Annotated in this window: 202 protein-coding genes, 13 tRNA genes, 1 other RNA gene and 1 pseudogene (2 of these 217 only partly in view); 94 read left to right on the forward strand and 123 right to left on the reverse strand. The window is 46.4% G+C overall.

Annotated elements, in window-relative coordinates; all coding sequences use genetic code 11:
- Positions 1-1527, reverse strand: partial view of a propionyl-CoA synthetase gene (locus tag JM642_RS12145; protein WP_144346041.1) — the 5' portion only. 381 nt of this gene lie to the left of the window's left edge; only the first 1527 of its 1908 coding nucleotides appear in the window; the start codon lies at positions 1525-1527; its stop codon lies off the left edge, out of view.
- A 225-nt stretch (positions 1528-1752) separates the two neighbouring features.
- On the opposite strand from JM642_RS12145, the gene JM642_RS12150 reads away from it, so the two are divergent.
- The 14 genes from JM642_RS12150 to JM642_RS12215 all read left to right on the forward strand — a co-directional run bounded on the left by JM642_RS12150 (position 1753) and on the right by JM642_RS12215 (position 15921).
- Positions 1753-3435 carry a L,D-transpeptidase family protein gene (locus JM642_RS12150; protein WP_203431873.1) on the forward strand — a complete coding sequence of 561 codons (1683 nt, stop codon included), beginning with the start codon at positions 1753-1755 and terminating at the stop codon, positions 3433-3435.
- A 260-nt stretch (positions 3436-3695) separates the two neighbouring features.
- Entirely contained in the window at positions 3696-4100 is a 405-nt protein-coding gene (locus JM642_RS12155) for a MerR family DNA-binding transcriptional regulator (RefSeq protein ID WP_011072005.1), read from the forward strand.
- A gap of 144 nt (positions 4101-4244) precedes the next feature.
- Positions 4245-5414 carry an isovaleryl-CoA dehydrogenase gene (locus JM642_RS12160; RefSeq protein WP_203431874.1) on the forward strand — a complete coding sequence of 390 codons (1170 nt, stop codon included), beginning with the start codon at positions 4245-4247 and terminating at the stop codon, positions 5412-5414.
- A 100-nt stretch (positions 5415-5514) separates the two neighbouring features.
- Positions 5515-7122 carry a carboxyl transferase domain-containing protein gene (locus JM642_RS12165; protein ID WP_144375995.1) on the forward strand — a complete coding sequence of 536 codons (1608 nt, stop codon included), beginning with the start codon at positions 5515-5517 and terminating at the stop codon, positions 7120-7122.
- A gap of 48 nt (positions 7123-7170) precedes the next feature.
- The gene (locus JM642_RS12170) at positions 7171-8016 is read left to right on the forward strand and encodes an enoyl-CoA hydratase-related protein (protein ID WP_203431875.1); all 846 of its coding nucleotides are present in this window, start codon (positions 7171-7173) and stop codon (positions 8014-8016) included.
- Positions 8016-10055, forward strand: coding sequence for an acetyl/propionyl/methylcrotonyl-CoA carboxylase subunit alpha (locus tag JM642_RS12175; RefSeq protein WP_203431876.1), 2040 nt, complete (start codon positions 8016-8018; stop codon positions 10053-10055). Before JM642_RS12170 ends, JM642_RS12175 begins: the two co-directional genes overlap by 1 nt.
- Position 10056: 1 nt before the next feature.
- On the forward strand, positions 10057-10989 hold the full coding sequence (locus JM642_RS12180; protein WP_203431877.1) for a hydroxymethylglutaryl-CoA lyase: 933 nt from the start codon (positions 10057-10059) through the stop codon (positions 10987-10989).
- Between the two features lie 60 nt (positions 10990-11049).
- Positions 11050-11754 carry a CoA transferase subunit A gene (locus JM642_RS12185; protein ID WP_011623088.1) on the forward strand — a complete coding sequence of 235 codons (705 nt, stop codon included), beginning with the start codon at positions 11050-11052 and terminating at the stop codon, positions 11752-11754.
- 120 nt (positions 11755-11874) lie between these two features.
- Entirely contained in the window at positions 11875-12531 is a 657-nt protein-coding gene (locus JM642_RS12190; protein ID WP_011623089.1) for a 3-oxoacid CoA-transferase subunit B, read from the forward strand.
- Between the two features lie 192 nt (positions 12532-12723).
- Complete coding sequence (locus tag JM642_RS12195; RefSeq protein WP_037425681.1) at positions 12724-13041, forward strand: hypothetical protein; 318 nt, start codon at positions 12724-12726, stop codon at positions 13039-13041.
- 408 nt (positions 13042-13449) lie between these two features.
- The gene (locus JM642_RS12200) at positions 13450-14052 is read left to right on the forward strand and encodes a DJ-1/PfpI family protein (protein WP_203431878.1); all 603 of its coding nucleotides are present in this window, start codon (positions 13450-13452) and stop codon (positions 14050-14052) included.
- A gap of 35 nt (positions 14053-14087) precedes the next feature.
- A complete protein-coding gene (locus JM642_RS12205; protein ID WP_144346052.1) occupies positions 14088-14399 on the forward strand; it encodes a cytoplasmic protein in 312 nt (103 codons plus the stop codon).
- 224 nt (positions 14400-14623) lie between these two features.
- Positions 14624-15379 (forward strand): sulfite exporter TauE/SafE family protein, encoded by a 756-nt coding sequence (locus tag JM642_RS12210; protein WP_203431879.1) that lies wholly within the window; start codon positions 14624-14626, stop codon positions 15377-15379.
- A 101-nt stretch (positions 15380-15480) separates the two neighbouring features.
- A complete protein-coding gene (locus JM642_RS12215) occupies positions 15481-15921 on the forward strand; it encodes a GNAT family N-acetyltransferase (protein WP_203431880.1) in 441 nt (146 codons plus the stop codon).
- Between the two features lie 68 nt (positions 15922-15989).
- Here the strand turns inward: JM642_RS12215 and JM642_RS12220 are convergent, their stop codons facing one another.
- The 4 genes from JM642_RS12220 to dapA form a co-directional block, all read right to left on the reverse strand.
- A complete protein-coding gene (locus JM642_RS12220) occupies positions 15990-19085 on the reverse strand; it encodes an efflux RND transporter permease subunit (protein ID WP_047536097.1) in 3096 nt (1031 codons plus the stop codon).
- Complete coding sequence (locus JM642_RS12225; protein WP_203431881.1) at positions 19082-20164, reverse strand: efflux RND transporter periplasmic adaptor subunit; 1083 nt, start codon at positions 20162-20164, stop codon at positions 19082-19084. Before JM642_RS12225 ends, JM642_RS12220 begins: the two co-directional genes overlap by 4 nt.
- A 353-nt stretch (positions 20165-20517) precedes the next feature.
- Entirely contained in the window at positions 20518-21615 is a 1098-nt protein-coding gene (gene bamC / locus JM642_RS12230; protein WP_037417567.1) for an outer membrane protein assembly factor BamC, read from the reverse strand.
- A 3-nt stretch (positions 21616-21618) separates the two neighbouring features.
- Positions 21619-22503, reverse strand: coding sequence for a 4-hydroxy-tetrahydrodipicolinate synthase (gene dapA, locus JM642_RS12235; RefSeq protein ID WP_055648217.1), 885 nt, complete (start codon positions 22501-22503; stop codon positions 21619-21621).
- Between the two features lie 172 nt (positions 22504-22675).
- Here dapA and JM642_RS12240 point away from each other — a divergent pair, with 172 nt between their 5' ends.
- Both JM642_RS12240 and bcp read left to right on the forward strand, forming a co-directional pair.
- Positions 22676-23227, forward strand: coding sequence for an ACT domain-containing protein (locus JM642_RS12240; RefSeq protein WP_037417572.1), 552 nt, complete (start codon positions 22676-22678; stop codon positions 23225-23227).
- A 3-nt stretch (positions 23228-23230) separates the two neighbouring features.
- Entirely contained in the window at positions 23231-23701 is a 471-nt protein-coding gene (gene bcp / locus JM642_RS12245; RefSeq protein WP_047536092.1) for a thioredoxin-dependent thiol peroxidase, read from the forward strand.
- A gap of 229 nt (positions 23702-23930) precedes the next feature.
- On the opposite strand, the gene JM642_RS12250 is transcribed toward bcp, so the two are convergent.
- On the reverse strand, positions 23931-24887 hold the full coding sequence (locus JM642_RS12250; protein WP_203433805.1) for an adenosylmethionine decarboxylase: 957 nt from the start codon (positions 24885-24887) through the stop codon (positions 23931-23933).
- Positions 24888-25189: 302 nt separating this feature from the next.
- Positions 25190-27103 (reverse strand): biosynthetic arginine decarboxylase, encoded by a 1914-nt coding sequence (gene speA, locus JM642_RS12255; RefSeq protein ID WP_037417405.1) that lies wholly within the window; start codon positions 27101-27103, stop codon positions 25190-25192.
- A 129-nt stretch (positions 27104-27232) separates the two neighbouring features.
- On the opposite strand from speA, the gene JM642_RS12260 reads away from it, so the two are divergent.
- Positions 27233-27397, forward strand: coding sequence for a hypothetical protein (locus JM642_RS12260; RefSeq protein ID WP_156143174.1), 165 nt, complete (start codon positions 27233-27235; stop codon positions 27395-27397).
- A 168-nt stretch (positions 27398-27565) separates the two neighbouring features.
- Here JM642_RS12260 and JM642_RS12265 read toward each other — a convergent pair whose 3' ends face one another.
- Positions 27566-27718 (reverse strand): hypothetical protein, encoded by a 153-nt coding sequence (locus JM642_RS12265; protein ID WP_011071981.1) that lies wholly within the window; start codon positions 27716-27718, stop codon positions 27566-27568.
- Between the two features lie 476 nt (positions 27719-28194).
- Here JM642_RS12265 and JM642_RS12270 point away from each other — a divergent pair, with 476 nt between their 5' ends.
- The 5 genes from JM642_RS12270 (at position 28195) to JM642_RS12290 (ending at position 32361) form a co-directional block, all read left to right on the forward strand.
- On the forward strand, positions 28195-29034 hold the full coding sequence (locus JM642_RS12270; RefSeq protein WP_099458061.1) for a S1-like domain-containing RNA-binding protein: 840 nt from the start codon (positions 28195-28197) through the stop codon (positions 29032-29034).
- Between the two features lie 166 nt (positions 29035-29200).
- The gene (locus JM642_RS12275; protein ID WP_088585748.1) at positions 29201-29866 is read left to right on the forward strand and encodes a DUF480 domain-containing protein; all 666 of its coding nucleotides are present in this window, start codon (positions 29201-29203) and stop codon (positions 29864-29866) included.
- 87 nt (positions 29867-29953) lie between these two features.
- Positions 29954-30784 carry an ABC transporter permease subunit gene (locus JM642_RS12280; RefSeq protein WP_099458059.1) on the forward strand — a complete coding sequence of 277 codons (831 nt, stop codon included), beginning with the start codon at positions 29954-29956 and terminating at the stop codon, positions 30782-30784.
- Positions 30781-31689, forward strand: coding sequence for an ABC transporter ATP-binding protein (locus JM642_RS12285; protein ID WP_203431882.1), 909 nt, complete (start codon positions 30781-30783; stop codon positions 31687-31689). Before JM642_RS12280 ends, JM642_RS12285 begins: the two co-directional genes overlap by 4 nt.
- A gap of 396 nt (positions 31690-32085) precedes the next feature.
- A complete protein-coding gene (locus JM642_RS12290; RefSeq protein ID WP_037425710.1) occupies positions 32086-32361 on the forward strand; it encodes an HU family DNA-binding protein in 276 nt (91 codons plus the stop codon).
- 318 nt (positions 32362-32679) lie between these two features.
- On the opposite strand, the gene JM642_RS12295 is transcribed toward JM642_RS12290, so the two are convergent.
- From JM642_RS12295 to JM642_RS12340, 10 genes are all read right to left on the reverse strand, one after another.
- Positions 32680-32766 (reverse strand) — tRNA-Leu (locus JM642_RS12295).
- 130 nt (positions 32767-32896) lie between these two features.
- Positions 32897-32983 (reverse strand) — tRNA-Leu (locus JM642_RS12300).
- Positions 32984-33032: 49 nt separating this feature from the next.
- Positions 33033-33106, reverse strand: a tRNA-Cys gene (locus JM642_RS12305).
- Between the two features lie 20 nt (positions 33107-33126).
- Positions 33127-33202, reverse strand: a tRNA-Gly gene (locus JM642_RS12310).
- A gap of 143 nt (positions 33203-33345) precedes the next feature.
- On the reverse strand, positions 33346-33894 hold the full coding sequence (gene pgsA, locus JM642_RS12315) for a CDP-diacylglycerol--glycerol-3-phosphate 3-phosphatidyltransferase (protein ID WP_037417386.1): 549 nt from the start codon (positions 33892-33894) through the stop codon (positions 33346-33348).
- Between the two features lie 47 nt (positions 33895-33941).
- Positions 33942-35771, reverse strand: coding sequence for an excinuclease ABC subunit UvrC (uvrC, locus tag JM642_RS12320; protein ID WP_203431883.1), 1830 nt, complete (start codon positions 35769-35771; stop codon positions 33942-33944).
- Positions 35772-35880: 109 nt separating this feature from the next.
- Entirely contained in the window at positions 35881-36525 is a 645-nt protein-coding gene (uvrY, locus tag JM642_RS12325; RefSeq protein WP_011622328.1) for a UvrY/SirA/GacA family response regulator transcription factor, read from the reverse strand.
- A 315-nt stretch (positions 36526-36840) separates the two neighbouring features.
- Positions 36841-38069 (reverse strand): IS3-like element ISShes2 family transposase gene (locus tag JM642_RS12330; RefSeq protein WP_152978900.1). Its coding sequence is split into 2 segments (ribosomal slippage): positions 36841-37718 and positions 37718-38069, totalling 1230 coding nucleotides; the frame shifts between segments, so codons are not numbered across the junction.
- Positions 38070-38248: 179 nt separating this feature from the next.
- Positions 38249-38339: transfer RNA gene (locus JM642_RS12335), tRNA-Ser, on the reverse strand.
- Between the two features lie 474 nt (positions 38340-38813).
- A tRNA-Ser gene (locus JM642_RS12340) sits at positions 38814-38904 on the reverse strand.
- A gap of 221 nt (positions 38905-39125) precedes the next feature.
- Here JM642_RS12340 and JM642_RS12345 point away from each other — a divergent pair.
- Together JM642_RS12345 and fabA are read left to right on the forward strand one after the other, a co-directional pair.
- The gene (locus JM642_RS12345; protein WP_203431884.1) at positions 39126-40859 is read left to right on the forward strand and encodes an AAA family ATPase; all 1734 of its coding nucleotides are present in this window, start codon (positions 39126-39128) and stop codon (positions 40857-40859) included.
- 73 nt (positions 40860-40932) lie between these two features.
- On the forward strand, positions 40933-41448 hold the full coding sequence (gene fabA, locus JM642_RS12350; RefSeq protein WP_011071970.1) for a bifunctional 3-hydroxydecanoyl-ACP dehydratase/trans-2-decenoyl-ACP isomerase: 516 nt from the start codon (positions 40933-40935) through the stop codon (positions 41446-41448).
- Between the two features lie 110 nt (positions 41449-41558).
- Here the strand turns inward: fabA and rmf are convergent, their stop codons facing one another.
- From rmf to rlmKL, 5 genes are all read right to left on the reverse strand, one after another.
- The gene (gene rmf / locus JM642_RS12355; protein ID WP_006082074.1) at positions 41559-41735 is read right to left on the reverse strand and encodes a ribosome modulation factor; all 177 of its coding nucleotides are present in this window, start codon (positions 41733-41735) and stop codon (positions 41559-41561) included.
- Positions 41736-41923: 188 nt separating this feature from the next.
- Positions 41924-43756 carry a DUF3466 family protein gene (locus tag JM642_RS12360; RefSeq protein ID WP_203431885.1) on the reverse strand — a complete coding sequence of 611 codons (1833 nt, stop codon included), beginning with the start codon at positions 43754-43756 and terminating at the stop codon, positions 41924-41926.
- Positions 43757-43784: 28 nt separating this feature from the next.
- A complete protein-coding gene (locus JM642_RS12365) occupies positions 43785-45707 on the reverse strand; it encodes an ABC transporter ATP-binding protein (protein ID WP_203431886.1) in 1923 nt (640 codons plus the stop codon).
- Between the two features lies 1 nt (position 45708).
- Complete coding sequence (locus JM642_RS12370) at positions 45709-45954, reverse strand: glutaredoxin family protein (protein WP_203431887.1); 246 nt, start codon at positions 45952-45954, stop codon at positions 45709-45711.
- A complete protein-coding gene (gene rlmKL, locus JM642_RS12375; protein WP_203431888.1) occupies positions 45941-48076 on the reverse strand; it encodes a bifunctional 23S rRNA (guanine(2069)-N(7))-methyltransferase RlmK/23S rRNA (guanine(2445)-N(2))-methyltransferase RlmL in 2136 nt (711 codons plus the stop codon). Before rlmKL ends, JM642_RS12370 begins: the two co-directional genes overlap by 14 nt.
- Positions 48077-48333: 257 nt before the next feature.
- On the opposite strand from rlmKL, the gene JM642_RS12380 reads away from it, so the two are divergent.
- From JM642_RS12380 to JM642_RS12415, 9 genes are all read left to right on the forward strand, one after another.
- Positions 48334-48410 (forward strand) — tRNA-Met (locus JM642_RS12380).
- A gap of 37 nt (positions 48411-48447) precedes the next feature.
- Positions 48448-48524 (forward strand) — tRNA-Met (locus tag JM642_RS12385).
- A 47-nt stretch (positions 48525-48571) separates the two neighbouring features.
- A tRNA-Met gene (locus tag JM642_RS12390) sits at positions 48572-48648 on the forward strand.
- 146 nt (positions 48649-48794) lie between these two features.
- Positions 48795-48871, forward strand: a tRNA-Met gene (locus JM642_RS12395).
- 20 nt (positions 48872-48891) lie between these two features.
- Positions 48892-49026, forward strand: coding sequence for a hypothetical protein (locus tag JM642_RS20480; RefSeq protein WP_275403227.1), 135 nt, complete (start codon positions 48892-48894; stop codon positions 49024-49026).
- 406 nt (positions 49027-49432) lie between these two features.
- A complete protein-coding gene (locus JM642_RS12400; RefSeq protein ID WP_037417359.1) occupies positions 49433-49717 on the forward strand; it encodes a J domain-containing protein in 285 nt (94 codons plus the stop codon).
- Positions 49718-49809: 92 nt separating this feature from the next.
- The gene (locus JM642_RS12405) at positions 49810-50340 is read left to right on the forward strand and encodes a hypothetical protein (protein ID WP_144345858.1); all 531 of its coding nucleotides are present in this window, start codon (positions 49810-49812) and stop codon (positions 50338-50340) included.
- Positions 50340-51098 carry a hypothetical protein gene (locus tag JM642_RS12410; protein ID WP_203431889.1) on the forward strand — a complete coding sequence of 253 codons (759 nt, stop codon included), beginning with the start codon at positions 50340-50342 and terminating at the stop codon, positions 51096-51098. Before JM642_RS12405 ends, JM642_RS12410 begins: the two co-directional genes overlap by 1 nt.
- 10 nt (positions 51099-51108) lie before the next feature.
- Complete coding sequence (locus tag JM642_RS12415; RefSeq protein WP_203431890.1) at positions 51109-52005, forward strand: hypothetical protein; 897 nt, start codon at positions 51109-51111, stop codon at positions 52003-52005.
- Positions 52006-52063: 58 nt separating this feature from the next.
- On the opposite strand, the gene JM642_RS12420 is transcribed toward JM642_RS12415, so the two are convergent.
- The 5 genes from JM642_RS12420 to JM642_RS12440 form a co-directional block, all read right to left on the reverse strand.
- Positions 52064-52492 carry a DUF6678 family protein gene (locus JM642_RS12420; RefSeq protein ID WP_203431891.1) on the reverse strand — a complete coding sequence of 143 codons (429 nt, stop codon included), beginning with the start codon at positions 52490-52492 and terminating at the stop codon, positions 52064-52066.
- 193 nt (positions 52493-52685) lie between these two features.
- Complete coding sequence (locus JM642_RS12425) at positions 52686-55532, reverse strand: ExeM/NucH family extracellular endonuclease (protein ID WP_172590673.1); 2847 nt, start codon at positions 55530-55532, stop codon at positions 52686-52688.
- A 236-nt stretch (positions 55533-55768) separates the two neighbouring features.
- The gene (locus JM642_RS12430) at positions 55769-56284 is read right to left on the reverse strand and encodes a GDYXXLXY domain-containing protein (protein WP_037417311.1); all 516 of its coding nucleotides are present in this window, start codon (positions 56282-56284) and stop codon (positions 55769-55771) included.
- On the reverse strand, positions 56284-57408 hold the full coding sequence (locus tag JM642_RS12435) for a DUF4401 domain-containing protein (protein ID WP_203431892.1): 1125 nt from the start codon (positions 57406-57408) through the stop codon (positions 56284-56286). The genes JM642_RS12430 and JM642_RS12435 overlap by 1 nt, the downstream gene beginning before the upstream one ends.
- Positions 57401-58456, reverse strand: a complete 1056-nt coding sequence (locus tag JM642_RS12440) for a DUF2157 domain-containing protein (RefSeq protein ID WP_037428115.1) — start codon at positions 58454-58456, stop codon at positions 57401-57403. Before JM642_RS12440 ends, JM642_RS12435 begins: the two co-directional genes overlap by 8 nt.
- Positions 58457-58588: 132 nt before the next feature.
- Between JM642_RS12440 and JM642_RS12445 the strand changes: the two genes are divergently transcribed.
- The gene (locus JM642_RS12445) at positions 58589-59413 is read left to right on the forward strand and encodes a transporter substrate-binding domain-containing protein (protein WP_203431893.1); all 825 of its coding nucleotides are present in this window, start codon (positions 58589-58591) and stop codon (positions 59411-59413) included.
- A gap of 93 nt (positions 59414-59506) precedes the next feature.
- Here JM642_RS12445 and JM642_RS12450 read toward each other — a convergent pair whose 3' ends face one another.
- The 6 genes from JM642_RS12450 to JM642_RS12475 form a co-directional block, all read right to left on the reverse strand.
- On the reverse strand, positions 59507-59893 hold the full coding sequence (locus JM642_RS12450) for a hypothetical protein (RefSeq protein ID WP_203431894.1): 387 nt from the start codon (positions 59891-59893) through the stop codon (positions 59507-59509).
- Positions 59894-60088: 195 nt separating this feature from the next.
- Complete coding sequence (locus JM642_RS12455) at positions 60089-60475, reverse strand: ribonuclease E inhibitor RraB (protein WP_037417296.1); 387 nt, start codon at positions 60473-60475, stop codon at positions 60089-60091.
- Between the two features lie 22 nt (positions 60476-60497).
- Complete coding sequence (locus JM642_RS12460; RefSeq protein WP_037417290.1) at positions 60498-60728, reverse strand: RNA-binding S4 domain-containing protein; 231 nt, start codon at positions 60726-60728, stop codon at positions 60498-60500.
- 70 nt (positions 60729-60798) lie between these two features.
- Positions 60799-61335, reverse strand: coding sequence for a GNAT family protein (locus JM642_RS12465; RefSeq protein ID WP_203431895.1), 537 nt, complete (start codon positions 61333-61335; stop codon positions 60799-60801).
- A 73-nt stretch (positions 61336-61408) separates the two neighbouring features.
- Positions 61409-61687, reverse strand: a complete 279-nt coding sequence (locus JM642_RS12470; protein ID WP_011623210.1) for a peptidylprolyl isomerase — start codon at positions 61685-61687, stop codon at positions 61409-61411.
- Between the two features lie 179 nt (positions 61688-61866).
- Positions 61867-63696, reverse strand: coding sequence for a DUF885 domain-containing protein (locus tag JM642_RS12475; protein ID WP_172590669.1), 1830 nt, complete (start codon positions 63694-63696; stop codon positions 61867-61869).
- An 80-nt stretch (positions 63697-63776) separates the two neighbouring features.
- Here JM642_RS12475 and JM642_RS12480 point away from each other — a divergent pair, with 80 nt between their 5' ends.
- On the forward strand, positions 63777-64286 hold the full coding sequence (locus tag JM642_RS12480; RefSeq protein ID WP_037428125.1) for a diguanylate cyclase: 510 nt from the start codon (positions 63777-63779) through the stop codon (positions 64284-64286).
- Between the two features lie 51 nt (positions 64287-64337).
- Here the strand turns inward: JM642_RS12480 and JM642_RS12485 are convergent, their stop codons facing one another.
- From JM642_RS12485 to JM642_RS12525, 9 genes are all read right to left on the reverse strand, one after another.
- A complete protein-coding gene (locus tag JM642_RS12485; protein ID WP_037417278.1) occupies positions 64338-65585 on the reverse strand; it encodes a tetratricopeptide repeat protein in 1248 nt (415 codons plus the stop codon).
- A 2-nt stretch (positions 65586-65587) separates the two neighbouring features.
- A complete protein-coding gene (locus JM642_RS12490; protein WP_055646751.1) occupies positions 65588-66211 on the reverse strand; it encodes an energy transducer TonB in 624 nt (207 codons plus the stop codon).
- 1 nt (position 66212) lies between these two features.
- Positions 66213-66617: a biopolymer transporter ExbD gene (locus tag JM642_RS12495; RefSeq protein WP_006081158.1), complete on the reverse strand. Its 405-nt coding sequence runs from the start codon at positions 66615-66617 to the stop codon at positions 66213-66215.
- 13 nt (positions 66618-66630) lie between these two features.
- Positions 66631-67158 (reverse strand): MotA/TolQ/ExbB proton channel family protein, encoded by a 528-nt coding sequence (locus tag JM642_RS12500; protein WP_081990911.1) that lies wholly within the window; start codon positions 67156-67158, stop codon positions 66631-66633.
- Entirely contained in the window at positions 67158-68513 is a 1356-nt protein-coding gene (locus JM642_RS12505; RefSeq protein WP_037417269.1) for a MotA/TolQ/ExbB proton channel family protein, read from the reverse strand. The genes JM642_RS12500 and JM642_RS12505 overlap by 1 nt, the downstream gene beginning before the upstream one ends.
- Positions 68513-69295: a DUF3450 domain-containing protein gene (locus tag JM642_RS12510; RefSeq protein WP_037417266.1), complete on the reverse strand. Its 783-nt coding sequence runs from the start codon at positions 69293-69295 to the stop codon at positions 68513-68515. The genes JM642_RS12505 and JM642_RS12510 overlap by 1 nt, the downstream gene beginning before the upstream one ends.
- A 520-nt stretch (positions 69296-69815) precedes the next feature.
- Positions 69816-72605, reverse strand: coding sequence for a TonB-dependent receptor (locus tag JM642_RS12515; protein WP_037417261.1), 2790 nt, complete (start codon positions 72603-72605; stop codon positions 69816-69818).
- A 281-nt stretch (positions 72606-72886) separates the two neighbouring features.
- Positions 72887-74083: a porin gene (locus tag JM642_RS12520; protein ID WP_203431896.1), complete on the reverse strand. Its 1197-nt coding sequence runs from the start codon at positions 74081-74083 to the stop codon at positions 72887-72889.
- A 220-nt stretch (positions 74084-74303) separates the two neighbouring features.
- Positions 74304-76745, reverse strand: coding sequence for a DNA polymerase II (locus JM642_RS12525; RefSeq protein WP_239000440.1), 2442 nt, complete (start codon positions 76743-76745; stop codon positions 74304-74306).
- Between the two features lie 128 nt (positions 76746-76873).
- Between JM642_RS12525 and dinG the strand changes: the two genes are divergently transcribed.
- The 6 genes from dinG to JM642_RS12555 are packed head-to-tail and all read left to right on the forward strand — an operon-like array spanning position 76874 to position 82319.
- Entirely contained in the window at positions 76874-78946 is a 2073-nt protein-coding gene (gene dinG / locus JM642_RS12530) for an ATP-dependent DNA helicase DinG (protein WP_172588339.1), read from the forward strand.
- 9 nt (positions 78947-78955) lie between these two features.
- Positions 78956-79729 (forward strand): TSUP family transporter, encoded by a 774-nt coding sequence (locus JM642_RS12535; RefSeq protein WP_055646756.1) that lies wholly within the window; start codon positions 78956-78958, stop codon positions 79727-79729.
- Entirely contained in the window at positions 79720-80388 is a 669-nt protein-coding gene (locus tag JM642_RS12540) for a primosomal replication protein (RefSeq protein WP_203431897.1), read from the forward strand. Before JM642_RS12535 ends, JM642_RS12540 begins: the two co-directional genes overlap by 10 nt.
- Before the next feature lie 9 nt (positions 80389-80397).
- Complete coding sequence (locus JM642_RS12545; protein ID WP_037428139.1) at positions 80398-81090, forward strand: DUF2057 domain-containing protein; 693 nt, start codon at positions 80398-80400, stop codon at positions 81088-81090.
- Positions 81091-81095: 5 nt separating this feature from the next.
- Entirely contained in the window at positions 81096-81998 is a 903-nt protein-coding gene (locus JM642_RS12550) for a histone deacetylase (protein ID WP_203431898.1), read from the forward strand.
- Between the two features lie 33 nt (positions 81999-82031).
- Positions 82032-82319 (forward strand): late competence development ComFB family protein, encoded by a 288-nt coding sequence (locus JM642_RS12555; protein WP_037417243.1) that lies wholly within the window; start codon positions 82032-82034, stop codon positions 82317-82319.
- Positions 82320-82470: 151 nt separating this feature from the next.
- On the opposite strand, the gene ffs is transcribed toward JM642_RS12555, so the two are convergent.
- From ffs to pspA, 8 genes are all read right to left on the reverse strand, one after another.
- Positions 82471-82568: signal recognition particle sRNA small type (gene ffs, locus JM642_RS12560), an RNA gene on the reverse strand.
- Positions 82569-82802: 234 nt separating this feature from the next.
- Positions 82803-83168: a ComEA family DNA-binding protein gene (locus tag JM642_RS12565; protein WP_037417240.1), complete on the reverse strand. Its 366-nt coding sequence runs from the start codon at positions 83166-83168 to the stop codon at positions 82803-82805.
- A 214-nt stretch (positions 83169-83382) separates the two neighbouring features.
- Entirely contained in the window at positions 83383-84576 is a 1194-nt protein-coding gene (gene megL / locus JM642_RS12570; RefSeq protein ID WP_203431899.1) for a methionine gamma-lyase, read from the reverse strand.
- A 313-nt stretch (positions 84577-84889) separates the two neighbouring features.
- The gene (locus tag JM642_RS12575; RefSeq protein ID WP_203431900.1) at positions 84890-86092 is read right to left on the reverse strand and encodes a TIGR01620 family protein; all 1203 of its coding nucleotides are present in this window, start codon (positions 86090-86092) and stop codon (positions 84890-84892) included.
- Complete coding sequence (locus JM642_RS12580) at positions 86089-87546, reverse strand: YcjX family protein (RefSeq protein WP_203431901.1); 1458 nt, start codon at positions 87544-87546, stop codon at positions 86089-86091. The genes JM642_RS12575 and JM642_RS12580 overlap by 4 nt, the downstream gene beginning before the upstream one ends.
- 114 nt (positions 87547-87660) lie before the next feature.
- A complete protein-coding gene (gene pspC / locus JM642_RS12585; protein WP_047539490.1) occupies positions 87661-88047 on the reverse strand; it encodes an envelope stress response membrane protein PspC in 387 nt (128 codons plus the stop codon).
- The gene (gene pspB, locus JM642_RS12590; RefSeq protein ID WP_086024023.1) at positions 88034-88273 is read right to left on the reverse strand and encodes an envelope stress response membrane protein PspB; all 240 of its coding nucleotides are present in this window, start codon (positions 88271-88273) and stop codon (positions 88034-88036) included. The genes pspC and pspB overlap by 14 nt, the downstream gene beginning before the upstream one ends.
- Positions 88274-88290: 17 nt before the next feature.
- Positions 88291-88974, reverse strand: coding sequence for a phage shock protein PspA (gene pspA, locus JM642_RS12595; protein WP_011071928.1), 684 nt, complete (start codon positions 88972-88974; stop codon positions 88291-88293).
- A gap of 177 nt (positions 88975-89151) precedes the next feature.
- Here pspA and pspF point away from each other — a divergent pair, with 177 nt between their 5' ends.
- The 8 genes from pspF (at position 89152) to JM642_RS12635 (ending at position 97261) form a co-directional block, all read left to right on the forward strand.
- Complete coding sequence (pspF, locus tag JM642_RS12600) at positions 89152-90243, forward strand: phage shock protein operon transcriptional activator (RefSeq protein WP_144376512.1); 1092 nt, start codon at positions 89152-89154, stop codon at positions 90241-90243.
- Positions 90244-90312: 69 nt separating this feature from the next.
- Positions 90313-91938: an ABC transporter substrate-binding protein gene (locus JM642_RS12605; RefSeq protein WP_203431902.1), complete on the forward strand. Its 1626-nt coding sequence runs from the start codon at positions 90313-90315 to the stop codon at positions 91936-91938.
- Positions 91938-92969, forward strand: a complete 1032-nt coding sequence (locus tag JM642_RS12610; protein ID WP_047539496.1) for an ABC transporter permease subunit — start codon at positions 91938-91940, stop codon at positions 92967-92969. Before JM642_RS12605 ends, JM642_RS12610 begins: the two co-directional genes overlap by 1 nt.
- Complete coding sequence (locus JM642_RS12615) at positions 92956-93846, forward strand: ABC transporter permease subunit (protein ID WP_037417217.1); 891 nt, start codon at positions 92956-92958, stop codon at positions 93844-93846. Before JM642_RS12610 ends, JM642_RS12615 begins: the two co-directional genes overlap by 14 nt.
- A 3-nt stretch (positions 93847-93849) precedes the next feature.
- Positions 93850-94857: an oligopeptide/dipeptide ABC transporter ATP-binding protein gene (locus JM642_RS12620; RefSeq protein ID WP_037417214.1), complete on the forward strand. Its 1008-nt coding sequence runs from the start codon at positions 93850-93852 to the stop codon at positions 94855-94857.
- Positions 94838-95623: an ATP-binding cassette domain-containing protein gene (locus JM642_RS12625; protein ID WP_037417209.1), complete on the forward strand. Its 786-nt coding sequence runs from the start codon at positions 94838-94840 to the stop codon at positions 95621-95623. The genes JM642_RS12620 and JM642_RS12625 overlap by 20 nt, the downstream gene beginning before the upstream one ends.
- 105 nt (positions 95624-95728) lie before the next feature.
- Complete coding sequence (gene fabV / locus JM642_RS12630) at positions 95729-96931, forward strand: enoyl-ACP reductase FabV (protein ID WP_037428157.1); 1203 nt, start codon at positions 95729-95731, stop codon at positions 96929-96931.
- Positions 96932-97048: 117 nt separating this feature from the next.
- The gene (locus tag JM642_RS12635; RefSeq protein WP_037417205.1) at positions 97049-97261 is read left to right on the forward strand and encodes a molybdopterin-binding protein; all 213 of its coding nucleotides are present in this window, start codon (positions 97049-97051) and stop codon (positions 97259-97261) included.
- 151 nt (positions 97262-97412) lie between these two features.
- Here JM642_RS12635 and ppiD read toward each other — a convergent pair whose 3' ends face one another.
- The 9 genes from ppiD to JM642_RS12680 all read right to left on the reverse strand — a co-directional run bounded on the left by ppiD (position 97413) and on the right by JM642_RS12680 (position 106508).
- Positions 97413-99278 (reverse strand): peptidylprolyl isomerase, encoded by a 1866-nt coding sequence (gene ppiD, locus JM642_RS12640; RefSeq protein ID WP_069454684.1) that lies wholly within the window; start codon positions 99276-99278, stop codon positions 97413-97415.
- 226 nt (positions 99279-99504) lie between these two features.
- On the reverse strand, positions 99505-99777 hold the full coding sequence (hupB, locus tag JM642_RS12645; protein WP_006081127.1) for a nucleoid-associated protein HU-beta: 273 nt from the start codon (positions 99775-99777) through the stop codon (positions 99505-99507).
- 259 nt (positions 99778-100036) lie between these two features.
- Positions 100037-102394 (reverse strand): endopeptidase La, encoded by a 2358-nt coding sequence (lon, locus tag JM642_RS12650; RefSeq protein ID WP_037428151.1) that lies wholly within the window; start codon positions 102392-102394, stop codon positions 100037-100039.
- A gap of 132 nt (positions 102395-102526) precedes the next feature.
- A complete protein-coding gene (clpX, locus tag JM642_RS12655) occupies positions 102527-103807 on the reverse strand; it encodes an ATP-dependent protease ATP-binding subunit ClpX (RefSeq protein ID WP_037417195.1) in 1281 nt (426 codons plus the stop codon).
- Between the two features lie 99 nt (positions 103808-103906).
- The gene (clpP, locus tag JM642_RS12660) at positions 103907-104515 is read right to left on the reverse strand and encodes an ATP-dependent Clp endopeptidase proteolytic subunit ClpP (protein WP_037417193.1); all 609 of its coding nucleotides are present in this window, start codon (positions 104513-104515) and stop codon (positions 103907-103909) included.
- Positions 104516-104604: 89 nt separating this feature from the next.
- Positions 104605-105909 carry a trigger factor gene (tig, locus tag JM642_RS12665; protein WP_047538512.1) on the reverse strand — a complete coding sequence of 435 codons (1305 nt, stop codon included), beginning with the start codon at positions 105907-105909 and terminating at the stop codon, positions 104605-104607.
- A 261-nt stretch (positions 105910-106170) separates the two neighbouring features.
- A tRNA-His gene (locus JM642_RS12670) sits at positions 106171-106246 on the reverse strand.
- A gap of 9 nt (positions 106247-106255) precedes the next feature.
- Positions 106256-106332, reverse strand: a tRNA-Arg gene (locus tag JM642_RS12675).
- Positions 106333-106431: 99 nt separating this feature from the next.
- Positions 106432-106508: transfer RNA gene (locus JM642_RS12680), tRNA-Pro, on the reverse strand.
- 351 nt (positions 106509-106859) lie between these two features.
- Between JM642_RS12680 and folD the strand changes: the two genes are divergently transcribed.
- Positions 106860-107714 carry a bifunctional methylenetetrahydrofolate dehydrogenase/methenyltetrahydrofolate cyclohydrolase FolD gene (gene folD / locus JM642_RS12685; protein WP_037428154.1) on the forward strand — a complete coding sequence of 285 codons (855 nt, stop codon included), beginning with the start codon at positions 106860-106862 and terminating at the stop codon, positions 107712-107714.
- Positions 107715-107861: 147 nt separating this feature from the next.
- On the opposite strand, the gene cysS is transcribed toward folD, so the two are convergent.
- On the reverse strand, positions 107862-109241 hold the full coding sequence (gene cysS / locus JM642_RS12690) for a cysteine--tRNA ligase (RefSeq protein ID WP_047535621.1): 1380 nt from the start codon (positions 109239-109241) through the stop codon (positions 107862-107864).
- 140 nt (positions 109242-109381) lie between these two features.
- Here cysS and JM642_RS12695 point away from each other — a divergent pair, with 140 nt between their 5' ends.
- Positions 109382-109873 carry a peptidylprolyl isomerase gene (locus JM642_RS12695; protein ID WP_011623251.1) on the forward strand — a complete coding sequence of 164 codons (492 nt, stop codon included), beginning with the start codon at positions 109382-109384 and terminating at the stop codon, positions 109871-109873.
- Positions 109874-109882: 9 nt separating this feature from the next.
- Complete coding sequence (locus JM642_RS12700) at positions 109883-110602, forward strand: UDP-2,3-diacylglucosamine diphosphatase (protein WP_055646763.1); 720 nt, start codon at positions 109883-109885, stop codon at positions 110600-110602.
- 73 nt (positions 110603-110675) lie between these two features.
- Here JM642_RS12700 and JM642_RS12705 read toward each other — a convergent pair whose 3' ends face one another.
- The gene (locus JM642_RS12705) at positions 110676-111458 is read right to left on the reverse strand and encodes a tRNA isopentenyl-2-thiomethyl-A-37 hydroxylase MiaE (RefSeq protein WP_203431903.1); all 783 of its coding nucleotides are present in this window, start codon (positions 111456-111458) and stop codon (positions 110676-110678) included.
- 280 nt (positions 111459-111738) lie between these two features.
- On the opposite strand from JM642_RS12705, the gene JM642_RS12710 reads away from it, so the two are divergent.
- Positions 111739-112335: a Yip1 family protein gene (locus tag JM642_RS12710; RefSeq protein WP_037427921.1), complete on the forward strand. Its 597-nt coding sequence runs from the start codon at positions 111739-111741 to the stop codon at positions 112333-112335.
- A gap of 193 nt (positions 112336-112528) precedes the next feature.
- Here the strand turns inward: JM642_RS12710 and glnS are convergent, their stop codons facing one another.
- The 3 genes from glnS to JM642_RS12725 form a co-directional block, all read right to left on the reverse strand.
- Complete coding sequence (gene glnS / locus JM642_RS12715; protein WP_203431904.1) at positions 112529-114199, reverse strand: glutamine--tRNA ligase; 1671 nt, start codon at positions 114197-114199, stop codon at positions 112529-112531.
- A gap of 184 nt (positions 114200-114383) precedes the next feature.
- Entirely contained in the window at positions 114384-116678 is a 2295-nt protein-coding gene (feoB, locus tag JM642_RS12720; RefSeq protein ID WP_144345835.1) for a Fe(2+) transporter permease subunit FeoB, read from the reverse strand.
- Positions 116671-116910 (reverse strand): FeoA family protein, encoded by a 240-nt coding sequence (locus JM642_RS12725; protein ID WP_011623257.1) that lies wholly within the window; start codon positions 116908-116910, stop codon positions 116671-116673. Before JM642_RS12725 ends, feoB begins: the two co-directional genes overlap by 8 nt.
- Positions 116911-117334: 424 nt before the next feature.
- Between JM642_RS12725 and JM642_RS12730 the strand changes: the two genes are divergently transcribed.
- The 14 genes from JM642_RS12730 (at position 117335) to panP (ending at position 139160) form a co-directional block, all read left to right on the forward strand.
- Positions 117335-118300 (forward strand): DmsE family decaheme c-type cytochrome, encoded by a 966-nt coding sequence (locus JM642_RS12730; protein WP_144345834.1) that lies wholly within the window; start codon positions 117335-117337, stop codon positions 118298-118300.
- Positions 118301-118313: 13 nt separating this feature from the next.
- Positions 118314-120452, forward strand: coding sequence for an MtrB/PioB family decaheme-associated outer membrane protein (locus tag JM642_RS12735; RefSeq protein WP_203431905.1), 2139 nt, complete (start codon positions 118314-118316; stop codon positions 120450-120452).
- 35 nt (positions 120453-120487) lie between these two features.
- On the forward strand, positions 120488-122407 hold the full coding sequence (locus JM642_RS12740; RefSeq protein WP_203431906.1) for an OmcA/MtrC family decaheme c-type cytochrome: 1920 nt from the start codon (positions 120488-120490) through the stop codon (positions 122405-122407).
- A 245-nt stretch (positions 122408-122652) separates the two neighbouring features.
- Positions 122653-124833 (forward strand): OmcA/MtrC family decaheme c-type cytochrome, encoded by a 2181-nt coding sequence (locus tag JM642_RS12745; RefSeq protein ID WP_203431907.1) that lies wholly within the window; start codon positions 122653-122655, stop codon positions 124831-124833.
- Between the two features lie 329 nt (positions 124834-125162).
- Complete coding sequence (locus JM642_RS12750; RefSeq protein WP_069454675.1) at positions 125163-127115, forward strand: OmcA/MtrC family decaheme c-type cytochrome; 1953 nt, start codon at positions 125163-125165, stop codon at positions 127113-127115.
- A gap of 68 nt (positions 127116-127183) precedes the next feature.
- Positions 127184-128185: a decaheme c-type cytochrome MtrA gene (gene mtrA / locus JM642_RS12755; RefSeq protein ID WP_037417148.1), complete on the forward strand. Its 1002-nt coding sequence runs from the start codon at positions 127184-127186 to the stop codon at positions 128183-128185.
- 12 nt (positions 128186-128197) lie between these two features.
- The gene (locus JM642_RS12760) at positions 128198-130291 is read left to right on the forward strand and encodes an MtrB/PioB family decaheme-associated outer membrane protein (RefSeq protein WP_203431908.1); all 2094 of its coding nucleotides are present in this window, start codon (positions 128198-128200) and stop codon (positions 130289-130291) included.
- 280 nt (positions 130292-130571) lie between these two features.
- The gene (locus JM642_RS12765; RefSeq protein WP_037417143.1) at positions 130572-131186 is read left to right on the forward strand and encodes a hypothetical protein; all 615 of its coding nucleotides are present in this window, start codon (positions 130572-130574) and stop codon (positions 131184-131186) included.
- A gap of 2 nt (positions 131187-131188) precedes the next feature.
- Entirely contained in the window at positions 131189-131899 is a 711-nt protein-coding gene (locus tag JM642_RS12770; RefSeq protein ID WP_203431909.1) for a uracil-DNA glycosylase family protein, read from the forward strand.
- A gap of 18 nt (positions 131900-131917) precedes the next feature.
- Complete coding sequence (locus JM642_RS12775) at positions 131918-133147, forward strand: sugar diacid recognition domain-containing protein (RefSeq protein WP_037417139.1); 1230 nt, start codon at positions 131918-131920, stop codon at positions 133145-133147.
- Positions 133148-133400: 253 nt separating this feature from the next.
- Complete coding sequence (locus tag JM642_RS12780) at positions 133401-134393, forward strand: catalase family peroxidase (RefSeq protein WP_203431910.1); 993 nt, start codon at positions 133401-133403, stop codon at positions 134391-134393.
- A 301-nt stretch (positions 134394-134694) separates the two neighbouring features.
- A complete protein-coding gene (locus JM642_RS12785) occupies positions 134695-136053 on the forward strand; it encodes a GntP family permease (protein ID WP_169546628.1) in 1359 nt (452 codons plus the stop codon).
- Between the two features lie 58 nt (positions 136054-136111).
- Entirely contained in the window at positions 136112-137257 is a 1146-nt protein-coding gene (locus JM642_RS12790; RefSeq protein WP_144345825.1) for a glycerate kinase, read from the forward strand.
- A gap of 253 nt (positions 137258-137510) precedes the next feature.
- Positions 137511-139160, forward strand: a complete 1650-nt coding sequence (gene panP / locus JM642_RS12795; protein WP_203431911.1) for a pyridoxal-dependent aspartate 1-decarboxylase PanP — start codon at positions 137511-137513, stop codon at positions 139158-139160.
- Positions 139161-139523: 363 nt separating this feature from the next.
- On the opposite strand, the gene JM642_RS12800 is transcribed toward panP, so the two are convergent.
- Positions 139524-139964 carry a hypothetical protein gene (locus JM642_RS12800; RefSeq protein WP_037417125.1) on the reverse strand — a complete coding sequence of 147 codons (441 nt, stop codon included), beginning with the start codon at positions 139962-139964 and terminating at the stop codon, positions 139524-139526.
- Between the two features lie 751 nt (positions 139965-140715).
- Positions 140716-141273 (reverse strand): hypothetical protein, encoded by a 558-nt coding sequence (locus tag JM642_RS12805; protein ID WP_203431912.1) that lies wholly within the window; start codon positions 141271-141273, stop codon positions 140716-140718.
- Positions 141274-141552: 279 nt separating this feature from the next.
- Between JM642_RS12805 and JM642_RS12810 the strand changes: the two genes are divergently transcribed.
- From JM642_RS12810 to JM642_RS12830, 5 genes are all read left to right on the forward strand, one after another.
- Positions 141553-142017: a hypothetical protein gene (locus JM642_RS12810; protein ID WP_023267497.1), complete on the forward strand. Its 465-nt coding sequence runs from the start codon at positions 141553-141555 to the stop codon at positions 142015-142017.
- A gap of 62 nt (positions 142018-142079) precedes the next feature.
- Positions 142080-142454, forward strand: a complete 375-nt coding sequence (locus JM642_RS12815; protein WP_088585779.1) for a hypothetical protein — start codon at positions 142080-142082, stop codon at positions 142452-142454.
- A 142-nt stretch (positions 142455-142596) separates the two neighbouring features.
- Entirely contained in the window at positions 142597-143364 is a 768-nt protein-coding gene (locus JM642_RS12820; RefSeq protein WP_037427895.1) for an SDR family oxidoreductase, read from the forward strand.
- A gap of 13 nt (positions 143365-143377) precedes the next feature.
- The gene (locus tag JM642_RS12825) at positions 143378-144271 is read left to right on the forward strand and encodes a methylated-DNA--[protein]-cysteine S-methyltransferase (RefSeq protein ID WP_203431913.1); all 894 of its coding nucleotides are present in this window, start codon (positions 143378-143380) and stop codon (positions 144269-144271) included.
- A gap of 77 nt (positions 144272-144348) precedes the next feature.
- Entirely contained in the window at positions 144349-145002 is a 654-nt protein-coding gene (locus JM642_RS12830) for a Vat family streptogramin A O-acetyltransferase (RefSeq protein ID WP_069454660.1), read from the forward strand.
- A 201-nt stretch (positions 145003-145203) separates the two neighbouring features.
- Here the strand turns inward: JM642_RS12830 and JM642_RS12835 are convergent, their stop codons facing one another.
- From JM642_RS12835 to JM642_RS12915, 17 genes are all read right to left on the reverse strand, one after another.
- Complete coding sequence (locus JM642_RS12835) at positions 145204-145539, reverse strand: hypothetical protein (RefSeq protein WP_037417103.1); 336 nt, start codon at positions 145537-145539, stop codon at positions 145204-145206.
- Between the two features lie 495 nt (positions 145540-146034).
- A complete protein-coding gene (locus JM642_RS12840; protein WP_239000441.1) occupies positions 146035-146958 on the reverse strand; it encodes a hypothetical protein in 924 nt (307 codons plus the stop codon).
- A gap of 227 nt (positions 146959-147185) precedes the next feature.
- Positions 147186-147839: a MarC family NAAT transporter gene (locus JM642_RS12845; RefSeq protein WP_203431914.1), complete on the reverse strand. Its 654-nt coding sequence runs from the start codon at positions 147837-147839 to the stop codon at positions 147186-147188.
- Between the two features lie 64 nt (positions 147840-147903).
- Positions 147904-150948 (reverse strand): efflux RND transporter permease subunit, encoded by a 3045-nt coding sequence (locus tag JM642_RS12850; RefSeq protein ID WP_203431915.1) that lies wholly within the window; start codon positions 150946-150948, stop codon positions 147904-147906.
- Positions 150948-152021, reverse strand: a complete 1074-nt coding sequence (locus tag JM642_RS12855) for an efflux RND transporter periplasmic adaptor subunit (protein ID WP_203431916.1) — start codon at positions 152019-152021, stop codon at positions 150948-150950. Before JM642_RS12855 ends, JM642_RS12850 begins: the two co-directional genes overlap by 1 nt.
- A 348-nt stretch (positions 152022-152369) precedes the next feature.
- The gene (locus JM642_RS12860; RefSeq protein ID WP_203431917.1) at positions 152370-153047 is read right to left on the reverse strand and encodes a YafY family protein; all 678 of its coding nucleotides are present in this window, start codon (positions 153045-153047) and stop codon (positions 152370-152372) included.
- A gap of 110 nt (positions 153048-153157) precedes the next feature.
- Positions 153158-153607, reverse strand: coding sequence for a GyrI-like domain-containing protein (locus JM642_RS12865; RefSeq protein ID WP_203431918.1), 450 nt, complete (start codon positions 153605-153607; stop codon positions 153158-153160).
- Between the two features lie 170 nt (positions 153608-153777).
- The gene (locus JM642_RS12870; RefSeq protein WP_203431919.1) at positions 153778-154161 is read right to left on the reverse strand and encodes a VOC family protein; all 384 of its coding nucleotides are present in this window, start codon (positions 154159-154161) and stop codon (positions 153778-153780) included.
- Between the two features lie 153 nt (positions 154162-154314).
- Positions 154315-156036, reverse strand: coding sequence for a phospho-sugar mutase (locus JM642_RS12875; protein WP_203431920.1), 1722 nt, complete (start codon positions 156034-156036; stop codon positions 154315-154317).
- A gap of 271 nt (positions 156037-156307) precedes the next feature.
- Positions 156308-156613, reverse strand: coding sequence for a hypothetical protein (locus tag JM642_RS12880; protein WP_055646780.1), 306 nt, complete (start codon positions 156611-156613; stop codon positions 156308-156310).
- Positions 156614-157056: 443 nt separating this feature from the next.
- Positions 157057-158034 carry a TerC family protein gene (locus JM642_RS12885; protein ID WP_037417025.1) on the reverse strand — a complete coding sequence of 326 codons (978 nt, stop codon included), beginning with the start codon at positions 158032-158034 and terminating at the stop codon, positions 157057-157059.
- 443 nt (positions 158035-158477) lie between these two features.
- A complete protein-coding gene (locus tag JM642_RS12890) occupies positions 158478-158717 on the reverse strand; it encodes a DUF3624 domain-containing protein (protein WP_203431921.1) in 240 nt (79 codons plus the stop codon).
- 72 nt (positions 158718-158789) lie between these two features.
- A complete protein-coding gene (gene oleD / locus JM642_RS12895) occupies positions 158790-159953 on the reverse strand; it encodes a 2-alkyl-3-oxoalkanoate reductase (RefSeq protein WP_239000442.1) in 1164 nt (387 codons plus the stop codon).
- Positions 159954-160093: 140 nt separating this feature from the next.
- Complete coding sequence (oleC, locus tag JM642_RS12900; protein WP_203431922.1) at positions 160094-161920, reverse strand: olefin beta-lactone synthetase; 1827 nt, start codon at positions 161918-161920, stop codon at positions 160094-160096.
- Positions 161920-162882, reverse strand: coding sequence for an alpha/beta fold hydrolase (locus tag JM642_RS12905; RefSeq protein ID WP_172587489.1), 963 nt, complete (start codon positions 162880-162882; stop codon positions 161920-161922). The genes oleC and JM642_RS12905 overlap by 1 nt, the downstream gene beginning before the upstream one ends.
- A 157-nt stretch (positions 162883-163039) precedes the next feature.
- Positions 163040-164089 carry a 3-oxoacyl-ACP synthase III gene (locus tag JM642_RS12910; RefSeq protein WP_011717598.1) on the reverse strand — a complete coding sequence of 350 codons (1050 nt, stop codon included), beginning with the start codon at positions 164087-164089 and terminating at the stop codon, positions 163040-163042.
- Between the two features lie 254 nt (positions 164090-164343).
- Positions 164344-165702 carry a methyltransferase gene (locus JM642_RS12915; RefSeq protein ID WP_203431923.1) on the reverse strand — a complete coding sequence of 453 codons (1359 nt, stop codon included), beginning with the start codon at positions 165700-165702 and terminating at the stop codon, positions 164344-164346.
- 312 nt (positions 165703-166014) lie between these two features.
- Here JM642_RS12915 and JM642_RS12920 point away from each other — a divergent pair, with 312 nt between their 5' ends.
- On the forward strand, positions 166015-166248 hold the full coding sequence (locus JM642_RS12920) for a DUF1289 domain-containing protein (protein ID WP_203431924.1): 234 nt from the start codon (positions 166015-166017) through the stop codon (positions 166246-166248).
- Positions 166249-166273: 25 nt separating this feature from the next.
- Here JM642_RS12920 and JM642_RS12925 read toward each other — a convergent pair whose 3' ends face one another.
- The 3 genes from JM642_RS12925 to JM642_RS12935 form a co-directional block, all read right to left on the reverse strand.
- Positions 166274-166636 (reverse strand): YajD family HNH nuclease, encoded by a 363-nt coding sequence (locus tag JM642_RS12925; RefSeq protein ID WP_011717601.1) that lies wholly within the window; start codon positions 166634-166636, stop codon positions 166274-166276.
- 88 nt (positions 166637-166724) lie between these two features.
- Complete coding sequence (locus JM642_RS12930; protein ID WP_172588884.1) at positions 166725-168701, reverse strand: BCCT family transporter; 1977 nt, start codon at positions 168699-168701, stop codon at positions 166725-166727.
- Between the two features lie 639 nt (positions 168702-169340).
- Positions 169341-169946, reverse strand: a complete 606-nt coding sequence (locus JM642_RS12935; RefSeq protein ID WP_011717603.1) for a DUF502 domain-containing protein — start codon at positions 169944-169946, stop codon at positions 169341-169343.
- Positions 169947-170107: 161 nt separating this feature from the next.
- Between JM642_RS12935 and JM642_RS12940 the strand changes: the two genes are divergently transcribed.
- From JM642_RS12940 to JM642_RS12955, 4 genes are all read left to right on the forward strand, one after another.
- Complete coding sequence (locus tag JM642_RS12940; RefSeq protein WP_037417001.1) at positions 170108-170503, forward strand: VOC family protein; 396 nt, start codon at positions 170108-170110, stop codon at positions 170501-170503.
- 132 nt (positions 170504-170635) lie between these two features.
- Positions 170636-171169: a hypothetical protein gene (locus tag JM642_RS12945; RefSeq protein WP_050991394.1), complete on the forward strand. Its 534-nt coding sequence runs from the start codon at positions 170636-170638 to the stop codon at positions 171167-171169.
- 121 nt (positions 171170-171290) lie between these two features.
- The gene (locus tag JM642_RS12950) at positions 171291-171965 is read left to right on the forward strand and encodes a cold shock domain-containing protein (RefSeq protein ID WP_203431925.1); all 675 of its coding nucleotides are present in this window, start codon (positions 171291-171293) and stop codon (positions 171963-171965) included.
- Between the two features lie 595 nt (positions 171966-172560).
- Positions 172561-174477: an AAA family ATPase gene (locus tag JM642_RS12955; RefSeq protein ID WP_203431926.1), complete on the forward strand. Its 1917-nt coding sequence runs from the start codon at positions 172561-172563 to the stop codon at positions 174475-174477.
- A gap of 162 nt (positions 174478-174639) precedes the next feature.
- Here the strand turns inward: JM642_RS12955 and JM642_RS20485 are convergent, their stop codons facing one another.
- From JM642_RS20485 to JM642_RS12975, 5 genes are all read right to left on the reverse strand, one after another.
- The gene (locus tag JM642_RS20485; protein ID WP_256929866.1) at positions 174640-174771 is read right to left on the reverse strand and encodes a hypothetical protein; all 132 of its coding nucleotides are present in this window, start codon (positions 174769-174771) and stop codon (positions 174640-174642) included.
- Positions 174772-175272: 501 nt separating this feature from the next.
- Positions 175273-175983: a phosphate signaling complex protein PhoU gene (gene phoU, locus JM642_RS12960; protein WP_069454650.1), complete on the reverse strand. Its 711-nt coding sequence runs from the start codon at positions 175981-175983 to the stop codon at positions 175273-175275.
- A 128-nt stretch (positions 175984-176111) separates the two neighbouring features.
- Positions 176112-176930 (reverse strand): phosphate ABC transporter ATP-binding protein PstB, encoded by an 819-nt coding sequence (pstB, locus tag JM642_RS12965; RefSeq protein ID WP_037416943.1) that lies wholly within the window; start codon positions 176928-176930, stop codon positions 176112-176114.
- Positions 176931-176963: 33 nt separating this feature from the next.
- Positions 176964-178622, reverse strand: coding sequence for a phosphate ABC transporter permease PstA (gene pstA, locus JM642_RS12970; RefSeq protein ID WP_172588882.1), 1659 nt, complete (start codon positions 178620-178622; stop codon positions 176964-176966).
- A 59-nt stretch (positions 178623-178681) separates the two neighbouring features.
- A complete protein-coding gene (locus JM642_RS12975) occupies positions 178682-180940 on the reverse strand; it encodes an ABC transporter permease subunit (RefSeq protein ID WP_203431927.1) in 2259 nt (752 codons plus the stop codon).
- Positions 180941-181139: 199 nt separating this feature from the next.
- Here JM642_RS12975 and JM642_RS12980 point away from each other — a divergent pair, with 199 nt between their 5' ends.
- Positions 181140-181640 carry an ACT domain-containing protein gene (locus JM642_RS12980; protein ID WP_037416937.1) on the forward strand — a complete coding sequence of 167 codons (501 nt, stop codon included), beginning with the start codon at positions 181140-181142 and terminating at the stop codon, positions 181638-181640.
- Positions 181641-181701: 61 nt separating this feature from the next.
- On the opposite strand, the gene JM642_RS12985 is transcribed toward JM642_RS12980, so the two are convergent.
- The gene (locus JM642_RS12985; protein ID WP_203431928.1) at positions 181702-182589 is read right to left on the reverse strand and encodes a DMT family transporter; all 888 of its coding nucleotides are present in this window, start codon (positions 182587-182589) and stop codon (positions 181702-181704) included.
- Positions 182590-182879: 290 nt separating this feature from the next.
- Here JM642_RS12985 and JM642_RS12990 point away from each other — a divergent pair, with 290 nt between their 5' ends.
- Positions 182880-183704 carry a DUF2797 domain-containing protein gene (locus JM642_RS12990; protein ID WP_037416933.1) on the forward strand — a complete coding sequence of 275 codons (825 nt, stop codon included), beginning with the start codon at positions 182880-182882 and terminating at the stop codon, positions 183702-183704.
- Between the two features lie 84 nt (positions 183705-183788).
- Here JM642_RS12990 and JM642_RS12995 read toward each other — a convergent pair whose 3' ends face one another.
- A complete protein-coding gene (locus JM642_RS12995; RefSeq protein ID WP_203431929.1) occupies positions 183789-184187 on the reverse strand; it encodes a VOC family protein in 399 nt (132 codons plus the stop codon).
- 203 nt (positions 184188-184390) lie between these two features.
- Positions 184391-184996: a DUF4136 domain-containing protein gene (locus tag JM642_RS13000; protein WP_144344963.1), complete on the reverse strand. Its 606-nt coding sequence runs from the start codon at positions 184994-184996 to the stop codon at positions 184391-184393.
- A 317-nt stretch (positions 184997-185313) separates the two neighbouring features.
- On the opposite strand from JM642_RS13000, the gene JM642_RS13005 reads away from it, so the two are divergent.
- The 3 genes from JM642_RS13005 to JM642_RS13015 all read left to right on the forward strand — a co-directional run bounded on the left by JM642_RS13005 (position 185314) and on the right by JM642_RS13015 (position 187048).
- Positions 185314-185907: a LysE family translocator gene (locus JM642_RS13005; protein WP_011623319.1), complete on the forward strand. Its 594-nt coding sequence runs from the start codon at positions 185314-185316 to the stop codon at positions 185905-185907.
- Between the two features lie 27 nt (positions 185908-185934).
- Positions 185935-186483, forward strand: coding sequence for a DUF1415 domain-containing protein (locus JM642_RS13010; RefSeq protein ID WP_037429883.1), 549 nt, complete (start codon positions 185935-185937; stop codon positions 186481-186483).
- Positions 186484-186556: 73 nt separating this feature from the next.
- Entirely contained in the window at positions 186557-187048 is a 492-nt protein-coding gene (locus JM642_RS13015) for a hypothetical protein (RefSeq protein ID WP_203431930.1), read from the forward strand.
- A gap of 33 nt (positions 187049-187081) precedes the next feature.
- On the opposite strand, the gene JM642_RS13020 is transcribed toward JM642_RS13015, so the two are convergent.
- The 10 genes from JM642_RS13020 to JM642_RS13060 form a co-directional block, all read right to left on the reverse strand.
- Positions 187082-187618 (reverse strand): DUF4303 domain-containing protein, encoded by a 537-nt coding sequence (locus JM642_RS13020; RefSeq protein WP_144375617.1) that lies wholly within the window; start codon positions 187616-187618, stop codon positions 187082-187084.
- A gap of 121 nt (positions 187619-187739) precedes the next feature.
- Entirely contained in the window at positions 187740-188213 is a 474-nt protein-coding gene (locus tag JM642_RS13025) for an NTF2 fold immunity protein (protein WP_203431931.1), read from the reverse strand.
- Between the two features lie 380 nt (positions 188214-188593).
- Positions 188594-188839 (reverse strand): hypothetical protein, encoded by a 246-nt coding sequence (locus tag JM642_RS20380; protein WP_239000443.1) that lies wholly within the window; start codon positions 188837-188839, stop codon positions 188594-188596.
- Positions 188836-188976 carry a hypothetical protein gene (locus JM642_RS20385; protein ID WP_239000444.1) on the reverse strand — a complete coding sequence of 47 codons (141 nt, stop codon included), beginning with the start codon at positions 188974-188976 and terminating at the stop codon, positions 188836-188838. The genes JM642_RS20380 and JM642_RS20385 overlap by 4 nt, the downstream gene beginning before the upstream one ends.
- A 380-nt stretch (positions 188977-189356) precedes the next feature.
- The gene (locus tag JM642_RS13035) at positions 189357-190643 is read right to left on the reverse strand and encodes an acetyl-CoA hydrolase/transferase C-terminal domain-containing protein (RefSeq protein WP_047538971.1); all 1287 of its coding nucleotides are present in this window, start codon (positions 190641-190643) and stop codon (positions 189357-189359) included.
- A 310-nt stretch (positions 190644-190953) separates the two neighbouring features.
- The gene (locus tag JM642_RS13040) at positions 190954-192075 is read right to left on the reverse strand and encodes an ABC transporter permease (protein ID WP_203431932.1); all 1122 of its coding nucleotides are present in this window, start codon (positions 192073-192075) and stop codon (positions 190954-190956) included.
- Positions 192065-193006, reverse strand: a complete 942-nt coding sequence (locus JM642_RS13045) for an ABC transporter ATP-binding protein (RefSeq protein ID WP_203433813.1) — start codon at positions 193004-193006, stop codon at positions 192065-192067. The genes JM642_RS13040 and JM642_RS13045 overlap by 11 nt, the downstream gene beginning before the upstream one ends.
- Positions 193007-193101: 95 nt before the next feature.
- Positions 193102-194115, reverse strand: a complete 1014-nt coding sequence (locus JM642_RS13050; RefSeq protein WP_203431933.1) for an HlyD family efflux transporter periplasmic adaptor subunit — start codon at positions 194113-194115, stop codon at positions 193102-193104.
- Entirely contained in the window at positions 194115-194813 is a 699-nt protein-coding gene (locus JM642_RS13055; RefSeq protein ID WP_203431934.1) for a TetR/AcrR family transcriptional regulator, read from the reverse strand. Before JM642_RS13055 ends, JM642_RS13050 begins: the two co-directional genes overlap by 1 nt.
- Before the next feature lie 174 nt (positions 194814-194987).
- On the reverse strand, positions 194988-195335 hold the full coding sequence (locus tag JM642_RS13060; protein WP_099458520.1) for a hypothetical protein: 348 nt from the start codon (positions 195333-195335) through the stop codon (positions 194988-194990).
- Positions 195336-195825: 490 nt separating this feature from the next.
- Between JM642_RS13060 and JM642_RS13065 the strand changes: the two genes are divergently transcribed.
- The 10 genes and pseudogenes from JM642_RS13065 (at position 195826) to JM642_RS13110 (ending at position 207864) form a co-directional block, all read left to right on the forward strand.
- The gene (locus JM642_RS13065) at positions 195826-196683 is read left to right on the forward strand and encodes a hypothetical protein (protein ID WP_037431013.1); all 858 of its coding nucleotides are present in this window, start codon (positions 195826-195828) and stop codon (positions 196681-196683) included.
- A gap of 10 nt (positions 196684-196693) precedes the next feature.
- On the forward strand, positions 196694-198022 hold the full coding sequence (locus JM642_RS13070) for a DUF4785 domain-containing protein (protein ID WP_172590977.1): 1329 nt from the start codon (positions 196694-196696) through the stop codon (positions 198020-198022).
- 368 nt (positions 198023-198390) lie between these two features.
- Positions 198391-201642 (forward strand): winged helix-turn-helix domain-containing protein, encoded by a 3252-nt coding sequence (locus JM642_RS13075; protein WP_203431935.1) that lies wholly within the window; start codon positions 198391-198393, stop codon positions 201640-201642.
- Between the two features lie 19 nt (positions 201643-201661).
- Positions 201662-202039 carry a DP-EP family protein gene (locus JM642_RS13080; RefSeq protein ID WP_055646971.1) on the forward strand — a complete coding sequence of 126 codons (378 nt, stop codon included), beginning with the start codon at positions 201662-201664 and terminating at the stop codon, positions 202037-202039.
- A gap of 249 nt (positions 202040-202288) precedes the next feature.
- A pseudogene (locus tag JM642_RS13085) lies at positions 202289-202573 on the forward strand (alpha-amylase family glycosyl hydrolase); the annotation flags it as partial.
- Positions 202574-202654: 81 nt separating this feature from the next.
- The gene (locus JM642_RS13090) at positions 202655-203704 is read left to right on the forward strand and encodes a transposase (RefSeq protein ID WP_203431936.1); all 1050 of its coding nucleotides are present in this window, start codon (positions 202655-202657) and stop codon (positions 203702-203704) included.
- 266 nt (positions 203705-203970) lie between these two features.
- Positions 203971-204990, forward strand: a complete 1020-nt coding sequence (locus tag JM642_RS13095; protein ID WP_188871745.1) for a sensor domain-containing diguanylate cyclase — start codon at positions 203971-203973, stop codon at positions 204988-204990.
- Between the two features lie 61 nt (positions 204991-205051).
- Complete coding sequence (locus tag JM642_RS13100; protein ID WP_203431937.1) at positions 205052-206062, forward strand: LamG-like jellyroll fold domain-containing protein; 1011 nt, start codon at positions 205052-205054, stop codon at positions 206060-206062.
- A gap of 323 nt (positions 206063-206385) precedes the next feature.
- Positions 206386-207291, forward strand: a complete 906-nt coding sequence (locus JM642_RS13105) for an EamA family transporter (protein WP_203431938.1) — start codon at positions 206386-206388, stop codon at positions 207289-207291.
- A 42-nt stretch (positions 207292-207333) separates the two neighbouring features.
- Positions 207334-207864, forward strand: coding sequence for a lipocalin family protein (locus JM642_RS13110; RefSeq protein WP_088585804.1), 531 nt, complete (start codon positions 207334-207336; stop codon positions 207862-207864).
- A gap of 104 nt (positions 207865-207968) precedes the next feature.
- Here the strand turns inward: JM642_RS13110 and JM642_RS13115 are convergent, their stop codons facing one another.
- Both JM642_RS13115 and JM642_RS13120 read right to left on the reverse strand, forming a co-directional pair.
- The gene (locus JM642_RS13115; protein WP_203431939.1) at positions 207969-209561 is read right to left on the reverse strand and encodes an ABC-F family ATPase; all 1593 of its coding nucleotides are present in this window, start codon (positions 209559-209561) and stop codon (positions 207969-207971) included.
- Between the two features lie 355 nt (positions 209562-209916).
- Complete coding sequence (locus tag JM642_RS13120; RefSeq protein ID WP_203431940.1) at positions 209917-212178, reverse strand: heavy metal translocating P-type ATPase; 2262 nt, start codon at positions 212176-212178, stop codon at positions 209917-209919.
- 137 nt (positions 212179-212315) lie between these two features.
- Here JM642_RS13120 and JM642_RS13125 point away from each other — a divergent pair, with 137 nt between their 5' ends.
- Positions 212316-212705, forward strand: coding sequence for a Cu(I)-responsive transcriptional regulator (locus tag JM642_RS13125; RefSeq protein WP_188871737.1), 390 nt, complete (start codon positions 212316-212318; stop codon positions 212703-212705).
- A 14-nt stretch (positions 212706-212719) separates the two neighbouring features.
- Here JM642_RS13125 and JM642_RS13130 read toward each other — a convergent pair whose 3' ends face one another.
- From JM642_RS13130 to JM642_RS13180, 11 genes are all read right to left on the reverse strand, one after another.
- On the reverse strand, positions 212720-214756 hold the full coding sequence (locus tag JM642_RS13130) for a prolyl oligopeptidase family serine peptidase (RefSeq protein WP_203431941.1): 2037 nt from the start codon (positions 214754-214756) through the stop codon (positions 212720-212722).
- A gap of 59 nt (positions 214757-214815) precedes the next feature.
- Positions 214816-215058: a hypothetical protein gene (locus tag JM642_RS13135; RefSeq protein ID WP_037416867.1), complete on the reverse strand. Its 243-nt coding sequence runs from the start codon at positions 215056-215058 to the stop codon at positions 214816-214818.
- Between the two features lie 207 nt (positions 215059-215265).
- Positions 215266-216024: an SDR family oxidoreductase gene (locus tag JM642_RS13140; RefSeq protein WP_055647775.1), complete on the reverse strand. Its 759-nt coding sequence runs from the start codon at positions 216022-216024 to the stop codon at positions 215266-215268.
- A gap of 19 nt (positions 216025-216043) precedes the next feature.
- Complete coding sequence (mmsB, locus tag JM642_RS13145; RefSeq protein WP_169546580.1) at positions 216044-216946, reverse strand: 3-hydroxyisobutyrate dehydrogenase; 903 nt, start codon at positions 216944-216946, stop codon at positions 216044-216046.
- 101 nt (positions 216947-217047) lie between these two features.
- Positions 217048-218199 carry an enoyl-CoA hydratase/isomerase family protein gene (locus tag JM642_RS13150; RefSeq protein WP_037416857.1) on the reverse strand — a complete coding sequence of 384 codons (1152 nt, stop codon included), beginning with the start codon at positions 218197-218199 and terminating at the stop codon, positions 217048-217050.
- On the reverse strand, positions 218199-218972 hold the full coding sequence (locus tag JM642_RS13155) for an enoyl-CoA hydratase (RefSeq protein WP_037416854.1): 774 nt from the start codon (positions 218970-218972) through the stop codon (positions 218199-218201). The genes JM642_RS13150 and JM642_RS13155 overlap by 1 nt, the downstream gene beginning before the upstream one ends.
- Before the next feature lie 64 nt (positions 218973-219036).
- Complete coding sequence (locus JM642_RS13160; RefSeq protein WP_144344949.1) at positions 219037-220194, reverse strand: acyl-CoA dehydrogenase family protein; 1158 nt, start codon at positions 220192-220194, stop codon at positions 219037-219039.
- A gap of 162 nt (positions 220195-220356) precedes the next feature.
- Positions 220357-221856, reverse strand: coding sequence for a CoA-acylating methylmalonate-semialdehyde dehydrogenase (locus JM642_RS13165; RefSeq protein ID WP_203431942.1), 1500 nt, complete (start codon positions 221854-221856; stop codon positions 220357-220359).
- Positions 221857-221992: 136 nt separating this feature from the next.
- A complete protein-coding gene (locus JM642_RS13170; protein WP_203431943.1) occupies positions 221993-223183 on the reverse strand; it encodes an acetyl-CoA C-acyltransferase in 1191 nt (396 codons plus the stop codon).
- Between the two features lie 429 nt (positions 223184-223612).
- A complete protein-coding gene (gene metA, locus JM642_RS13175; protein ID WP_037416842.1) occupies positions 223613-224554 on the reverse strand; it encodes a homoserine O-succinyltransferase in 942 nt (313 codons plus the stop codon).
- Positions 224555-224624: 70 nt separating this feature from the next.
- Positions 224625-225059, reverse strand: a complete 435-nt coding sequence (locus tag JM642_RS13180) for a YbaY family lipoprotein (protein WP_203431944.1) — start codon at positions 225057-225059, stop codon at positions 224625-224627.
- A 117-nt stretch (positions 225060-225176) separates the two neighbouring features.
- On the opposite strand from JM642_RS13180, the gene JM642_RS13185 reads away from it, so the two are divergent.
- On the forward strand, positions 225177-225920 hold the full coding sequence (locus JM642_RS13185; RefSeq protein ID WP_203431945.1) for an SDR family NAD(P)-dependent oxidoreductase: 744 nt from the start codon (positions 225177-225179) through the stop codon (positions 225918-225920).
- Between the two features lie 84 nt (positions 225921-226004).
- Here the strand turns inward: JM642_RS13185 and ompW are convergent, their stop codons facing one another.
- The 5 genes from ompW to tyrR form a co-directional block, all read right to left on the reverse strand.
- Positions 226005-226652, reverse strand: a complete 648-nt coding sequence (gene ompW / locus JM642_RS13190; protein WP_203431946.1) for an outer membrane protein OmpW — start codon at positions 226650-226652, stop codon at positions 226005-226007.
- Between the two features lie 463 nt (positions 226653-227115).
- Entirely contained in the window at positions 227116-227703 is a 588-nt protein-coding gene (locus JM642_RS13195; RefSeq protein WP_144344943.1) for a nucleotidyltransferase family protein, read from the reverse strand.
- 100 nt (positions 227704-227803) lie between these two features.
- Positions 227804-228454, reverse strand: coding sequence for a maleylacetoacetate isomerase (gene maiA / locus JM642_RS13200; RefSeq protein ID WP_203431947.1), 651 nt, complete (start codon positions 228452-228454; stop codon positions 227804-227806).
- An 84-nt stretch (positions 228455-228538) separates the two neighbouring features.
- Positions 228539-229525: a fumarylacetoacetate hydrolase family protein gene (locus JM642_RS13205; RefSeq protein ID WP_203431948.1), complete on the reverse strand. Its 987-nt coding sequence runs from the start codon at positions 229523-229525 to the stop codon at positions 228539-228541.
- A gap of 342 nt (positions 229526-229867) precedes the next feature.
- Positions 229868-230686, reverse strand: partial view of a transcriptional regulator TyrR gene (tyrR, locus tag JM642_RS13210; RefSeq protein ID WP_011071819.1) — the 3' portion only. The gene runs 720 nt beyond the window's last position; the window shows 819 of its 1539 coding nt (coding positions 721-1539); the start codon falls outside the window, past its right edge; the stop codon is at positions 229868-229870.

The following is a 230686-nucleotide window of genomic DNA, read 5'->3' on the forward strand; positions in this document are numbered from 1 at the left end:
AGTAGAGAGACGATGACCCGCAACGTTAATAATGTCATCAATACGACTCATGATATAGAGATAGCCATCTTCATCCATGTAGCCCGCATCACCCGTAAGGTAATAGCCTGGGTACATGGATAAGTAACTATCCTGATAACGTTTATTATTTTGCCAGAGCGTTGTGAGCGTGCCCGGTGGCAAGGGTAATTTTATCACCACATTGCCAGAGACATTCGCCGCCACTTTAACCCCTAGCTCATCGACGACATCAACTTCGTATCCAGGCACGGGTCGCCCCGGTGAGCCGGCTTTAACGGCAATCGGCGCCACCCCCATTAGATTTGCGGCTACTGGCCAACCTGTTTCAGTTTGCCACCAATGATCAATAACCGGCTTATGCAACTTGTCTTCAGCCCAATGCAGGGTGTCGGGATCGCAGCGCTCCCCAGCTAAAAAGACATTCTTCAAGCAGCTTAAATCAACACCTTGAATGAATTCGCCGTCAGGATCTTCACGCTTAATAGCGCGAATCGCCGTGGGCGCGGTGAAAAAGCTTTTGACTTGATACTTGGCAATCGTACGCCAAAAGGCGCCGGGGTCGGGTGTACCAACGGGTTTGCCTTCATATAACAGCGTGGTCGCCCCCACGAGTAACGGACCATAAACAATATAGGAATGACCAACAACCCAACCCACATCCGATGCCGCCCAAAACACATCGCCTTGATGAATATCATAAATATTGGCCATCGACCAAGCTAATGCGACCGCATGACCGCCATTGTCACGCACCACCCCTTTAGGTTGGCCTGTAGTGCCAGAGGTATAGAGCACATATAAAGGATCGGTGGCATTTACCGTGACGCAGTCAACGCTTTCGCATCCTTTAAGCGCGGTCTGCCAATCGGCGTCTCGACCAGTTTGCATCTGCGCTTCATATTGAGGGCGGTTTAAAATCAAGCAATGCTCAACCTTGTGCACCGCTTCATTTAATGCTTTATCTAGTAAGGGCTTATAGGGCACCACCCCTGAAGGTTCAATCCCGCAGGAGGCAGACATTACCAGCTTAGGTTTGGCATCATTGATACGGGTGGCAAGTTCATTGGCCGCAAAGCCACCAAATACCACCGAATGAATGGCGCCAATGCGCGCGCAGGCAAGCATGGCATAGGCCGTTTCGGGTACCATCGGCATGTAAATAACCACCCGATCACCCTTGGTCACCCCCATAGTACGCAAATACCCTGCAAGCCTTGCTACTTGAGCCTGCAGTTCGTGATAGGTAATACTGTATTCGGTTTCGGTTACTGGGCTAACGTAATGAATCGCAATCTGCTCACCACGTCCCGCTAACACATGTCGGTCTATCGCGTTATAACACGTGTTTAACTCACCATCGCTAAACCAATGGTAAAATGGTGCCTCGCTTTCATCTAATATTTGTTTGCTTGGCGTAACCCAATCTAAGGCCTTGGCGGCTTGTTGCCAAAATGCCTGTTTATTCGCAATAGATGTCTGATGTAATTGTTGTCCAACATCTGTCATAAGGCCTCCCATCATGACACTCATCCGTGTCAACACAGATGAAACTCTCCCCTTCCTTCCGAGGTTGATTATGACCTGCCACGCATTATTCCCCCATTAGACTAAGGGATATACTGGGGTTAAAAAATAAATCCGAAGAGATAGACCATCTAACACTTGCCGTGTAGAAGACTTCCACATAATCTTATGTCTTTAATGGATTTTTCACGGAAAGAAATACTCATTATGCGCCGCTTCAGCCAAGTCAAACTCGGTCTACTCCTATTCATCAATCTCGTCAGTACGGCTTGTTTTGCTTCGACACCACAACTTGAAGCATTACTCGAACCCCTGTCTATCGGTGAGCGGGCTAACGTAGATAACACTCAGATAATCAGCGCTAAGTTACTCTCACGGGTCTATCAAGTGCGCCAATATCAAGCGCTCTGGGAGGATAAAGACTATGCAGGCACGCTACTCGATGTAATTAAAAGTGCCGATGAAGAGGGTCTTGCGAAGGAAGATTACCACTATCCCAAGTTGGTCGAACTTTACCAACAACTGAGTGCATCGAATTGGCAAGATGAGTATCGCAGTAGTGTATTTGAAGTGCTGCTAACCGATGGCATTATTACCTATGCTATTCATTTACTTAATGGCAAAGTCAATCCCAGTATGCTCGGCAAAACCTGGAACTATGATGAAGCCCATCTGGATTTTGATACCACATTAAAACAGCTTGAAGAACACATTAAAACGCACACTGTAGCCGAGGCGATTACAGGCTTAGCGCCTAAGATTGCGCCATATCACCAGCTTAAACAGTATCTTGCCCAGTACAAAGACTTGGCCGCTCGCTATCCCTTTACCACGATTCCTTATACGGAAGTCATTAAACCCGGCAGCACTTCACCCTCGGTACCAGGCATTGCCACACGGCTAAAAGAGTTAGGTTACTTAGCAGCAAGCTCGCCAGCGGAGAATAGCACCGCCGTGAACGAGCCCTTAACTTATGACAGCACGCTTGAAGCTGCGGTACGTCAATTTCAGACTGACCACAGCCTTAAGGCCGATGGGGTGATAGGCGCAGGCACAATGGCGGCGTTAAATGTTCCCTATACACAAAGGGTCGAGCAGATCCGCATTAACCTCGAGCGTGCCCGCTGGCTATCAGCCAACTTGCCGGCAAACTATCTGCTGGTTAATTTGGCTGGCTACGAATTATTACTATTTAAAGACAATAACTTAAACTGGCGTACTGACATTATCATCGGCAAAATCGACGCAAAGACGCCATTGTTTAAATCCAAATTAAAATATGTGGTTGTGAATCCCACTTGGACCGTGCCCCGCAGTATCTCCACGGAGATCATCAACCACTTACGTAAAGATCCCGATTATCTGCAAAAAAAGCACTTTAAAGTCGTTGAAGCCTCGGGCACGCCCGTCGATGCTCGCGGCATCGATTGGCACAGTATGACCCGCAAAAACTTTCCCTACTGGTTTGTGCAGGGGCCAGGGGAAGATAACTCCCTTGGTTTAGTTAAATTTATCTTCCCAAACCAATATTCAATTTATCTGCATGATACGCCATCGAAAAATCTATTCGAGCAAACCAATAGAGCCTTCAGTCACGGTTGTATTCGAGTAAAAGATCCTCTAGTGCTCGCCGATAAACTGCTGAGCGCCAATGCGAATTGGTCCAGTGAAACGCTCAATCGCAAACTTGCAGAGGGAAAAACAGAAAACCTGTTTTTAGATCAGCCCTTAGATATTTTGATTATGTATTGGACCGTGACCATCAAAAACGGAAAAATTAAATTTTACAATGATATATACACACGTGACCCGGTACTTATCGAAGCATTAAATCGCCCAACCTATGAGGGTGTGTTAGCCGATGATGGCTTGCTCAATACGTTGGAATAACGGCTTACACGCCTGCCTTAACGCCACCACTTAATAAGTTCTCTTCCCCCGTGGAGCCTTAAGGCAATATGGGTGGGCTCACCTAAAAAAACACTTGTTTGAGTTCAAGCTAACGTAATATTTATCAACATGTTAAACAACATAGCTTGAGCCAAGTGGCAACAAGAATTGACAAAAAAAATCGACTAACCACACCACAATCTTTACCTTTACGTAAACTTCATATATCTTGCATAAAAATGATTAACTAAGGTGCCTGAATGAGCGCAACTAACACGCCACAAACGACTTATTCGATCAGTGATCTCTCTAAAGAGTTTGATATCACGACCCGAAGCATTCGTTTTTACGAAGACCAAGGTTTACTAAAACCTAAACGTCGCGGTCAAACCCGTATTTACAGTCTCAAAGACAGGGTTCGACTCAAACTAATCCTGCGCGGCAAGCGCCTTGGATTCTCTCTGGCAGAAACCCGTCGCCTATTCGAACTTTACGATGCCGATAAGAGCAGCACCACTCAGCTCAATACCATGCTTGCCCTCGTAGAAGAAAAGAAATCTGCCCTACAGCAGCAAATGGACGATATCAAAGTGGTCCTGATGGAGCTAAATTCAGCCGAGCAGCAATGCCGCCTTGCCCTAGAAGAAAGCAAAGTCAAAGCGTAAGACAGGCGAGCATAACATTAACGAGCACCTCAGTTGGTACGACCGCGTGACAGGGACATATCACGCACTGTAATACGGTTTTAAAGACTCAAGCACCTAATAATCATAAAAATATAAATTAGAACCTAAGATAGGACACAAGCAATGAACTCACTCTACACCAGTCTTAATTTTGGCCTAGGCGAAGATGTCGATATGCTGCGCGATGCGGTGCAGGATTTTGCCGCGAATGAAATCGCACCGATTGCTGCGAAAGTGGATCACGACAATGCCTTTCCCAATGAAATTTGGCCCGTGCTGGGTGGGATGGGGCTTTTAGGTGTCACTGTGCCTGAGGAATACGGCGGCGCAAACATGGGCTACCTCGCCCACGTGGTCGCCATGGAAGAAATTTCCCGCGCTTCAGCCTCTATCGGGTTAAGTTATGGCGCCCACTCTAACCTGTGTGTGAACCAAATTAACCGTAACGGTAATGCTGCACAAAAAGCCAAATACTTACCAAAGCTGGTGAGCGGTGAGCATATCGGCGCACTGGCAATGAGTGAGCCCAATGCAGGGTCAGATGTGGTTTCGATGAAGCTGCACGCCCGTAAAGAAGGCGACCGCTATATCCTCAACGGCAACAAAATGTGGATCACCAACGGTCCCGATGCCAATACCTATGTAATTTATGCCAAAACCGACTTAACCAAAGGCGCACACGGTATCACGGCCTTTATCGTTGAGCGTGGTTTTAAAGGTTTCAGCCAAGCGCAAAAACTCGACAAACTGGGGATGCGCGGTTCAAACACCTGTGAACTGGTGTTTGAAGATGTCGAAGTGCCAGAGGAAAACATTCTCGGCGGCCTCAACAATGGCGTCAAAGTGCTGATGAGCGGCTTAGATTACGAGCGCGTCGTGCTCTCAGGCGGCCCGCTTGGGATCATGAACGCCTGTATGGACATCGTCGTGCCTTATATCCACGAGCGTGAGCAATTTGGTAGATCCATCGGTGAATTCCAATTAGTACAAGGCAAATTAGCCGATATGTACACCGGCATGAACGCCGCTAAAGCCTATGTCTACAGCGTGGCGAAATCCTGCGATCGCGGTGAAACCACCCGTAAAGACGCCGCGGGCGCTATTCTTTACAGCGCGGAGCTGGCAACCAAAATGGCTCTGGATGCCATTCAATTGCTCGGCGGTAACGGTTACGTCAATGAGTACGCGACTGGCCGCTTACTGCGCGACGCCAAACTCTATGAGATTGGCGCTGGCACCTCAGAAATTCGCCGTATGCTGATTGGCCGCGAGCTCTTTAACGAATCGAAATAAGCAGCCAAGGGCGAATGGCGCATGACGAGCTTTAGCCTTTCATGCCCCTCGCCCACCGAGCCAACTGATACTGAGTTACCGCTTTATAAGGACAATCAACGTGACGCAATTAAGCAGTCGTATCAACGCCCGTAGCGATGAATTTAAAGCCAAATCCGACGATATGGCCGCCCTAGTGGCCGATCTTAAAACCAAGCTCGCCAAAATTGAACTCGGTGGCGGCCCCGTTGCCCTAGAGCGCCATTTGGCCCGCGGTAAACTCCTTCCTCGTCAACGGGTTGAGAAACTCCTCGACGCAGGTTCGCCCTTTTTAGAATTGTCGCAATTTGCGGCATTTGAAGTCTATGACGAAGAAGTGCCCGCCGCAGGCATCATTGCAGGCATTGGCCGCGTGAGCGGCGTAGAGTGCATGATTATCGCCAACGATGCCACGGTCAAAGGCGGCACTTACTACCCTATCACGGTCAAAAAACACTTAAGGGCACAAGAGATTGCCAGTCGCTGTCATCTGCCCTGTATCTATTTAGTCGATTCGGGCGGCGCTAACTTGCCCCGTCAGGATGAAGTCTTCCCCGATCGCGACCATTTCGGCCGAATTTTCTACAATCAAGCGCAAATGTCCGCCAAGGGAATTCCACAAATTGCGGTGGTGATGGGTCTGTGTACCGCGGGCGGCGCCTATGTTCCTGCCATGGCCGATGAATCGATTATCGTAAAAGATCAAGGCACTATCTTCCTAGCTGGGCCGCCGTTAGTGAAAGCCGCGACCGGTGAAGAAGTCAGCGCCGAAGAACTCGGCGGCGCCGACGTACACACTAAAATTTCAGGTGTGGCGGATCACTTAGCCCAAAACGATGAGCATGCATTAGAGCTTGCCCGCCGCGCAGTGCTGCGTCTGAATCATCAAAAACAAATCAACAGTCTACTTAGCCCAGTTAAGCCACCTAAGTTTGATATCAACGAGCTCTATGGCATCGTCGGCACCGACTTGAAAAAGCCCTTCGATGTGAAAGAAGTGATCGCTCGCATCGTCGACGACTCGGATTTCGATGAGTTTAAGGCCAACTATGGTGCGACTTTGGTCTGTGGTTTTGCCCGCATTCACGGCTATCCCGTGGGGATTGTGGCCAACAACGGCATTTTATTCTCAGAATCGGCGCAAAAAGGCGCGCACTTTATCGAACTGTGCTGCCAGCGCAAGATCCCGCTGCTGTTCCTGCAAAATATCACCGGCTTTATGGTGGGTAAAAAGTACGAACACGAAGGTATCGCTAAGCATGGCGCCAAGATGGTGACCGCAGTCTCCTGCGCCAATGTGCCTAAATTCACTGTGATTATCGGTGGCAGCTACGGCGCAGGTAACTACGGTATGTGCGGCCGCGCCTTCGAACCGACCATGATGTGGATGTGGCCCAATGCGCGCATCTCTGTGATGGGTGGCGAGCAAGCCGCTGGCGTATTAGCCACAGTGCGCCGCGACGGCTTAGCCCGTAAAGGCGAAGAATGGTCTGCTGAGGACGAAAAAGCCTTTAAAGCACCGATTATTGCCCAGTACGATAAAGAGGGTCATCCCTACCATGCCAGCGCCCGCCTGTGGGATGACGGCATTATCGACCCGGCACAAACCCGTGATGTGGTAGGCCTTGCCCTGTCAGCCGCATTAAATGCCCCTATCGAAGACACCCGCTTCGGCGTCTTCCGTATGTAACGCATCTTGCGATGCCTTACGTATCAATCATAGAGGGAATAACTAATAATGACTGACACACAACACCAGAACACTAGCACTCAATCCTTAGCTCATTTGCAGCACGTCAGCTATGCGCTGAATAACGGCGTGGGCGAGTTAATTCTAAACCGCGCTGAAGTGCACAACGCCTTCGATGAGGTGATGATCTGCGAAATGATCGCCGTCCTCGGTTATTTTGCCGAGCACAAAGACTGCAAGCTGTTGGTATTAAAAGCCAATGGCAAAAACTTCAGCGCGGGCGCCGACTTAAACTGGATGCGCAAACAAGCCAAGATGGATTTTGATCAAAACCTGAATGACGCCAAGGCGCTGGCTAAGCTGATGCAGGATTTAGATACCTTTCCAAAACCCACTATCGCCTTAGTCCAAGGTGCGGCCTTTGGCGGCGCGCTTGGGTTAATCTGCGCCAGTGATATTGCCATCGCCACCGAGCGTGCAAGCTTCTGCTTAAGCGAAGTCAAACTAGGGCTGATCCCCGCGGTGATTAGCCCCTACGTTGCCCGCGCCATGGGTAATCGCGCCTCACGCCGCTATATGCTCACCGCGGAGCGTTTTGATGCGCCAACGGCACTCAAACTCAATGTTATCCATGAGATAAACGACGATTTAGCGGCTGCAGCCCAACCCATTATCACCGCGTTGCTCGCCAACAGTCCGCAGGGAATGGCATGGGTAAAGACCCTACTCGCCCGCCTCGAAGATGGCGTGATAGACCAAGATACGATTGATTACACCAGCGAGCGCATCGCCCGCATTCGGGTATCTGATGAAGGCCAAGAAGGCTTAAACGCCTTTTTTGAGAAACGTCAGCCGAACTGGCACACGCCAACAGATACTCAAGGAGTTCTTTGATGTTGACTAACAGCATGTTCACTAAGCTTTTAATTGCTAACCGTGGTGAAATTGCCTGCCGCATTATCAAAACCGCGCAGGCCATGGGCGTTCGCACCGTTGCCTTATATTCTGATGCCGATAAAAACGCCCGCCATGTTGCCATGGCCGACGAATCGTTTTACTTAGGTGGCAGCGCTCCGGCGGATTCTTACCTCAAGGGCGACTTGATTATTGAGATTGCCAAAAAAGCTCAGGCGCAAGCCATTCACCCAGGCTATGGCTTCTTATCGGAAAACGCCGACTTTGCTCGCAAGTGTGAGGCGGCCGGAATCGTATTTGTTGGCCCAGGCAGCGATGCCATCGATGCCATGGGCAGCAAGAGCGCGGCCAAAGCCATTATGACGGCGGCGCAAGTGCCTTTAGTGCCGGGTTACCATGGCGACGATCAAACCGATGCCACCCTCAAGGCCGAAGCCTTAAAAATCGGCTTCCCGATGCTGATTAAAGCCGCCTACGGTGGCGGTGGCAAAGGTATGCGTATCGTTGAGCATGAAGGCGAAATCATGGACGCCATCAACTCGGCGCGCCGTGAAGCGGCCTCCTCCTTTGGTAACGATAAATTATTGCTGGAGCGTTATTTACGCCAGCCTCGCCATGTCGAAGTCCAAGTGTTTGCCGATACCTTTGGCAATGCAATTTACTTATCGGATCGCGACTGCTCGATTCAGCGCCGCCATCAAAAAGTGGTCGAAGAAGCCCCAGCCCCAGGTTTAAGCGATGAGCTTCGCGCCCAAATGGGTGAAGCCGCTGTCGCTGCCGCCAAGGCTATCGATTATGTCGGCGCGGGAACCGTTGAATTCCTGTTAGATACCGACAATAGCTTCTACTTTATGGAGATGAATACTCGTCTGCAGGTAGAGCATCCTGTGACCGAAATGGTGACGGGCCAAGACTTAGTCAAATGGCAGTTAATGGTCGCCAGTGGTCAACCTTTACCGCTCAAACAGGACGAAGTGCGTATCCATGGACACGCCTTTGAGGTGCGTATTTACGCCGAGGATCCGCAAAATGAGTTTTTACCCGCCAGCGGTAAGCTCAACTTCCTGCGCGAGCCTGAGCAAAGCAAATATGTGCGTATCGATTCCGGCATCCGTGAAAACGATGTGATCAGTAACTTTTATGATCCAATGATCGCCAAACTGATTGTGTGGGATGAGTCGCGCCCACGTGCGCTGCAACGCCTAGTGCATGCCCTCGAGTCCTATCAAATCAGCGGGCTTAAACACAATATTGAATTTTTAGCCAATATTGCCGAGCATCCCGCCTTTGCCAAGGCAGACTTTAGCACCGACTTTATCAACCGTTACGGCGATGCGCTGATTGGCAGTGCTTCAAGCGAAGCCGACACTGCACTTGCCTTTGCCGCGCTGTATCAAGTGCTTGCCCGTAAAGAAGCCGCCAAGGCACAGGCGATCAATAGCGCCGATCCTTACTCGCCTTGGGGCCAAGTCAGTGGCTTTAGACTCAACAGTGTCAGCCAACATTCTATTGCCCTGCTTGACGATGCCCACGAGTTACAACAATTGGTGCTATTAGACTTTGGTGATCACTATCAGCTATCTCTGCCAACAGAAGAAGGTCATGTCAGCAAGTCCCTTAGTGGTGAGCTTAAGCAGGATTTACTGTTAGCCGAAATCAACGGCCATAAGAGTAAAGTACCAGTCAGCGCTCAGGGCGATGATTTTACACTGTTTTTACCCTCAGGCAGTTATCACTTCAGGGCGGTTAAAACCCAAGTGGTTGAGGCAGAATCCAGCAATGAAGATAAGCTCAAGGCCCCGATGAACGGCACAGTCGTGACCCACTTAGTGGAAGTCGGTGCTGAGGTGAAGGCGGGACAAGGGCTACTGGTGATGGAAGCGATGAAGATGGAATACACCATCGAAGCGCCCTTCGACGGTATTGTTACCGAGTTCTACTTCAAGGCGGGCGAATTAGTGAGCGATGGCGCTGTGCTGCTCCATGTTGAGCCCAAAGCCCAGAGCGAGGAAGCCTAAGATGTCTGCCCTGGATCTTTCGAACTTAAGCGCCAGCTCGGATAGGGTTAGCCTATTCGAGATGGGGCCCCGTGATGGCTTGCAGAATGAGGCCGCCGTCCCGACACAGGCCAAAGTCGCCTTGATTGAATCCCTCGCCGATGCGGGTGTGAAGCGAATTGAAGCAGGCAGTTTTGTGTCACCCAAATGGGTGCCACAAATGGCCGATAGCGGCGACGTATTGCGCCAAATTCGCCGTCAAGCGGGCGTGGTTTACAGCGCCCTCACCCCTAATGTCAAAGGCTTAGAGCTGGCGCTGGATGCAAAAGCTTCCGAAGTCGCTATCTTTGGTGCAGCGTCACAAAGCTTTAGCCAACGCAATATCAACTGTTCGATTGAAGAGTCGATAGAACGCTTTATCCCATTGATGGACATGGCAAAAGCCGCCAATATTCCAGTACGTGGCTATGTGTCCTGCGTTTTAGGTTGCCCCTATGAAGGGGAAATCGCCGCGAGCGAAGTGGCAAGAGTGTCTGAAATCCTTTACAAAATGGGCTGTTACGAAATTTCGCTCGGCGACACTATCGGTGTAGGCACGCCGTTAAAAGCCCGTAAAATGCTGCAAGCCGTGATCGAGCGAGTGCCAGTGGAAAAACTTGCCCTGCACTTTCACGACACCTATGGCCAAGCATTAGCCAATATTACCGCCTGCCTCGACTTAGGTGTGCGCAGCTTTGACGCCTCAGTGGCGGGCCTCGGTGGTTGCCCGTATGCAAAAGGCGCGTCGGGCAATCTGGCGAGTGAAGACTTGGTCTATATGCTCCATGGACTCGGTTTGAAGACGGGTATCGATTTAGAAAAACTGGCATTAGCGGGTTTTGGGATCAGCAAACAATTAAATCGTCTTAATGGCTCTAAAGTCGCCAATGCAATCTTGCAGGGTGCCAAAGCCTAGGTGCTAGGTGCTAGGTGCTAGAAATGATTGGACACGAATAACAATTTAAAGGACATCAAAATGGCAGGACTCAATAAAGTCGTCAGCAGCTATGAAGAAGCGTTAGCAGGTTTATCCGATGATATGACCATTATGGTTGGCGGTTTTGGCCTGTGCGGTATTCCAGAAGGCTTAATCAATCAAATGGTTAAGATGGGCGTTAAGGGCTTAACCGCCATTTCAAACAACGCTGGTGTGGATGATTTCGGTCTGGGCTTATTGTTAAAACACCGTCAGATTTCGACCATGATCGCCTCCTACGTGGGTGAGAACGCTACTTTCGAGCAGCAAATGCTCTCGGGCGAATTGAATGTGATTTTAACGCCGCAGGGTACGCTGGCGGAAAAAATCCGCGCCGGCGGTGCAGGCATTCCGGCATTTTTCACCGCCACAGGCTACGGCACTCCCGTGGCGGAAGGTAAAGAAACCCGCGAGATCAAAGGCCGTCACTATGTGTTAGAAGAATCTCTGACCGCCGATTTTGCCCTCGTTCGCGCTTGGAAGGCCGATACTATGGGTAACTTAGTGTTCCGCAAAACCGCCGCTAACTTTAACCCTATGATGGCGACTGCGGGCAAAATCACGGTAGTGGAAGCCGAGTTTATTGTGGAGCCGGGCGAGCTCGATCCTGATCATATCCATACTCCCGGCATTTATGTTGATCGCGTCATCCAAGGCAAGTTCGAGAAACGTATCGAGCAGCGCACGGTAAAAGCGGCGAAATAAGCAACGCTGAACGATTAACAACGCAAGCTAAAGCGACAGAGTCTTGGCTCTAACTAGAGCCCAAAGTAAAGCCAAAAATTGAGGCCAATAGCGACTCTAGGTAAAGGAAGGATAAAGATCATGGCATTATCAAGAGAACAACTGGCACAGCGCGTTGCCAAAGAATTACAAGACGGCTACTACGTCAACCTCGGTATTGGTATTCCCACGCTCGTGGCCAACTACATTCCCGCAGGTATGGAAGTGATGCTGCAATCGGAAAACGGCCTACTCGGCATGGGGGAATTCCCGACGGAAGAAACCATAGATCCGGATCTAATCAATGCCGGTAAACAAACCGTTACCGCGGTAAAAGGCGCCTCGTTTTTCTCCTCCGCTGAAAGCTTTGCCATGATCCGTGGCGGCCATGTAGACTTAACCGTACTCGGCGCCTTTGAAGTCGATGTAAATGGTTCCATTGCCTCATGGATGATCCCAGGCAAGCTTATCAAGGGCATGGGCGGCGCAATGGATTTAGTCGCAGGGGCGGAAAATATTATCGTGACTATGATGCACGCCGATAAGTACGGCAACTCTAAGCTGTTACCCGTGTGCGAATTACCGCTCACAGGCTACGGCTGCATCAAACGTGTTGTCACCGATTTAGCCTTTATCGAGATTAAAGATGGCGCCTTCCATCTGTTAGAGCGCGCCCCCGGTGTCAGCGTTGAAGAAATTGTTAGCAAAACCGCTGGTAAATTAATCGTGCCAGACCATGTACCAGAGATGGTGTTTTAAGCGTTCTTTAACACAATAAGTTAATAAACTCACACAATACACATCAGCTAAATGCTAGGCTTAGACTTCTATATAAGCCTAGCTATCTAGTGAATTACCCAACTAAATTATTCATCGCTAATAATTATCAAAAGCTAAGCAGCTATCACATTGTAAACATTGATGACTTAGCTAAAGAAGGGAGAGTGCTAAGTGACATTTCCTATTAAATTCACTTATGACGAAAGCGTTGTACTTTCACTTGGCGCAATACTGTGGGTTGAAGCAATCATAGGTTTATATGGTATTGGCAGCTATTTAATTGATACCTCGCCAAATGCCCACGAAGGCATAATATTAGCGGCTGGCATGTGGTTTTATTCGCTCTTTTTTCAGATTCCCTACGCGTTTTTTTTATATAAGTATTGGTACAACACTCGCCCCCTAGTGAAACAGCTAACCGTCATATCCATCCCAATATTATGGTTTCTTTATTTTTATCCAACTTATCAAGGGCTAAATGTTGTTTAAGGCCCATCATTTTAAAACCTATTAACTGAAAGCGATCGATTTACTCACCTACAGGTGCTGAATCATTGTTACAAAAAGACGTTTTACCCCTTTAGCACCAAAATTAGCCATCTTAAGCACAGTTACGGTAAACTCGCCGCAGCCAAAATAGTAAGGATGCTCAAGTTGTTAGCTAAATTTCTTAATAAGTGCTGAGCTAGGTTAATGCCCGATAGTCACAATGATGTCTAATCAGAATGTCGGCGCTTTGTAGTCTCGGGGTTTGCCTTATGACAGCAGACTAACTGGATAACCAATATTTTATTTAAAATCAAAAAGATAACAACCATTTCCATATTAATACCCCAAGGCTTAAGGTTGAGCCTATTCAAGCCTTAAGTCATTCCAATGCAAACGAGAGGACAAAGGATGTACCAAATTGCGATTGTGATATTTGATGAATTTACTGATATCGATTTCTTTTTAATGCGCGATATTCTCGGCCGCACAACAACCGATTGGACAGTCAAAGTGCTCGGGACCAAACCTAGCCATAAGTCGAGTTTGGGAATGACGGTAGAAACCCATGGTCATATCGCGCAAGTCGCTGATGCTGACGTGGTATTATTCAGCAGTGGTTACAAAGGCGTACCTGCCGCACTTGCGGATCCTGATTTTATTTCGGCCCTTAAATTAGATCCCTCGCGGCAATTACTTGGCAGTATCTGTGCGGGCTCATTCTTCTTTGCCAAGTTAGGCTTACTCGACAATATCTCGGCAACGACGCATCCCGATGCCAAACCCGGATTGGTGGCCATGGGCGTAGAGGTGGAAGACTGCGCTCTGGTGATTAATGGCAATATTGCCACTGCGGGAGGTTGCCTGTCCTCGCTCTATTTAACGGGTTGGGTTGCGGAGCGTTTATTTGACAGTGCAAAGCGCCGCGAAATTCATCGGCAACTGATCCCCGCAGGCCAAGCCGATGTTTTTGAAGCTTTAATTGAGTCCTCCATTGCCTCAGCCATTCGCTAATATGGAGTGCAATCCTCTGGATGAAGGGCGCAATTATGACACTCAAAGCATTACTTAATCAGTTAAAAACCGAACACAAGATCACCAGCGTAGTCGAACTTGCGGCGCTATTAGCGCAAGATAAGGCGCTACTTCAGCAGATCAAACAGGCGGATGCGCAGTATTGGGTCAACTTTAGCAAGCAGACGTTTGATGGTTGGTACTGCGTCGCTACGCCATCGAATGCCAGCTACCATGTGTACTATCAAGAACGTGGACAACATTGTTGGGGAGAAGAGGTATTTAGCGATCAACATTTGGCCATCGCTACGGTGATTTTTGAGTCAGGGCTGTTTCACGCTGAATAAAGGCATCACTGCAAAGTGTTAATCACTTTTGATGAGTTAGGCTGAGCCCTTAATGCCAAGGCTTTATACCTAACCCCGATTCGGCACGCCCATAACAAAGCCATTAATCTGCCGCGACTTACAATATTGATGGCTTTTCATCTGAGTGACTTACTGTTAAGGTGATGTTTTTATAAGCAATTGACGTTCAGGTTGAGCACAACAATGGCAGCGGAGCATTCACTATGGATTGGTTACTGATCGCCCTCGCAGGCTTACTCGGCGGCATGTTAAATGCGGTGGCGGGCGGCGGCAGCTTTATCACCTTATTTGCCCTTGTGTTTGTGGGCGTGCCGCCACTGATGGCCAACGCGACGGGCACTGCCGCTCTGCTCCCCGGCTACCTTGCCAGTGCCTGGCGTTTTCGAAAAGAGATTGAATATCCTGCAAATCTTAACCTAAAAACCCTGTGCTGGATTGCGACAGCTGGCGGATGCCTAGGCGCGGCAATACTGCTAAGTACCAGCGAGCAAGTGTTTGCTTATCTCGTCCCTTGGTTAATTTTGCTGGCAACCCTCGCCTTTATCGCTGGACCTTGGTTACTGAAAAAACGTTTAGCCCATGCCAGCATCATCCGTGTGAATACCGTCAAGCCACTGACTGCAATGATGATTCTCTTCATCGTTTGTATTTACGGCGGCTATTTTAATGGGGGATTAGGGATTATTTTACTCGCAACCTTTGGGTTACTCGGCCAAACCCAATTACATGGGATGAACGGGCTTAAAAATTTACTCTCCGCCCTACTCACCACCATTGCCGTGGTGATTTACGCCCTAGGTAATTTGATTGACGGGCAATATCTGTTACTGCTTGCCATTATGGCGATTATTGGCGGCTATCTTGGCGCCGCGCTGGCTTATCGCATTCCCCAATCCCTGCTGCGGGGTTTTATTGTGCTTGTCGGTTTCGCTATGAGTGTGGGATTTTTTATGCGTTAACCCCTTTGCGTTAGCCTAAAATATGCCAACCTCAAGAGTCATGTATTGGCAGACTACCTGCTTAATAGAAATCTAGATACTGGATAAAACAAGGAAGCGTGATGGGCGCCATTTCAATTAGACAAGCACAGATAGCCGACCATAACGCCATGACGGCCTTACTGTTGCAGCTGGGTTATAGTGCCACTGAGGCGCAGTTACAGCAGTATCTTAATAACCCTAACAGAACCGATGAAATCTATCTCGCCGAGTCTGAGGGAGTTGTGGTTGGGCTGATAAGTTTGATCTTTTTTGATTATTTTCCCTCGCAACAACACATCTGCCGTATTACTGCTTTAGTGGTGACTGAGGCCAGTCGAGGCTTAGGTGTGGGGACGCAACTAATTGATTTTGCAAAATCGAGGGCAAGTGAACGAGGTTGTCGCCAGCTTGAGGTCACCACCTCTATGCGCCGCGAGCAGACACAGACTTACTACGAGTCCATTGGCTTTGAGAAAACCTCCTTTCGCTATATTCAAGCTCTTGAAGTTAACCCAAAGTAAGTTTGCCCAAATAAAATAGGCGCTTAAGTGTACTTAAGCGCCTATTTTGGCTAAGCGTTCGCGAGGGATTAATCTTGCGCTAATTCCTTTTCTAATTGCTGGGCAATCGCTTCTGGAGAGCCGCTATTACGGGCAAAAAGACCGTAGGCAGTTGGGATCACATAAATGGTAAACAGCGTCGCCAGCATAATGCCCGCAAGCACCACTACGCCAATCACAAAGCGGGTTTCTGCACCTGCGCCCGTTGCCAAAACCAGAGGGACGGCGCCCGCGGCAGTGGTAATCCCCGTCATCAGGATAGGCCGTAAACGCTGGCATGAGGCTTGGATAATGGCGCGGTCAAAATCGACGCCCTTATCCCGCAACTGGTTGGCAAATTCGACGATCAGAATACCGTTTTTCGCCGCCAAACCGACCAGCATAATAATCCCAATCTGACTGTAGATATTAAGGCTCTGCCCCGTAAACCACAGCCCTATCAAGGCGCCAACCGTGGCAAGCGGTACCGTCAGCATAATCACCATAGGGTGAATATAGCTTTCAAACTGCGCCGCTAATACCAGGAACACAATCCCAAGCGCCAGCAAGAACACAAAGTACATTGAGCTGCCAGACTCTTGATAATCCAGCGATTGTCCCTTGTAGCTGATGACAGCCTCCGCAGGCAAGTAAGCTCGCGCCACTTGATTGAGGTAATCCAGCGCTTCGCCTAGGCTATAACCATCCGCCAAGCTGGCCTCAATGGTAATCGCCCGCATACGGTTGTAGCGGTTAAGGGAGCTAGCATCGGCAAACTCTTCGACCGTGACTAAGTTGGATAATGGGATCAGCTCCTTCGTCCGTTCGGAGCGAACATAGATATTCTGTAGATCGGCCGCGGTATTTTGGTTACTGCGCTCCCCTTCCACAATCACATCATACTCTTCGCCATCACGCATAAAGGTGGTGACAAGGCGCGAACCTAACATAGATTCTAAGGTACGACCGATATTAGAAATTGACACCCCTAGGCTTGCCGCCCTGTCTCTGTCGATCACCACTCTAAGCTGCGGTTTGGTCTCTTTATAATCGTGGTCAAGGCCAAGCAGTTTAGGATTTTCCGCCACCTTTTCCATCATAATATCCCGCCAAGCAGCGAGTTCCTCATAGCTTGGACCACCAATAACAAATTGCACTGGTTTGCCCACGCCACGGCCAAAGGCTTGGCGCATCACAGGGAAAGCCTGCACACCGGCTAAATCCGCAAGGCGCTTGTTGATATCGCCAATCACTTCTTTCATCGGACGACGTTGACCCCAATCCTCGAGCACAATAATCGCCATACCGTTAGAGAAGTCTGCCGCGCGGCCAAAGCCACGGGGCGCACGAATGAGCAAACGCTTGATATCCCCCGAATCCACCAATGGCATTAGGCGGCTTTCCACCTCAGTCATATAGGATTCGATATACTCGTAACTCGCCCCCTGAGGCCCGTTAATCATTAAAAATAATGAGCCTCGATCCTCCTGCGGTGCAAATTCCTGCGGTACTTTTTGGGCAAGAAACACACTACTACCGAGCGCAATCAACACGATAACTGACATCAGCACTGGTTTTGCCATCGCGCTCTCTAGCGAGCTTTGATAGCGACGGGAAATGCCCGTCATAATGCTATCAACCTTACGCACTAGCCATGAGTCCTGCGACGCAGGTTTAAGCAGCTTAGAGCACATCATCGGGCTTAGGGTTAACGCCACGATACTGGAGAAAATCACCGCCGCACTCATGGCCACCGCAAACTCCTTAAAGAGCTTACCTAAGTCTCCTTCGAGGAACGTGATCGGCATAAATACCGCCACTAACACTAAGGTGGTGGCAATGACCGCAAAGGCGACTTCACGGGCACCCAAAAACGCCGCTTTTAAGGGGGAATCCCCTTCTTCGATACGGCGGTGAATGTTTTCCAACATCACAATCGCATCGTCCACCACCATACCGATGGCGAGGATCATCGCCAGCAGCGTCAACAGGTTGATGGTATATCCCAAGGCATAGAGCACGATAAACGTGCCGAGCAAAGAAACAGGCACCGTAATCGCAGGGATTAACATGGCACGCACGCTGCCAAGGAATAGATAAATCACAATAATCACTAAGATCATTGCGGTAAACAGCGTTTGATACACCTCTTTGATCGAGGCTTCGATAAACACTGAGCTATCGTAGCTACGCTTAATCGACATTCCTGCGGGCAAGGTAGGATTGATTTTATCGACTAAGGCATTAACGGCACGGGCCACTTCTAAGGTGTTGGCGGTCGACTGTTTCGACACCCCAAGGCCAATCATGGCCTCCTTGTTGCCGCGGAACATAATACGCTCTTCTTCGGAGCCAATGTCCACCTTAGCTACGTCACCAAGCTTGACTAAATAACCATCTTCTCCTTGAGCAATCACCAGATTGGCAAAGTCCTCAGCGCTGCGATAACTTCGCTCTAAACGCACGGTAAAGTGGCGCTCCTTGGATTCAAGCGAACCTGCGGGTAACTCAACGTTTTCAGCCCTAAGTGCGGCTTCGACATCGGCCACCGTGAGGCTTCTGGATGCAAGGGCTTGTCTATCGAGCCAGATGCGCATGGCGTAAACCTTGCCCCCACCGATACGGATCATCGACACCCCGTCAACCACCGACAGACGGTCGGATAAATAGCGACGGGTATAATCGGTTAGCTCTAATGTGGTCATTTGATCCGACACTAAGTTGAGCCACATAATCACTTCATCGCCACCGTTAGCTTTTTGCACCTCTGGGGGATCGGCTTCTTCGGGCAAGTTATCTAATAGACCCGAAATTCTATCGCGTACATCATTGGCCGCATCCTCAATATTACGACTAATATCAAACTCTAAGGTCACCTGTGAGCGACCATCGCTGCTCGATGAACTCACATGGCGAATGCCTTCGACGCCGCTGATCCTGTCTTCTATCAGCTGAGTAATGCGACTCTCAACTACCGCAGCACTAGCGCCGCGATAGTTGGTTTCAATCGAGACAATCGGCGGGTCGATATTGGGGTATTCCCGCAGCGGTAATTTATCAAATGCGACTAAACCAAAGGCCACCAGCAATAGGCTAATGACCGAGGCAAATACCGGCCGTTTAACGGAAAGATCGGTCAGGATCATACGCTTGGCTCCGTATTAGCATCGGAAAGATAGCTAAATTTTTCAGCCAGTTGGGTCTTCACCACATCGCCAGGGTGCACCTTAAGCAGGCCGCGGATCACCACGTTTTCGCCTATCGCTAAGCCCTCGGTAATTTCGACCCAACCACGGGTACGAACTCCAATGGTGACTTGCTTACGCTCGATGACATTGTCTTTATTCACACTGTAAACAAAGTGTTCTTTCTGGATTGGAATAATCGCCGACTCAGGCAACATTAGCGCCTCGCGGCTGCGTTTGATGAGTTTGACCTTCATCAGCATCCCAGGCAGTAAGCGTAAATCTGGATTTGGGATTTCGGCGCGTACAATCACGGCACGGGTGGTTGGGTTAACACGGCTATCGATGGAAATCACTTTGCCTTTAAAGATTTCATCAGGGAAAGCCACGGCTTTTGCTTCAACAAGCTTGCCAGGCTGCAAGTCTTGAATAAAACGCTCTGGCACTGAGAAATCTAATTTAATCTTAGAGATATCATCGAGCGTGGTGATCTCAGTACCCGGTGTCACTAAACTACCCACGCTCACTTGGCGCAGGCCTAAACGGCCATTAAAGGGGGCGACAATACTGCGATCATTGAGGGAAGATTGTGCCTGCTCTAACTCAGCGCGGGCCGTATCGATTAAGGTTTGCAGGCGGTCACGCTCTAATTCTGCCACTGTTCGACTGGTGACAAGCGAACTAATCCGCGCCAATTCACGCTGATTGTCACTCACTTTCACCTGCGCCACTTTCACTTTGGCTATCTGCTCGGCATTTTGCAGTTGCACCAATAAATCGCCCTTTTTGACAATATCGCCATCATCAAACTTTAATGAGGTCACCACATCAGTGACTTTGGGCGTAATGGTGACGGACTCAAATGCCTTATTTGTGCCAATAGCTTCCACTTCGTCTCGAACTTGTGCCATAGAAGCGGTGGCGATAACCACATTAGGGGTGAGCTTAACTTTTGCTTGCTGCTGCTCTTGAGGTTGCATAGCTTGATATCCAAACCATGCCGCTGCCAAAATAGCGATGATAATTATGATTTTTTTCATCTGGCTTCCAAATGATGACTCGCATTAGTGACGGCTAGTTTACCCACTCGCATCATTGCATCAATACGTTTTACTTTTTCTTACAAATTACGCTGAGCGCGCAAAATTTGTAATAACACTGCGGACAAGTCGAAAAACACTACCGAGGTGAAGAATGCAATACGATAAATGGCAATTTAAGCAGATTGCTTCAAAATAACTCACAACTTAAGCGGTTTAATCTAAAACCATAATATAACTATTGATATTACCTAGAAATATTCTGATACATCATGCTGTATCGTCCTAGAGCAATAGGCTGAATTGCAGACACAAAAAAGGGCGATAAATCGCCCTTTTTGACTGAGGTGGAATTAACGCAGTTTGCGCTCTTCTTTCATCAGATTCGACAATGATTCATACACCTTGGCGACAACGTCATTCGATAACGGCTGATCTTCAGCGTCACGAAGCAAAATCTTAGTCTCATCAGGGGTATCACCGTCTTGTAAGAGTAAACGGTAGCTACCTTCTTTTAAGGACAATTGATTGTCGTTCCACAATGAACTCCAGAAACCGGAGTTATCGGTAAACTTGATAAAGTACAGGCCTTTAGCACTGTCCATATCTGAAATTTCAAAGCCCATTTCTGGCAATACTATACGCAGACGATCCCACACTTGCTTATAGGAAGCCTTAGCAGACCAATATGCAGCACCCTCTTCTGGCGTGACCAAATCAACATTGATCCCTAAGGTCTGCTTTAAGCGGTTTGCTTGAATGGTTTGCTCACGCTTAACGCTCATATAAGCAATGGCACTGTTAAGCATATCGATGGTGTAACGCTGCTTATCCTCACCACTGAGCATTACATCCTGCTCTTTACCATCGTAAAACTCTTCGTGTTCTACTAAGTGAATAACGATATTAGCGGTACGGCCGTGTGGACGGGTTTCGATATCGAAGCGATAACGCTGACGCAGCAGATATTCTTTATCTGAGCCCCATAAACTTGACTCCAACACCTCTCGGCTTTCAATCCAATCGGTTTCAATGTTGCCTTTATCATAGTCGCGACTACGAACAGGGATCGCTTGCTTCGCTAAGAATCCATCTAAGTTAGCGAAAATCTCTTGCTTAAGATCGACACTGTTATCAATCGATTCAACCACAATCTTAATGTTATCGCTGCCCTCTTCCACATGCGTACCTTCTGCCATTGGCAAAACTTGCAGTGGTGGGCGGATATCAAGGTTTTTACCAACAAGCGCAGGGTTTGCTTTAGCGCCGATTGCCGGAACCTCGTATTCTTTATTGTAAGGCGGCGTTTTCAATCCCTCAGGGATCTTTAGCATTGGCGCTTGCTCAGCCTGAACATAGTCTTCAGCACCGTTGGCTTGGCGACGCTCTAATGGCGAACTACAAGCTGCAACAGCAGCAACTAAGAACAGTGGAGTGACTTTCTTTAACATTAATTATTTAACCTCTATCTGGGCACGAGTCATTGCATCTAACAACAGACCATGACATTGCTCAGAAAGTTCAGTCAAAGGTAAACGAATATGACCACACTGAATCAACCCCATACGCTGGGCTGCCCATTTCACTGGGATAGGATTTGCTTCGCAAAACAGTGTGCTATATAAACCACGTAGTGGCTCGTCGATACTTGCGGCTAATTCGGCGTTGCCAGCCAATGCGGCGTCGCACATAGCTTTAAAGGCTTTTGGCACTATGTTGTTAGCAACCGAAATCACCCCGTTACCGCCAAGGAGTAAAAACTCTCTCGCTGTCGCATCATCACCGCTGTACAGCATAAAGTCATTGCCGCAAAGTTCACGTAGTCGTTTAACCCGTGATACATCACCCGTGGCTTCTTTTACACCAATAATATTGCTCACGCTCACTAACTCGGCCACGGTTTCAGGCTTCATATCAACCGCGGTGCGCCCAGGAACGTTATAGAGAATTTGGGGAATATCAGTGCTGGCCGCCACGGCTTTATAGTGGGCCACTAAGCCCTTTGGCGTCGGTTTATTGTAGTAAGGTGTTACGCCTAACATGGCGTCAACCCCGACTTTAGATAAGGACTTGGTGAGTTCGATAGCTTCTGCTGTCGCATTCGCACCATTGCCACCAATCACAGGGATACGACCTGCGACAAACTTAACGGTTTGAGCGACCACGGCAACGTGCTCATTCATTGGCAGAGTCGCTGACTCACCGGTGGTACCCACGGCAACGATGGCGTCTGTGCCTTGGTCAATATGGAATTCGACTAACCTTTCAAGACTTGCAAAATCTACTGAGCCATCACTGTTCATTGGCGTGATTAAGGCTACGATGCTTCCGTTTATCATCTGACTTCCCCAAAATTTCAGGATTCGCTATGGTACTGATGCCAACCATTAATGACAAGCACTAACGGGGGTCTCAAATTGATTTAGTTATGGTAGCATTACATCCCGCACAAAAACTCGGCGCTCGGTCTCGAGTTTTCGCTCTATGATATCGAAAAAGTGAGGACAATTCATGACCAATTTCCTGGTCGTAACTGCAATGGGCGTAGACCGTCCTGGACTCGTAAGTAAACTAGCTCGGCTTGCCAGTGACTGTGACTGCGATATCGTCGACAGCCGTATGGCATTATTTGGTAACGAATTTACCTTAATCATGATGTTGTCAGGTTCGTGGGCATCCATAACGAAAATTGAAAGCTTGCTCCCGAGTCTCAGTGTTGAATTAGAACTGATGACGGTGATGAAGCGTACCTCTAAGCACACGCCGCAAAATTACCTTTCGCGCCTTGAAGTGCGCTTTACTGGTAAAGATCAGCGCGGCACGATGAAATCCATCACCCAGTTTCTTGCCGACCGCTCCTTAGACTTGGCGGCAGTACGCTCCTTCTCTGAAGAGCTTGAAAATGGCGAGCAAACGCAAACTATTTCATTAACCATCAATATTCCTGAAAAAGTTGAACTAGAAAAGCTCGAAAAGAGTATCTATCAACTCTCCGAGGAGATGGCACTGGATTGCACCATTAGACGCATGGAAGGCACGACCTCAAGAAACGACAGAGGATAATAGATGAATACCTTAACCGCTGGTGCCAAAGCGCCACTTTTTACCTTACAAAATCAACAGGGTAACGCTGTTTCACTACAAGAATGCTTAACACGTGGCCCCGTTTTAGTCTATTTTTACCCTAAAGCATCAACCCCTGGCTGCACAGTACAAGCCTGCGGTTTACGTGATAGCAAAGCTGAACTCGACAGCCACAAAGTAACCGTCCTCGGCATTAGCCCAGATCCTGTGGCTAAATTAGCTAAGTTTGCTGAAAAACAATCACTTAACTTTACCCTACTCAGCGATGAAGACCACAGCGTTGCTGATGCCTTTGGCGTATGGGGCGAAAAGAAATTTATGGGTAAAGTCTATGATGGAATCCATAGGTTAAGTTTCCTCATCAACACCGATGGCACTATTGCCCATGTGTTCGATAAGTTTAAAACCAGCGACCACCATCAAGTAGTGTTGGCAGAGATTGCAGCGCAGTAATGGCCGCTAAATGGTATCGCAAGGGATTTTCTGACTAATAGCCAACGGCTCAGTTTAGAAATTTCAGTTTGAATTGCCCAAAAAAACCGCAAGCAAACATAAAATGGCCCGAAATCAGGGCCATTTTTGATGAAAAATTTTCAGCTTGTGGCGAATAAATCCTCTAATCACACCGCAACTTTAGCAGTCGCTTATTCGAGTGAATCACCAACTCAATTATGGGAAACGATTATAGGAATACAGGCAGTAACGCTTCAGTTTGAAGCTGTTGATAGTGATTAAAATCAATCTGACAGCCTTGCTCAGTCACGATTGAACCATGCGCTAAACATACATGCTCAGGAAATCCAGCAGTCATAAGCGGCTGGTTAAAACGGATGAGATCCCAACTTGAAGGCATAAATAGCTTAATCATTTGTGCAACAAGGGGATAGGGATAAACAGCTAAATCTAGATTAGTCTCAAAGCTGACGTAGGAGTTATCTCCCTGCCCCATCGATGGCGTGATATGCAAGGTAACATAGTCAGCCCCACGTATCCCATTTAACGAAAATCCCGCGGGCTGAAAACAGTGCATATCAAATTGAAAATCAGGGAAAAGTCGCTGCAATCCTAAGCGTTGATAAATCCCCAGCTCGGTTTGTGTGGGCAACTTGAGGTAATCAGCCAGCTCGCCACGGATGTGGTACATCATCAGTTCAAGGCAGGTATCATACGTTGACGACATAGGTTGGCCGTCAGTGCAAAACAGATTGTCAGTACAAAACAAATAGTGATGATGTGAATCTAAGTGACCAACTCGAAAGGCTTTTCCGGGGATCAAGGTCCGCAATGTCGCAATATCGTCAGCAAAGTGTGTGCTTTGTAGCTGGGCTTGGTATTCATTCTTACGCTGATAACAGAGCGCGGCAATGTGCTCAACCCCTAAGGCGTTAATAAAGTAGCAGGCCGCCTCAATCAGGGTGCTATTACCGCAGGTGAGCAGCAGAATCTTATCATCCCAGACGAACAGGCTCGATTCACTCAGTAGATAGGCATCACAGGCAGGATTACGGATTGTTGACAGGATTTCCGCATTGGCACAGGCGACCAAGGTTGACCAAAAGCCGTACTCTCGTTGGCGCAGTGATGCCATATTGGAAGTGAGTCTGATCTCAAGCTTTTTTTCCGCGCCTTCAAAAAACATCAAGCCGTTCGCCTCATCTTATCCCTGTGTTTGGGCATCTAATCTATTGGTATATCAGTCATTCATGGCTCGCTGGCAACGCTGACTTAAATGTATGCACACATTTTAAGACTGATAACCCATCAATTTTGCGCGGCTATTTTTACACGACTAGCGCCGCAATAAAACCACCGCGCTTGCTTTAACAAGGTGACAGCCTTGCAACACACTCACCTTGGCAACGCACTAGCAAAAATAATAGGCTATAAAAAACAAAAGTCAGCCTAAGTGTCCCTAGGCTGACTTTTTTAACACACTCAATATTAAGAAAAATCTTCTAAATAAGTGTAACCTTTTAGGCCCACTTGTAATTCTTCTAAAATTTGTGCGCGTTCATCCTCAACAATATGCTGGTTGACTAACTCTTCGTAAGTCCGCATAAAGTCAACGGCATCTAAGTTAACATAGCGTAATACGTCAGCGACTGTGTCACCGGCAAGTACCGATTCAATATTGGTCATACCATTTTCTTCAATGCTGACAACGGCTGAGTTAGTGTCGCCAAACAAGTTGTGCATATCCCCTAAAATCTCTTGATATGCCCCCACCATAAAGAAGCCGATCAAATACGGGCTTTCAGCACTCCACGCTGGTACTGGTAGCGTAGTTTCAATCCCTTGGCCGTCTACATATTGATCCACAATACCGTCGGAGTCACAGGTAATGTCCAGCATCACAGCGCGGCGCTCTGGCGCTTTGTCTAAACCAGACAATGGCAGCACAGGGAACACCTGATCGATACCCCAAGCATCCGGTAAGGATTGGAATAATGAGAAGTTAACGAAGAACTTATCGGCTAACTTTTCGTTTAACTCATCAATAATCGGTCTGTGGTAACGGTTTTTGGTGCTTAACAAACCTTGAACTTCATGGCATACGCGTAGGTTAGCCTGCTCAGCCCACGCACGTTCTGCCAAGCTTAATTGACCCAAGGCAAACAGCGATTGCGCTTCTTGCAGGTCACTTTGGCTATCATGATAAATCTCAATCAAGGCACGTTGATCGGCACGGCCACTCAGCTCAGTCCAAGATTGCCACATATTGTGCAGCAGTTGCGGCGATTCTTCCGCTGGCGGCTGGATATCTTCAACCTGATAAGCTTCTGTGCCAATCACATCGGTGATCAGTACCGCATGGTGCGCCGTTAAGTGACGGCCAGATTCTGAAATAATACGTGGCATAGGTTGCTCGTATTCATTACAGATATCGGTAAGCACGTTTACGATGTTGTTCGCGTATTCGCTTAAACCATAGTTCATTGAGTTATTACTTTGGCTACGAGTGCCGTCGTAATCTACCGCTAAACCACCGCCGACGTCGAAGCAGTTAATGCTGGCCCCTAACTCACGTAATTCACAGTAGAAACGCGCCGCTTCGCTCACACCTTGACGAATATCGCGGATATTGGCGATTTGCGAACCTAAGTGAAAGTGCAGTAATTGCAGCGAATCCAACATATCGCTTTGTTTTAACTGGTCAACTACAGTCAAAATCTGCGCCGCAGATAAACCAAACTTAGACTTTTCGCCACCGCTGGCTTGCCACTTGCCTTTTCCTTGGAATGCAAGGCGAGCACGTAACCCTAAGCGAGGTTTCACCCCTAAACGCTCAGACTCAGCTAGTACCATCTTCAGCTCAGACAGTTTTTCTAAAACGATATAGACCTTATGGCCTAACTTTTCACCAATTAAGGCTAAACGAATGTATTCGTTATCTTTGTAACCGTTACATACGATCACTGAACTGGCTTTTTGCGCCATGGCAAGTACAGCCATTAATTCAGGCTTACTGCCGGCTTCTAGGCCTAATTGTGGAACTTCTTTTGATGCTTGGCTCGCAAGGATCTCTTCTACCACAGTTTTTTGTTGGTTTACTTTAATGGGGTAAACCAGCAAATAGTCCGCCTGATACTCATATTTTTGTATCGCTTGGTCGAATGCTTGGCACAAACTGTTCACTCTGTGGTGCAGAATTTGCGGGAAACGAACTAATACAGGTAAAGCGACCCCTGCTTTAACCATGTCTTTTGCTAGCTCATTTAAGCCAATCTTGTGATCAGGATTCTTAGGATCCGGCGACACTGTCACCTCACCTTGGTCGCTGATCCCATAAAACCCTTGGCTCCAGTGGGTAACGTTGTACCCAGCACGAGCAGCATCAATAGACCAATCATTCATTTTTATTTAGCCCGTCTATAAAAAAATGGGTTAAACGGTCAGTGCAACATTGCAAGACCGCCCGTTCGACAAACCCAGGTAAACCATATAGTTACCTGACATACAGTTAGGATGAATTCACCCTAATTTGTGCAGCAAAATCAACCCAGCTTAGGCGACATTGATGCGATTTCCCTTAACGCAACCGGGATTAACCCGATACTCTTTTACCTTGGCGATAACAAGATGGTGTTTATATCCCCCTTTATCGCCATAGGTCTTTCACCCAATGGCATTAACCATAACGCGCTTTGAGGTTAAAAAACACTCAAAACCTTAAGCTTAAGCGTTGCGTCTCCGCTCAATATGCCTCTCTCTAAAAACGAGGTGCCGATTAAGTGGATAAACAATAGGTAACACTAAGGATAAACATTAGGTATTAAGCGGCAAGGCATCACCAAGCACACCTAACACTAGGTGAGATTATTGTAACAGGGGACTGTTGGCTTCTTCGCGGCCAGAGTTGATACGGATTAACGTGAGATGTTTAAGGCTAGTATCGTCATAGGGAACAACGATTGAGCGCTGGCATTGAGATGCTTTTAGGCAAAGAGCAAAAAATGGATGCTTGTGCATTAGCTAAACAATTCCTCTTAACCCCATGTAACCATTATAAATTGTACGTTACACGGTGAATGACCTGTGAACCATAAAATCATTACAACTCACGTAATATTTGTCATGTCTGTAACGAGCGAAGTCGTTAAACGGCGCAATTAAACCGCGCAATGTCACAGAATGCAAGCAAGAATCTCATTTAATATTTTTCATTAAAATATAATAAACACCACATTAACAGAATGGTTGGTAACAAGTAGATTTATCTATTTTAAATTAATAGGTTAACCATCAACCTCACTCTAAGTGCGTTCAATATTTTTTAATAGCCAATCAAGATAAATTGATAACATTTGCTCACATCAGCAATATTGTTTTATCTCTGCGCGACTGTTCATTTTCGACTATCGACGCAAAAGCCGATCTGGAAGCTGCTGTTTACGGATAAAGCGGTTATAATCACCGCCGAATGACATCCTTAGATAGAGAGCTCCATGGTACAGATAGGAAAAACCTGCAAACTTGAGGTAGTAAAACAAGTCAGTTTTGGTGTGTATTTAAATGCCCACGAATTTGGCCAAGTGTTACTGCCCAACAAAGCCACCCCAAAAGACTGCCAAGTCGGTGACTGGCTAGAGGTATTTTTATATCTGGACTCCGAAGATATTGTCATTGCCACGACCCGCAAACCTTTGGCTCAAGTAGGAGAATTTGCCTACTTAAAAGCCGTGGCCACTGGGCCTTTTGGCGCATTTTTAGATTGGGGATTAGATAAAGATCTGTTACTACCTTTTGGTGAACAGCATAAACCGATTGAAGAAGGTCGCTCGTACCTTGTTTATGTGCACGTTAACCGAGCTGATGAGCGTATTGTTGCGTCATCAAAAATCGATAAATTCCTCGATAAAACTCCCGCCCAGTATGAAGTAGGTCAACAAGTTGACTTATTTATCGGTGGCACCACAGATTTAGGCTACAAAGCCATTATTAACCATGCCCATTGGGGCGTGATTTATCAAAACGAAGTGTTCCAAAAACTGCGTTTTGGTCAAAGGCTAAAAGGCTTTATCAAACAAGTCCGCCGCGATGGCAAAATTGATTTGGTATTGCAGCAAGGCAGTAAGCAAGAGCTTGATAAAAATGCGCACATTATCTTAGTAAAACTCAAGCAAGCGGGCGGATTCTTACCCCTAACGGATAAAACCGATGCCGAAGTGATTTACGAACAACTCGGTATGAGTAAAAAAGCCTTCAAAAAGAGCATCGGTGGCCTGTTTAAAGCGGGCAAGTTAAGTATCGACGATGATGGTTTACGCCTAACTGAAGCTGACTGATTGGGCTGAATAGTCAACCTCATACGGGACTTAGGACTCTCTTGTAGTAAGGTTCGTGGTTTATTTGTCCAAATAGTCTGCCCAAACACTCAGTTTACCGACAAGCGCTAGGATCTTAAGCATGGCTCTGTTATAACAAAGTCATGCTTTTTTCTTTGGAGCTTATATGGAACTCACGTTACACGAAGCCAGAGTTATCGGATGCCTACTTGAAAAAGAAGTCACCACCCCAGAGCAATACCCTCTTTCACTCAATGCCCTGACCCTCGCCTGTAATCAAAAAACCAGCCGCGAACCTGTATTAGAACTCACTGAAGCGCAAGTACAAGCCGCCCTTGATTCATTGAACAAAAAGCGCTTAATCAGCGAGCAATCCGGCTTTGGTAGCCGAGTCGTCAAATATAAGCACAGATTCTGCAACACCGAATTTAGCGAGTTACAACTTTCCAGCGCGGCGGTAGCCATTGTTTGTTTACTGCTGCTTCGCGGCCCACAAACGCCCGGAGAGTTACGCACCCGTAGCAACAGACTGCATGATTTTAAAGACGTGCTCGAAGTGGAAGCCTGCATTAAGCAACTGATGGAGCGGGATAAACCCGTACTGGCTCAACTGCCGCGGGAGCCTGGTAAACGTGAATGTCGTTATACTGAGCTGTTCTCCCAAGGTGCTGAGCAAATTAGCGCAGCGTCATTCACCAATGCCACAAATGCAGATGCCCACCCGCTAAACGAGCAGGATAGACAACAACTGGAAGCGAGAGTCACACAGCTTGAAGAGCAAGTGGCAGAACTTAAAGATAAGTTAGAATCGCTTATCGCTTCTTTATCCTAACCGCGCCGCGGACGACTTTCGCAAGTAGTCACTCTTAATGATGACTAAGGTGAGAGTTTGTCCGCTCACTCACTGACGAGACAGCGAATGACACCAAATGCTCCCAGTACATTCAATAACATGCTTTTGATCGCTGGCTTTGAATGTCGAAAATTTCTATTTAACCTTCGCGGGATTATCGCCCTGATTGCCTTTGCATTAGTGTGGGGCATGCTATTGCTCTACCCCATCCAAGGCGCTTCGACCCTATTAATGCAGCCCAATATTAAAGATCTGATCGACGGTCTCTTAGGCAGCCAAGCACTCAATGTGCTGTTTGACTGGCCCGTGGCGGAAATGGCTATCTTCTGGTGCTTTGCGCTGTATCTGTTTCCCATGTTCAGTATTTTGATTGCCGCCGATCAGTTCTCCTCAGACAAATCCCGCGGCACATTGCGCTTCTATACCCTAAGAACCAGCAAAGACAGCCTACTCTTCGGCCGCTTTTTGGGGCAAATCCTGATCCAAGGTCTACTGATCTTATTGACCATCCTCGCCACCATAGCGCTGGCACTTACTCGCGATATCGGCTTGTTATTACCCGCATTAACGTCGGGGGCCTTGGTCGGCATCAACTTAGTTATCGTGATTTTACCCTTTACCGCGGTCATGACTTTATTGTCCCTCTATGCCAACACGGCAAGACAGGCCATGGTGCTCGCCACCATCTTGTGGACAGTCGTCTCGATTGCGCTATTGATTTTGGGTAATCAATCCAGCTTATTTGAAGGCTTACAATGGATATTGCCGGGCGCTCAACTGTCGAACATGGTCAACACCAATGGACTCCAGAGCTTTGCCTACGCACCAATTCCCCTATTACAAACCGCATTCGCCCTTTTCCTTGGCCGCGTTTATATCCAAAGGAGTCAACTATGATCCTCATTCAATGCCAAGGACTGTCCAAACACTATGGCAGTAAAAAAGCGCTCAATAACGTTAACTTAACCCTCGAATCGGGAGCGCCCATCGCCTTAGTTGGCCCTAACGGTGCAGGTAAAACCACGCTATTTAGCCTGCTCTGTGGTTACCTCACCCCAAGCGCGGGCTCGGTGCGTATTCAGGGAGAAGCACCCAATAGTCCAGCATTATTAGGGCAAATTACCGCCCTGCCACAGGATGCGACGCTCGATCCCAATTTAACTATTATCAGCCAGTTAAGCTTCTTTGCGCGTCTTCAAGGGATGGATAGCAAGCAGGCAAATCAAGAAGCACAGCGAGTGCTGAATTTAGTGGACTTAGCCGAGGTGGCGCAGCAAAAGCCACCGAGTCTAAGCCATGGAATGAGTAAACGTGTGGCGATTGCCCAAGCCTTAATCGGCTCGCCTAAGCTGGTGTTGTTAGATGAACCTACCGCAGGACTCGACCCTGCCAATGCGAAAAAAATCCGTGAACTCGTCAGAACGCTGTCGCCCACAACCACTTTTGTGATCAGCTCACACAACTTGGACGAACTCGAGAAGCTCTGTGACCAAGTGCTGTATCTAGATAAAGGTGAATTGGGCCAGTCGATTTCGATGCGCTCATCCAATAGCGGCAGTGATTATCTCACCCTCACCATGGAAAGCTGCGACAGTGAAGCGCTGATCCAAGCCGTAGGTCAAATAGCTGGTGTGGTGAATATCACCTCAAAACAAGCCCATGTATTTGTTATCCAATTGGATGACACGGCAAATCGTCATTATGAGTTTGAAACCGCCCTGCTCGCCCTATTTAAGGACCAGCATTGGCAATATAAGATGCTGCTGAAAGGACGCACATTGGAAGAAACGTTATTTTCTTAACTCCGCGATAAGTCCCTTATTATTCCTACGTTTAACTCCACCTCTAACAGCGCCCGCAAGGGCGCTTTGTGGCTAATGTTTTGTTTATACACTGCTGAAGCAATGGCATTTATTACACCATGTCAAACATCAAACAGTCGTAAATATCAGTGTTAAAAGGCTTTATCCTTTAACTTCTACTTTAGTTCTAAACGCTACAGGCCAACTTAGCCCCTAATGCTGCTTACCTAGTGCTGCTTATATGAGGCGTATTTACGTTTCAAAATAAAGGGTGAGTAATCACCGCTAACCAATAAAGCAGCAGTTAAGCCGCTTTGGTAAACCTAGACTTTCAATCTAATCTCGAGCTTGTTATAACTCCCCTTTCCTGCTCTTTCACTGAATTCAGAGGTTTCAATGAACAAAGCACAACTGATCCAACGTATCGCCACTTCGCTTGAACAGTCCCAGGCCAGCACTAAACCTGTTGTCGAACAGATCCTACAACAGATCCATATCGCCTTAAGCGAAGGTGAGAAAGTCTTCCTGCCGCAATTCGGTACCTTCGAGTTACGTTATCATTTACCTAAATCGGGTCGAAACCCGCAAACTGGCGAGACGATGGAGATTGCAGGCTTTAACCAGCCAAGCTTTAAGGCGGCGACAGCGCTAAAACAAGCGATAAATGAGTAGTATTGTGGATGTGTAAAATTGCCTCGTGAAAACCACGGGGCTTTTTTATGGGCAAGGTTAACGATATTACTTCGGCAATGAGCTTTAGAGATAAAACGAAGCCGCCATAGCTGAGTTTAACGTTATTAAGCTCAGTGTGGAGAAATAAGTAGACTATAAGATAGGACTAACGTCTGTAACAAAAGTGGCAAGCGCGAAGCCGTGGCTCTAGAGAATAAGATAGAAACGGCCCTTTAAACCAAATCCAAATAATCAAAGCTGTAGATGCAAAAAAGCCCCGACTAATGTCGAGGCTTATTTACTATTCACTAAGAATAATGGTACCCGAGGCCAGACTTGAACTGGCACGCTGTTACCAGCGAGGGATTTTAAATCCCTTGTGTCTACCGATTCCACCACTCGGGCAAACTCTGAATATCGTCAGCACTGCTGTTGATATTGTTAACTCATTGCTTCTATCTATTGATTATATTTCAAATACTTAGATTACGAAGTTTAACGCTTTAGCTCGTTTGAGCTGTCACCATTATAATAATGGTACCCGAGGCCAGACTTGAACTGGCACGCTGTTACCAGCGAGGGATTTTAAATCCCTTGTGTCTACCGATTCCACCACTCGGGCAAACTCTTTATATTAACGACGGGAATCGTGTCATTAATATATTATATCATGGAGGCGCGACCCGGAGTCGAACCGAGATCGACGGATTTGCAATCCGCAGCATAGCCATTCTGCCATCGCGCCATCTTTCCAATCATTTAGATTGGAGCGACATATCGGGTTCGAACCGATGACCTATACCTTGGCAAGGTATCGCTCTACCAACTGAGCTAATGTCGCATCACGCAGAGTTAAGATTTTGTTTTCACTTCGTCTCTCGTCTACGGGGAGGCATTCTACCTATTTACGATGCAGTGTCAACCGCTGTTTTATCGATAACTTACTGCTTGCGCACTAAATAATCTCTTTGATTTTTTATTGTGCTATTCAGCCGTTAAATCTTTCCAGGCGGCTAAAATGTAACTCATCATTGACCAGAACGTTAATACGGCAGCGATATATAACAGCACAAATGCCGCGGTGATCATGAGTGGATTGTATTGCCAGATCAGGCCAATAATCGCCACCATCTGCGCCGCCGTTTTATATTTGCCGATCCAAGAAACCGCAACCGTGCCGCGTTTACCTAATTCAGCCATCCACTCCCGCAGGGCTGAAATCACAATTTCACGGCCAATCATAAACAGTGCTGGCAGTGTGAGCCAAATATCAGCGTATTGGTCAACTAATAATACGAGCGCGGTGATCACCATCAGTTTATCAGCGACGGGATCGAGAAATGCGCCAAAACGGGTCAGTTGCTTGAGTTTACGCGCCGCATAACCGTCTAATGCATCCGTTAACGCCGCCAACCAAAACACAAATGCGGCAACAAAAGGCGTCCAGCTGTAAGGTAAATAAAACAACACCACAAAAATGGGCAGTAAAAAAAGCCTAAAAAGAGTTAATGCTATGGGTAAGTTAAACGGCATGATCAAACCAGTTAGTCAAAAGCAGCGCCAATCTTGCCTTAATTTTATCACCCTCGCAATGCATCATGAATGGTTTGTGCCATTTCTATGCTGATCCCAGGCACTTTCGCTAACTCGGCCACGCTCGCGCCCTTCACTTCTTGTAAACCGCCCAAATGTTGGAGTAACGCTTTACGGCGTTTAGGGCCAATGCCCGAAATGGATTCAAGCGTTGAGGTGTTACGGGTTTTCTGACGGCGATTACGATGCCCAGTGATGGCAAAGCGGTGCGATTCATCGCGAATATGTTGAATAAGGTGCAATGCGGGTGAGTCATCCTCAAGGGAAAAGCTCGTTTCTGTGTCACCAAAGATTAAGGTTTCCAGCCCAGGTTTACGGCTCTCTCCCTTTGCCACCCCAATAAGCTGCGGCGCTTTATCTAAATTGACAAATTTCTCATCGACAATTTGCTGCGCAATACGCAGCTGACCTAAACCGCCGTCGATAAATAAAATGTCAGGGATTTTGCCGCTGGCATCAATTTTATCAAATCGACGGCTAATGGCTTGCTTCATGGCGGCATAATCATCGCCTGGCGTAATACCTTCAATATTATAACGACGATATTCGGCTTTATGCGGCCCTTCACGATTAAACACCACACAAGAGGCTACAGTGCTCTCGCCCATGGTATGACTGATATCGAAACACTCCATTCGCTGAATCGGCGCACTAAGTTCGAGGATTTCTTCCAACAAGACAAAACGCTGTTCAACAGTGTTTTTATGGGACAGGCGCGTCATCACCGCATTGGTGGCATTGGTCAGCGCAAGGCGCAAAAAACTCGCCCTGTCGGCGCGCACATTGGTTTTAATGCTGAATTTTTTATTCAACGCCTCAGAGACGGCCGCCTCTAACTCATGCAATTCTTCAAAGTGATGGCTTATCACCACCTCCTTAGGAATAGTGCGTTGAATATCGGCATTTAAATAAAACTGTAGCAGGAAGGAGCGTAAGACTTCTTCGATATCCGTTTGCGCGGGAACCGTTGGATAATAGCTACGGCTACCAAAAATCTTACCTTCGCGAATAAAGAGTAAATGGAAACAGGCGATACCCGAGGCATAGTGTACGCCGATAACATCCATATCGCCGGTGTTTCCCGAGACTTCTTGCTGCTCAGCAACCCGGCGCAGTGCCATAATTTGATCGCGAAAGCGCGCAGCTTGCTCATAGGCTTGCTGCTCGGCGGCCTCTTCCATTTTCGCCACTAATTCACTGATAACTTGCTTGTCTTTTCCCTTTAGGAACAAACTGGCAAGTTTTACCTGTTCATCATACTCCGCATTACTGACCTTGCCGACGCAAGGCGCACTACAACGGGATAACTGGTATTGCAGGCAGGGCCGAGTGCGGGATTTATAATAGAGATCATCACATTGGCGGATAGGAAACAGCTTTTGCATCAAGTGCAAACTTTCGCGCACCGCGCCGCCATTCGGATAAGGCCCAAAATAATGGCCCTTCTCCCGCTGCGGCCCGCGATGGTATGCGAGGCGTGGATGCTCGTGTTGGCTCAAGAAAATATAAGGGTATGACTTATCGTCCCGCAGTAACACATTGTATTTGGGCATGTACTGCTTGATATAGTCATTCTCAAGCAGCAGCGCATCTGTCTCGCTGTGGGTCAGCGTCACATCGATATGATGGATATGGGACACCAGCGCCTGAGTTTTTACATTGCCAAGGTTTTTTCGGAAATAGGAGGATAAGCGCTTCTTAAGATCTTTGGCTTTACCCACATAGATGACGTCACCTTTGACGTCATACATGCGATAAACCCCAGCAGAGGAGGAGACCGTGCGTAAAAAACTCTGGGCGTTAAAACCTGTCGACATCGTTACACACCCACTCTTTTACTTACCATCTTCAAAACTGCTTGATAAATCGTTTTCAAACTCACAGCTAACACTTAATTAATGCTAGAACCATTGACATAAGCGGCCATTAGAAATGACCAGCATCTAACATTTTATAGCGGATCGCTAAACGGGTCAGCTCCACATCACCACTGATCCCAAGCTTCGCAAATAAGCGATAACGGTAACTGTTAACGGTTTTGGGGCTTAAGTTGAGCTGCTCAGAAATATCATTGACCTTTTCACCATTGGTGATCATCAACATAATTTGCAGCTCACGCTCAGACAAGGCTTTAAACGGATTCTCATCGGCCGGATTGAATTGGCTCAATGCCATTTGTTGGGCAATTTCAGGAGATAAATAGCGCTGCCCACGGGAAACCTGACGTATCGCTTGCAATACTTCAGGTGGCGTCGCACCTTTGGTTAAATAACCAGACGCGCCCGCCTGCATCACTTTACTGGGGAACGGATCTTCAGTATGCACTGTTAGCACAATAATCTTGGCATGAGGTTGATAACGAAGAATTTTACGCGTGGCTTCGAGTCCGCCCATACCAGGCATATTCATGTCCATTAAGATGACGTCGGCTTCATTTTGTCTCGCCCACTGTACCGCGGTCTCACCATCGGGCGCTTCACCCACAACTTTGATCCCCCGCTCATCTTCTAAGATACGGCGGATCCCAGTTCTCACCAGCTCATGATCGTCAACTAAATATATCGATATCAACTTTATCCACCTTTAACCAATGCTGACTAAGAGAGTTAGCCAAATCAGAATACCGCAACCGGAATATAGGTTATCAGGGTAATTTAGCCCAACAATGGCATTTCGCAAAGCATAAAATGAATATTGTTAACTAGATGATATTTAAAGAAACAACTTGCTAATTAATGCAGTTTGAAATTAAGAGCTTGGTATGATGAAAGTATGAGTGGAGCTCAGGATTGGGCTAATTGATAAGCTGACGCAAAATATAGCAGGTTTAAAACGCTCATCGAAAATGAAGTCGTGTTGTCCCGTCCTAAGATAGGTTGACAGTTTTTAGGCCAGCTCCCGTAGCTGGCCTTTTCTATTGTGCACCTGATTAGGGGTTGCCATATTCAAACTCAGATGCGGTCTCATATCGTTGTATATTGCTATCGATTCTCTAACAAGTATCTTCAGTTCCGCAAATGTCCTACATCGGTGCAGTAAAAACTCCTGCTTCAGTATGCCATTCACTCTTTCTGCTAATGCATTTTGGTAGCAATCATAACCATCCGTCATTGACGGCTGGATTTGGCTCGCCTGAAGCGCATTCTGATAAACGGCTGAGCAGTATTGTAAGCCTCTGTCTGAGTGATGCACTGCATTGCCGATATAGCGCTTATCTTTTATGGCCATTTTTAACGCTTTCACCACACTCTCGGCTTTCATGTCTTTACTCACGTGATGACCGACTATCTTACGCGAACTGGCATCGGTGACCAATGACAGGTAGTGCACACCTTGGTCTGACTCAAGATAGGTGATATCGCTGACCAGTACATGCTCTGCATCATGCAGTCCTTTCTCTTTCAGCAAATTAGGATGCTTCTTCATCCAGTGTTTGCTGAACGTGGTTTTTGTGTAGCTTTTCTTCGGTTTAACTAGCAAACCTTCACTTCTCAAATAGGTAAAGAACCCATCTCGCCCAAGTTTAATATCGTGCTCAACCAGCCTGGATTTTATCAACGTGTAGAGCTTACGGGCCCCTAACCTTGGCATATATTTACGCCAGTACTGAACCCAGTCTTTGATGACCGATAGCTCAGCTCTACGACTTTCCATTCGAGCAACTGCCTGATAAATACCTTGCCTCGACATACCCGCAGCACGACATGCGGCTGCGAGGTTTATTTCTCCGTTGCCTTTTGCTTGCCAGACGTACCGGATAAGTACTTTTTTCTGAGGCCTGCTCCATATTCATTGTCCATGATATCAACCATACCATTGAGGATTTTGTTACGCAGTTTCTCTTCTGCTAACTCACGTTCAAGGCGCTTAATAGTTTCGGCAGGGGTTTCTTTTGACTTAGGCATAAGGGGATGCTGAAAAGGTTTCGACCAATCGAGTCTACCATGTTTTCTAAGCCAAACGAGTACCGTTGAACGGCCTTGAATACCAAAACGGGCTTGGGCTTGTTTGTACGTCATTTCGCCTTTTTCAACACGCTCTACAACGCCTAATTTAAAGGCTAAGGTGTAATCTCGTTGTGTGCGCTTACGGCTTGAGTTAATTGATGTTGTCATAAAGAAGTCCTCTTTATGTCAACGTATTTCAGGACGGGACATGTAAATGCAAAAAGCCGCTAATTGCTTAGCGGCTTTTTAGCCGACTATTGTGCTGGAGCAGCGCTTAGCATGAAGAACCCGGGTGCAAATTGCATAAACAAAAAAGCCATCATTGCTGATGGCTTTTCCGTGAAATATGGCGGAGGAGCAGGGATTTGAACCCTGGGTGGGCTATAAACCCACGCCGGTTTTCAAGACCGGTGCATTAAACCACTCTGCCACCCCTCCGAACGAGCGAGATAATATACATCTCGCCCAAAGCTGTAAACTTAAATTTATTATTATTTGAATTGATTGGCGATTTGATATCCAGCTGGCGATGAAATCATCGCTTTCAGGGCGATTTTTGATCTGTTGCTATTTCTGCTCACTAAAAACCGGCATGACAACAACATTACCTAAGTCACTTTTGAATAGATTAAAGAATCGCGAGCACTTTTTTAAGGTTGCGGCTTCATATGAAAAAGATGAAGTATAAATAGGGAGCGTAGGAGAAGGTTAATCCAAACCTTAAAAATCAACTTCTTCATATCAGAACATAATGATTATCAAGACAATCGCAGATACGCCTTTTGGCAATGTAATCAAACATCTCATACCATGGAACCAGATGCAAAAAGGCCGCTAATTGTTTAGCGACCTTTTTGACTGACATGACATAAACAAAAAGGCCATCATTGCTGATGGCCTTTCCGTGAAATATGGCGGAGGAGCAGGGATTTGAACCCTGGGTGGGCTATAAACCCACGCCGGTTTTCAAGACCGGTGCATTAAACCACTCTGCCACCCCTCCGAACGCCGCAAATAATATAAGCATCATCGGTGCTTGTAAACAGCAATTTTTGAATATTGTGTCAAATGCTCATCTTATGTTCAGACGGATGAATTTTCAGGCGAATAGCAAACATATTTTCAGCAATATCTGGGTAAAGCAGCATAAAAACACCTATACAGTAAGAGACTTGCCCTCTCGGTATGGTAAAATCGCGGTAACTTTTCACGGTAAATGCTTATATGAATTCACTCTTGATACCTTCATCCTCACTCGCCCCTGAATTTAATCTTCCCGTCCTGTCGCAATTGCCAACAGGATATAAAGCGTTGCTTTTAGGTCAAGAGCGCGTATTGGATGCCTTTAAGTTACATAACGCCATTGCCGATCAACAACTGTATCTCGCTGATTTTCCTGGCATCGATAGACTATTAATGATCAAAGCATTAATGGAAACGCTTGAGCCATTGCCGGCAGCTTATCTGGTGGCAAAGCGCCCCGAAGATAAAACCATTCAATTCCATTGGCAATATGAAGCGCCGCAGGACAACCAAGGCTCAATTGCTGAAAAGCATGTCAGTTATCGCTATCTGAGTGGCAATATCCGCCGTTCAGACCTACTTGGCCGTATGGTGCAATCAGGTAATAGCAGTAAATATCAAGCGGGTGCATTGGCCGAATGCCATTATGTATTTATCTGCGCTGAATCCCTGTGGAAACGAGAAGGCTTATGGGATTTGCTGCTGCAAATCCTGACACAGAAAGAGTATCAAATCAGTCACAACCTAAGCCCAATCCCATTAAATTGTAAAATTATTTTAATTGGCGCGGGTTTAATCTATAGCCAAATTAGGTCTGAAGATTGGCAATTTCAACGCCACTTTAACCTGTTGGCAGAACTGGCGGGTGAACTGGATTTGACCCGTTTTAAAGAAGCGCAATATGCCAGTTGGCTACAAACGGTGGCACAAAGTGTCGATGTCACATTAGAACAATCTAGTCTTGCCCCACTCTTTAGACACAGTGCTAGATTAACCGAGCATCAACGTCGCTTAAGTCTCTCAATGCTAGATTTGGCGCAGTTAATGGCGCAGGCAAAAGTCTATCGCGGTAAATCAACAATTAATGCCGCCAGCATTGAACGTGCGCTATCGCAAGCCAATTATCGCCATAATAGCTCTGAAGAATTTTCAAGCCAAAGTTTTGATGACAATTTCATAAATCTGCCAACTACGGGCGCTATGGTAGGACAAATTAATGGTCTTACGGTTATCGATGCGATTGATCACTGCTATGGTGAACCAGCACGGATCACCGCTACGGTACACTATGGTGACGGTGAAGTTGCAGATATTGAAAGAAAGTCAGAGCTGGGCGGTAATATCCATGCAAAGGGTATGATGATCCTTTCAGCCTGCTTATATCGTATCTTTGGTCGCGATGCGCCATTGCACCTAAATACCAATATTGTATTTGAGCAATCCTATCAGGAGATCGATGGCGATAGCGCCTCGCTTGCAGAATATTGCTGCTTGATGTCAGCCATTGCAGAACAACCGATTATTCAGTCGCTGGCGATTACAGGCGCATTGGATCAATTTGGTAATGTGCAAGCTATCGGTGGTATTAATGAAAAAATTGAAGGCTTTTTTAATCTTTGTGAACGCCGAGGCTTAACCGGTGAGCAAGGTGTAATTATGCCCAAGTCAAATATATTACAGCTTAATCTACACCCCAAAGTGATTACAGCTGTAGGCAAAGGCTTGTTCCATATTTATGCCATTGAACATATGGATGAAGCGGTCGAGCTATTGATGCAGATGCCCGCTGGCGTTGCCGATGAAGATAATGACTTCCCAGCAGAATCCTTATATGGTCTAGTGCAACAACGATTAGACAAGCTAGCTGGTAACGGTGAAGAAGAAATAGGCTTAATGACGAGATTACTCGCAAAACTAGGATTTTTTCGACATTAATTAGCTGATCGGAGTTGTTTAGCTTACACGTGTTCGCTAATCTTGGCGCTCTTATTGCTGGAGTAGTAAAACAATGAATAAAGCAAACAGTTTCAACAAAGAAGAACTTATCGCCTGTGGCCATGGGAAATTATTTGGTCCAAACTCCCCTCGCCTCCCCGTAGACAACATGCTGATGATCGACAGGATCATCACCATCAATGACAACGGTGGTGAGTTTGGAAAAGGTGAAATTGTTGCCGAACTCGACATTAAGCCAGAATTATGGTTTTTTGACTGCCACTTTATCACTGACCCAGTTATGCCGGGTTGCTTAGGCTTAGATGCCATGTGGCAACTGGTTGGTTTTTACCTAGGCTGGGAAGGTGCTGAAGGCAAAGGTCGCGCTTTAGGTGTGGGTGAAGTGAAGTTTACAGGTCAAGTATTACCCGGCGCGAAAAAGGTCACTTATAAGCTCAATATCAAACGTACCATCCACCGTAAATTAGTAATGGGTATTGCCGATGCCATCCTTGAAGTAGATGGACGTCAAATTTACAGTGCAACCGACCTTAAAGTCGGTGTATTTAGCGATACTTCGACCTTCTAACCTGCTTTACCCTGCAATATTCAATAGAGACAAAAATGCCCTCATCTGAGGGCAATTATGCTGCATTACTCTGTTTGTTCTGGGCTATTTAATTAATGAGCAAAACGCCATTATTTATTAAATAGCCCATTAACTCGGCCATCCACACCTTCACGCCAACCACCTAACCACTGTGACCGCGAATCAAGATTTGCATAAGGACAGAGCTCCTTAGAGCGTCCACCAACACCAGCTTGGAATCCTTTTGAAAAAGCTCTGTCTAAACGATCTCGTTTTTGTCTTTTCATGCAAGCGTCCTCTGTTCTACGTGAAATAGAAGCAACAGCTTCACCCATAGGAATAGTGCTTTTCAGCGCCGAGATCAATCAAAAAATCGTTCATTTTATCGACTATTTATTAAACTATTGAGATCATGATTAAAAAAAAATCGAGGCATTTTGCCTCGATTTTTTTAGTCTGAATTCAAGCTTAAAAACTAGCGAACCCGACGACGTAACCAAACTAAGGGTAAGGCTAATAACCACGCGAAAGATGCTGCACCTTTACGTTCATAATTCCCCGTATCAGTACTTTCATCTACGGTACATGCTTCACCGTTAGTGGTAGGTTTAAGCACAACCATACGTGGAATATACGCTGTCACAGGGTCACCATTACCGCTGAGTTCAAACAGAGGTAGGCCATTTTCACCAACAATAATGTTGCCATCTTTATCGAGTTGGTATGAAGGCTTGCGAATGAATGCAGTACCAACAATAGTACCCTCTTCATTTATACTGGCAGCTTCGACAATGAGAATATCACTGTTATAGCTTAATACCTTGCCTGTTCCATCCTTAACTTCAACCTTATGGCGAGCCCAATTACCATCAGCCCCCTTTTCAAAACCTTTAGATTCACAGGTCAGCAAATTATTGAGGTTATTGAATTCACCCGTTGATTTCTCATACAGGAAGCCAGCCTTAGGGCGTGGCTTTTCTTTATCATAGGTGGTTTCAATATAACCAACGACTTGACCTTTGTTATTGATATCCTTCGCTTTGCTAGATAGATCTGTGGTTGTCGCAGCAAAATCATTAGGCGTCACATAAGGCACATCTGGGGTATTAATATCAAAATAGAAGAATTTATCGCGTTGGTAACCTTGGATATAACTACGATAACTTCCCACAACAATTCCATTGTCGTTTACATCGTAGGCAATAGAGCTCAAAATTGAGTCTCCCATTGGGATCCAATGGTATTGATATTTACCCTCTGTATCTTTGGTCCAATAGGCCGCATCTTGACGTAATCTATCGGTATTACCGTTACGGTAAACATGTGAGCGACCAGCCACCACACCGTCGTTATTCACGCCTAATGCCTGTGCAGTAAATGTCAATGTATTGTCACTGGCGGGAGTTAATCCTAGCGGTAACTCAGTGCCAGTAGCAATGCCATTATCTAGTTGCCAAACATAAGCACGGGTTTGGTACTGGATGTTACGCGTGCCTTGAGCATTAGGATATTGCTCACGCTGAATACACACATCTAATGGCAAAGTGTTATCGGTACCTAAACAGTAAGCAACCCGATCACCACCATACTTGCTGATATTAGTGCTAGCATAACCCACCACTAAGTTATTATTGTTAACTGCCGTTGCCGCAGACCAACCACCGAGCTCTACAGTCTTATCATCCTTAACATATTGAGTATAAGGAGGTGGTAATGGGATCTCGGTGTCACCCACTTTGGCAACACCACGGTACTCATAATCGCGATAATACCAATAGTCGGTTGCATTATCTGTGGTTGCAGTATTTTCTGTCTTCTTTTCAGGGGCAGTCATGCTGCCAACTTTCACACCCGCATCATTGATGCCGTAGTAAAAAGTATCAACTGAATTCACAACCGAAGAATCACTTGGTGGCGTGGTACCATTGATACTGTCAAAGGTTGGCTTCCACGCACCAGTGGCACCATTTTGCGCAGCGATAAAGGCAAAGTTATTCGCAATAATGGCCGCCGTAATTGAATAGGTGATAGTTTCCTCTGAGGCAATACCATCTTCAACATCAATCACACCACCTTCAACATCGGATGTACTGAGTTTTTTCTTGCCTTTGGCGATACCGACCAGTTCATCGTTGCCATTAACACCTAAAGCGTAACCATTACGCGTACCTTGGAGGGTGTCTGCAAGTGGTAGATCATAATTATCAATGTTAACAATTTCATAGACTGGTGCAGCATGGGCACTGTGCAATACGCCAAGGACACCTAAGGCAACCAAGGACAGGGCTTTATCCAACTTTAACTTCATTAATTCAATTCCCATTTTTATTATTGGTTTACTTCAGTGACTCAAGCTCTTCCCATCGCTCGAAGCAAACTTCCAATTGCTTTTCTTTATCCGCTAACAAGCTCAATACCTGATTGATTTTATCCTGCGTCTGACTATAAAAATCTGGGCTTGCCACTGTGGTTTGTAAATCGAGGATTTCGGCCTCTAATTTCTCCATCAACTCTGGCATTGCCTCTAACTCACGCTGTAATTTATAGGACAGTTTTTTTGCGGCTTTGGCAGGCTCAGCCACTTTAACCTCAGCGTTTTTTGCCGTCGCAGGAGCTTCGACCGTGTTTGCTTGACTAGGTTCCTCAGAATAAAACTTTGCACCTTGATCGATAGCATCCTGGTAACCGCCAACATACTCAGTCCAGTGACCATTACCGGCATACCACCAACTGCTGGTCACGGTATTATCGATAAACGCCCGGTCATGGCTGACCAGCAACAACGTGCCTTCATATTCAGTCAGCAGCGACTCTAGCAATTCTAGGGTCTCAATATCAAGATCGTTTGTTGGTTCGTCCAGAATGATAAGGTTTGCGGGACGAATGAGTAACTTCGCCAGTAATAAACGGTTTTTCTCTCCGCCTGATAGCGCCTTTACCGGCGTTCTGGCACGCATTGGTGAGAACAAGAAATCCTGCAAATAACTTAAAATATGGCGATCTTGACCATTGATAGTGATGGTCTTTTTACCCTCACCCACGTTATCTTCAACAGTTTGCTCAGGATCCAGTGCTTCACGGTATTGGTCGAAGTAGGCGATTTCGAGCTTAGTACCGACTTTCACTTCACCCGATTGAGGTTGTAACTTCTCAATCAATAATTTAATTAACGTCGATTTACCACAGCCGTTGGGGCCGATAAGCGCAATACGATCACCACGCATCACTGTGGTATTGAAGTTTTTGACCAGATTTTTATCAGGTAAATTATAGTTTAAGTCCTTCACATCAAAGACCAATTTACCAGAACGCTCAGTATCGGCCACCGCCATTTTGGCATTACCTTGACGATTCAAGCGCTCACTGCGTTCTTGACGCAAGGCTTTTAACGCACGCACACGGCCTTCGTTACGGGTGCGACGCGCCTTAACACCTTGGCGGATCCAGACTTCTTCTTCGGCTAAGCGCTTATCAAATAATGCGTTTTTCTCAGCCTCGACCCGCAGCCATTCTTGTTTACCATCAAGATAGGCTTGATAATTACCGGGCCATGACGTCACGACACCGCGATCTAAATCCACAATCCGCGTGGCCATGCGAGCAATAAAGCCCCTGTCGTGGCTGATAAACACGATGGCGCCTTGGAAATCCAGCAGGAATTTTTCTAGCCACTCAATAGTATCAATATCGAGGTGGTTGGTTGGCTCATCGAGTAGCAATAAATCTGGCGCGCTGACTAACGCACGGGCAAGTGCCACTTTACGTTGCCACCCCCCAGATAATTCACTTAAAGATTTATCGGGATCTAACCCCAAAAGCTCACAATTTTGATTGATCCGCGAGTCAAGTTGCCAACCATTATGGTGGTCTAACGTCTCCTGCAACTTTTGCATTTGATTGAGCATGCGCTCCATTTGCTCAGGCTCAGCAAAAGCGACATCGTGGGATAATTGATGGTATTGCTCTAGAGCTTCACCTACTTCTTTTAAACCTGCAGCAATGTAAGCGTAAACCGTACCCTGCTCAGCTTTAGGTGGATCTTGCTGTAACCGACTGACCGTGACGCTACCATTGATGTTAAATTCACCTTCATCGAGCAGCACATCGCCGGATAAAATCTTTAATAGACTCGACTTGCCTGCACCGTTACGGCCAACAATACAAACCCGCTCGCCGCGCTCGATAGTGAAATCGGCATTTTGCAGTAGCGGGGTGTAACCATAGGCTAACGAGCCATTATTGATACGAACCAGACTCAAACTAAGCTCCTAAAAATTCTTGTAATTGCGTGGCATCAAATGGCCAACATAAACAACGCTCGTCCTGGGCTTTAACCACAGGAATCGACACGCCATAACGCTCTGCTAAGGTTTCATCATCGCAAATATCGATGGCGGTATAACGTACCTGGGCGGCATTTAACAAGGCTGCCGCCAGTTCGCACAAGTGACAACCTTCGGTGTGATACAACACATAGCTTGCCTGCAATGCATTATTTATCTGCATGGGTAATTAACCAGGTGTTATGGATATGAGGATTACGTTTGTAATCCAGCGGCAACGTCATGTCGTCGATGTTTTGCACCTTAATCTTCATTTTGGTTAAAGTCTCAATGTCCATCTTAAACTTGCGCTTATTGTTAGAGAACACCAATTCACCGTTTGGACTTAACAGCTTGATTAGCATACCGAGTAAATTTACATGATCACGTTGCACATCGAAGGAGTCTTCCATGCGCTTGGAATTTGAGAAGGTGGGCGGATCGATAAAAATCAAATCATATTGTTCGTTACAATCGCGGATCCACTGCAAGCAGTCAGCCTGAACAAACTCATATTGTTTGCCACTGAGATTGTTAAGGGCAAAGTTCTCTTTCGCCCAAGCAAGATAAGTGTTTGACATATCGACAGTCGTGACTGACTTTGCCCCGCCTAACGCGGCATGCACCGAAGCTGAGCCCGTATAAGAGAATAAATTCAGTACTCGGCGGCCCTTGGATTTTTGCCCCACCAAACGGCGAGTTAACCGATGATCAAGGAACAGCCCAGTATCTAAATAACCCGTCAGGTTTAGCTTAAATTTAGCGCCATATTCAGTGGTGATAAGCTCTAACTTACGTTCATCCAGCTTTTGGTATTGACTAGTGCCCTTTTGACGCTCGCGGGTCTTCATAATGATTTTGTGTGGATGGACACCAATGGCCGCAGGCAAAGCCAGCAGCACATCGCTTAAACGACGTTTCGTGACGGCCTCTGGAATACTGGCTGGTGCCATGTATTCTTGTACCACAACATAATCAAGATACTTATCGACCGCGACGTTGTATTCCGGAATGTCAGCATCATAGAGGCGATAACTATCAATCCCCTCTTTTTGGGCCCACTTTTCAAATTGCTTAGCGTTTTTCTTAATACGATTAGCAAAAGCGGGGGCGATATCAGCAATATCGACGCCCTCTGGCAATACTGGCGTATCGCGGCGGGTACTTTGTGCGTAAAGCGTGTATAAGTTAAAGGCACATTCTAGCGCGCCATTAAACATCTTCATCTGTTTATCGGCTTTAAGTTTCAGTGCTGAGATAAGCTCGATATCGCTACACAGCATGGCCACTTTCCAGCCACCAAATTCTTTTTTGAATTTATCGCCTAATTGATAGTACAGCTGCAACAGCTCAGACACACTGCCTAAACGCTCGCCGTAAGGAGGGTTGGTGATGAGGTAACCTTCAGCCGCTGGCGGCTCCACATTAAGGGCATTTGCCACCTTAAACTCAATTAATTCAAGCACGCCTGCATTTTGCGCGTTGCGTTTTGCTAACGCCACTAAGCGTGAGTCGATATCAGAGCCATAGAACTTCACTTCGCAGCGCTTTACTCCTAACGATGCACGCGCTTTAGCTTCTTCGACAATTTCGTGCCAAGTGGCCTTATCGTGACGACGCCAATGTTCGAAACCAAAACGGCTGCGTTGTAAACCTGGAGCAATATCGGCGGCCATCAAAGCCGCTTCAATCAACACTGTACCACTGCCGCAGAAGGGATCGAGTAAGGTAGTCGGCGCGGCTTTCCAGCCACTGCGAAAAAGCATATTCGCCGCGAGATTTTCTTTTAAAGGCGCTTCACCCGTGGTTGAACGGTAACCACGTTGGTGCAGTGATGGGCCAGAAAAATTCATCGCAATGGTAATGACCCCATTGCGAAAATGTGCATCAACTTTAATGTCGGCATCGATACGGGCGACGTTTGGACGGGCATCACCGTCATCACGGAAACGGTCAACAATCGCATCTTTAATCTTTAGCGCACCAAACTGGGTATTGTTAATAAAACCACCCGTGCCATGGAAATCGATACTAAAGGTGTTGCGATTAGAGAAATGTGCTGACCAATCAATACAGTAGGCTGCATTATATAACTGCTCCGCCGACTCACAGGGCCCCTTATAGATCACCAGTACAATACGGCTGGCTAAACGCGTCCACAGGGTAATGCGATAGGCTAAAGCCAGAGGCGCGGTAAAATAGACACCGGCTACACTTTCTTTAATCTCGGTCGCACCAAATTCTGTCAGTTCTTGGGCTAAGCTATATTCAAAGCCCTTAGGGGCGGCAGCAAAAAAATTAAGCATGGGATAATCAATACGCAGTCAAAATCAAACCAACATTATACCTGCGAAGCCACATAAAAGATAAACAGTTATTAGCCAAAACTCGATTTAGTCAGGTAGTTAATCCACATTTAACCCATTAAAATCCGATATCACGGTCAATACTGGGTAAATTCCCCGCACTACGCTTTATATTTAAGCATTCGTCCGCTTTTTTAGAATTCCTCCTTGCAATGCCACAGCGCTGCCGTTATAGTCTGCCCCGCTTTGAAGACGGACGCGGGATGGAGCAGCATGGTAGCTCGTCGGGCTCATAACCCGAAGGTCGTTGGTTCAAATCCAGCTCCCGCAACCATTTAAAGCAAATATAAGTAATACAGATAGATATCGGACGCGGGATGGAGCAGCATGGTAGCTCGTCGGGCTCATAACCCGAAGGTCGTCGGTTCAAATCCGGCTCCCGCAACCAATTCTAAGATGACAGAATTAAAACAGTGATCAACAGCGTTACTCGGACGCGGGATGGAGCAGCATGGTAGCTCGTCGGGCTCATAACCCGAAGGTCGTCGGTTCAAATCCGGCTCCCGCAACCAATTTAGATGTATACGTTTATAAAAAGAAACAGCTCGTCGGGCTCAACTCTTTATAAACAACGGCGAAGGTCGTCGGTTCAAATCCGGCTCCCGCAACCAATTCTAAGATGACAGAATTAAAACAGTGATCAACAGTGTTAATCGGACGCGGGATGGAGCAGCATGGTAGCTCGTCGGGCTCATAACCCGAAGGTCGTTGGTTCAAATCCAGCTCCCGCAACCAATTTAACAATGATAACGATTATGCCAGCATCAGCTGGTTTTTTTGTGTCCGAAATTTATCGTACTGAGTTTCACCATGCTAGCTCGTCGGGCTCAGCCCTTTATAAACAACAGGCGAAGATCGTCGGTTCAAATCCAGCTCCCGCAACCAATTAATACAGAAATCATGACTAGGCCAGCATAAGCTGGTTTTTTTGTGTCCGAAATTTATCGTACTGAGTTTGGCTTGATTTACTCGAATCGTTTATCGAATTAGTTTAGTTACATCCTGAAATGACTGATAAAAACGGAGGCATTAACTCGTAGAAAAATTGCAGTGTTAGCTGATATTTGTACCAACTTCGTCTTAGCCACTTATTGCCGATTGCCTTTGCGGTTGCCGATCTTCACAAACCCCAGTTTAGTATTCATTTTTCGCTCTAAATGCAGCCATAGTCGTTTGCCGCCCAACACGCATTTCTGCTATGATCCGTCGCTGACTAATCATAATTCCACAAATTGGCAGATAATCAGCACTCAAGCTTTATCTTGCGATACCAATCCATCGCCTGCAGGTACAAATATGATTAACCACTTTAGTGTGCTTGGTATCAAACCTAGCGCCAAAGAAGACGACATAAAAAAAGCCTATCGTCGGCTCTCAAACAAGTATCATCCTGATAAGTTGTTAGGTGCCTCTGATGACGAAAAAGAGCAAGCGTCACAGCAACTTGAACGCGTCAAAAAAGCGTATGAAGTCTTGTCCGATCCGAAGCTTAGAAATGCGTTTATCCGAGATTTCAACAATGTGATAGTGACCGACCCCAATGGCGCAATGCGTGAATTATGGGATCAGTTCTACCCTTAATATTTTATTTTTAGCGCCGAATTAACGAGCGGTTAAATCCGCACTTTCTACGCCGAATAAATTATTTCTGCGCTTTATTTCGAGACAAGCCCATGGCCAAAAAACTGAATATCTCACGCATTAATGAGCTTAAGACCAATGCCTACGACAATATCGAGTCCTATGATGACCCGGATACCCCCAAGGCACTGGAACAATTTACCAGTCAAATCAAAAAAGTATTACAAGCCGATCCTAAAATGCTCGAGTCGGTACCCGAGTATTTGCCGGTTGCACTGTATGGCCGAGTCAAATTTCCAAGTGATGCCAAGCTCAAATGGGCCCATTGGATCAATACGGCAACGCAACCTGAGTGGGATGAGTTTAAGGTCACAATCGGCTTTAACAATGCCGATTTGCCATTAGTGCTAGCAGTGCGTGCTTACTCAGAGGATTTACTGATTGAAAGCTGCGCAGTACTGTACTTATTGGAAAACCAAGGCAAAAGTACGCCAGCCCCTAAACGCAGCGCTGATGATTTTGAAGACGAAGACAGTGATTACGCCGACTATTCCGATGACGACGATGATGACGGCGAAGAGGAAGATGGCTATTACGATCAGTACGATGATGAGGACCGCTAATGAACACCAGTCTCATTGAGATAACCGTTGCCGAGATTAAAGAGCTCGCCGATGTCGAGCCAAAACAGGCCAGTAAACGTTTCGAACTCATCGCCACCACAATGAACGATGAGCAATTAGTCGAAGTCATTGAAAAAATGGATATTGTGACACTGACGCAAATCAATAGTCACCACGATATCTCCTGCCCGTCAATTATGTCGGAGCTGATGACACCTGAGCAAATTCGCGACATCGTCTGTCAGCAACCTTTGTATTGGGAGGAAAAAATCAAAAACAATGCCGAAGAACTCATTCAGCATACCTTTGATTTTTTAACTTATTTAATTCGTATTCAAGATAGCGAAGAAAAACAAACCGCTATTTTAGAGTGCATTGCCGAAGATCCCGCCGGCCTCTTCTATCTGTCTATCCCTTTTATCGAGATGATGCTGGGCGAACGCCACGACGATGAAGACCACTTCAACGATTATTATGACGATGAAGAAGATACTGATACCGTCGGCTATGACAACCGCGTCGCCAGCGAAGAAGCCCATAGCTTAAGCCTAGATGACCCACGTAGTCTGATGGCATTAATCCATGAGCTGGCACCCGATGTAGAAAAAGCCATTAAAAACCTGCTGCGTAACGAAAGCCCTGGCTGGGAAATGATCATTAACAAATTCGTTAATGAATTAGTTATCCAAGCCAAAGAGAAAAACCAAGTCACGGATGAATACGCAGAAGTGGATGATATGTTTAGCTTTTTAGATTAAGGATCCCTAGATGCAACTGGTACTGCGTGATTTAGACCAAGGCCCATACCTGAGTAAGGTGTTGGCCAAAGGCCAAGCAGACAACACCCTTAGCGGTGAGCAGCTCGCACAAATCAAATCTAAAGCCATTTTGATGAGCCTCAAATTGGCAGATAAGTTCTACAACAAGTACAAGATGCACTTACTGGAACAAGCGGCGCACGATGTGATTGGCGTCGTTAGTCTCGGGTTAATGGAACTATCGAATAAAGATCAACAACAGGCATTGCGTTTATTGCTCACCAGCGACGGCGTGGTCAAATGCTTCCAAAAGGGCTGGAGCATGCTTAGCGTTGTGAGCAAACATAAGCTGGTCAATGGAAAATCACTCTATGGTGATGTAGATAAATTCCTACTGGAACAAGTCTCTACGCCACCAGACGCCGAAGAGTGGCTTGGATATGAGGCCTATCAGGATGCATTAGTCGAGCACCAACGTCAGCAATCGATTGCGGCGCTAATGGCACAGTTTTATGCCCAAACCAGCTACGATCCTTTGGATTTCTTAAATCTCGAGAGCGTATTGGCCGAAGCAGTGTTGTATCGGATGTTGTTTGATAATGCCAAAGTCAGACAAGATCTTAAAAAGCGCATTGCCAAAATCAGCTTGCAGGACGAATGGTTTAGCCTTGAGTATATTGAGCAGCAAACTCAAAAAGCCTTGACGGAACTCCCCGCGGAGCTGGCCGAGACTATCGGTAAAGATTTGGGGAAAAACTTTGCGCCAGCATTGCTGCGAACACTGCATTTTGCAAAAAGCTACCGTGAGCTGCTGCTCAATGACGCCTCACCTGAGCGTTTAGAAAGATTCGAGCATAAAGAAGGACTCGTCGGCCTACTCGGCTGGCCACTTTATATCGTGCTTTAATCCTTAGCGGGGCGCTAATCAATTAGCGCCCCGTTTTTTATCTGTCGTCTGAATTTGCTTACGCTTCCTTTATCGTCTCGCCACCAGCCGCAATAACAAATACAGGCATAGTTGCATCGGGGCGTAGATAGCCCCAAATCCTGATCCCTTGAGCTTCTTTACTGTAGGGAAGCCGATACTTATGCAGTTGCGCCTCAATATAATCTGTAAAATCCGTGGTCTTTTCCGGCAGCAATCTGCCGCGGTGCTCTCTTTTCAGCGGATCAATTTCAAGCCACTCAATCCTCTCGCAAATAGCGAGTAACTCGTCCCACCACACTGGCGTAAAACCAGGGTTTGGCTCAACATCTTCCAGCAGCTTATAACGCACATGGGGCACAAACTCTGGTGCCTCATGGAGTGCCTGCTCAAGCTTACGCCATTTAGTAAGGTTCATCACTGAGGTTAATTGATACTGATTGAGGTACGCCAAGGTGTCTGCATTCATTGCGATGAGTGTGCTCCCTGTGAGTAAAAATCCATAAGTGGCGTCATCTTAGCTTAAGCGAGGATGTACTTACAGCGACTTAGCTTGAATTTCAAGCACGCTATAGTCCGTTAATATAGTCAATTAAGTAAGTGAATCAAAGTAAAAAGCCTGCAACAGCAGGCTTTTGATATTTAAAGAAAGAGGCTAACGCTTAACGGTATGTCAGTGTTGTCGTATCCGTTAATTTATCATTGTCTTTAACGGTTAATTCGACAGTATGCTCTCCGCGGCGCGCCAGACGCAGTACTACAGGACCATTGGCGCGGGTACCATTATCAAACTTCCACTTATGCTGCTTAATAACCCCATCGGTGTCATAGCTAGTCGAAATAAACATATCGACCAGCCATAGATTGATGCGCTGAATTTGGGCAACGGGTGGTTTTTTCACGTTTTCAACTACTACAGTCACCATTTGCGAGCTGCTATGGCTTAAGCCGTCATTGTCCGTTACGGTTAACGTCACTAGGTAATCACCACTTTGCGCATAAGTGTGTGATACCGCCTCTCCAATACCTTGACTATTATCGCCAAAGTCCCACTGAGTAGAAACGATTTGGCCATCGCTATCAATGGCGGTTGACCTCAATTGCACACTCGCACCATTCACAACCTGAGTGAAGCTGGCTTCAGGGGCGACTTTTTCAGCTTCGAGCAAGAGTGAAATCACTACAGGATCATGGTCAGATGATCGATAAGCATCACTAGCGTACAAGTCTTGCACCTGCGCAGGGGTCTTAAACTCTTCGTTGTAATCTAACACACGTGGCTCGTCGGTATTGATATGCCACTCAGTCACATCTAGGACTTTATCCACTAACGCAGCATTCGCGAGCGCATGGTCTAACTGTCCCGATTCACCCGAGAATACATAGGAATAAGGATTAGCTTTTTCAAGTTTGGCGAACAACTCACTAAAGCCAGCGTTAGCCAATGCCATCAGCGGGTCTTCCTTGGCGTAGGAGTTTAAGTCACCAATCAGCAGTACACCTTGCTCAGGATACTGCGCGGCAATCCACTGCCCTGCCGCCGTTGCTGCACGACTACGGGTAATATTGCAGTTGCCTTGACCATCGTTCATATCTGGATCGCCAGCACACTCACTGCCTTTAGATTTCAAGTGATTAACAGCAACCACCACGCTTTCCTCACTGCCGTTTAGCGCGAAGGCTTGAGTCAACATAGGGCGATTTTTGCTGTCGTCGAACAGCGGCTGCGCGGCGTCATCTAAGGGAGAGTTAGCGCTTGATAAAATACGCGCATCCCCCTGAGGGCTCACTTTGTCACTGCGATAAATTAAACCGACGGTAATCGCATCCGTACCTATCGCACTTAAGCTGCTGCCATTGACCTTTGGAATAACATAAGCATAGCGATTTTCACCCACGGCGGCATTGAGGCCCGCCACGAGATCGGCAATCGCCGAGTTGGCGCCAAAGCCATCGTTCTCGATTTCCATCAGACCAAACACATCGGCACTGATCCCCACCATAGCGCTGACAATCTTCGCTTTTTGACGCTCAAACTCACTCAGGGTATTGGCACCACGCGCAGTGGGGAAACCACCGCCCTGTCCATCGCCATTAAAGTAGTTCAGTACGTTAAAGCTGGCGACTTTCAGGTTGCCGCCTTCAGCAAGCACTGGTGATTGTGGGCGAGGATTTTCCGCTACAAAATTAACGGGCTCAGTCGGCATAATGCGATAAAGATTAAAGCCATAGTGCATAACACCAGTAAGGCTCGTGGCTTTATCACCCACACGCACAGTGTTCGATGCGCTTAAACCTGGCGCAGGGAAAATCACCGGATCAGGGTTCTGCGCCGTTAAGCCATCGTCGAGTAAAATACTGTCTTTGAGATTGGCCGCCGTGACGGCTAAAGCATCGGCACCTGGCGCAGCGACTTGTGTCCCAATAAAGTGACGGCTGCTACCGAGTGAAATTTCACCATAGCGGCCCAAATTGTAGACTTCGTTCACGACCAGATCTTGGCTAAAGCGTACGCGCATGCCTTCAAAGGGTTCAAAGTCATCGCTTGAGTTGACGGGTAAAGTCACTACCGCGGCACTCGGTAAAGCTTGTCCTGCAACGCAAAGTTTATGATCGGCAACGGTAGTCAGTTCCGTTAAGCCTTGATATTCAGTGACTTTAGCCTTTAAGCGTACACGGTCGCCCGCCACGTAACCCGTAGGCGCATTACCGGTATAAACAAACACCCCTTCCGATGTTTGTGGATCGTTATCGGCTTCGTTGTCGGCCATTTGCACGAAGATGCCCTTTAAGCCAGCTTCTTGGTTACTCACCACTATGGCTTCTACCACTAAGGTTTGTCCGTTTAACGGACTGACATTGGTCGAACCTTGTAGGGCATGGATAGGCGTTGAGGCTTCACCACAGGCTAATGAACTCGGTGGCGGCTCAACAGGATCGGTTGGTGTGCCTGCGCTAAACTTACCCAGATCCGAGATATCGTCTTTGGCAAAACCTAACCATGTATTAAAGGTAACAGCATCATCAATAATGGTATCGGCGATTAGCTGATCGGGATTGCGGCGCAGCGTGTTGTCCTGGGTCGATAAATCACCACTGCCCCATTCACTGCCTGGATCGACACCCACTTGGCCTAAGCTATCAATCACTTGGTCTTGATAGGTCAGCACAATGGCATCATCACCATTGAAAAAACTCGCGCTGCTTTGTTGATTCGTCACCGCCAGAATATCGGCCGATGCGTCGTTATCAGCGACAACATAAGTTGCCCCTGCCGCTAAGGTGCCATTCAGGGTGATAGTCGTGCCCACATTTGTGCTGCCATTAAAATAGAAGCGCAATTGATACTGGCTTAAGTCGATGCTGTTGGCGGTTGGGTTGTACAGCTCAATGGCTTTGTTATTGCCGCTGCCTTCAACATATTCAGAAATAATTAGATTATCGGCAGCATGAGCAACGCCACAGATGCTACTGATGGCTAACGCCAACAGCGTTTTGTTATTAAACATAATGACCCCTAAAAGTATCTTTTATATTGATATTTGAGTTTATGATTGACCATTTTACGAAGCATTCAGCTTCGAAAACTGACGATACTATAGGGAATCAAGGTTACAAATTAGTTGCACTTAAGTTGCAACTTAAGATGGATATTTAGGCGACGATTTAGCGGATTGTACTAGGAAAAATAGCGAAGATGGCGAGCCTAACTCACCATCTTGTTAACATCCATTACGGTTTCCCGTTATAGCGGTTGCAGCTGCTCATCAAGCAGCGTCACCAACAACAACTCTCCCCGTTCGCTGACTCTGAACTCGCCGTATTTGGCTTGGCTGAAGTGGTCAGCTTGGCCCTCTTCAAAGAAAAAACTATTTGAGGCCAGCTTTACCCTATGATTGCGCAGGCGAAAATCTACGGTGAGTTGATCGGCGGCTTTGGGCTGGTCACGGTAAATACCGACAAAGTGCGCCACTTTTTGCGAATCGAGAGTCAACAGTAGTTGCCCCTGCGTCATCCCCTCAGGCAACGCGGCGCGTACCTCCTGTGCAATGGCATATTCCAAGGCCATATAATCCCCCTGCATAATCGAGCGAGGATCCACTGGCGCTAAGGCAAAACGCACCACTTTGCCATCTTGCAATAACTGCTCAAACTGGGCGATTCGCCAATTCACCATCGTCAGCAAGGCCACCACAGTAACAACAACCAATAATAGGACTCTTCGGTGGCTGTTCGCTAAATACAACATCGCCGTCCCCATTACACATGCTCCTCTAACTCTGCTTGTGTGTCTGAGATAGGAAAGTAACGCCACATCACTAATCTCGCGGCAAGCAGTAACAATCCTAATCCCATCAAATACAGCGACTTAAGCATCAGCGTTGTCTCTAATGAATAATAATAACCACCAGCAAAAACCAACCCTGAAACAATACCCATTCCCTTCAACCAAGACTCATTTGCATAGTGCCCCAACAAGATGAGCCACACAGCTGTCGATAAACCCTGCATGGGTAAAGACAGTGCAGTAATCAGCACTAGGCCTAAAAACGCAAACAACCCACTGGGGGCGGTGAGTGAGATTTGCAATTGGTTAAACAGACTAACGAGTAGGAAACCACAAAGAGTAAATACTACGAGTAAATGACTAACTGCCATTCCCGACTGCCAACCGGATATAAATAACGCCTTGAAGATCCTATCCATACTGAAGACATGTATTAGTTGAATGGAGAGCAAAAGTGAAGCAGCACCATAGACCAACATCCTCGCCCTCTGATAGTGATATCCTGTGCGATGGATATTTAATAGCACCACACTCAGTAACGACACCAGCAAAGTCGGTGTTAAGTTGAGTAAATGCCACTCAGCCAACAGCCCCGTCAAACAGGCTAATAAACAGAATGCAAATACCCATTGAGCAATCTTGTGTTTTATCATGCCCCAAAGCAACAGAAACAAAGCGGCCATACTCAGATACCAAGCAAGATTAAAGGTATCGCCGAGCAAATCAAACAGTCCCCAAGCAAGGGCAAGCGTACCGCTTAAACATGAGGCAAAGGCAAATTGCTGTAAAAAGTGCTGTTGGCGCCCGCCCCAATACACGGCGAGTCCTAAGCCTAAATAGATACAACCGATAAACAGAGCGGCTTCCCCTTCGAATCGCCCCCACACACTATCGAAAAGTGACGCCATAAAGCCCAATAAAAACCAGGCGGCAATCCAAGCTGCAAAGGCTTGCATCAACGCAATATACCAAGGTATTTCATGGGATTGGGGCAGTTCTGGTGCGTTCACTTCGCCCTTTGCATACAAACTATTCCAAAGCGTTTGCGCCGCTGAAGCACCAGGATCTTGAGTCGAATCAGTGAGGGGGTTATTCATGACTCAGCTCCTCTCCTACGAGGGATATTGGCGTCATTTCGGCGCTAAATTGCCGTTGTAATCGTATTAACACAGTACTCAAGCCGGTACTTGCCAAAATAATATAAAGCCCAATCAATAAAAAGCCGCCTATAGGATCGCTATTCTTAAACAGCAGTTCGGTTAATAGCGCAGCACCCACAGCAATCAAACTAAAACCGCCCAAAGCCAACGGATAAATCTGTAATAATCTGTGCCTGAACCACCAGAATCCCAATAACAAATGAATAAAGTAACCAGCCCACACACCTACAAGTAGTGGCTTAGAATCACTGGGTTCAAAAATCATCCAACAGAGCAATAAGGTAAAACAGCCCATGGCCATAAGTGAACTCGCATACTGCATAAGTGGTGCATGCCAGCGATTGCTCTGGCTTTTTCCCATAAAAACAAAAACATAATAGATAGTCAGATTAATAGCCGCAAAGACAAATAACCAAATCTGTTCATCCAAAAGGTAGGATGCGGTATCAGCAAAGAGTCCAAGGCTTAAATTAACTAACCCGAGTAATAACAACCATAAGCCATCAAAACCTGCCACCCAAGCTAAGGGGATAATGGCTAATGCCCACAACGCAAATAGCTGCCAAGGATCCGCTCCCGTTTGATAGGTCTGGCCCACCAAGGCTAAAAGTCCACCAATTAACATACTCACCACTAACAGTGCCACGTTTGCAAGCGTGGCACCAAAAAGATGATGGGCATCAACTTGCCTCAATATGCTGCGGTAATACAGCCAAACAAAGCACACAAGGCTAATCAATAGCGCGGCTTCAATCAGGGCAAATTTGCTTATTCTGTCTAGGGACTGCCAATTGTAAGCAAAAAAGAAAATAATCCCCGTCACTAGGCTTAACGCCCCCGCCCACTGAAGCAAAAGGGATAATAAGCGCTGCCAACTGAGAGAGTTGGGCGACACCAAAACGCTGCGAAACAACTCATTTGCCTGCGCCCGAGTAATATGTCCTTGCTCCAGCCACTCATAAACTTGAGAAGTAAGATTGCGCAATATGAAACTTCCTTATTTTTGATACTGACTCACACAAAATACGCATTTAACCAACTTAAGTGCAATAATTAATTGTATTAACTTGTCTCTGTTAAAGATAAGCTTAAGACTTCACGATAAACAGGATAACTTATGCGACTAGCTGTATTACTGAATTTACTATTAGGCCTAGTGTTGAATTTATTCAGTGTTGCAACTGCAGGTCCCCTTTCTCCCGCTCAGACAAAACCCGTTATTCGTGTTGGGGGCTATCAATTTGCTCCCTATGTCAATTTACAGAGCGATGGCCGTTATACAGGCTTAACGCTTGATCTCATCAACGCCCTCAACCAAATTCAGCAAGAAATCAGCTTTGAATTTGTCTCCACCAGCATAGAGCATAGATATAAAGCCTATGCAGCTGGAAGATTCGATATGATCATGTTTGAAAATCCACGCTGGGGGTGGGAAAAACTTAATACAGCATTTATCCCTCTACATATCCATGATGGCGAAGTCTTTATCGCCTTGAAGGAAAAAGTAAAAGATCCTCAGTTTTTTGCACTGTTCAAAGAGCGAACGCTAGCATTAGTTAAAGGCTACCACTATCGCTTTGCCAACTTCGAAACCGATCCTGCAGTGCTTGAAAAAAACTACAAGGTCGTTTTTGTAAACAGCAATAAAGCATCCATTGAAACCGTACTTCGAAAGCGCGCAGAAATTGCCCCAGTGACCATTTCCTACCTCAATTTTTACCTCGCTTCAAATCCGCAAGATCAACAACTCTATGTATCAAATCAATGGGATCAACATTATTATCATGGCGTGTTAATCAATCCACATTCGAAACTACACCCAGATAAACTCAACATTTGGTTACAGCAATTGCAGCAAAACGGCAAACTCACAGAGCTCGTGCGCCAATATGGATTAAAGCTCGCCAGCGAACACAATAGTGCAGGACAAATCACACACTAAGATGTATTGACAGCAATTTAGTGAGCACTATGGTGCCTAAAAGACAATATTTAATCTCGAGCCCTCGTGCGAACTCGATATTGATAAAACGGATTAGTGCAATGCTCCCAACAACGCAAATAATGATACCAACAACAGGCTCAATGCCATGATATATAAACTAAACCTCTTCTCGGGTGGACCAAGTTTGGCGATATGACAATGCCAAATAGCAAAAATACCGTAATTTAAACCGATAAATAGTAATAAACTGTAGGCATACATACGAGGAACGACACCTAGCGCGCAAGCAAATAAGCAGAGGCTCGTTGTGATGAAAAAGCTCATTTGGCAATAGAATAAACTAAGTAACACTTGCTTATTTAATTGAGCAATATTAGCTCCCTGAAGCATGGCTATAATCTGTAATCTTCCTTGCGATAGGTAATAAATACAAATCATCAAGCTCAATAACGCCGCCACCAATATAGTTAACTGCATAATATTTCCCCTCCTCTGATGCTTTTCAAGAATTGAGAATAGTGCATCTGATTGCGTTAACTGTAAGACCAGCTTAAGCCTAGTTACATTTCGTAATGGGTATGAGATGGATTTAAATCGAGTCAAAGGAATATTATTGAGAGACAAAAATAAAGGAGCCTTATTGCTCCTTTATCATTGATAATATGGCATAAATCAGTGATGACAATGCTCATCATGAACGTGATCATCGTCCATAAACTCATCATCGCCGTCTTGGTGTTGCATCACACCCCAACCATCGGTCATGCCGCCAAACTCGGCCGCAAAATCATTGAGAATGGTTTCTTGCTCAACCAAGTCATCGTAATCTGGCACCATGTTGATGCATACGATGATTTCCCACTTGCCTAGCTCATCATTCAAATTCAGCTCAACTTCACCTTCGAGATCCGAATTGGCTAATTCTTCAAGTGCAGTTTCAGCATCACGCTGATCATCAAAAACTAAAAAGAAATCAACATCGAGGGCTTTAGTAAGGTCAATTCCGGCTTCAGCCATTGCGGCCAGCATTTTGCCATTATCGTCGTCTGGAAATTGCATATCCTACTCCACAGTATCAGGCTTATTCAGCCGCAATGATTTGAACCGATTCACCGTTAAAACTGACAATATCACCCGCAACGACTTTTTTACGTTTGCGGGTTTCTACTTCGCCATTGACGGTAACCAAACCTTCATCAATAACATGCTTCGCTTCGCCACCGGCATTCGACATACCTTGTACCTTTAATACTTTGTACAATTCAATAAAATCTTCGCCGGGATGCAAAACTAACTGATTAATTTGCGTCACTTAAATACGCCTCAAAAAATAAACCTGCGGCATTATAGCAGCATGTCCATTGCGATGCAGATAATTTAACTTATCTTTGCCTTTCATCGGCGAGCAGGCCATAGGCGCATTCATCTAGCCACTCATCGCCTATCTTAAAATGCTGCCTAAATACGCCTTCGAGTTGAAAACCACATTTTTCCATCACTCGTGCCGAACCTATATTGTCTTTGGCGCAGTATCCGACGAATTTATGTATTGATAAGCTCAAACAGGCCCAATCGATGACAGCTTGCAAACTCTCAGTGGCATAGCCTTTGCCTTGTCCCGCGTGCGCCAGCAAATAACCGACCTCAGTACGTTGTTCCTCCACACTTTGGCAATGAAGACCGGTTAAACCGATAAACTCGCAGGTATCAAGGGTTTCAATCACCAGCGTAAGCCAATCGCCAGAGGTATAGTCCCAGGTGACTGAGCGCTGCTCAAACTTTTGCCGGATCACTTCGGGAGCTTCAGGAATACGCACGTAGCGATTGATGTCAGGATCTTGGTGTAATGCCAAAAAGTGTGGCCAATCCTGCTCTTGTAAACTGCGAAGTCTTAATCTGTCGGTATAGAGTTCAAGCATAGCGGCTCCCCAATGGATGGACGAACTAAAAAAATGGCAGCTAAACGCTGCCATTGCCTCGGCAAGAAGACGATTAACCGCGGCTGGTGACTTCGAGTAAGTGGTAACCAAACTGGGTTTTAACTGGACCTTGAACCACGTTTAATGGCGCACTAAATACCACTTCATCAAACTCACGCACCATCATGCCTGGGCCGAATGAACCTAATTCACCACCTTGAGCGCCCGATGGGCATGAAGAATGAGCGCGCGCGATTTGCGCAAAATCAGCACCGTCGAGGATCTGTTGTTTAAGTGCTTGGCACTGCTCTTCACTGCTGACTAACAAATGTCTTGCTGTAGCCTGAACCATGATAAAACTCCCTGAATAATGCTGAGACATTTGCCCCAAATATCATATGGTTCCCGTTTTTATGACTGAAAACGAGATGTGAATGTTGAGTATAAAAACATTATGTTTAATTAAAAAGCTTTAAACCGCATCGTTATCAATTTTGTTATCGATAACGGCGCTACATAATCGACTCCGTGTTAAGCCTTAGTCGCCGCTATCCAGCGATCAATTTTCTGTTCCATCACCGCCATAGGTAGTGAGCCAGAAGTCAGAATCTGATCATGGAAAGCCTTAAGATCAAACTTATCACCTAGGGCTTTTTCAGCACGCTCACGTAGGGCAAGAATTTTTAGTTGACCCACTTTATAAGACAATGCTTGGCCAGGAATTGCCATATAACGTTCAACCTCGGCAATAATATCCGACTCGGCCATGGGCGAATTGTCCTTCATGTATTGAATCGCTTGTTCGCGACTCCAGCCTTTGGCATGTAATCCCGTATCCACCACCAAACGCATCGCACGCAGCATTTCGTCTGAAAGCTTACCAAAGTACTGATAAGGGTCGCTAAAGAGCCCCATTTCGATGCCTAAGTATTCAGCATACAGCGCCCAGCCCTCTTCAAACGCAGTATAACCGCTGAAGCGTTGAAACTCAGGTACACCCGTTAACTCTTGCTTAATGGCGATTTGGAAATGGTGACCAGGCGCCGCTTCATGCAGTGACAGTGTCGTCATGCCCCATTTCGGCTGAGCTTTCAAGTTGTAGGTGTTGATATAAAACACCCCTGGACGGCTCCCATCGACAGCTGGTGATTCATAGGATGCGCCCGCAGCCGATTGCTCTCTAAAGCTTTCAACCGGTTTAACCACATAGTCGGCCTTTGGCATTACATTAAAATACTGTGGCAATACTTGGTTAATCTTATCTTTCAACACCATATAACCATCGATTAAGCCTTGGCGATCGCCATAGAAGTATTGTGGCTCAGACGATAAAGAGGCAAAAAAGGCTTTTAAGTCACCTTTAAAACCCACTTGCTCACGGACTTTGTCCATCTCAGAAAGGATTCGTGCGACCTCATTCAGACCAATTTGGTGAATTTCATCCACTGGCATGGTTGTGGTGGTATGAGAATTGGCTAAATGCTGATACCAAGCTTTACCATTTGGTAGACCAGACCAACCATCCGTTGCACGGGATTTAGGCAAATAAGTCTGCTTAAAGTAATCGCGCAGTCCCGTTAATGCAGGCACTAAACGCTCATTAATCATCGCTTGATAACTTGCTGTTAGCTCCGCTTTATCTTGATCCGAAAACCCTTCTGGGAAGTGATTAATCGGTGAATAGAAAATACTTTGGCTGGCATCGGTCGTCAGCATAGCATCTAACTGTGGAATAATACGCTCTACCAGCACTCGAGGAAGTACAACCTTACTTGCAATCCCCTCATCCATACGCTGTTGAGCAAGCTGGATCCACTGAATAAAACCATTCACACGCTGTTCCCAATTGCGGTAATCTTGAACGGTATTAAAAGGCTGAGCACTTTCACCACTTCCTAGCTGCACCATAGTTATAACAGTACTGTAAAACTGGCTGATAGGCATAAAGCGTGACGGATAGGTTTCATCGACTAACGCTATTTCACGATCATAAACAAACAACGAATAACTTAATTGCAAATCCGCTGGTAATTGCTCAACATCAATAGCCTTAACTTGTGCTAGATAGCGGGTATTTAGATCGTGTCGAGCCTTAAGATACTCTTCAGTTAAATCACCACCAAACTGCGCATTGTAGTCGTTAACACCCACAAAAGTGGCGTAAATAGGCTCGAGCTTCAAGTAGTCTTTAAAATAGGCATCGACGAGTGCAACATAACGCGACTCAGCCGTTTGGGTTTCTGCTTCAGTCGCTGGGGCCTGCGTTGCCCCTTCCTGTGTAACAACTGTTGATTCAGGCTTTGAGCATCCCTGTAGGGTTAGCACTAAGGCTATCATTCCCGCAACTACATTTAATTTCATTTTTTATATTTCTCCTTTTACGTCCGAGATAGCCAGACTCTTCCTATACTTACTGAAAAGTCTACTTACGGGATTATTCTATGATCTACTCATTTCGTAACTCAGGTTTTAGAGATCCAGAAACAGGGGTTTACAACCAAACTTATTTCATGGAAGTCTTTAACCGAGAATGGCATAGGCATATACGAGAACAGCAAAGCTTGGCGCTATTGTATCTGTGCCCTCACATTCATGAAACCGTTAAACAACCGCATTTACTCGAATTTTTTACTAAACAAGTACAAGAAGCACTGCTAAGAGCAACAGATTTAATTGCTAGATTAGACCACAATCATTTTGCCTTAGGATTATTCAATATTGATGAAGCTGGTACCGAAGTTGTTCTTAATCGCATAGCAGATCATATTCAAGAATTTAATCAAGAGTTTGGCAAAACTCATAAGCTAAAAATTGACTACAAACTCGCAGCTTGCCTTTGCTTACCGACTCAAGAACAAAAAATTGAATCTATATTCAATAATGTTTCCAAACTTTCACAAGAGCTTGAACGTAAACAACAGCAATCCCAGGCATTAGTAAAGCTTCAATAAACAAAAAGCCCCTTTCGGGGCTTTTTAGATCTACCTAGCAAATTAGATGAATTACAGTTCGACGTTATGCATACGAGCTTTCTCTTTGATGTAAGAGATATAGCTGTTTGCACTCTTCTCTGTCTTCTTATCTTTCGCAGCTAATACAGCACGATTATAAGCAGACTTATACTGTTTCAAACTAAGATGAGCTAAAGCCAGCTCGAAGTTTGCTTCACCGGGATGTTCAATACCTAAAGAGATTGCTTTTTCAAGCACTGGAATCGCTTCATTATATTTCTCACCCAAGCTCAGTAAACGACCTTGCTTCAGATATAGCTTACCATCATTGCTGATTGCAGCAGCTTTACCATAAAAGTCAGCGGCTTCTTTAAACTCTTTCGCATTTTGGTAAAAACCAGCCAAAATCTCATAAGATTTAGCATCTTGTGTGATTAAGCCCGACTTCATATGCTTCTCAAAAACTTTCGCTGCTTGGTATGGCGCACCCTTCTGAGCCATCAGCTGAGCTAAACGAGTAATGTTAGCTCCAGTTTCTAAGAAACCATTACGATATGCCAAGTCATAAGTCGCTAGCGCTTTATCATAGTCTTCGACCATTAGATAAAATTGTGCGAGCTGAACCCATAATCTGCCGTCATCCGGAAATAACGGTACCATGACTTCTAACACACCAACGGCTTTCTTATATTGCTTCTGGTTAAAGTAAGACGTTAACTTCATCTGATACAGACCTTTATCAGGTGACTCAGCAAGTGAAAGGCCTTTATCAGCCACTTCAATTACTTTATCCCACTGCTTAAGTTCTGTATGTGCAATACCAATGCGACGGTACATCTGAGAATCAGTCTTACAGGTGAAATCCATCCATTTGTAATAGTATGGAATTGCTTCCTTAAACTTTTTCTCTTGTAACAACAAATCGGCGTAAAGGCGCAATGTTGCAGCGTGATCGGTACCACCTAAAATATCAGCTTCAACAGCTTGTTTTAGGTACTTGATCGCGGTATCCATCTTGCCTTTTTCGGCATAGAAGTTACCGAGCATACGCGCAACATAGGCTTTATCGAAATCATTCTTTGGGTTTGCTTCTAACAGAATGGCAATCGCTTCATCAACTTGACCATTCGTATAAGCTTCAAAGGACTTCTGCACCTTTTTCGCAGCACTCTCACCTACCGCTTTAGATTGGCGTTTATCAACTTCACACTTTTCAGCTGCAATAGCAGAAGAAACTGATAACGCACCACCACAAAGGGAAAGTAATAACGCAACTGCGATTTTATTAGCATTACGCATTATTAATTGCCTCCTTTGTCTAAAGTGAAGTCAAGTTGTACTGTCATACCAGGTTGTTTAAGTGGCTTACCATCAACAATCTTTGGTTTGTACTTCCACTTTTTCAGTGCTCGTATTGCTTCTTTATCAAATAAACGTTTAGGTTCTGCTTGAATAACTTCAACGTCATCAACACCCCCTAACTCATTAATTGTAAAGCGTAATTGCACCCAACCTTCTTTACCATCACGAGCGGCTGCGATTGGATATTGTGGCTCAATACGAACGATAGGTGTTGCATCGCCGTCACGAGTCATCATATTACCCAGTTTAAAACCACCTGCACTATGACCACCGGTTTCGACAGCTCCCATATTGAACGACATAGACGTATCAATATTTGATGAAGTATCTGGTGGCGCAGTTTGAGGTTTCTCAGGCTGTGCTGGTGGTGGTGGCGGTTTAGGCACTACCCTTGGCTTATTCTGTGCTTTTGCATCCTGTCTATCCATGGTGATTTCAATTACAGGGGTCTCGGCCGATGTTTCAGCGCGCTGCGCCCCACCACCGACCAAGAACGCCATAAAAGCGAACAGACCAAAAGTCACAGCAGCACCAATAATGATTGATACTAGTGCTCTTAGCATATTAATCGTTCCCCGCAGATACCGAAATCTTATCTATACCAGCCGCTTTGACTTGGTCTAGAACTTTAACAACTAAGCCGTGCATTGCGTCTTTATCAGCCTGAATAAGCACTGCTGCTTCAGGCGCTTCAGCTAACATACGCTCAACGTTTGCTGTTACACGTTCGATATCAACCTGACGGTTTTCCATCATGATAACGCCAGTTTTGCTGACGCCAATGAAGATGTTAGCCGAAGGCTTTGAAGTCGCTTGTGATGCTTTTGGTTTGTTATAATCCAAACCAGATGGCTTCACGAATGACGTTGTTACAATGAAGAAGATCAGCATGATGAACACGATGTCGAGCATCGGTGTCATATCAATTTGCGCTTCCTCGTCTATACTGGAATGCTTTTTACGTGCCATGTTCAATCTCTCTCTAGTGGTGCGGCATGCTGTCTTTTAGCTTTTCTAAGCTGATTTTCATTTTGGCATCAAGGCGAGTACTGAAGAATACTCCCGATAATGCGGCAACCATTCCCGCCATAGTGGGCATTGTTGCCATTGAAATACCAGCCGCCATTAAACGAGCATTACTCGTCCCCTGAACTGCCATCACATCGAACACTGAAATCATACCGGTAACAGTACCTAATAAACCTATCATAGGACAAATCGCTACTAAGGTTTTAATGATCAGCATACGTGCATTCAAATCTTGCTTCGCTTGGGACAGCCAAGCTTCACGGATACGGTGTGCATACCAAGAGGTAGTTTCCTCTCTAGCATCCCATGCAGCTATGATTGCTTTATGTTGCTTTGGTGATATCCAATTAAGATACCAGTAACGTTCAAGCATCAATACCCACATTAAGAACAGCACAAACGCAACTAACCAGAGGACGTCGCCTCCGGAGGCCATGAAGCCCCTGACGGAATCCCATATGTCCATCAGGTGAATCATCATTAGTCAGCCCTCTTCTCAGCATGTGCTGCGATGATACCCGCACTTTGCTCTTCTAAAACTTGTACAATAGCTTTGCTGCGTGCAACGACAATAGCATGCATTAACATTAGAGGCAGAGCCGCAACCAGACCTTGAACCGTCGTTACCAGCGCCATTGAAATACCGCCGGCCATCAGTTTTGGATCGCCAGTACCAAATAATTGGATACTTTGGAATGTTGCAATCATACCGGTTACTGTACCCAATAGACCCATCATAGGAGCGATAGCAGCCAGTACTTTAATGATTGAAATACGAGATTCTAGTGCAGGCGTTTCTTTCAGAATCGCTTCATCAAGTTTCAACTCTAATGTTTCAACATCAACGTCTTTGTTTTCTTGATACACTTTCAGGATACGGCCAAGAGCGTTGTTACCTGGTTTATCAACATTCTTACGTTGGCTGTTCACACGGGCGCCGATGATAGTCATGGTCACCAAACGTTCAATAGAGATCAACAGACCTAACGCTAACAAAATCATAATGATATAGCCGATTGTACCACCAGATTCAATACGGTCTTCCATACTTGCTTTGTTAGTGAAGATGTTTAACAGAACACCACGAGCAGGGTCGATGTAGAATGGTGCAGAACCAGAAGCGGTTTGTTCCCATTTACCAACAGCACTGACTTGGTAACCTTCTGGCTGTTGTGATAACTCTTGAATTAGCCCCAATTCAGGATTGTAAACAACATATTTGCCATCAGCCGTTAGGTTATAAGCACCGATACGGTGGATAGTGGTATTTTTTACACTACCATCAATCGCTGTCACAGAACCTTCGAATTTAACAACCTTACCAGCTTGTACCATTTCGAATAACTGTTCTTGCCAGAATTGCTCTAACTCTTCAATTTTTGGTAACTGCTTACGTGCACCTAAATCAGCAACAAATTTGTCACGATTAGGATATTGAGCACTGACGTTTGAACTCGCTAATTTACCAGCGAAATCACCCGCTTCACCTTTAACCACACCGAACATCTCACCCAAGTCACCTTGAGCAGTTTTCAGATCTTCTTCTAACTGGGCGATTTTGCGCTCATTATCTAAGAAGGCTTGGTTTAAATCTTTACCGCGTTGTTTTTCAGCCGCCAAAGCGTCTTTTTCACGCTTCAACAACGCCGCTTTATCGCCACGCTCAGCTTGGAACTCTTGCTCACGCTTGCTGTTAACTTTGCCTTCAGCAGCGCGATCAACTTTAACTTGCTGCAATAATTGGTCGATGGTCTTAGGTGCATCAGCAGCGCTAGCCATACCAGCAGTTAAAGAAAAACTTGCAGCTAATACAGCTGTAGTAATTAACTTCTTCATTATTGTGCAGTCTCCGCAGCAGGAATTGGTAATGCGAATAGATCTAGAGCGCCTTGTTTACGGGCAATGCGGATACCTTTAGTCAGTTCACGCAGATAGCTGTCATCTAACTTATCCCAACCCTTAGTTTCTGGGTTGTACATCCAGCCAGTCTTTTGATCTAAGCTTTGTGCATACAGAGCAACACGACCCAAGTTAAAGAAGTCTACTAATACTTCTTTACCATCTAAGGTCAATTTACCTTGGTTAACTGCAACAGCACTACCATACTCACGCTCGATGCTGTACGCATCCAGGATCAAACGGTATTTTTCAGCTAAAGTCACTTCTGCTGTGTTTAAAAGTGTTTTTAACTCTTTAACACGGTTAGCACGGACTTCAGAGTTGAATGGCAAGTCTAATTGAACGAATTGTTCTAAAGACTCAACCATTTTAAACATTAAAGGCACAACGCCCTGACGTAGTTTATCTACGCCATTAATGTCATTTTGAACTGCGTCCATTGTTTTTTGTTGATCAGCAACCAAGCTGGCAACGTAATCGTTATAGGACTTCAGTGACTCACGCTCATCAGCAACTGAACCATACTCAAAAAGCATGTCTTGTGCTTGATCGAAATACTTATCAACGTTCTTTTGCGACGCAGCAGCATCAGCATGGATCATACTATCCGCTTTCTGCACGTCGGTAAGAGGATCTGCAACTACTAAGTTGCTGCTCGCTAATGCCAGCACGCCAACAAGTGCAGTAGCGATTTTTGTTCTATTGCTTACCTTGGACATAGTTCCCAACCAATTTGAAGTGAATAAAAAAGTTAACTTACCAGCAACATCACTTTAAGCAAGACTTACTTTAGTAAATGCTTACCGTAAGCTCATCTTTCTCTTGTGATTCTTAGTTTTTTCTTCCCTTTCCTATGCCCTTACAGGCATAGACCCGCTGGCATCATTTCACAAAATGTTGACCTGTGTCAACATTCAGAACATGTAAAAACGAGTGTAAAGAAGTCTTAGTTATGAATTTTTTTACAGAAGATGTTTTTTTGAGCAAACACAAAAATTTGGTTGATTAAGAGAGCCGTAAATTCGTCATTAACATCTGTTAATGCAATAAGATGCGCTAGAAGCCGCCCAACCTATTCAAGCTAAATTTCAACACATTGGTAGTTCGAGTGAGAATCATCGATGACGTAAAAAACTGTACATATACAATTAGCAACTAATAACTGCAAAGGATCTTTCGTAATAAAAAAGCCGAACACTTTACAGTGTTCGGCTCTCATACAACTAAGTTGATTTATGATTAGAACTTGGTTGTCGCACGTAAATAAATAAAGCGATCCATATTCACATCATACTCTGTAACAGAGAAGTTATTTGTAGATACTGCTGAATTGTTATCGATACCTTCTGCCTGAGGTTTTTTAGCAAACAAGTTGTTGATACCTAAAGAAACTTTAGTGTTATAACCATCAATATTATAACCAACAGAGACGTTATGAACCATATAGGCATCAAAACGTTCAGTTATACCATCTGCAGCAACATAGCCATCATCAACATGCAATGTGTTATCCATTGGTCCCACATAACGCGTTTTCCAATGTGCATCCCAATCACCCATTGCCCAATCAATGTTTAGACTACCTTTTAACTCAGGGAAGCCACCATCGCCGTACTGAATTCCAACTCGGTCCTCTCCATCGAATTTATTACCTAGCACATAAGCCAGATCTAATGAAGCTTTGAATGAACCATATGATGTTTCAGGGAAACGATACGCTGTAAAGAAGTCAATACCTTCGACTTCATAAGTACCAGCATTTTGCAGGAAGTTACGTAAATCAACAATGTTACCTAAGCTATCACGGTCAATATAATTACATGAATCAGGATTAGAACCGGTAGCACACTCACGAGCAATACGTGTATGTCCGTAACGACCAATCGCATCTTCAACTTTAATATTGTAATAATCTAAGGTAAGTTCAGCCCCTTCTAACCAAGACGGGTTATACACTGTACCAAATGTGTATGACTCAGACGTTTCGGGTTTTAAATCTGGCGATGAAACTTGAGAAATACGGATCTGCGTATTTGCTTGATTATATCCAACTGGTACAGACGAACATCCTGGGAATTTAGTTAGATCGAGTGTACCTTTAGGGTTATTACAAGGATCTTGCCAAGTTGGGTAAGAATCTGCACTACCTGCATATAAATCAGAAATAGAAGGTGCGCGATAACCTTGAGCCCATGTACCGCGTAACAACATATCATCCATTGGGCGGAATTCAGCACCCACTTTACCTGTTGTGTTGTTACCATAAGCATCGTGATCTGACACGCGAATAGCTGGCGTAATTAACAAGCTTTCGATAACAGGAATTGCTAATTCAACATAGGCTTCATCCAAACGGAAACCACCAGAAGTAGCATCGCGTTGGTTACCAGAAGACTCACCTGTTACGGTTAAAGGATCTGGCGTATCAAAACCAGTTTCCTCACGACGTTCAAGGCCGAAAGCTAAACCAACAGCGCCAGCGGGTAAATCAAATAGATCACCAGAAATGTTAAAGGTATAATCTTTCATCGTTAAGCCTGAACGGCTAACACTGTCGAAAGTAATATAATCAACCATATCTTGAGTTACTGAACCTGGACCACCAAACAGGTTTAAAGCAACACAACCATTGCTTGCATTACAATTATCGCCTAATGCTTGGTTGATACGAGTTAAATTAAGTAGACCAGTGGTTAATACATCTTGGTTGTTTTGGCCGTAGATATAGCTTGCTGTCCAAGTCCAGTTATCATCAATATTACCTTCTAAACCAAGCATAGCGCGGTAGGTTGTATCGTTTTGATTATATTGACGTGAACCCGCTTCAATCATACGGCGCTGTAACGCATATGGCACGTAGCCAACAGGTTTACCATTAGCTACAGCGCGAGCACTATCACCATAGAGTGTTTCGCCAAATGGGTTATAGATATTATTCCCGCCAATATCCACACGACTTGCAGCCGCACCAAATGAGGCACCTAAGGTTAGTGGCATTGGTGCTAGTTCTTGAGATGACTTACGATTGGTCATCATAAAATCAGAAACAACTCTTAGGTTGTCTGAAATATCATAAAAACCTTGAACATAGAAAGAATTGCGATTTTGTGGTGTTGATAGATAGTTATCAGGCGCATAGTTATAAACATCGCTACCAGTACGTGGACGGAATTGATTCATACCAATATTAGCGCCAGTACCTTCTTTAGACATATAGTCATAAACACCCGAACTGTTTGGTGTACCAATAGCAGCTAATGCATCTTGGTTAGCTTGATTCAGTTGTGAGCCTTTAACGCGAATACGAGTATTATCCGCAGTAGAACTGTAACCAGTATCAGAAATATCACGGTCACCAGCCCAAATAGGTTGCTGAGTCACGTGGGCCATGTTGAATAATAAGCCACCTTTTTCAGATACTGAACCAACTGTAAAATCAGCGGTGTACTGACGACCATCGTCATATTTAGCGTTTTGTCCGCCATAGACAGAAACTTCGACACCTTCAAAGTTTTTGCGAGTAATAATGTTAACAACACCAGCAATAGCGTCAGAACCGTAAACCGCTGAAGCACCATCTTTTAATACTTCAATGCGCTCAATTGTTGATGTAGGAATGGTGTTTAAGTCAACCGTTGAACCTAAAGATGAAATCCAGCGCTTACCATTAACTAATACTAATAGACGTTGTGCGCCAAGGTTACGCAGGTCCATGTTAGTAGAACCATCACCACCATTGTTAAAAGCGGTGTTTAATGCTGAACCAGCAGCTGGGATCGTTTGCAGGATATCACCAATACTGATCATACCAGTAGCTTCAAGCTCATCTCTATTCATCACAAGAACAGGACTTGCCGCTTCCATATCAGTACGCTTGATACGTGAACCAGTAACTTCAATACGTTCTACTTTTTTATCAGCACCAGCTTCATCAGCAGCCATTACTAATGGCACGTTTAGCGCGGTTGCAGCCACACCACCAATCAATGCAAAACGCACAGATTTGGCTAATAAGTTATTCTTATGCATTGTCTATCTCCCTGGACATATTATGTCTTTATTATAATCCGCTTATTTAATAAGCAGTTTCAAACAAAAGTACGTCGAAAACACGCTGTACTCGGCAGAAACAATAAAATCACATATAAAACCTTTAATCAACAAAAAATAAACAAATAAAACCAGCTGATGACAATATGCTCATTTTGAAAGCGAGAATCGTATGCTTTGAAATCTAAAAGCAAAAAACGCCGGTCATTACTGACTGGCGTTTTTGTTAAACTAAAGCCGTTTAAGGCGATGTTATGATTTTAAAGAGTGTAGCGAATACCAATAGCGATGCCATCATCTTCTGACAATGCCATCGCGGCTTCATCCACACCAGTAAAATCGCTGAAATCTTTACGACCTTCCAAGTAGATAACCGTATTGGCATCCATCAGATAGTGCATACCTGCAACAACAAATTGTCGTTTAAACACATCATTTTCATAAATGGGTAAATTTGGCTGAATAACATAATCTTTACCAGCATCTAGCACGTTATAGGATACGAAATAACGTAAACCATTATCAAATTTGTATGACAGTAACGTTTCAGCTCCAACAGCTTCTTTAATCAAACGCCCTAAATTATCGGTGTCGTGGTTTTCTTGCTTATTGATGTTTGCAGCGGCATACCAACCATTAGCATCAAAATCACCCCACATAATGCCCGCACCGTAGATAAGATCGACAGCGGTAGTTGATTCGCCATTCCCAAAGCTAACGTCAAATTCACCACGGTTAGCACCAGCGGTTAAAGTCAATTTGTCAGTTGCTTTATAAGTTACCGCAAAACCATAGGTTTCGTCATAATCAACTTGCTGGGCAGATCTATCACCAGTCTCCCATAACTTTTTGCAGTCATCTTGGTCAGGCACAGAATCACAAGTATAAAAACTGCTGTTTTTTAGCTGTACTTGCGCTGCAATACTCACTTCACCAAACGTGTTACGGTATTGCACCGTTTTATCACCACGACCTACACCGTTAACAGCTCCGTCGTCTTTATTAAAGGTGTAAACTCCTGCAGTATTGCCATCCCATACAAAACCATAGTTAGTGCCATAAACGACATCGTACCAAGCACCCCATTGTTTACCAATAGTGAGTGTACCGTATTTATCGTGGCTAAGACCGGCATAACCTAAACGGTTATAAAAAAACTCATCCTGCACAGATTCAAAGCGGTTACTATAAACAATATCACTGTTGCCAACGGGGTTAACGCCCCATTCCAACTTAGCAAACGCATTCCAGCCATGGGTTAACTCACGGCTGAAACCAAAATTAATTCGAGAAGCACCATTTACAACCTCAGTTTCACCTTGAGTGTTGATTACACGCACATCAATAAACCCCCCTATCTCGACTGCATTTTTGTCATCTTTGTAGATTTCGATTGCAGATACAGTTGGCGCAAGAAAGAGTGCTGCTAACGCAGTGGCGACTATCGTTTTGTTCATTTGGTGCTTAACCTTTTCGTTTATGTTTTATCAACGTCATTCCGTTGTTATATTTCCTTACAATTTCCCACTGAGAGTAGCAAACTTTCAATAAACACACCAAGGGAAACCTAAGTATTCTGTAGATAAATATCACAAAAACTGACTGATTAACCGCTGTAAAACAGGTTAAAACACTATAAATACCCGTTAAGCAAACACAAATAAAACAACATAAACATTAAATTAACAGCAGCTGTTTAGAGACAATGTCTGTGTAATTCAATTTCATTATTGAAAAAATAGGCTCTGCAATGGGACTAATTTGCTTATCAATGTAGTATTGATAATCAATTATAGACGATCTATGTGAAACAGGTTCAGGACCATTTACAGTGATGACATAATCAATCTGAGCTCCTCTCTTGCCATAGGATACCTTTCCTGTTAACTCACATAGCTGACGTGCGACTTTGACATGGGGGGAAGATTTTGCGGTGTACTCTTCAAGATTTCGGCGCATTCGTTTACTAAACACTAATTCAGCATCCCGCTTTCCTGTCTGCAGTTCGCTTATGACACCAGCGAGATAACCGCTGATATCTCGCTGATTGAACATTCGCTCATAAAGTTCAGCTTGAACCTTACGCGCTAAGGGGCTCCAATCACTTCGCACCTGCTCCATCCCCTTAAAAGTGATTTCCAGCCCTCCATTCCTATTGCGCCAAGCACCGACATAACGCTTCTTACTACCCTCCTCCGATCCCCTCAAGGTCGGCATAAAAAACTGTTCGTAATGGCGCTCAAACTGTAGCTCAAGGAAGCTTTCTAGCTGAAACTCCTTTACGATTTTACTCTGCCATTGTTGATTGATTTGCGCGGCAATCTGCTTACCTAAGGCATTAATATCACTGAGATCAGGATCAGAGCCCAAATAGACAAAGGTGGAATCCGTGTCCCCATAAATAACTTGATAACCCATTTCCTCTATCCAAGCGCGAGTCTGTTTCATTATTTGATGACCGCGCATGGTGATGGAGCTTGCCAGTTTCGCATCATGGAACACGCAGCCTTGAGAGCCTAAAACCCCATAGAGCGAATTCATAATGATTTTAATTGCTTGCGATAAAGGCGCATTTGCCTCCCGCTTGGCTTTTTCGCGTTGTTCTGAGAGATTTTGGATGAGTTTTGGCAGGATCGGTTGATGCCGACTAAAACGAGCCCCTAAAAAACCGGGAACGATTTCAGACTCGTCCAAAATATGTTCCTCGTTATCCAGACCTTCAATGAGCCCTTTCGGATCGATCAAAAAAGTACGAATTATCGATGGATAAAGACTTTTAAAGTCAAACACTAAAATATGCTGATAAAAACCAGGGACTGAATCCATTACATAACCGCCAGGGCTTTCAATACCTTGACTTGCAGGCTCTGCGGGCGCAACGAAACCCGCTCTATGTAAATGCGGTAGATACAAATGATTGAATGCGGCGACCGAGGCGCCTACCCGCCCCAGTTCTAATCCCGTTAACTCGGCGCGAGCGAGGGCAAAATCCCACAACTGAGTATGCTCAAAAATATCCCACACTAAGCGACTATCAGTCAGATTATAGTGAGCAAGCCCTTGCTTATTTTCGGTAAATAGCGCATCAATCTCTTGGACTCGATTTTCTACATTATGAATCGCTTTGCCTTCACCGAGTAACGCTTGGGCGACAAATTCCAAGGAGAAGCGCTCGAATTGATAAAAGGCCGCCTTTAACCAATCGATACCATCGAGCACCACTCGCCCCGGTAAACTTAAGGTTTCAGGCCGAAATTTATTCTCGACCTTCCACTCGAGAAGCGCACTACCTCGACCGATACGCAGCGGGATCCGGTGCAGTAACGCACGCCGATATAACAAGGCCAAATCAAAGGTCACCACCGACCAACCAATGATCACATCGGGATCAAACTCAGTAAACCAAGCGATGAGACGATGGATAAGCGCCGCTTCATCGTTCACCCATTCGATGTAAATTGCAGCATCAGGCTGCGCCTCGCCCACCATAATGACTTTTTCATAGGGCTGAGATTGCGCATCGCGTCCATAAAGGGCCACGGAATAGAGTAATCCGTCAAAACTGCATTCAAAATCGAGGGAGATTGAACGCAATTTTATTTCCGGCTGCGGTGCAACGGCTTTGGCCCGTATGGCGCTAAAGACGGGCAAGCGGTCTTGTAAACCCACATTGCTTACTTGATGCCCTAAAAATGCCACATCGAGCGCGACAAAACGTTCGATTAAAAAACGCTGCTCGGGACGGATATCCGCCTCAAATAAGGGAATACCAGCATCCGTCGCTATCCGCTGTAAGTGACGAAACACACTGCTCGACTGGGCATAAATCGCCGCCACGGCTTGTCTTTTAAAACTTTTAAGCATAAGCGGCACAAAGCGTAGCGCCAGCCCCGGCGTTTGTAACTGTAATGCAGCCATATCGCTTTGATGGCAAAAACAAATGTACTCAGAGCCAGGTAACTCCACCAGCACTGGGCCAGAAACAGTGGCGAGATAATACTGCAACACAAGCGTTGAACCGCATGTAATAGCATGGCGCGTCAGGACGCGTCCCTGTACACTCACGGGCGCAGCCGTGTCATGTGCAAGACTCTCGGGGGGATTCGACTGCGGTTTCACTCTAAGGCTCTCGCTGTTTATTGATTCTCGGGACACAGAATAAAATTGCCATAAAATGGCAGAAAAGTTTCTTAGGCTATGCAATCACTGTTATTATGTACAGCATTAATTCGATAAAGTAGTGCCGCATGTTACCTGACAACGTAAAAAACCAGATCCGCGCTATCTATAAAGATATTGCCGCCGCTTTGCCTAATTTTAGGCCACGCCGCGAGCAAAATTTTATGGTGGCAGAAATCTCTAAGACCTTGGCTGGCGACTATGACAAAGATAGACGCATCATAGTGGTCGAAGCGGGTACGGGGATTGGTAAATCATTGTCTTATATTTTGGGCACGATACCGCTTGCGCTTGCGAGTAAGAAAAAAGTCTGTATTGCCACGGCAACCGTTGCGCTGCAGGAGCAGTTGCTGCACAAAGACTTACCGTTTTTTCTCGAACAATCAGGGCTAAACTTTCGCTTTGGTCTGGTTAAAGGGCGCCAGCGGTATGTCTGTTTATCCAAACTTGCCATGCTGATCGGCGATGATAACAGTACCCAAATGGCCATGTGGCAAACAAAGCCAGATAACAGCCAAATTGCCATGCTGCAAGAGCTGCTCAGCGACTTTAATGAAGGCCGCTGGAACGGTGAAATAGATACGCTATCGACACCGATACCGGACCATCTCTGGCAACAAATCGCCTGCGATAAACACAGTTGTCATCGGCAACTCGCCAGCCATCGTAATTGCCCGTTTCACAAGGCCCGTGAGGATGTGGATACTTGGGATGTACTGATCGCCAACCACAGCTTACTTTTTGCCGACTTAGAGCTAGGCGGCGGGGTGATTTTACCCGATCCCGAAGAGGTATTTTACGTCATAGACGAAGCCCACCACTTACCAATTGTCGCACGGGACTTTTCTAGCGCACAGGCAACGCTTAGAGGCGCCGCCGACTGGCTTGAAAAAGTCGGTAAGACCAGCGCCAAGTTACAAAATCAGATAAAGAGCAACAATATCATCGCCCCAGCACAGGCGATGCAGGATCATATTGGCGACTTAATCGCTCAGCTCAATCAAGTCGCCCACTATTGTGATACCCAGACCAAGCAGTTTGCCAATCCAGAGAGTCGCTATCGGTTCGAACACGGCAAATTACCCGATGCGTTAAAAATCCCTGCCGAGAATCTCGCAACCACTTCCAATCTTGCTCTCAAGCAATTTAACAAGATGCAGTTATTGCTGGCCGAGGCGATAAAAGATGGCGATATTCCTAAGCACCAGGCTGAAGCGCTACAGGCCGAAATGGGCTTTATGTTGCAGCGACTCGAGAACCTGCAAAAGCTCTGGAAAATGATGGCCAAGGAAGATTCCACTAAAGGTGCCCCAATGGCCCGTTGGATCGAGTTAATTACAGGCAAACAGGTCGATTATCTGTTTAGCGCCTCACCAATTGAAGTCGGTTTTATGCTCGAATCGATGCTGTGGCAAAAGGCAGCTGGCGTCGTGCTATGTAGCGCTACGCTGCGGGCGCTGAATAACTTTGACCATTTTGCCCATCAGGTAGGGTTATCATTAAAGGACGGCAGCCGTTATCTTGCCCTGCAATCCCCTTTCGATTATCCGAATAATGCCACGCTCTACTTACCTAAGATGAAAACCGAGCCGACGGATGATGCCTATACTGCTGAACTTGCCGAACAAATTATCGAGCTAATTGAAGGCGAAATGGCTACCTTAGTGCTGTTTGCCTCTTACTGGCAAATGGAAAAAGTGGCCGAATTGCTCGAGGGCAAGCTCACGCAGGAAATTCTGATCCAAGGTAATGCACCACGCCAACAATTGCTTGAGACCCACAAAGCTAAATGTGACAAAGGTGAGCCAAGCATATTATTTGGCACAGGCAGTTTTTCTGAAGGCTTGGACTTACCAGGAGATTACCTCACCAACCTCATCGTCACTAAGCTACCCTTTGCTGTGCCAACCTCACCCGTTGAGCAAGCCCATGCTGAATATGTGAAAATAAAGGGTGGAAATCCGTTTCTGCAGCTCACCATTCCTGATGCATCGCGAAAGCTTATCCAAAGTTGTGGTAGATTACTGCGTAAAGAGCAAGATTATGGTCGAGTCACTATCCTAGATAGACGGTTAGTGACGAAGCGTTACGGCAAATCCTTGCTAGACGCACTCCCACCTTTTAGACGAGTCATTGAGTAGGATTAAGATTTGGAGTTGTTACTCGAGCCCAGTAACTGGGCCCTGTTGGCTGTCATTGGCTTAATTGCAGGTTTTATCGATGCCGTGGTCGGTGGTGGCGGCCTGCTCTCCATTCCTGCCCTGCTCACCCTAGGGATCCCGCCCCATACCGCCTTAGGTACCAATAAATTTGCCGCCAGTTTTGGATCCTCGATGGCGGCTTGGACCTATTATCGCCAGCATCTGCTGAAACCCAGTTTTTGGTATATGGCGTTTATCGCCACCTTTATTGGTGCGGTTTTTGGCAGTGTATTAGTTTATTTGTTAAACGCGCAGTGGCTTGAAAAAGCCTTACCACTGCTCATTATTGGCATTGCAATTTACAGCTTGCTGAGCCCTAATGCCATCTCGGATACCGATTGTCAGACGCCGACAAAAGCCCAATCCAAGCTCAAGCAAAGCCTGCAAGGTTTATTACTAGGCATCTACGATGGTTTTGCAGGCCCCGGCATTGGCGCCTTTTGGACAGTAAGTTCAGGTTCATTATATAAATTACCTCTTTTGCATAGTTGCGCGCTCGCTAGAGCCATGACTTTTACCAGCAATTTGACGGCGCTGGCGATCTTTGGCTTTCTTGGGCAAGTCCATTGGCAAATTGGCCTGTGGATGGGGTTATGTATGATGCTCGGCTCCTTTATCGGCGCTCGCTGTGCGATAAAATTTGGTATGCCTTTTATTCGGCCTTTGTTTATATTAATTGTCCTGTCAATTGCCGCTAATCTGGCGTGGAGCGCATGGTTTTGAACACTTCGCAGCTAATCAGCACGTTGAAAAATCAGCTAAAAACATTAGAGCAAGAAGTACTGCAACACGACAGTCATCTTGCGCCGAGCCAACGCAAACTCCTACTAGATATTGAACGCTTTAATCAATCGCTGTTTATTCAAAATGGCGCCCAGTTGATGCCCTGCATTGAACAAATTCGAAGTAGCATCGGTCAGTTAGAGAAGCAAATCGCCCTAAAACTCGCGCCGCAAACCATCGCCTTAAGCTGTGAACGTATTCAAGACCGTTTTACTGCGGTTAAACGGGCGCTACTGACAACCTCAATCGATATAAAGTCTAAAAATCAACAACGTGCCAGTAAGCGCGCACGTTTTGCCCAACAACAAAACCAATCGCATCAAGCCAGCGGGTTTGCTTGGATCGCCAGCAATGTGTTACAAAATAGCCACGAAATCTATGCTGAACTGAATAAGCATCTGAATTGGGCGAAAAAATTTGAACAAAAAATTGCAGAAATGGAGTCAAAACTTGAAAACTGTCATAGTGCTGACAAAATCCGTTTGCAAAATGACATCCTTTTGATGCATCGTCGTTTGGGAAAATGCAGGCAAGCCATCAGTTATATCGAAAATCGCATTCAAGCATTCGAACGTCCGCATCAGAGCCATAATCGTTAAGGAGCAACAATGAAATCACTTTTGCCAATCAGCAGCCTGCTAATGCTACTCGGCTCTGCCTCAGCCTTTGCCGCAGATCTGAATATCCCTATGTCCTTCGAATACCTTGCCCTCGATGGCAAAAAAGTCGAGTCCAGCGTATTCAACCATAAAAGCAGTTTAGAATTGGCGCCCGGCACCCACAAAATCGCCATTCGCTACCACGAAATGGTGGAAGACGATTTTAGTGACAGCCAAACCTTTGTTAAGTCATCTCCTTTTATTGTGACCTTAGAGGTTGATGGCGATCATCAATACTATTTACAAGCCGCTGAAGGCAAAGTCGTTAAAAAGCCTAAAGTGTTTGCCCAAAATCCCCAAGTCGTGTTAACCCGCTCCGACAAAGGTCAGGTTAATTACCAAGTGGCAAACACCGATATTGAAGAAGAAGGCTTTGTCTCTCGTCTCTTTAGCGGTAACCAAGCAGTAGATGTGTCAGGCACAGCAGCCGCAGTAACAGGCGCAGCAGGCACAGCAGCGGTGGTTGCCGCGCCAGCACCCACTTCGGCGCAGGCAGCAGTTAAGGCAACCTCATTAACCGCTCCGGTTGATACTTCTAAAGCGGCTGGCGCAAATCCACAGCAGATGTTGCAATACTGGTGGTTACAAGCCGATGAGAAAACACGTAAAGAGTTTATGAGCTGGGCTATTTCACAACTCTAATCCAGATGATCCCATTGGTTTATCACGCCAGCTACTCCAAGCTGGCGTTACCCGCCCATCACCGCTTTCCCACAACCAAATACGCACGTCTTTATCAGTATCTGCTCGATAATCAACTGGCTGTTGCGGATCAATTTCATACTCCATCGCCGATGACGGCTGAAGATGTAATGCAGGTGCATCAGCAAGATTATGTCGAACAATTTATTCAAGGTACCTTAGCCAACACGGCCTTAAGACGCATCGGCTTTCCATGGAGTCAAGCCTTGGTCGAGCGAACCTTGCATTCAGTGTCAGGAACGAGTTTAACCGCAAGCTTGGCACTACAAACGGGTATCGCCCTTCACTTAACCGGTGGCTATCACCATGCTCATTATGACTTTGGCAGTGGTTACTGTATTTTCAATGACTTGATTATCGCCGCCCGCAAACTTATCGCCGAGCAGCAACGGCATAAGGTATTGATTTTTGATTGTGACGTGCACCAAGGAGACGGCACTGCTACCCTCAGCCATAGGCATCAAGGCATTATCAGTTGTTCCATCCACTGCAAAGAGAATTTCCCCAGCCGTAAACAACAGTCACACTATGATATTGAACTAACGAAAGGTGCTGATGATAGCGCCTATCAGGAAACCGTCGAACAGACTCTCGAGCTGCTTATTCGGCTCCATCAACCAGATTTAATCCTGTATGACGCTGGTGTTGATATTCATCAGGACGATGATTTAGGCCATTTACAGATCAGCCAAGAAGGGCTCTATCAACGTGATGTTACTGTGCTCTCCATGGCAAAAGCGGCAAATATTCCTGTTGCTGCGGTAATTGGCGGCGGCTACAGCCGAGACGAACTACAATTAAGCCAAAGACATAGCCAACTTTTTATTGCAGCCAACCATTTGTGGTAGCAAACTCAATAAAAATCATCATGGAGCACAGCGATGCAACTCGAAATCCGCAACTATTACGAAGTTCTCTTAATGGAAATGTTATCCGATGAAGGCCTGATGGATGAATTGCCGGAGGATTATTTAGCCGATCTCTGCTGTGTGACACTCAATCAACTGCCCGTGCGTTATATCCGCCATTTAGTCGACACTTATTTCTTTGAAGATTATGATGAATTGCAGGAACTTAAACGCGAAATACAGGCTGCACTCGAAAAATCGCGAGCCTTTTTAAAACAGAATTTACAAAAAAGAATGCAGCAGGAAGAAGCCAACAGCTAAGTCATACGGTATAGGGCATCGCGACATCGATTTGCAACAAGGTTTTACGAGTAAATTCGGCAGTGTTGCTAAATGCTAAGCTGAGCAGTTATTGCTAATCGGTGAGTTAAAGATAAAGAAGATAGGAAAATGATGGGGAGATTTGGAGGTTCCCCTAGAGCCGACACCCCGGCACACGAGTCGCTTGCTGCGGTTGCTCCCTTCCGGGCCTGGCCGAGTTCACAAGTTATCATTGCGGGGGGACCCTAGGGTCACCATAACTTCAAGTGGTTCACCAAAAGGATCATCACCGAACGACGCGGATTATCCCCTATGGCCTCTATGGGATCAAGTGCTAATCCGCCCGTTTGATAAATATCCGGTTTAACTGGACAATCTATAGGCAAACCTAAGTATTGAAAATGATAAAAGCCTGCAAAGCAGGCTTTTTATTCGCTAAAAGACGTCAAGCTAACGCAAATGACTCAAGACAATGCCAAGGCGTTACAGCTTAATCATATGACGATTTTGCTCAATCAGCTTAGCACCGATCCCTGAGACATTTGCTAACTCATCAATAGTCTTAAATTGCCCATTTTGAGTGCGATAATCGATGATTGCCTGCGCTTTAGCGGCACCAATCCCCTTTAGCAGTTGTAATTGTTCAGTTGAAGCGGTATTAATGTTGACTTGAGCTGCGTCTGGCAATGCTTGTTTAGCATCGCTTGCCATATTTTTGGCCTCAGTTTTCGCTTGGTTTTGCACCTTACTCGCTTCTTTTACCGGATCAGCTGCCATTACTGGCAAGGTTAACAGGGCAGAAAATGCAATAGCAGATACCATCGCAGGTAAACTAGGTTTTAGTTTCATAATGCTTCCTCTCTCTCCTTGATATTCGGCCTTTCGTCCAACTTCCGTGGCCTCCAATCAAACATAGACGAAGCTTTTATGAATTTCCAAACGCCTAAGTACAAATATTACCTCTGGCTTAAATGTGTAACTTTAGATCAATGAATTTACAGATAACAATGAAGAAAAAGGATGCGGTTAATGCATCCTTGTTATAAAAATTATCCATAACCAGCTAAACAATCGTTGCTAATGCCTGGCTTAAATCAGCAATAATATCGTCGCAATCCTCCAAACCGACAGAAATTCTCAGCAGATTATCCCCAATGCCCGCAGCTGCCCGCGCTTCTGGGGAATAAGGAGAATGGGTCATTGAAGCCGGATGCTGAATAAGGGATTCCGCATCGCCCAAACTAACCGCAATTGAAAATAATTTAAGCTTGCCAACAAACGCCATAGCCTGAGTAAAATCCGCAGCTAATTCAAAGGCGATCACCCCTCCTGCTCGCTGCATCTGCTGACCAATAAATTGATGACCCGAATGGGATTTAAGCCCTGGATAGTACACTCGCGTCACGGCAGCGTGTTGCTCTAAAAACTCAGCAACCCGCTGGGCACTCTCGCAATGGCGCTGTAAGCGCACATCGAGGGTTTTAAGGCCTCGTAGGATAAGCCAAGCATCATGGGGTGAGATCACTGCACCGATATCCTTTAGGATTTCATACTTCACTCTGTGAAGTTGCTCTTCGCTGCCACAGACGATGCCCGCAATCACATCACCGTGACCATTTAAGTATTTAGTCGCGCTGTGAACCACTAAATCAATGCCTAGTGCAATCGGTTGCTGCAGTAACGGCGTCATAAAAGTATTATCGACAATGCTAACTAATTGATGCCGCTTCGCAATATCGGCGATAGCTCTAAGATCAAACACCTGTAGATGAGGATTGACCGGCGTTTCACAAAAAATCACCCGAGTGTTCGGTTTGATTGCCCGCTCAATTGCCACTAAATCGGTAAAGTCGACTAAGGTGACTTCGATGCCAAAACGGGCAAATTGGCTAGTCATAAGTGCAAAAGTGCAACCATATACCGCATTAGAAGCCACTAAATGATCACCCATCTGCAAATTAGCGAGCAATGCCGCCGACACCGCCCCCATACCAGACGCCGTTGCCGCCGCCGCTTCAGCCCCTTCTAAAATCGCCATTTTACGCTCAAGTTCGGCCACAGTTGGATTACCAAGACGGGTATAAATATATCCAGGCTCGTTGCCTGCGAAACGCTCGCCACCTTGCTGCGCCGATTCGAATACAAAAGTTGCAGTTTGATAAAGTGGTGTGACTAACGAACCGAAGGCCTCTCGCTCATGTCCTGCATGGATGGCTTGGGTCGCCGCTTTCCACATCTTGCTCGATTCATCTTGCATTGCTTACTCCTTGTTATGCCATTACATCATTCGATTCTTGATTGATTGTTCGAGGAATGATGATTTGCTTGTGTTTTTAGTCCATATAGATAAGTTAATAAAACATTAGCCCTATCGAATAAGCACTAACATACCCTGCTGAACAGTTGAAACCAGTGCAACGGTGAAAATAGCAACAGAACCACTGTAACTAAGTTGTTACATTCAGCGTTTAGGGCAGAACATCGGCGATAAAAAATGCGCTAATGACAGAGTCATTAGCGCATTAGCATTTAGCCTAAAGTGCACTCGCGGTTTTGTGCATTCGGCTATGTTATTTGTCTTTTGCCGTTGAGCTGTTTTTTAGCTCAGCAGCCTCTAATTGGCTCTTAAGCGCATCACGCCCATCTTTGGTCAATAACTTACCAGCAAACTGCTTAAGCTCAATCAACAAATCTTGATGAACTTTCGATAATTTGGGGCGCTGCTCTTCCCTAAAACCGATTGGCCGACACAGTGCCATGGCCTGATATCCTAGGCGCGCCGTTAACAAACCGCCCCCTAATCCTTGGGCAAGCCGCGCGGATAATTTACCGGTCATCTCGACCGATAGCAATTGAGTTCCTAAGTCCGTGACTAACTCACTGGTGCCCGCATAAATAATGTTAATCACTATGCTGCGAATGAGTTTAATCCGGCTCCAGTAACCCAATTCAATACCATAACAAGCGGCAACATCACGCAGCATTCGCTGATTACGCCAAAGAATGATCGCCATATCCAATGCCGCAAGCGGGCTAGCAGCCAATAACACTGCTGATTCAGCCGCATATCGACGCACGACTTTTTTGGCGAGTTCATCTCGCTCCGTTAGGACTAAGTCCTCAAATAACAGCACTTTTTCGGCATCGTTATGTTCATCTTTTAACGAGTGACGCAGCCGTTGTAATCCTTGGCTATCGGGGTAATGCCGTACAATATTATCGATAAAGCTATCGGCCTCACCCATTTGCATACTCAGGGCAAGCCTTGCACCTGTATCCTGGGTATCGGCAACCTGTTTTAAGCGTTTTAATTTTCGATACTCGCTAACGGCACCGACTATAGCCCAGCTCCCGACTAAACCAAGCACCACACCATAAAAACTAAATAGCCAAGGACTGGCAACCCAAGCATCCCGCAAACCAAGGCCTGTTTGCACTAGCGTGAGTAGTATTAATGCCATTAGTGATAAGCGTGCCAACCAAGACCAGCGGCGAGATTGATGTAATTTAGGGCGTATCGATGCCACCTCTAACACCTGCGGTTGAGCTGCTAACGTCTCTTCAACAACGTCATCAATCGCCTTTATCGGGGTTTGTGGCGCAAACATTTGCGCACTTTTTAACTCATCTGTTGCAGACTGTAGTTTGACCTGTTCAGCATCAAATACTCGCTGCTTTTTAAGCCGTTGAGCTGCAAGCGACGCCGCGGCTACAGACTGCTCAACCTCATTTTCTTGCGGCTCAGTTGAATGTGTTAACGGATCTACTCTCATTCCAGTTTATCCCCTACAAGATACTGCAGAAGGTGATCAAGACGGATATGGTCAAAATGCACCGAAGATGGATCGAGACTGCGGTTATCCGGCGGTGCAAAACCAATAAAGTTAAAGCCTTGCTCACGCCAGAAAGTAGACTCGGGTAAGCGAGTAGGCACTTCACCAGGAAACAAGGTCAGGGCTTGGCCATTCAATCCGGTGCCCTGCACGACTTCCACATCCCCATCTTGAGTAGTCACCATGCCGTGGCGCGTGGCCTTAATCGCACTAATGGCCATAGTCTCAACTTTACAACCATCAAAACCAGCAAAGTGCTGACTGTGCTTGAGCATATCCGTTAACAGCGACAACACATGACTTTGTTGATCCCGCGTGACATGGTCAACCTTACTGGCGGCAAAGAGCAAACGGTCAATCCGCGGCGCAAAAAGCCGACGTAAATAACTGGATTGTCCGTATTGAAAACTCTCCATAATGGCATTTAGCGCCGCGCCCATATCTTCAAATTGTGATTTGCCACGATTTAACGCACTGAAGCAATCAACGAGCACCACCTGACGATCAAACCCTGCGAAATGTTGTTTATAAAAAGGTTTAACAACCTTAGCGACATACTCTTGATAGCGCTTTTCCAGCACATGAAAAGCGCTGTGCTTCTCACTTTGTTTAAGGTTGCTCCACTGAGCATCAGTCACAGATAACAGCGGGAAAAACGCCAGCAGCGGTGCACCTTGCCACTCACCGGGTAATAACATACGCCCCGGTTGCGCTTGGTAATACCCCTGCACATGCACTAAATCCTGTAATAACTGCTGATATTGATCGGCAAGCCGTTTCAGTTCCGCTTCATCGGCCATCGCCGCTAAATTGAGTGCATTTAACGATGTTTCAAAACCAGCGTATAACGGTGAACTCTTCAAAACCGCAAGCCGTTGCTGCTGGGCAGTACACCACTCAATATAGTTTTGGCGCAGCATAGGTAAATCTAAAAGCCACTCACCGGGGTAATCAACAATATCTAGATACAGCGTTGCGGTATCGGCAAACTTGGCGAGTAATCCCTTTTGCGGCCGATATTTAATAGCTAAACGCAACTCTGAAATGGTGCGAGTCGATTCAGGCCAAGTAGGAGGATTTGAAGTCAGCGCTGACATAGCACTCTGATAATCAAAACTCGCGATTTCAAGGTCCGGCTGCATCGCTCGCTTAACCCCAAGCAAACGTTGTTCACGGCTCACCTGCCAAAGAGGCAAACCATGTTGGCGAGAATGCGATGCAGATGATGCTGCACCGCTATTGAGTAATTGATTGACTAACCCTGTAATAAAGGCCGTTTTTCCTGCCCCCGATAACCCTGTTACCGCAAGTCGCAAATGCCTATCGGCTGTTCGATGGAGGAAGGATTGACTCTTTTGCGTGATTTTGTGGATCGATACATCAAGCATTCCCATAAGGATTTCCCTAAATGTTGAATGAGATAACTATATACTGGAATCGACGGGAGATGACACTGGATCAACCAAAGATTAAACAACAAGGGCGGACATGGCCGCCCTTTCGAGGGATTACAAACTATTGATTTGTCTTTTTAAATCAAAATTATCAGAAGTCACATGGCGCTCAAGGTTTTGCAATCTCACCTCTAGGCTCCTAAACTGACGATTCACATCGCTTAGCGCCTGTTTAGCTGGCTCTCCCGACTGCCAAGGTTTCTTCTTCACTTCAATGTCATCCCTAACAGAGCTATTTTGGGGTTTGATATCGAGTATCACCCACAACGCCACATAGATGATAAAGACAACACCCGAACCACCTAATAGAAAGATAGAAACTGCAAGTACGCGTACTAACCAAGTTTCAATCGCAAAGTATTCAGCAATTCCTGCACACACACCGGCGATTTTACCTGACTGGGGAATACGATACAAAGTTCGACCATTAGATCCTCTCATGTTTCCCCCTCCATTCAGGCGATTCAGAATCGAGAATCGCCTCTAAGGTTTCGATACGCGCAGCCATTTTATCGGCTTTCGCAATCAAGTCATTCAGCTGTGAAAACTCTTCCTCAGTGAGTCCCTGGCTCACTTGTCGCTTACTGCGATAATGAAGAACTAACCATATAGGCGCCACCACTATCATAAAGATGATAATCGGAGCCATTAGTATGTCCATATCCATAACTCACCTCTAAAATGTTATTCTTTTGACTTTGTGGGAGCTTTGCCTTTCACTTTTGCCTTGAGCGCTTCCAACTCAGCATTGACTGAATCTTCAGCTTCTAATGCCGCAAACTCATCAGCTAAGGTTTTTTTGCTGCCAAGATCGTAGGATTCAACCTGCGCTTCTAATCCTTCAACACGGCGCTCATATTGCTCAAACTTAAGCATGGCATTATCAATTTTGCTTGAGTCTAACTGCTTTTTCACTTCTAAACGTGATGACGCAGTTTGAGTGCGCAAAATAATGGTCTTTTGGCGCGCTTTTGCATCTAACAGTTTTTCCTGCAGCAGGCTCACTTCGTCTTTTAAACGAGCGATATGCTCATCCAGCACTGCCAACTCTTGGTTTAAAGTATCCACTAAACCCGCCGCTTTTTGTTTTTCAACTAAAGCTGCTTTGGCTAAATCTTCGCGGTCCTTTGAAAGTGCCAGTTCCGCTTTATCCTGCCAATCCTGAACTTGCTCCTCGACTCGGCTGATACGGCGATGCAATTCTTTCTTTTCAGCCAATACCTTAGCTGAGGTTGAACGCACTTCTACCAGTGTATCTTCCATTTCTTGGATGATCAGGCGAACCATTTTTTCAGGGTCTTCGGCTTTGTCGAGTAATGCGCTGATATTAGAGTTAATGATATCGGCGAAACGAGAGAAAATACCCATAATGCTATCCTCAAATTGATGTTGGTCTCGCTTAAGGTAATACACTAACTGTGCCAACTTTTATTTATTGTTTAAATTCAGTTAGATAAACAAAATCTTAACTTTTCCTTTATTTTACAACGCAAGCCACTTATTATGATTTTCACCAAAATTTAGCGTTAAAGACTAAAAAATATCGTGGATAATAAATTTCAGCAAGACAATCTAATCGGTCAATCAAACGCCCTACTTGAAGTATTAGAGCACGTCTCACAAATCGCTCCGTTATCAAAACCTGTACTGATCATTGGTGAACGAGGCACAGGTAAAGAGCTGATTGCCGAACGCCTACATTATCTGTCTAAGCGCTGGGATCAAAATTTTATTAAGCTAAATTGTTCATCTTTGAGCGAAAACTTGCTTGAAAGTGAATTGTTTGGCCACGAATCTGGGGCCTTTACTGGTGCCAAAGGTAAACACGAAGGCCGTTTTGAACGGGCTGATGGTGGAACACTGTTTCTTGACGAGTTAGCCAATACCTCTGGATTGATTCAAGAAAAACTACTGCGAGTTATCGAGTACGGTGAATTTGAACGTGTCGGTGGCAGTAAAACCATTCAAGCGGATGTGCGCCTTATCTGCGCCGCCAACGAAGATTTACCCTCACTGGCCGAGGCCGGTGAATTTCGGGCCGACTTACTCGATCGTTTAGCCTTCGATGTGATCACACTGCCGCCACTACGTTGTCGTCCAGAAGATATCATGACATTAGCCGAATACTTTGCTGTGGGAATGGCTCGGCAACTCAAGCTCGAACTCTTTAGTGGCTTTAGTGCAAATGCCATCGAGCAGCTCATGAGTCATGACTGGCCCGGTAATATTCGTGAACTTAAAAACGTTGTTGAGCGCAGTGTTTACCGTAATTGCGGTGAAAATCGTCCCATCGAGCACATTATTCTCGACCCTTTCGCCTCCCCGTACCGGCCGACAACTCGGGTGCGCACTCTTGAGCGTCAGGTGGTGCCCACACCGCACTCAACCATCATAAGTCCTCCCACCATTACCGCACAAACCGATACAGATGTCGCTGCACCTAGTGAAGCGCCGTTAAATGACTTTAGTTTTCCATTAGACTTTAAAGAACAAACCGAGCGTTATGAGATGGAGCTTATTCAGCAAGCCTTATCGGCAAGCCAATATAATCAAAAGAAGACCGCTGAAATCTTGGGGTTAAGTTATCATCAGCTACGTGGCATTCTAAAAAAATACAATTTGCTCGATAAAGCATAAGCTGATTGCCCATGGGCGAGATGCACTGCTAAAATAGTCGTTCATAGTCGATAAAATAATGATTTATAAATGAGTGTGCTAATTAGACGCCTGTGCCTAGCAACTTCGGTATTCTGCATGAGTGGGTTGTTGGTTGCATGTGGCCCCCAACGACTTCCTTCTGGTTTGGTCTATTGTTCCGAAGGGAATCCCGAGTCTTTTAATCCGCAGTTGGTGACCTCAGGCACTACGATCGACGCCACTTCACACCTGATTTATAGCCGCTTAGTAGACTATGAGGCGCTCTCTGGTCAGTTGGTTCCGGCCTTGGCAACCAGTTGGGCTGAAAGTGATGATGGTCTTAGTTATCGTTTTACGCTCAGGGAGGATGTTAAGTTTCAGCATTCTTCCCGTTTTACGCCAAGTCGCTCATTTAACGCCGACGACGTACTGTTTTCCTTCAATCGAATTATCGATAAGCATCACCCTTACCATGGTGTGTCACGCACTGGTTATCCCTTTTTTCAAAGTATTGGTTTTTCTGAACAAGTTAAAAGTGTTGAAAAAATCAATGACTATGAAGTCATCTTTCGCTTAGCCCGTAAGGATGCTTCATTTTTATCGAATTTAGCGACTGACTTTGCCGTTATTCTCTCCAGTGAGTACGCCGAACAACAACTTGCACTAGGTCACCCGGAAAATGTTGACCATTTTGCCATTGGTACAGGGCCTTTTACTTTAGTGCATTACGCCAAAAACGAATATATTCGCTATCGCCGTAATCCAGATTTTTGGGGAGAACCCGCCAATGTCGAGATGTTGGTCTATGATATCACCCCAAAAAGCACCGTGAGATTAGCAAAGTTAATCGCGGGTGACTGCAGTGTTTCAGCCCTGCCAAAAGCAGGGGAACTTCCCGTTATTAAGCAACATGAACAGCTCAATATCGAATCACAACCCGGCCTTAACGTAGCATTTTGGGCATTTAACACTCAAAAAGCGCCATTAAATGATGTTCGAGTTCGCCGCGCGCTCGCCCATGCGGTGGATAAACAAAATATCTTACGTGCTGTGTATCAAAACACCGCAATAGAGGCGATAGGCGTACTTCCACCAGCCTCTTGGGCCTACGACAGCAATAAGAAGCTACTCGATTATAATCCCCAAAAAGCCAGAGACCTGCTAAAAGAGGCAGGTATTAACAATCTCAGCATCGATATTTGGGCAATGCCTGTTGCGAGAGCTTATAATCCTAATGCACTGAAAACAGCTGAGTTAATTCAATCTGATTTGGCCAATATCGGTGTTAGAGTCAACATAATCAGTTACGACTGGAGTGTCTTTACCCAAAGATTAAGTCGAGATGAATACGATTCAGTGCTCATCGGCTGGAACGCCGATAACAGTGATCCCGATAACTTTTTCACGCCACTGCTTAGCTGCGCGTCGATGCAATCAAACAACAACCGCTCTCGCTGGTGCAATAAACAGTTTGATACCATTCTAGACAGAGCAAGAGAAGTCTCAACACAAGCAGAGCGCAAACAAATTTATCAAGAAGCCGAAGCATTCATCGCCGAGCAAGTACCAATGCTGAGTTTGGCTCATGCCAAACGGGTCGCTTTAACGCGTAATAATGTACATAATATGCAACTCACGCCTTTTGGCGGCATTTCCTTTACAAAAACCAGCCAAACCACACAGGAGACTAACTGATGTTAAGATACCTGTTACGGCGCCTCAATTTATTCCTAGCGACTTCACTCGTCATGATTGGTGTCCTATTTTATGCAACAGGTTTGTTCCCGATTGAACGCACCTTTGCCCTCACAGGAATACATTCACCATCGGCAGATCAGCTTGCCCAAATCGAACAAGACTATAAGTTAGATAGCAACAAGGCGTTGCAGTTTATTGCTTATTTACAGCAAAGGCTGAGTGGTAACTTAGGGGTTTCAGTGACTTCCCATCAAAGCGTTGCAGAGGAGTTAAGTACCGTACTCCCAGCCTCCTTCGAGCTCGCCGTCATGGCCGCGGTAATCGCCATTGGTTTAGGCGTACCTTTGGGCGTTTTGGCTTCACAAAGTCAGCATAAACTCACCCAAAATACCATTATGGCTATTACTCTTACGGGTTACTCTGTTCCAGTCTTTTGGTTGGGACTGTATTTATCGCTTTGGTTTGGTGTCGATCTCGGTTGGTTGCCAATATCGGGGCAACTCAATCTTTTATATGAGATAAAACCCGTCACTGGTTTTATGCTGGTCGATATCCTACTTTCTGATTCGGAGTATCGCATATCGGCGTTTAAGGATGCACTGCTACACATTATTCTGCCAGCGACAACGCTCGCAGTGCTGCCTTTTACTGTGGTAGTACGTAGCACACGTTCTGCAATGATGAATGTGATGAACCAAACCTTTATCCGCGCAGCCGAAGCCAGAGGTATGCACACCAATACCATTATTTTACGTCATGCCTTACCCAACGCGCTTATCCCTGTATTAAAGCACTTAGGTTTAATGCTAGGTGCCTTTGCTAGCTATGCTATTGTTGTTGAAGTGATATTTTCATGGCCAGGTGTAGGCTCTTGGTTAGTATCAGGAATTTATCAGCGGGATTACACGGTTATTCAAGGTGGAATATTGGCTGTCGCCTTGCTGATCATCTTTTTAAGTATTTTGATTGAAGTGCTACATACCGTCTTCAATCCATTAAGCAGAAAAGATCTTTATGCCTCCAGTTAAAATTTATCAGGAAGATCAAATTGCTTCCCCAATGATGCGGGTCTGGCAAAATTTTTCGGCAAACCCTTTTGCCTTAGCGGGATTGTGGACCATTATTTTTCTGCTGCTGCTCACCCTCTTTGGCCCAATGATTGCGCCTTTCGCACCAGAGGCTCAAGATCCACGCGCCCTATTGTTACCTCCCTCTTGGGATCCTTCCGGCACTGTGGCGCATTTTTTAGGCACCGACGATCTTGGCCGGGATATTTTTAGCCGCTTGCTACATGGCGCGCATTTAACCTTTGGCATGGCATTAATGATTGTCGGTACAGCTCTGTTTACTGGATTTATCATCGGCTCACTTTCCGGCATGATGCGTGGATTAAAGTCTAGTATTTTGGGCCATTTGCTCGATGCATTGCTGTCAATCCCTTCGCTTCTGATGGCGATTTTAGTGGTTGCCGTTATGGGGCCGGGACTTGAAAACGTGTTTTGGGCCGTAGGCATTGCCTTAACGCCGCAGTTTGTCCGCTCTATTCATCAATCGGTCCATGAAGAATTACAAAAAGAATATGTTACCGCTGCCCGTTTGGATGGAGCCAATTCAATGCAGATTTTTTGGTATGTAATCATGCCAAACGTCTGGGAAGTGGTGATTATTCAAACGACCTTAGCCATTTCTGCCGCGATTTTAGATATTGCTGCCCTCGGCTTTTTAAGTCTTGGTGCTCAAGCCCCTAGCCCAGAATGGGGCGCTATGGTGGCGCAAGGCATGGATAATTTATTGACCGCACCTTGGACTGTAACTATTCCAGGACTGGCGATTCTCTTTAGTGTGCTTGCCATAAACTTGGTAGGCGATGGCTTGAGATCGGCGCTTGCGCCCATCAGAAACTAACCTATGCCATTACTCGACGTTAGAAACCTGACTATTGAACTCGACACGCCCCACGGCAAAGTGCGGGCTCTTGAGAAAGTAAGCTTGACCTTGAATGCGGGTGAAATCCACGGCCTAGTGGGTGAATCCGGCTCGGGCCGAAGTCTACTCGCCAGAGCCATTCTAGGGATCCCTGGCCCCAACTGGACCATTACTGCCGACCGCATGATGTGGGATGGTAATAATCTGATGGCCATGACCTCGAAGGAGCGCCGTAATCTGATGGGCTCAGATATGGCGATGATCTTCCAAGACCCATCAGGTAGCCTTGATCCTTCGCAAACCGTGGGTAGCCAGCTGATGCAGGCCATGCCTAAGAATCCTAAAGCTTATTTTTGGCAAAAGCATAAACATGCCAAACTCACGGCGCAGAAATGGCTACACAAAGTTGGCATTAAAAATCCCCAAAAAGTCATGTCCAGCTATGCATGGGAATTATCCGAAGGCGAATGCCAAAAAGTGATGATCGCCATGGCAATTGCCAACCAGCCTAGATTATTAATTGCAGATGAGCCGACAAACTCGATGGAGCTGAGTACTCAGGCTCAGATATTTCGCCTACTATCACAGCTTAACCAACTGCAAAATGTGTCAATTTTAATCATCAGTCATGAGCTTGAGACGCTGGCACAATGGTGCGATCACCTATCGGTACTCTATTGCGGCCAAGTGATGGAGTCAGGACCGACGGATGAATTGATTAATCAGCCCTATCATCCTTACACTAAGGCACTCTTGGATAATATGCCGGATTATTCGGGGATAGAGGCGCACAAGGCAATTATGCCAACACTGCCAGGCTCGGCGCCAGCACTCCAACATCTCCCCATTGGTTGTCGCTTAGGGCCAAGATGTCCTGAGGCGCAAAAGAAATGTGTTAATCAGCCAAGTTTGAGTCATTCAAGAGACCGCTACTTTGCCTGCCATTTCCCTTACCACGGTGAAACGACAAATGACGACTCCACTGCTTAAAGTTAACGATCTCTTTAAAAGGTATGATACTGGTTATAAAGGCTTTACCCGCCAATATAACGATGCCTTAGCCCCGGTTTCCTTTGAACTCAATCGCGGCGAAACCTTAGCTATTGTGGGTGAGGCAGGTTCAGGTAAGAGTACGTTAGCGCGTATTTTAGTGGGCGCAGAACCGCGCAGCGGCGGTGAAATTTACTTCGAAGGCGAAGCCTTAGACAGCCGCAATATCAAACAACGCTGCCGCCTTATTCGGATGATTTTTCAAGATCCTAATACCTCGCTCAACCCAAGGCTCACCATTGGTCAATTACTCGATGAACCATTGCGCTTTAACACTCAGCTATCTGCCAAAGAGCGTAATTCTCAAGTAATTGAGACATTAAGGAAAGTCGGTTTATTACCTGAACATTCTGACTTTTATCCGCATATGATTTCTGAAGGCCAAAAACAGCGGGTTGCCGTGGCGCGGGCGCTAATGCTCAACCCCAAAATCATTATCGCCGATGAAGCGTTGACCGCTTTAGATCTGTCCGTACGCTCGCAAATCCTCAATTTGCTACTGAAATTGCAAAAAGACTTAGGATTGTCATATATTTTTGTGTCCCATAACCTCAATATTATTCGCCATGTTAGCGATAAAATTATGGTTCTTCATAAAGGCGTTATGGTTGAGAAAGCTCCCACAGAACAGATATTTAATTCACCGCAGCACGAATATACCCAAAGGCTTATTCAGGAGCAGAGCCTGTTTGTTCATAAGCGTTAAACTGCTCCAACCACTTAAATATTCAGGCAAATTGGCTAAAAATAGATGCCATTTAATCGCCGAAGTATTTATCCTATTGGTCATTTTGATAGAAGAAGCTTAAACATGATTATCAAACCCAAAATTCGTGGATTCATTTGTACCACTACTCACCCCGTTGGTTGCGAAGCTAACGTTCAAGAACAAATTGCCTTAACCAAAGCGAAGGGCAAAATCGCCAACGGGCCTAAAAAAGTCCTCGTTGTTGGTTCATCCAGTGGTTATGGCCTGTCTTCACGCATTGCCGCCGCCTTTGGTAGCGATGCAGCAACTATTGGTGTGTTCTTCGAAAAACCAGGTACAGAAGCTAAGCCAGGTACTGCTGGCTGGTACAACTCTGCCGCTTTCGACAAGTTTGCCAAAGCTGAAGGTTTGTACTCTAAGAGCATCAACTGCGATGCCTTTAGCCATGAAGCTAAACAAAAAGTCATTGAGCTAATCAAGCAAGATTTAGGTCAAGTGGATATGGTGGTGTATTCATTAGCATCACCTGTGCGCAAACTGCCAGATTCTGGCGAACTAGTACGCTCTGCGCTCAAACCAATTGGTGAAACTTACACTGCAACAGCGGTAGACACTAATAAAGACTGCATTATCGAAGCTACTGTCGAACCTGCGACAGAGCAAGAAATTGCCGATACAGTCACTGTGATGGGCGGCCAAGATTGGGAATTGTGGATTAACGCGCTCGCCGAGGCTGGCGTATTGAGCGACAACTGCAAGACCGTTGCCTATAGCTATATCGGTACAGAGTTAACTTGGCCAATCTACTGGCATGGCGCATTAGGTAAAGCCAAAATGGACTTAGACCGTGCTGCAAAAGCCTTAAACGATAAGCTCTCAGTGACAGGCGGTAGCGCCAACGTTGCCGTGCTCAAAAGCGTTGTCACTCAAGCCAGCTCTGCAATCCCGGTGATGCCACTGTATATCGCGATGGTATTTAAGAAAATGCGCCAAGAAGGTCTGCACGAAGGCTGTATGGAGCAAATCTATCGCATGTTCAGCGAGCGTCTGTTCCGTGCCGATGGTGCAAAACCTGAGACCGATAGCGATAACCGTCTGCGTTTAGACGATTGGGAATTGCGTGAAGATATCCAGCAGCATTGCCGTGATCTGTGGCCACAAGTGACCACTGAAAATCTATCAGAGCTGACCGATTATCAAGAATATAAAGCCGAGTTTATTAAACTTTTCGGCTTTGGTATTGAGGGCATCGACTACGACGCTGATGTGAATCCGTACGTTGAGTTCGATGTGATCGAGCTGTAATCGTCACGATTACAGCTTGCTTTTAAACGCCACCCTCGGGTGGCGTTTTTATTTGCCTCAAATGCCGTACGATAGGCTAAACTAGCATGACCATTCAACACTAAATAAGGATAAAGAATGAAGATCAGTGCACGTAATACCCTAAGTGGCACTATTACCGCTATCGAAATTGGCTCTGTAAACAACGAAGTCACTATCGAACTGGCACCGGGCGTAGTGTTAACCTCCGTCGTGACGAAAGCCTCCTGTGAGCGTTTAAACTTGAAGGTGGGTGATTCGGCTTACGCACTCATTAAAGCCAGCAGCGTGATGATTGGCGTGGATGATTAAGCGGCTAATATAGCGCCCAGAACATTTGATAACGCGGTTCAAGACAAACAAAAAGGCCAAGTAAACACTTGGCCTTTTCTATTTGATTAGCAAAACACTTTATATTTGCTTTGCGAACATAAGGGATAGACTGAGTTATCCCTTATCACCATTAACCTTCTACAGGGTAATGAATTTTTGCATTCGCTTTCAGTGACTCGATCAGACCGCGGTAATCCGCTTCGCTGTATTGTGCATTTAGGCGTTGTTTTAGTGCATTGACTAACTCATCGCTAACAGACTCAGCCGCGTTCACTTTGTCCAGTGCAATCACAGCATAGCCATTTGCTAAAGCGACAGTATCAACCACAGGTGCAGCACTCGGCGTTGGCATTTGGAAGGTTTTTGTCACAATGGCCGCGTCTAAATCCTGTGCACCACGCCCCAATTTAGCCTTAGCGATTAAGCTCACATCAGCAGCGCCAGCTTTCACTTGCGCCATTAACTCTTCTGCTTTAGCACGTGCTGCTGCGTTCGCTTGATCTTGCTTTAAACGCTCTGCGATGTCGGCCTTCACTTCGGCTAATGGCATAGTGCCCGCATCGTGATGTTCTTTCATGCGAATAACCACTACGTGATTCGGTTCAAGCTCAATCACTTCACTATTTAGCCCTTGGCGCATCACTGAGTCTGAAAATGCTGCTTTTACTACATCAGGCTTGTTCAGTGCCGCTGGCACATCATCACGTGAAAATAGCGGCGTTGTCTTAATCTCAACACCCACCACTTTTGCGGTTTCGGCTAAGGTATCAGGCACTTCGTAACTGGTATCGGCCAATTTGCTCTGCAAGCTATAGAATTGATCTACCGCTTTTTTCTCTTGTAACTGAGCAATAATCTTAGTTTTAACGTCAGCAAAGGGCACAGTGGTACCAGGCTGAACGTCTAACAGTTTGATGATGTGGAAACCAAAATCTGTTTTGACGACTGCTGAGTGTTGGCCTTTTTGCAGAGCAAAAAGCGCAGCATCGAATGAGGGGTCCATCACACCGGGCTCAAACCAGTCTAATTTTCCGCCCTGCTCTGCACTTAAGGTATCTTCAGAATTGGCTTTGGCTAACTCAGCAAAATCAGCACCGTTATCTAACTGCTTGGCTAAATCTTCAGCCTTGGCTTTCGCAGCGGCTTCATCGCTACCTGGGCCAATCAGAATGTGCGCTGCTAAACGTTTCTCGTTAGACACATATTGCGTCTTATGCTCATCGTAGTAAGCCTGAGCTTCTTCTTCGGTCACTTTGCTGTCTTTGGCAAAATCAGCCGCGTTTAACTCAACATATTCTAAACTCACCTTCTCTGGGCTCATAAACTGGCCCTGGTTGGCGTCATAGTAGTTTTTTACTTGCTCGTCTGTCACAGAGGCATTGGCAAGGTATGGCGCAGAGTCCACCACTAAATAACGAATGTCGCGAGTTTGGCCTTGCAGCTCAGCTAATTGTTTAGCTTCACCGGGTAATACAAATTCAGTGCCCACTAACGCCGCGGTTAACTGACGACGAGTCATATCGACACGCATCATGCTTCTAAAGGTTTGTGGCTGATAACCTAACTGACGCAAAATAGCCTGATAACGGTCGTTATCAAATTTACCGTCAGTTTGGAAAGCGGGTTCAGATTTAATCGCTGCAATAATTTGTTCGTCAGAAACACGTAATCCCATCGCAGCGGCAGCTTGATCGATCAGTTTGTCTGCCACTAGACGCTCGAGAACGCTCTGCTTAATGCTTTCTAGGTATCTTTCGTCCGCAGATAGGGCAGCAAACATTTCGCCCAGTTGTTGTTCCATACGAGCGCGTTCGCTCTGGTAGGCTTGTTCTAACTCGGCTTTAGTGATCTTGTCACCGTTGACTTCTGCGGCAGGTACATCGGAAGTTGAGCCTAAATAGCTACTCACCCCTGCAAATGCAAAAGATAAAATCACAAGTACGAGAATGCCTTTAGCAATCACGCCTTGCGAACCATCGCGGATCTTTTCTAACATCAGATATCTCGCTCGTTGCGATTAACAAAATAAAAAGGCGCATCAGGTTGAGATGCGCCTTTCTGTAATTAATAGGGATTATTCAGACGCTACCACTGGTAAGTGCTAAAACCCCGAGTAATGGTAGAAATTGACCTTCAAAATCCATTACTTTCAATTCGTAAAAAGCACTGTTTAAACAGTGCTTATCATTACGAACGCCTTACAAAGGCTGCGATATCAAAAATTAATTGACAGCGTCTTTCAGAGCTTTACCCGCTTTAAAAGCTGGGATCTTTGCTGCTGCGATTTTGATTTCTTCACCCGTTTGTGGGTTGCGGCCAGTGCGTTCAGCGCGCTCACGCACTTCAAAAGTACCAAAACCAACAAGAGAAATTTTATCGCCTTCTTTCAAACCTTCAGTCACAGCTGCGATAAAAGAATCCAGTGCACGGCCGGCAGCGGCTTTAGAAATGTCAGCACCAGAAGCGATTTTCTCGATTAGTTCAGATTTGTTCATGTCATCCCCTTGAATGTAATTTTTTTGCGCCGCAACCAAATCCGTCTCTAGAGCGGTCTGCGGAGGCTTTTATAACAAGCTTGAATTCAAAGTTCAAGCTGAGTTCGAAAACCAAAGAAATAAAACTAGATACAGCTCAAAGCCAGTTGCCCCAAGGGCTTGGAGCAGCTGGCTCTCCACTGACCTAGGCTACCACAGGTCTGCGCTTTGTTAAGCCCCTTTTTTCATTTTTTTTAACGTCATAGCGCATTTTCTTGCGTTATGCCAAGTTTTTAACCACTTCGAAGCCTTCAACGGGTCTTTCTAGCGCCAGTTTTAACACTTCGTCGACCCAACGCACAGGGCGAATTTCTAAATCGGCAATGACATTGGCAGGAATTTCTTCCAGATCGCGCTCATTTTCTTTTGGAATAAGCACCAATTTAATGCCACCGCGATGTGCTGCCAGCAGTTTTTCTTTTAAACCACCGATAGGTAACACTTCACCGCGTAAGGTAATTTCACCCGTCATCGCCACATCGGCGCGCACAGGGTTACCCGTTAAGCTAGATACTAATGCAGTACACATTGCCGCGCCCGCAGATGGACCATCCTTAGGCGTTGCTCCTTCTGGTACGTGCACATGGATATCACGCTTCTCATAAAAGTCGCCATTGATACCCAATTGTTCCGCACGGGCGCGAACAACTGTCATCGCCGCTTGAATCGACTCTTGCATCACATCGCCAAGAGAGCCTGTGTAAGTCAACTTGCCTTTGCCGGGCACTGAAGTCGCTTCAATGGTGAGCAAATCACCACCCACTTCAGTCCAAGCCAACCCTGTGACTTGACCGATTTGGTTGTTCGATTCCGCCTTGCCATAGTCAAAACGCTGCACACCGAGGAAAGACTTGAGATTATCCGCGGTGACTGTAACTGACTTGATGGATTTATCCAGCAGGATCATTTTCACGACCTTACGGCAAATCTTAGACAACTCACGTTCTAGCGCCCGCACACCCGCTTCACGGGTGTAGTAGCGGATGATGCCGACTATCGCACTGTCTTCGATATGAATTTCATTCGCTTTAAGGCCGTTACGCTCGATTTGTTTCGTCAATAAATGCTGCTTAGCGATATTGAGTTTTTCATCTTCGGTATAACCCGACAGACGGATCACTTCCATACGATCTAAAAGTGGCCCCGGAATATTCATCGAATTCGAGGTCGCCACGAACATTACATCGGATAAGTCGTAGTCGACTTCGAGGTAATGGTCGTTAAAAGTCGCGTTTTGTTCAGGATCGAGCACCTCTAATAGTGCTGATGCTGGGTCGCCACGCATGTCCGAACTCATTTTGTCGATTTCATCCAGCAGGAATAAGGGGTTTTTCACGCCCACTTTGGCCATTTTTTGGATGATTTTACCTGGCATAGAGCCAATATAGGTACGGCGATGTCCGCGAATTTCCGCTTCATCACGCACGCCGCCTAAGGCAACACGCACATACTTACGACCCGTCGCCTTAGCAATCGATTGACCGAGTGAGGTTTTACCTACACCTGGTGGTCCAACTAAACACAGGATTGGCCCTTTCAGTTGACGCACACGGCTCTGCACCGCCAAGTATTCCAGAATACGGTCTTTGACCTTTTCCAAACCATAGTGGTCAGTATCCAATACTTCTTGGGCTTTCGCTAAATCACGTTTGATTTTAGAGCGTTGACTCCAAGGCACAGACGTCATCCAATCCACATAGCTACGAACCACGGTCGCTTCGGCAGACATCGGCGACATCATACGTAATTTGTTCAGTTCAGCGACCGCCTTTTCTTTGGCATCGCTTGGCATATTGGCTTCTTCAATCTTACGATTTAAGACTTCAAATTCGTCATGGCCTTCGTCTAAGTCACCCAATTCTTTTTGGATGGCTTTCATTTGCTCGTTCAGATAGTACTCACGTTGGCTCTTTTCCATCTGCTTTTTAACGCGGGTGCGGATGCGTTTTTCAACCTGTAACAGGTCAATTTCCGACTCCATCATCGCCATTAAATATTCAAGACGTTCGCCAATATTGGTCATCTCAAGGACAGATTGTTTGTCCTCAAGCTTAAGCGGCATGTGAGCCGCCATCGTGTCTGCAAGGCGTGCCGCTTCATCGATACCTGAAAGCGAGGTTAAAACCTCTGGCGGGATCTTCTTGTTGAGCTTGATATAGCCTTCAAATTGGCCAATCGCGCTACGAACCAAGACTTCCTCTTCTTTGTCTTCTAAAGGCTCAGATTCGAGATATTCAGCCTTAGCCACAAAGAAATCTGCTTCTTGGGTATAACGCGTAATACGGGCGCGGCGACCACCTTCGACCAGCACCTTGACTGTACCGTCTGGTAGTTTCAGCAGTTGCAGAATAGATGCCACTGTACCAACGTCAAAGATATCGTCTTTGGTCGGCTCATCTAACTCAGCATCACGCTGAGCAACTAAAATAATTTGCTTATCCTGGGCCATTGCCGTTTCGAGACAACGAATCGATTTTTCTCGGCCAACGAACAACGGAATTACCATATGGGGATAGACCACCACATCTCTCAGTGGCAGCACGGGGAGTTCGATATGCGCTTCACGCTCTAAGGTCATAGTTCGATTCCGTTTAAATAAAAGGGATTTGTTAAGGAGTATATTGGGGCGGTTTAGGCCCTTTCAATGGTCAATACGAAAAAAGGAGCCCATTGGACTCCTTGATTTTCAGTTTATTAGCTATCTGTACAATTATTGTTCGCCAGAAGCCGCCTGTGCTTCATTGCGCTCATAAATCAGAATCGGTGCAGACTCACCATTAACCACTGACTCATCGACAACCGCTTTCACTACACCTTCTATCGATGGGATATCATACATAGTATCAAGTAAGATACCTTCTACGATGGAGCGTAAACCACGGGCACCTGTTTTACGTGACATGGCTTTATGGGCAATCGCTTTAAGTGCATCTTCGCGAAACTCTAATTCGACACCTTCCATCTCAAACAGTGCGTTGTACTGCTTAGTTAAGGCATTTTTAGGCTCAGACAGAATTTGCACTAATGCATCTTCATCCAATTCAGTTAGTGTAGCAACGACTGGTAGACGGCCGATAAACTCGGGGATCAAGCCGTATTTAACTAAATCGCCTGGCTCAACTTGAGACAGGGTTTCAGATATCGTTGCTTTATCTTTTTCGCCTTTAACTTGAGCACCAAAACCGATACCCGAACCAACATGAGCACGTTGCTCAATCACCTTTTCAAGACCCGCAAATGCACCACCACAGATAAACAGGATCTTAGAGGTATCTACCTGTAAGAACTCTTGCTGTGGATGCTTACGACCACCTTGGGGTGGAACCGCGGCAACCGTACCTTCGATAAGTTTCAGCAGCGCTTGCTGCACGCCTTCACCCGATACATCACGGGTAATCGATGGGTTATCTGATTTACGGCTGATCTTGTCGATTTCGTCGATATACACGATACCACGCTGCGCTTTCTCAACGTCGTAATCGCACTTTTGCAGCAGCTTTTGAATGATGTTTTCAACGTCTTCACCCACATAACCGGCTTCAGTTAAGGTGGTAGCGTCTGCCATAGTAAATGGGACATTCAATGAGCGCGCGAGCGTTTCGGCCAGCAGTGTTTTACCACTGCCCGTTGGACCAATCAGCAGAATGTTGCTCTTACCCAATTCCACCCCATCTTTAGGGGATGAATTTCTCAGACGTTTATAGTGATTGTATACCGCAACAGAAAGGACTTTTTTAGCTCTGTCCTGCCCAATGACATAATCATCTAAATGTGCACGCAACTCATGTGGCGTGGGTAATTTATCATTATCACGCTTGGGGGAGATTTCTTTAATCTCTTCACGAATAATGTCATTACATAACTCGACACATTCGTCGCATACATATACTGATGGGCCTGCAATCAGTTTTCTGACTTCATGCTGGCTCTTACCGCAAAAAGAGCAGTACAGCAATTTACCGCTGTCACCATTATTTTTGTTGTCGCCCATTAATTACCTCATTTGCAGTCTGCTCTACTGCTTATCTTAAACTTGTTCACTTTAAACTCAGCGTTGCTTTACAGAGCATAGCCCAGTCAAAAGTAAAAATCAGCTGCGTTTAGTCATCACTGCGTCAACTAAACCATATTCCACAGCTTGAGTAGCGCTCATGAAGTTATCACGATCAGTATCACGCTCAATTACTTCGAGTGGCTGGCCTGTATGCTCTGACAGCATCAGATTCAGTTTATGCTTGATGCCTAAGATTTCTTGGGCATGAATAGCAATATCAGAAGCCTGACCTTGGAATCCACCCAGTGGTTGGTGGATCATCACGCGAGAATTAGGTAAGCAGAAACGCTTGCCCTTTTCACCGCCAGCTAATAAAAACGCGCCCATACTGGCCGCTTGACCAATACACACCGTACTCACATTAGGCTTAATAAATTGCATGGTATCGTAAATTGCCATGCCCGCGGTGACTGATCCACCGGGTGAGTTGATATATAAAAAGATATCTTTATCTGGGCTTTCTGATTCGAGGAATAGCAACTGCGCCACAATCAGATTCGCCATATGCTCTTCAACTTGACCCACTAAAAAGATAATCCGCTCTTTTAACAGACGAGAATAAATGTCGAATGAGCGTTCACCCTTAGCAGTCTGTTCGATCACCATAGGCACTAAAGCACTTTGTATGTCTGACGCATTATGCATTATTCATTTCCCTAAATAAAAATGGCTCGCATGAGGAGCCTCATACGAGCCATTATAAATGGCGAACTGCCAATCAAGTCAAGCTTAGCTTATGCGCGACCTGTAGCCTTGTTCATAAATTCTTCAAAAGCGACTTCTTTTTCGGTCACTTTGGCTGTTTTAAGCAGTGCTTCAACAGCTTGCTCTTCAAGCGCAACGTTGCGCATGTTTTGCATCAGCTCTTTATTGCTGTTGTAATACGCAATCACTTCACTTGGATCTTCATAAGCAGAAGCCATAGAAGCGATTAAGCCTTGTACACGCTCATCTTCCGCTTTCAGCTCGTTAGTCTTGATGACTTCGCCTAATAACAGACCGATCTTCACGCGACGAGCTGCTTGCTCAGTGAATAATTCAGCTGGCAGTTCAGGCATGTTCGCCGTTTGACCGCCGAAACGTTGCATCGCTTGTTGACGCAATACGTTAACTTCGCCATCGATCAATGCTTTTGGCAGTTCGATGTCATTGTTAGCTAATAAACCTGCGATCACTTGCTCTTTCACATTAGCTTTTAACGCTTGCTCAAGCTCACGGTTCATGTTCTTACGGATTTCAGCTTTAAGGGCTTCTAAACCACCTTCGCTGATACCGAATAATGCTGCAAACTCATCGTTTACTTCAGGTAAGTTAGCCGCTAATACTTCAGTTAAGGTGATAGCAAACTTAGCTGCTTTACCTTTTAAGTTTTCAGCGTGATATTCTTCAGGGAAAGTCACGTCGATAACGAACTCTTCACCGGCTTTGTGACCTAAGATACCCGCTTCAAAACCTGGGATCATACGGTTACTACCTAATTGCAGTTCGAAATCTTCAGCTTTGCCGCCTTCGAATTCAACACCATCAACTGAACCCACAAAGTTCATTTTCACTTTGTCGCCGTCAGCTGCTTCACGCTCAACAGCGGCGAAAGTCGCGTGTTGCTTACGTAAAGTTTCGATCATGCTGTCTACATCAGCATCGGTTACAGAGGCTTTTGGTTGCTCTACTTCGATTGCATCTAAACCTTTCAACTCAACTTCTGGGTAGATTTCGAAAGTTGCTACGAATTCGAATTTTTCACCGTCAGTTGCACCTGGAACGAAAGTTGGTGCACCTGCTGGGTTTAATTTCTCAGCGATGATCGCTTCGATAAAGTTACGTTGCATCACTTCACCAGTGATGTCTTGACGAATAGCTGCGCCATAACGTTTGTTGATTACAGTAACAGGCACTTTGCCAGGACGGAAACCTGGGATACGAGCACGCTTAGCTTCACGTTGTAAACTGTCTTTAACCAGTTTTTCAATTTGTTCAGCAGGAACAGAAATGGTCAGGCGACGCTCTAGGCCTTGGGTTGCTTCAACAGAAACTTGCATTGTTTTACCTCGAAATTTGTCTAACGTCCTTTGTAATAGTCGAGTCATCAACTATTCAGGTATTCGTTTCTTGATCATTAAATTTGACTACAATGCCCACCACTACTGGCTTTTGGCACAGGTCGCTGTTAGTTGATATCTATCAAGACGCGACATTATAGCCACCGTTTTGTGCAGAGTCGAGCCTCAACGGCCGAATCTAGGGTATAAAAAAAGCGACCAGAGGTCGCTTTTTTTATTTTGTACTCAAAGTACTAAAAATGGGGTGACTGATGGGGCTCGAACCCACGACAACCGGAATCACAATCCGGGACTCTACCAACTGAGCTACAATCACCACTGAAACTGGTACGCCCGGCAGGATTCGAACCTGCGACCACCCGCTTAGAAGGCGGGTGCTCTATCCAACTGAGCTACGGGCGCATGGTCTACAGATTACTCTGCATCCTAACCGGCGTTGGATAGCATTTGGCTATCCATGCTACTCGCTCATGTAAACACTCGAGCAAATAACAATTAAAGTGGTCGGTGATAGAGGATTCGAACCTCTGACCCTCTGGTCCCAAACCAGATGCGCTACCGGACTGCGCTAATCACCGAAGGTCTTACTATATTTGGCATTAACTGAGAGGGTTTCCTCTTATCTGCTCTCATCCAAAATCTGGATTCATTACAGGACTGCGCTAATCACCAAAAAAGTTTTCAAAGCAAATCAACACATCTGCTCGAGAACGGAGCGCATCTTAGCCCCTCACTTTGCACCCGTCAACGATTTTTTTAACCGTTCATGCTAGATGCTGAATTATCAGTCGAATACGCTTTTTTTTATCCATTTCACGACGGCATTTGCCATGACACACCCGCTACGCCCTGTTAAAATAGCCGCGATTGCCAATCTCTGTGTTAACTACCGTTTTAACCATCGCCAATATAAAGGATATCCTACACCCATGACAGCCCAAATAATCGACGGCAAGGCGATTGCTCAATCCATCCGCACTCAACTGCGCGAAAAAGTTACCGCCCGTAAAGAGGCTGGACAACGCGTACCAGGTTTAGCCGTGATTCTCGTGGGAGCAGACCCCGCCTCTCAGGTTTATGTTGGAAGCAAACGTAAGGCCTGTGAAGAAGTCGGTTTTATTTCTCGCTCTTACGATCTCGATACCAGCTGCAGCGAAGCTGAACTCTTAGCCTTGATTGATCAACTCAACGATGACCCTAACATTGATGGGATATTAGTGCAGTTACCATTACCGGCCCATATCGAAGACTCTAAAGTGATCGAGCGTATTCGCCCCGATAAAGATGTCGATGGTTTTCACCCATATAACGTTGGCCGTTTAGCGCAGCGTATTCCCGTATTACGCTCTTGCACGCCGATGGGCATTATGACACTCATTAAATCCACTGGCGTCGATACTTATGGCTTAGATGCGGTTGTCGTTGGCGCCTCGAACATTGTCGGCCGACCAATGACACTCGAGCTACTGCTTGCGGGCTGCACCACCACAACTTGCCATCGTTTTACTAAAAACCTCGAACAAAAAATTCGCCAAGCCGATTTAGTGGTGGTTGCCGTGGGTAAACCTGGCTTTATCCCCGGTGAATGGATTAAACCCGGCGCCATCGTTATCGATGTGGGTATCAACCGCTTAGAAAATGGCACCTTAGTAGGCGACGTGCAATATGATGTTGCTGCGCAAAACGCTAGCTTTATCACACCTGTACCTGGCGGTGTGGGACCAATGACCATAGCCAGTCTTTTAGAAAACACCTTGTATGCCGCCGAGCAATATCACGACTAGGTTCTAGGTTCTAGGTTCTAGGTTCTAGGTTCTAGGTTCTAGGTTCTAGGTTCTAGGTTCTAGGTTCGGCAAGCATAAAAAAACCTGCATAATGCAGGTTTTTTATTGGCTGAAGATTTTTTGATTAAAGACTATCGCTAATTAAGCCTATTTCTTACGCCAAGTGGTGCCACTTGGGCCATCCTCTAAGACCACACCAAGCTCATTTAAACGATTACGCGCCACGTCAGCCGCTGGCCAATCTTTTTCACTGCGAGCGCGGTTACGTTCAACGATCAATGCTTCAATCTCTGCAACTTCATCGTCACTGCCCTCACCTTTAAAGAAGGCATCGGGAGATTGATGCAGTAAGCCCAGCACATCAGCAAGTTGTTTCATTGACACGGCTAATGCAGAAGCCTCTGCCATATCAGTGAGTTTCAGACGGTTGATCTCACGCACCATATCAAACAGCACTGAATAGGCTTCAGGGGTGTTAAAGTCATCGTCCATTGCCGCTTTAAACTTAGCAACAAACTCTTCGGCAGGTGCTGGCGCTACAGTCAGGTCAACATCTTTAATCGCAGTGTATAAACGCTCTAACGCCGCACGCGCCTGCTTGAGGTTTTCTTCAGAGTAGTTGATTTGGCTACGATAGTGACCCGATAGCAGGAAGTAACGTACGGTTTCTGCGTCGTAATGACTTAATACATCACGAATGGTGAAGAAGTTGCCTAAAGATTTAGACATCTTTTCGCGGTCGATCATCACCATGCCAGTGTGCATCCAATAATTCACATAAGGCGTGTCATGAGCGCAGCAAGACTGGGCAATTTCATTCTCATGGTGTGGAAACTGTAAATCTGAGCCGCCACCGTGGATATCGAAATGTAAACCTAAGTGCTTGCTATTCATCGCCGAACATTCGATATGCCAGCCTGGTCGACCCGGTCCCCATGGCGATTCCCATGTTGGCTCACCCGGTTTAGACATTTTCCACAGCACGAAATCCATTGGATTTTGCTTATTATCATCAACCTCAACCCGTGCGCCAGCCTGTAATTGCTCCAGATTCTGGCCAGATAGGCGACCGTATTCAGGAAAAGAGGCCACACTAAACAGCACATCGCCATCGGCAGCAATATAAGCATGACCACGGGCCAATAAACGTTCGACCATATCGATGATTTCAGCAATGTGCAGTGTGGCACGCGGCTCAAAATCAGGGCGTTTCATATTCAGCGCATCGAAATCCTTGTGCATTTCACCAATCAAGCGGTCGGTTAATGTATTGCAGTCTTCTTGGTTTTCGTTAGCACGCTTGATGATTTTGTCATCAATATCGGTGATGTTGCGCTGGAAATTCACTTCATAACCCGCGTAACGCAGGTAGCGAACAATCATATCGAAGGAAACAAAAGTACGCCCATGGCCAATATGACAGAGATCGTAAACGGTCACGCCACATACATACATCCCAACTTTTCCGGGATTAATAGGCTTAAACTCCTGTTTTTGGCGGGTAATACTGTTGTAAATCTTCAACATCGGTATTCTCTTCAAAGATAGATTCAAGTGTAAAATCAAGGGGTCAGTCTACCACGCTGACGAGGGTTTTGAATACTGCACTTTGCGCGCAATCCGAGATAAGTTAGAATCGCGCCACTATTTACTGAGAGTATGAAAACATGATCACATTACACACTAATTTTGGCGACATTAAACTGCAACTGAACGCCGAAAAAGCACCGCTGACCGTGGCAAACTTTATGAAATATGTTGACGAAGGTTTCTTCGACGGCACCATTTTCCACCGTGTAATTGACGGCTTTATGATCCAAGGCGGTGGCTTTACCGCTGAAATGAGCCAAAAACGTTGCCATGAGCCAGTGAAAAACGAAGCCAACAACGGTTTATCAAACCGTACTGGTACTATCGCGATGGCGCGTACTTCAGATCCACACTCAGCGACGGCTCAGTTTTTCATCAACGTCAACGATAACACCTTCCTCGATTTCAAATCTGAAAGCATGCAAGGTTGGGGTTACTGCGTGTTTGGTGAAGTGGTTGAAGGCATGGACATCGTTGAAAAAATCAAAGCTGTCAGCACTGGTAATCGTGGCATGCACCAAGATGTGCCATTAGAAGCGGTTGTGATTGAAAAAGTAAGTGCGGCCTAATTCCCTAGGATGCGAACCTTATTTATTGGCGATCTGCACTTAAGTGCCGATCGCCTCGATATCACCCAAGCCTTTAATCGTTTTCTCGATACCGAACTTGATGATGTAGATGCTCTCTATATTCTGGGGGATCTCTTTGAGGTATGGGTCGGCGACGATTTAGCCGCACCTTTTGCCCTCGAATTAGCGCGCAAGCTCAAACAAGTCTCCCAAACCTTGCCCATCTACTTTATTCACGGTAATCGAGACTTTATGTTAGGCAAACAATTTGCCGATGCTGCGGGTATGCAAATGTTGCCCGAAGTCAAATGCTTAGATCTCTATGGTGTTAACACTGTTATTTTGCATGGCGACAGCTTGTGTACCTTAGATAAAGCCTACCAACGCTTTCGCAAATTACGCAGTTTTGCCTTTGCCCGTTGGCTTTATAGCTGTTTGCCGAAGAAAAAACGTCAAGCAATCGCCAATAAAATCCGCAGTAATAGCCAAAGCAGTAATCAGCAAAAAAGCTATGTGATTATGGACGTAGAACCCAGTGCGGTGAATGCGTTATTTGCTCAAACCCACAGCAAACAGATGATCCACGGTCATACCCATAGGCCTGCTATCCATGAATTAAACAATGGCTGCAAACGGATTGTAGTCGGTGATTGGTACGAGCAAGGCAGCGTGTTAGTGGTCAGCGCCGACGGCGTGGAGCTAAAAAGCCTGCCCTTCGACGCCAGCTAAGCACCTATAGCGTCTTCACCATTAACACATCTACCGCTAAGGCCTCATACCTGAATATGGTTGAGGCCGCTACTTATCTTTCCCGCTGGACAACTAAGGGTTGACCACTGTGGAAATGAAACTCGTCATCGGGCGCCATAATCAATTCGGCTTCTCTCTCGCCAAAATAAGCAACTCGCTCGCTGATATCCTCAGTCGATACTAACTGTGCCAGCTTAAGATAATCCTCAAAATGACGCGCCTCTGAGCGCAATAAAGATACATAAAACTTATTTAATTCAGCATCTAAATAAGGCGCTAATTTGGCAAAACGCTCACAGGAGCGCGCCTCAATGTATGCACCCACAATCAACTTATCCCGCAGAATATCCTTCTCATGGGTGGTCACGTGGCTCATCATCCCTTTTGCGTAACGCCCAGCACGAATATTACGATATGGGATTTGCCGTGCGTGCATCAGCTCCAGCACTTGCTCAAAATGATGGAATTCTTCTTTTATCAAACGGATCAGTGGTGGGATCAGATCCTGTGCAAAAGCAAAATGTTGATTCGGCTGTAGATTGGCTACCAACTCGTTCTTTTTGACATCACGAGCCAAAAACTGCTCGATATCGCGATCCTTATGATAAACAAATTCCTCATAAGGTTTCGCCCATGCCAATAGCGATTGTCCGCTGTCTTTATCCAAGGCATATCGCCTCAATAAGAACATCGCAGTCTGCGCCGCTTTTAGCTCACAATTACAATGGTCAATTAAGAGTTCATCTAACGAGGCAGAGGCTCTTGCTACATCAATCCAAGTTTGCGGCGTCTCACAACGAAGAAACGCATGAACAGGTGCCAGTAATTGCTGCATGGGATCACTCAAAAATCTTAAAGAAAATATCGCCATATTTTACGCGTAATTATCAACAAGCTATAGCTTTAGACACCAGTAAACTTGACTAGCTGAACTTTTTGTTCAATAAATAATCTACACTTTAAGAACTGAGATCCTGATCACGGCACATCTCAATTCAAAGAGTAGGCAATCGGGAGTTAAAGGGATTGTGGAGCATTAACCCTGATTGCAGAGCTGTTATCAGCTCGTCTGACGTTTGGCGAGCCAACATCAATGCTGAACAAGGATAATTATAATGATACTGAATCACTTAATGGGGTTATACACTCATCCAAAGCAAGAGTGGCATGCGATTGAACAAAACCATGAAGCACTCAAAAGTAGCTTAAGTCACGTTCTTCTCATCGCACTCATTCCCGCTGTCTGTAGCTTTATTGCAACAGCTTACATTGGCTGGAATCCAGGAGCCGGTGATCCTATTTATCTCACGCCGCAAAGTGCAATGTTTATGTCCGTAGGTATGTATTTTGGCCTAATTGCGGGCGTCTTTGCCCTCGCCTATTTAGCCTTTTGGATGGCAAAAACCTTCGATGCTCAGCCAACTTTCACCCAAGCATTAGAACTCGCGTCGTACACCGCAACACCGCTGTTTATGGTTGGTTTGGCGGCACTCTACCCAGTACTCTGGTTTATTATGATTGTTGGGCTGATTGGTTTAGCCTACTCGGTTTATCTGCTATATGCAGGTGTGCCCATCATTATGAATATCCCTGAAGAGAAAGGCTTTATTTACGCCAGTTCTATGGTCACAGCAGGTTTAGTGCTCTTGGTTGGATTAATGGCCACCAGTGTTATCCTCTGGAGCATTGGCTTTGGTCCTATGTACCAATAAGGGATTAATCCGCACTCAGGTGCAAACGGCTTGAAATACTGATAGTGACAAATTGATAGTGGCAAATAGACGTGTTGAAAACGAAAAGTTGTAAAACAGAAAAGGCCCTTAGCTTGAAAACACTAAGGGCCTTTTTATTCTTTACTGCTGTTGACAGTTAGTCGCGACAGAGATTATCGCGGCCAACAACTTGCTATTCAAATGAGTCCCGCAGTGCAACCGTTAGGTTAAACACTAAATGCTCGGCTGAAGAGTCTTTATTGTCAGCACAGAAATAACCTTCACGCTCAAACTGATAAGCTTTTTCCGCTGGCGCATTCGCAAGGCTTGCTTCAACTAAACCATTAACCACTTCAAGTGAGTTAGGGTTAAGCACTTCATCCACTGTCTCGGCAGCAGCAGGATTTGGATCAGTGAACAAGCGTTGGTATAAACGGAATTCCGCAGGTTTAGCCGTAGTCGCTTCAACCCAATGGATTACGCCTTTCACCTTGCGACCATCGGCAGGGTTTTTACCTAAAGTATCGGCATCGTAGCTACAGTAGACGGTAGTGATATTACCTTCACTGTCTTTGTCACAACGTTCGGCTTTAATCACATAGGCGTTACGCAGGCGCACTTCTTTGCCCATGACTAGACGTTTGTACTGCTTATTGGCTTCTTCTCTGAAGTCAGCCACATCGATATACAATTCGCGGCCAAAGGCAAGTTCACGTGTACCCATGCTTTCATCGCTTGGATGAGAAGCCGCTTGAATCGTCTCGATTTGACCTTCTGGGTAGTTCTCAATCACCACTTTTAATGGGCGCAGTACGGCCATCGCACGTGGCGCATGTTCGTTGAGCTCTTCACGGATGCAGGCATCGAGCATCGCCGCTTCAATCATGTTTTCTTGCTTAGTGATACCAATACGTTGGCAAAACTCGCGGATAGACGCTGGGGTATAACCACGACGGCGTAGACCTGCAATTGTTGGCATACGGGGATCATCCCAGCCGGTTACTAACTTACGTGTCACTAAGTCATTTAATTTACGCTTAGACATCAGCGTATATTCAAGATTTAAGCGTGAAAACTCATATTGACGAGTACGATTTGGCGCTTGGAAATCATCTAAATTATCGAGAACCCAGTCATACAGACGGCGGTTGTCTTGGAACTCAAGCGTACATAATGAGTGAGTAATGTGCTCGAGCGCATCGGAAATACAGTGAGTAAAATCGTACATTGGATAAATGCACCACTTATCACCCGTTTGGTGATGGTGAGCAAAACGAATACGGTATATCACCGGATCGCGCATACACATGAAAGGCGATGCCATATCAATTTTAGCGCGCAGCGCACATTCGCCTTCTTTGAATTCACCTAGACGCATTTTTTCAAATAAGCGCAGGTTTTCTTCCACAGGAGTATCGCGATAAGGGCTATTTTTGCCTGGTTCTTTTAACGTGCCACGGTATTGACGGGTTTCATCGGCATTGAGGAAACATACATAGGCTAGGCCTTTATTGATTAACTCAACGGCATATTGATGTAATTGGTCGAAATAGTTAGAGGAATAACGCACCTCACCATCCCACTGGAATCCCAACCAACGCACATCCGCCTGAATAGAATTGACATAATCGATGTCTTCTTTTTCAGGGTTGGTATCATCAAATCGTAAGTTACAGAGACCTTGGTAATCGCGGGCGATGCCAAAGTTCAAACAGATGGACTTAGCATGACCTATATGTAAATAACCATTTGGCTCGGGTGGAAAACGCGTCTGCACACTCGTGTGCTTACCGCTTTTCAGATCCTCATCAATGATATTACGAATAAAGTTACTCGGACGTACTTCAGTGTCCACATGACTCATGGAATTCCTCTTTGCGAACAATGGCAATTTTAACAAAACCAGCATGATCCTACAGATCTCGGCCAGTTACAATGCCCAGTATTAAAAACTAAGGGTTATGCCGTGGATAGTAAAACAATAAAAGCAGCCGTGAAAGCTGCTTTTATCTTTGTAACCACTAAGCTGACATTTATTACTCAGGGATTTACTCAGTAATAATCCGCACGCCTGGGATAATTTGCTGAGTTCTGCGCCCTTTACGTTTTAGCCATAGATAGAATATGACTAACGCACTGAGGAAGAAACCAATCCATAGACCCGATTGCAATGGGTGCTCGGCAAATGTTGCTACTTGGTAAGCGATAGTTGCACTGCCATAGGCCAGAGAGAATGTCCATGTCGCTGCAAACGTTGCCCAACGAGTACCAAACTCGTTCACTAAAGCGCCCATCGCCGCAACACAGGGAGTATAGAGTAAGATAAACAGCAAATAAGAAAACGCTGCCACCTTGGTAGTAAACCCAGATTGCAAGGCACTAAAGGTTGACGTTGCAACACCTTGCGCCTCTGCCGCAACATCGGTACTGGACACATCGCCTACAGATAACTTAAGCGGGTCTTCCAAATCTAAACCAAACAAGTTTGCTGGGATAGTCGCAAGAGCCTCATTAAAACTATCGGCTAATGGTGTTAATTCGCCGTCCTCAGAACCGGCATTGGTATATAAGCTATTGAGTGTTCCCACCACCGCTTCTTTGGCAAAAATCCCAGTGATAATCCCGACCGTTGCAGGCCAGTTATCTTGCTCAATTCCCATTGGCGAGAAGATAGGTGTCACTTTCTGGCTCGCTACGCTTAAGAGTGACGCTTGGCTATTCTCATGGCCAAAGCTACCATCTACCCCTATCGCATTGATAAAATTGAGCAGTGTCACCACTAGTACAATGGTTTTACCCGCACCAAGGATAAAACTCTTAGTCCGCTTACCAGTACGCACCATCACCGCTTTAAATTTAGGCAACTCATAACTTGGTAACTCCATCACTACCGCGCTACTGGTGCCTGGTAATAAAGTGCTTCGCAGCAACAATCCGGTACCTATGGCCGCAAAAATCCCGATGATATACAGTAAAAATACTAGATTTTGGCCAGAGTCAGGGAAAAATGCCGCCGCAAATAGTGCATACACAGGCAACCGTGCGCCACAAGACATAAAGGGAGCCATCATTCCCGTGACAATACGCTCACGCTCACTGCCTAAGGTACGCGTTGCCATAATGGCTGGTACAGAGCAACCAAAGCCCACGATCATTGGTACGAAAGCTTTGCCCGGTAAACCTATGCGACGCATTAATCCGTCAACCACAAACGCGGCACGAGCCATATAGCCCGAACTTTCAAGAACAGATAAACCAAGGAATAATGCCGCAATCACAGGAATAAACGTAGAAACGGTTTGAATACCTTGGCCCACACCACCCGCAAGGATAGTCACCAACCAAGCTGGCGCGCCTATGTTATTGAGCAGTGCACCAAAATGATCGACCAGTAATGCCCCTGCGAACACATCGAAGAAATCGATAAACGCACTGCCGATGTTGATGCTGAACATAAACATCAAATACATGACAAATAAGAACACCGGAATGCCAAGTACAGGATGTAAGACTAATTTATCGAGTTTATCACTCAAGGTTAAGAAGCCATCGGCTTTAACGGAACCTTGGAATACTCGCTCCACAAAATTAAAGCGAGTGGTTGCGACCATCACTTCAATGTCGTGTCCTTGCTGCGCAATTTGCTGAGTACAAGTATTCACCTCATCCTGAAGCTCAGCATTTTTACAGCTACCACAACCAGAACCGTTACCCAACATCGCTAAGGCGCGGCCACGGCTTAAATTGGGATCTTTACTACAAAGTAGTTGCACGCCTGCTTCAATTTGCTCGTCGTAATCAAGTAACAAAGGCGCTTCAGATACACGACCTTCAAGTAAGTCAAGCACTTGCGCTTGAACTTTAGCAACATCAGCAGGATCGCGGGAACAAACCCCGATCACTGGGCAGCCAAGCTCTTGGCTCATTTTCTTTAAATCGACACGAATGCCACGCTTGATAGCTGCATCGATTTTGTTCAACACCACCACCATAGGGATCGACAATTCACGGAGTTGTGCCGTCAAATAGAGGTGGCGCTCGATATTGGTCGCATCAACTAAGTTAATGATGCCATCGACACGTTGTTCGGCGAGATATTGTTGAGCAATCTGCTCATCGAGAGAACAATCACAGCTATTACCCGCAGGGAGTAAATCATAGATACCGGGTAAGTCGGTTAAGTAAACGTCAGCACCATTGAGAGTGAAATGACCGGTTTTTTTCTCAACCGTCACACCGGACCAGTTGCCAACTTGCTGATTCGCGCCTGTAAGCGCGTTAAAGAGTGTTGATTTCCCAGCGTTTGGGTTACCAACGGTGACGCAATGAAACTGCTTAGTCATTCGCCTTTTCCACCTCAATAATGTCTGCCAAGTCTCTGCGCATACAAAGCTTACTACCACGAATATCCAGCTCTAAACCAGAGCCCATTGGCGCTCGGCGAATCAAAGAAAATCGTGTATTAGGGGTAATGCCCATGGACAATAATTTACGCTTCACTGTTTGCGGCAAATCTAATCGCCCGATTTCAGAAATAATGCCACGGTCACCGGGACTGAGTTCGCTTAACTTCATTACCTATTTCACCTTGTAACAGCTTCAGCTTGAAAAACTGTGCTCATTTTATCTGAGCTATGGAGCTAATAACTTTACCTAGATCAAGCTTTTTGACTGGTAACGATAATAGTTTTCAATTGTGTTGAGTATTATGTGACAAAAATCTCAATGAATAAACGCCTGACCGAAAATAAAAATGCCAGCTAGCTGCCACCATTTATCGCAATCGAACAACATGTTCAATAAGCGTTAAAAAAGTCATCCTCGGTACAAAACGAGACATTTATCACACTTATTATTTATCCCTACAAAATCATTCCTCTTTACAGTCAACCAGCTAAAAAATGTTAAGCACTTGTCACGTGCCTGTTCTAATATTAATCAGCTAAATTAGCGATGTCGAAAGCTTGAAAAATAACAAATAAAACGCACTCGGGAATAGATGAACATGGATATAGGTTTAAAGTTCAAAAGCATAACTCAGGTTATGCTTGCTCTGATGTTATCGATACTCAGCCTTTCAACGGTAGCGACACCTTGGGATGACAAGCCACCCGAGGAGGTCGTCGCGACTTTGGACAAAAAATTTGCCGAAGGTAAGTACTCGGCCAAAGGGGCTGACACTTGCCTGATGTGCCATAAGAAAAGTGCCACTGTGATGGCCATTTTTGATGGTGTACATGGTAATCCTAATGTCAAAGATTCCCCCATGGCCGACTTACAGTGTGAGGCTTGCCACGGCCCACTCGGTAATCATAACAAGGGCGGCAAAGAGCCGATGATCACCTTCGGCCAGAATTCTCCGGTTCCCGCGCAAAAACAAAACAGTGTCTGCATGAGTTGCCATAACGACGATCAACGCATCGCGTGGAAAGGTAATCACCATGACAATGCCGATATCCCCTGCAGTAGCTGTCACCAAGTACACGTAGCAAAAGACCCTATCAGCGACAAAGCCAACGAAGTAGCAATTTGTACCCAATGCCATACTCAACAAAAAGCGGATATGCACAAACGCTCATCCCATCCACTACAGTGGCAACAAATGGTCTGTAGCGATTGCCACAATCCCCATGGCAGTTTAAATGATGCCAGTCTGAAACAAATGAGCGTCAACGAAAACTGTTACAGCTGCCACGCCGAAAAACGCGGTCCTAAATTGTGGGAACATGCGCCAGTCACCGACAATTGTGCTAACTGCCATAACCCCCACGGCAGCGTGAATGAGTCAATGCTCATCAGTAAACCGCCACAATTGTGCCAACAATGCCACGCCTCCGATGGCCACAGCAGTAATGCTTACTTTGGTAATCAAACAAATGCCTTCACCTCGGGTAATTCCTGTATGAATTGCCATGGACAAGTGCATGGTTCAAACCATCCATCCGGCAAGTTGCTCCAGAGATAACAAGGAAATGATCATGCAAATAATGAACATATCGACTCCTAGAGCTTGTTTCTCACTCACATTACTGGCTTGGGCGATTAGTGGCGTACTCAACACAGCCCATGCTGAAGGATATGAAATCCAAAAAGCGAATCGCAGCGGCGTAAAAAGTGACTCATGGAGCTGCAAGCAATGCCAGCCCAAAACAGGGCGCCAAGGCAACGTCAGCGCCACGCTCGCCTATAATGACGGCGAAGATAGCCGTTTTGGTAATCGCACTGGCACGGATAAAGATGGCTTGGTCGGTGCTGTGGGCGCCGATATGCAATACCAAGCTGAGAGTGGTTACAAAACCCGGCTTGAGGCCGATAAATTGGGATTTGACACGGGGTCAGCCAAGCTCACCACTGGCCGACCCGGACACTATCAAATCCAATTGGGTTATAAAGGTCTCGCCAACTATCAATACAATCAGCTAAAGAGCCCTTATCTCACCGATAACGATAAGATGCTCTTGCCTGATAATTGGGTAGCGGGAGCAACGACCCACTCCATGCCGTTACTGCAATCGAGTTTAATCGAGCAGGACTTAAGCATTACGCGGGATAGATTCAACCTCGGCGGTTACTACGCAGGCCATATCTTATCAACAAGCCGTTATAAAGCCTCGGTGAACTACCAGCATGAAAACCGCAGCGGCGCGAAAAAGACCAGCGCAAATATTCTCACTAACAGTGTGATGTTGGCGCAGCCAATTGATGACAGCACAGATGAAGTCGATGCCAGAGTTTATTTTAGCGGCGCAGGCTGGCAAGCGGGCATAAACAGCCAGATAAGCCAATACAAGAATGACCATCAGGCACTGCTATGGCAATCGGCCTATACGCCCACATTTGGTGCGGCCTACTTTGGCCAAAATGCCGTCGACCCAGATAACAAGGCCTATCGGATCGCAGCCGAGGCCAGTGGTGGTCAAAATGGTCATAACATCCTTATGCACGCGGGCATCAGTAACATGTCACAGGATGAGGCTTTTCTGCCTGCGACCATTAATGGCCCCTCACCTTTGCTGCCAACCGATAATTTAGATGCCCAAGTGGACGTCCTAGATATGGTGCTTAAGTATTCAGGCCGCATCACACAGGATTTGAGTGTTCAAGCCAGTTATAACTATCAAGACAGGGAAAACAAGACGGCTCAGTTAGATTTCCCACAGGTCGTGACCGACAGCTTTTATCAAGGCACAGCTACAAATCGTCTCTACGATAAACGCAGTAAACAATTCGATCTCAAAGGTAAATATCGCCTAACGCCGTCGGCCTATGCTGAAGCGGGATATAGCCGAGATGAAATCATTTATTCGGAGCTTGATAGGCAGTCCATCGATGAATCGGGTCTCTTTGCCAAACTCAGCTACCGCTATTCGCCAGCTTGGTCAGCTTGGTTAAAGGGCGAAGTATTAGATCGTAATGGCAGTGAATACGATGCTGTAACAAGCACACAAAGTCCGAGTAATCCTTGGTTACGTAAGTCTTATCTTGCTGATCGCAAACGTCAAAAAGTCACCTTGCACACAAATTACCAAACCGATATAGGGTTCTCTGTGGGTGCGAGTTTACACAGTATTGATGATGACTATAACCATACATCAGTCGGGCTCACCCAAGTGTCTTACCTTGGCTACGATGTAACTGCGCAGTATCTCATTAGCGACAATCTAAGTCTTAACGCCTATCTCAACCAAGACTGGCGCGATTCAGATCAGGCCGGAAGCAATCGTTTCTCAACACCTGATTGGTACAGCACCGCGGAAGAGAAATCGACCCTGATTGGCGCGGGTATCGCCTATCAAAACCTGCTGGATAATCGTTTAGATCTGGGATTGGACTACAGCTACTCCGATGGTCAAAGCGATACTGAAATCACCTATGGCATCACTAGCCCCTACGGTGACTACTACAGTCGCAAGCACAATATTAACGCCTACGCCAAATATAGGCTGGCCGACAGTATGTCATTACGCTTCGATTGGTTGTTCGAGAAATATCAAGATGCAAACTGGCAAAACCAAAACACCACTTGGGACACTGTCCCCAATGTGCTCAGTTTTGGCGACATCAGCCACGATTACAATGCTCATTACTTAGGTTTGACCTTAAGCTACCAAATGTAACTTAGGCACTGACAGCGTATTCCAAGGATAGAAATATGAACAAGTTTGCCAAATTAACCACACAATATAGTCTGATGCTGCTCCTAGCCACACTTGTCTCCGCTTGTGGGGGCAATGATGGTAATGATGGCTCACCCGGTGAGCCGGGGAAACCACCCGCAATAACGATCACTAGCCTAAACATCATGGTCGATAAAGTCACCGTGACTGACGGCATTGCCCAAGTCGATTATCAGGTGAGCAATCAAGACGATGAAGCCGTGGTTGGTATTCCTTCAGCCACCTTCATTGCAGCGCAATTACTACCTCAGGGCGCCACAGGTGCAGGTAATAGCAGTGAGTGGCAACATTTCACCTCTGAAACGTGCGCCGCCTCTTGCCCAGGCACGTTTGTTGACCATAAAAACGGCCATTACAGCTATCGTTTTAGCGCCACATTTAACGGCATGAATGGGGTGACATTCGTTAACGACGCCACCCAACGAGTAGTCATCAAACTGGGCGGCGATGCATTAGCCGATGGCACAGCGCTCCCTATAACTAATCAGCACTATGATTGGCAAACCACGGGAAATACCTTAGCTTATACCCGTAACTTAATTACCATTGAAACCTGTAATAGCTGCCACAACAATTTAGCGTTCCATGGTGGACGTTATAACCAAGTTGAAACCTGCGTAACCTGCCATAACAGTAAGAAAGTCAGCAATCCTGCGGATATTTTCCCGCAAATGATACACAGCAAACATTTAACGGGATTCCCTCAATCCATCAGTAATTGCCAGACTTGCCACGTTGATAATCCAGATTTAGCCGAGCGTCAAAATTGGCATAGGGTACCCACCATGGAAGCCTGTGGTGCCTGCCATACCCAAATCAATTTCCCTGCGGGCCAAGGCCATCCAGCACAAGCGGATAATAGCAATTGCGTTGCTTGCCATAATGCCGATTGGACCGCCAGCGTACACGGCAATGAAGATCAAATGGCCGCGTTAGCTCAATTTAGTCCAAGCATCAGTAGTGCAAGCATGGATGCCAATGGCACAGTGACTGTTGCGGTGACCCTGACCAACCCCAGCACAGGCACTGCTTACGTAGATAGCGCAGATAAACTCAAATTTATAAGCGACCTAAGGGTTTATGCTAACTGGGGAACCAGTTTCGATTACAGCACCCGCTCTGCGCGCTCAATTCGTCTCCCTGACTCCACGCCAGTTTCTGGCAGCAATGGCACCTACGTTTACACTATTTCAGGTCTCACCGTTCCAGCGGGAACTGAGGCCGACCATGGCGGCTTAGCGATTCAAGGTCGAGTTTGCGCCAAAGATAAAGTATTAGTGGATTGCAGTACCGAACAGGCAGAAGTGCTGGTGCTCAAATCAAGTCATAGTTACTTCAATATGTCTGCATTAACCAGCACTGGCCGCCGCGAAATCATTAGCAATGCCAACTGTGCTAACTGCCACGGCGATCAACAACTGAATATTCATGGCGCACGCAACGATTTAGCGGGCCAATGCCAGCTTTGCCACAACCCGAATATGCAGGCCGATGCTACAGCGGCAAATCCCTCCATTACCTCCTTTGACTTTAAACAGTTAATTCATGGGATCCATACCAGCCAATTTACTGGTTTTGCAGATCTCAACTACCCAGGCAAAATCGGTAATTGTGCTCAATGCCATATCAAAGATGCAGCAGGCGTTTCAACGGTTGCCCTGCCCTTAAATACAGCGGTTCAACCGCTTGCGCTTAACAATGGCACCTTTACCAGCCCGATAGCCGCCGTATGCAGTAACTGTCACTCAAGTGATGCGACCCACAATCATATGAAGCAACAAGGTGCCGTGTTTGCAGGCTCCAAAGCTGATGCAACCGCAGGCTCTGAAACCTGTGCATTCTGCCATGGACAAGGGGCCGTCGCCGATGTACTCAAAGTCCACCCAATTAATTAACCCTATGATGCAGGCCAAAAGGCCTGTAACTGCAGATATAAAAGGAACTCATACTATGCAGTCTTCTACCTCTAAAGAAATAGTCAGATCTCAATCACATAACCCGCTTAAAGTGACTGATAAATACCAATGACTTAGTTAGCCTTACAGGTGGGATCTAATCCCACACATTAAATGCCAATAATGAGATTTATTCTTATTTGATAAGTGTTTAATGATGATTAAAACTATTGCAGGGAAATATCATGATGAAACGGTTCAATTTCAATACCGCAACAAAAGCGATGTTGGGTGCCGGTTTACTTTCACTTCTTCTCACTGGCTGCGGTGGCAGTGACGGTAAAGATGGTGAAGACGGTAAACCAGGCGTTGTTGGTGTCAATATCACCTCAACCTCAACCTTAAAAGCAAAATTCACAAATGCCACTGTTGATGCAGGCAAAGTCACCGTTGATTTTACGTTGGAAAATGCTAATGGCGTTGCCGTATTAGGCTTAACTAAAGATCACGATTTACGGTTTGGTATTGCGCAATTAACTCCAGTTAAAGAGAAAGTGGGTGAAACTGAAGCTAACCGCGGTTATCAATGGCAAGCTTATATTAATGCCAAAAAAGAGCCAGGTACCATTCCATCCGGCGTTGATAACCTCAAGCCATCAGCCCAATACCAAGCAAACGTTGAAGCAGCAAGTAAATGTGATACTTGCTTAGTTGACCATGGTGATGGTAGCTATAGCTACACCTACCAAGCCAACATTGCTAATGTAACTGAACCATTAACCGTTACTTATAGCGCTGACGCGACTCAACGCGCGACGATGGAGCTTGAATTACCACAACTCACAGCCAACGCCCATTTCGACTGGCAACCTTCTACTGGTAAGACTGAAGGTATTCAAACCCGTAACGTGGTTTCTATTCAAGCTTGTTATACCTGTCACCAACCTGAAAGCTTAGAGCTTCATGGTGGTCGTCGTATCGATATTGAAAACTGTGCCTCTTGCCATACTGCAACATCTGGCGACCCAGAGTCAGGCAATAGCATTGAATTCACTTATATGATCCATGCTATCCACAAAGGTGGCGAACGTCATACCTTCGATGAGACAGGCGCAGAAGTACCTGCTCCTTATAAGATTGTCGGTTACGGTGGTAAAGTGATCGACTACGGCAAAGTAGGCTTCCCATTAAAACCTGCTGCTGATTGTTCAGCCTGTCACGTTGAAGGTGCTGGTGCACCTGCCAATGCAGACCTATTCAAAGCAGATTTAAGCAATCAAGCTTGTATTGGTTGCCATACTGAAAAACCATCTGCTCACCATAGCAGCACTGACTGTACCTCTTGCCACAATGCGACAGAGCCTTACGGTGGTACAGGTAGTGCAACTAAGCGACATGGTGATGTGCTTAAAGCTTACAAAGATGCAGAAGCAATGAGCGTTAAGTTCACTGACATTGCAGCAGATGCTAATGGCAAATTAACATTCAAAGTCCAAATCTTAGACGGTTCTGGTAATGCAGTAGATAAACTCAGCATAAATCAGTCAAGTAGAGTGCTTATTGCATGGGATAGTGATAAAAACTACCCAGAATACGCTTCATCTTCTTCTCGTCGCGTTGCGCTATCGGAAGGTACATTTGATGCGGCTAACAAAACTTATTCGTTAACTGCTAGTAAAATGGTATTTCCTGCAGACGCTGTAGGTAAAACTTTCGAACTATGGTCAACTCTTGAAGTTTGTTTCAACAACGGCGGTTACGGTGTTTCAGATGTTGTGATGACCGATTGCTCTACACCCAATGTACGTAAAGTTATGATCAAAGAAGCTCCATTCCATTTTGTTTGGAACGGAACAGCTGCTGACCAAAGTGCTAAACCAGGTGTACGCCGTGAAATCATTGACCCAGCTAAGTGTCAAGGTTGTCATAATCAAGTAATCCACCATTATGACAATGGCGTCAACTGCCAAACTTGTCATACATCGGACAAAACCCTGAAAAATGATGCGGCCTATCCAGGCGGTAAGATACCAACCAGCTTTGCTTGGAAAGCGCACGAGCGTGAAGGACATTATCTGAAATATGCAGGCGTACAATCCGGTACTGTACTAAAAACCGATTGTGCAACATGTCATACTGCAGATAAATCAAACGTTGTAACAGGTATTGCTTTAGGCAGATCACCAGAACGTGCATGGCGCTTTGGTGATATAAACAACAACGGTGCAGAAATTTGGGTATCTTCCGATGCTGGTGCATGCTTAAGTTGTCACCAGAAATATCTGTCTGACGCTGCTAAATCGCATATCGAGACTAATGGCGGTATCTTAAATGGCTCAAGTGCAGCAGATGTTCAAACTCGTGCCTCTGAAAGCTGTGCGACTTGCCATACTCCATCACAATTGATGGAAGCTCACGGTAACTAAGTCGACGTAATTCTCTCAATAGAGAGCAAGAACAAAAAGAGAGAGGTATCCCCTCTCTCTTTTTTATTTTAGCTTCACAATCCGCCGTTTTTTTGATCTAAATTTGTTTTTCCCCTGTGGTTTAACTACCTCTTTAGAAATAGAAAGATCCAAGTCACACATTAGCAAAGGCTTAGAAGATTTTAGAGGCATGTTAGGTTAGCCTTTCCTTGGGGAATTCTATTTCCAGCATCCACTTAGGTTGCCTTCAAGACCAAAGCACAGACAAAGAATCTGTCGGGTGAAGAAGACAAGCACTTAAGTAATGCCAAACCTATGCAGGGAAAAAAATGATGAACGCAAAAAAATCAAAATTCGCACTGCTGCTTGCAGCAAGTGCCGTCACTATGGCCTTAACAGGCTGTGGTGGTAGCGATGGTAACGATGGTAAACCCGGTGAACCTGGTGGAGAGCCAGCTCCCGCTATTCAAAAGCTCAATTTTACATTCAACAAATCTGTTGTGACTAACGGTGTACCTAGTGTTGAATTCACTGTCACCAACGAAGACGATTTACCGGTCGTGGGTCTGCAAAAAATGCGTTTTGCAGCAGCTCAATTACTTCCTCAAGGCGCTACAGGTGCCGGTAATGCCTCTCAGTGGCAATACTTTGGTGATGAAACCTGTGATCTCGCTTCAACTTGCCCAGGTACTTTTGTTGACAAGAAGAACGGCCACTACAGCTATACCTTCAAGATGAACTTAACTGCCAATGCTAAGATCACCTACAACGACCAGTTGGCTCAACGTGTGCTAATCCGCGCTTATAATACGCCACTACCAGATGGCACCTTAGTGCCTAACAGCAACGCTTTTGTAGATTTCACCGCTGACACAGGTGCCGAGCCTGGTTATAGCCGTAAAATCGTTGCCACTGAAAGCTGTAATACTTGTCACCAAGACTTAGCACAGGTTAAACATGGTGGTGCGTATTCAGATGTTAACTACTGCGCAACGTGCCACACCGCAGGCAAAGTGGGCGTAGGTAAAGAGTTTAATGCTCTAGTTCACGCCAAGCATAAAGACCTGACCTTAGGCTCATTAGAAAGCTGCCAAAGCTGTCACACTGAAAATGAAGCAACACCTGATTGGGGCAACTGGTCACGTATTCCAACTGCCGCAACCTGTGGAAGCTGTCATAGCACTGTGGATTTTGCTGCGGGTAAAGGCCACTCTCAACAACTCGATAACTCTAACTGTATCGCCTGCCATAACAGCACTTGGACAGCCGAGTTACATACAGCTAAAACCGCTGACAAAAAAGCCGTTATCGCTCAATTAGGTATGTCTGCAACATTAGCTGCTCAAGCAGACAATACTGCGGTATTAACCGTGTCTATCTTAGATAAAGACGGCAATGCCATTGATGCGGCGAGTGTACAAAATAAGATTAAACGTTTAGAAACTATCACTAACGTTGGACCTAACTTCCCCATCATGGGCTATAACAAGAGCCCAGGTAGCGGTACAGCTAAAGTGGCCAAAGATCTAGTCAAAGATGGTGCATTACAAGCTGATGTTACCATCGCTGATGGTAAACTGGTGTTCACTACTCCTGCACTGCCATTTGGTGCGGGCGATACTGATACCGCCTTTACCTTTATTGGCTTAGAAATGTGTAACACTGGTACCACATTAACGGCTTGTACTGCTAATAGCACAACCACCAGTATGAAAGCCGAGTTAGCCTTTGGTACTAAATCTGGTAAAGCGCCTAGTACACGTCATGTTAACTCAGTGAACTTCAGCACTTGCCAAGGCTGTCACAGTGACACCTTTGAAATCCACAAAGGTCACCATGCAGGCTTTGTGATGTCTGAACAAGTTTCACATGCCAAAGACGCAAACGGTAAGCCTATCGTGGGTGTTGATGCTTGTGTTGCCTGTCACACACCAGATGGTACCTATGCAAACGGTGCTAACAAAGGTGGTTTCGAAATGAAACTACACGTGGTTCACGGTGAGCAAGGCGTGATCAAAGAATGTACTCAGTGCCACAACGACTTCAACTTAGATGCATTTAAAGTGAAAGGTGCACTGGCTACTTCTGCAGGTAAATACACCACCCCAATCACAGCAACTTGTACTTCATGCCACGCGCCAGAATCTATCGGCCACGGTTTAGAAAATATGGGTGCGATTGTGAATGGCGATTATACTCAAGCCAACCAAGCGGCACAGTCAGAAACCTGTTTCTACTGCCATACCCCAACAGTTGCAGATCACACTCAAGTGAAAATGTAATTTGCCCAAGCAGGGGGAGTTCGCTCCCCCTTTCTTGAATTTTGTTGGGACAAATTGGGAAGCCTATTATGAAGAACAGTCACAAAATGAAAAATCTACTGCCGGCATTTGTCATCACAATGGCAATGTCAGCAGTTATGTCTTTATGCATCACACCAAACGCTTACGCGTCGAAGTGGGATGAAAAAATGACCCCTGAGCAAGTCGAAGCGACCTTGGATAAGAAGTTTGCCGAAGGCAACTACTCCCCTAAAGGTGCAGACTCTTGCATCATGTGCCATAAAAAATCTGAAAAAGTGATGGACCTTTTCAAAGGTGTCCACGGCGCGATTGATTCGTCAAAAAGCCCCATGGCTGGCCTGCAATGTGAGGCGTGCCACGGCCCAATGGGTCAGCACAACAAAGGCGGCAACGAGCCGATGATCACTTTTGGTAAGCAATCAACCTTAAGTGCCGATAAGCAAAACAGCGTATGTATGAGCTGTCACCAAGACGATAAACGTATGTCTTGGAATGGCGGTCACCATGACAACGCCGATGTTGCTTGTGCTTCTTGTCACCAAGTACACGTAGCTAAAGATCCTGTGTTATCTAAAAACACTGAGATGGAAGTCTGTACTAGCTGCCACACTAAGCAAAAAGCGGATATGAATAAACGCTCAAGTCATCCACTCAAATGGGCCCAAATGACCTGTAGCGACTGCCACAATCCCCATGGGAGCATGACAGATTCCGATCTTAACAAGCCTAGTGTTAATGATACCTGTTATTCCTGTCATGCCGAGAAACGCGGCCCAAAACTTTGGGAGCATGCACCCGTCACTGAGAATTGTGTCACTTGCCACAATCCTCACGGTAGTGTGAATGATGCCATGCTGAAAACCCGCGCGCCGCAGCTGTGTCAGCAATGTCATGCTAGCGATGGCCACGCCAGCAATGCTTACTTAGGTAACACTGGTTTAGGTTCTAATGTCGGTGACAATGCCTTTACGGGTGGAAGAAGCTGCTTAAATTGCCATAGTCAGGTCCATGGTTCTAACCATCCATCTGGCAAGCTATTACAGCGCTAAGGAGACGAGAAAATGAAATTTAAACTCAATTTGATCACTCTAGCGTTATTAGCCAACACTGGCTTTGCCGTAGCCGCTGATGGTTATGGTCTTGCTAATGCCAATACTGATAAAGTGAAATTATCCGCATGGAGCTGCAAAGGTTGCGTGGTTGAAACAGGCACATCTGGCACTGTGGGTGTCGGTGTCGGTTATAACAGCGAAGAGGATATTCGCTCAGCCAATGCCTTTGGAACATCCAATGAAGTCGCGGGCAAATTTGATGCCGATTTAAGCTTTAAAGGTGAAAAAGGTTACCGTGCCAGTGTTGAAGCTTATCAACTCGGTATGGATGGCGGTCGTTTAGATGTGAATGCGGGCAAACAAGGCCAGTACAACGTCAATGTAAACTATCGCCAAATTGCAACCTACGACAGCAATAGCGCCCTATCGCCCTACGCGGGTATTGGTGGCAATAACCTGACGTTACCCGATAACTGGGTAACTGCTGGTTCAAGCAGCCAAATGCCATTGTTGATGGATAGCCTCAATGCCCTTGAATTATCACTTAAACGTGAACGCACGGGATTGGGATTTGAATATCAAGGCGAATCCCTGTGGAGCACCTATGTTAACTACATGCGTGAAGAAAAAACTGGCTTAAAACAAGCCTCTGGTAGCTTCTTCAACCAATCGATGATGTTAGCAGAGCCAGTGGATTACACTACTGACACCATTGAAGCGGGTGTCAAACTCAAGGGTGATCGTTGGTTCACAGCGCTCAGTTACAATGGGTCTATATTCAAAAACGAATACAACCAATTGGACTTTGATAGTGCATTCAATCCTACCTTTGGTGCCCAAACCCAAAGTACGTTGGCGCTTGATCCCGATAATCAGGCACACACAGTGTCATTGATGGGACAGTACAACGATGGCAGTAACGCCCTATCGGGTCGTATTCTTACTGGACAAATGAGCCAAGATCAGGCGTTAGTAACGGATAACTATCGTTATTCCAGCCAGCTAACAAGTGATGCGGTTGATGCAAAAGTCGATCTATTGGGCATGAACCTTAAAGTCGTCAGCAAAGTCAGCAAAGATCTTCGCTTGACAGGTAGTTACGATTATTACGACCGTGACAATAATACCCAAGTTGAAGAATGGACCCAGATCAGCATCAACAATGTCAACGGTAAGGTGGCTTATAACACGCCTTATGATAATCGTACGCAACGCTTTAAAGTCGCGGCAGATTATCGTATTACCCGCGATATTAAACTTGATGGTGGTTATGACTTCAAACGTGACCAACGTGATTATCAAGACCGTGAAACCACGGATGAAAATACCGTTTGGGCTCGTTTACGCGTCAATAGCTTCGATATGTGGGACATGTGGGTAAAAGGCAGTTACGGAAAACGTGACGGCTCACAATACCAAGCATCTGAATGGACTTCTTCTGAAACCAACAGCCTGTTACGTAAGTACAATCTGGCTGACCGTGACAGAACCCAAGTCGAAGCGCGCATCACCCATTCGCCGCTTGAAAGCCTGACCATCGATGTTGGTGCCCGTTACGCGTTGGATGATTATACCGATACTGTGATTGGCTTAACTGAGTCAAAAGACACCAGTTATGATGCCAATATCAGCTATATGATCACCGCTGACTTACTGGCAACCGCCTTCTACAACTATCAAACCATTGAGTCTGAACAAGCAGGTAGTAGCAATTACAGCACTCCAACCTGGACTGGCTTTATTGAAGACAAGGTCGATGTAGTTGGCGCAGGTATTAGCTACAACAATCTGCTAGAGAACAAGTTACGCCTCGGACTGGACTACACCTATTCCAACTCCGACAGTAACACTCAAGTCAGACAAGGTATCACTGGCGACTATGGCGATTATTTTGCCAAAGTACATAACATTAACTTATATGCTCAATATCAAGCCACCGAAAAACTCGCGCTGCGCTTCGATTACAAAGTTGAGAACTATAAGGACAATGACGCCGCAAATGATATCGCCGTTGATGGCATTTGGAACGTCGTAGGTTTTGGTACTAACAACCATGACTACACCGCACAAATGCTAATGCTGAGTATGAGCTACAAGCTCTAATCTGCGTTTATTGATGGTCAAAAGCCCGCTCTGCGGGCTTTTTTATGAGAGCGTGTTGACGTTTCGAGAGTAAATATTATTCGTTCCGGCAAGCTCGTGCTCGCGAAACTATACAAAAACTCACCGCACTTTTGTTACAACATCTCGCTATTCCAACCCACAAAATCTTGAATAAGATCAGAATCTGGGGCAAAACTCGCACTCAAAATAAGGTATTCCTTGAGTTTACAAGCACTTTAGCGGATGTTAATTCAGCCCGTTAATTTTCAGTGGATATCAGATGTCGTCCTTCACTTGTTCTTTTTGGCGTTTATCGCCTGTACCCGCCTTGATAGGTTTAAGTTTGTTCTCTACCCCGGCCATGGCATTTGATTCCAGCGGTGGCACAGCAAGCTTATTTATCATTGTCGGTCTGGGTGGATTTACCCTGATCAATAGCTTAATGCAAGGGCTGTTCTTTTTTGCGGGTCAGTATCGTAATCCCATCTTTGCCAAACGCCACGTACTAACCGCACTGATAGTACCATTGCTCGCTTTTACCTTTACCCTTTATGAACACCGCACTTGGAGCGACTTTGCACTCAATCTTGGGATGATCATTGTAGGCGTTGGGCTGATTTTATTGCCGCTGCAGTTACGCCAACTTCATCAGCCCAGCAATCAACATGCGGGCTGGCTACTGAGTCTTGGCGCCTTATTGATTCTCGGCATCAGTTATCTACTGCCGCCCTGCGCTCTATTTGCCATCATCTTGGCTCATATTGCTTTAGCCTCTCATGCCAAAACTCCCACTAAATCCTTGGGTGCTAAGCCATTGAGTTATCTTGTATTAGCCGCCTCATATGCACTCTTTGGTTATTGGCTCTATCATCTATTGAGCAAACTAGGGGCTTAACGATGACAACCGCCCCACACCCAAGTATCGAGCCCGCTTACTCAACCGAACTCAATTTACTGCTCAAGCAAATTCGCGCCTGCCAACTGTGTCAGGCCGAGCTTCCACTGCCAGCAAAACCTATCTTGCAAGCCAGTAGCCAAGCACGGATCTTAATTGCGGGCCAAGCCCCCGGTGTAAAAACTCACCACAAGGGCATTCCCTTCGATGATGCCAGTGGCGAGCGTCTGCGCACTTGGCTTAATGTCAGTAGAGAACAATTCTATGATCCCGCCCTGTTCGCCATAGTACCGATGGGGTTTTGTTTTCCGGGAACCATTGAACGAAACGGTAAAAAGCAAGGTGATAAGCCGCCGCGCCCAGAGTGCGCCACGACTTGGCATGAAAAGTTATTAGCCTTGATGCCACAGGTAGAGTTAGTGCTAGTCCTTGGCCAATATGCAATTGATTACCATCTGCCACGTGCTAAGGCTCGTCTTAGTACTGCATGCAGGGAGTTAACCTCACCGGACTTAACGTTATCGACACCATTGTCGCCCCCAAAAGTCACAGTAACCCAAGCGATTGAGCAATGGTCCTTGTATTGGCCTCAATTGATGGTCATGCCTCACCCTAGCCCTCGAAACAACCTTTGGCTAAAACAGCATCCCGAATTTGAACGAGTGCTTATACCTAAGATAAGATCACGTATCGCGGCATTATTAAATGCTTAATTGAAATAGGCACAGACCATGTATCTGCTCGATTCCGCCATAGCCAAAAAAATTGTCAGTCGTACGATGAAAATCATCGGACACAATATCAATGTGATGAATGGTCAGGGGGTGATTTTAGGATCAGGCGATCCCAAACGAATGGGTTCAGTCCACGAAGGCGCATTATTAGCCATAGCGCAAAATCGCAATGTGGAATTAAGCGAAGAAGTCGCCTCCGGTCTTCATGGCGTAAAACCAGGCATCAACTTACCTTTGCATTACCAAGGGCAAATTATTGGTGTGATTGGCATTACTGGCGACCCGGCAGAACTAACCCACTACGGCGAGCTGCTAAAAATGACCGCCGAGATGATTGTCGAGCAAGCCAATCAACAGGATAAATTGCAGTGGGAAAACCGCCAGCGTGAAGAATTTATTCTGCAACTTATCAAGGCACAAACCGATGACGATGAGCAATTGCATCGCTGGGCCAAGCAGCTCGATATTGATATCACGCTACCACGAGTGGCCGCCATTATTGAAGTCAGTGAAAAACAACCCTCCGCCATCTACAAAATGATATCGCAGGTAAACACATCAACAGATAACGAGCTAAGCGGTGATGAGCGCAATCCCAGAGTCAGCGAAACCCTCAAGCAAGTACTGCATCTACTGCAAAATCCCGACCGCGGCAACCTAATTGCCATGACCTCCATGTCACAGCTGGTGATCCTAAAACCCGCTTTTCTAGATGGAAAACAATGGGATCCCGAGCTTGAAAACCAACGTATTGATAAGTTATTGCAACGATTACCTGCGCAGATGGACTTAAATTTTAAAATTGCCTTGGGCCACTTTTTTCCCGTAAAAGGTGGGATTGCACGCTCCTATCAAACCGCGCAAGAAACGTTGAGCTTAGGTAAACAGCTCAACCCTGAAGGCACAAAATACCTATTTGAGGATTATTCCTTACAAGTGCTGCTCTCAGGACTCAAGCATGACTGGCGCGGCCAAGCGCTAGCAAGTCCCTATCAGCAACTAACACAGGCCGATAAAAATGGCCAATTACGTAAAACTTTAGCCGCCTACATCACCCACTTTGGTGATGCGCAGCAATGCGCCAATGCCCTGTTTATCCACCGAAATACCTTAAGATATCGTCTAGATAAAATTCAGCAATTAACCAAAACTGATATTCAATCCTTACACGGCTTATTAAGTCTGTATCTGGGACAACTGCTTGATACTTCTGCGAACCCAAAGTAGCGGCCTCTGTTTAACCAGACGCTCCTTTAGCCACCGAATTCAACGACTGAGTATTTAACTCTCATGGCTTAAGCAATCAATGGATATCGCAATCATGTCTCAAGCTAACCTCATTTACTGCACTATTACTACACTATTGAGTAAGCAATACATTCGGTGAAAGATTTATACCGTATCTCCTGTCCTATATTTCTGGATAACTCTCTCGCGTCGACATTTCGAACGCTCGTTACAATCCATTGAAGGAATCACAATGACCCTATTCAAGCTGACTTTACTCGCCCAAGCCTGCATCATCACAGGCTTAGCACTAACTTCACCCACATTAATCGCCGCCGAAAAAACCATTCCTGAGCTAGTTGATGCCGTCAATGGCACGCCGGATGCGGCGAGTCGCGAAGCCGGCAAAAAAGTGAAACTGCGTAATCACACTAAAGGATTTTGTACTTCGGGCTATTTTGCGCCCAACCCAGAGTTACAAGATTCACTATCAATTCCGTTCTTTAATCAAAGCCAAATTAAGGTTACTGCTCGTTTTTCCCTTGGTGGCACCAATCCTCAAATCTCCGACAAAACACCAGGGCGCTTTATGTCACTCAAAATTGAGGGCGATAAAGAAAACCTGAACTTTGTCACCACTAATGTGCCAGTGTTCTTTGCTAGTAATCTGGATGATTTTTTTACCTTTCAGACCAAAGTGAAACAAGGTGCCGAAGGTAAACAGTGGCTTATCGATAATAAGCCCGACGCCAAAGCTTTTTTCGACTATGTAAAACAACTGCCACCCAGCCCCAGCTTTGCCAATAGTCGCTACTTTGGCGTAAACAGCTTTTTGTTTACCGACAAGCAAAATAACAGCGTTGCGGGTAAATGGATTTTTGAACCCGTCGCCGGCACAGCAGCCCTTTCTGCCAGCGAACTGGCTAATCTGGATGATGATTTTTTAAAGGCAGAATTACTCCAGCGCATTAATACCCAGCCAGCACAATGGAACCTCTATATTCAACTGGCTGAATCGGGTGATGACATTAATAATCCAACGGTAATTTGGCCTGAGACTCGTAAGCGATTACTGGTCGGCCAAGTGGTGATTAACGGGGACCGCGATAGCGATCCCCAAGTGCAACAATGTGATAAAGGCATTTTTAACCCACTGTTATTACCTAAGGGCATTGCCCCCTCAGCCGATCCGATACTTAATGCTAGAACGGCGGCTTATGTTGAGTCTTTTATTCGTCGTCAATAACTCAAGATATTAAACGCTACACTTTTAAGGTTGGTAAACCGCAGGTTTACCAACCCCTCGCAACAATATTTCTGCTATTACATTCGAAGTCACACGCATTATTTTGTGCACACGCACAAAATAATGGCCTGTTTATACCGTAATTCCGTCAGTTTAACCAAAGCTATTCAATTCGCAGTATTCAATAATAGGCTGACCTTAAAGCAGCCTTTATTTGAACTTAGGATCAGATAACAGCCGCGCCCTACAAAAACAGCCAAAACCACTTAAGAACTTCAGCCAAGACTGAACGGGACAATCTATGAACTTAGTGCTCATCCTCATCGGCGTGATTGCATTTATTGTTATCGCGACCTCAAAATTTAAGCTCCATCCGTTTTTAACCTTAATTCTAGCCGCCTTTATTGGCGCCTTCGCCTATGGTTTACCGAGTGGCGATATTGCTAAAACCATCACCACTGGCTTTGGCAATATCCTCGGCTATATCGGTCTGGTGATCGTGCTCGGAACCATTATCGGCATCATCCTCGAAAAGAGTGGCGCCGCCATTACCATGGCAGATGTGGTGATTAAAGTGTTGGGTAAACGCTTCCCAACACTCACTATGTCGATTATCGGCTACTTAGTGTCGATTCCGGTGTTTTGTGACTCGGGATTTGTGATCTTAAACTCGCTTAAACAATCCATGGCGAACCGCATGAAGGTTTCGAGCGTGTCCATGAGCGTGGCGTTAGCGACAGGTCTTTATGCGACTCACACCTTTGTACCGCCCACACCTGGCCCTATCGCCGCGGCGGGTAACCTTGGCTTAGAGTCCAACTTAGGCCTAGTGATTGGTGTTGGTTTATTTGTTGCGGCCGTTGCCTCACTTGCAGGCATGCTATGGGCGAACCGCTTTGCAGGGGTTGAACCCGATGGCGAAGGCGCGGAAGAACTCAAAGCTCAAGCTGCTGATTTTGAAACCTTAAAACAAAGCTACGGCACACTCCCTAGCCCATTAAAGGCATTTGCACCGATTTTTGTGCCTATCCTATTAATTTGTTTAGGTTCTATCGCTAACTTCCCTTCTGCACCACTGGGCAAAGAAGGCCTATTCAGCCTATTAGTCTTCCTCGGCCAACCCGTTAACGCCCTGCTTATTGGTCTATTCCTGTCACTGCTGTTACTGAAAAGCGATAACAAGATTGCCGAGTTTAGCGAGCGCATTAGCCAAGGTTTAGTCGCCGCAGCACCGATTATTTTGATCACCGGTGCCGGTGGTGCCTTCGGCGCCGTGTTAAAAGCCACACCTATTGGTGACTTTTTAGGCAGCTCATTATCAGCACTCGGCGTTGGGATTTTCATGCCCTTTATCGTCGCCGCAGCATTAAAATCGGCTCAAGGTTCATCCACCGTTGCCTTAGTGGCAACCTCAGCCTTAGTCGCCCCAATGCTGGGCGATATCGGTCTTGGCAGCGAAATGGGCCGAGTGTTAACCGTAATGGCCATTGGTGCCGGCGCCATGACAGTCTCCCACGCTAACGACAGCTTCTTTTGGGTGGTGACTCAATTTAGCCGCATGAGCGTTAAACAAGCCTATAAAGCCCAAACTATGGCGACCCTTATCCAAGGTGTAACCTCCATGCTGGCCGTGTATGTACTAAGCTTAGTGCTGCTCTAAGCCGCTGTTATCTTGTCCTTGGGCGCAACCAAGCGCCCAAAAAGCTGTAGGATTTTGAATGAAGATAGTTATTGCCCCCGATTCCTTTAAAGAGAGCTTAAGCGCACTCGATGTGGCTAACGCAATCGAACAAGGCTTAACACAAGTGATCCCAGACTGTGAGATTGTCAAAATCCCCGTCGCCGATGGCGGCGAAGGCACAGTGCAATCTATGGTCGATGCCACTGGCGGCAGCATTGTCAATTTAGAGGTCATGGGGCCACTCGGCCATAAAGTCAAAGCCCATTACGGCATTTTAGGCCAGCAAGCCAAAGGCACGATTGCGGTGATTGAAATGGCCTCCGCCTCGGGTTTGCACCATGTACCAAGGGATCAGCGTAACCCGCTGATCACCACCAGTTATGGTACGGGCGAGCTGATTTGTGATGCGCTCAATCGCGGGATAAAACACATTATTTTAGGCTTAGGCGGCAGTGCAACCAACGATGGCGGCGCAGGTATGGCCCAAGCGCTGGATATTTTACTGCTGGATAAACAAGGTAAAACCCTAAGTGCGGGCGGCGCAGCGCTATCTCAGCTTGCCAATATCGATATGAGCAACGCCCATCCGCTACTGAAAGAATGTACCTTTGAAGTGGCCTGCGATGTCGATAATCCGCTGTGCGGTGAGCGTGGCGCTTCGGCCATCTTTGGCCCGCAAAAAGGCGCAACACCCGAGATGGTGAACATTTTAGACGCCGCACTGAGTCACTATGCCGATGTGATAGCCCAAAGTGGTGTAACCGATCACCGCAATCAAGCTGGCGCGGGCGCGGCAGGCGGAATGGGGCTTGGCGTGATGGCGTTTTTAGGCGCCGAGCTTAAACCCGGTGTCGAGATTGTGATGCAAACGGTGGGACTGGCAGACAAAATTCGCGGCGCAGATCTTGTCATCACGGGTGAAGGCCGAATCGATGGCCAGACCATATTTGGCAAGACCCCGATGGGTGTATTAAAGCAAGCGCAGCTGCAAAATATTCCGACCATTGGGATTGCGGGTTGCCTTGGCGACAATGCTAATGCGGTACTTGAGCAAGGTATGGCGGCGATTTTCCCCATCATTCCACATTTAAGTCCGCTGGACGATGTGCTAGCTAACGCCAAAACCAATCTAATCAATACCGCCCGTAATATTGGCGCCGTTTTGATGCTGGGCAAGCGTTAACTTTACCTTAGCGTACAGACAATGTTTAGATAACCAACAACACACACCCAAGGCGCTATTTATAGCGCCTTTGTTTATTCTATAACCCAAGCACAGACTTAGGCGGTGTTTTATTGCTTGATGCCTAAAAGGCCTTGCAGTAAAGTGAGCTCCCTTTTTGGTAATCCGTAAACGGGTTTAAGCGCCATGTATTTGGTTATACTCTTAATCACCTTTGCGGTTTCACTATAAGAATTAATAGACGGCAAGCCCCATGACCCAAAAACTCCCTCGCCAAGCCATCGCATCTGAAGAAAGTCTAATGCGGATTTTCACTGTGCCCGAAGATGCGGAATCCACCTTAAGCATTATCGAGCAGAAGCTTTCCGAGGACTTAGCCGGTTTTTTGGGTGACAGCATTGCCGCACTGGAAAAGCCGCTTTCCGAAATCGAAACCGATTTTCAAGCCTTTGAAATTCCAAGCCAGCCGCGTTTTGTCTCCGACTACACCGACGAAATCATGCAGAATCTGGTGGCGCATTCGGTGCATACGGCGGCGCCCAGTTTTATCGGCCATATGACCTCGGCACTGCCCTATTTCGTGTTGCCACTGTCGAAGATGATGGTGGGGCTGAATCAAAACTTAGTCAAAATCGAAACATCCAAAGCCTTTACGCCGCTTGAGCGCCAAGTGCTCGGCATGATGCACCATTTGATTTACGCTCAAGATAATGATTTTTATCGTAATTGGATGCACAGCGCCAACCATTCCCTCGGCGCATTTTGCTCTGGCGGCACAGTGGCTAACATCACCGCCCTGTGGATTGCCCGCAACCAATTACTCAAGGCCGATGGCGACTTTAAAGGCGTGACCCGCGAAGGCTTAATCAAGGCGCTGCGTCATTATGGCTTCGATGATTTAGCGATTCTGGTCTCCGAGCGCGGCCACTACTCCTTAGGTAAGGCCGTCGATCTGCTCGGTATCGGTCGCGACAATATCATCAGCATCCCAACCGATGGCAATAACAAAGTCGACGTTGCCAAAATGCGCGAAGTTGCAGCCGAACTAGCCAATAAACGCATTAAAGTCATGGCGATTGTTGGGGTAGCAGGCACCACCGAGACGGGCAATATCGACCCACTGCGGGAACTTGCGGCATTAGCAAGTGAGCTAAACTGCCACTTCCATGTGGATGCGGCTTGGGGCGGCGCAAGCTTATTATCCAATAAATACCGTCACTTGCTCGATGGTATTGAACTCGCAGATTCAGTCACGATCGATGCCCATAAGCAAATGTATGTCCCCATGGGCGCGGGCATGGTGTTATTTAAAAATCCTGAGTTTGCCCATGCGATTGCCCACCACGCCGAATATATTCTGCGCCGAGGCTCTAAGGATTTAGGCAGCCAAACGCTCGAAGGCTCACGCCCCGGCATGGCGATGTTAGTGCACGCCTGTTTGCAGATTATTGGCCGCGATGGTTACGAAATCCTGATCAATAACAGCCTTGAAAAAGCCCGTTATTTTGCCGAGCAAATCGACGCACACCCTGACTTTGAGCTGGTCACCGCGCCTGAGCTGTGCCTGCTCACCTATCGTTATGTACCCGCGGAAGTGCAGGCAGCCATGCAAGTGGCGATAGACCAAGGCGATAGGACCAAACTCGCTCGCTTTAATGAGCTGCTCGATGGCCTGACCCAATTTATTCAAAAACACCAACGCGAACAGGGTAAATCCTTTGTCTCGCGCACCCGCATTCAACCCGCGCGCTACTTCAGACTACCCACTGTGGTGTTTCGCGTCGTATTAGCTAATCCCTTGACTAGCCATGAGATCCTTAATCAAGTGCTTATCGAGCAAGGCGAAATTGCCGCATTGGATAAAGAGTTCTTACCTGCGCTATTAGCTATGGTCAATGAATAGCGAGTGATTTAGTGTAAGCGTTAAATCTATTTAAAAACAGAATGTTAATCACAAACAGCCGCAAATATTTGTGGCTGTTTTTGTTTGCAGAGCTGGGATGAAAGAAGGTTAGGTTGAAAATATAAGGCTTTATCCAAGCACTTCTGATCTCGTTGCGGATACGCCGAATTCCATTGCTTCCGTGACACGCCGTGAAGCCATCCATGGCGGCTCTGCGATGATATCCATATCATCGAAGGTCACGTCAGCAATCGAATTAACCTGACACAGAATTATGAACAGCCTCTTAGTGAAAACTCGCCTATGTTAGGGCTAAACAATGAAGAGTTCTTTAACGATAGTGCTTTTCACTCGCAGGATACATTAAGAGGTAAACGTTTTAAGTGCTTGATATAGTTCTAATGGTTTATTAGTTCCAACCACAATTGAAACGCCTGAACGGAAGTCAATTTTAACACCTTCGAAACCGGATATATTATATATTGCTCCTTCAGATGAAATTCGCATACCCCAACCACAATACCATTTATTTTTTACCATAGACACATTGGCAACATCTGAAAGATCAAATCTCTTTTTAAATAAACCAATTCCGTAGCTTAGCGTAAGCTTTTTATCTTCGATACTCACCCTCAACTTAAAGGTCATCAATAGTATGATACTCAATATTACTATTAAAATAATAAAATCGTTTTCACCTTTAAAGTCTTGCAGAAAAATTTTATTGACTATAAAAACAGACAGCAATACAACGAAATAAATTATAATAAAAGGGTATCCAATTTGATTATTTAAGTAATGCATCAACAATTCTCCTTTATGGCAAATTAATCTTGGCTATATTTTTAGATACGAAATCCTTAGCTAGGTATTAAAAATTTAGCCAACCATTTTATCTCATACCATAATGCACTTTCAGTTTACCTACAACCCGTATGGCATAAATTGCTTTAACCAAAGTCATAAAAAACACAAGGAGGTAATAAATCCAGCTATACATTTTAAATCAAAGACATAAAAAAGCTCCAAGTCATTAAAAATAGTATATTTCAAACGTGCAACTCCCAATACAACAAATGGCCAGCGTGGAAGATGAAGGTAGCCTCACTCTTTTTCCTACTATTTTCCAGTCGATGACGATTAGGTTCATATGCTCAAATAGCGAATACGCCAAATTCAGCAGCTTGCGTGACACGCCGTAAAGCCATCCATGGCGGCTCTCGAATACATCCATATTATTGAAGGTCATGCCCGTAATAGAATTCGCCTAAACAAATTACGGCTTAATCTGTTGTATATTGAGGACAAATACTATGATAACAGTGCTGCATTGTTCACCACTTCCCATAGGAATTATGCAGTAAAAGAGTAACTATGGGAGGATATTAAGGAGTAGGATTTCTCCCCTTGAGAGGGCGCGGCATACAAACCTCTTATTCAATGTTTAACCAAGGTATAGCCGGAGGTTCACTGCCACGCTATTAAAGTTGGGAGTCAATATTTTCACCCAATTTTTTAGTTTATATATCTCCGTTTGTATGTCATTAATGGTTACTTAACTCATTTTTAATTTTCTGTAATCCGACCAACGCTCTCTTAATGACTCAATTAGAGATAGTGCTATGAAGAAAAACACCAAGCACCAAATATTCGGCTCGTAATTAACACCTAATCCATTTACGGGATAAATTAATGGCTCGTTCGTTCTCGCAAGATCAACGGCATAAATCCATAAAGCTCCTTCACTACTTTGGCTAAAAACACCATTATACCTCTTGGTATAATAGATTACTTTTTCGGGAAAACGTAACTCATTTAATGCTCTAGATAAATTTTTGCACTTTTGCCAACCACTAAACCATACCTCTCGTTCAGGAAAGGATGTATACAAAATAATACTATCCGCCCCTGAAATTTTATTTTTACATTCAATCGAGTAAAGAATACTTTCTACTTTTACAAGTTCAGATTCATTAACACCGCTAACAAAGTATCTAAAGTGCCAAGTCAGATAGAATAAAGATATAATTAATATTAGTTGCAAAGAAATTGGTAACTGCTTCAACCAGCTCATTAATTTAGATTTTTTCGGTACCGTGGGAATAATTTTCACTGTTTATCCTTTTTCACAGAAAATCGAGCAACCCTTTTCAAAAAATAACATAATGTGCTTTCAACTTACGTTCAAGCAATTAGTTATTAAGTTAGCTCTAAGAAAAAATTTAACAAGCACCCATTGTTAAATTCTTGGCATATCCTAATTGTGAGTAACAGACCATCTGCCATACCAACGGCTTAACGGCATTAGGCTGTGGGATGAAGCCCCATGACCACTCTGTTGGTTTTTACACCACGACAGAGTAATCTAACCAAATCAACAATGGGGTGTTCTATGGACAGAAAATCATTATTGCTAGTTACACTTATCCTGCCTTTTTCGGCCAATGCCGCCGTATACCAATGTGCCGATGGAAAATATCAGGCCGATCCCTGTGATGAAAATAGCCAACCCGTAGATCTCAGCGGCGTCGGTAGCGTGGTTAAAGGCCCTGATATTGCCCATGCAAACGCTGTTACTCACTCGGATAAAAAACAAGAAATTAGCGATTTTATTGATAAACAACGCATTAGCCGTGAAATCACTAAACTAGAAAACGACCGAAAACTCATTATCGACCAAAGGGATAAACGTATTGTTGAACTGAGAAACGATAGAAGTTACGCCAATAACAATCTTGCCGGAGCGACTTGGGAGCAAAGCTTAGCGCAAGAAATGTCGGCAGTGGCGCAGCAAGCAGATACACAGGTTGCGTCTATCGATAGGCAGATAGAACAATTACGACTCAAGTTAAAGTAGAACAAACACAGCCACTCACGCTTCCCATGACAAATAGATAAGAACCAATACAAGGAATGACGATGTATTTTATTGCGGCTTTTGGCCTATTAATGCTGTTATTCAGCCTTGTGATGGTCATCAGGCCTGCGGCGTTCGCTAACGGTATCATTGCATTTAGCGAGCAGCCCTACTTCCATATTGTTGAAGTCGTCAGCCGAATTATTGCGGGTATGATTTTTATCCAATATTACGCCGATACCCGATTTCCACAGATCTTTTTGGCGATAGGCATTGTCTTACTCTGTGTGGGAATCGGCTTGGCATGCACGCCGCCAAGTCAGCATCGCAAATTTGCCCGATGGTCAGCCCAAGCGTTTAAAAATCAATTCCGCTTAATCGGTGTTGTTTCCGTCCCGCTGTCTTTGCTGCTGATTTATGCTGCTGGCATCGCCTAAAACTCAGTGACAATCCACCCAACTTTCACGACTTTAGCAACCAAGTGTAAAAGCGCAAGATTCGGGTCGAGTAGTATGCCTTAACCCTTCACTATGTCTCTATCGGCGCATATTGGCCGAGGCAATCAATGGAGACATATCTATGGCAGTGTTACAGGGAAAGGTCGCAATCATTACTGGGGCAAGTTCGGGGATTGGCTATGCCACCGCAAAACGCTTTGCCCGTGAAGGCGCAAAACTGGTGCTGGGCGCGCGCCGCGGCGCCATATTGGCCTCATTGGTGGATGAGATAATCACCCAAGGCGGTGAAGCGGTTTATCTGGCGGGCGATGTAACCGACGAAGTGTATGCCAGTGATTTAGTGGCACTTGCCGTTGAGCAGTATGGTGGATTGGATATCGCCTTTAACAATGCTGGCATTAATGGCGAATTAGGTGTGGATTCGGATGCACTTAGCCGAGCCGAATGGGAAAACACCCTAACAACCAACCTTACCAGTGCATTTTTAGCGGCAAAATATCAATTACCACAAATGCTTAAACGTGGTGCAGGGTCGATTATTTTTACATCTTCCTTTGTTGGCTATACCATAGGTTTTCCGCAAACGGCGGCCTATGCGGCAAGTAAAGCGGGGATGATTGGCTTAACCCAAGCCTTGGCCGTTGAGTACGGCGCGCGCGGGATTAGGGTCAATGCGCTCTTGCCAGGCGGCACAGATACGCCAATGGGACGGGAGTTTGCCAATACCCCAGAGGCCATGGCCTTTGTGAAGAACCTCCATGCCCTCAAGCGCCTCGCAGATCCCGCGGAAATCGCCCAATCGGCGCTATATCTAGCCTCCGATGCGGCCAGTTTTACCACAGGGATCGCCTTATTGGTCGATGGTGGTGTGTCCATCTGTAAAACCTAGGGAATGGATAACGATGACCCAAGATTACGAGCGAATTGCACGTGCCATTGACTTTATTCGTCAGCATGTGGGTCATCAACCCTCACTGGCAGAGATTGCGGCGCACGTCCATTTAAGTGAATTCCATTTCCAGCGGCTCTTTAGTCGCTGGGCGGGGATCACTCCCAAACGTTATTTGCAGGCCTTAACCCTAGAGCGGGCAAAACAATTATTGCAGCAGCCGTCCCACTCGACCTTAAGTGCCAGTTATGAGTTAGGCCTGAGCAGTGGCTCGCGTCTATACGATCATTTTGTGCAACTTGAGGCGGTCACGCCCTTCGAATATCGACAAAAAGGCTTAGGGATCAGCATTGCCTATGGCTATCATCCTACGCCCTTCGGTTTAGCCTTTATCGCCCAAACAGCCCGGGGCATTTGCCAGTTTGATTTTGTCGATATGCTGCAAATTCAATTGCCATTAGAACGTTTAAAGCAGAGCTGGAGTCAGGCCACCATTTATGAGGACACAGCGCAAACAGCAAGCTTAATTGATCACCTCTTTAGCCAGTACTTTGCTGACACGAGTGCCAAAAAGCTTAGTTCAATAGCATCCAGCACTCAGGCTATTCACCAAGGTGAGCCTTCCCCGCTCTCACTCTGGGTAAAAGGCACCAATTTTCAGCTTAATGTGTGGCGCGCCCTACTGAATTTACCTAAGGGAGAGGTCGCCTCCTACGGTGATATTGCCAAGGCCATTGGTAAGCCTAAGGCCTCACGCGCGGTCGGTTCGGCGATTGGCGCTAATCCGGTGGCATTACTTATCCCCTGCCATCGGGTGCTACGCCAAACTGGTGAACTTGGCGGTTATCGCTGGGGTGAAACCCGTAAACATGTCATATTGGCAAGGGAAGCGGCCTATAGTGAGTAAAACCATTAAACAGAGGTTTGACAGGCTTTCATGCTCTTAACTGAATTCTTAGCTATTAAATAATAAGGGAGGCAAACATGCCGACGCATTCCCCATCCCAACAGGGACCTAACCCGAATGACAAATCCCCCTTAAAAGGATTTCCTCAGGTGGGTTTTCTGAAGAACTTCATTAGCCGCGACAACATTATCGTCGGCGATTACACCTATTATGACGACCCGGCAGGGCCTGAGCGCTTCGAGTCTAACGTGCTTTATCACTTTGACTTTATTGGCGATAAACTGATTATTGGTAAATTTTGTGCCATTGCAAGGGACGTTAAGTTCATCATGAATGGCGCCAATCATTCAGTGTCTGGCTTTTCCACTTATCCCTTTTATATCTTCGGTAATGGCTGGGAGAAGGCAACACCTAAGCCAGAAGACTTTCCTTTTAAGGGCGATACCTGTGTCGGTCACGATGTTTGGATTGGTTATAACACCACAATCATGCCTGGGGTGAAGATTGGCCATGGCGCGATTATCGCGAGCCAATCTGTCGTCACAAAAGATGTACCGCCCTATGCTGTTGTGGGTGGTAATCCTGCCACCATTATTAAGCTAAGATTCGAGCAAACTGTGATAGATAAGCTCGTTGCTATTGCGTGGTGGGATTGGCCGATTGAGAAAATCACTCAGCACTTAAGTGCTATCGCTGGCGCAGAACTCACTAAGTTGCAGCTGGCAGATTAAGCAAGCGACACCCACAAAACGAGTTCCAAGTGAAAAGGTGAAACCTTTGTCAATATCAAAGGAATGACTGTTGGCAGTATCGCTAGCGCTTAACTCCCGTAAACCCAATGATAAACAAGTAATCATTAATCATCCTGATTAGGATATTGGGCTAAAAAATGGACGCAAAATGATGCGTCCATTTGCAGTAATTTTAGGCGATTAATTACGTTTAATTGGGGTCAAACCTTTATTACGACTCTCAATAGCATCGTCTAAGTCAAAGCCTGAATCGCGCCAATTTTTAGCTTCTTCTGGGGCAAATTTCTGTGCTCCCCACGCCATCGCATCCTTTAGATTAAATCCAGCCTTGTTCCAGTCAGACGCTTGCGCGGCATCAAATCCACTAAGATGCCACTTTTGAGCAACTTCAGAACTAAAACCTGCCGACTTCCAAGCAGATATTTCATCGGCGGACATTCCAGACCAATCTTTAGGCATAGAACTACAAGCAAACAACACCAAACACATCAATAAGCTAGAACTAATTTTCAACATAGCGCCTCCGCAGCGTTTTTCATTAATACGACTTACGATTACTGTTTAACCATCTTCATTAGCGATTGCCAATGATTGTAGTAACAACGATTCCTCCCTAAATATCGCTATCGATATCCCAACAGACACGACCTGATTCACTGTTATTTAAGAGGATCGATTGGTTGCTCACCGACACATCACTGCAAATGCAGCGTCGAGGAGCTCAACAACTGTCTCGACATCTTACGTATCATTTCCTCTAGCAACTACTTCATAGTGCAAATCAGTGAAAATACAACAGAAATTAGCATAATGATGCTCCAACAAAACAGCAATAGCTAGCAATGAGGATAAAGAAAAATTTTTATCTACTATACAGTTAACAGTATTAATCTGGTTACAGAATCCAATCCTCTTTAAAGAAAGTAAACCATCAATAGCACACACAGATCAGCTAACAACCATTTAACTTTTTTGACAATAAAAAACTTAATATTCCCATTAAATATGAGATTAATGGTACTTCTCACATAACGCCGAAAAATCACTACTTGGTTCGAGCAAAAAGTCCTTACCAACAATTGATGTCATTTCTGCTTCAGTAGTGAGTGGGTTATTAATTTTAAAAACTCGTCTATGATTAATATTACTTTTTAATAAAAAATCGCAATGCCGCTGATAAAACAATTCATCAAACTTTCCATTAGCAATAACTCGTTTAAGCCCCTCTTGAATCCTTGATGCTAAGCGAGGTTGATCAGGTGCAACATAATAATAAGTTGCAAGGGGTATATGCAGCAAAATATGGTTATCTACCACTAAATCGGGATAGCGAGACTTAAATAGCTCAACTTCTTTAAATGCTTCATTAATGCCTCGTCCAAAAGTCACAAACCTCCCCATAGATAACATATTAAACAAATTATCATATTGAATACTTTCAATAACGTTAAATCCAGCATTTTGCATGGCAGCTTTACTTGACCATTGGCTACCAGAACCGGTATCTAACGCCATTAACTGCGCCAATGTATTTATATTGGCCATAATGGATAAATTTTGTTTCTTGATAATAAATACTCTAAAACCCTGAATACCTTTACGGATTGGGATTTTTATTGGAATTAACTGTTCATCCCACTGAGAATTAGATGCTTCAGCAATAACGTTGACTGTTTTACCTTCTAATAATCCTCTAAAAATCCGATTGCGGCTCATAATGTCATCAGATATTTGTATCGATGCGACACCAAAATCATTGTTAGTTGCTTCAATAATCAATGTCAAAAGATCATAGGTATATTGATATCGATGGTCATTCTCTGACTCGGGAGGATTCATCTTAAAAGTATCGACAGCATGAGAGTTTGGAATACAGGCCAATATTCCAATACAAAAAAACCAATTTAACAGACTAACACGCTGAAATATCAACATATATGCTCATTACGCTATATTAAAGCTACCCATTTGGTTAAATTTTAGCAGAAAGAATAGCTCCGGCAGATATTCCCTAAGCCACATTTACATATTTTGTGAGTCAAAACCAGCAAGTAGGTTCGCCTAAGCCGTACCGAGCCATCCATTTATACAATATTGCATGCCAAAAAAGCCAATTTGGCGGTTAATGTCGTTCTCTATCAATACGCATTTCTCACAACTGGTTATTGCATGGTACACATAATACGAAATGCTGGATCAGCTAAGAGTTCTTTTACGCCATTGATCATAAATTGCATTCCCATGCTAATCAGCAAAAAACCCATAATACGAGTTAAAGCATCAATACCAGTTTTCCCCATAAAGCGGCAAACTGGCTGCGCCATTCTTAGCACTATCCAACTGGTAAGACTAATTAATGCAAACGCAGCCACCATCCCCGCATAAATGTGCATTCTTTCATAATCTGTTGGTAAATCCGAAATTTGAGCAGCACCACTGATCACTAACGCCATTGTCCCTGGGCCACACATACTTGGAATCGTTAATGGGACAAACGCTATACTGTCCTCACTGGGCAACTGGTTATCTGATGTGGGCGCAGGAAATAACATTCTGAACCCTATCACACCTATAATTAATCCCCCCGCTAACCTTAAGCCTGGAATGGATATACCAAAAGTATTTAAGATTGAAGAACCAATAAAAAAGGTAATGCATAAGGTCAGAAACAGCCAAATCGCAGCAAGGTTAACCTGACGTTTGATAAACGCTGGGGTCTGATCTTTTGTGAGCCCAAGTAATAATGTGGCTGTGGTTGGGGGATTGACCATAGGTAAGAGCGCAGTGAAAGCAAGTAATGTCACCTGAAAAAACATAGCAAAACTCCAAAATAGAGGGGGCCTAAATTAAGCCCCCTTTGCACATGTGTTAACGACGTAATTAAACCACTGGACGCGGTATTCTAAAAAGTGCAGCGTAAAGCAATGGGATCACAATCAATGTCAACGCGGTCGCAAATAATAAACCAAACATGATCGTCACCGCCATACTCTTAAAGAACGGATCCATAATCAGCGGTGCAACGCCCAATATCGTTGTAAGCGCGCCCAATACCACTGGACGAGCACGGCTGACCGATGCTTGGATTAATCCTTCTAATGCTGGCGTACCCGCGCGAATTTCACTATCCGCTTGGTCAACCAGCACTATCGCGTTTTTCACCATCATCCCGATTAAGCTCAGGAAACCGAGAATCGCCATAAACTCAAAAGGTGTCTTAAATAACACTAAGCCGACAACGACCCCAATCACGGCTAATGGCACTGTCAGCCATATCACGAGCGGTTGGCGCAGCGCATTGAACATAAACACCACGGCAAGGATCATCGCAGCAAAACCAAAAGGCGCTGATGAAGCTAAACCTTCGTTGGCATCATTTGAAGCTTTATATTCACCATACCATGTTAGGCGATAGCCTGGTGGCAATTTAATGGCTTCAATTTGACCACGCACAGCCGAAAACGCCACGTTTGTCAGCACGCCCGGTGCAGGATCGGCCTGAACTAAGATAGTCGCTTGCCTGTCAATACGACGCACAATCGCATCTTGCCATTCAACAGCAATGTTACTAACCATTTCACTCATGGGAACTTGGCGACCCGCAACAGGACTGTAAACCAGCAGGCTTTCAATCGCCCGCTCAAATCGACGTTCGCTCTCGGGAGCACGCACGACGAGGGGAATTAAGTCATCGCCTTCACGGTATGAGCCAATCGTCGTCCCCGTGAGTAACTGAGCCAACGCCTGATTAAGCTCTACACTTGTCAGCCCCATTTGCTGCACAACCGTTTGATTATACTGTGGCACCAAAACCGGCACTTGCTGACGCCAGTCATCCTGTACGGCAATCAGTTCCGGATTTTGCAACATCACAGCTTTAGCTTGTTCAGCTAGCTCACGTAAGACTTTTGGATCTGGACCACTAAATCCTGCCTCAATTTTCTTACCACCGCCGCGGCCGAGCATAAATTTCCATACCTTGATTGACGCATCAGGATATTGTTCAGAAAGGCCCGTTTGCAGTTTTTCCACCAGCGCAGAGATGTGTTGATAATCGTCCACATCAATTAGCAATTGCCCATAGGCAGGATTACGAGGCTCAGGAGAATAGGTCAGCATAAACCTTAGCCCTCCACCACCGATAAAGCTGGTTATCCCAGTCACCGCAGGCTCTTTGGCAACCTCATTACTGATACGACCAACCACAGAATGGGTGTAGTTAATATCCGTGCCCTGCGGCAAATAAACATCAACAACAAACTGTGGTCTTTGTGATTCAGGCATAAATCCTGGCGGAACCAAACCCATGCTAACTAATGCCAAGACTAACAGGCCGATTAATCCAACGCCGGTCAATTTGCGATGACCAAGCACCCAAATAAGCATCGCACGATAAGATGTAAGAATTTTGCCTTCGCCCTGCTCAGCTGATTGCGGCTTAACATGCAAAAACTGATGACATAATAAAGGTGTAATCGTGACCGCAAATACCCAACTTAGCATCATAGAGTAGAGGATCACCCAAAACAGGGATCCAGCATATTCCCCCATATCACTGGGTGATAAACCAATGGCACTGAATGCGAGAATACCAACTAAGGTTCCGCCTAAGAGTGGCCAAACCGTGGCGTTAACCACATCACTAATCGCCTTTTCACGCGCTTCGCCCTGTTGCAGTTTCACTAATACGCCATCGGTGACCACAATGGCATTGTCGACTAACATCCCGAGCGCAATAATCAGAGCCCCTAAGGAGATGCGCTGCATGGCTATATCATCCATCAGCATGATAATCAGAGTGCCCGCAACCGTCAGCACCAGCACAAAGCCAATAATAAGCCCCGATCTTACCCCCATAAATAGCAAGAGCACGATAAACACAATCACCACGGCGGCGATAAGATTATCCACAAAATTAGCAACCGAGGCCTTTACCGAATCAGATTGCATGGATACCACATTTAGTTCCATGCCAAGAGGACGCTGATTTTCAAGTTCCGCAAGCCGTGCTTTAACCGCATCCCCCATATTAACCACGTTACCGCCGCTAATATTTGAGATCCCTAACCCAATGGCACGTTCGCCATTGTAGGCCATCATCAAACTCATGGGCTCCTTGTAGCCACGAACCACATTGGCCACATCTTTAAGCCGCAATGTTTGACCTTGGCTCCCCACACCAAGTGGCAAATTTTTAAGCGAATCAATACTGTTAACCGCCGCTTTTGGGATAACCGCTAAACGCATATTGCCCGCAGGTAATTCACCGGCCACGGTGACAATATTTTGCTTTTGTAGAACGGTAAAAATTTGCTGGGCGGTCATCCCTAATGACGTCAGGCGCTCCGCGGAAAACTCGAGATAAATTTCTTCCTGACGATTGGCTAAAATGGCTGTTTTTGCCACGCCATCGACTAAGGCCAACTCCTTACTCAAAAAATCAACATAGTCATATAATTGCTTGTCTGAATATCCCTTTCCTGTCACGGCATAAAACAGCGCATAGACATCGGAAAAGTCATCGTTCACCATCGCAGGCCCTGCGCCTTTAGGCAATTGCCTTTGCGCATCAGCGATTTTTCGACGTAATTTATCCCATACTTGATCGAGCTCACCTTTGGAGCGGGCAAACTGTAAGTCAATTTCAACCGTGACCTCGGACATGCCCTGTTTGGAGACGGATTTAATCTCCTTTACTTCTTGCAATGCTTGAACAGCAGACTCGATAACATCCGTCACTTCATCTGCCACTTCCTTAGCGGTCGCCCCCGGATAAGGTGTAATTACCACCGCTTGACGGATCACAAACTCAGGATCTTCAAACCGCCCCAATTGTTGATAACTCAGGTAGCCACCGAGGAGCAGCAAACATATGATCACCCAAACGCTGGTTCGCTTAGCAATCGAATAACGAGCAATATCCATTAATTCGACTCCTCAGCATTCATTGGATGTACCTTCATCCCCTGGGTTAACGCATGAACACCAGCAACCACAATCTTATCGCCAGCACGGAGGCCTTCAGTCACTTGTATTTGACTACCGAGGAGATTACCTACTTTGATTTGCTGTTGGCTAACAGTGCTGTCTTGTCCCACCAACCAAACAAACTGCGAGCCAGTATTTGATGGCACTACCGCATCAATCGGCACCATAATAGATTTGGCCGCGGCTGACGCATCCATCACCGGATACACTTTAGCCGTCATTCCCGGCAGCAAAGGTGCCGACGAGGGGTCATCAAACCCCAACACAACTTGGTAAGTTTGCGAAATAGGATCAGCATCAGCGGCATAGTAACGGTAAGTCAGATTGAAACGTTGATCTGCTAATCCCTCAATTTCAGCAATAGCATGTTGACCACTCGTTGGCTCTAAAAATAACTTACCGGGAACATTGATCATCACCTCTAAATCACGAGGATTATGCACAACATAAATAGGTTGATTGGGCTGCACAGTTGCAAAGTTATTCACCAGTTTTTGGGAGATAATGCCGTCAAAAGGCGCTTTAATTGAAGCATTTTCGAGATCCTGTTGTGCCTTAGAGACCTTATTAGCGGCCAAATCACGCTTCACTTTTAACTGATCTAAATCACTACGAGAAATAGCCTGACTGGTTGAGAATATCTTATTGCCGCGGTCAAAATCAGTTTGCGCTTGAGCATATTCTACCTTGGCCGAATCCAAAGCCGTTTTGAGTTCGGCATTATCTAAACTGGCTAACACTTGCCCACGCTGAACTTTATCTCCTTCCTGAAAGGCCATTGAGGCTAACTTACCCGATAGCTTAAAAGCCAACTCAGCGCGCTGGGCTGAACGAACAACGCCCGTAAAATGAGTTTGTGAAACGCCTTGAGGCTGAAGTGTTGAAATTAAAGCTGGTCTAGAGATATCCGCCGTCATTTGGGGAACACTTTGCTTTTCCCCACAACCACTTAGATTTAAAGCGATCACACCTAAAAAAACTACATACTGAAAACCTTTCAGCCCCTTCATTCCTTGCCCCTTACCCAGTGATTAATTGCAGAGATTTTATTAATCCAACGACAACGTCTTAATGATCGTAAGGACGAGTTTTTACAATTTAATTTTGCTGGTTTAAGTCTATAACTTACTGATATTTTGTAAAGTTACGCTTTAGCATTTTTATTTCAATTAATTAACAACACTGTATTTTGCCGAACCAAGCCTATCATTAATAACAAATCTGACCACAACATCATCCCAAACGATAATCTTGCGTAAATGTTGAAATGCTCGATTTTGATAAAAAGAAATAACACATCGAAAATAGGAACTAAATTGCAATAAAACTCAAATGGCAAGTGCATAAAAGCAGAAAAATTAAGCACGATTCTCCATCTGGCAAATATAATCCTCTAATTCCTGCCCCGGCGTCGGTTCAAAATGGCGGTTAAGCCTTAATAATCCTGTAATACGATCGACCCGAAAGTTGCGAAAATCTTGGCGTAATTCGCACCAGGTCAGCAAGGTCCAAGTGCCGCGCCAAAAATAGATGGCGAGCGGCCGCACTTCGCGCTCGGTCAGGGCTTTATTCACATCTTGATAGAAGAGTTTGACGTACTCACGGCGCTGGGCCGCATTACGCAGCGGATCCAGAAACTGAAACTCGTTGGAATCTAAATAAAAATCCGGCGAAAACATCAAGGATTGATAGGCTTGCAAACGCTTAGGTAGCACGGCTTCCACTTTTATCATCGCCTGACGCGCCGCACTGCCAAGCTCTTTGCCGCCCCATGTTTGCACCATACGCATGCCAACTTGAATCGCCTCTAATTCGGCCTCGTTAAACATCAGTGGCGGCACATTCACTTCGTGGCGCAATAGATAGCCCACGCCCGCCTCCCCTTCAATGGGAATGCCGCTCAAACACAAATCCTGCACATCACGGTATACGGTGCGGGTCGAGACTTCTAAACGATCCGCCAGCTCTTGGGCGGTCGTTAATCGTCGATGTTTAAGAATTTGCACTATTTGAAATAGGCGGTCGGCACGGCGCATGGACAGTAATCACACCTCAAATTGGCTTGGCTGCGAAAGTTAAGGGATCTTACCCGCTAAAGTGGGCCATCCCAAGCGATACTGTATTGGCAAAGCGTTATGGATTCGGCCTACACAATCCCAATATAAATCTCGACCTTATCGGCGCTTCGATACACTTCAAAATCCGTTTGATAATCACGCTGATGCGGGCAATCAGGTGCACTAAAGTAGCGCCAAATCTGTCCCCAAAGATCTACCACACACTGGGGCATTTCCCCTTGTGCACTGAACTTAAGGTAGTTTCCTTCTCGTAGCAGCAACGCCGTAAAAGGGCCAGTTTCATTTACAGACTCAACGCTTTTCCCCACTAAAACCGAATAGTCTCCCGTCATATCCGATTCATAGTCGTAGTAAACCCCATACATGGGAGAATCGAGCATCGCCGTAAGTTGTGATGACTCAAAGAATGTCTGCCAAAGCGCTGCAATCTTGCCGCCCTCAGCCGCCATTTCGGCGTTATTATTGGTGCGCGTACTCAGCCCAAGCATAGGTTGAGCCGCCATAAAAACCTGTTCCATTATCCTTTCACCTTCATCACTGAAATTTGCTGTTGCTTGTTTAAGGCTATCGCGAGACGTTACTGCATATCGCTCTTATCCGCAGAACTGACTGTATCCACTCGAATTAAAGATCGACGTAAACATCAGTACCAAGAGCCGTGCCAAGGCACGACTCTGCAGGGTTTACATTACTGATTTTGCGACCAGAGGCCGACTTTATTGCCTTCGCTATCCACAAACAGCGCGATATAACCACAACTGCCGTCCTTGATAGGCGTCACAGGCAATAACATAGTCACATTGGCGGCCACGAGTTTATCCACTAAAGGTTGCAATTGCGCGCTGAAATGCAGGTATACAGTGCTACCGTCCATCGACGGTTTGCTCATGCTGCATTTAACGAGGCCAATGCTTGGTGCGCCTTCCTCCTCTGTTACCAGCGTCGCGTATTGCATGTCTTCCATATCGTCACGTTTAAATTCAACGCCGAAATGTTGTTGATAAAAAGCGATGGCACGATCCATATCACTGACAGGAATTTCACCCCAGACTAACGGTGCAATTGATAACATTTTCACTTTCTCCTTGTTGAAAAATGCCAATGATTCATCATGTTATAAATGTGGACCACCAGCGGACAACAACAAGAATAAAACAAGGCTACTGACAACATCATGTCAGTAGCCTTTGAGTGAAGCTGATTTTATTGAGTGCACTAAAAGCGCTTATTTAGGTAGGCTCGCCTGATGAGCTGAAATAAACGCCTCCATCGCCTGAGTAGCCCGTGCTTGGGCGCTGGCCAAGGTGTCTTGCGCCGTCATAGGTTCAACCACCTCGTAGTAACACTTGATTTTAGGCTCAGTGCCCGACGGCCGTACTATCACCCGCGCGCCATTTGCTAAGCGGTAAGTTAATACATCACTGGCGGGCAGATTGATTTTCTCGACCTTGCCATCGGCAAAACGGCGCTCTAACGCCTTGAGATCATCAGTCGACACCACGGCATGCTCACCAATTGCCAACGGCGGATGTTCACGCAGATACGCGCCGATATTGGGCGTGTCGGGCTTTAAGGCAATGCTGACTTGGGCATTGAGATGGAAACCCTGCTCGCGGTATATCTGCTCGAGTCTATCCCAAATGGTTTGCCCTTTGGCGGCAAGCTCGGCGGTTAATTGGGCGAAGGCGACGAGAGCTGACAGGCCGTCCTTATCCCACACCATGTTACCGACGGTGTAACCCAGTGCCTCTTCGTAGGCAAACAGGAATTGATTGTCAGGCTGACTCTGCGCAATTCCCACATTCATCAGCCACTTAAAACCGGTGAGCGTGGTATAGCTTTCAACGCCAAAGCCTTTGGCAATTTTAGATAACAAACTAGAAGACACTATGGTGGTGCCCACCAGACGTTGTTCCTTGCTCGCATGGCTTAACAGATAATGACCAAAGAGCACGCCTACTTGGTCACCCGTTAGCATTTGATATTCGCCATCATCTTTGCGTACAGCAACCGCAAATCTATCGGCATCGGGGTCATTGGCACAGGCGAGCATGGTGCCATGCTTTTTCGCTTCGGCGATGACTAAGTCCATCGCGCCCTTTTCTTCCGGATTAGGGAAGTTAACCGTTGGGAAATCTCCATCGGGCTCGCGCTGCGCCGCCACCGAATACACTTGGGTAAAACCCGCATCCTTAAGCACAGTTTCCGCCATTTCAGCGCCCACACCATGCATAGCGGTATAGGCAAGGCTGACTTTTTCGGGCGCAGTGTGATTTTGCAGCACATTAGCGTGCATCACGCCGCGGCGATAGGTTTCGTAATAATCGTCATTAAGCCAAATCAATTTACCGTGCTTGATGGCATCAGCCTGATCCATAAACGGAATTGCTTGGGTTGCCGCCTGCTCAATCTTAGCGGCGATACCTGAGTCATGGGGCGGGATAATCTGCGCGCCGTTTTCCCAATACACTTTGTAGCCATTGTATTGTGGCGGGTTATGGCTGGCAGTCACCACAATGCCCGCAGCGGCATTAAAATGTTTCACCCCAAAGGCCACCAGCGGCGTTGGCGCCACTTTGGAGGTGAGGCGCACTTTAATCCCCATCGCGGTGAGTACACTGGCGGTATCATGGGCGAAAGTGCGTGAATCGTGGCGGCCATCGTAACCAATCACAACCCCGCGCTCGGCGGCATCTTTAATTTGTTCGAGTAGATAGGCACCAAGCCCTGCAGACGTTTGGCGGATAACCAAGCGATTCATGCCCATAGGACCTGCGCCCACCACACCGCGTAATCCGGCGGTACCAAACTCTAACCGTCCAGCAAAACGTGCCTCGAGTTCGGCGTCATTGCCGGCGTCGATTAAGGCTTGCAGTTGTGCCTGAGTGCGGGGATCAGGGTCATTTTCGAGCCAATGCTTAACCTGTAATTGCAGATGAGTATTCATAGGAGCCTCAGTGAAAATCATTTTCAATTACCTTAGGAAAATCCATGCCGAAGAACAAGCAAATTTGCACTTTTCGCGGCGGATTTAAGTGTAAAGAGAGAAAGTGTAACGAAATTAGGAGAAGTTAAGTCACGTAAAGACGCGATTTATTAACCCTGTTAATCCTCATGTAACAGGGGCTGTCGTGCTTGCGCAGCAGCGCGCCGAGGTGCTTCGAAAGCACTCACCACCTCAAGCAAAATTGCACTGATAAATGCCACGAATTGACGTCTTAACGCAGTAAATTAATCGACACTACGTTAGAGAACAGCTCCTTTTCAGAGTCCTGCTCCAATTGATTTCGCCAAGGTTTATCGAAAACCCGCACAAGATAATATGTATCGCGCCCCGTGTCTGTCACAAAGGCGATGCCAAAACGCATCAACTCGTAGTGAATATCATGGACAAACACCAATGAAAAATTTTGGCGTCCGGTCAGCTGATTGATATCTTCTCGAGTTAAACTCACGCCCTTTTCAACACCCTCGAAGCGTTTCTTTAGCCAATGAGCAAATTCCTTCGCACTCACCATAGACATGATCTTTCTCCTCGTACGATCCTCGGCATTAACGGCCTGGTTCGCGGTCATCTGTTCGATTATTTGTAATGATGGCGTGGCGTAATGGCCAACATCTCAGAATGAGCCAAACTGTCGTCCCATTCCGGCAGATAAAGAGCTAAGCCACAAATTTGATGGTGCTAATAATTTATTGTTATTAGTGCAAAATTGATGAAAACAGACTATCTATATTTGGCTCAGTGCGCTGTAAGGCGAACGATTACCCAAGTAGAAAGAAAGCCCGAGCCAAACGACTGTCTATACGAAAAATAGAACAGTTTGCACACTTTTACCAAACCTAAAAACCGCAAATAGAAGTTATTTCATCGGTCAATAACCCAGGCAATCACAACCTATCTTTGAGATGACCGAATAAAAAACTTGCGCACTATGGCGCCAGTTTTAGGTAGAAAAACATTAGCTTACTTCTGCTCGCGCGTCTTCCACAGGGAGAATAATACCCCCGCCAGCAAGAGGCCGAAGGTGACACCAAGGGATAAGGCCGTTGGGATTTTAAAGTCCACAATGCCTTCATGATTAAAGTACACCAGTCCGACTTTTACACCGATAAACACCAATACCACCGATAGCGCATACTTGAGGTACTCGAAACGATGCACCATGGCCGCGAGGGCGAAATACAATGCCCGCAGACCTAAAATCGCAAAGATATTAGAGGTATAGACGATAAAGGGATCTTGGGTAATCGCAAAAATCGCCGGAATACTGTCTACTGCAAACACCAGATCCGCGGTTTCGACTAAGATCAACGCCAAAAACAGAGGCGTTGCCCACCAGCCTTTGCTGAGTTGATGCTCCTCTCCCCTTACCCAAAACTTCTCTTGATGAAGGCTTGGGGTAAAACGCATTTTAGAGCGTAACCATTTGTAAAACTTATTATCTTGGATATCACCATGCTCATCATCGGAAAAGAGCATCTTAATACCGGTGAAAATCAAGAACAGGCCGAATAACACCAACACGCCTTGGTATTGCGCCACCAGCGCCGCGCCTAAGCCAATCATAATGGCACGTAGCACAATAACGCCCATGATCCCCCAGAATAACACTCGGTGTTGATACAGACGGGGAATGCCTAAGCTACTGAAAATAAGCGCGATAACGAAGACGTTATCCATAGATAAGGATTTTTCGATAAGGTAACCCGTGAGGTATTCCATCCCCGCGGTCGAACCCTTGTACCACCATAACCAAGCGCCGAACAACAGACCCATACAGATATAAAAGGCCGATAACTTAAGACTCTCTGCCACGGTAATTTCGTGTTGCTCTTTGTGTAGCACGCCTAAGTCGAAGGCTAACAATGCCAACACAAAGCCAAAAAACATTAACCAAACCCATATCGGGTAACCCACAAATAGCGTGGTAAAAAACTCCATAACACTCCCTAAAACCTAAAAATACCGAGTTTTCTCGGCCACATCGCCATGCTCGATCTTAATACTTAGCGACACCAAAAACAGTGAAACAGGGTAAAAAGTTTAAAATAGCAGATTAAAATTTGTTTAAATCCATACTAAACAGCCAAAACAACTAGTTGCACTAGACCCTATCTTCGGAGCATTTATCGTACTCTTATCAGATTTAAGCCTAGTCCTAACGCTCACGGGATCATCACTACTCACGCCTTAGCCAGCACAAATCGATAGCGTTTGCGCTAACGGTGTGAAAAGCGATCTGTTTGAGCGCACTGTTTAACACTTGAGTATTAAGCGAAAATGAAAAATCCGCGGGCAAGAATGGCCGCTTGAAATAGCGTAAATGGCGTGTGTGATCGCTCACCACAAAGGATAAAAAGGAGATTCGATGGGAAGCGAAAAAACTATTCGCGACCGAGCAGACGACGCGTGACTAATACCACAAGATGCAGTAACAACAAACCACTAAAGGCTGAGCAGAAAAACAGTAAGGTGATGGAGTTGACCTCACGTGGAGTGTCACTGTAGAGATACCACCACAACGGCCAACCGATAAGCGACAGCAACGTCAACTGCCACATGCAGCGTTTGCAGCGGCCAATCTTTTGCCGAAAAATCGAAGTATTACAATCGTCGCACGCCATTAACGTTTTAATCCATTAGCTTACCGTAACGGCATAAGATATCACCAAGTTTGTCCTGTGCTAAATACCGCACTAGAGCGATGCCTTAAGTCGCCTCATACCCTCGTCTATCGACACTAAGGCATGATAACCAAAGTCCCGTTTTGCCGCGCTGATATCGAAGTAATGGCTACAGGAGAGCTGTTTGGCAACAAAGCGGGTCATTATCGGCTCTTCTTGCTTATTCAGCAGTCGATATGTCATTTCTAACACTGCGCCCACCACATAGGCCAGAGTCTGTGGCACGCGCGCGGTCACTGGCGGCAATCCATCACAGGCTAGAATGAGGTTCAGCATCTTGGCCATAGTTACAGGCTCGTCGTTACTGACAAAATAGGCTTTCCCTTGGCACTTAGGCGAGACTTGGCAAAGCTCAACGGCCGCCAGAATGTGGGCATAAGCCGCATTATCGATATAAATGGTATCGACCAGTTTATCTTCACGGCCAACCAGTTTTAACTTTCCTAAACGGCCACGTTCCAGTACCCGCGGCACAAGGTGGGGATCGCCAGGACCCCAAATCAAATGCGGCCGCAGGGCAACGGTCTTTAGCGCATACGCCGATGCAGTTGAAGAGATTTGATTAGCATCGAGCATCATCTTCTCGGCTATCGCCTTGGAGTGAGCATAAAAATTTAAAAAACGGCTGGCGTAGGGCGTCGATTCATCAATACCCGCTTCATCCTCGCCCGCAAAGATCACGCTAGGAGTGCTGGTATAGACTAATTTACTGATTTTAAGCGCTTTGCAAGCAGCAATCACATTAGCTGCGCCCTTCACATTAGGGCAAAAATAGCTGTCTCTGTCGCCCCAGACACCCGCTTTTGAAGCCACATGGAATACGATATCGCAGCCCTGCATCGCCTGTTTGACTTGCTCAGGATTGGCTAAATCCCCTTGAACCATAGTCACGCCAAGAGCTTCAAGCTCAGGATAATGGCCACGGGCAAAGCCTGTCACCTTAATCCCAGCCGCAACCAAACGTAGGCAAATGGCCTTACCCAAAAATCCACCCGCGCCGGTCACAAAGGCATGGTTGACCTTAGCAGCCAAGGCATAAAGCGCGACTTGCTCACGCTTATCGAGACTTAGTTTGCTACATGCTTGGTCACCGCCCACTTGGTTTAGGCCTGTTGGTTGCGACGGCGTACATTCTAAGTCCGTAGGGGCGAGAGAAATGGAACAATTATCGGTCATCTTGCTATTCCGAGACACACAGTGTCGTTTACAGTATTAAGTTCAGCGCTTATATGCAATGGAATAATATTTCATCCCCATGCCACTAAAAAGCAACAGAAAATCTAGACGAGTAAGGTTAAAAGTCCCTTAAATGAACATCAGCCTTTGGTTTGCGATTGCGCCCAAACGGCTAATTTTTCTCTAAATATTTTGGCATTGTGGCGCACATCCACGGGGAAATCGGGATGAATGAGAAAACGTCTAATCCCCTGAGTGTGGCTATACTGCTCGGCAATCGCCATCAGCTCTTGATAGAGCTGCGCGCTCTTATTGCAGACCAAGGATTGGTCAAGCTCGATGCAGATGAGGGGTTCAATCTCACTCGCGCCGCCTTGCCCCTTCACTTTGATCCCCACTAACGCCGAGCGCTTCACATTCGGATGGGTATTAAAAATACGCTCACTCGGAATGGAATAGTAACGTTTAATACACTGCCCGCCTTGGGTGGCATCCACTCTATGGGCTTTGCGGCCACACATCCACAACCAGCCGCTGTCGTCCAGATAGCCAAGGTCGCCCATTCTGTGCCTAAAGGTTTGCTGCTCGCGGTCCCAGATTTTAGCCGCCGTCGTTGCCGTTTCGCGGCGATAATAGGACTGGCTCACCATAGGGCCTGTTACCACTATTTCGCCAATTTCCCCCGCGTTAAGACGCAGGCCATTATCCCACTCAGGGATGTTATCCTCAGTGATGGCGATAATCTCGATGCTGACACCATCGATGGCGCGACCGACACAAATCCCACCACCATTATCTGTGGTTTGAGTCGTGGTCAATAGCTCGTCGCTGGCGATCATGCTGATGGGTAAGGATTCGGTAGCGCCGTAGGAATTGAGTACAGGCACGCCGTCACTGAGCATTTTGCTAAAACGGGCAATCGAGGCAATAGTCGCGGGCGCGCCAGCGGAAATCACGCGTTTCACACTACTGAGTTTATGTTGGCGCTTCGACTCGGTTTGCTCACCGGCGCGGCCTAAACGCTCAAGCAATGCTGGATTGACGAAGATATTGCTGCATTGGTATTTCTCAATAGCGGCAAATAAAAATTCAGGATTGGCCGTAATCGGTTTGCTGGCATCCATCTCAGGCACAATCGATGCCATACCGAGCGCTGGACCAAAGAGGGAAAATAGCGGAAATGTCGCTAAATCACGCTCGCCATGTGCAATGCCATAATCCTGTTTTAGCGCCTGAATTTGCGCCTCAAACATGCCATGGCTATAGACAACGCCTTTCGGCGTCCCCGTGCTGCCGCTGGTAAAGAGAATCGCCGCCATCTCGTCATGCCTAAGCAGCGCCATAGGGTACTCACCCTGTTCTGGCAATTTAGCCACAGATGACTTAGCTGTAGACGACTTAGCTGTTGATAAGAGTATCGACGCTAAACTTGGCGCGCCCGTAAGTAAGCGCGATAGCGTGTCAGCAAGTCCGCTTGGATTACTATCCACATTGATAAGATGCTGCACACTGCCTTTACCCCAGCCTAATAAACGTCTGGCGATATGGGCTTTAGGGATACCGATAAAGGCATCGGGCGCAGCTTCAATAAAACATTGCTTAAGGTTTTTAATGCCCATGCCCGGGTCAACCAGCACGGGAATAATCCCCGCCTTAAATAAGGCGAACGTTAACGCAAAAAAATCCAGACTCGGTGTGACCATCAGCACCGCCTTCATCCCCCGCGTCAGCCCATGGGCATTGAGCGCAAAGGCGATGGCATCGCTTTGTTTATCGAGGCTAATAAAATCGAGTTCTTGGTAAGTCAGATTGGCAAGGGATTTCCCTTTACCCTGTTGCACCGCAACCGCAAGATGATGGGGAATGTGATGAGCGGCTTGCTTTAAATGCCGACAGATATTGGCATCGCTTGCTTGCTCGGCGGTAGATGTCCCATGGCCGAGCTGCGCATCCTCCACTCTAGCCATTAATGTGCGGCCTGTGGCGCTTGAGTCTCTGCCTCAGGCTCTGTGACCGGCACCATTTCAACGTGCTGCACTTCTGCCGCTGGCGTTTGCGCCTCAGCCATAAAGTGTTTGATATGGGTAATCACCTCATCGCTCGCATCTTCGAGGATATAGTGACCACAATCGGCAAATTCATGCACCTGTGCATGGGGCATATGTTCGCGCCATTTGGCTAAAAAGTGCTTATCGAACACAAAGTCCTGTAAACCCCAGCAAATCAGTGTCGGCACCTTGGCAAACTTTGGCAGGCTAGAAGCGATATCCGACACTAGCTGATAGTTTCTGTCACCCGGTTTTAGCGGAATATCCTGCACAAAACGCAAGGTCGAAATGCGATTCGCCCAGGAGTTAAACGGCGCAACATAGGCCTCGCGGATGTACTTTGACATCGGCTGACGCTTTACCCCAACGTAGGAGGCAATCGATGAAAAGGCATTAAAACCACGCACTAATACGGTGCCAAGCAGTGTATTACGGCAGATCCACAGCGCCAGCGGTAAGGGTTTAGTTTCGGGTAAATGGAAGGCGCCAGTATTTAAAATCACCAGACGTTTAATTCGCTCAGGGTAACGCGCCGCGTAGCCCATGCCGATCATGCCGCCCCAGTCGTGGACGACTAAGGTAATGTTTTCTTTTACCTTTAGGCTGTCGAGCAGCGCCTCTAAATCATCAATGCGATTCTTAAGGGTGTAATCGTAACCGCTGTCATCCGGCTTATCCGACAGGCCACAACCAATATGGTCGGGCACGATACACTGGTGTGTATCCTTAAGGGCGCTCACGAGATTACGGTAATAAAAACTCCAACTTGGATTACCGTGCACCATGACCACAGGCTCACCTTGGCCTTCATTGATGTAATGCAGCTTGTTGCCATTACGGCTTAGAAAATGACGTTTAAACGGCAACAGAGTGTCTAACATGACGCTTCCTATCTTTTGTTCTAATTGTTTTTGTATTGGTAGCCTGTGCTGGCAAATTCGCCTTCACCTATGCTCATCGCTAAACCAATAAGCATAAAAATGCCCTAGCAAACCTTGCTCTCAAGCGTCGGCTAAGGCAGATAACAATCTTGGAAAACTACCACTTAATACCCAGCATCATGCAGTTCAAACCACTGCCGATACCTAAAAAGCTCACCTGATCCCCTGGGCGTAAAAAGCCTTGATCGTGTGCCATGGCCGCAGTGACGGGTAAAGAGACTGTGCCCATATTGCCGAGCAGTTGATATGTTGGAAATTCTTTTTCAGGTGGAATATTTAACGCACTCAAGACCTGTTTACGGTTTGAAGCGCCGACCTGATGACAGATTACTTTGTCAACCTGCTCGACCAACCAATTCCGCTGGGCGAGGAAATGCTCCCACGTATGCTTTGCCAGCTCGACCCCTTCTTTGAGTAAGGTCACCGCATCGGTACGCATAAACTCACGGTAAATATTGTGACCAACTTCCTGCAAACCCCACTGACACAGTTGATGGTGCTGCGGCGCAGATAAATGGGAGGCGCCAAGTAACTGATGCTTACGCACGTTCGTCAGCGGCAAACTGCCATCGGTCAGGATCACCGCCACCGCGCCAGAGCCGCCAGTTAAGGTCGCCAGCGACTGAGCAAAATTCTGCATGGTCGGATCGGCCAACATATTATCAATGGTCACATCAACAATATCCCGCGCCGATTCACAGGACACCACCATGCCCGCCTTAATTTGACCAAGCTCGATACGGTTGGCAATGTCTAAAATGCCCGACAACACCCCAAGACAGGCATTGCTGATATCGTAAATCGCCGTGTCCTTCGACACACCTAAGGCCGCCGCAATCCGACAGGCGGTGGCGGGTTCGTGCTGGTCACGGCAAACGCCGGTATACACCACAGCGCCCAGCTCGGCGACTTCTATTCCCGTTTCTGCAATCGCCTTGTGCGCCGCTTTAATCGCTCCATCGGATAATTGATGCCCTTTGGGCCACCAACGGCGTTCGGTAATGCCCGTTAACGCCGCAAGTTGCCCCATGGGAATGCGAAATTTTTGATATAGAGGCGCGAGGCGAGATTCTAGCTCACTACTGGAAACCACCACAGGTGCCAGTTCATAGGCAAGGCTATTAATAAATACGCGGGAATATTTCATGAAACTGTTTTATTCGCTCACTAGGATCACTGATCTTTTAGGTCAGTTTTTAGTTGTTATGTGTCATTAAGGCGACATTTGAACAAGAAAAGCCCGATGATTCAATAAAAAACCATCTTTCGCCTTAGACTTGTCTCACAGGGTTTATAAACCCTTGTGACGATCATGCCGCCAATCCGTTAATTCAAAATGAACTAATAAAGAAATACTTTATAAAAAACAGTCAGGTATAACATTAAATAGTAGATTGTTTTTTACTCGCTCAATTTTTGCGCCAAAATAAGCGCATTTCTGGGTGTCACACTGTTTGCACAAAATTCCCTCAGGGTCACCCGATAGCCACTTTCCTGCAAAAAGCAGCAACGATCGAGAATTAACCACAGCTCCAGCGCACGGCGGAATAAATGCGCCGCCAAATCGATGCGTCGGGTTAACCTTTGTCGCTGCTTTCCTATCTCGAGCCAAGCGTCAAAATTACAATCTGCGGCTAAGGTTACCGCCTTTTGCGCCGCCGCCCAATGGCAAAACTCGGCAAACTCACCACTCAGCTGACTTTGCTTTATTGCGGGTAAAGGTAAATAAGCATCTATGCCACGACAGCTTCGCTGCAACGCATCAAAACCGAGCCGCCAGGCGATTTCCTGATGCCGCAGCGCCTGTTGTTTCGGATTTGCAATCACGCTCTGTTGTAAAGGCAATTGCAAGTCATGGCGACTTAAATGTAGAGCGCTGTGTTTGGCGAGTGTCGATAAGCCTTGATATTGATTAGCTTGAATTAAATGATAGCAGCAAGGTGAAATCGCCAGAGCCTGGGTGCCCGCCGCTGCGGCTAATTGCAGTAAACGCACATGCAAATCGCCACAGGCATGCAACGCCACCGCCTGTTGCTGGGCGCGAAAAGGATTGGTTTGATGAGTGGAATTTTCGCAAGCATTACCTTCGATAGCGAAGGCATCAGCACAGATAAATCGCTGTGATAATTGCCATTTATCAGCAAAGGCTTGGCCCTCTTCACAGAGCATCGCCTGCCACTCGAGGCTTAACACATCCACACCACGTGCTTTGGCTATTAAGCGGCCTAAATGGCCTTTGCCCGCACACCACTCCAGCACGGGTAATCCCGCATCGGGCAAATGCTGCACAAAGGCGGTAATTTGTTCCCACTTACGGCCTTTAATATGGGCACTAAAGTGAGCCAGCTCAGCAAGATCAATGTTCGGTGAAGTCGCTGTTTCAATATCGTCAGAGCCAATATCAGCGGCAATATCAGAGCCAAGCGAAAGTTCGGCAAAGGACAATGTGAGTAAAGCCAGATCCCACTCGAGTCCTAACGCGGCAAGATCCTGCTTAAGTGCGGGAGATAAGGCATCGACTAACGCCGATTGCTCGGCATCCAAAGTATCGAGCACGGCATCATCAAGCGTCCAAAGGGTTGTCGCTAAGGTCGGAAATTGCGCCGCCCAAGGCAGTGCTTTTGCCTCAAAGGCGCGCACTTGCCACAGGGAACTGCCCTGCTCAAGTAGCTTATCCAATTGGATAAAGTGCGCCCTGAGCCTGTTCTGACTCTCGGATATATCCCTTACGTGCTTATGATTATCGAGCTTAATTGCCATACTAAATTTGCTTTACTCTGATGTGTTCCATTTGGCTCTCTTATTGGCCTTAGCCGCCAAGCCTTCACAACAGCACTGTTTTTAAAACCAGTTTGCAAACTATTTTGAAAACTTTGCCGTCAGTTTGTAAACGATGCCATCATTAAGCCTTTACGAATATTAAGGCGCATTTCATCTTAATTTCGCTGCCCAAATGTCGACTAAAGCTGCTAGTATCGCCGCAGTTTTGGTCAACTTGCTATACCAGTTGGCAATCCATGTGTGTGTATACACAAAAAAGCCAGTTAAAGAGAAGAGTTTTAGAGGAAAAGTATGCTCTCCCCCTGCGTCGCTCGCTGCGGCTTAAATGATGAAGATTATTGCATGGGCTGTTTTCGCCATATCGATGAGATTGTCGCTTGGCGCAATGCCAGCGATGCTGAACACACAGCGATTATTGCGCAGCTCCCTGCCCGCAAAGCCCATTTCGAAGGCGAAGAAAACCAACAGGTGCTAAGCCGCGCTAAATGGCTGGAAGCCGAGGCACGACTTGCGAAAAAAGCCTGAAATTTCAGGCTTTTTACTTTTATCGCTACTTTTTCATCATCGCTTTTAAATCGGCAAAGGGATTATAGGTCGCCGCCGCTTGCTTGGTTTCGGTGGTACTGCCGTAGCGGATCAGTTCTTCGAAGCGTGAATGTTCGTTATCGTGGCAATAGAGGCACAATAATTCCCAATTCGAGCCGTCGGATGGGTTGTTGTCGTGGTTGTGATCTCTATGGTGAACCGTCAACTCGCTTAAATTTTTTGAGGTAAATTCGCGGGTACAGCGGCCACAGATCCAAGGATACAATTTGAGCGCCTGCTCGCGGTAGCCACCCTCACGCTTTGCGCGGTATTCCCGCTCTTGGGCTAAGACTTGATCTAACTTACTCTGGCCTGGATTTGCTGACATGCTCACACCTAACTAATGACCCCTAAAAAAGTGCCCCAAGGATAATCCGAGTTATTCCTTGGGGCAATATTTCTAACACGCGAAGCGTTTAGGCGACATGTCCTTGGTCAGCATTGGACAAGTGCAAATAGTGCAGGTATTTCTCGTATTGGGTGACCACATCCGCCAATAGCTGCTCTTCGGTATAGCCCATCACATCATAGTGCTGGCCGCCCTGCTCTAAGTACACTTCGGCACGATAATACCAGTTGTTGCCCTGCTCTAACTCTTCACCGACCGGATTAACGATTTCAAAGCAGCGCATCCGCACACCGTATACGAAGGGTTGATAGGCTTCGTTGCTGATCACCAATCGCACTTTGCCGTCGAGATACTCAAGATCCGCCGTCAGGCCCTTACTCATAAATTGCTGACACACCTTAGATAACGCTGGTGTCGCGACATTATTGAGGAAGACACGCGCCTCATCTTCGGTGGGATGCGACACTAAGACTTCGATACGCTCCTCCCAGCTGATATTGGTCTTAGCATATTGCACACTGGTGGTATGGAGCTGCACACTGTTGATCTTCAGCCAATCGTCCTTAAGCGCCTTATACAGCCCTAAACACATCAGCAACATCACGCATAAAAATGGCATCGCACTGGCAATAGCGGCGGTTTGGAGTGCCTGTAAGCCACCCGCAAGCAGCAGCACCGAGGCCACCACACCCTGGAGTAATGCCCAAAACACCCGTTGCCAAACGGGCGCATTGTTATCGCCCCCCGAGGTCAGGTTGTCGATCACTAAGGAACCGGAGTCAGATGAAGTCACAAAAAAGGTCACCACTAAACAAATCCCAATGCCCGATAACAGGTGCGGGTACGGCATATGTTCAAAAAACACAAACAGCGCCACGGGAACATTGGTATTCACCGCTTCGCTTAGGTAGGTCGCGCCTTGATTCATAATAGCGTCGATGGCCGAGTTACCAAATACCGTCATCCATAAAAAGGTCAGCGCCGAAGGCACAAATAAAATGCCGACTAAAAACTCACGTATGGTACGGCCGCGACTCACCCGCGCAATAAAAGTGCCGACAAAAGGTGACCACGAAATCCACCAGCCCCAGTAGAGTAGCGTCCAACCACCTAGCCAGTCTTCCTTATGCTGATAGGCATACAGATTAAAGGTTTTATTAACGATATCACTGAGATAACTACCAGTATTTTGCACAAAGGCCTGTAGCAACATTACCGTTGGGCCAAGGATTAACACAATCAGCAGCAGGATAAGGGCCAAGCCTAAGTTAAGCTCACTTAAGCGCTTCACCCCTTTATCAAGTCCCGAAAATACCGACAGAGTGGCGAGCAAGGTAATGCCAATAATCAGCGACACTTGCACCGTGGTGTTATTAGGTAACTGCTCGAATAAATAGCTTAGGCCCGAGTTAACCTGCAACACCCCAAACCCGAGGGAGGTCGCTACCCCAAACATAGTCCCTAATACTGCAAAGGTATCTACGCAGTGGCCAATAGGGCCATGAATGCGCTCACCAATTAATGGATAGAGTGCGCTGCGGGGTAACAAGGGCAACTTATGCCGATAGGCAAAATAGGCCAAACTCAGGGCAACCACCCCGTAAATCGCCCAGGCATGTATGCCCCAATGGAAGAAGGTGATCTTCATAGCTTCTTTGGCGGCCGCCAAGGTCTCAGGCGTTGCATCGGGCGGCGCTAAGTAATGCATTACGGGTTCGGCGACGCCGAAGAACATCAACCCAATCCCCATCCCCGCCGAAAACAGCATGGCAATCCAGCTCTTATAGCTATAGTCGGGCACGGCATGATCGGGGCCAAGCTTAATATCGCCAAAGCGACTGACCATAACAAAGATGATAAAAATCAGAAAAATCGCTACACCAAGGATATACAACCAGCCCGCTTTCGCCTCTAGCCACGACTGCATGGATTTGAAAAAGTGATTGGCCTCGGTGGGCCAAATGGCGCAGATCATCACCATTAATGTGATAAAAAAGACCGACGAATAAAAAACCGGTGGATTAATACTCGACTTGATAGACATAAAACTCCCTTGTTCTAGCCAGTTCCCTATTAACATCCCTTCGATGTTGAAGAGATAGCACAATAATCGGTAACCCTAGCCTCAGCAGTATGTGGTCAGGATGAAATAGGCATAAATAATCCATGACAAGGGCTCGCGGTCGGCAATACCTTGTGATGTCATACTCATATTGATAAAGCTTCCCCACTTTCCCGTTTGCTCGACGCTTTTGCTTAATAGTAAAGTCGGCAAACTGTTGACTCGATATACAGCTAAACCGCTGCTAATGCCCTTTTAGAACCAGCCGCCCTCTTAAAGACAGCGAGCATCAACACCATGCGACCGGATCGCAGGGTTCAACCTCAATGGCGACATAATGCATATAAGCGGTTCGATATTCGTGATATCGAGGATGAGGAATGCAAAGCGCGATTAGCGGTTAACGGTTAACCCGTATCAAATATCGACTCGGCCTTGCATAAGCTCTATTAACAGACGTTCTAACAGGGACCACACGCTGTCGAACAAAACCGCCCAATAGAGACACAGATAATGCTAAACAGCTACCGCTGAATCAGCATAAAAAATGGCGACCTATTAAGTCGCCATCGGATTGTATCACAAAAATGCCTCTATTTGACGTAAAAAACCAAAACAGCTCTATTCAGCTTTAGTTTTTACCGTTGCCGCGCCCGGCGTTTGTGAGATACCCGCCGTTAAATTAAAGCGCATCGCCTCTTCAAAAGACCAGTCGACTAAAATCAAATCTTCACGTTTGACGAGGCTAGTCACCCCCGCCATTTGGTAACTGAGTTGGAATAACACAGGCACCCAATCCCCTTCGGGTAAAGCATCGAGCAACGGCTGCGGCGGCGTATCCGTCATAATAAAGCCCACCACAAACCCGCCATTGGCCTGTTTAACCAACACAGTTTGCTGAGTATTGGGTTTGCCCTCACGGTTCATTAAGGAAGCGATATCACGAATACTGCCATAGACAGATTTAAACAGCGGAAAACGCATCAGCTGACGTTCAATCCAGCCATAGAGCCACACAATGGGACTCACCGAAAACAGCAGGCCCACCGCAAACACTATGGCCACGACTAAGATAAAGCCCGCGCCGACAAAATGTTGGTTAATCCCTACCAACTCTAAAATAAAAATCCCTAAACCATCTAACGATACAAACAATGACCAAAACAACCACAGGCTTAACGCCATCGGCAGCAGGTTCATCAAGCCACGGGCTAAGGTTTTCTTCATTACAATCTCATCAAATCCAATGGGATAAAAATAGGCATAAATTATTTACGCTAAAAAGCGCGTTAAATGCTACCACAGAGTCACTTTTGCACCAGCACTTGATGTAAGGTAAGGCGCATAGAAAACCAATAACAAACCGCTACGGCATCGAGGGAAAGAATATGCGCGTGACCCGCCTAGACCATTTAGTGTTAACTGTGAAAGATATCGAGGCCAGCGTCGACTTTTATCAACGCGTGTTAGGGATGAAAAAGTCCGTATTTGGTCAGGGCCGAATCGCCTTAAGTTTTGGCGATCAAAAAATCAATCTTCACCAAGCAGGCGCCGAATTTGAACCTAAGGCAAACCTTGCTACGCCCGGCAGCGCCGATCTCTGTTTTGTGGTCAGCCACAATATCGAAGAAGTGATCAACCACTTAAACAGCCTTGAAGTTGCGATTATTGAAGGCCCAGTACTGCGCACTGGTGCCACAGGTCGCATCAACTCCGTCTATATCCGCGATCCCGATTTGAATCTATTGGAATTATCCGAATATCTGCCGGCCTGCACGCAGTAGCGTCTAATCCAATCATATTTAATCGGCACGAATAACCTTATTTCAGAATAGAAATACTATAACATATTGTTTTACAAAAATAAATTTCAGCAATAGCTAGCTAATAAAGTCAACAATGAACGGAATGATAAGATGATAACAATACCCATCCTAGGTTTGCTTGAAGTTGATCCCTATGATGGCTGGCTTAAAAGCCAACCCATTGAGATCAATGCGCTAAGCGGTAAATTTGAGTTTATCTTAGAAGAGTACGAAACCGACCCACAGGTGGAGGATTTTCATACTGCGGTACAACATTTTCTCGCCCTAGACCATACCGCACTCGAGCAAGCTCAGGACGCGATTTACCAATATTATCAAGATTGCTGCACATACATTACGCCTGCGAGCGAAGAATATATTGATATTCCTAACCCAAACCAAGTATGGCGCCATATTGAGTTTGGCGACGAATTAATGGTGTCACGCCGCGCCCATGGGGATAACGCCGTGTATATCTCCCTTACTTGCCACTGCGATTGGGAGCCCGAGCACGGTTTACAAATCGTGTTTAAACAAGGATCAACCATCAATAAAATTGGGGCTTTTGATGGACACCTTTCCCACGCAGATGCCTATGACGATCCTAGATTCGAAGACATGGTCTATGTGCCGTGTTGCAGATAAATTCAGATCGTTTATCAGATCGTTTATCTGATTATCTATCTGATTTATAATATTTTTCATTTATAACGCTAGGCAAGTAACATAATACTCGGCTGAGCATCAATTTATATAGGCTAATGTTTTGAAAGGAAAAGTTGTCTCATACCTTGCCGCTAAAAAGTATGGGTTTATCCAAGGCGATGATGGTGAAAGCTATTTTTTGCATTTTTCTGAACTATTAGACAAGAAAGATGAAGGCAAGTTAGTCAAAGGCAGAATGGTCCATTTTGATCCAACGCCCACACCTAAAGGCCTAGCCGCCAAAGCGATCAGTTTGCCCGAAGTCTTTATCAGGGAGCGATTAGTTGACTTTTTTACCACTAAAGACCGCCACCCTAAAAACGGCACAGTGCTTGTTAGCTATCCCATTACGACCCGCTTTTTTAAAGACCCCAGCGAAGGAAGACGTCATTTAGAACAGCTTGCAAAGCATTGTGGATGCAATGCAGTACTGAATGTCAGCTTTGAGAAAGACACTTTCTCAAAAGGAAATTATCGCTATACGGTACACGCCTTCAAAGGTGAACTCGCCCTTGTGGCTGACAAAGTCCCCGCTGACTCCCAAGAACTCGTAATCACCTCGGCAGAGTTACTCGAAAAACGAAAAGCAGATGTAGAGCAGGCAGTTAAACAAATGAGTGAAGCCGAAAATTTAGCACGACAAAAGCAGTTATCTGGCTGTCTAGGCACCCTAGCCATGATCACGCTGATACCGCTCGCACTGGTGCTCAGTGCTATAGCGGTTTTTCCTGCTTAGCGAGTTTAAAACAAGTCGATAGTGTTATTTATTAAAGAATATATGGACGGATTTATAACCCATGATAACTGGCTTAAACTGACCACCGTGTTTGGCAAGCTATTTCACTGTTGCTTCCCCAGTGACACGCCATAAACTCATCCCTGAGGGCTCGACGGCGGCATCCATGCCGCCAACGGTCACAGTTGCAACAATGACAATCTTTACGACCATTGAACTGTTCATCTAGCTAAAAACTTTTTGCCCCCATTCTGTGTTTAGGCTCATTAGCTCAACCGAAAATTCCCACTCCTGCTGCCATACAAATTCTTATCTAGTTACCTATGTTTGGTCCTTTTGAATGATTTTAAGACAATATCAGTGCACATTAACTCCATTTTCAACAAATAAAACTCTATAAAATCAATTGACTACAATAGTTTGCTTTTAGTTCATAGGTTTGGAAAACGCGCATGCGCATGTTTCCAGATGGTGTATCTGGCAGAAAGCTGATAAGTTCTTTACATACAGATAGTTAACTGTGCGCGTTTTTACTGTTCTAACGTGATAAACGCGCATGCGCACGAATAAAATGTTAAATTTCAAGGAGAATTGAGTGCAACTAAAAATCGAAGGAAAAACGGAGCATAAAGGTTTTCTTCTTAAAGAGCCTGCCGTTTTAAACGGAAACATTCTAGTCTTGACAGGAAGAAACGGTTCGGGGAAAACGAGGTTAATAGAAAGCTTACAAAATCAATGCTCGATGATTTCTATCGGCGATGAAATTGTAAATACTAAAGATGTTAGGCTTGTAGAGCAAAGCAGTTTAAATCCTAGTATTGGATCAAACTACAATGATGCACAGTTTCAAACAAAAATCACAGGCAGTTTGCAGCTGTATGACAGAATTAAAAATGATTTAAACTCTCCATATGATCAGAATAAATCACAGCAATATAATAGAATGCGAGATTCTGGTCTAGATTATGAGTCTCTGTTTAAGCTGTGTATGTCAATATCTAAGACTGTAAATAAGTCTGCTTCTGAGCTTACACATGATGACATTATTCTTAACTTCGAAGAACCATTAAAAAATGTTCTTGGAATGCAAAACATTTCAACCATTTTCAATCAATACATAAAGCGATTAAACAAAAATAAATATAATGAATGGCTTCGAACAGTAAAGGGCGAAGATGTTCAATACTGGTCTGAAGAAGAATTCTTCAATCGATTTGGAGAACGCCCATGGACTATTGTGAATAAAATTTTGGAGGATACATTTGATGGCAAATTCCAATTTATCATCCCAGATGAAAAGTCGCAAAGTTACACATATCAAACACAGCTAATACAGACTGACAATCATCTACTCGTATCAGTTGAGCATTTATCATCAGGAGAAAAAACGCTACTTTGGTTGGCTCTAACTTTGTTCAATAGTCAATACTACGATGCTGAAATAGCTCACGCCCCAAAAATATTATTGATTGACGAACCTGATGCATTTTTGCACCCCAAAATGGTATTGAAAATGTATCAGGCGTTAGAATCGTTCAAATGCAACTTTAATTCAATTGTACTTATAAGCACTCATTCTCCAACCACTGTAGCGCTTGCTCCGAGCAACGAAGTGTTTTTAGTGGAAAATGACTCTATTTCAGCTGTAGAAAAGGATAGCGCAATTGCTCAGCTGCTTGATGGGGTAACTCAAATATCCCTGAATCCTAAGAACCGCCGTCAAGTCTTCGTCGAGAGCCAATATGATGCAGATGTGTACCAAGCTATTTATTCGAAGCTTGTACATAAATCGAACACCATTGATCCGAAAATATCACTCAGCTTTGTCAGTTCTGGACCTAAAATGCCAAAACAGCAGCTAATTGACAAAGCGAAGCAAGTTTTTGACATCAAGGATGAAGCAATCTTAAGCGAATTTGTTGAGTCCATTAACGGAATTGGAAATTGTGTTCAAGTGATTGGGCAGGTGGAGTCATTAGTCGAGAACGAAAATAATTCTGTAAGAGGTATTATCGACTGGGACAGAAAGAACCATCCGTCACGAAATGTATCAGTTTTAGCTAAAGATTACGCCTACTCCATTGAAAACGTAACTCTTGATCCTGTTTGTATCCTTTTATTGCTTCATATAGAAAAACCGGACATATTCACAATGGTAGATGTCTGTGGCTCCGACATACACTGGTCTGATTGGCTTAAAGATCTAGATATCCTTCAAGAGTCAATTGATGATTATATTCTATGTGTTCTTGGTAGAGCTAATAAAAGGGACTCAAGCCTAAGGTATATCTCTGGCATTGAGCTATTCACTGACTCAGAATATTTGACAAAGAATGGGCATGATTTGGAAAGACTGGTGAAGGAGAAATATCCAGGTCTAAATGCTTTTTGCAAAAAAGGAAAAGATGGCGAACTAAAATACTCTATTGTAAATAAATCAATGCTCAATTTGACGAAGGGTGATTTCATTCCGAGTGTTTTCGAGAAGGTATTATCGGAAGTTCAAAAATGAAAACTTAACTTAACAAAGCCAGTCAGCAGGACGCAGCGAAGCTGGCGGCGTTAGCCCATAGAAATTTTCATCCGAAAATGACGAGTTAGAGTTAATAACCTAACTCATTTTTGTCCCAAAGCGTGATGAGTAAGATTATTAAGTCTACAGGCTACGACAATGCTAAACAGGTGAGCCATGGTAATTAGCGAGACGACCGTCCGCCCCATGGACGCGGCGGTCGAGCATCCAAGGAAGGACTTGCTGCGTGTCGTTGAGCAAATACCATGGTTCGCCCTTGAATATGGTCTGCATTCAATAACCAAGTAATGATATTAGTCTTTCAATATTTAACGCTCTTCTGTCTTTAAACAAGTTACTAATCTTCTTTTAAAACAAATAGATTACGCTGATGCTAAACAGGTGAGTCATGGTAATTAGTGAGACAACCGTCCGCCCCATGGCCGCTTTTTGGCGTCCATGCCATTGCGGCATTTGTGAATCCATTGACATCAGACTGGGCGAGCATCAAAGGACTGCTTGAACAACTTCCATAACTGTCAGCTCGCCATCTGATAGGCAGGACGCCTGAATGTCGTGCAATGCAGGGATGCATGAGAACGACCATTGCTCTCATTCATAATCTTAGAAACCCTAGGTTTCTATTCACCGTATCGTTAAACAAATGCTATGTCTCACCTACCAATCAGAATCAGCAACGACTCTCAAGTGCCCTCTTCCATTTAAACACCTAAACAAAAACGCTCTGCGGATTAGGCAGAGCGTTTACGGATAAAACTATGTGATAAAAGGCGTTTAGTCCTTCATATCCTTTTCCATATCTTCGTAGGAAGTATGGCGAACATCTTTGCCTTTCACATAGTAGATAATGTATTCGCAGATATTTTTACAGCGGTCGCCTACACGTTCAACCGCGCGGGCTGCCCAGAGTACGTCTAATACATCGGGGATTGAGCGTGGATCTTCCATCATGTAGGTCATTAATTGACGGATAATACCTTCATATTCACGGTCGAGTTTAGCGTCTTCCTTGTGCAGTTCCAATGCAGACTCTGCATCCATACGGGCTAATGCATCTAAAGTGGCGTGGAGCATACGAGTCGCATGGCGGCCCATATTTTCAATACTGACTAATAACGGCTGCTGATTATTCAATCGCTTATCTAATGCTGCCTTGGCAATACGCACACAGGCGTCACCGATACGCTCAAGATCAGCGATGGATTTTGAAATTGCGATGATCATCCGCAAGTCGCTCGCTGCGGGCTGGCGCTTGGCGATAATACGGGTGCATTCTTCGTCAATCGAGACTTCCATCCCGTTGACTTTATGGTCACCTAAGATCACCTTTTGCGCTAATTCGGCATCTAAGGTGCTTAAGGCGTCGATGGCTTGCTCTAATTGACGCTCAACCAAGCCACCCATAGCGAGTACACGGTTACGAATATCTTCTAGCTCGGCGTTAAATTGCCCAGAGATATGTTTGTTTAAATTCATATTTTCCATTTTGCCAACCTTTTACTCAACTGTATCAACGCCTAGATGGAGTTTGCAATGCTTAACTCTGTTCTAGGCGGTGGCTTATTTCGTTAATCGCTTATCACTCACATCACCTACTGCCAAGGGCAAGGTGATTAACCGTAACGGCCGGTAATGTAATCTTCGGTCTTACGTTTTTTCGGTGTGGTGAAAATGGTGTTGGTATCGGCGTATTCCACCAATTCGCCCATATACATAAAGGCCGTTTGGTCCGATACCCGCGCCGCCTGTTGCATGTTGTGGGTAACGATAACCACTGTGTACTTAGTCTTAAGCTCGGTTATCAGCTCTTCGATGGTTAAGGTTGAAATCGGGTCGAGTGCCGAAGTAGGTTCGTCGAGCAGTAATACTTCTGGCTCGATGGCAATCGCACGGGCAATCACCAAACGTTGCTGCTGACCACCGGATAAGCCAAAGGCGTTATCGTGCAGGCGGTCTTTCACTTCATCCCAAATCGCCGCGCCGCGTAGCGAACGCTCGGCCGCTTCGTCGAGTTCACGGCGGTTGTTAATGCCCTGCAGACGCAGACCATAAACCACGTTTTCGTAAATCGATTTAGGGAATGGGTTAGGACGCTGGAACACCATACCCACGTTACGGCGCAGGGCGGCAACGTCGATCTTTTTGTCATAAATATTTTGACCGTGCAGCAAAATCTCGCCGTCGATATGGCAGTTGTCCACCAGATCGTTCATGCGGTTAATGCAACGCAATAAGGTGGATTTACCACAACCGCTGGGGCCGATAAACGCCGTAACTTGCTTCTTTGGGATCTTCATCGACACATTGAATAGCGCTTGCTTATTGCCATAGCGCAGGTCTAAGTTGCGGATCTCCAGCGCGGTATCGTTCTGGCTCAAGTTTGCTAAGTCAAAGTTATTGGTTTTCATGGCTGTCGAATCTATAGAAATCATATTCAGTCCTAATACTTTCAGGATAATCGCTGATTAATGCTCAAGCGAACGATATTTTTCACGTAAGTGGTTACGCACACTAATCGCGGTTAAGTTCAGTGCCACAATCACTGTTACCAGCAAGAAGGAGGTGGCGTATACCAGAGGACGTGCTGCTTCAACGTTAGGACTCTGGAAGCCCACATCATAAATATGGAACCCTAAGTGCATGAATTTACGTTCTAAATGCACAAACGGGAAGTTTAAGTCCAGTGGCAATGTCGGCGCTAATTTCACTACACCCACCAGCATTAACGGTGCCACCTCACCCGCGGCGCGGGCCACAGCTAAAATCAAACCCGTCATGATCGCAGGGCTTGCCATCGGGATCACAATCCGCCACAGGGTTTCGGCCTTAGTCGCGCCCAGTGCCAAACTACCTTGACGCACCGCGCTAGGAATACGGCTTAAGCCTTCTTCGGTCGATACAATCACCACTGGCAGGGTCAGAATCGCTAATGTCAGCGCCGACCAAATCACCCCTGGCGAACCAAAGGTCGGTGATGGTAAGGCTTCGGCGTAAAACAGTTGGTCAATCGAGCCGCCCATCATGTATACGAAGAACCCGAGACCAAACACCCCGTACACAATCGATGGCACACCCGCTAAGTTGATTACCGCAATACGGATCATCTTAGTAATTGGGCCTTTTTTGGCATATTCGTGCAGGTAAATCGCGGCAATCACCCCAAATGGCGTAACAATAATGGCCATTAAGATCACCATAAATACTGTGCCGAAAATTGCAGGGAATACCCCCCCTTCAGTGTTGGCTTCGCGTGGGTCATCCAGCAGGAAACGGCCAACCCCGACAAACCATTTACCGATTTTTCCCATCAAGCCTAAGTGGTTGACGTAGGTGACATCCAGCACAGTGTCTAATTTAAGTTCCACCTCAACACCGCGCATATCGCGTACAATCACAGCGTCGCGAGCCGCTTCATCACGCAGGGCAAACAGCTGTTTTTCGAGTACTTTATAGTCTTGTTCGAGCGAATGTTTCGCCGCGGCTAACTCCTGCTTGCGACTATCGGTCAGCTCACCATCTAACTCGTAACGGCGCTCTTTTAAACGCAGTTTTTCGATGTTGTAGTTAATCGAGCCAATATCTTGTTTTTGCAGTGATAAGGCTTTGTCAGACAGTGCGACTGCGCGCTCAATATGTTCCATTAAGGAGGATTCAAGCGCATCGTTTTTAAGTTCTAAGCGTTTACCGTTTTCAATCACGGCCACTGGGTAACCGTAAAAGTTACCGTTTTTCGTCCGCTCAAGCAGTGCGACATCAGCTGGCTCACTACGGCTAATAATGTCAGTCGCTAAAATCCAGCGGAAATCTAGGCCCACAAATTCACGGTTACCGGTCTTGACTAAATAACGGGTCACAAACTCACCGGGTGGCTGTTTAAACACATGGCCTGCGGCGGTTAAGCGCTCGGTCGGCACTTCTTCTCTATCGTAGATTTCACCGATTAAGGTTGACCGTACACCCGAGCTATCTTCAAGTTCCCATTGATAAATCGTCGCAGGCCAAAAAAAGCTTAATCCGCGCCATGCAATGAGCAGTAACAGGCCTAATACTGCAATCAAACTGATGCTCACCGCGCCACCTGTCATCCAAATCCATGGCGAGCCTGATTTTACCCACTTACCCATTGCACAAACCTCTCAAGGTCATTGGCGAAATAGTATTTAGTATCATTATCTTATCTCCATTACAGCGAGCTATAGCGGTCACGTAGACGCTGTCTTACCACTTCGGCAATCGTGTTAAAGAAGAAGGTAAATACGAACAGAACGAAGGCCGCGAGGAACAGCACTCGGTAGTGCGAGCTGCCAATCGCCGACTCTGGCATTTCTACCGCAATGTTAGCCGCTAATGTCCGCATACCTTCAAACACGCTCCATTCCATAATGGCGGTGTTACCCGTTGCCATTAGTACGATCATGGTTTCACCCACCGCGCGGCCAAGTCCCATCATCACCGCCGAGAAAATCCCTGGGCTTGCGGTCAGCAGCACAACACGAGTCAGAGTTTGCCAAGGCGTCGCGCCCAGCGCCAAACTGCCGTTAGATAGATGGCGTGGCACAGAGAAAATCGCGTCTTCCGCAATCGAGAAAATGGTTGGAATAACCGCAAAGCCCATGGCGATCCCCACCACCAGCGCGTTACGTTGGTCGAAGGTGATGCCTAATTCGTTAGTGATAAATTGGCGAGTGTTACCATCAAACAATGCCACTTCAATCATCGGACTGATGGCAAAGGAGAACCAACCCACAAAGCAGATAACCGGGATCAGCATCAGCTCCTGATAGACTTCAGGTAAACGTTGTTTCCATTTACCGGGTAACTTGCTCCAAGAATAGGCTGAAAGCAAAATCGAGGTCGGCAGCAAGATCAGCAGCACTAAGATGCCCGGCAAGTGTTCTTCAATCAGCGGAGCTAACCAAAGTCCTGCGAGGAAACCTAAGATAACCGTCGGTAAAGCTTCCATGATTTCGATGGTTGGCTTAACAATGCCGCGCACCTTAGGCGACATAAAGTAAGCGGTATAAATCGCGCCTGCAATCGCTAATGGTACAGCAAATAACATGGCGTAAAATGCGGCCTTCATGGTGCCAAAGGCCAATGGCATTAAGCTCAGCTTGGCTTCAAAGTCATCACTGCCCGAGGTGGATTGCCACACAAATTTAGGCTCAGGGTAACCTTCGTACCACACCTTATTCCACAACGCGCTCCAAGATACCTCGGGATGAGCGTTTTCGACGTTGAAAATATTTAGCTTGTTGTTCGCTTCGACGACTAAGCCATTTGAACGTGGGCTAAACCCCATGGCTCCCGGATTTTTAAGGTCAAAGGTTTTATCAAACAGTTCACGCTCACTGGTGGTGTAAAGCAGTGATAGCTCACCTTCGGGGCTCACCACAGCAAAACTTTTACGGTAAAACTCAGAAGCCATAGAGGCAACAGGTGGTAAGCCCGAAAACTCACGAATTTCTTTATATAAACGGCCTTTTGGACCATTTACTTGGAAGTACTGGGTCACCACACCGCTGTCATAACTCACTAAAATCGAGCTAGCACCTGCGAGCAAGGCAATATTATTAACCTTAGACTTGTCCTTTTCGGCATCGATAACTTGAATTAAATCGATGTCTTCAATGTCACGAATATTGTAAACAAACACCTTATTGCCCATCTGCAACATCAGTTGGCGTTGATCAGGGGTCATTAATTGGTGCGCCGCCTTTTTAGGGGCATCAGGGAGCTGTGCACTCGTCGTTGTCCACTCAATCTCTTCGGTCATCATGTTTTCTTGACCTTCAAGACGGCTTAAACGCCAAATGCCACTATTATCTTGGTAGGCAAAGGTGATTTTATCGCTACTGAAACTAAAGGCTAAATGGTTGATAGCACTACCAGATTCATCAATCGTGATCGGCGTTTCACCTGCGCTATAACGCAGTTTTGGCGTGATAAGACGTTTATTATTGGGATAGCTTAACCCAAACTCAATGCCCACGATTAGGGCTTGGCCGTTACTCAAACCTAGGGCAAAACGTTGCTCACTCGGCGCGGCAATGGCGGCGCTGGTTACGCTCACACCAGCAGGTAATGGCGGGGTAAAACTGGAGAGTAAGCTGCCATCGGCAACAGTGTAGAAATCCACTTGGCCATCGGCGGCTACGCGATACATTACCTCATTTTGCTCATCAGCACCGACCATCAGGGTCGCGACTTCAGCATGTTGATAACTCACGCTTTTTACTGGAGTCACATCCGCGCTGTCGAAAATGGGTTTAATCACGTATAACAAATAGAAGAAGATCAACAATAAGGCGACAAACACCATAGTGCCGCCAATCGTGACCCCAATTTGAGCCGCTTTATCCTTAAATGCCCTGCGACTTGAACGTCCGCCTTTCAGCATACTGTGCGGCGCAGAACCAGGTTGAATGACCTGACTTTCCATTAAGAACCTCTATTATTAAAGCCTGTGAGTTTTTTCGCTAGGAATTGCGAAATGCTATGCTTACACTGTTTGAGCATAAACTGAGCAATAACAACACCCTTCATTCTAAGTGCGTTGAATTATATGACGCAAAGATGACAGTTGTGTTACACCCCGTTGTAAAACAGGTGCCTTTTACAAAAAATAGGAGTCAGTCGCCATGCTACGATATTTAATCACGCTTCAAGCACCTGATAGAAAAGGATTAGTAGAGCAAATCGCCCACGCCGTGAGTCGCCATGGCGGCAATTGGCTCGACTCAGAATTGCGCCATATCGACGGGATTTTTGCCGCCATTTTGTTACTCGAAGTACCTTCCCTGAAAATGGACGAGCTGATTGAAGCCTTAGAGTGTATCGACGGGCTCACCCTCACCTATGCTAAAACCTCAGTCGCCCTCAAACCCATTAAGCGGCTGACCTACAGTTTAGTGTCCTACGACAGACCCGGATTAGTGCTGGATATCTCCAATCGGATCACCGCACTTGGTATCAATATCGAGCAATTTAGCAGTCAATTTGAAACCGCTGGCCATACTGGCATCGCCCTCTTTCGCGCCACCATAGGTTTAGGCTTGACCGACCTTGCTCAAGAGGAGCAACTGATGCAATCCCTCTATGCCCTCGGTGATGACTTAGTGCTGGATAAACTCAGCCGTTAGGTTTCAACACTTTTAACAAAAAACGCCGCGGGCACTGCCAGCGGCGTTTTTTTATAGAGACTTAGCTAACGTTCTGGTGCCGAGACTTAATCAAATAACGCAGCGGCACTTGTGAAATCAGCATACCGAGCAACATCAAACCGCAGCCAACCAAGGCGCGCAGCCCTAAGCTCTCCCCAAGGAATAAAATACCGCCGATGGCCGCAAACACAGTTTCTAAACTCAAAATAATCGCCGCGTGGGCAGGATGCGCATGCTTTTGCGCCAGCACCTGCAAAGTGTAGGCAATACCCACTGAAATCAGCCCCGCATAGGCCAGTGAGCCCCAGGCGGCAACTACCTTATCGACTGTCGTGACCTCAATGGCCGCCGACACCAGCAGGCTTAATACGCCGCACACCAAAAATTGCATCATGGCGAGTAACACTGGCGAAATCCGCTTGGCAAAATGATCTACCGCCAAAATGTGCATCGCCCAAAACAGCGCGCCAATCAATTGCAGCATATCGCCATAACCAATGTGAAAGCCGTCTTTAATACTTAAAAAATACAACCCCACTAATGCAACGGCACACCCCAACCATGTATTTGCGCCAGTAGCATGTTTCAGCGCCAGCCCCAAAATCGGCACTAACACGATATAAAGCCCAGTGATAAAGCCCGCATTGGCCGCAGTGGTATACAGCAGCCCCACCTGTTGCAATGAGGCGCCAGCAAACAGCAATCCGCCTACCGCCACGCAGCCAATGGCAAAATCTTTGGGTGTACCGAGATGAATTTTACCTTGCCGAGCCAAGTACCACACCAGTGGAACGAGTGACAGCGTACCAATTAAGAAACGTAGCCCGTTGAATACAAAGGGCGATAAATGCTCCATTCCTAAGGTTTGCGCGACAAAACCAAAGCCCCAAATGGCAGCGGCTAACAAGAGTAAAAAATTGGCAGGCAAGATACTGTCTCAATGATTAAAAAGGATGACAAGATTACCGATATGCTGGACGCTTGTCCAAAATAACCTACAAGTGAATAACAAACTGACGCACTCACCACGAGTTAATTGACAGTTCATTGACCCCCGTTAACCGCCGTACATTTAAATCAAGTTGGGGTATCAATCGAAAATTCCTATCTAAACTCGACTAGATAATCTTGTATACTGCACACCAAGCAATGACGAATGCATAAGTGCGCTGGGCAGCCTTGCCCAACCCAGTGACACAATAAAAACTAGGAACACCTATGTTAGGAACGCTAAAAAAGCTGCGCGCACACTTAGATGAGGCGCAACAAGTACAGTATCAACTGGTGATAGGTGAAGAATTACTGCCACTGAATCCCTTAATTGGCAAGCCGCTGACACTTACCCACACGGGTAACATCTTCTGCTGTAACTGCGGCAAAAAGACCAAAAAGAGCTATTCGCAAGGCCATTGCTTTGTGTGTATGCAAAAGCTCGCCAGCTGCGATATGTGCATCATGAAGCCCGAAACTTGCCACTTTGACCAAGGCACCTGCCGGGAGCCAGAGTGGGCGCAAAGCCATTGTTTTGTGCCGCATTATGTTTATCTATCTAATACTTCAGGCATCAAAGTCGGCATCACTCGCCACACTCAACTGCCAACTCGTTGGATTGACCAAGGTGCCACCCAAGGTTTACCGATTTTTAAAGTGTCGACACGACAAATCTCGGGTTTAGTGGAAGTGGAGTTAGCCAAGCTCATCAACGATAAAACTCACTGGCAAGCCATGTTAAAGGGCCATGCCGATGATATCGATTTGAATGCTAAGGCTGCGGAACTGATCCCACACATCGAAGCAAAACTGCATGAAATCGCTATGCAAAAAGGTGATTACAGCATCGAGCGATTGCAGGAAGACATTCAAACCATTCATTATCCGATTGAAGTTTTCCCCAAAAAAATCAGCTCACATAATTTTGATAAAGACGCCGTGGTCAGCGGAATTTTACAGGGCATCAAAGGCCAATATTTACTGTTCGATACAGGCGTGATTAATATCCGCAAATTTACGGCCTATGAAGTGAGTGTATCCTTAAGCAACTAGCTTACGCCGCGTTGTGCTAAGGCGAAGCCCTACACAACGCGCGCTATTCTTGGCTTAGCAACGCTTGGCTTGAAAGGCAATGTACTAACCAACTTGCGCTTCCATATAGACAAGTTCCCAAATATGTCCATCGGGATCTTCGAACGCATGGCCGTACATAAACCCTTGATCTTGTGCTTGACGATAGGCTTTGCCACCATGCAGTTCAGCAAGTTTTACCAATTGGTCGACACGTTCTCGACTGTCACAGTCTAGGCAATTGAGTACCTCTGTCGTGGCATGGGCATCGGCAATCACCTTATCGGTAAAACCAGCAAAAAAAGGCTTCGCCAGCAGCATCACATAAATATTGTCCGCGATCACCACGCAAGCAGCCTGCTCATTGCTGTATTGATCATTGATGCCAAACCCTAGACCAGCGTAAAAAGCCCTTGATTGTTGAACACTTTCAACCGCCAAATTAACAAAGATACTTTGTGCCATCATAATCTCCCTTTATAAGTCCTCTGCGGACGTACATCCTAGTCAGGTAAAAATACCTGTCATCTGTAGATAGGTAAGTAAATAGCTAACTGAATTGTCTAGTCTATCATTGCAACATCCTAAACTCGTGTTCCAGCGAGCTCTTTAGGCGAGCATCTTACTCACCTTAAGACTTTACTGATTACTGCGCCAAAATATCCGCCCTATTGCACCGCATGGGTGGCGGGCAGCGATAGCAGCATTTCCTCGATTGAGCCATCGAAGCGGGCTTTGACTTCGTCCATATCCTTAATATTGGCAAAGCCTTGGCCAAGAACTCGCCATACCATCTCATAAGGCTGACCCGCAATGCCCGTTGGCTTAAAAAAGCTAATCAACACTGAGCCTTTATCGTATTTTTTAAGATCAACACCTTGATTCGACAGGCCAGGCACTAAGCCTGCGGCGGCAAGTATCTGCTCATCCGACATTTGTGTGCCCATGGCGATGCCGAACCCCACTTGAAAGTCCGCCAGTTGCGGGTCTTCAACCCAGCGATAACCTTTTGTCAGCAGCACTTTTTTAAGGGTGTCCTGCATATGTTGTAAGACTTGTTGTTGATCGAGCCTGCGGTCAACAAAAATCTTCTGTAGTGTGGGATGCCAACTGTAGGTCATGGCGCTCGGCGGTAATTGACTCAAATCCCCCGAAGTTACGACAGTAGTTCGTAGCACTTGCGAATCATCGTTCACACTTACACAGGCGGTAAGACCTAGCAAACTCAAGCTTACAATTGTCAGTACACGTCTTATTTTTTGTGGTAAATACATGCTCTTTCCCTTATGGCAATTTTTACAGCTTAAGGATAGTTGCTATTTCTCAGACTGAAAGTCGATATTCATCATAGTGTTAAATTGCAACGTTCGGCAACCGCTGCACTTATATTGCTCAGAAACCTTAGTGTGCACCACATAGTTATGATTTGTTACTTTATAAAGCCCGTACAGCGTATAGGCGCGATTCAATTTACCCGCTAGAATGCCTCGCTCAACGTCAGTGATAGTAATACCTCGGCGCTTAAATTCGAGAGTAATATCCCTATTACAATGCCAAAAATGACAATATATAAAAGGTGTGGAATTTATCTATGGAGTTAATACTGGCTATCGCATTGTTTGCCTTTTCATCGGGGATCACTCCTGGGCCTAACAATATTATGCTGATGACCTCAGGGGTCAACTTTGGCGTTAAACGCAGTATTCCGCATCTGATGGGGATTAGCCTTGGCTTTCCTACCATGATCCTCGCCATCGGCCTAGGCTTAAGCGCCCTATTTCAAGCCTACCCGATTATCCACCAAGTGATTAAAGTCATTGGGATTGTATACCTTCTGTACCTGTCATGGTTGATAGCCAATAGCAGTAGCAAGATGGAGGGCAAGAGCATCGCTAAACCTTTTAGTTTTCTGCAAGCCGCGGCATTTCAATGGGTTAATCCTAAAGGCTGGATTATGGCCGTAGGCGCGATTGCCACTTTTACCTCAGTACAACAGGATCTCACACCTCAAGTGGTTACTATTGCCACAGTGTTTTTATGTGTGGCTTTTCCCTGTGCCGTGGTCTGGCTTGGGTTTGGTGTAGCACTTAAACGTATTTTGAAAAACGAACGCCAGCAGAAGATCTTTAATATCACTATGGCCATCTTGCTTGTGGCGTCTATCATCCCTATGATCGCCCCCTAATTTTGGCCGTAAGAGTTAAGCACTAGCATGAATGAGATAGAACTGATCACTCAACAAACCGATAACTGGGTGAAAAAAGTGATCATGAAATACAATATTTGCCCCTTCGCCAGACGTGAGGTCGAGCGCGGCAGTATTCGCTATCTTGTTGTTGAACAAACCAAAGTCAAGCTAGTGCTTAAGGCATTGATTGAAGAATGCCAATACCTGGATGCGCACCCAGAGCACGAAACCTCGCTGTTTATTCTGCCGCGGGGATTTGAGGGCTTTTACACTTACCTCGATCTCGTCGATATGGCGAACGACGCCTTATTCGACAACGACTATGAAGGCGTTTATCAGCTCGCGCATTTTCATCCCGACTATTGTTTTGAGGATGAACCACAGGACTCGGCCGCCAATTTTACCAACCGCGCGCCCTACCCAACCCTGCATATTATTCGCGAGGCCAGTATGGAGTTAGCCCTGGCTAACTACAACGACCCTGAATCGATCCCCGAGCGCAATATTCAGTTTTGTGAACGTAAAGGTAGCGAGTTTTTTATTAAATTACTCGCAGAGTGCATGGGGAAATAGCTTAATCACGGCGGGTAACACATGTACCGCGTAACAATCAGCTGAATGTTTGCGACAACGGAATGTAATCACGATGTACTTGATTATCCCATCAGCATTAAAGCCCTTTTTTAGCGCAGAGATACCAGACTCACGCCAACTCGACATCGGTTTTGCCCTATTTGAATTTCCAAGATTTGAAGACCTCATCGATTTTCAAATGGGTTATCGCTGGCATGGTATCACCCAAGCGCGGGAGCCTACTTGGGATGATAATTGGCTAGTACTGGCAAGCTCCTATGGCGATCCCTTAATTTATCATTTAAAGGATGAACACATTCTTTTCGCTCGCCATGGCGCATGTGGTTGGAAGCCCAACCTACTTTTTACCGATTTAGCCCAAATGTCTCGCTGCTTTAATGCCTTAGCAACACTTATCACCCACGCAGGCGAAGCCCTTTTTGATGTTGACTACAATATCCAACCAAATTATGTTGAGTTAATTAAAACCGAAATTGTTCATCATGTGGGCCTCGAGCAAGGGAAGCAGATCATCGAGCAATTGGAGATCAGCGCCTACGCTTAAAGTAGGCTGGTGATGATTCAATAAGGGTAAATGTCATTCTGCACATTCCACTCTATCGGCCAGCATATCGGCAACATCTTCATCATGGTCGATACTAAAGGCGATAAAGTCATCTGTCTTAGGTATCGCTTGATACACTTCCGTCTGGGTAAACAGTTGTAGGCATTCGGAAAATATCAAACGTATTTGCCCCACTATGGCTTCCCACTCGCTAAAGTCATCCTCGGGTAAGCGCTGTTGAATCGCTTGCAACTCGCCCTCTGAAAGCACATAAAGCGTACTCACACATTGATACTCCCAGTCACCCGTATTGAACTTAAGCTCTTGGATGGCTTCAGGGTTTTGGTATGACGTAGCCCATTTCCCTGACTGGTAATAGGTTAAGCAACGCTGGAAATCCAATTCAGTATTAAAACAAAGATTTAACTCTGCGTATTCGGCATTTGTATCGAAGGCGAAGGCATAAAAGGTTTTATCTGGATGGCTTAATAAAAACCGTTCAACCTCCACTGTTATAAACTGCATTATCTCGGCTTTGATCCGTGCAACGAGCTGATGATCTAATAGCATAGAGTTTTTCCACCTAAAAAATATCCTTTGAAATTACGTCGAATCACTGAGTTTAAGCCGACCTTATTAGCGCTAAGTTTGTGTCGCATTTTTACGATTCAAGCATGAAAATAAAGCCCAATCACAGGATTTGTGTGCTCCATTTCTCATTGCCATAGCGACGATTCTTATAGCTATCGATACGCCATTCATCGGCCTTTTTAAGGACAATAAACAGATACTCATCTTCGAAGTGAGTGTTGGTTTTGACATAGATTTCAGCTCTGCTCTTATGTTTTAAGTTAACGAGCAGCTCAAGGGGATGGTCACAACCATTAAACTTTGAAGGAAAACCAAAGGAGTTGCGAACTTTACCGCCGTAAACACGGGGCTTATCGGTACAAAACCCATCAAATAAGGGGGAGATTTGTTCATTGAACAGTGCAAACCAATCGGTCCGCTCTGCATAGTGGAACTCAGTTTCGGGCACGGCCTTTCTTAAGGCTTCTTCCTCTGCTTGATATTTAGCGTAGAGATTATTTTCGATCTCATTCCAACTTTGGCTGAAAGATAACACTCGCTGAGTTAAATATGCGGTTAATTCAATGTCATTCATTGACTGATTTACGCCTTTTAAGGTCGATTTATTTGCTAAGCAGTCCGAACGTTCATCACACAAAAAGATAACCCCACGCTCTTATCCCTAAAACACCTCACTTAAACCAACCTTTGATACTCGTCAGCAGTGAGCGACTGTAAAAATGCACACTCTTGGCTTGGCAAAATGTAGCGATAGACTCAACGCTGTTGCTATGTAAATGGTGTACCTTAATAGGCCAGCTGCCCCGCTTCAGTTGACGCTCAAGCAATTTCACATCCCGCGGATACGATTAATATCCTCTGAGTTTTTAGCGCGTAAATGGATGACAGGGCTTAAGGCGTGGTCCGACGTACTTCTAATAAAATCCAAGCGTAAAGACTCCAGCAGATAAGCTTTCACGACGGCTTTATAGTTCGACAGTAACCCTTTGAGCTGCGCGAAATGGGGATACTCATGGAGCTTGATATAGCCAAATAACGAGAGCGCCCCGTGTGTTCAGCCAACTCGAGCAGCGATGACAACATCAAGCGCACTTCGTGTGCATCTGAGGATTTCGACATATTGCTGTTAGGGTTCAGCGCCATATCGCTTCCCGATTGCAGCAGCACTTGGAACAGTGTCTCGGCATCGAGCGTCATCACCCATGGTGCTCAGTGCCTTCGCTCTTCATCAATTCGATGGCCTTATCAACGGCGGTTTGAGATGTGAAAATCGGCGTAAAAGGATGATCACAGCCATCCTCGAGGGGGACATACCACTGGGTGATGCCGATAGCCATCGCACCTTCACCCGCCTCTGGCGCCCAGTGCTACTCTCACTCAAGATAAAGAGTATTGGTTGGCTAAGCAGTTGATAAAACTCGGCCGGATAGAGATTGTCTTGGAGGGCCTTAACAAAACTTTGTTAGAGTGAGGTCGTAGCCTCTAAGGTGTACAGCATTGACAAACTTCCTGTTATTAAGCCGTTAAGACCTTAACTATCAAATAATTAAAAATGATTTTTAGCCATTCGATTCATACTGACCAGATTAAATCGCCTGGGCATGGCAAAACATTGAGGAGCAAAACATCCCACAATCGGAATCATAGCTGGCGCTTAGCCCCGTACCGAGCCTACGGAGTCGCAAACTCGGCACTCAGGAGTAACGGATTGATAAAGCTACAGACTTAATCCCCACACTTCAAAGGCGTCGCGGCAAAGTTGCTCACGAAAATCCGGATGGGCGATATTAATCAAGGCCTGTGCCCGTTCACGTAGCGAGCGGCCACGAAGATTCGCCGCGCCATATTCGGTCACTATGTAATGAACATGGGCGCGGGTAGTTACCACCCCCGCCCCAGGAGATAACACGCTAGCGATGCGAGAAACCCGACCTCCAGAGGCCGTACTTGGCAGCGCAATCACAGAGCGGCCACCTTCGGACAGCCCCGCGCCGCGGATAAAGTCCATCTGGCCACCCACGCCCGAATAAATCTTAGTGCCAATGGAATCGGCACACACTTGCCCGGTGAGATCGACCTGAAGCGCCGAGTTAATCGCCATTACATTGGGGTTTTTACGGATAATAGACGTGTCGTTCACCTGCTCGATATCCATAAAGATAACCGCAGGATTATCATCCACATAGTCGTATAACTTCTGGCTACCTAAGGCAAAACCTGTAACCAGTTTTCCGGGGTAAAAGCGCTTTTTACTGTTGTTAATCACGCCCTTTTCAACCAATTGCAAAATCCCGTCGGAAAACAATTCGGTATGCACGCCTAAGTCTTTGTGCTCGGTCAGGCAGGACAATACCGCATCGGGAATTGCGCCAATGCCCATCTGCAAACAATCACCATCACGGACTAATTCAGCCACATTTTTCCCTATCGCCAGACTCACAGCATCGCCAGTGGCAAACGAATGAATGGGTAAACTGGCGCTTTGCTCATACACGGCGGCAAAACGGTCGATATGAATAAAACCATCGCCGTGGGTGCGGGGCATTTGTGGGTTAATATGGGCAATGATTTTGCCCGCCACTTGGCAGGCGGCTAAGGTCGCCTCCACCGAAATTCCTAAGGAACACATGCCATGTTTATCGGGTGGCGACACTTGGATAATCGCAGTATCAATTTTTTGCTCGCCGGAGCGGAACAGTTTAGGCACTTCCGAGAGGAAAATCGGCACATAATCGGCATCGCCACTTTGTAATAACGGCCTTGTAGGCACCCCACCGAAAAAACAGCGATGGCGCAAATGCCCACGTAAATCGGGATGACTTAAGGATTCAGCACCTTCGGTATGTAACTGTAATAAGGTGAGATTTTCAAGGGTGAGCGCATGTTTTGCCAGCGCATCTAATAAGACTTTTGGAGTTGCTCCCATGGAATGGGTCCACAGGGTTTCGCCACTTTGGATCAGTGAAACCGCTTCGAGGGCACTTTGACACACAATCGCAGGCATACAGAATTCCTTCGCTAAGCTAAATCTCTATTCCTTTTGCGTATGATGCAATGTTGATACGCATCGCGCTGCTCAGCCGAATAGGCCTTCACATTCACTGAGTTGATAACCTCAGGTATCGATTTACACAAATCGGTCTGCATAAATCGCGCGAAGGGACACACTAAGCCATCACATAAAAGGAACATTTTGTTAGCAGCAGTGTAAGCGAGTTCTAAAGTAACTAACATCCATTTCAACTACTTAGTCCAAATCTTTACGCATAATTTGCGTTAAATCAAAACTCGCGCCTAAAGCGTGAGTCAGCCCCTTAATCCAAACGTTTAGAAAAGCGCAGGCTTGCCACCAGCAGCCCCAAACAGGTAAAACCAATCATCCACAAGGCATCAAATTGCAAGTCACTCACCTCGGCATCCCGAAGCACAATCGCGCGGGACATACGCATAAAGTGCGTCGCGGGTAACGCCTCGGCAATCCACTGCGCCGCTACGGGCATGGCCTCGTAGGGGAACATAAAACCCGACAACAAAATCGATGGCAGCAGGATAAACACCGTCATTTGCATCGACTGTAACTGGGTTTTCGCGATGGTCGAAATCACTAGGCCTAAGGTCAAACTGGCGCAGATAAACAACATGGCCGCCAGCGCAATCGAGCCCAAACCACCGCGAATCGGCACGGCAAACAGCAAATGCCCAGCGGTAAGAATAATCGCCAATTGCACAAAGCCGACTAACACATAAGGGGTTATTTTACCTAGCATTAGCTCAAGCGGCCTCACCGGCGTGGTGATTAAAAACTCCATATTGCCCTGCTCTCGCTCGCGCACAATCGCGGCCGAGGTAAACATCACCATGGTCATAGTCAAAATGACCCCTAATAGGCCAGGGACGATATTCACCACAGATCGCTGCTCAGGGTTAAAATACTGCACCACCTCAAAACTGGGGGGATTGGATTTGACCGCCCTGCCCGCAATTTCATCCAGCGGCATTTGTCTTAAACTGCGAATGGTAGAGGCGACCACAGTATCCGAGCCATCCACCAACCATTGACCGACAGGCTCGGCAAAATAGGTCTGCCCTGCAAACGCTGGATGCCGCACTAAACGCTCGTCAAGATCGGCACCTAAATACAGCACGGCTTTCACTTCGCCGCGGGTGATCGCGGCTTCCGCCTCGGCAATATTCAAATAGTGATATTTAAAATCAACTACTTGGGTCGCTTCAACCGCTTTAACTAAAGCACGACTATAGGCGGAATCGCTTAAATTGACTAAACCTGCGGGCAAATGGCGCGCATCGGTATTGATGGCATAACCAAACAGCATCAACTGCACTAAGGGGATCATCACTATCATGCCGAAGGTCATGCGATCCCGCGATAACTGCCTGAGTTCTTTGACCACCACGGCCCAAATTCTACCTAGCATCTTGAGCCTCCACTGTCGTAGCCTGACTGCCGATCGGCGGCGCCAGTTGGGCACGTCCACCCGTGCAAGTCACAAACACATCCTCAAGGCTTGGGCGCACTTCAGTCAGTGCCCGCCCAGCAACCCTTGGGCTTAACCAAGCCAGCGGATCTGCAATCGAACTTTGCACTAATACCCGTAAACGGCTACCAATCTGCGCCGCCGATAACACGTTGGCGTCGCTGATAAGCGACTGTTTAAGCTTACGTAAATCCTCACCCGACACTTCAACGACCCGCGTGCCCATAGCCGCCATAAGTTGTTGCGGCGAGCCGTCGGCGCGTTTTATCCCGCGCTCTAAAATCGCTAAACCATGGCAACGCTCGGCCTCATCCATATAGTGGGTCGAGACTAAAATCGTGGTGCCTTGGGCGCAGAGATCGAACAGCCGTTCCCAAAACTCGCGGCGATTTTCAGGGTCCACCGCCGACGTCGGCTCATCGAGAAATAACAGCTCAGGGTGATGTAAGGTCGCTGCGGCTAAGGCTAAACGTTGCTTTTGCCCGCCACTCATGGAGCCCGCCATTTGCTTCTCGCGCCCAGCCAAATCGTACAAGCTTAATAACTCGGCTAAACGCGCCTTGGTTTGGCGACGATTCAGCCCATAAATTTGTGCCACAAACTCCAGGTTTTCCCGCACCGACAAATTGTCGTAGAGGGAGAATTTTTGCGTCATATAGCCAATGCGGCGGCGCAGTTTTTCCTCGGCGCCGGGCAAGGTTTCGCCCAGCACCCGAATATCCCCCGAGGTTGGACTCAGCAGCCCAGTCAACATCCGAATGGAGGTCGATTTACCACAGCCATTGGGGCCTAAAAACCCATAAATCGTGCCCTTAGGGATCGCCAAATCGAGATTTTCTACCGCATTGATGCCGCCAAAGGCGCGGGTCATACCACGGGTTTCGATAGCAAACTCAGAAGCCGCGCTTGATGTTTCAGCCGCTGATGTCCCAGCGACTGTCCCCCCTGCTGAAGCCTGTTGTGCACTCATGGCAACTGTACCTCAAGGGCCATTCCCGTGGGTAAATCCTGTCCTTCTGGCGAAATATCAATATCGGTGAGATACATCAATCTCGCCCTATCGCGTTCATTTAAGGCATAAAAAGGGGTGTAAGCCGGTTGACTGCGAATATTACGCACTGTGCCAGCAATAGGCTTCGTGCGGCCATCGACAAGGATCTTCACTTGGCTACCCGCCTTAACCCTATCGAGCCAAGTTGCTGGCAGATATACCCGTACATAGGGATGCTCAATTGCCAATAAACCAATAAGTTGACTACCTGCGGCCACCCTATCACCCACCCGCCAAGGCAAGGTATCTACCACAGCGGGTTTAGCCGCCACTAGGCTTAAATCCTTGAGGGCTTTTTGCTCCTGCGCCACTCCAGCCATGGCCACCTCGACTGCGGCTCTGGCCTGTTCGAGTTGCTCGCTACGGGTGCCGTTTTGCAGCAATCTTAGGCTCTGCTCGGCTTCGGCTTGCTTGGCAAGGCTGGTATCACGCGCCGCGCGCGCAGCATCTAAATCTGCTTGACTGAGCACCTTAGTCTTAAATAACCGCTGCGTACGCTCAAAAGTCTGCTGCGCCTCTTTAACACTGGCATTGGCGCCATCAAGGGCGGCGCGGGCTTTATCTATATCTTCCGAGCGAGCCCCCGTTACGGCTTCTTCCAACTTGGCCTGCGCTTGTTTAAGCTCGGCCTGACGCTGGCTAAGGCGCGCCTGAGCGGCGGTGCTATCCAGCTCGAGTAATACTTCCCCCGCCTGCACTTGCTGGCCTTCGACCACATTAATTCGATTAATCAGCTCCCCCACAGGGGCGGTGAGGGTTAACCTATCGCGCTCAACCGTACCCAGCACTCGGGGGGATTCATCGCCGCAGGCCGTCAATTGCAGCAACAGCGCCGCGACCAATAGACTCGTCACCAGCTTGCCCCATCTTTGGGGATATAGTCGTCGCGCCTTAACCGACATCACAGCTAACCCATTAGATACACTCATCATTCACTCCTAGGTTCACGCAAAACGCCCTGAGTAAACACCTGTATATTGTGCAGTGCCAAACGTTGTAAATCCTCGGCATTGCTACTAAACAGGCCAAACTGACGCATTAAAACTGGGGGAGCGATCAGCGGAAACACCATCAAACTGATAAAACTCAGGCGCACTAAATTGGGGTCTAGCCCTGCTTTGAGTAATCCAGCATTCACTAATGCCGACTCAACCCATTGGCGCGAGAGGGACAGAATTTGCTCAAACACCGACAACATGATCCGATAGGCCTCGGTGCCATCGCCTTCCTGCAACACACGCACGATTAATCGGGGTAATCCGGGATTAGGTGCCATCACCCGATAATAGATCTGCATCAGTTCGCCAATATCATTAGGTGCTTGAGCGCAGGAGATTTCACGCAAACGCGCAATCACAGGCGCGAGGGTTTCACGCACCATCTGCTCGAATAGCCCAGCCTTAGAGCCAAAGTAATAACGGATAAGCGCCGCATCCACCTCGGCCTCACGGGCTATTTCACGGGTAGAAACAGTGGGATAACTGCGTTCACTAAAGAGCGTCACCGCAGCGGTGATCAGCCGTTGGCGCGCATCAGAGTTGCCTTTCGGGCGACCCGCAGCCATAGACAGCCCAGATTGGGCGGCAAAGGGAACCACACCTCTTGGGCGACGAGGGATAAGCGACATAAGCCTCTCCGGCAGAATTCATCTATTGATGAATATACTGAAAAGCTGCTGGAAAAGGCAGCAGTTAAATTCCTCATTTTGATTAAAATTGAGGAATTTAACCTAAAAGCTTAAGCCTAAGATATCAGAGGTTTAAAACCATTCTTAAGGCTGGTATTTATCTTTGATGAAATCCTAAGCCCCTTTGACGATAGCGCTTAAACGCTCAATAAATTGCTGCACCGCCTCAATGGAATCAAAACTAAAGGCCAATCCATAGTGGGTTTCGTTAAGGCTCTTATGTAAGCGCTTGGGAAATCGCGTCATTTCCGCGCTGTGGTAATAGTCATATTTAGCATGCACGCCTGCTAAGGTGGTAAATTCACCCGAAAATATCTCAAACGCGGGGCGAATAATCAGTTGCGGCGTTTTGCCATCCATATGCAGGTAAAAGGCTTCCTTAGTACCTGGCAACATATATTCGGTAATGCTCTTCACCGAAAAATTGCTACGGCAATTGAGTTCGGTTAAACAGCGGCTCATTTCCTGTTGTGTGATGGCCAAAGGTGCCTCCCAATAAGTGTGAAAACGCTATAGAACCAATAAAGATCCAAAACGTTAAAGTAAAAATAATTTTTGAGCCATCCCAGCCAATTCAAACGGCTAAATACGCTATACGTTTTATTAGCGTTTACTGATCAAGCAATTAGCTGTCGATTAGGTCATATTAAAACAAAGTCAAAAGATTGTCGCTATGTCATTAAATTATATAGCGAATTTTTGCTTGCCAGCCCCAAATGTTGCGACTAGGTTAATAAGCCAGAGTAAGAGTCTACCCTGTCCACCATAGCAAGGTCACTCAGCTTGTGAACTTTTACTCCCAGTGGTTTTACTGCGCAGCATTCCTTAAAACCAGCCTAAGATTGCCTTGCACCAGAGTGCAGCGATGTCAATCGACACAGACACCTGATTAATGTTCACGATTGCAATGCACTGTAAGGCCGCGCTCAATCACTAGAGATGAGAAACACCCATGAAGATAAAAAACACCTTAATGCTCTTGGGTCTGTTAGCTGTCAGCCCCGCGGTTTTTGCCGCAACAGGTATCGCCTTTGTTCACGGAACCGGAAAACAAACCAATGCGTTAGCCGACTATTGGACTTCGGAATTTGTTAACTCAGTGCGCCAAGGGATACCCGTCCCCAATAATTACACTGTCATCAACTGTGACTTCGACCAATATATGTGGGAAGAAGCCGCCGCGGGTTGCCTCGCCACTCAGCTCAATAGCTTTATTCAAGCGAAGAATATTGATGATTTAATCCTGCTCACCCACTCTAATGGCGGTAATGTGGTGCGCTGGATTTTATCAAACCCCACCTGGGACAGCCGTTATCCTGCGGTGATCAAAGCCACCTCCAGAGTCATCGCCCTCGCGCCATCGAGTGGCGGCACGCCGCTGGCCGATGCAGTCAATCAAGGCAATGTGTTCGAAACGACTCTAGGTTGGCTCTTAGGCTATGGCAGCAATGCAGTCAAACAGCAGCAAGTCGGCTGGATGGCAAACTACAACAACACTTGGCTCTATGGCACCTCGGGTCGCCCGAGTTTAGGTAAACCCTTCGAGGTGGTTGTCGGCTCGGATGTGGATTCCGCCATTTGGGACAGCGACAGCTACTGCGCTGGCTATCAATATCAGGTCGCCCTCGAAACCACCCAAAACTGGCTCGATAGCTGCTCCGACGGCTTCTTAAATTGCAGCTCCCAAAAAGCCGCAGGCACAGTCTGGTTTACCGATAAACAAAAGACCCGAGGCCAAGAACCGTTAAGCCATCAGCAGAGTCGCCGTGCCTGCTTTAACTTAGACACGCTGATCCGCAATCATATTTAAGGAGCCTAACATGCAACCTTTTACACTCCGCACCTTAAGCAAAGCGGTCAGCTTGGCCATATTAGCTAGCCTGCTCGGTGCCTGTCAGGATGAGTCACCCACGCCTGAGCCACAAAAAGAAGCCAGCCCAATGTATGCCAAGGGCTTAACCTTAGCCGCGCCGACGCAGAGCGACCTTGTCGATACTAATATCGCCTCGCCAACTCTCGCGCCGATTAATACCAGTACCGATTACGTCAGCTTTATCACTCCGCTCTATGGCGAATACCAAGCCAGTCAACCCGTGCTTGAGCAGGCAAGCCAAAGTGATGAGTATTGGCTTAATGTCACCGGCGCCGAGCTAAATGCTGGCGTGCAGCTTAACTTGAGCCAAGCGGGTAGCTTAGTGCGAATTGCGCCCCGTGGCGATGTCAGCACAGGCGCCTTAATGCATGCCGATGCCGTTGCCCCCGAGCGAGTGCAAATTCAGCGGATAGGCCAAACGCCGCAGGGGAAAAACGCCAGCCCGCAAGCCACGGAATCCTTGGTTAAATCGCTGGTGAGTGCCGACGCCTTAGCCAGCGCAGGCTTAGCCGATGACTCCAGCGCCCTGCAAATGTCTGAAAAAGCCACGGCCGGAGCATATCGCCTACAAGTCAGCCAGCCCTTGGTCGCTAAGGCCAACTATCTGGTCAACGTGAAGGAAAAAGGTTCGCCCTATCAACTAAGCATCAAGGCGCCCAGCGCAATTGCAGCCGATGCCCAAACGGTTGGGGTAAAACTCGCCTTAAGCCAAAGCGATAATCAATTTGCGCCTAAGGCCAAACTCAAACAAGCCGATGGTACAGAGCAAGCGCTGGCCATGGTGAAACAGGGGGATGAATGGCAGGCTTTAGTGCCCGCAGACTTGCCCCTCGCCAGCAGCAATGCGGGGCTGAGTGAAATCGAAGTTACAGTCCAGACTCAAGTCGATGGCCGCCCAGTGCTGCGCACGGTGAAAACCGCCTTTAAGTCCTATGTCAATTCCGCCAGCATCAAACCAGAAGTATTGACCATCTGGGATAAAGGCGTGCCAAATCAAGTCAACTTTGAGCTAACTGTCGCCGAGGCGGGACGCTTTGGTTTGAGTGGCGTGCTCACGGGCACCAATGCCGAGGGCCAAAAGGTCGCGATCATGCGCACCCAAGCGGCGACTTGGTTAACGCCCGAATCCCCCAAACTCAAGCTGATGTTTGACCCCAAACTTATCCAAGCCTCCGGTCTACAACCGCCCTTTGAACTCAACGAGCTAGAGCTGCAAGACCAAGGGCAAATGGCACGGTTAAGTTTTCAGGCCAACGCACTGGTGCTTACGCGCTAACTCAATTTAACCCATTTCTCCCTTCCCAACCGCTTTGAGTGCCCACCTTGGGCACTCTTTTTTTTCCCGTCATCCGAGTTTATGCTGCCAAGCCAAGCGTTTACCCAAGCGAAAGTGCAATTATCGCGCAATCCCACAACCCTGTGACAACACATGGGTCTCAGTACAAGATGCTGTCACAATTTCAAGATAAAATTTACATTGATTATAAAAGCTTACTTCTTTTAAATAACAAGGAGTCTAGGCATAATGCCAATGTTTTGACGCAAAACCCCATAGCAACATATGCAAATGGAATATAAAAATAACAATGGCTAACGGCACCGCGATTCCTCCGCCTTAGTCGATGCTCAAGCAATGGAAATCCTATGAGTGACAGCACATTTTTTTTTGGTGAATGGCAAGTCAATCCCAGCGCCAACAGCCTACTCCTTGGTAAACAAGTTAAACAACTTGAACCTAAGGCGATGGATGTGTTGTTATTTCTCTGCCAAAACGCCGGTGAAGTGGTCAGCAGCGACGAGATTGTCAGCCATTGCTGGCCGGGAGTCGACACGGGTGATAATCCACTGCACAAAATTATCAACCAGTTACGTCGCGCCTTAGGCGATAGTGCCACCGAATCCCGTTACATTGAGACCATTCGCAAACGCGGCTATCGCACCTTAGCCGAGGTTCGCTTTCCCGTCGGCCATGAGGCCAGCGCCACGCCACAAACCTGGCAAGGCGGCTCGCCGTTTCCGGGCCTGCAAGCCTACAGCGCCAACTATGCCGACGTATTCTTCGGCCGCAGCGAGCAAATTAGCACGCTGTTAAATCGCATTAGCCAACAAATCCAGTTTGGCCGTGCCTTCTGCTTAATTTTAGGCCCGAGTGGTAGCGGTAAATCCTCCTTAATCAATGCCGGTGTATTACCTAACCTTATGGCCGCCAATGGCTTTAATGGCGTTGGGGTTGTGGCCTACAGCAGCCTCGATTTTGCCGATGTCAGCAAGGGACAACTGCTCACCGATCTGGCCAGTGCCATGCTCGACTGGGAGCTAAACGACAGCCCAGTCTTTGAGGGAATGAGCGCCGATACGCTTGCCGCCAAGCTTGAACAAGATCCACAAAGCATTGTCGATATATGTAAACAAAGCCTTAAAAATCAGACCTATGCTACACCACGCTTTGCCTTATTTATCGATCGATTAGAAGTCTTATTATCATCGCCGCTGTTTAGCGACGCCGAGCGCAGCGCCTTTATCGAGCTATTAGAGCGCCTTGCCACTTCCCATGCGGTGTTGATTCTAAGTGCCTGTCGTAATGACTTTTATCCGTTGTTGGTCAATTACCCCAGCCTGATGGCGGGCAAGGCGCGCGGCGCCCATTTCGACTTAGCGCCGCCCACTCGCACCGAGCTGTTGCAGATGATCCGCCTGCCGGCGATTGCCGCCAATTTAACTTGGGACATTGACAGCGACACTGCCATGCCGCTCGATGAAATGCTCTGTAGCGATGCGGCCAGCAACCCAGACGCGCTGCCCATGTTGCAATACACCTTGCAGGCGCTGTATTTACAACGCAGCGACGATGACAAACTATTGGTCTCTGTATATCGCACCTTGGGCGGCATCGAAGGCGCTATCGGTAAAAATGCCGAGCAGGCCATCTCCCATTTAAGCGAGGCCGAAAAGGCCAGTCTGCCGCGGATTTTATCCCTGTTAGTCACCCTGCGTGAGGATGAAAAATCCATCACCAGCCGCACCGCCCGCTGGTCGCAGTTACAAAGCGCGGCTGAAACCGCCCTAGTGCAGGCTATGGTCGATAGCCGCTTATTTGTGTCCCATCTGCAAAATGGTGAGCCCTGTTTTAGCATCGCCCACGAAGCCCTGCTGCGCCGCTGGCCAAGGGCAACGGCGTGGATCAGCGAACATAACGACAGCCTCAGCATTAAGAGCCGACTACAGCATTTATCCCAGCGCTGGCTCAGCGAAGCCAAACACAGCGCCTATTTGCTGGCCGAGGGTAAACCCTTAAAAGAGGCCCAAAGCCTTAGGCAAAATCCCTTATTTGACTTAGACGAGCGGGAAACCGACTTTATTGCCGCCTCCAGCAAACGCGCCACTATGCTGCGCTGGACGAGGCGCATTACCGTCGCCCTGCTGTGCGTACTCACCTTAACCTCGGTCATTATGAGCGTTCGCAGTATCGAAGCCGAAAAGCTTGCCCAGCAAAAACGCCTCGCCGCCGAAGATCTGCTCGGGTTTATGGTGGGTGACTTCGCCGATAAGATGCGCGGCATCGGCCGGATGGACTTACTCGACGGCATCAGTAATAAGGCCTTGGAATATTTCACGGATTTCTCCAGCCAAGACGATGAAAAGTACTTAAGCTTCGACGCCCGCTTCCAGCATGGGCAAACCTTAGAGGCCATGGGCGAAGTCGCCTATTCACGCAATAAAATCGATGAAGCCCGCAGCGCCCTACTCGCCGCGCAGGAAAAAATGCTGCCGCTACTCGAATTGCAGCCAGACAACTTAGCCCTGCTAAAAACCTTAGGCGCCAATGCCTTTTGGTTGGGTCAGCTTAAATATGATGTAAGTGATTGGGCTGCCACACGCCCCTTCTTCGAGCAGTATTTAGCCTATAGCCAAACCATGTATACCCTAGCGCCTGAGGATAGAGATGCGCTGATGGAGCTGTCCTATGCCCATAACTCGCTGGGTTCTGTTTCCATAAACCAACAGGAATTTGCTAACGCGCAGCAAGATTTTGAGGAGTCATTACGATTAAAGCTATTGGCACTGGCCAAAGCCCCCGAAGATAGCCAACTGATTGCCGATGTGGCCGATACTCGTTCTTGGTTAGCCAGCGCAGCTGTATCACAAGGAGATATAAATACGGCTATCCAAATCCATGAGGAAATACAAAAAACCTTGGCAACCAAAAATCTTGAAAAACAACCTTATTTGCTCGATAGGCTCACAGGAAGTTATCAAAACATCGCCACACTTTTAAGTTATCAAGGTCGCCTAACAGAAGCGTTGAATAAAGCCTCTTTGGGACTTGCTACTATTGAGTTTGCATTTAAACAAGACCCTGAAAATGAGCGTTGGAAAAGATTAAAATATTATTCTTATTCACAACTTCTTGAATTAAGCACAAGTAAAAGCCAATATTTGGAAATTGAAAAATCAACTAACATCAATTTTGATGACAAATCTTTATTGGTCAAGTCCTCAACATACAAAGATATCTCTGCAAAAATCTTCTTATCCGAAGCAAAACTCATGCTAAATATTGGGAACTTAAATGAGAGTTTGCGACATGCAAAATTAGCAACCGAATCATATAGAGAATTAGTAAACGATTTTAATCAAGAAATCACCTACATAGCAAACCTTGCTATAAGTGAGTTACTACAAGCTAGCATCTATAAAAAACTTGGCCAATCACCTTACAGCATCGAGTTATGTAAAAAGGTAAAACAACAAATAAAGCCTTTTACTGAAAAAAACAAAGACCCAATATTTATGATTTCCTATGCAAAATCGCTAGATTGTTTAGGGGAACTTGATACAAATAAAGAACTTATTCTTTTTTTAGAAAAAAAAGATATTAAAAATATTCGATTCTAACCACAGAAGGAAAATAAACATGACGGCACCACAAGGCTTTGCACAATTTATTAAAGTGAATGTCACCCTAGAAAATGGAGAACCTGTATTTATCTATACCGATGCAAACGGGCAGCAGTGCCCAGGTGATGTGACCATTACTCAAGCGGGTACTGTAACTTACCTGCTCAATGACCAAACCGGTAAAGGGCTAAAATTTGTCGGTGTAGGTTTTGTGACCCCGTTTGATGAAATTGTTGATGCAGTCACCATCAGCAGCGATGGTATGTTAGTGCAACTTGTTGACCTAGATAGAACCCCAGGCACCACTAAATTCCAATTTGTGTTGAGTAATACAACAAATACCTTACTTGTGTTAAGCCCAGATCCGCAAGTTATCAATCATCCTAAAAACTGAGGTCTACAGCCTAATTCGCTAAGATAGCTTGGGACAGCTAACCCTGTCCCTTTTTTACGAAAAGCGAGGACAGCCATGTCTTTTTGTGCTTTATCCCCTCTTCTACTAGCCTTACATTATCTTGATTGCGTCTGTTTGGAGCGAGTCATGACCTCGGCCAGAAAAGCGAGGACAGCCATGTCTTTTTGTGCTTTATCCCCTCTTCTACTAGCCTTACATTATCTTGATTGCGTCTGTTTGGAGCGAGTCATGACCTCGGCCAGAAGAATGCTTATCGATGCCAATACAACCCCCTTCTATCATGTGATTAATCGCTGTGTCAGAAGGGCTTTTTTGTGTGGTGAAGATAAACTCACTGGGCGCAGTTATGAGCATAGACGTGGCTGGATTGTCTATAAAATCAAAGCCTTGCCTGCGATATTTTGTATTGATATTTGCGCTTATGCGGTGATGAGCAATCACTATCATTTAGTGCTTAAAATTGACGTCGAGAAGGCTAAATCGTTAACGCAAAAAGATATGATAAATAAGTGGGGACAGCCATGTCTTTTTGTGCTTTGTCCCCTCTTCTACTAGTCTTTAGATTATCTTCACCTTGTCTGTTTGGAGCGAGTCATGACCTCGGCCAGAAGAATGCTTATCGATGCCAATACAACACCCTTCTATCATGTGATTAATCGCTGTGTCAGAAGGGCTTTTCTGTGCGGTGAGGATAAACTCACTGGCCGCAGTTATGAGCATAGACGTGGCTGGATTGTCGATAAAATCAAAGCATTATCCACCATCTTTTGTATCGACATTTGCGCCTATGCAGTGATGAACAACCATTACCATTTAGTGCTTAAAATTGACATCGAGAAGGCTAAATCGTTAACGCAAAAAGATATTATCAGTCGCTGGTGCCAAATCACTAAAGGCCATGCCATTGCCACTAAGTATATGAATGGTGATGCATTAATCGACGGAGAACGCATGTTACTCGATGCCTTAATTGTCGAATGGCATGAACGCTTATCCAGCATATCTTGGTTTATGCGATGCCTAAATGAAGAGATTGCCCGTAAAGCCAATCGAGAAGATGAGTGCAAAGGCGCCTTCTGGGAAGGTCGTTTTAAATCCCAAGCTTTGCTAGATGAACAAGCCTTACTAGCCTGCATGATGTACGTGGATTTAAATCCTATTCGAGCTGGCATTGCCGACTCTTTGCAATCCTCTGATTTTACATCGATTCAAGAGCGCCTGAATGCGCTTTCATCTAACAGCGTCACACCACTGTCAACCCAACCCCCTGTAGATAACACTCAGCCATTACCACATAAACCCCTCGTAAAATTTGATGGTGCAACGCATCTCCATCAGCAAACGGGCATCCCCTTTCATTTTGCCGATTATCTTGAGCTTATCGATTGGACCGGCCGCGCTATCCGCCATGATAAAAAGGGCTTTATTGATAATCAGCGACCTAAGTTACTTAATGAATTAGGCATAGCATCCGATGCCTGGTTACTTTCAGCCAAGGAGTTTCGCCGACAGTACAGTGGCATAAGCGGTCGATGGGATGCAATGTGTGCATTTAAACACAAGCAAGGTGGCAAATGGTGTCGAGGAAAATCCCATAGCCAAGCACTACATCCCGAGCAAACTAATGGACTTACATTGCATTAAATTGACCCAATAACAAGTATACGACTCAATCTTGAGGCCTCAGATTAGGGGCTATTTAACCCAAATTTTGCGAGATGTAAGCAAGCACCCAGCCAACCACGCCCTAATCGCAGACAAAACGACTCAGAAGGTAAAAAAATAAAACATTTAAAATCATATGATTATACCAGAAGGTAAGCAGAAGGTATCTTTTCTTCCACCAGAATAAAGTCATCCTCAGAAAAGCGCCTAGCGCAGATGATTAAAGTTCACGGAGAAAGATAACAATGACAAACTCACCGAAACTGGCACGCCAACAACCCGCCTTATCCATTGTCGATGAGGCTGTATTGCCCGCAACTCAGCATGCAAAGGCTGCCGAGCTACCGCTGAACTTTTTCGAGCATTCTTCCCTCGAGACCATTGAACTCTTTATTCAACATTTAACCGAGCCAGTGATCCTAGTGAATGCCAATGGCTTTATCCGTTCATGCAATCAACGTAGTGCCGAGCTGCTCGATTGCCCGCAGGCGAGTTTAAAGGGCCAAGACTGGCGCAATTTTTTGACCGAACATCATCAAGCGCGCTATGACAATCTCCTGAGCCACGATGTGCAATTAGGCACCAATTGTGGTCACCCCGTGCAGCACCCAGCGCAGGAAACCACGCTGATCTGCGCCTCTGGTAAGGCCAAAGATGTTGAATTGTCTATCTCTTATATTCCCAGCCATGAACCTGTGTTTGTGATGGTGATGCACGATTTAACTCACCATAAAGCAGAAAACCAAAAACTGCGTAAGTTGGCCGCCACCGACTCCCTCACCCAACTGGCGAACCGACGTTATTTTGATGAAATGCTGCAACAACATTGGGATGAATGCACCGCTAAACTGCGCCCTATCAGCGTAGTGATTATCGATGTGGATTATTTTAAGGTGTTTAATGATCAGTTTGGTCATATCCAAGGTGATGAATGCCTTAGAAAAATTGCCAAAGTGATCGCCACCATTGTGCCTATCGAAATCGGTCTTGCAGCCCGTTATGGCGGCGAAGAATTTGCGCTGATCCTGCCTAATCACAATGCCAAAATGGCGCTGACCATAGCGCAAAAAATTCAGCAAGGGATTAATAATATTCGCTTTACCGACCAAGGGCTCAGGGATTATGTCTCGGTAAGCGCCAGCCAAGGGATTGCCAGTGAAGTCAATGGCCAGTTCCGTACCTCACTCGCCATGGTATGCGCCGCCGATACCGCGCTTTACCGCGCCAAGGCCGATGGTCGCGATAGAATTAATACCTCGCTGTGATGATATTTGTCTGAAATAAAACCAAAGGTTTATGCATGACATAACCACAAGGATGTCACCCATGAAAACCTCAAAAAATATCTGTTTTAGCTCGAATAACTTAGTTCAAGACCTCGCTCAAGAAACATCAGAAAATACGGCTAAAGTCGTTTTATTAGGCTCGAAAACACTCGATATTTTCACTTGGCAAGCTTGGATAAAAAACCAACATGGAGGACTAGTATTTCAATATTGTTGTGAGTTTAATCATACGGGCTTTATTGTGAAGATAAATGCACTTGGCAATATTGAATCGGTTGTTAATAGCCGATTATTATCGATTGAAATGGCTTCGATGTCAGGTGATTTAAATGATGATTATTGGCATTTATTATCCATCAGCTACCAATATCATAAGCTAAAATGTTATATCGATGGCGATGAAATCGAAGTTCAACAGCAAATTATCCCTTTAACAGATAACCGTGTATTAAAGGCTATGTCCAATAACGCATTATCTTTTGAAGGAGAAATGACTAACATCAGTTTAATTGAACACTACTTAACAGACTATCAAATCCTAAATTATTATCTGCAACCTGATAGTCAGTCATCTATCACCGAAAACAATATTTATACTGCACAAGATAAACATTCCCTAAAAAACATTCATTCAAACCCACTTAACTCAACAAGGCAAGATGTGATGCTAGTTATTTTTAATGATACGAAATATAAATTCATTAAAAACAATCTAACCACAAATAATTTCAAAAAACAGCTATCTAATATTATTCCAGCCAATGATCGTTGTGCTTATATAATTGAATCAAATAATCAAAATTGGCCACACTTTATTTATCATGCTAATTATTTTTACGAAGAGGATCCCGATATTGCGTTAAATTTTGATATATTAAAATCTCTCACACCTAATCGTTCCCGTGTTCATTTGCAGCTTACCAACGAACTGACATTTGATTGCTTTATCAGTCAATCTACTTCGAGTCGATTAATCGCCGAAATTCGTATCAGTGAAAATATCGATTTTACGCTAGCCAAACATGCTCTGCGCTTTATTAAGGATTATTAAAATCCTAGGATTGAGCGTTGCTCGCTCCGACAAGCGGATGAGCACTTAAAGACTGAAGCGATCCCCGTTATAGCGTGGTTCATAAAAAGCCCCTTACCATTTGCAATACAGCGACCTTTTATCCTAAATACCTGCGTCTAAGTATGCGATATCAGGATCGTCTAATCCCAATAAAATGCTCCCCCTTCGAAACAGCTAGTTTGCACGATACCCAAAGCACAGTCGAATACCTCGCTAGCCTAGCAAGATATTTTAGGGCAAACTCAGCGTCCTTACCCGTTGGACTGTTTCTACAGTACTGGACTGTACGCTAAAGGTGACACATGAATCCACCTCCTACTTTGGCCTTGCTCTTTGCCCTATTGGCTGCCACCTTAATGGGCACGATTGGCGTATTCGCACGCTTTGCAGCTCTGCCAGCCGAACATATTACCTTTTACCGCCTGCTACTCGGCGCGCTATTTTTAATGGCCTATATGCTGTTAACGGGAAAAAGACAGCAAATTCGCCATAAACCGAGCAAACGCACCTTGATAAATGGCGCTATGCTCGCCGGATTTATGGCTTTTTATATTGAGGCCATTCAATACACTCAAATGGCAACCGTGATTATGATCATCTACCTCGCGCCTGTGGTGTCTTCGGTATTTGCGCACTTTGTGTTTAATGAAAGACTCAACCGATTCAGTATGGCAAGTGTGGTACTCGCCTTAGCAGGCTTTATATTAATGCTGCCCATCACATCGAGCCAGTCGCTATATGATTATGAAATATTGGGATATTTTTATGCATTATTGTCGTTACTGACCTATAGTGGCTTTATCTTAATCAACCGCAAACCGAGTGCCGCCTCGCCCTATCAAAGTACGCTGGTACAGTTAGGTGTTGGCGCTTTATGCCTACTTCCCTTAGTGTTAACCACACCCTTAGTACCCAGCCTGAATCAATTTGCTTGGCTGCTGGCAATTGGGTTCTTTCCGGGATTTTTAGCTATTCTGTTTGCAGTAAAAGCTCTAAATCAATTGCCATCAATCACCTACGGCACACTCTCCTATGTGGAACCTGTGGTGGTGGTCACTCTGGCGTGGTGGTTATTTAATGAAACATTAACCGCACAGCAATTGATAGGTGTGGCACTGATAATGCTGGCGGGTATAGCACAAGGTTGGTTAAGCCAATACAAAGCCCTAAAAAGCTCTGAAAATCCCTCTGTTTGCCACCATGAATAAATGAGTAAAATATAAACTAAATCTTTTTGATAGGAGCATCACTTGAAAAAACTACTCTTAATGATCAGTGCTTTGGTCCTGACAGGCTGTCTAGGAATGCCTAACTACGTCGAACCCGTTAAAGATTTTAAACTCGACCGCTATTTAGGCAAATGGTACGAGATTGCGAGGCTTGACCACTCCTTCGAGCGCGGATTAACCCAAGTTTCTGCCGAATACAGCCTTAAGCCCGATGGCGGCGTTAAAGTCATTAATCGGGGCTATTCTGCCGCCAAACAGGAATGGAAAGAAGCCGAAGGTAAAGCCTATTTTGTGAATGGAGAGAACGAAGCCTACTTAAAAGTCTCCTTTTTCGGGCCGTTTTATGGTTCGTATGTAGTCTTTGGGCTCGACCAACAAAATTATCAATACGCCTTTATCTCGGGGCCAGATACGGATTATTTATGGCTACTAGCCCGAACTCCAACCGTGTCCCCTGAGGTGATTAAGCAATTTGTCGACATGGCGAGCGCCCGCGGCTTTGACACTGACAGCTTGATTTATGTCGAACAACAAGCCGAGGCAAAACAATAACCGCTAAGCCGAGGCTAACACTCAAGGTAAACACCATAAACAAAAACGCCGCTCAATAAGCGGCGTTTTTTATCTGATCACTTAAGGCTATTTAAAACAAGTAATTAGCCTTCGATACCCTTGCTCGCGAGGAACTCATCATAGGTGCCCTTGAAGTCATTCACGCCGTTAGGAGTAATTTCAAGGATACGGTTTGCCAATGACGATACGAATGCACGGTCGTGACTCACAAACAACAAGGTGCCTTCGTATTTTTCAAGCGCATTGTTTAAGGATTCAATCGATTCCATGTCCATGTGGTTGGTCGGTTCGTCCAGCATCAGGATATTTGGCTTTTGCATAATCAGCTTGCCAAATAACATCCGGCCCTTTTCACCACCCGAGAGCACTTTTACGGACTTTTTAATGTCGTCGGCGCTAAACAGCATACGGCCTAAAATACCGCGTACCGCTTGGTCGTCATCTTCAGGTTTACGCCACTGGCTCATCCACTCAAAAAGCGTCATGTCGTTAGCAAAATCAGACTCGTGATCCTGCGCGTAATAACCGATATTGCTGTTTTCAGACCATTGGATATGGCCTTCATCCTGAGGAATATCATGGATTAATGTACGCAGCAGCGTGGTTTTACCCACACCGTTCTCACCGAGGATAGCGATACGCTCGCCTACTTCGACAATCAGGTTTAAGTTTTTAAACAGTGGCTTGTCGTAACCTTTAGCCAAATTCTCAACCACTAACGCATTACGGAACAGTTTCTTTTCCTGCTCGAAACGAATGAATGGGTTAACACGGCTCGAGGCTTTAACCTCATCCAGCTTGATCTTATCGATTTGACGGGCACGAGAAGTTGCTTGTTTTGCCTTAGAGGCGTTGGCAGAGAAGCGCGCCACGAAGGTTTGTAGCTCAGAAATTTGCGCTTTCTTCTTGGCGTTGTCAGCCAGCAGACGCTCACGGGCCTGAGTCGCTGCTTGCATATATTCGTCGTAGTTACCTGGGTAAACACGCAGTTCACCGTAGTCTAAGTCAGCCATATGGGTACAGACTGAGTTTAAGAAGTAACGGTCGTGCGAAATGATGATCATGGTGCTGTCGCGTTGGTTCAACACGTCCTGTAACCAGCGGATAGTGTCGATGTCCAAGTTGTTGGTGGGTTCGTCGAGCAGCAATACATCAGGATCCGAGAACAGAGCCTGCGCCAATAATACCCGCAGCTTTAAACCAGGGGCGATTTCAGACATTAAACCGAAATGGCTTTCAATACCGATACCTACGCCAAGTAGCAGTTCACCAGCGCGAGATTCAGCGGTGTAACCGTCCATTTCGGCAAATTCCATCTCAAGGTTTGCCACGGCAATGCCGTCTTCTTCGCTCATTTCAGGTAAAGAATAGATACGGTCACGCTCTTGCTTGACCTTCCACAGTTCACGGTGGCCCATGATAACGGTGTCAATCAGCGTGTATTCCTCGTAACCGAATTGGTTCTGGCTGAGTTTACCCAGACGCTCATTGACGTCTAAAGATACGTTACCGCTGCTCGGCTCTAGATCACCGCAAAGGATCTTCATGAAGGTTGATTTACCGCAGCCGTTCGCACCGATAAGACCGTAACGGTTACCGCCGCCGAATTTAACTGAGATGTTTTCAAACAGTGGCTTAGCGCCAAACTGCATGGTGATATTCGCTGTTGTGATCAAAATGAACTTCCAAATCGAGTAATGTTGGCCAGACTATTGGCTGCGCATATAAGCATAAACCAATTTCCACCAGCCTGAGGGGGTAAAAATAAACGTGGCACTATAGCAGTTTGGGCTAAATTATCAACTAAAAAGCCCCGTGAGCCGCGCATGCTTAAGCGATTCTGAGCCATGTAACCCAAAGATAACTGTTTATTTAACCTGAATTTTTACAAATACAACCCAAGATAATCCTATTGGATGACAACTGAATTAACATTGCATTTTTAGCCAGACAATCCAAATACCGCCCACTGAACTGGGCGGTATTTGTAAGCCCCCGCTCACTCGCGGGCCGATAAACAATACCAATACGTTACAGTTTTTGCTGTCTTAAACGGTTCGCATTGGTGACCACAGTTAAAGAAGACAGCGCCATCGCTGCCCCGGCAATCACAGGGCTTAACAGCATCCCTGTGAGCGGATAAAGCACGCCCGCCGCCACTGGGATACCTAAACTGTTGTAGATAAAGGCCCCAAACAGGTTCTGTTTAATGTTGCTAATGGTCGCGCGGGAAAGTGCCAATAAGTTAGCAATCACTATCAGCTGATGTGACAACAGTGTCATATCCGCGCTTTCGATCGCCACCTCTGTACCCGATCCCATAGCGATCCCCACATCGGCGCTCATCAAGGCGGGCGCATCGTTGATACCGTCCCCCACCATGGCAACCACATGGCCTTGCTGCTGTAAGGCTTTAATATGCTGCTGCTTTTGTTCGGGTAACACACCCGCAATCACTTCCTCTATGCCTACTTGAGCTGCCACCGCCTGCGCCGTTTGTGGATTATCTCCAGTCAGCAGCACTACTCGAATGCCCTGTGAGCGTATTGCACTAATCGCTTCTTTCGCATCGGCTTTTATCGGGTCGGCAATGGCGATAGTGGCCACTAACTTGCCCGCCTTAGCGACATAAATCGGCGTTTTGCCCTGTTTGGCAAATTGCGCGGCGGCTTCTATCGCAAAGCCTGAGTGGTTGCCTGTCACGCCCTCCCCTGACTGCACATCAAATGCCGCCATTAAGGCTTGATTCCCCACTAAAAAGTCGGCGCCATCGACTCGCCCTTCAATGCCCTTACCCTGATGATTGGTAAAAATCTCGGTTGCGGGCAATGGAATCGAGGCTTGCTTAACATAGCTGACCATTGCGCTGGCCAGCGGATGCTCTAAATGCTGCTCAAGACTGGCGATAGCGCCAAGTAGTACGTGCTTGTCTTCATCACTAAGTGCTTGGTCATTACCTTCAATCCAATGGATATCAGTCACTTGGGGTTTACCCTGAGTCACTGTGCCGGTTTTATCCAGCACCACGCAATCAACCTTGCTGGCGCTTTGCAGTGCTTCACCATTTTTAACCAAGACGCCCATTTGAGCAGCGCGGCCAACGGATACCATGATAGACATAGGTGTCGCTAAGCCTAAGGCGCAGGGACAGGCGATGATCAGCACGCTGGTGAGCACCACAAGCGCATGACTAAGCGCGGGTTCTGGCCCAACAAGATACCAAATCGCCGCCGCGAGTAAGGCGATAACCACGACCGTTGGCACAAATACCGCCGAAATGTTATCGGCCAGACGACCAATCGGCATCTTTGAGGTTTGCGCCTCCTGCACCAGTGCGATAATTTTGGCAAGGCGCGTATCCTGCTGCCCTGCGGTCACTCGGTAGACTAAACTGCAGTTACCATTAACTGTACCCGCACTGAGATTATCCCCAACATGCTTTGGCACAGGAATAGGTTCGCCCGTTAGCATGGCCTCATCGAGTAATGACTGGCCGGACTCCACCACGCCATCGAGTGCGACCCTGTCGCCGGGGCGAAGTCTGAGTTTATCGCCTAATTTAAGCTGACTGATTTCCACCTCTTCATCGCCATTGTCGCCAATACGAATCGCGGTAGAAGATTGCAGGCCGAGTAAGCGCTGCACCGCTTCGCTAGTTTTGCCCCGAGCTTTGAGTTCGAGGGCATGGCCTAAGTTAATCAAGCCTAAGATCATCACGCTCGCCTCAAAGTACACGTGGCGAGTGTCCATTGGAAACGCACTCGGGATAAGCACCACCAGCATGGAATAGAGCCATGCCGTGCTGGTACCTAACACGATTAAGGTATCCATATTGGTAGTTTTGGCTTTAAGCGCGCGCCACATTCCCTGATAGAAATGGCGCCCGGTACCGACTAAAAGTGCTAAAGTGACTAAGCCCATAATGCCCCAGCCAAGCTGCATGCTAGGGCGATTAATCATCATTTCACCGCCCAGTAATCCCCATAACATCATAGGGATACCAACCGCGAGTGCGGCGATAGCCTGACGCATCCGCAGGCGATACTCCACCGCATCTTCGACCCGCTTTTCCTCTGCGGCCGCCTTTGCGTCCACGATCAATTGAGCGGGATAACCCGCCTTGTCCATAACAGCCAGCGCCGCATCACTGCTCATCTTGCCATCGACAGTCACTTGCTTATCGGCGAGATTGATACGGGCACTCACATTCGGTTCGGCCGCAAAGGCCTTTTCAATTTTGGCCACACATCCCGCACAATTCATGGTGGCGACATAGAGTTTTATCTGCGACATGGAAGATCCCTCACTTGAACTTAACCGCTATAGGGTTAAGATAAAGTCTCCCATCACGGGAGAGTCAAGGGTGTTTTTGTGGCAAGTATCACACTTGTCTGCACGAGTCTTTAGAACAGATAAGAACTGAGGTCAGTATGAAAATTGGTGAAGTCGCGAAGCACACAGGGTTAAGCGTCAAAAGCATACGCTATTACCACGATATCGGCCTTGTCTGTGGCGAGCGTAACGAGGCGGGATACAGGGTGTATCGCCATCGGGATATCGAATCGCTGAAATTTGTCCACCAGTGCCGCGACTTAGGTTTTAGCCTTGAGGATTGCAAACTCCTGCTTGGCCTTCGCAATAACGATAGCCGCAATGCCGAAGATGTGAAGCAACTCACCCGCAACCATTTGGCCTATGTTGAGGATCAAATTGGTAAATTGCAGAATCTTCGTAGCCAGTTACAGCAAATGGTCAGCGAGTGCCAAGGCGGCGAACAGCCCCACTGCGCCATTATTGATAGTCTTAACCATCAACCCTAAGCTCTTTTCACCTTTTAATGCTTAAGTGCCGCCACATTATCTAGCTGCAACGCTGGCAATTTACCCGCTGGCGTAAATGAAAACACTTGCCCATAAAAGGCTAACTCGGTTTCTAATCCCGCCGCTTTATGTTCTGGCGTGCGTCCATCACTTGCGTCATCGCCATAATCGATATAGGCCGTCGGCACACCTTTGGCTTTAAGGGCATCATAGATTTGCCGCGACTGCGCCGTTGGTACAATCTTGTTTCTCAAGCCTTGGAAAATCAGCAAAGGTTCATTCAAACCATCTAAGTGATTGAGTGGCGATAACTCGCGGTAGCGTTCCTTCTTCTCTGGATAGGGGCCGATAAGTTGGTCTAAATAACCCGACTCAAACTTATGGGTTCCCTTAGCGAGCTGCTCAAAATCGCTGATCCCCTCATAGCTCACACCGGCTTGAAACACATCATAAAACGCTAGCGAAGACATCACAGTTAAGCCACCGGCGCTGATGCCGCGAATAGCTAACTTATTGGCGTCTACCCAGCCTTTAGCCACTAAATACTTTGCGGCATTAACCGCATCCTCTACATCGCTTTCACCCCATTTGCCATAAAGGCTTTGGCGATAGGCGCGGCCAAAACCACTGCTGCCGCGAAAGTTTAAATCCAGCACCGCAAACCCGCGGCTGGTCCAAAACTGGATTTCACAGCGATAGGCCAGTGAAGCCCGCGCCGTCGGCCCGCCATGTAGCATCACGATAAGCGGCGGCCTTGTGTCGTGGGGCGCCACGTAATTAGGGTTCACAGGGCTGTAAAAATAACCATAGGCCTGCTGATTTTTACCGGTAGCGAAGGCAATATTTTTCGCCCGCGAGACATAGTTGGGATCAAGATTCGCGAGCGCTGGGGCGTACACAAGCTCAGTGCCACGCCCAACAACGCGATAAATACCTTTCTCTGGTGTTGCCTTAGCGCCAACAAAATAAACACCATCTTCGCCCTTTACCACCTGAGTGATCTCAGCAAAATCAACGGCAAGAGATTCGGTCAATCCGGAATCTAAGTGCATACGCAGCAATGCGGCTCGATTACCTTCAACGTAGCTCGCGATGAGAGTCGAAGCATTTTCAAAGGCATAATTATGGTTACCTAAACGCCAATCCGGCACCGCAAACTCGGCATTTTTACTCAAAACAGGCTCTAAGGTTTCCCTAGGGGTGACGCGGTAAATGTTCCACCAGTTACTGAGATCGGACACCACATATAATTTACCGTCTGGGCCAAATAACGGCTGAGTCACCGAAGAGTCCTCTGGCGTACTCACCTTGCGAATATTTTTTAATTGACCTTTGCGGTCAAGATCCCCAAGCCAGAGCACACTCTTATCCCAAGGCATATAGGGATGTTCCCAAGTAATCCACGCCAGTTGGGTGTTATCGGGTGAAATAGTCGGGGAAGAAATAAAATCATGACCCGTAACAAAGGTATCGCCTTCACCGGCAAAGTTAAGATTGATAGTCACCAGGCTCGCTTTCGGTTCGCCGCCCTGACGGTGATCTTCACGCACGCAAATAATCCGTGAGCCCTTAGGATATGCCACACAATCGGCATGACGGGTACCATTGGGAGTTAACGGCAATGGTGGCTGATTAGGCGCAAAACGGTAAAACAGCTGATCCTGCAATTTAGTGGCAAATAGGCTCTGACCTATGCCCAAAAACGCCGCACCGCCATACTCATGCACAGTAGATTTAACATTAAAATCAGGAGGAACCACTTCAGTGACCTTGCCAAGATCATCGAGACGCTTGATACCAACTTTGCCTTGGGCACGTCCGCTCGATTCTGCAAAATAAATCGCATTACCTACACTTTGTAGTTCAGCAATATCATCGGTTCGTTCAAAAACCTCAGCAGCAGACAAAGGTGATTGCCAGCTGCCATAGGGTGCAACTTTAATGTCGCCGCTTTCCTTGGCAGATTGATCTTTTGTATCCGTACGCTCACACCCGCCGAGTAGCAGTAACACTGCACTTAGCAAGAATGGAAAATAGCGTCCTAACCCCATTGTGTTCCCCAAGTTTGCAAACTAAAACAAACCGTAAATATGCAAATCCCCTTAAGGGCTTATTTTTTGACTTTTTTAACAAACCATTTCAGTACGCTAGCTTGTTGTACTTGCGTCAGACCAAAGTAAATACAAATCCAAGGTGATAACAGAAAAAACCACGGGATCACGGCGACCGAACGACCACTGAAGAGAAGAAAAAAGAAGCCTCCGTAAATCACTATGACTCCTAAGGCACCGACAATCAGCATCATCCGCTTGGTAATTTTTTCCAGCCAAAGGGCTTTATCCTGCCATGACATTCAGATAATCAACTCCAATACGATAATGTCAACTCTATTTGTAAAGTTATGTAAAAAAGTAGCGTGCGATTGTTGAAGGATAGCCAGTAAATGTCAACCTCCGAACAACTCTTACCCAAGCGAACAGACTAAAAAAAGAGACCTAACTTTAGCCAACAAAAAACCGAGCAAACGCTCGGTCTTGTTTAATATCAATAAGATACCATGTTACAGACGGATACCGCCATCCACTTCAAAGACACGACCATTTACATAATCGTTTTCGATGATAAAGCGTACGGTAGAGGCTATCTCCTCCGCTTGGCCTAAACGGCCAACGGGCACAAGCTTCTCTAAACGCTCTAAGGCTTCAGGTTTCATTGCCGCTGTCATTTCGGTGGCAATCACCCCGGGTGCTACCGCCGCGCTACGAATATTGTAACGCGCCAGTTCTTTTGCCCAGCCCACAGACATCGCCGCGACACCCGCTTTGGAGGCCGCGTAATTAGATTGGCCTACATTACCCGCTTTAGCTAGGCTAGAAATGTTCACAATCACCCCTGCTTGACCCGACTCGATCATCGCCGCAGCCGCCTCACGGCCACAGAGGAAAGTGCCAGTGAGGTTAACATTGATCACCGATTGGAATTGGTCGAATGACATACGGTCAGTCACTTTGCCGTCTTTGGCTTTGACTAACATACCATCACGCAGGATGCCGGCGTTATTCACTAATACGTTGATTTTGCCAAAATCTTCCAATATGTAAGCAAAGCCTGCGACCACATCTTCTTCGTCGGTAATATCTAACGCATAACCTTGGACTTCTGTGGATGAGCCTAAATCGGCACAGGCGCGTTCTAACTTTTCTTGATCCACATCGATAAGTGCCAACTTAGCACCCGCCTGCGCAAAATTGTGCGCCATCGCTAAGCCTAAACCACCCGCGCCGCCAGTGATGACGACAACCTTATCTTTTAAATCCATCTGGTTATCCCTTGTTTATCTATTTTTTAAGTGGTGAAAATTGTTCAAAAATACTGGAGAAGTCTCGGCGACCATTGCCTTGTCTTGCGTGATTCACATACAAGCTGCGCGCGAGTGAGCCCATGGGTGTACTCGAATTGCTCAATAATGCGGCTTCTTGGGAGAGGCCGAGATCTTTAACCATCAAATCTACCATAAAGCCGCCCTGATAGCCCTTAGAAGAAGGCACATTCTCCATCACGCCCGGACAAGGATTGTACTTCTCTAACGTCCAGTTACCGCCGCTGCTGACCTTCATAATGTCTGACAGCACTTTAGGGTCGAGACCATGGTCAATCCCCATTTGAAGCGCCTCGGAAGTACCTACCATCAGCACAGATAACAGCATGTTGTTGCAGATTTTAGCGACTTGACCCGCACCAGCGCCGCCCGCGTGGAAGATATTCTTGCCCATAGCGTTAAGTACAGGTTGCGCGCGTTCGAAGGCGATATCTGAGCCACCACAGATAAAGGTCAAGGTGCCTGCCGCCGCGCCCGCGGTACCACCCGATACTGGCGCATCGATAAACTCGATACCACTCTTAGCCGCTTCGGCCGCCACTAACTGGGCGCTTTGGGCATCGATAGTCGAGCAATCAATCAACAAAGTATCGCCAGCGACCACCTCGAGCAGGCCTTTATCTGTACCATTACCAAGATATAAACTTTTTACATGCTTACCCGCAGGCAGCATAGTGATCACCACATTGGCCCCCGCCGCTGCGCCGCATGCCGTGCTCGACACTAAGGCGCCTTGGTCGGCCAAGGCTTGCATGGCGGCAGGCACTAAGTCGAAGACACGTACCGTCATGCCCGCTTTTAATAAATTGGCCGCCATTGGGCCGCCCATATTACCTAAACCGATAAATGCTACTGTACTCATGCCATCACTCCTGTGTTCTGGTGTGTTTATTATTCCAGATAGTTTTTTATTCCAGATAAAAATGGCAGGCAAAGCACTCGCTTTACCTGCCATCGATTGGCTTAGCTTAATTGGCTTAAGGGATGTTCTTCTCCCCAAGGTGACGTCAAAATGTCCTCGATAACGCTGTTTGGCACAGATTGCACATCGGCAAATTGCCATTTGGGCTGTCTGTCTTTATCAATCAGCAGTGCCCGTACGCCTTCACAGAAATCGCCCTTAGCGCAGGTGTTAACACTGACGGTTAATTCCCATTTAAAACATTGTGCTAGGCTGAGTTTAGTACCGAGTTGCGTTTGAATATACGCCAAATGCCAACTAATAGGGCTGCCCGCGAGCATAGTCGCGCAGGCTTTATTTAACCATGCTTCATCGGTGCTTAAGGTCGACATACGGCTGACGATATCGGTTAAACTACCCGCCATCAGCCTATCGATAATCTCTTGGCTCTCGGCCAGTAAACTATCGCCTTTAGGAATATCAACTTGGTTCGACAGTTCGTTGATCATCGAGTCGAGTCGTTGATGGTTCAGCGCTGGCGTATCGCTCCAGTCGAGGGTCGCCATGGCATCGAACATCAGCTCTTTGTCGTCACGATTTAGATAATGATCGGCAAGGCCAACGTAACAGGCATCGGCGGCGTTCATTTGATAGGCCGTTAAGCCTAAAAACAGCCCCATTTTGCCCGGCATGCGGTTGAGGAAATAACTGCCGCCCACATCGGGATAAAGCCCGATGGTGACTTCGGGCATGGCGATACGAGAGGTTTCTGTCACCACTCGATGACTCGCGCCCGCCATCAGGCCGAGACCACCGCCCATCACTATACCATCACCCCATACCAGCACAGGTTTGCCAAAGGTATGTAGTAGATAATCGAGACGATATTCTTCTTCAAAGAATACTTTAGCGACCTCAGTCACCTGTCCCTTAGCGGCAACTGAGGCGTGATATAACGCCCGCACATCGCCACCCGCACAAAACGCCTTTTCTCCGCTGCCATCGAGTACCACACAGGCGATTAACGGATCTTTTTTCCACAAATTGAGCTGCACCGTCATGGCTCGAACCATATCGAGATCCAAGGCGTTGAGGGCTTTTTCAACATTGAGCGTCACCACCCCAACTAATTTACCTGAGGCGGTGGCTAAGGTTTGAAAAACCACATTTTGTGTGGTGGACGTGTGTGCAGCCTTATCTACTAAATTTGTCATTAGCGGTTCTTCCAATCAGCTTTACGTTTTTCCAAAAACGCGTTCACGCCTTCGGCCTGATCTTCAGTATCGAACAAACCGACAAACAGTTCACGCTCTATCGGTAAGGCTTGGCTACGCGGCATTTGGCGCCCAGCTTGGATTAATGTCTTACAGGCAGTGACGCTGCTTGGGCTCTGATTCGCCACTTTGGCGGCCAGTGCAATGGCCGCATTTAAGGCCTCACCCGTTTCAACCACTTCCTCGACTAAACGCAAATTCAGCGCTTGGGCGGCATTCACCCGCTCACCGCAGAGGATCATGCGTTTTGCCCAACCTTCGCCCACTAAAGCAGTGAGGTTTTGGGTACCGCCCGCACAGGGCAGCAGGCCAACGGTCGCTTCAGGCAATGCCATCACGGCTTGGGTTTCGGCGATACGAATATCACAGGCCAGCGCGACTTCTAAGCCGCCGCCCATGGCATAACCGTTAATGGCGGCAATCGACACGCCTCGGAACTGGCTTAAGGTTTCAAATGCTTCGCCAAAGTGTTTTGCCATGCTCGCCGCATTGCCCTTATCACCGTCGCTAAACAGTTTTAAATCGGCACCCGCGGAGAAAAACTTGTTGCCCTCGCCAGTTAACACCAGCGCGTAAATGTCCTTGTTAGCATTAAGCTCCAGCACTTTGGCCTTGAGCGCCTGCAAACTTTGGGCGGTCCAAGTATTGGCCGGCGGATTGTTCATGGTCAGAATGGCCGTGTGGCCTTCAATACGCTCAACTAAATAGTCCATCTGTTTCGGCTCCCTTATATTTCCAATCTGTTATCGCCAAATCCTACAGTCCAATTAGGGCAGCTTAAAGGATTTGTCCGGCATTTTCGTCGAGTAAACGACGGGCGATAATGAGGCGCATAATCTCGTTAGTGCCCTCTAAAATCTGGTGTACACGAACATCACGGAAGTGACGCTCTAACGGATACTCCCTGATATAACCATATCCGCCATGAATTTGCAGCGCCGCATCGCAAACTTGAAAGCCCACATCAGTAGCAAAGCGCTTCGCCATCGCACAATAGGCGGTCGCTTCTGGATCGCCACTGTCGAGTTTAAAGGCGGCCAGACGCACCATTTGACGCGCGGCCACTAATTCGGTCGCCATATCGGCTAGCTTAAATTGCAGCGCTTGGAAAGCAGCCAGCGGCTTACCAAATTGCTGACGTTCGTTCATATACTGGGTTGCACGCTCTAGGGCTGCCTGCGCCGTACCGACAGAGCAAGTAGCAATATTGATGCGGCCACCGTCTAAGCCTTTCATCGCAAAGGTAAAACCTTGGCCTTCTTCACCGAGTAGGTTTGCAACCGGCACGCGCACGTTATCAAAGGTGACTAAGCGCGTCGGCTGCGCGTTCCAGCCCATTTTATCTTCAGCTTTACCGTAGATAATGCCTTCACTGTCGGCAGGAATGGCAATCGCCGATATTCCTCTTGGCCCAGCTTGACCCGTGCGGCACATCACCACCAGCAATTCAGTTGCGCCCGCGCCCGATATAAACATTTTCGAGCCCGAAATCACATACTCATCACCATCACGTACCGCTTTGGTTTGCAGTGAAGCCGCATCCGAGCCCGCACCTGGCTCAGTTAAGCAGTAAGACGCCAGCATTTGGCCCGTGGTCAAAGGCTCTGACCAAGCTTGACGCAAAGTCTCTGTGCCCCAGGTGGTGACCATCCAAGTGGCCATATTGTGAATCGTCAGCATGGCCGTTGTGGCTGTACAGCCTTTCGATAGCTCTTCGAAAATAATCGAGGCATCTAAGCGCGACAAGCCCATGCCGCCTTCCGATTCGGGGGAATACAGGGAGCAGAAACCCAGCTCACCGGCTTTTTGGATCACATCCTTAGGGAAATGATGTTCTTCGTCCCATTTGGCGGCAAAGGGGGCGAGTTCATCCGCCGCGAACTGGCGAGCCAGATCGGCAAATTGGCGTTGGTCTTCGTTGAAATTAAAATCCATTTGGCTCTCCTATGACTCTTTGGCCATTTCTTTCGTCAATATCTTTTGTGTAATACACAGTGAATTTATCAGCAGGCTTATCATCAATGGACGCCAACTGCGCCACATGTAGACTGAATAACCTGCTGTTTCACAATGCGTTTAAACTGTTATTTAAACCGCTTAGCGCAAGTTAATGCTCATATTTGGGCCTGCGGCCACCGCAATGTCCGACTCGAACCAGCGAGAGGTAATGGTTTTAGTTTCAGTGTAGAAACGTACCGCTTGCTTACCGTAGGCGTGTTGGTCTCCGTAGAAACTGCCCTTCCAACCCGTGAATGAGAAGAATGGTAATGGCACTGGGATAGGCACGTTAATGCCGACTTGACCAACTTCAATTTCGTGTTGATATTTACGGGCGGCGGCGCCGCTTGCGGTAAAGATAGAGGTACCATTGCCGTATGGGCTGGCGTTAACGAGTTCGATGGCCTCTTCTAATGAATCGGACTCCATACAGCAGAGCACTGGGCCAAAGATTTCTTCTTTGTAGATGCTCATGTCGGTCGTGACCTTAGTGAACATGGTTGGCCCGACCCAGTTACCTGACTCATAGCCCGCCACAGTAAAGTCGCTGCCATCGAGTAAACACTCGGCGCCCTCTTGCTTACCTTGGGCGATAAGTTTGAGCACGCGCGCTTTGGCGGCTGGGCTGATCAGCGGGCCGTAACCGGCTTCTTTATCGTCCCATAAACCTGGGCGAACCTTCGCCAGCGCTTCTTTGAGCTCAGGGATCCACTCTTTAGCTGCGCCGACAAATACCGCGACCGAAATCGCCATACAGCGTTGACCCGCCGCGCCGACAGAAGCACCGACTAGGTTGTTGATCACTTGCTGTTTGTTTGCATCAGGCATGATCACACAGTGGTTTTTCGCCCCAGCAAAGGCTTGCACGCGTTTTAAGTTATCGGTACCAGTTTTGTAGATGTATTGACCTACAGCCACAGAGCCGACGAAGGAAATAGCCTTAACCGCAGGATCGGCCAACAGAATATCTACCGCCGTTTTATCACCATGGATCAGTTGCAATACGCCCTTTGGCGCGCCCGCTTCGACAAACAGCTCAACTAAACGCTGTGGCGTCATTGGGTCTTGCTCAGATGGCTTAAGGATGAAAGTGTTACCGCAGGCAATCGCCAGTGGGAACATCCACAAAGGGATCATCGCAGGGAAGTTAAACGGCGTGATACCCGCACACACACCCAGAGGCTGAGTGTAGCTGTAGGTATCGATAGAGCGTGCAACGTTTTCAACGGTTTCACCCATCAGTAATGAGGCAATGTTGCAGGCATGTTCTGCCACTTCAATTCCGCGCCAGACATCGCCCTTGGCATCTTCAAAGGTTTTACCGGTTTCATGGGCAAGGATGGTCGCTAACTCATCGTGATGTTCTTTAAGTAAGTGTTGGTAGCGCAACATGACACGGGCACGCTCAGACACAGGTACTTCTTTCCACGTTTTAAAGGCCGCCTTGGCACTGGCGATGGCCGCATGGACTTCATCGGCCGTGGCGCTATTAATAACGGCAATCGGCGCGTTATTCGCAGGATTGGTCACCACGATTTGTGATGTACCAGTGCCAGTGGTGAATTCGCCATCAATGTAATGCTTAACTTGTGTGGTCATGTTGCAATCCTTTCCTTGTTTAGGGTTGAGCTGGCGGTGCGATATTATGTTGATCCTCGATGGGATGTTTGCCCTTGCCAGCTCAGTCTTGGTCTTGTTGATTTAGCCTTGATTGATTTTGCGATTAAGCCTTTGATTAGACTTCGATAGCCATAGCCGTCGCTTCACCACCACCGATACAGAGTGAGGCTACGCCGCGCTTAAGCCCACGGGCCTTTAGTGCATGGATTAAGGTCACCAGTAAACGCGCGCCCGAACAACCGATAGGATGACCTAAGGCGCAGGCACCGCCATTCACGTTTACTTTTGCCATATCTAAACCTAATTCAGAAACGGCCAGCATAGTCACCATGGCAAAAGCTTCATTGATTTCGAACAGGTCAACCTCATCCTTAGACCAGCCGACATTGCTCAATAGTTTTGCCATCGCGCCAACAGGCGCAGTGGTAAAGAGTGCAGGCTCCTGCGCATGGGTTGTGTGGCCCTTGATGGTGGCCAGCACTGTTAAGCCTAACTGCTCGGCATTGGCGCGCGTGGTTAACATCAGCGCCGCTGCACCATCGGAAATCGAGCTTGAGTTTGCCGCCGTAATAGTGCCGTCTTTAGCAAAAGCGGGGCGCAGTGCGGGGATTTTTTCAGGACGGGCGTTACCTGGCTGCTCATCGGTATCGATGAGCACATCACCACGGCGATCGCTTACCGTGACGGGCACAATCTCCGCCTTGAAGGCGCCAGATTGAATGGCCGCGTTGGCTTTTTCGAGCGAGCTTAAAGCAAACGCATCCATCTGCTCGCGGGTTAAACCATATTCGTCGGCAGTTTTCTGGGCAAATGTGCCCATAGCACCACCAGTGTAGGCATCTTCTAAACCATCGAGGAACATATGGTCTAATACCTTGCCATGACCCATACGCATGCCAGCGCGCGCTTTATCTAGCAAGTAAGGGGCTTGGCTCATGCTTTCCATACCACCCGCAACCACCAACTTAGCACTGCCCGCTTTGAGTAAATCGTGGGCAAGCATCACGGTTTTCATCCCAGAGCCACAGACTTTGTTTACGGTCGTAGCGCCAACAGACAGCGGTAAACCTGCACCTAAGGTTGCCTGACGCGCAGGTGCTTGACCCAGACCCGCTGGCAATACGCAGCCCATTAACACTTCATCAACCTTATCACCCGCAACTTGGGTATCAGCTAACAGGGCTTTGATGGCGGTGGCCGCTAAGCTCGGAGACGTTACGCCAGACAAACTGCCTTGAAAGCCACCCATTGGGGTGCGTTTAGCGGCAACAATAACGATCTCTTGGTTAAATTGTTCAGTACTCATGGGGACTCCAAGCTAAATGTTCCTTGGCGGTAACACACGCCAGCGGCGGATAAATAGTAACAATGAAACCACTCTGACGTTTACGCGAACGTAAAGCAAGTATTCCTTGGTCTAATGTATCGATTTCATCCACGCCAGATTGTCAGTCAGAATTTACAGTCGAGAGGCCTTAACGGCATTTGAAATGGTAACAAGGAGGAAGTGACTCAATAAAAGCGCTTGCCTTGCAGCAGGAACAAAACCTTACCAGCAGATGATGAACAGCGCAAAGACAAATGAGGTTAACAGGCGAGCAAACAGTGGCTAAGCGAATGGTAAATTTATTAGTCAGTTCAAAAAATTCAAGCAAACAGAAACAGCATAGCGAGGTGATTCAACAGGCATTGAGCTTAAGAAACCGTCAATGCCTGACAAACTAAAACAACGTCCCTACTGCGATTCCCATGGCGTCATCGCCGTCATATCACTCAGGTCGTAAGGCGTTAATTGGTAAACGTAATAGTTAAGCCAATTACTCACCAACAAACTGCCATGGCTGTGCCAACGGGCAATGGCATCGGCCTTAGGATCATCGTTACGATAATAGTTTTGTGGCACATTTGGGTTTAATCCCTGCGCCAAATCCCGATGATATTCATCGTTTAAGGTAGATTTTTGATACTCAGGGTGACCCATGACAAACAGGTTGCGATTATTGCGACTGAGGACCAAATAGGCTCCGGCCTCCTCGGACTCTGCCAGCACTTGTAGTTCAGGATGTCGCTTAAGCTCTTCAATATCCATCTCGGCAAAGCGGGAATGCGGTGCAAAGAACTCATCATCAAATCCGCGTAGCAGCGGAAAATGCTGGCAGGTGCGGCGATGGACAAACACCCCTGAGCGCTTTTGCTCAAGAATTTTACGATTTAATCCATAGAGATGGTAAAGCCCAGCGTGAGCAGCCCAACAAAGGAAGAGCACCGAGGTAACATGCTGCTGTGACCAATCGATAATTTCACGGATATGGTCCCAATAAGTCACATCTTCAAAATCAATTTGCCCTAACGGCGCGCCAGTGATGATTAGGCCGTCGTAGTTTTTATGGCGCACATCCTCAAAATCACGGTAGAAGGTGTTCATATGATCAATTGAGGTATGCTTCGACTCTTTATCGTGAATACGCAGTAAATCCACATCCACCTGCAAAGGCGTGTTACCTAATAGGCGTAGAAGCTGGGTTTCTGTCTCGATTTTATTGGGCATCAGATTCAGGATCAACACCTTCATTGGCCTGATATCTTGATTGGCGGCCCGGGTTTCGGACATTACGAAAATATTTTCAGATTCTAAAATCCCTGCTGCTGGCAGATGATCTGGAATTTTAACTGGCATACCGCGCCTCTTCTGTTCAAACAATCAAGGGTTCCGGCGCGCGTATGCCACTCAGCAAAGAGCAAACAAATTAGCGGCCGACTTTCTCAAGCAGTATCGTCATAGGCTCAGTCGAATTGAGATCGACATGATAGGCTTGAGTATTAATAAACAATAACTTATCACCGAGCATTATCCTTGCACCTATGGCATAGGTATGCCCTGCTTCAAACTGATCGCGCCCTATAGTAAAACTAAATTGCGTAGGGGTTTTAGCGCCTTGACTCTCACGCTCTGCCATCACCACAGCAGGTACATCCATCTTAGAGACATCAAGCAACTGCACAATCAACTTGGCTTCGGCAGGCAGTGCGATACGTTCGCGATACATGGCCTCACCTTGAATCTCAACAACCGCATTTGGTGTGGCACAACCTGTCATCATCGTCGTCACAGTGAGTAATACCATTGCCGCCCATTTTTGCCATGCAGATGTCAGTCCGCTAATCCTTAACCCATGTGTCATTTCATTTCTCCTAATCATACATAAAGACTTCTGGATGTCTATACGCCCAAGCTATAAATCTTGTCATGCTGGGCATATCTTCCTATGATAAGCTACCATTTCGTTGCCGAAAAATTTATGACCCAAGCAACTGCGATAATTGTGGGCGCTAGCTCACATTTAAGCCGCGAACTTGCCAAACAATTGGCCGATCAGCAGGTTGAATTAGCCCTTTTTGCCCAAGATGTCGAATCACTCCGCGAATTTGCCTCGACCCTGCCCACTAAAGTTCAGGTCTTTTCACTGCAAATTGAACAGCCAAGCGTCATCATCAAGCAACTCGAAAGCGTCTGGCACGACTTAGGCGGCGCCCACTTAGTCTTAGTGAATACCGGACTCAATAGCTACGATCCTGAGCTGCCATGGCTACCTGAGCAGGACATTATCGATGTCAATGTGCGGGGCTTTGCCGCTATCTGCAATACCGCATTTAGATTATTTCGCGAGCAGGGTTATGGCCAGCTTGCCGCCATCAACTCGATTGCTGGTCTGCGCGGCGGCCCAAGTGTGGCTTACCATGCCTCTAAAGCCTTTGCGCAAAACTATTTAGAAGGCTTAAGCATGCATGCCCAGCGGCTTAAATTACCCATTACTATTACCGATATTCAACTTGGTTTACTGGATAAGGCCGCCATGCAGCAAAGCACGCTATGGCTTGCCCCGCTCCCGCAAGTGGCGGCGCAGATCATTAAGGCCATGCAGCAGGGTAAACGTCGAGTCTATGTGACTAAGCGTTGGCGCTTAGTCGCTTGGCTGACTAAATTACTGCCTGAGTTTATCTATAATACACGCCACTGGAAGCCGAAAAAGGCTAAAAAGTAGTGTTGTTCCGTGTTTAGCTTTATTACACTGCGAAAACAAAAAAGGAGCCGCTGGCTCCTTTTTTGTTACTTTAAAATCAGATGATTAGAAAGTGTAACCCACGCTGACCATATAAACCCATGGGTTAATATCGGTATCGATAACCACTGTATCACCCGCTAACTTAAACTTCACATCGGTACTAATTTGCGCATACCACACAGAGGCGTTAACTAACCAGTTTTTATTGACTTGATAATCGATACCCGCTTGCGCCGCTAGGCCCCAGGAGGTGCTCATGCTTAAGTCAGTTAAGGCACCATTTAAATCGTTGGTGAATTCGTTGTCAAAAAAGTTAGTGTAGTTCACACCCACGCCCACATATGGACGTAATGCAGATTGGGCATTACCGAAATAATACTGCGCTACTAAAGTTGGAGGTAAGTGTTTCGTTTCTGCAATTTTGCCTACACCAGCTAACGATACGTCATGACTAAAAGGCGTCGCTGCTAATAACTCTACACCGAAGTTATCGGTCAACATGTAGCCAAAGTTCAAGCCCAGTTGAGTGTTATTGCTGATTTGAAACTCACCAAACGTAGCAACTGGATCACTAGATTCACTTGGCGCGACAACCACAGCACCGGCACGAACAATGATATCGCCCGCTTGATGGGCAGAAACAGAAGCAGAGAAACCAGCGGCTAACAGGGTGGCAGCGATCAGTGTAGAAACAGTAGTTTTATTCATCATCATACTCCATATGTACAACATAGGTTTTTGTTTTACATTACATCCTTAACAATTGACGCTTACACTGCCAGATAAAATTATTCACCTTATTGATCTAAATCAAGATTAAGCGGTGATACTTATTTCGAGGTATAAACCATGAGATACAAGTCACGTTATCTAAACATTTATTGACAATACCGGTTCATTTTTTGTGACCAACCGCATTAATTAGCCATCACTAATCACCTCCAGAAGAGGTAATAGGAGAAAAATTACCAATTTCGCCATTTACATTTAATCAACATAGATTGAAATTAAAATCCGATGAAATTCGACGATATTCAGTAGAAAAAACGCGAAAGAATCCAAAAGCAGACAAAGACAGGAATTAAGAATCGACCTAGAAGGTGCTTATTTCGGTTTACACTCACTCATCTGCGAATAAAAGAATAAGCCTCTAAACTCATCTTAACCAAATGGCTCAATAGGCTATAGCTAGTCGCGGATATTGTTTACGCCAAGACTTTGCGGCTAACCGTTGCTGAAATAACGCTAAGGGACGCCGAGGATTGGGCGTTAGTTGTAAGGCAAATAATGAGGTTAAGCCAAAGGGGGCGATGATGTGTAAGCCTTCAATGGCTGGAGCAGAAGACTTAAGTGTCTGTTCAAGCGACACACCGACAGCAGTTTCGATTTCGGGCCAATAACACATTGCATCCTGTGTCGATTGATAGGGATTGTCGAGATGCTTAAGGTGCATTCGCGCCTGATTTTTTACTGACCAAGGTAAGTCTGGCGCCAGTGTTTGTAGGTAAGCTTCTATCGCCCTATCTCGCTCAGGAAGAGTATCCAAGGGACAATAGTAAATCAGATCGATATCGTTTAACGGACGCGGCTTAATATCGTGTAATTTGTCCCACACCAGATTGCGGACAAACCCCGCCGCCAAGCACCACTGCGGAATATCATACACTTGGGCACATTGCTGCGCTAATTCAAGTGCCCTTAACCGCTGTTTATCTTGGCTTAGCCATGCGCATAACAATGCATTTAATTCGGCTTCAGTCATGGCCAATATCCGCTTTAATAAGTTAGAAACACAGAAGTGACATCGACTCACGCCACTTCATCATCGATTTCATCGCACTTAATGAGCAGTTAATGATAGGTTAAACCGCATCGGCCTGGTGCTCGGGCGCCGCATCCGCAAAGGTAGGCAATAAATTACATTCAGCCCATACTCGCATAATATTGGGGTACGGCGTTAAATCCACATTAAAACGCTGCGCGTTGTACACCTGCGGCACTAAACACAAATCTGCGATAGTCACCTTATCCCCAAAGCAATATCGGCCACTATGGCGCGCCAGTTGGGTCTCAAGCGCCGCAAATCCCGTTGCCACCCAATGGTGATACCAAGCGGTTTTAGCTTCTTCGTCAACGTTCAGCTTCTGAGTTAAATACTGCAATACCCGCAGGTTATTGAGTGGATGAATTTCACAGGCGATGGTTAATGCCATGGCGCGAACATGGGCACGCTCAAGGGCTGATGCGGGTAATAGCGGTGTCTTTGGATAGAGTTCATCTAGATACTCAATAATGGCTAAAGATTGGGATAACGCATCCCCATCCTGCTCATCATCCACCACCAAAGTGGGGACTAGCTCCTGCGGGTTTAGCGCGATATAGTCCGCCTTGTGCTGCTCACCACCATCACGCACTAAATGCACCGATAACTGCTCGGCGCTCACACCTTTAAGATTGAGGGCAATACGCACACGATAGGCGGCGCTAGAGCGCCAATAACCGTATAGTTTCATCTCACGCTGTCCTTTTGTCATGCTGAAAAAACGGGGCTAAATAGCCCCGTCGATATTATCTATCACTTTTCAAATAAAAAAGCCTTACGCCTTGTACTCAACCACTTTTTGATCGATAGCGCCAAAAATAGAGGCGCCATTATCATCGAGCATTTCGATGCGTACTGTGTCGCCAAAACGCATAAACGGTGTGCTAGCTTTGCCGTTGCTAATCACTTCAAGCATACGTTTCTCGGCCAAACAGCTTGAGCCAGCACTGCGGTCATAGTTAGAAATCGTACCAGACCCGATAATGGCGCCCGCACCCAATGGACGGGTTTTGGCAACATGGCTAATTAACTGGCTGAAGTTAAAGGTCATATCGACACCCGCATTCGGGCGGCCAAATAACTCACCGTTTAGGTATGTGATAAGCGGTAGGTGCACCTTTGAATCTTCCCAACGTGCGCCTAATTCATCTGGCGTAATGGCTACCGGCGAGAAGCTGCTCGAAGGTTTAGATTGGAAGAAACCAAAACCTTTGGCGAGTTCGGCCGGGATCAAATTACGCAGTGACACATCATTGACTAACATCAGCAGTTTGATGTGTTTCGCTGCATTTTCAGCACTCACGCCCATCGGCACATCATCAGTGATCACAGCGATTTCCGATTCGAAATCGATGCCCCAGTCTTCGCTCGCCAGCGGGATATCCGCCTTGGGCGCGATAAAGCTGTCAGAGCCGCCTTGGTAAAACAGCGGATCAGTCCAGAAGGTTTCTGGCATTTCTGCGCCGCGCGCCTTACGAACTAATTCCACATGGTTAACGTAGGCACTACCATCGGCCCACTGATACGCGCGTGGTAAGGGTGATAAACATTTGGCTTCATCGAAGGCTTGCGCGTTCGGTAATTTGCCTTCGTTGAGCGCATCATACAATTCTTGTAATTGCGGTTTGAGTAATTCCCAACCATCGAGTAATTGTTGCATCGTATGGGCAATCGCTGGCACAGCCACCGTTTGAGTAAGATCGCGGCTCACTAACATTAACTGACCATCGCGGCGACCATTGTTATAACTGGCAAGTTTCATATCTGCTCCTGTGCTTCTACGGCTCGGCGTACTGCGCTTTTTATCTCGTTATAGTTAACCGACAATATCAGCTAACGCGAATTTTTTGCTGACGAGAACATAGGTAAATAAAAACCTATATTGACTCTGTATTAGGGTTTGCTGCGCGTAGAAATACCCGAAGCGACGACGGATTCCTATAGCGTGAGCAAAATCACATTTCAGCTTATTTTTTCACATTTTGTAAACTAATCATTACGTTTCCTACCCTGTTGCGGCTTGCCACTATTTCGCTGAACGATATGGTGAAAAAGTCGACAACAAAGTGGAACGATACTGTTACATCTCAAACTTAAGCCAAGATTACTTTGGCTTGGCGATCTTATATTCCCTAAGTTTATTGGCGATAGCCGTATGAGACACACCCAATTTTTTCGCCAATTGCCGAGTACTGGGGTAAGCCGGATATAAGCGGCGCAGTAAGCTAGCCTCAAATTGCTTCATCGCATCATCGAGATTACCTTCGAAGGCATTATCGAAATAACCAAAACCTTCGGCGTAGGATGGCAACTTAAGTTGCTCAACAGTTAATTCACCCGAACCATCCCACATTGATACGGCTCTGAAAACTGCGTTTTTAAGCTGACGGACGTTACCCGGCCAAGCGTAAGTTAATAGATGATCGCGGCATTGGGCCGAAATCCGCCTGACAGGACTAGAGAGTTGCTGGCTGTAGTGCTCGAGGAACATCTCCGTCAGCGGAATGATATCGACCTTGCGCTCGCGCAGTGACGGAATATGGTAGCTAAGCACATGGATGCGATAGTACAAATCTTCTCTAAACTCACCGGTTTGGCACAGCTCGGCTAAGTTTTTCTGGGTCGAGCAGATAATCCGTACATCGGCGCGGACTTCTTCGTCGCCACCTATACGTCTAAAGGTGCCATCCTGTAATAACCGCAGCAATTTAACCTGTGCCGCCTTGGACATTTCGGCCACTTCATCAAGAAATACAGTACCGCCCTTCGCCTCTTCAAAAAAACCACGTTTAATGACTTTACCTTGGCTAACGTAGCCAAACAGTTCTTCTTCGGCGGCGCTATCGGGCAATGCCGCACAGTTAATGGCAATAAACGGCTTTTCGCGGCGCATGCTGGCATCATGGCTGGCTCTGGCCATTAA

Origin of the sequence: Shewanella sp. LZH-2 (assembly GCF_016859145.1) — a bacterium.
GTDB classification, from domain to species: Bacteria; Pseudomonadota; Gammaproteobacteria; order Enterobacterales; family Shewanellaceae; genus Shewanella; species Shewanella xiamenensis.

Excerpts from the sequence above, each read along its gene's own strand:
- JM642_RS12410 (WP_203431889.1), top strand. The coding sequence starts at position 50,340 with ATGAACACCAGTCTCATTGAGATAACCGTTGCCGAGATTAAAGAGCTC.
- JM642_RS12860 (WP_203431917.1), bottom strand. The coding sequence starts at position 153,047 with ATGCGCCGTGCCGACCGCCTATTTCAAATAGTGCAAATTCTTAAACAT.
- JM642_RS12790 (WP_144345825.1), top strand. The coding sequence starts at position 136,112 with ATGAAGATAGTTATTGCCCCCGATTCCTTTAAAGAGAGCTTAAGCGCA.
- JM642_RS12290 (WP_037425710.1), top strand. The coding sequence starts at position 32,086 with ATGAACAAAGCACAACTGATCCAACGTATCGCCACTTCGCTTGAACAG.
- JM642_RS13150 (WP_037416857.1), bottom strand. The coding sequence starts at position 218,199 with ATGACAAATTTAGTAGATAAGGCTGCACACACGTCCACCACACAAAAT.
- JM642_RS12695 (WP_011623251.1), top strand. The coding sequence starts at position 109,382 with ATGATCACATTACACACTAATTTTGGCGACATTAAACTGCAACTGAAC.
- JM642_RS12500 (WP_081990911.1), bottom strand. The coding sequence starts at position 67,158 with ATGATGATTCACCTGATGGACATATGGGATTCCGTCAGGGGCTTCATG.
- JM642_RS13005 (WP_011623319.1), top strand. The coding sequence starts at position 185,314 with ATGGAGTTAATACTGGCTATCGCATTGTTTGCCTTTTCATCGGGGATC.
- pspA (WP_011071928.1), bottom strand. The coding sequence starts at position 88,974 with ATGGGTATTTTCTCTCGTTTCGCCGATATCATTAACTCTAATATCAGC.
- JM642_RS12605 (WP_203431902.1), top strand. The coding sequence starts at position 90,313 with ATGAGTGTGCTAATTAGACGCCTGTGCCTAGCAACTTCGGTATTCTGC.
- JM642_RS13130 (WP_203431941.1), bottom strand. The coding sequence starts at position 214,756 with ATGGGGTTAGGACGCTATTTTCCATTCTTGCTAAGTGCAGTGTTACTG.
- JM642_RS12425 (WP_172590673.1), bottom strand. The coding sequence starts at position 55,532 with ATGTTTAATAACAAAACGCTGTTGGCGTTAGCCATCAGTAGCATCTGT.
- JM642_RS13080 (WP_055646971.1), top strand. The coding sequence starts at position 201,662 with ATGACGGCACCACAAGGCTTTGCACAATTTATTAAAGTGAATGTCACC.
- JM642_RS12155 (WP_011072005.1), top strand. The coding sequence starts at position 3,696 with ATGAGCGCAACTAACACGCCACAAACGACTTATTCGATCAGTGATCTC.
- JM642_RS12705 (WP_203431903.1), bottom strand. The coding sequence starts at position 111,458 with ATGCAGCAATTACTGGCACCTGTTCATGCGTTTCTTCGTTGTGAGACG.
- JM642_RS12870 (WP_203431919.1), bottom strand. The coding sequence starts at position 154,161 with ATGTTATCAATTGCACCGTTAGTCTGGGGTGAAATTCCTGTCAGTGAT.
- JM642_RS12840 (WP_239000441.1), bottom strand. The coding sequence starts at position 146,958 with ATGTTGATATTTCAGCGTGTTAGTCTGTTAAATTGGTTTTTTTGTATT.
- JM642_RS12815 (WP_088585779.1), top strand. The coding sequence starts at position 142,080 with ATGTATTTTATTGCGGCTTTTGGCCTATTAATGCTGTTATTCAGCCTT.
- JM642_RS12750 (WP_069454675.1), top strand. The coding sequence starts at position 125,163 with ATGATGAACGCAAAAAAATCAAAATTCGCACTGCTGCTTGCAGCAAGT.
- JM642_RS12835 (WP_037417103.1), bottom strand. The coding sequence starts at position 145,539 with ATGTTGAAAATTAGTTCTAGCTTATTGATGTGTTTGGTGTTGTTTGCT.
- metA (WP_037416842.1), bottom strand. The coding sequence starts at position 224,554 with ATGCCAGTTAAAATTCCAGATCATCTGCCAGCAGCAGGGATTTTAGAA.
- JM642_RS12370 (WP_203431887.1), bottom strand. The coding sequence starts at position 45,954 with ATGCAGATAAATAATGCATTGCAGGCAAGCTATGTGTTGTATCACACC.
- JM642_RS12205 (WP_144346052.1), top strand. The coding sequence starts at position 14,088 with ATGACACTCAAAGCATTACTTAATCAGTTAAAAACCGAACACAAGATC.
- JM642_RS12505 (WP_037417269.1), bottom strand. The coding sequence starts at position 68,513 with ATGAAGAAGTTAATTACTACAGCTGTATTAGCTGCAAGTTTTTCTTTA.
- JM642_RS12190 (WP_011623089.1), top strand. The coding sequence starts at position 11,875 with ATGGCATTATCAAGAGAACAACTGGCACAGCGCGTTGCCAAAGAATTA.
- JM642_RS13065 (WP_037431013.1), top strand. The coding sequence starts at position 195,826 with ATGAAGATAAAAAACACCTTAATGCTCTTGGGTCTGTTAGCTGTCAGC.
- JM642_RS13165 (WP_203431942.1), bottom strand. The coding sequence starts at position 221,856 with ATGACCACACAAGTTAAGCATTACATTGATGGCGAATTCACCACTGGC.
- JM642_RS12430 (WP_037417311.1), bottom strand. The coding sequence starts at position 56,284 with ATGGGGACGGCGATGTTGTATTTAGCGAACAGCCACCGAAGAGTCCTA.
- JM642_RS12865 (WP_203431918.1), bottom strand. The coding sequence starts at position 153,607 with ATGGAACAGGTTTTTATGGCGGCTCAACCTATGCTTGGGCTGAGTACG.
- JM642_RS12775 (WP_037417139.1), top strand. The coding sequence starts at position 131,918 with ATGTATCTGCTCGATTCCGCCATAGCCAAAAAAATTGTCAGTCGTACG.
- JM642_RS20385 (WP_239000444.1), bottom strand. The coding sequence starts at position 188,976 with ATGGCTATCGGCATCACCCAGTGGTATGTCCCCCTCGAGGATGGCTGT.
- JM642_RS12925 (WP_011717601.1), bottom strand. The coding sequence starts at position 166,636 with ATGTCAGCAAATCCAGGCCAGAGTAAGTTAGATCAAGTCTTAGCCCAA.
- JM642_RS12220 (WP_047536097.1), bottom strand. The coding sequence starts at position 19,085 with ATGATCCTGACCGATCTTTCCGTTAAACGGCCGGTATTTGCCTCGGTC.
- JM642_RS13035 (WP_047538971.1), bottom strand. The coding sequence starts at position 190,643 with ATGCCTGCGATTGTGTGTCAAAGTGCCCTCGAAGCGGTTTCACTGATC.
- JM642_RS12875 (WP_203431920.1), bottom strand. The coding sequence starts at position 156,036 with ATGAATACTCATCTGCAATTACAGGTTAAGCATTGGCTCGAAAATGAC.
- JM642_RS13055 (WP_203431934.1), bottom strand. The coding sequence starts at position 194,813 with ATGTCGCTTATCCCTCGTCGCCCAAGAGGTGTGGTTCCCTTTGCCGCC.
- JM642_RS12850 (WP_203431915.1), bottom strand. The coding sequence starts at position 150,948 with ATGGATATTGCTCGTTATTCGATTGCTAAGCGAACCAGCGTTTGGGTG.
- JM642_RS12845 (WP_203431914.1), bottom strand. The coding sequence starts at position 147,839 with ATGTTTTTTCAGGTGACATTACTTGCTTTCACTGCGCTCTTACCTATG.
- JM642_RS12400 (WP_037417359.1), top strand. The coding sequence starts at position 49,433 with ATGATTAACCACTTTAGTGTGCTTGGTATCAAACCTAGCGCCAAAGAA.
- pgsA (WP_037417386.1), bottom strand. The coding sequence starts at position 33,894 with ATGCCGTTTAACTTACCCATAGCATTAACTCTTTTTAGGCTTTTTTTA.
- JM642_RS12475 (WP_172590669.1), bottom strand. The coding sequence starts at position 63,696 with ATGAAATTAAATGTAGTTGCGGGAATGATAGCCTTAGTGCTAACCCTA.
- pstA (WP_172588882.1), bottom strand. The coding sequence starts at position 178,622 with ATGGGTAAGTGGGTAAAATCAGGCTCGCCATGGATTTGGATGACAGGT.
- clpP (WP_037417193.1), bottom strand. The coding sequence starts at position 104,515 with ATGCATAATGCGTCAGACATACAAAGTGCTTTAGTGCCTATGGTGATC.
- dapA (WP_055648217.1), bottom strand. The coding sequence starts at position 22,503 with ATGATAAACGGAAGCATCGTAGCCTTAATCACGCCAATGAACAGTGAT.
- JM642_RS12855 (WP_203431916.1), bottom strand. The coding sequence starts at position 152,021 with ATGAAGGGGCTGAAAGGTTTTCAGTATGTAGTTTTTTTAGGTGTGATC.
- JM642_RS12435 (WP_203431892.1), bottom strand. The coding sequence starts at position 57,408 with ATGAATAACCCCCTCACTGATTCGACTCAAGATCCTGGTGCTTCAGCG.
- JM642_RS13015 (WP_203431930.1), top strand. The coding sequence starts at position 186,557 with ATGTACTTGATTATCCCATCAGCATTAAAGCCCTTTTTTAGCGCAGAG.
- JM642_RS12270 (WP_099458061.1), top strand. The coding sequence starts at position 28,195 with ATGGTACAGATAGGAAAAACCTGCAAACTTGAGGTAGTAAAACAAGTC.
- JM642_RS13195 (WP_144344943.1), bottom strand. The coding sequence starts at position 227,703 with ATGACTGAAGCCGAATTAAATGCATTGTTATGCGCATGGCTAAGCCAA.
- JM642_RS12825 (WP_203431913.1), top strand. The coding sequence starts at position 143,378 with ATGACCCAAGATTACGAGCGAATTGCACGTGCCATTGACTTTATTCGT.
- JM642_RS12580 (WP_203431901.1), bottom strand. The coding sequence starts at position 87,546 with ATGGGAATGCTTGATGTATCGATCCACAAAATCACGCAAAAGAGTCAA.
- uvrC (WP_203431883.1), bottom strand. The coding sequence starts at position 35,771 with ATGTCGACAGGTTTTAACGCCCAGAGTTTTTTACGCACGGTCTCCTCC.
- JM642_RS12980 (WP_037416937.1), top strand. The coding sequence starts at position 181,140 with ATGCTACGATATTTAATCACGCTTCAAGCACCTGATAGAAAAGGATTA.
- fabA (WP_011071970.1), top strand. The coding sequence starts at position 40,933 with ATGAATAAAGCAAACAGTTTCAACAAAGAAGAACTTATCGCCTGTGGC.
- phoU (WP_069454650.1), bottom strand. The coding sequence starts at position 175,983 with ATGGAAAATATGAATTTAAACAAACATATCTCTGGGCAATTTAACGCC.
- JM642_RS12770 (WP_203431909.1), top strand. The coding sequence starts at position 131,189 with ATGACAACCGCCCCACACCCAAGTATCGAGCCCGCTTACTCAACCGAA.
- JM642_RS12225 (WP_203431881.1), bottom strand. The coding sequence starts at position 20,164 with ATGAAAAAAATCATAATTATCATCGCTATTTTGGCAGCGGCATGGTTT.
- bcp (WP_047536092.1), top strand. The coding sequence starts at position 23,231 with ATGAATACCTTAACCGCTGGTGCCAAAGCGCCACTTTTTACCTTACAA.
- folD (WP_037428154.1), top strand. The coding sequence starts at position 106,860 with ATGACAGCCCAAATAATCGACGGCAAGGCGATTGCTCAATCCATCCGC.
- JM642_RS12915 (WP_203431923.1), bottom strand. The coding sequence starts at position 165,702 with ATGGCAATTAAGCTCGATAATCATAAGCACGTAAGGGATATATCCGAG.
- JM642_RS12975 (WP_203431927.1), bottom strand. The coding sequence starts at position 180,940 with ATGGAAAGTCAGGTCATTCAACCTGGTTCTGCGCCGCACAGTATGCTG.
- fabV (WP_037428157.1), top strand. The coding sequence starts at position 95,729 with ATGATTATCAAACCCAAAATTCGTGGATTCATTTGTACCACTACTCAC.
- JM642_RS12785 (WP_169546628.1), top strand. The coding sequence starts at position 134,695 with ATGAACTTAGTGCTCATCCTCATCGGCGTGATTGCATTTATTGTTATC.
- pstB (WP_037416943.1), bottom strand. The coding sequence starts at position 176,930 with ATGATTTCTATAGATTCGACAGCCATGAAAACCAATAACTTTGACTTA.
- JM642_RS13120 (WP_203431940.1), bottom strand. The coding sequence starts at position 212,178 with ATGTCGCAGATAAAACTCTATGTCGCCACCATGAATTGTGCGGGATGT.
- clpX (WP_037417195.1), bottom strand. The coding sequence starts at position 103,807 with ATGGGCGACAACAAAAATAATGGTGACAGCGGTAAATTGCTGTACTGC.
- JM642_RS12565 (WP_037417240.1), bottom strand. The coding sequence starts at position 83,168 with ATGAAACTAAAACCTAGTTTACCTGCGATGGTATCTGCTATTGCATTT.
- JM642_RS12575 (WP_203431900.1), bottom strand. The coding sequence starts at position 86,092 with ATGAGAGTAGATCCGTTAACACATTCAACTGAGCCGCAAGAAAATGAG.
- JM642_RS12185 (WP_011623088.1), top strand. The coding sequence starts at position 11,050 with ATGGCAGGACTCAATAAAGTCGTCAGCAGCTATGAAGAAGCGTTAGCA.
- JM642_RS12700 (WP_055646763.1), top strand. The coding sequence starts at position 109,883 with ATGCGAACCTTATTTATTGGCGATCTGCACTTAAGTGCCGATCGCCTC.
- JM642_RS12210 (WP_203431879.1), top strand. The coding sequence starts at position 14,624 with ATGGATTGGTTACTGATCGCCCTCGCAGGCTTACTCGGCGGCATGTTA.
- JM642_RS13135 (WP_037416867.1), bottom strand. The coding sequence starts at position 215,058 with ATGTCATGGCAGGATAAAGCCCTTTGGCTGGAAAAAATTACCAAGCGG.
- JM642_RS12415 (WP_203431890.1), top strand. The coding sequence starts at position 51,109 with ATGCAACTGGTACTGCGTGATTTAGACCAAGGCCCATACCTGAGTAAG.
- JM642_RS12540 (WP_203431897.1), top strand. The coding sequence starts at position 79,720 with ATGGTTTTGAACACTTCGCAGCTAATCAGCACGTTGAAAAATCAGCTA.
- JM642_RS12450 (WP_203431894.1), bottom strand. The coding sequence starts at position 59,893 with ATGCAGTTAACTATATTGGTGGCGGCGTTATTGAGCTTGATGATTTGT.
- JM642_RS12280 (WP_099458059.1), top strand. The coding sequence starts at position 29,954 with ATGACACCAAATGCTCCCAGTACATTCAATAACATGCTTTTGATCGCT.
- oleC (WP_203431922.1), bottom strand. The coding sequence starts at position 161,920 with ATGGCTAGAGTGGAGGATGCGCAGCTCGGCCATGGGACATCTACCGCC.
- JM642_RS13045 (WP_203433813.1), bottom strand. The coding sequence starts at position 193,006 with ATGACCCGCGCCTTTGGCGGCATCAATGCGGTAGAAAATCTCGATTTG.
- ppiD (WP_069454684.1), bottom strand. The coding sequence starts at position 99,278 with ATGTTAGAAAAGATCCGCGATGGTTCGCAAGGCGTGATTGCTAAAGGC.
- mmsB (WP_169546580.1), bottom strand. The coding sequence starts at position 216,946 with ATGAGTACAGTAGCATTTATCGGTTTAGGTAATATGGGCGGCCCAATG.
- JM642_RS12360 (WP_203431885.1), bottom strand. The coding sequence starts at position 43,756 with ATGAAGTTAAAGTTGGATAAAGCCCTGTCCTTGGTTGCCTTAGGTGTC.
- JM642_RS12465 (WP_203431895.1), bottom strand. The coding sequence starts at position 61,335 with ATGCTTGAACTCTATACCGACAGATTAAGACTTCGCAGTTTACAAGAG.
- JM642_RS13160 (WP_144344949.1), bottom strand. The coding sequence starts at position 220,194 with ATGGATTTTAATTTCAACGAAGACCAACGCCAATTTGCCGATCTGGCT.
- JM642_RS12890 (WP_203431921.1), bottom strand. The coding sequence starts at position 158,717 with ATGGCGTGCGACGATTGTAATACTTCGATTTTTCGGCAAAAGATTGGC.
- JM642_RS12635 (WP_037417205.1), top strand. The coding sequence starts at position 97,049 with ATGAAGATCAGTGCACGTAATACCCTAAGTGGCACTATTACCGCTATC.
- JM642_RS13180 (WP_203431944.1), bottom strand. The coding sequence starts at position 225,059 with ATGACACATGGGTTAAGGATTAGCGGACTGACATCTGCATGGCAAAAA.
- JM642_RS13095 (WP_188871745.1), top strand. The coding sequence starts at position 203,971 with ATGACAAACTCACCGAAACTGGCACGCCAACAACCCGCCTTATCCATT.
- JM642_RS12545 (WP_037428139.1), top strand. The coding sequence starts at position 80,398 with ATGAAATCACTTTTGCCAATCAGCAGCCTGCTAATGCTACTCGGCTCT.
- JM642_RS13125 (WP_188871737.1), top strand. The coding sequence starts at position 212,316 with ATGAAAATTGGTGAAGTCGCGAAGCACACAGGGTTAAGCGTCAAAAGC.
- lon (WP_037428151.1), bottom strand. The coding sequence starts at position 102,394 with ATGACCTTAGAGCGTGAAGCGCATATCGAACTCCCCGTGCTGCCACTG.
- maiA (WP_203431947.1), bottom strand. The coding sequence starts at position 228,454 with ATGAAACTATACGGTTATTGGCGCTCTAGCGCCGCCTATCGTGTGCGT.
- bamC (WP_037417567.1), bottom strand. The coding sequence starts at position 21,615 with ATGTTAAAGAAAGTCACTCCACTGTTCTTAGTTGCTGCTGTTGCAGCT.
- pspC (WP_047539490.1), bottom strand. The coding sequence starts at position 88,047 with ATGAGAGGATCTAATGGTCGAACTTTGTATCGTATTCCCCAGTCAGGT.
- JM642_RS12905 (WP_172587489.1), bottom strand. The coding sequence starts at position 162,882 with ATGTTAGACACTCTGTTGCCGTTTAAACGTCATTTTCTAAGCCGTAAT.
- JM642_RS13170 (WP_203431943.1), bottom strand. The coding sequence starts at position 223,183 with ATGAGTACTGAACAATTTAACCAAGAGATCGTTATTGTTGCCGCTAAA.
- JM642_RS12470 (WP_011623210.1), bottom strand. The coding sequence starts at position 61,687 with ATGGTTCAGGCTACAGCAAGACATTTGTTAGTCAGCAGTGAAGAGCAG.
- dinG (WP_172588339.1), top strand. The coding sequence starts at position 76,874 with ATGTTACCTGACAACGTAAAAAACCAGATCCGCGCTATCTATAAAGAT.
- JM642_RS12200 (WP_203431878.1), top strand. The coding sequence starts at position 13,450 with ATGTACCAAATTGCGATTGTGATATTTGATGAATTTACTGATATCGAT.
- JM642_RS12830 (WP_069454660.1), top strand. The coding sequence starts at position 144,349 with ATGCCGACGCATTCCCCATCCCAACAGGGACCTAACCCGAATGACAAA.
- JM642_RS13075 (WP_203431935.1), top strand. The coding sequence starts at position 198,391 with ATGAGTGACAGCACATTTTTTTTTGGTGAATGGCAAGTCAATCCCAGC.
- JM642_RS13100 (WP_203431937.1), top strand. The coding sequence starts at position 205,052 with ATGAAAACCTCAAAAAATATCTGTTTTAGCTCGAATAACTTAGTTCAA.
- JM642_RS12990 (WP_037416933.1), top strand. The coding sequence starts at position 182,880 with ATGTTAGGAACGCTAAAAAAGCTGCGCGCACACTTAGATGAGGCGCAA.
- JM642_RS12180 (WP_203431877.1), top strand. The coding sequence starts at position 10,057 with ATGTCTGCCCTGGATCTTTCGAACTTAAGCGCCAGCTCGGATAGGGTT.
- JM642_RS13070 (WP_172590977.1), top strand. The coding sequence starts at position 196,694 with ATGCAACCTTTTACACTCCGCACCTTAAGCAAAGCGGTCAGCTTGGCC.
- JM642_RS12880 (WP_055646780.1), bottom strand. The coding sequence starts at position 156,613 with ATGTCTATGGTGAGTGCGAAGGAATTTGCTCATTGGCTAAAGAAACGC.
- JM642_RS12935 (WP_011717603.1), bottom strand. The coding sequence starts at position 169,946 with ATGAAGAAAACCTTAGCCCGTGGCTTGATGAACCTGCTGCCGATGGCG.
- JM642_RS12520 (WP_203431896.1), bottom strand. The coding sequence starts at position 74,083 with ATGAACAAAACGATAGTCGCCACTGCGTTAGCAGCACTCTTTCTTGCG.
- JM642_RS12820 (WP_037427895.1), top strand. The coding sequence starts at position 142,597 with ATGGCAGTGTTACAGGGAAAGGTCGCAATCATTACTGGGGCAAGTTCG.
- JM642_RS12765 (WP_037417143.1), top strand. The coding sequence starts at position 130,572 with ATGTCGTCCTTCACTTGTTCTTTTTGGCGTTTATCGCCTGTACCCGCC.
- megL (WP_203431899.1), bottom strand. The coding sequence starts at position 84,576 with ATGCAAGATGAATCGAGCAAGATGTGGAAAGCGGCGACCCAAGCCATC.
- JM642_RS12810 (WP_023267497.1), top strand. The coding sequence starts at position 141,553 with ATGGACAGAAAATCATTATTGCTAGTTACACTTATCCTGCCTTTTTCG.
- JM642_RS12555 (WP_037417243.1), top strand. The coding sequence starts at position 82,032 with ATGCAACTCGAAATCCGCAACTATTACGAAGTTCTCTTAATGGAAATG.
- JM642_RS12495 (WP_006081158.1), bottom strand. The coding sequence starts at position 66,617 with ATGGCACGTAAAAAGCATTCCAGTATAGACGAGGAAGCGCAAATTGAT.
- JM642_RS12930 (WP_172588884.1), bottom strand. The coding sequence starts at position 168,701 with ATGTCTATCAAGTCGAGTATTAATCCACCGGTTTTTTATTCGTCGGTC.
- JM642_RS12265 (WP_011071981.1), bottom strand. The coding sequence starts at position 27,718 with ATGCACAAGCATCCATTTTTTGCTCTTTGCCTAAAAGCATCTCAATGC.
- JM642_RS13000 (WP_144344963.1), bottom strand. The coding sequence starts at position 184,996 with ATGTATTTACCACAAAAAATAAGACGTGTACTGACAATTGTAAGCTTG.
- JM642_RS12160 (WP_203431874.1), top strand. The coding sequence starts at position 4,245 with ATGAACTCACTCTACACCAGTCTTAATTTTGGCCTAGGCGAAGATGTC.
- JM642_RS12240 (WP_037417572.1), top strand. The coding sequence starts at position 22,676 with ATGACCAATTTCCTGGTCGTAACTGCAATGGGCGTAGACCGTCCTGGA.
- oleD (WP_239000442.1), bottom strand. The coding sequence starts at position 159,953 with ATGACCGATAATTGTTCCATTTCTCTCGCCCCTACGGACTTAGAATGT.
- JM642_RS12275 (WP_088585748.1), top strand. The coding sequence starts at position 29,201 with ATGGAACTCACGTTACACGAAGCCAGAGTTATCGGATGCCTACTTGAA.
- JM642_RS12420 (WP_203431891.1), bottom strand. The coding sequence starts at position 52,492 with ATGAATGCAGACACCTTGGCGTACCTCAATCAGTATCAATTAACCTCA.
- mtrA (WP_037417148.1), top strand. The coding sequence starts at position 127,184 with ATGAAGAACAGTCACAAAATGAAAAATCTACTGCCGGCATTTGTCATC.
- JM642_RS12745 (WP_203431907.1), top strand. The coding sequence starts at position 122,653 with ATGATGAAACGGTTCAATTTCAATACCGCAACAAAAGCGATGTTGGGT.
- JM642_RS13040 (WP_203431932.1), bottom strand. The coding sequence starts at position 192,075 with ATGCTAGGTAGAATTTGGGCCGTGGTGGTCAAAGAACTCAGGCAGTTA.
- JM642_RS12760 (WP_203431908.1), top strand. The coding sequence starts at position 128,198 with ATGAAATTTAAACTCAATTTGATCACTCTAGCGTTATTAGCCAACACT.
- JM642_RS12485 (WP_037417278.1), bottom strand. The coding sequence starts at position 65,585 with ATGCGTAATGCTAATAAAATCGCAGTTGCGTTATTACTTTCCCTTTGT.
- JM642_RS13155 (WP_037416854.1), bottom strand. The coding sequence starts at position 218,972 with ATGGACTATTTAGTTGAGCGTATTGAAGGCCACACGGCCATTCTGACC.
- JM642_RS20480 (WP_275403227.1), top strand. The coding sequence starts at position 48,892 with ATGCCAGCATCAGCTGGTTTTTTTGTGTCCGAAATTTATCGTACTGAG.
- rlmKL (WP_203431888.1), bottom strand. The coding sequence starts at position 48,076 with ATGCTTAATTTTTTTGCTGCCGCCCCTAAGGGCTTTGAATATAGCTTA.
- JM642_RS13105 (WP_203431938.1), top strand. The coding sequence starts at position 206,386 with ATGAATCCACCTCCTACTTTGGCCTTGCTCTTTGCCCTATTGGCTGCC.
- JM642_RS13060 (WP_099458520.1), bottom strand. The coding sequence starts at position 195,335 with ATGAGCCGCTGTTTAACCGAACTCAATTGCCGTAGCAATTTTTCGGTG.
- JM642_RS12610 (WP_047539496.1), top strand. The coding sequence starts at position 91,938 with ATGTTAAGATACCTGTTACGGCGCCTCAATTTATTCCTAGCGACTTCA.
- JM642_RS12995 (WP_203431929.1), bottom strand. The coding sequence starts at position 184,187 with ATGGCACAAAGTATCTTTGTTAATTTGGCGGTTGAAAGTGTTCAACAA.
- JM642_RS13050 (WP_203431933.1), bottom strand. The coding sequence starts at position 194,115 with ATGAGTGTATCTAATGGGTTAGCTGTGATGTCGGTTAAGGCGCGACGA.
- JM642_RS12345 (WP_203431884.1), top strand. The coding sequence starts at position 39,126 with ATGAATTCACTCTTGATACCTTCATCCTCACTCGCCCCTGAATTTAAT.
- tig (WP_047538512.1), bottom strand. The coding sequence starts at position 105,909 with ATGCAAGTTTCTGTTGAAGCAACCCAAGGCCTAGAGCGTCGCCTGACC.
- JM642_RS12515 (WP_037417261.1), bottom strand. The coding sequence starts at position 72,605 with ATGCATAAGAATAACTTATTAGCCAAATCTGTGCGTTTTGCATTGATT.
- JM642_RS12780 (WP_203431910.1), top strand. The coding sequence starts at position 133,401 with ATGACCCTATTCAAGCTGACTTTACTCGCCCAAGCCTGCATCATCACA.
- JM642_RS20485 (WP_256929866.1), bottom strand. The coding sequence starts at position 174,771 with ATGCAGACCATATTCAAGGGCGAACCATGGTATTTGCTCAACGACACG.
- JM642_RS12445 (WP_203431893.1), top strand. The coding sequence starts at position 58,589 with ATGCGACTAGCTGTATTACTGAATTTACTATTAGGCCTAGTGTTGAAT.
- glnS (WP_203431904.1), bottom strand. The coding sequence starts at position 114,199 with ATGAGTCATGTGGACACTGAAGTACGTCCGAGTAACTTTATTCGTAAT.
- JM642_RS13205 (WP_203431948.1), bottom strand. The coding sequence starts at position 229,525 with ATGAAACTTGCCAGTTATAACAATGGTCGCCGCGATGGTCAGTTAATG.
- JM642_RS12510 (WP_037417266.1), bottom strand. The coding sequence starts at position 69,295 with ATGTCCAAGGTAAGCAATAGAACAAAAATCGCTACTGCACTTGTTGGC.
- JM642_RS13010 (WP_037429883.1), top strand. The coding sequence starts at position 185,935 with ATGAATGAGATAGAACTGATCACTCAACAAACCGATAACTGGGTGAAA.
- hupB (WP_006081127.1), bottom strand. The coding sequence starts at position 99,777 with ATGAACAAATCTGAACTAATCGAGAAAATCGCTTCTGGTGCTGACATT.
- speA (WP_037417405.1), bottom strand. The coding sequence starts at position 27,103 with ATGAATGATTGGTCTATTGATGCTGCTCGTGCTGGGTACAACGTTACC.
- JM642_RS12550 (WP_203431898.1), top strand. The coding sequence starts at position 81,096 with ATGATCCCATTGGTTTATCACGCCAGCTACTCCAAGCTGGCGTTACCC.
- rmf (WP_006082074.1), bottom strand. The coding sequence starts at position 41,735 with ATGAAAAGACAAAAACGAGATCGTTTAGACAGAGCTTTTTCAAAAGGA.
- JM642_RS12250 (WP_203433805.1), bottom strand. The coding sequence starts at position 24,887 with ATGTTTTTTGAAGGCGCGGAAAAAAAGCTTGAGATCAGACTCACTTCC.
- cysS (WP_047535621.1), bottom strand. The coding sequence starts at position 109,241 with ATGTTGAAGATTTACAACAGTATTACCCGCCAAAAACAGGAGTTTAAG.
- pspB (WP_086024023.1), bottom strand. The coding sequence starts at position 88,273 with ATGGATATGGACATACTAATGGCTCCGATTATCATCTTTATGATAGTG.
- JM642_RS12800 (WP_037417125.1), bottom strand. The coding sequence starts at position 139,964 with ATGCATTACTTAAATAATCAAATTGGATACCCTTTTATTATAATTTAT.
- JM642_RS12615 (WP_037417217.1), top strand. The coding sequence starts at position 92,956 with ATGCCTCCAGTTAAAATTTATCAGGAAGATCAAATTGCTTCCCCAATG.
- JM642_RS12740 (WP_203431906.1), top strand. The coding sequence starts at position 120,488 with ATGAACAAGTTTGCCAAATTAACCACACAATATAGTCTGATGCTGCTC.
- JM642_RS13025 (WP_203431931.1), bottom strand. The coding sequence starts at position 188,213 with ATGAATGACATTGAATTAACCGCATATTTAACTCAGCGAGTGTTATCT.
- JM642_RS12710 (WP_037427921.1), top strand. The coding sequence starts at position 111,739 with ATGATACTGAATCACTTAATGGGGTTATACACTCATCCAAAGCAAGAG.
- JM642_RS12620 (WP_037417214.1), top strand. The coding sequence starts at position 93,850 with ATGCCATTACTCGACGTTAGAAACCTGACTATTGAACTCGACACGCCC.
- JM642_RS12945 (WP_050991394.1), top strand. The coding sequence starts at position 170,636 with ATGATAACAATACCCATCCTAGGTTTGCTTGAAGTTGATCCCTATGAT.
- JM642_RS12170 (WP_203431875.1), top strand. The coding sequence starts at position 7,171 with ATGACTGACACACAACACCAGAACACTAGCACTCAATCCTTAGCTCAT.
- ompW (WP_203431946.1), bottom strand. The coding sequence starts at position 226,652 with ATGATGAATAAAACTACTGTTTCTACACTGATCGCTGCCACCCTGTTA.
- JM642_RS12910 (WP_011717598.1), bottom strand. The coding sequence starts at position 164,089 with ATGAAATATTCCCGCGTATTTATTAATAGCCTTGCCTATGAACTGGCA.
- JM642_RS12215 (WP_203431880.1), top strand. The coding sequence starts at position 15,481 with ATGGGCGCCATTTCAATTAGACAAGCACAGATAGCCGACCATAACGCC.
- JM642_RS13140 (WP_055647775.1), bottom strand. The coding sequence starts at position 216,024 with ATGGATTTAAAAGATAAGGTTGTCGTCATCACTGGCGGCGCGGGTGGT.
- JM642_RS12285 (WP_203431882.1), top strand. The coding sequence starts at position 30,781 with ATGATCCTCATTCAATGCCAAGGACTGTCCAAACACTATGGCAGTAAA.
- panP (WP_203431911.1), top strand. The coding sequence starts at position 137,511 with ATGACCCAAAAACTCCCTCGCCAAGCCATCGCATCTGAAGAAAGTCTA.
- JM642_RS13020 (WP_144375617.1), bottom strand. The coding sequence starts at position 187,618 with ATGCTATTAGATCATCAGCTCGTTGCACGGATCAAAGCCGAGATAATG.
- JM642_RS12725 (WP_011623257.1), bottom strand. The coding sequence starts at position 116,910 with ATGAAGTTAAGCGAACTCAGTCCCGGTGACCGTGGCATTATTTCTGAA.
- JM642_RS12885 (WP_037417025.1), bottom strand. The coding sequence starts at position 158,034 with ATGGAGTTTTTTACCACGCTATTTGTGGGTTACCCGATATGGGTTTGG.
- JM642_RS12150 (WP_203431873.1), top strand. The coding sequence starts at position 1,753 with ATGCGCCGCTTCAGCCAAGTCAAACTCGGTCTACTCCTATTCATCAAT.
- JM642_RS12455 (WP_037417296.1), bottom strand. The coding sequence starts at position 60,475 with ATGCAATTTCCAGACGACGATAATGGCAAAATGCTGGCCGCAATGGCT.
- JM642_RS12490 (WP_055646751.1), bottom strand. The coding sequence starts at position 66,211 with ATGCTAAGAGCACTAGTATCAATCATTATTGGTGCTGCTGTGACTTTT.
- JM642_RS12625 (WP_037417209.1), top strand. The coding sequence starts at position 94,838 with ATGACGACTCCACTGCTTAAAGTTAACGATCTCTTTAAAAGGTATGAT.
- JM642_RS13090 (WP_203431936.1), top strand. The coding sequence starts at position 202,655 with ATGACCTCGGCCAGAAGAATGCTTATCGATGCCAATACAACACCCTTC.
- feoB (WP_144345835.1), bottom strand. The coding sequence starts at position 116,678 with ATGACTAAGCAGTTTCATTGCGTCACCGTTGGTAACCCAAACGCTGGG.
- JM642_RS12480 (WP_037428125.1), top strand. The coding sequence starts at position 63,777 with ATGATCTACTCATTTCGTAACTCAGGTTTTAGAGATCCAGAAACAGGG.
- JM642_RS12940 (WP_037417001.1), top strand. The coding sequence starts at position 170,108 with ATGCGCGTGACCCGCCTAGACCATTTAGTGTTAACTGTGAAAGATATC.
- JM642_RS12920 (WP_203431924.1), top strand. The coding sequence starts at position 166,015 with ATGCTCTCCCCCTGCGTCGCTCGCTGCGGCTTAAATGATGAAGATTAT.
- JM642_RS12175 (WP_203431876.1), top strand. The coding sequence starts at position 8,016 with ATGTTGACTAACAGCATGTTCACTAAGCTTTTAATTGCTAACCGTGGT.
- JM642_RS12730 (WP_144345834.1), top strand. The coding sequence starts at position 117,335 with ATGAACATGGATATAGGTTTAAAGTTCAAAAGCATAACTCAGGTTATG.
- JM642_RS13185 (WP_203431945.1), top strand. The coding sequence starts at position 225,177 with ATGACCCAAGCAACTGCGATAATTGTGGGCGCTAGCTCACATTTAAGC.
- JM642_RS12405 (WP_144345858.1), top strand. The coding sequence starts at position 49,810 with ATGGCCAAAAAACTGAATATCTCACGCATTAATGAGCTTAAGACCAAT.
- JM642_RS12735 (WP_203431905.1), top strand. The coding sequence starts at position 118,314 with ATGCAAATAATGAACATATCGACTCCTAGAGCTTGTTTCTCACTCACA.